Raw genomic sequence first — 230,686 nt, 5'->3', positions numbered from 1 at the left:
TTTAATACGCGATGGCTACATTACTCGCGATCAGTTAAATATCGCTTTAACTGAACAGAAGCGAAACGGTCAAAAGCTGGGCGAAACACTGGTCGGTATGGGCTTTATCAGTGTTGATACACTGCGTGAAGTCGTAGGGACCTATGGCGGTTTTACCGCCATGAGCTTAAAGGATGTTGTTCCGGATCCAAAAGCGATTTCGCTGGTTTCAGAAACCTTTGCCCACAACTACACATTAATGCCGATCAGTTTATCCGACAATGTACTTAAGGTCGGTATGTCGAACCCGGGCGATATTCTGGTTCTGGACAAATTGAGACGTCATCTGCAACGCAGTGATGTGCGTATTGAACCGGTACTGGTTGTAGAGGCGGAAATACAAAATGCGATTGATAACTATTATGGCTATGAGTTATCGATCGAGGGCATATTAAAGGAGCTTGAGACCGGTCAAGTCGATATGACGGCGACCAGCAACTCGAACGAGTATGCCCAACCAATGGTCCGACTTGTGGATAACCTGTTGACAGATGCGGTTAAGCGCAATGCCTCGGATATCCACTTTGAGCCTGAAGAAGACTATATTCGCATCCGTTACCGTATTGATGGCGTACTGCAGGAGATCCGCCTGCTGCATAAGATGTTCTGGTCCGGCTTAGTCGTACGTTTGAAAGTTATGTCCAATCTGGATTTGACCGAGCAGAGGCTACCTCAAGATGGTCGAATGACTCTGGTGGTTCAAGGGAGAAGAATCGATTTCCGTGTCTCCTCTCTGCCCTGTACTCACGGTGAGAACTTCGTGTTACGTATCCTCGACCGTGAAAAGGGGATTGTTCCTCTTGATAAACTAGGACTGGCCGAAGAAGCCTATCACGACTTGAAATTAATGATCGCTCGTCCGACGGGAATATTCCTGGTTACAGGGCCGACCGGTTCCGGTAAAACGACGACGCTTTATTCGATTTTGAATGAGTTGAATGATATGGGCGTCAATATCATGACTTTGGAAGATCCTGTCGAATACCCGATGTCGTTGATACGTCAGACGCCTGTTAATGAAGAGATCGGGATGGATTTTGCCGCAGGGATACGTTCGCTGTTGCGTCAGGATCCGGATATTATTCTGATCGGTGAGATTCGAGACGGGGAAACCGCGGAAATGGCCTTGCGTGCGGCGATGACGGGGCACCAGGTATTCGCGACTTTGCATACTAACTCGGCCATTGGTGCGATTCCCCGTCTTTTGGATATTGGTGTATCGCGTTCGATTCTATCCGGAAATATTATCGGTATTGTCGCTCAGCGATTGGTACGTAAACTCTGCAGTCAGTGCAAAGAACCATACCAGCCCGAGTCGTTCGAGAAAAAGCTATTGGGCCTTGAGCCGGATGAAGACATTACTCTGTATCACCCGAAAGGCTGCACCAAGTGTAATGGTGTCGGATATAAAGGCCGTTTGGCTCTGTTGGAAACCATGCGTTTTAACGGTGAAATGGATGATCTCTTATTGGAAGGTGCTTCACAGCACGCCATTTTAAATAAGGCAAAGGAAAAAGGGTTTATCGATATGGCACATGCCGGCATTAACTGGGTCAAGAAAGGAGACACGACTTTGGATGAAGTCAGCCGTGTTGTTGACTTGACTGAGCTGTTGTAAGGAGCAATCGATGCAAAACTATAATTACACAGGGATCAATCAGCTTGGTAAGCGTGTCTCGGGCGTCATGCCGGCGAACAATGAGCAGGATCTTGAGCAAAAGCTGAAAAAGTCGCAAATTGACCTCTTGAGTTACCGTCAACAGGGTAAAGGCTTATCGCTTTCTTTTGGGTCTAAAATCAAGAAACGCGACATTATCACGATTACTTTCCAGCTTGAGCAGATGCTTGAAGCGGGTGTTCCTCTGATGGAAATCATCGAGGATATGAAAGACTCCTTTGAAAATGACGCAGCTAAAGAGATGCTGGCCAATATTTACGAGTCGATGGAAGGGGGGAATACCTTTTCCGAGTCACTGGCTGATTTCGAAAAAGAATTTGGTCAGGTGTATATCTCTCTAGTCTCGGTGGGTGAAAAAACCGGTAAGCTGGAAGACATTCTGCGCGATCTCGGTAATATGATGAAGTGGGAAGACGAACTGGCTTCCAAGGCGAAGAAGGTCATGATCTACCCGGCCATTGTGGCTACCGTTGTTATCGCGGTTGTTATCCTGATGATGTTGTTTGTGGTACCGGAGCTATTGGGCTTTATTACCTCAATGGGTGGGGAAATCGGTTTTGCGACAGTCGCTTTGATTGCCACTTCAGACTTTATCCAAACATATATTCTTGAGCTGATGATGGCGCCGGTAATCTTCGTATTTGTCTATTCCTGGTGGCGCAAACAATCTCCGGAATTCAAGCTCAAATCGGACGAGTTTCATTTGAAGATTCCCATTATCGGCGTCGTCTTGCATAAATTGAAACTGGCACGCGTAGCCAACTCTCTGTCGGTTATGTACGGTGCCGGTGTCAGCTTTCCTGAAAGTCTGCGAATGGCCAGTATGACCGCGGGTAATAAGTTTCTGGAAACGAATTTCCTGAATGCCGTCAATATGATCGAGGACGGTAAAGAGATCTGGGTTTCATTCCGGGATTCCGATGCCTTCCCTATGATGGCAGTGCGTATGATCAAGTCCGGAGAGTTAACCGGTAAGATGGATGTCGCTTTAAAGAACGTCAGTTATTTCTATGACCGTGAAGCGAAAGAACTGATTGAAAAAATCGAGCCAACAATTGAACCGCTTTTGACCGTGATCATGGGATTTATTGTAGGTTGGATTATGATTGCAGTACTAGGTCCGATTTACGACACGATTTCTCAGGTTCAACTATGATCGTCGGACAATACCACGGGTCATATTTGGCATGATGATCGAACTATTTTTAACCATTATCATCGGCTTTATCGTTGGCTGGGTCTTAATTGCCGTTCTCGGTCCGATTTACGATACTATTTCGCAGGTACAATAATATGCAATATGTACTTTATGTTACTGAATCCGGCTTTAAGGCTTACAAAAATGTAAGGGAAGTCGGAGAGGAAGTCGAAACATTTGAATGGGACGATATCGCGCAGATTGATCTCTTCATTTCCGGGCTTTCTGCCAAAAGCGAGGTGATGCTTCTGCTTGATCTGGTGGATGAAGACCTTTTCTTCGAATGGGTTCCGAAAGTGATGCCTTGGGAGAAGAGCGCGCTTCTGAAACGTCGCCGCGAACGTTTGATGGGCGAGAATATCGCGCTCTCCGAAGTTCATTCAACGAATCAGAATCGTAAATCGGACGAAGGGCGTAAAGAGGAGTTGATTCTTTCTGCTACCATCAGCGATTCGTTCAAGCTAACACGTTTTTTGAACAGTCTTGAAGCCGCACAGGTTTTAATTAAAGGGATTTATTCCAAACCGTTCCTGCTGCAGGAGTATTTCCGCAGTGTCGTTAAGCCTGAACTTAAATTATCTAAAGAACAGGAACAGCTTCCTTTTCTGATTATTTCCCGTCACTCAGAAAGAAATTACCGACAGACTTTCTTCCACGGCGGCCAGATGCGTTTAAGTCGCCCGGTACAGATTGAAGAGGAGTTTAAGCAGGCGGACGAGATTCATAAAGCGCTTCTTGAAGAGACCAAGTTGGCGATTACCTATGTGTACAACCAGAAAATTATCCCGTTCAATCATCCTATTGGTCTGATCTTTCTTGATGAGAATGAGGCCGTTTTAAAGGATATCGAAGAAGATTGTCGTGAAAACGGGATCATTCGCGGTTCATGGGGTAATAACTTCTACTTTGCGAAAAAGACCTACAAAGAGTTGGGCGGAGGGCTGCAATATTGCAATGAAGAAGCCCGCTGCTATTCCGAACAGGCGGCGGTTGATTTCCTTTTCAACCATTCACTCAAAGGCTTTTATAGCACGCCTTATATTGAACGCTTGCAAAACTTCCAGCTGGCGCGTAAAAGTCTGTATGCGGTTAATATAGCGCTTCTTCTCGGTGGGCTGGCGTTTGTCTTAGTGAATTCGGTTGATAACTATCTGAACTGGCAAAAACTGGGATTGCTTGATCAAAATATCGTGGCGCACGAGAGAGAAAAGCAGCGTTTGACCGAGCTGGTCAAGCTCCAGGACGACGCCCAGCAGATCAAAGCTTCGGTTGAGTTTTCAGAAGCGGTTCTGAGTCTGCGTGTCGACAGACTGGTTGGTTTTAATATTCAGGATTTCAGCGAAACCTTAAAACGCCATCCGAATATTCAACTCAAAGACATGAATTGGAAAAACCTTCAGGCAATGGACAGCCAACGGCATGAAATCGCCATCGAAGGCTGGGTTTTCCCGTTTTATGAAACCTACAGAAAGCCGGTTTACTGGGTGGATGCTCTGGTCGATGACCTCAAAAAATTGAAAAACATTGAGTCGGTTTCCTTGGATGAAGAACCATTGAACCGTAATTTGAAGCAGGCAACCAAAATTAATACGGATGAAGGTGAAGTCGAAGCTCTGCCTTTCAGCATAACTTTGAGGGTTAAAGATGGCGAGTCTAAATAATATTGTCCAAGATCCCTTTTTTAAGCGTTTCTTTCGGAACCTGTTGATTGTCCTCGTTCTTTTGGTCGCAGCAATCGGTGGGGCCTGGTACGGTTTTGACGAGTTAAGCAAGGATCTTAAAGCGCAAGCGCAGCCGAAAATTGCCAAGCTTAATCAGTTGAAGAGCGAAGTGACCTTTTTGGAACAGCAGGTTCGCCTCTTCCAGCAGTATGGTGAGAAATATGCCGAGCTGATGAAAAAAGGTCTGGTGAAGAAACAGGATCGCGTTTTCTGGGCGGATAACCTGATTAAGCTCAAACAGGGATATCTGATGCCTAAGTTCAGTTTTGAATTTTTGCCGGAAAAACCTCTGAGCAGCTCGTTATTCAAAACCATTCAGGTCCCGCAGAAAATGTTCTATTTCAGCCGTATCAAGCTGACCATGGAACTTCAGCATGAAGAAGATTTATTGCGTTTGTTCGAATCAATCAATGAACGGGTATCTCCTCTGTATTTGATTGAATCTTGTAATAACGAATTACGTTCTGACGACCATAAGGTTAACGCGAACTTTAACTTGACCGAAGGAAACGTTAAAAGCGTCTGTACCATCGTTGTTTTCCATACGCATTTGAATCTGGGTAAGAAGAAAGACCCGAAAGAAACCAAAGTCGTGGCAAGTCGATAATTTGAACCTAAGGCTGCTTGTGAGCGAGACATAGAAGATGTCTGCCGGAAGCCTGAGAGTAGATAAATAAAAAGGGGTTCTGTATGAAATTTTTAACGAGTTGTGCAACATTGCTGGTCGCATCGCTTGTACCGATCATGGGGACGGCGGCCGATCCGGCTCCGGTACAAAATGTACCGCAGAATGTGCCTCAAAGTGCCGATGTGATTGTGCTGGAAAGAGGGCAGGACGGTAAGCTGAAGGTTCGAACCGAAACGCCAACGGATCAGGCGGAAACGCAGAAAGCGGCACCAGAGCAGAAAAAACCGCAAATATCCGGGGCCGGAAACGATGTTCTGAATAAACCTCTGAATCTTCAGACGATTCTTCTGGATAAACCGACCCGAGAAAAAATCGACCGACAAAGAGCGGCCTATATCAATCCTCCTGAGGCTCAGGATGTGGAAAAAATTCCTCCACCACCGCCTCCGGGTAAAGGAACAGGTACCGGAAAAGCAAAGAAAAAACGTATCTATCTGCCATACAAGCTTGCCGTTTCCGCTTTGGTCATTAAACCGAACGGAGACTCTTTAGCCCGCGTGAACGGTAAATATAACCGTACCTACTCCAAGCATATTTCAATCAATAAAGAACATACGACAGAGAAAGGCGTCGCATTCGATATCTTGGGGAAAGAGCAGGTCGTTCCGGTAGGAAGCACACTGTTGCCAAGAAAACCGAAAGTCATTCCGACCTATCAGCTGGTTCAGAAAGAAAAAGCGAAAGGTAAAGCGCTGCCGAAAACCAAAGAAAGGGTTGCGAAAGACACGCTGGAACAGGTTAAAATTCTTACTTCACAACCGACAGCAACGAAACCGAATTCTCAATAGATATGAATATCAGCGAACTCTTTTGGCCCGCACTGACTGTTGCGGGCTTTTTCATTTTAATTCTGGGGTATTTATTTGTTCAGCAGCGTCATCGTATTGAGGCGTTGGACAACTATCGCCAGGAAGTGCAGCCGTCATTATATGAGCTGGAAACTCTGCGCCAGAGTCAGCAAAAATGGCTACAGGATCAGCAAGAACTGGAACAGCAGCTGCGGCAGCTGAATGCGATACAGGGACAATTCGGCCAGATTGAACAGCAATTGCAGGCGGCACAGGAAACGCTGAAAGATAAAGAACGGAAGCTTGAGGCCTTGAATCAGGTACTGGCCCAGGAACAGGCCAGAGTAGCCACGCTTGAGACCTCTTTGGAGCTTCAGCAGAAAAATGCCGAGGAAAAACTGTTGTTTCAGCGGGAAGCTAAGCAACAGCTGGAAAACGAGTTTAAGAACCTGGCTAACCATATTTTCGAGACTAAACAACAAGAATTTTCCCGCTTGAATAAGGAATCCCTGGGGGCAATTCTCCAGCCGATGCAAACGACTCTAGAGAGCTTTAAACAAAGGGTTGAGACCACGCATAAAGAGAGCCTGGAAGGACGGGCCAGTCTTCAGCAGCAGCTTAAACAACTGCAGGAACTCAATTCGCAAATGACTGAGGAGACTAAAAACCTGACTCAAGCACTGAAAGGCGACAGTAAAACGCAGGGGAATTGGGGGGAACTGGTTCTCGAGCGGTTACTTGAGCGTTCGGGGCTTAGAGAAGGAGAAGAGTTTGAGCGGGAAAAAAGTTTTTCTCAGCAGGACGGTAGCCGCTTGAGACCGGATGTCATTCTAAACCTGCCCGGCAATAAGCACATTATTATCGACTCCAAAGTATCGTTGAAACACTATGAGCAGGCGCTCAACAGCGATAACGCCCAGCATCAGCAGATTGCCCTGAAATCCCATTTGCAGAGCCTGCGCAAGCATATCGATGCACTGGCGAGTAAACGCTACGACCACCTGGAACTGTTAAACGCTCCGGATTTTGTATTGATGTTTATACCGGTTGAAGGGGCATATCTGATGGCTATTGAAGCCGAGCCGAGGATTTTCGAGGAAGCCTTCGATAAACGGGTGGCCGTGGTGACTCCGACGACGCTCTTCACAACCTTAAAAACCATAGAACAGCTTTGGCGTTATGAACGACAGAGTGAGAACACCGTCAAACTGATCAAACGTGCCGCCGAAGTGCATGATAAGTTTGTCGGTTTCGTCGAATCTTTTGAAAAGGTCGGCAAGCAGCTGGATGCGGTCAATAACAGTTATCATCAGGCCAAAACGCGCATGATGGAAGGCAACGGTAATCTGGTGCGCCAGGCAGAAATGCTTAAGGAGTTAGCCGGTAAGACCAAGAAAGAGATCCCGGAACATTTGTTGCAAGAAGCGCATGGTGCGCCGCTTTTACAGGACCCGGATTAACGACAGACTTGGTGTAAAGCTTTGTGCAGTAGCAGCCAGCTTTTTCCGCTTTCCTGCGCTTGGCGAAAACGTGTATGCAGGTGCGGATCGATGTTCTGCAGTTGCGATTCGTCAAGTGGCTGATAGCCGAGTCGTCGGTAAAAGTGTTCTAAATGCGCCAGTGCAAAACAGATAACCTGTCCACTTTCGGTTGCCGCTAAAGCATTTTCGGCGTTGCGGATCAGTGCGCTAGCGACTCCCTGTTTACGCCATTGCGGATCGACATAGAGTCCGCGCAGCCAAAAAGCGCCGTTCTCCTGAGGGACTATGCGTGCATAGCCGATAACGCTGTTTTGATGCACAACGAGAAAAACCTGATCGCTCTGTTGCCAGTTTTTTTGCTGAGCCTGTTTCAGGAAGTGTTTGAGTTTATAGATCAGGGCACTGTCGAGAGGTTGTTTTGACATATCCACAAATGCGCAGTTTGCTAAAATGGTCACAATGTATTTTGCCGCTTGAGTGAGTCGAACGAAAAATGGCACGAACAATTTGCCAAGGCTGCGTAAGGCCTGTCAATGCCTGCTGGTGCCATTGTAGCAGAGCGGTCGCTAACCGGATCGAAATCGGTATTTTGCAACATCCCGATGAAGCCAAACAGGCCAAATCAACCGTTCCTTTACTGGTTAAATGTCTGAATCGGGTTCAACTCTGGAAGGGCGAGACGGTTTCAGACGCTCAGATTTGTGCACTGGTGTTGCAAGATAGCGCGATGGAACTGAATCGCTGGTTGGTAAATGGCAAGCACACTTACCTTTTATATCCGAAAACCGAAGACGATTCGCCAACCTTGCCGCTTGTCACAGTTGAGTCTTTGCGGCCAAATCTGCAAGACAGTCAGATACTGGTGCTTGACGGAACCTGGCGGAAAACCTATAAGATGCTTATGTTAAACCCGCAGCTGCAAAGTCTGCCGCGGATTAGCGTTGAACCGCGCAAGGCTTCTCAGTATTTCATCCGCAAACAGAAAAACAGCGACAGTCTGTCTACGCTTGAAGCGGTCGGTGAACTGCTCGCTCAGTTGCAGGAGGATGGTTGCATTTACACCGAGCTAAACGAAGCATTTGACTGTTTTCAGAAGTCGGTGTTTCATAAGCGACACTCAAGAGAATAATCCGGTTTGTTGAATTTGAAATACGCTTTGCCTTCCCTATCCGTGGCGCAACTGTCTGCGCTGATGCTATTCACCGCCTTAAAGCTGGTGCTTTTATGGCAGCTTCCTCTAACCGGCGATGAAGCCTATTTTATTGTCTGGGGGCAGCAGCTGGCTTCCGGATATTACGATCATCCTCCCGCCGTGGGGTGGATTCTCGGCTTAATGAGTCTACTGTCCGAAAATCTGGCCTGGTATCGCAGTTTTGCTTTTGCGACCTCGCTTGTGGTGGCCTACCTGCTCTATCAATGGTTATGTATGTTTGCCGAAGTCGCACGGGATAAGGCGTTTTGGGCGGCGATGATCTTCTGGGTTTCTCCGGTTTCATTGATGTTTGTCCTGACCGCCAACGACACCGTTCTGGTTTTTTTTGCTGCTCTCGGGTTTTACTGGTTTTCGCGTGCGCTGAAAGACGATTCGACGCTTTTTGCCGTATTGGCCGGTGTGATGCTCGGGATGGCTTTTCTTTCCAAGTATTTTGCGGTTTTTCTGCTGTTCGGGCTGCTTTTATATGTGCTGTCTTTCACGCGGCGCAAACCCTTAGGTCATGCTCCGGTCAATTGGCGTTTAATTACGTTGATGATCGTTATCGTTGTGCTTTTTATTGCTCAAAATCTGTGGTTTAACTACCAGCACTGCTGGAACAATATTTTGTTCAACTTTTTCTCCCGAACTCAGGACAGTACTCTGGGGTGGGTGTATCTGCTGTCTTACCTACTGATGCTGGTGTTGATGCTTTCCCCCCTGGGTCTCTATTATCTGTATCGTCAGAGACGTGAATTGGGACGGCTTCCGGTATTGCTGTGGTATTCCAGCCTGCCGTTGTTATTGGTTCTGCTGGTTGTCAGTCTCAGTAATCAGGTGGGTCTGCATTGGCCGCTGATCTCGGTGGTTTGGTTGTACGCCTCCTATGCTGTGCTGGATGAGCGCCAGCAGATCAGACTATTCTGGTTTAATGCGCTGCTATCGGTTTTGGCCGCTGTAACCTTGCTGTTGTTACTTGCCAATGCGATGGACTTTTTAAAGGGAACGGCCAAGTTGCGTGCGCCGTTGTATCTTGAGCCACAGGCGCTCTGCGAGCAACTTCCTGCCGATACACTGTTTACCCTCGGATACAGTTCTCAGGCGACGCTGAGTCAGCATTGCCGCCGTAGCGATCTGCATGTCTTTGCCAGTACTTCGAAGTTTGGTCGTGAAGACGATAAGCGGATCAATTTCGCCGATTTCGCTGGCAGCCAGATGCGAATCCTGCTGGTCAAAAGTTCGGATCTGCAATTGGTAACGCCTTATTTCAAAAACTACCGGCTTAAACCTTTGCGCAAAGTTGCCGGACAGACCTATATGCTCTTTATCGGAGAAGACTTCAACTATCGCCTCTACCGGGAAAAAATCCTCGAAACGGTGTACCGGAATTATTACCTGCCGCCGGAATGGTTACCGAAGGGGCATTGCGGCTTTAAAGAGAAGTATCAATTGGGCGAATAACGCCTTAGGTCAGGCGGTGAAGGAGGTTCAAGGCGTCAAAGGCGTTTTATAGGGCTCGCCGGCGATTTCCCTCACCAGTTTCGGAACCAGATAGCCAGGTAGCCTCTGTCGCAACTGCTCGTGAAGATTTAACGCCAGCCGATCTTCAACTTCGAAATGGCTGGCACCGTTCACCTTATCCAGTTGATGCAGATAGTAGGGTAGGATGCCTTGAGCAAAAAGCTTATGACTCAGCGCTTCCAGAACCTCGATTGAGTCGTTGACGCCTTTGAGCAGCACGCTCTGATTCAGTAATGTCATACCCGCCTCACGGTAAGAGCGGAACAGTTCGGCAGTCTCCTCGCTGAGTTCATTGGCGTGGTTGCTGTGCACAACCATTACGACATTCAGGCGGGTTTCCCGCGTCCATGCCAGCCACTGGTTTTGCGCCGCTTTATCCGGGGCGACTACCGGTGTTCTGCTATGGACTCGCAGGGTGCTAATCTGCTCGATCGCTTCGATTTGTCGGCACAGTTTTAACAGGGCGTTTTCGCTTAAACTCATCGGATCGCCACCGCTGAGAATCACTTCATGCAGTGTTGGATCAGCGCTTATGGTTTCCAATGCTTTTTGCCAATGGCGCTGATTGGCGTGATTCTCGTACGGGAAATGGCGGCGGAAACAGTAACGGCAATGAATATCGCATTTCGGGCTGGCAATCAGCAGCACACGACCGTGGTATTTATGAATCAGCGACGGTTGCGGGTTTTTAAGGTGATCGCCGACCGGATCGGTCTGGTATCCCTCCGGTGAGTGATTTTCGGCTTGAAGCGGCAGAACCTGTTTAAGTAGTGGGTCCTCGGCATCCGCAGTTTTGATCTGCGCTATGAAGTGGCGCGGCGCTTTGAAGGCAAACGCGCTTTCGGTCAGTTCCTGTTGCAAAGCGTCCTGAAGACCTAGATCGGTAATAAGAGATTGGGCTGTGGCGGACGGTTTGCGCATAAATGGGCTCGATAGCAAGTGAATAAAATCGGACTATTTTAAACCGAAGCGGTTTTGCGGTAAAATGCGACCAAAATTTTATTATAGGATCATGGTCATTCGGAAAACCCGTTTGTCCAGATCTGCAAATACTTCTGGAAAAAATTATGGCAACAGTAAGCACAAACGAATTTAAAAACGGTCTGAAATTCCTGATGGACGGCCAGCCTTGTACCATCGTTGATAATACCATCGTTCAGCCGGGTAAAGGTCAGGCGTTTAACCGCGTTAAGTACCGTAACCTGATGACCGGGCGCGTTTTGGAAAAAACCTTTAAGTCGGGTGAAAAGGTTGAAGCGGCTGACGTTATGGATACCGAACTGCAGTATCTGTATACCGACGGTGAATTCTGGCACTTTATGGATGCGGAATCTTTCGAACAGTATCAGGCGCCTGAGTCTGCCGTGGCTGATGTTGCCAAATGGTTGATTGAACAGGATATGTGTGTGGTTACTCTCTTCAACGGTCAGCCTATTTCGGTTATTCCGCCTAAGCAGGTAACGCTGGAAATTGTTGAAACCGATCCGGGTCTGAAAGGCGATACGGCGGGAACCGGCGGTAAACCGGCGACTCTATCGACCGGTGCAGTTGTCCAGGTTCCGCTATTTGTACAGATCGGTGAAAAGGTAATCGTCAACACTGAAAAAGGCGAATACGTTTCTCGTGCGAAATAAATGATGAACGATTTTTCGACAGTTTCAAAAACTTCGGATCGTCGGCTTCAATTGGAAAAACGCTCGCAGTTTCTGCAAAGACTGCGGGCGTTTTTTTATCAGCGTCAGGTACTCGAAGTCGATACACCGATGTTGTCTCAGGGGGCGACGCCGGATGTGCATCTGCGTTCGCTCAGCAGCTGGCTGCAGGTTCCGGGCGAACGCGAGCGGCAGGAATATTTCTGGCATACATCGCCGGAGTATCCTATGAAACGCTTGTTGTGCGAAGGGTCCGGAGATATTTTCTATCTCGGCAAGGTGTTTCGTGACGGGGATTTGAGCCCGCGACACCAGATCGAGTTTACGATGCTGGAGTGGTACCGTGTCGGTTTTTCTCTACAGGAACTGATCGACGAGGTGTTGGAACTGATTAATCAGCTTCTTCCGAAGCCGCGCAGTGTGCAGCAGTTAAGCTACCGACAGGCGTTTGCGGAATTTGCCGGGGTCGAGGATATTTTTCGAGCCAACGCCGAGCAGTGTCGGACCTGCCTGCAACTGAACAAGGTGCCGGAAATTGTCGGCGTCGATGAAGATGATAAACCGCTTTGGGAGCAGCTGATTCTGACCGAAGTCATTGAGCCGCAGCTCGGTCAGGGCGTCATTACAGTGCTCAAGGATTTTCCGGCCCGCGATGCTGCTCTGGCGTTGATTGATCCGCAGAATCCGGAGGTTGCCGAACGTTTTGAGGTTTTTGTCGATGCCATGGAGTTGGCTAACGGTTATCACGAACTGGCCGATGCCGGTCTTTATCGGCAGCGCTTCGAGGAGAGTTTAGCTCAGCGCTCGCAGCTGGGCTTGCCGCCAGTGCCGCTGGATGAAAAGCTGTTGCAGACGCTGACGGAAAAATCGCTCCCCGACTGTTGCGGGGTGGCGCTCGGCGTTGACCGGCTGTTAATGCTGCAGCAGGGTGAGCGGCAGATTGAGGCGGTTATTCCGTTTGGCGTTCAGCAGGCATGATCTCCGTTATTGACTGATTTCCCTGAGTTTTTCCAGCATATCGGGGCTGTCCCAGATTGCACCGGCGTTTATGGAGTAGCGAATGACTCCGTGACGGTCGACTAAGAAGCTGCTTGGAAAGGCGAATACTTTCCATTGCGCGGAAACACGACCTTCATAGTCCATGAGAATCGGAAAATCGACCTGTATTTCCCGGGTGAACTGACGCATGATCTCGGCGGTATCTTTATAGGAGATGGAGATCATGGCAAAGCGGTCCTGATCCAGTTGAGCCAGCGCACGATTCATCGACGGAATCTCTTCCACACAGTGCGGACACCAGGTTGCCCAGAAATTAATCAGTAGCGCTTTTCCCGCGTGTTCAGCCAGAACGTCAATCGCATTGCCTTGTAAATCATGCAGCTTGATATCGGGCATTTGGGCCGTGCCGTCCAGCTTAATCAGGCCGGAGACGATTTCGCTTTTTGGTGAGTCGCTCGCGTCGAATCGTGCCACCGGCAGAACCTGATAATTAATTGTCTGGCGGAGTTGGCGCATTTTCTTTTCACTGCGATCAATCATATCCGAGCAGATCTTCGCCATTGCACGGATATCCTGAAATTTATAGATACCGTCGGTCGCGTCAGCGATTTTTTCCAGCTGAACAAAACTGCCGCCGCGACGCAGTGCTATAACCGATTCATCAATGTAATTGGCCTGGGCGCCAAGTTGTGGCTGAAAAACGCTGATCGGTAAGGCGCTGCGTTCTACGATCGGAAACAGTTCTCTTTCTCGTCCTGCAGCCGGTGTATTGACGTACAGACTGGGGTAGAGCAGGATCAGTTGCGACAGTTTGCTCAAGTGGGCTTGATCGGTTTGTGACTGCCATTGATTCAAACCGCGCAGAACCGGGACGCTGACAATGTCCATCGTGATCAGGGTAATCGACGCGAAGGTTTGCGTGATCTGCTGCATAATCGGCAGCATGAAATCGCCTGCGTTATTGCGCATACCGGTGCGTTCCCGTTCGATAAACAACGCATCCGGCGTATCGATAAACCAGATTTCGCTATGCGGATTTTTTTCGGCCAGATGCTGCATGACCAGGGCATCGCCGTTATTCGGCACGGCGGTTTCACCGATAAACAGGAACAGGTGTGAACCGTCCGCTTCGGGCTGGTCGATTTTTCGCAGGGTGAGCGCTTCGCCGGCGAAATCGTAGTCCGTCTGTGGCAGGCTGGCCCACAGATCGCGGTCACTATACCGGTAGGCTTTAAGTTCCTTTTCTTTAACGCCGTCAGCAGCGGTTTTTTGAGCGCTCTGTTGAAAGTTTTCTTGCAAACTGTCTTGTTCGGGTTGCTGCGCATTCGAGCCGCACGCGAAGGCCGCCGTTAAAACGAATATCAGCACCGGCGTGTTGTTAGCCGGCCGTTGGCAAAAAAAATCAAACATGGGAAGCAAGAGCCTTGTTGGGAGTTGCTTGCAATCTTACCAAATAATCGGTTGCGATCATTTGCTTGTATTTGTTTGTAAATGGGTAAGGTGTTGTTTTTATTTGCGCTCTTGCGCTTTTAGGGCTTTTAGAGGGCTTGACAAGGTGGTGTATAATAATTAATTCACTGTACCAAACGATGACAGGCTCTGCATGGTGCCGATGCCGGTTCATTTTGGATTGGATTAAGGAGTTAATTAATGAGTGATGTACCTGTGACCAAGCGTTCACAAATGGTTTTATTTTCTGATTCAAAAAGTCCTAGCTGCCATCGCGTGCGCCTGGTTGCCAAAGAAAAAGATATCCCGATGGATATTATTGAAGTCGACCAGGACAGCCTGCCTGAAGACCTGTTGGAACTGAACCCTTACGGCACCTTGCCGACTCTGGTTGATCGCGAATTGGTTCTTTACGATCCGCAAGTGATTATCGAGTATCTGGACGAGCGTTTCCCGCATCCGCCGTTGATGTCGGTTGACCCGATTTCCAAAGCGCGTGCGCGTCAGATGCTGCGTCAGATTGAAACCGAGTGGTATCCGCTGGTCGAAACCATCACTCACTCCGGCGACGAAGAAGCGATTAAAACCGCTCGCCGCGACCTTCAGGAACGTTTGATTCAGCTGATTCCGGTTTTTGCGCATAAAGACTTCTTTATGAGCGACGACTATTCTCTGGTCGATATTTCCATGTCGGTTCTGTTGTGGCGTCTGCCGTATCTTGGAATTGATCTGCCAAAGAGCGCCAAGCCGATTATGGATTACGCAGAGAAAGTATTGAATCGCGAAATGTTCGGCGAGAGTCTTTCGGACGATGAACTGGACATGCGAGACTAAGCTATGACTTCAAGCCGTCCTTATCTGGTTCGCGCCATCTATGACTGGATTGTCGATAATGGCTGGACGCCGCATATGCAGGTGGATGCAAACTATCCTGGAACCTATGTTCCGCAGCAGTTTGTACAGGAAGGCATGATTGTTCTCAACACCAGTCCGACCGCGGTTGTCGGTTTGGAAATGGGCAACGAAGAGATCTCTTTCAGCGCCCGTTTTCAGGGGATGGAACAGAGCGTGTCGTTTCCGCCTGAGGCGGTTCTGGCGGTTTTCGCCCGTGAAAACGGGCAGGGGATGCCGTTCCCGGCCGAGCCATATCCTGAAGAGGCTACGACCGAGGAGGGCGGTGAGTCGCAAGCCAGCTCGCCTCTGAAAGCGGTTGAACCTGCTTCTAAAGGTGCTAAAGCGGAAAAAAGCGATAACGCCGAGAGTGGCAGCGATAAGAAAAAGCGTCCGACCTTGTCGATCGTAAAATAAAAGTTTGTTCGTCTGCGATTCAAACAAACCCCGAAGCGGAATGCCGCTTCGGGGTTTTTTATTGTGCTTTTTACAGTGGGCCGGTTTCGTACTTAACAGAAATTCGACTAACCTTAACCGGAAAACGGGTGCAGAAATTCGATACCGATACCGCGTTCCTGAAACGCCTTTTGTACCGCGGCGCGATCTTTTTCCTGTAGAAGCAGCTTCAAGTTCGGACCGGCGTCCATTGTGAAATAGACTTCGATATTCTGCTCGCGCAGAGACCATACCAGCTGCATGGCCGAGAGCGACTCCGGCTGCCAGTAGACAATCGGCGGCCAGGTGGCGATCATGGTGGCATGCATGCTCAGTGCATTATGCTCGGCGGTTTTTCCCATGGTGCTGAAGTCGTTGGATTTGATCGCGTTGATAATGGTTTGCAGGTCGCGTTCTGCCTGTTGCGGCCAGGATTGGTAGAGGTCGCAGGTTTCTACGGTCTGTTGCATTCCGGCGGTTGAACCGACCGGTTTTTCTCCGGTATTCACTTTGACCAGTCCGATCGTCAGATCCGGCCATTCGACCTGTAGCGGCTCGGCAAAACTATCGAGGCCGTCTTCGCGGCTCCCTCTGTGCCAGATGGCAAAGCCGTTGAAAAGCGAACGGCTCGCGCTTCCGCTGCCGAACCGCGCCAGCAGGGAAAGGGTTTCTTTCGGCAGTTGCCAGTCGAAAAGATCATCCAGTGCCAGAACCAGCGCCGCATAGCCCGATGCCGAGGAGGCCAGGCCCGCGGCGGTCGGTACCGTATTATGAGTTTCCACTTCGAAAGCGCTCTCGCGGTCATCGCGGAACCAGTCCAGAAAGCGGCTAAGACGTTCGGCAAAAACGGCGTTGTCGGCAAGTGGTTTTCCGTTAAGGGAAATTCGATCTTTTCCGGCGTTAATCGGTTTCAGTCTGGTTTCCGTGCCCAGTCCGGGAAGACTGATCGAAACACTGCCGTTAATCGGCAGATTAAGTGCCTTGTCACGTTTTCCCCAGTACTTGCTAAGAGCGATATTAACCGGTGCTGTACCGACGCCACAGGCTTTCTGTGGCGTGAGCGGACTGCTGTTTTTGCTGGATTGAAGAAGGTGGCGTATGAATGCCGCTTGTCTTTTTTGATCGTTGTTCATGCTTGCTGTACAGGTTCGTTTTTAATATGTGTGCCGATAGGGCTGATCGGCAGCTGGAGCTGTAAATAATTTTTGACGACTTCCGGTTCGGGACATTCGTGCAACAGCGGTTTTTTCTCGCGCTGAGGCCGGTGTTTCGAATAGACTTCGCCTATCGCGAGTACACAGTCGCCGAGGCCGGAACCGGATATTTTGCTGGCCCAGATTAGCGGGCAGGCACGCAGTTGGGCGATCAGGAAATCCAGCGTCATGTCGCTGACGCCGAGACGTTCCATCAATGTCTGGTATTGCTCGAAACTGTGGTAAAAAACCGGCCAGTTGTGTTCTGTCAGCGCCTGGTAGGCGCCTTGGGTGATCTGTCCCATCTCCCGATAGAGCGCATCGAGCATTTCAGGTTGCGTTTTCCAGTTCTGCGCAACGATCTCCAGAACTTCGGCGGTTGGAGTCTTATAGCCGCTGTATACAAGAAGAATATCCATATTGACCGGGAGAGATTCGATTTTCAGTGCGTGTTTTTCCGTCGGCGGTTGAATAAATACCACGCCGCCAAAAAGGCTGGCGGCCAGATCCGTTGCCGAACCGCGGCCCTGAATTTCGACAATGATCTCTTTGCCGATCTGCCAGAGTTCAAGCTTGGAGAGCTTATCTCCGGTAATCTGATTCAGACCGGCCAGGGTCGCAGCGAGAACTGCGGCGGAACTGCCGAGGCCGATGGTGGATGGAAATTCGCTGAGCACGCGTAACTCCCAGCCGTGTCCAATTTGCAAGAGCGCATTCTGAAAATGCTTCAGGGCCAGTCCGATGAATTGCAGTTTAGGATGTACTTCGAGTTGTTGCAGGTCGCAGGTGTGCTGAGCAATTTCCGAAAAAATCAGAATCTGCTTATCTTCCCGTGGCTGCCATTCAATTTCAATCCATTGATCCAGAGCGCATGCCAGAGCCGGTTGGCCGTAAACCACGCTGTGTTCGCCCAGTAGCATCGTATTAGCCGGAGCTTTTGAGATGAATCTTTGCATGGTCATTTCTACCTTCTGATACTCTTTTTAGTCATGGATGGACGAGTTCAAGTGGTCGGCTCTTAAAGCCCATCGAATGGCATAATTTATCCGGGGCTTGCTCGCCGAAATAGACGACCACTCCGGCGGCATCTCCCGTCACGGCACCTGCGCCGCAGACTTTGGCGCAGGCGTGTTCGCTCAAGCTGTCCAGTTTGCGGATAAATGTGCGAATCCTTGCCGGAACAACGCCAATCTGCTCCAAAAGACGTTGATTATGCCGTATGCCTTCGACAAACTCAGTTTGTTGATTGCGCTGCCAGGCGAATTTAATTTGTTGTACCACCTGCGCAAACTCATGCCACAGGGCATCATTATCGGCAAACTGTTCTCTCACCTGCAGGACGCACTGTCCTGTATTGCTGATGGGCTGTCCGGTATCGATCAGCCAAGCCTGCAATGGAAATTCGGATAAATTCAGCGGCTCAAGCAGTCCGGGAATCTTATATTCAATCACAGTCTTTGCCAGCAGGGTGGCCGGATCCAATCCGCTGGAGCGCCCGTGCTGATAGCATTCGACTTCGGTCGCCATTTGCAGAAGCCGTTCCCGGCTTAACTCAAGTTGCACGATTTGGGCGATACCCTGAAGAGTTGCCAGTATAACTGCTGCTGAACTGCCCATACCACGTCCGAGCCAGTTTTCTGAATGAATCTTGATCTGCCACAGTCCCGATGGTAAGGGATGAATCTGATCGATTTGGTACAGGCACAGCAAAATCAACTGTTGCGGATGTGTCAGAGGGGCGGGAACCTGCTCCGGTGCCGATTGGAATGCACGGTAGCGTTTATCGATCTCCTGAAGTTCCTGACGCCACTGTTTTTCGTCGGTTTCGCCGTGGACGTTCAGATCAGGGAGGGCGATTGTAAAGCGCTGAAGGGGAGGCGAATCGTTTTGCTCAGCGGCGCTGAATTCAATCCGGCAAGTGGTTGGCATATCGATTGCCAGACTTAGGGCTGTAGAGCCGTAGAGAACGGAGTGCTCGCCGCAGAGAATCAATTTACTGGGCACTTGGCAGAAAGCAGTAAGAGGTTGACTCATCTCAGTATCGCATCGACTATTACCGGTATTGAGCGATTATAGCCGAGGGGCGCTTAATCTTGCTGACTGTTTTGCTTGGTAGCGCAATAGATGCGTTTATCGTCCTCAATGCCGCAGAAGCGATAAGGGCCTTTATTGTGTTGCGGCAGAGTCAGATTGGACTGGGAAAAGTCGGTCTGATAGTAAAATTCCAGATAGGTCTGGTAATCGAGTTCTTCGCGCTCTTCGATCTGTTTGCGGTGACTTTCGCTCATCAGAACTTTGTCGTAGCCCGGTTGAACGATGCCGGTAAAGAATTCGGCGACGCAGCCGGAACCGTAGCTGAAAAAGCTGACGCGCTTATTGTCCAGACGGTCTTTGACATTATCCAATAGCGAGATAAAGCCGACAAACAGGGACGCACTGTAGCTGTTACCGACAATGCGGTTGTAGATCTGCCCCGGAAGCGTTTTGGCATCGGCCTGCGCCTTTTCCAGTTTGGCTCCGACTTTGCGGATCAGTGTATGGTGTGCCTTTTCCGCCATTTTGGTGAACGGAATGTGGTAACAGAAGTAATCGATGTCATCAAACACGCGGCCGGTCTGCTCGGTAAAGTGCTCCCACGCCTGTTTGAGGCTGTTCAGATACACTTTGGTCGAATATTTTCCGTCCACAAGCGCGGTCGTACGATGGTTCGGGCGCCAGAAATCCATGACGTCATCGGTAAAATAACCGGAGCCCGGTTCGATTTCGATAATCCGCGGATTGGCGGTGATCAGCATGCCGACGGCACCGCAGCCCTGAGTCGCTTCGCCGGACGAATTCTGATCGTATTTGGCAATGTCCGCGGCGATGACCAGAATCTTTTCCTGCGGGTTCGCCTTAACCATTGCGGTTGCCATTTGCAGTCCGGCTGCTCCGGCGTAGCAGGCGTGTTTCAGTTCAACCATACGGCATCGGCTGGACAGGTTGAGCAGCTTATGCAGATAGACGCCCGCTGACTTGGACTGGTCAATTCCGGTTTCCGTTGCGAACAGAACCGCGGTCACTTCCTGGCGGTCGATCTGTTGCAGAATCGGTTCAACGGCCTTGGCAGCCAGAGTAACGATATCTTCGTCCGGCGGAGCAATGGACATTTTTTCTTGGCCGATACCGATATAGAACTTATTCACATCGATGCCTTTTTCCCGAGCAAAGGTATCCATGCCTAGGAAGTAGTCAGATGTTGCAAAATGGATTAAATCAATACCAACTTTCATAATGTCCAGTTAAATTTGAAATCTCTATCAAAAGTGAGTAGAGAATTATATCGGTTTATTACGGCTTTATCTTGTGCTTTTATTTTATGTCCCTGCTGCACCGAAAAGGGGCCAGGGTGATTATCCGCTACGCTTTTTCGACAGGCTATGCCATGGCGACTGTAAAATAAGGTCGCTATTAAAGTGCAAATCCGCAAATTTTTCAATACCCAGAAGGAATTGTCCGGCCGTAAACTCTTGATGAAACTGTGCTATTTTGGCTGCGACTTCGTCACTTGAGGTCATTGCCGGCTGTAGCAGGGGGGCGGCCACACCCGCCAGGCGTGCGCCCATTACAACCGATTTGAGCATATCAATTCCGCTGCGGATTCCGCCGCTGGCGATAAGTTTGGCCTGCGGGATAAAAGGCTGAGCCAGATAGAGGCTTTCGCAAGTGCTTAAGCCCCAGTCCTGAAGCAGGATACCAAGATCGTTGTCCGAGCGGTGCGCTTCGATTCGGCTCCACGAGGTACCGCCGTGGCCGGCCAGGTCAAACCACTCTATACCGGCATCCAAACCGAGCTGTATGTCCTGAGGACTTAAACCGGAACCGACTTCCTTAAGAATAATCGGCTGTTCGATCTGTGCGGCCAGCTTGGCGATTTTATCCGCCAGCGCGGAGAAGTTGCTGTCGCCCTCCGGCTGAATGATCTCCTGCAGCGGATTCAAATGCAGATAGATCGCATCGGCCTGCAGGATATCGACAGCCCGACGGATTTCGTCCGCTCCGAAACCATAGTTCAACTGCACCGCACCGATATTGGCAATCAGCGGAATGCTCGGCGCATATTGGCGAATCTTAAAGCTTTCTTCGGCGGAAGCATTGCGAATCATGGTGCGCTGCGAGCCGACCGCCATCGCGACCTGACTGCTTTCAGCGGCTTCAGCCAGATGGCGGTTGATCTGCTGAAGGTTCTGCGCGGCGCCTCCGGTCATCGACGAGATCAAAAACGGGAAGCGCAGTTTTTTACCGAGAAATTCGCAGGAGGTGTCGACCTGAGCATAGTCGATCTCCGGAAGCGCACGGTGCATCAGGCGGATCTGTTCGAAGTCGCTGTGACGTTCGATCTGCGGATCCTCAAGAATCGCCCGGATATGATCCTGCTTGCGCTGGGTAATTTGCTGTTGCTGGTTTGGCTCTTTGCTCATGCACTGCTTCGCTTACGGTTATGAATGTTGTGCGCGTTCGAGTTTGATGTGCGCCTGCATCAGTTCGCCCGGATTGGTTTGCGCCGCCAGAAGGGAGAGTTCTCCGCAGAAAGCGGTCGCCCCGGCAATGCAGGCCAGACGGCGGGCATTGGCTCCCGGTTCCGCGTCGCGATCATTGCAGCCGAGCAGTTCCAGATTTTCCAGTACAAAATCCAGCCCTTTACCGTTACCGACCGTGCCGACAATCAGATTCGGCAGGGTGGTCGAGAAGTAGAGATCGCCCTCAGGCGTGACTTCGGCGTGGTTGATCGCCTGCGAACCTTCAACGATATTCGCCGCATCCTGACCGGTCGCCAGATAGAAGCCGAGCAGCATATTGGCAACATGCGCGTTGGCACTGCGCAGACCGCCGGAGACGATGCTGCCGATCAGGTCTTTTTTGATATGCAGATCAACCAGAGCCTGAGGTGTGGTTTTCAGGAAGCGTTTACAGAATTTTTCCGGAATCGTACATTCGCAGACCACATATTTCCCGCGACCGAGAATGCCGTTGACCGCCGACACTTTTTTGTCGGTACAGTAGTTGGCAGAGATCGAAACATATTCCAGATCGGAATAGTTTTCAAGAATCCACGGGATCAGCTTGTCGGCGGCATTGGTCGCCATATTATGTCCGGAAGCATCGCCGGTATGGAACTCCAGACGCAGGTAGATCAGATTGCCGACCACCTGAAAATGCGTATCGATCAGTTTGGCAAAGCGGCTCGACTGGCTGACGACATCCTGCATCTCGCCTTGGCGGTTCTGCAAAGAGGCCAGGTGTCTGGCGGCAATACCGGCGTGCGGAGCCTGAAGCAGGATGGATCGGGTCATGCGTTCGTCGATGACCGTGACGCGAATTCCACCCGAGTGCGCAGCAACGCGCGCGCCGCGGGCGACCGATGGCCACAGCGGCGTTTCATAGGTCGCCATAGGAACCATTAAATTATCGGTTTCAACATCGCCGATCAGTTTGAACGGACCGACGGCCTGCATCGGAATTGAGGCGAAGGTCTGGGTAGAGGTTTCAGTGTTATTTTTCATAGGCGCTATTATAAAAGCTGACTCAAATTTTGGGTAAAAGAATTGTTTATGGAATCTGCGCGCCGGAAGATTTGCTTAGGAACAGGCTTGAAAAAAAGTGCTTTGTCCTTATATTGATCCTGAAAGCGTTCAACGATATAAAAATCGGCGATCACTGACCAATAACAAAAGAGACAAAGGAAAAACTATGGCCTTAGCAACCGCACGCCACATTCTGGTAGACAGCGAAGAAAAATGTAATGAATTAAAGCAGCAGATTCTTGACGGAGCAGACTTCGCGGAAGTGGCCAAAGCCAATTCTCAGTGTCCGTCCGGTCAAAACGGTGGCGACCTTGGACAGTTCGGTCCGGGCATGATGGTTCCGGAATTCGATAAGGTTGTGTTTAGCGCCGATATCGGTTCAGTGGAAGGGCCGGTTAAAACTCAGTTCGGCTATCATTTGGTTGAAGTGACCAGCCGCAGTTAATTGAGATTGCCTTCAGAAAAAGAAAAGCCGCTTAAATGCGGCTTTTTTGTTTTCGGCTGATTTTGCTTAGTGAGCCGGGTCGAAACTGAATTTCTGACCGCTGATTGCCGCTTCGTACATCAGACCGGCTTTGACCAGATTAAATACGGCCATGCCTTTGTAGTACTGACCGTCGGCGGCGACGTATTTGTCTCCGGCATTAGCGGTTGCGGAAGTCCCTTTGGTTGAGGCTTCTCCGGAAACACCGGCGGTAATGACCACCGCAGAGGCTTGAGCGCCGAATTCAAAGCTGCCGCTGACGAATTCGTCATAAGCGCGCTGATCCTGGAAAAAGATGATTTCGCTGTACGCCTGTCCGCCGAACTGAAAGCCGAGTGAAGCCTGAGTCAATTTCGTCATACCGGTAAAGTTGCCCTGTTTATAGACGCGTCCTTCGCCGTAAGCACCGCCGATGACAAAACCGACCTTACCGACAACTGGAAAAATAGCATAGCCGTAGGCGTGATCGAAAAATGCCGCGGATTTAGGGGCGTTCTTAAAGGCGCGGATGGTTTCATCATAATCCTTGTCCGTGGTGCGCTTGATGAACTGGCCGTCGGAGTCGGCTGAATCGACATCGTCTTCGGCCATGACCGGAGTCTGGGCGCCAAGGGAACAGACCGTTACCAGAAGAGCACTTTGAATCCATGATTTTAATTTCATTGCGTTGATCCTTTTTCAAGTTGAAAACTGCGTTTGTCACATTCTAATATGAAGCCTGTCCGGTTTGCGCACTTTTAAGCATGACTATTCGCTTAAGACTTTAGGTAGTCGGGGGTGTGTACAAGTTGCGCCAGACCAACTTTTCGAGCGGGGGTGCTTGTGAATTTCCATGCCGTTGAGTATTCTGATTTGAATTGAAAAATGTTAAGAATATGAGGCGCTTATGACAACCTTGCTGGTGATTCTTTTTATTATTATCGCGATCGCTCTGTACCTGATCGTGATCTACAATCAGCTGGTCAAACTGAAAAACCGTTATCAGAATGCGTTCGCGCAAATTGATGTGCAGATGAAACGTCGCTACGACCTGATTCCCAATCTGATCGAAGTGGCCAAGCAGGCGATGCAGCACGAGCGCCAGACGCTGACGGAAGTGATTGCGGCGCGTAATCTCGCGCACGCCGCGCTGCAGCAGGCCGCCAACAATCCCGGTGATGCAAAGGCGATGCAGAACTTCCAGCAGGCCGAAGCGAAACTGCAAAGTTCCCTGAGCGGCTTTAATGTTCTGGTTGAAGCCTATCCCGATTTGAAAACCAACCAGACCATGATGCAGCTCAATGAAGAACTCTCTTCCACCGAAAACCGCATCGCTTTTGCCCGACAGGCGTTCAATGACGCGGTGATGTTCTATAACGCCTATCGTCAGAGTTTTCCGCCGATTCTGTTTGCGGCGACTTTCGGTCATCCGCTCGATGCCACGCTTTTGGAATTTGTCGATAAGGAACAGATTCAGCAGGCACCGAAAGTTCAGTTCTAGCCTTCAGTTGCTGAAAGTGTAAAGCATGGATTTTTTCGGCGCACAGGATCAGGCCCGAAGCCGGACACGCTGGCTGGTGTTCTGGTATGTCATGATCCTGCTGTTTATTTCCGTTCTCAGTTCTCTGGTATTGATGCTGCTGATTCCGCTTTTTACCGGCGCGCATGCAATCCGGCTCGATTCGCAGTATCTGGCGGGTTCAGTTTATACCTTGGATAACTGGCCGATCTTGCTTGGCATGAGCGGATTCATTTTCTTCGGCGCGGCGCTGAGTTCCTATCTTAAAGGGCGTGAATTATCCAAAGGAGGGGAGGCGGTCGCCGTTCAGCTCGGAGCACGTCTGGTGCCGCAGAACAGCCAGCATCCGCTGCAGCGACGGGCGTTAAATATCGTTCAGGAAATGGCGATTGCCGCCAATATGCCAGTGCCGCAGCTCTATCTGCTGCCCGAGGAAACCTCCATCAACGCCTTTGCCGCAGGTCTGTACCCCTCGGATGCAGTCATTACCGTGACCCGCGGCGCTCTGGAACGGCTTAACCGCGATCAGTTGCAAGGCGTTATCGGGCACGAGTTCAGCCATATTCTCAATGGCGATATGCGTCTTAATCTTCGTCTGATTATGCTGTTGCACGGTATCGAGTTTATCGGCTCGGTCGGGCGCTTTCTGTCGCCGGGGCGACGACGTTACCACTCGTCGCGCAGAAGTAACCGCAGCGGCGGGGTGATTGTTCTGGTCGGTTTGCTGCTGCGTTTTCTGGGTTGGTTCGGCGAAATTTTCTCGCGTCTTCTGCAGGCGGGAATCAGCCGTCAGAGGGAGTTTCTGGCCGATGCCAGCTCTTTGCAGTTTACCCGCAACCCGGATGGCATCGGCGGGGCTTTAAAAGTCCTGGCTCATGCTCAGGGGCGCTCTTATCTGCGGGCGGATAATCTCGAAGAAGTGGCGCACCTGTTTTTTGCTCAGGCGTTATTCAAACGTTTTCACTGGTATGCGACCCATCCGCCGCTTGAAGAACGTTTACAGCGTATTTACCCGAACTGGAACGGCGAAACGCTGGAAGGGCTTCCGCTGCATGAAACCAATACGCACTTCGATGCAGAACAGAGTGATGACGATTCATCCTCAGCCGCCGCCAAAGCTTTAACAGGAAATCCGCTCACAGACCTGCAGCTGGAGTCTGTGCAGAATCTGGCGCTGCTTTTACCTTTGCTGACACAGAACGGAAAAGAACCCGGAACCTCGCAAAAAGCGCAGCTCGAAGCACTTTTGGCCTCGCTCAATGAACCCTTGGATGCGATGGCACTGGTTTTTGCGGTGTTGCTCGCCAGACAATATGGCGCACTGCATGATAAAGCTTATTCGGCGCCGTCTTTAGTCGCAGAGTTTGCAGCCCAGTTGAATGCTGAAAATAAGCAACATTGGCGTTCGATTGACGGGTTGGATTCGCTGGTCATTCAGCAACTACAGCGTTTGCAGTCGCTTGGACAAATCAACCGCCTGCTGTTAATCGAACTTGGGATGCCGGCGCTAAAAGTACTGTCCGAGGTTCAGTACCGGCAGTTTGCTGAACTGCTTGATGAAACGGTGGCGTTTGACCGCAAGGTGACCCTCTTTGAAACGGCGTTACTCGGATTGATTAATCACTATCTGCAGGCTAATCTGGGATTAAAGCAAGTTGCACGCAGTCGTATTCGCCGCTGGCGCATTGTGCAGCCTGAATTGCAGTTGCTGTTTTCCTATATGAGCCGACGGATTGCTCTAAGCGCCGTTCCGGAAAACGATTATCGGCACGCACTATCTCTGCTCGGTATTCATGATATCGAAGCGATACCGCTGATCCCCACCGAGCAACTTGACGAGCAACAGGTCCAACGGGCCGTGAATCGCCTTCAACAGCTGGATTGGACGCTGAAAGGCGAACTGCTTAAGGCGATGGTGGCGCTGGTGGAAAAAGACGGAGTCCTGACCGAAGCGGAAGAAGAACTGATTCTGGCCATTGCCCTTAATCTCGAAGCGCCATTGCCCCGATTCACTTTGCAAACCACACTTGAACAGAGACCTTCCTCTTCACACTAGATTCCCTTTGCAGGGCGCCTTATTGGCCGTTTTATCCCCGGCTTGAAAAACAGCCATTTTTCGATTCGATTTTTATTGCCAAAACAGTGGCTTAGGCGCATAATTCGCGCACTTTTTATAATCGGGTTAGGCGGAAAATGGAAGCTTTTGATTGGCAGTGGCAAGAGTCTCTGTTAAATGAGATGCTCGACTCTCTGGTGGAGCAGGGGTTTTATATCTGGGATGATGCTATTCCGCAAGCTCTGTGTCTGGCTCTGTTGAACGAAGTTCAACAGCTCGAACAGGAAGGTGAGATGTACAAAGCCGGCATCGGGCGCGGTGACGATCATCAACTGAAAAGCGACGTTCGCCGCGATAAGATTAAATGGCTGGACGGTAATACCACCTCGCAGATTCTCTATCTGAAAATGATGGCCGAACTGCAGTTTCAGATCAACCGGGCGCTTTTCCTCGGCCTGTTTGAATACGAGGCGCATTTTGCGCTGTACGATAAAGGCGATTTTTATAAGCGTCACAGAGACAGCTTTAAAGGCGCGGCCAACCGTATCCTGACGACGGTACTGTATCTTAATCCTGAATGGGATAAACAGTGGGGCGGAGAGCTGCTTCTTTATCCGGACGATGATCAGCAGCAAACCGTTCTGGCCAGTGTCACGCCGCAAATTGGGCGTCTGGCGATCTTTATGAGTGAAAACCTTCCGCACGAAGTCTTGCCGACACAACAGCCGCGTGTCAGTATTGCCGGCTGGTTCCGCTGCAATAACAGTCTCGGCGGACAGATCGATCCGGCAAAATAAGCCGCACAGTTTTCTTAATTGTTTAATCAAACTGTCATCTGCTCTCGCTAAGCTGAACCCAATTTATTAATTGAGTTCAGCGCCCTATGCTTAATTCAAGATTTTTCGCTCCTGACGAAACCTTTACGCTTTCTGCCGTAGCGGCGTCGGATAAAACAATCCGCAGACTGCTTCTGGTGACGGATGCCTGGTACCCTCAGGTCAACGGGGTCGTCACGACTTTATCGCATCTGATCGAAGAACTGCGTCTTCAGGGTATGGCCGTCGAGGTCATCAATCCGGAAAACTATAAGACCTTTCCTCTGCCGACCTATCCGGAAATCCGTCTGGTGACGCGCGCGCCGGATCTGGAAGCGCGCATTCGCGCTTTTCAGCCGGATGCGATTCATATCGCGACCGAAGGCACGCTGGGATGGAAAGTACGCGCGCTGGCGTTGAAAAATAACTGGCCTTTTACCACCGCCTACCACACCAAATATCCCCAGTATATCCGTCAGCGTTTACCGTTTATTTCCGAAAAATGGATTTACAAACTGCTATACCGTTTTCACCAACCGGCGCAGACCACCTTTGTTCCGGCGCTATCGATTCGCGAAGAGCTTGAAGAGCAGGGTTTTTCTCCGGTGGAGATTATGAGCAGAGGGGTTGATCGCCAGATTTTCCGGCTGTATGAGGTGGATGAACTTGAGGCGGACTTTCCGTTCGACGGCAATTGGTCGCGACCTTTTCTGCTGTATGTCGGCCGCGTTGCGCCGGAAAAAAACATTCAGGCTTTTCTTGATCTGGATATTCCCGGAACTAAAATTGTTGTCGGCGACGGCCCGCTGTTATCCGAGTTACAAACAACTTATCCACAGGTTAAGTTTCTGGGGAAAAAGAAAGGAGCCGAGTTGGCGAAATGCTATGCGGCAGCGGATGTTTTTGTTTTTCCGTCGCTGACCGATACTTTCGGCGTCGTCAATATCGAGGCCATGGCCTGCGGTACGCCGGTTGCGGCGTTTAATGTGACCGGCCCGAAAGACAGCGTCCGCAATGGGGTGAACGGTTTTCTCGATGACGATCTGCACTACGCCATTGAGCAGGCTCTGCGACTCAAAGATACTCACAGGATTGCGCAATCGGTGGATAACTTTAACTGGCGTTCGGCCAGCGAACAATTCACCGCACATCTGGCAAAGATTACCGATGTTTTTTGAGCATAAGGTTTGGCAATTGTCCGGCAAGCGTGAATAATGGGCAACGTCTGTTAACCGAATATTGTTGCTATGAAAATCTCCTCATTACCAAATCAAAAACCTCTGCCGACCGGATTCTTTGCTCTGCTGACTTCCGCTGTTGCATCCGCTGCTCTGGCGACCGCCTTGTCGCTGTCTTCCTTGAGCGTTCATGCTCAGGATCTGATGTCTGTGCCCTCCAAATTCCAGCAAACGTCAGAGACGCGGGTCAATCACTCCGCATCGACCGTGCAAAAAGGTGTTTTTAAAGGCGCCTATGCGATGCCGGACACTTACAGTGCGCAGGTGGTCGAGAAGGTTTTTGCCGACGGCGGGAATGCCGTTGATGCCGCGGTAGCAGCCGGCTTTATGCTGGCCGTGACCTATCCGGAAGCGGGCAACCTTGGCGGGGGCGGCTTTATGACTCTGGCGATGGGACAGGGCGAAAGTAAGCAGCCGTGGTTTCTGGATTACCGTGAAATGGCTCCTCAGGCGGCTTTTCGCGATCTTTATCTGGACGAAAAGGGCGAAGTGATACCTTATAAGTCTCTTGTGGGTTATGCGGCTTCCGGTGTTCCGGGCACGGTAATGGGATTGTGGCAGGCGCATAGCAAATTCGGTTCTCTGTCGTGGCAACGACTTTTGCAGCCGGCGATCGATGCGGCCGCCAACGGTTTTGTCGTCTCCGAACATCTGGCAAAAACCCGAGCATGGTATCAGCAATGGGTAGCAGATAAGAGTCAGGAACCGCTTAACTTCAATCGCTACTTTGCTCAGCTTGAAGCCGGGAAAACATTCAAGCAGCCGGAGCTGGCGCAGACATTACAGCGAATTGCCGATAAAGGCGCGCAGGGGTTTTATCAGGGAAAAACGGCCGAGCTGATGGCAAAACAGTATCAGGCCAACGGCGGTTTGATTACCTTAGAGGATTTGAATGCCTATCAGGCGAAATGGCGTGAGCCGGTGAAGGTCGAGTGGTTCGGTCGAGAAGTCGTCTCCGCGCCGCCGCCGAGTTCCGGCGGAATCGCCATCGGCCAGCTGTTGAAAATGTATGAATTTCTACAGCCCGAATATCAGGACGCTTTGGCCCACGCCGAGCATGCCGGGCTTCCGAAAACGGTCGTTAAAGCGCATTTTTACGCCGAGCTGGAAAAACGGGTGTACGCCGACCGTGCCGAATATCTCGGCGATAGCGACTTTTTCGAAGTGCCGATTGACACGCTGTTATCCGCCGACTATCTGAAAAACCGGGCACAGGAAGTTAATTTCGAAGCCATTTCCAAAACCGAAGCGATCCGTCCGGGAAAAATCGAATCGCCGGAAACGACGCACTTTTCGATTATTGACCCATACGGGAATGCGGTTTCCAATACCTATACTTTGAATATGCCGTTCGGCAACGGCGTAGTCATTGACGGGGCCGGGTTCTTAATGAATAACGAAATGGACGATTTCTCGACCAAACCGGGGGTGGCTAATCTGTTTGGCGTGGTTGGCGGCAAGGCCAACGAAGTTGCGCCGCAGAAACGCATGCTCTCTTCGATGTCTCCGACGCTGGTGCTCAAAAACGGTAAAGTCGAAACGGTCGTCGGTACGCCGGGCGGTTCGACGATTATTACCTCAGTCTTCCAGACGCTGATTAATCTGTATCACGAAAACATGAACGCTCAGCAGGCGGTCGATGCACCGCGGGTGCATCATCAATTGCTGCCGAAAGACCTGATTGTTTATCACCCGGATCTTGCCGATGAGGTTAAAGAGGACCTGGCGCTGATGGGCTATCAGCTTAAGCGCAATAACTATCTCGGCGATGTACAGCTGATCTGGCGTGGCGAAGATGGCTGGCAGGCGGCGGCCGACTGGCGCGGCCGCGGTCAGGCAAAAGTGCTTGAATAAAAAGGAAAGACTATGAAATCACCGCACAGCGGTTTCAAACGGGTTGTTCACGCCGCAGGTTATTCCTGGAAAGGGTTTAAATCGACCTGGAAACATGAGGCGGCTTTCCGTCAGGAGGTGATCCTGTTTGTACTGCTGCTGCCGCTGGCTTTCTGGATCGGCGAAAGCGCCTTTGAACGAGCCATTCTGATCGCGGTACTGATGATCGTTTTACTGGTAGAGCTGCTCAATACCGCCATTGAGTCGACCGTCGATCGGATCGGCGACGATTATCACAAGCTCTCGGGCAGGGCGAAAGATCAGGCTTCGGCGGCGGTCTTTCTGTCGTTCTTTATCGCCGCCGTTGTCTGGGCGGGCTTTTTGATTTCGAAAATCATGGGCGGTTTATAGCGACCCGATGCCTGTCTATGCCGATCTCTGTCGCCTTCTCAGATTATGACCATTTGGTCAGTCTGCTTTTGCGGGCCGGAATTTATTTCCACAGCATGCGACGCAGGACATCGTCGCGCAGAATGTAGTGGTGCCACAGCGCTGCCAGAGCGTGAATCCCGATAATAAAATAGCCCAGGTTTCCGACCAGCTCGTGCACCTCTTCAAAGAATTCCGCAGCATTATGACTCTCGCCGATTAAATTCGGCAGCTGGGAACCGAAAATCATAACCTGTTCGCCTTCGGCACTGATAATCAGCCAGCCAAAAAGCGGCATAAGCACCATAAACAGATACAGACCGATATGTACGCCGCCGGCAGCCTTGGTTTGCATGGAATTCGGATCGCCCGGGAGCACCGGCGATTGCTGCAGCCATTTAACCAGCAGGCGGAATAAGACCAGAGTCAGTACCGAGAGGCCGATGACAAAATGGCTGTACTCCATAAACTCTCTGCCCGCAGAGCCTTTATCGAAGATATCTTCGAGTTCGATCGACAGATACGCCAGTGCAATCAAAACAACCATGACCCAGTGCAGAAAAATCGACAGGAGTCCATAACGCTCCAGATTGTTTAACCACTGCATATAACTTCTCCCTGTCATTTAAGGTTCTGTTATTTGGCGCCACTTTACGGCGAAAAGCAATCGACAAATAGCCTAGTGAAAGGCATTCTTAAGCGTGCTCAAGAGATATGGGACTTATGTCCCGTGTGAGGATCGGTCGGGTTTTGCGAGAGGCGGTAAAGATATCGCCTCTCCGGGATTGGCGGCACGCTTGCCAGCAGGAAAGGGCTATTGCGCGCGAATCGAGAAGGTATCGGTCGCTTTAAGTTTGTTGATCGTCGGATTCGGGGTCGAGTTTTCCGCCAGCCAGACGGTTTCTGTCTCCAATTGATCGTCGTCAATCAGCTTTTTCCACACTCTTAAACTGGCATCCCAGCGGTAACCGCGACTGCGCAGCTGATCCTTGATATCGAAAGGCGCGCCGGTTGCCTGAATAATCGATTTGGCAACGCGGATTTTTTTCAGCAGATAGTGGAAGGCCGGCATTTTCGCTTCGCCGACCGCTTGCGAAAGCAGTTCGGAAAGCGCCTGAACGTCGTCCAGTGCACGGTGCGCTCCGTAGAAAAACTGGCCGATCTTCCAGCACAGAAATTCCTGCGAGCGCGAACCGACATCGGTCAGTGCTTCCCAGTCAATCTGTACTACCGAGCAGCCCCAGATTTTGTCGACAAAAACATCGTGGTAGCGTTCCAGCACCGGACGGTCGAAAGCGGCATTATGCGCCACGCACAGTTGCGCTTGGGCGATGTCGTCGGCGACCTGATCCCAGGGAATCTGATGTCCGGCAACGTCTTCCATGGTCAAGCCGGTGACCTTAGTGACTTCCGGGGTGATTTCACCTTCCGGTTCGTTAAGGAAGTTTTTGGCGGCCAGTACGCGGTAGAAGTGCCCCTGACTGTCAAACTCGATAATCTGATAACCGAGCTCGATAATTTCGCACTCGGCCGTATTCAGACCGGTGGTTTCGGTATCAATGACGCAGACGCGATGATAGTTTTCCTGTTGCGGAACATTGAACTGTTCGGTTGCTTTGAGTTTGCGCAGAACCTGATAATCATCGGACTGGTTTAACAGTTGGGCACATTGTGCGAGTGAGGCGTTATCGCTCATTTGGAATCTCTTGATTTACAAAAATTATGCGGTGAATTGTTGCAGATTCACGCAGGCTTCGTAAAGTCATTAGCGACTTTTCTTGCGACGAAAGCGCTGCCACTGGTGTTTTTTGCGCAGCCACAGCGACAGCAGAACCGATTCCAAGGCCTTATGCCACGGAAGGTCGAGCGTCATTTGCAGTTCGATTTCCTGCCATTTTCCCTGTTGCCACAGAAAGCTGATGCGGTTGTCGAGATTTTCGATCTCGTTGGCGCTGTAGATCTGCGCGAGGATTTTAGCCAGTTGTCGCGGAATATAGCCGATCAGCGCACTTGTTTCCGAGGTTCGCCACAGCAGTTGTACCGCATTGGCATCGTAAGGATTGTCCGGTTCGGTCTGTATTTTGAAGTGTTTCCCAGTGCTAAAATGCGGCCAGAGCGCGTCGGCGGCGTAGTAATACAGTCCTTTAATTGGAAAGCGCAGAGTCAATCGCATTGGCAATCACTGTGGTTATCGGAGTGATAACTACTTTAAAACCGCGGTTAAATAATTGCAAATATGCAATGGTTGAGGCGCTGGCTGAAAGGCAAAATCCGCTTTGCGTTAGTCGATCAACGTCAGGAGTTCGTCGGAAAGCTGGATGGTTTGTTCGTCATGATTAATCGGACAGATCCAACGCAGTTTATAGGCGCTCAGTTGCAGATCAAAATCGTATTGCTTATTCAATTGTGCATTGCCGTACAGGCGGTCGCCGATAATCGGCAGATTCGCCGAGGCCAGATGTTTGCGGATCTGGTGCTTGCGGCCGGTTTCGATAGCTATCTCGATACGACTGACCGCTTGTCCATCGATTTGCGAACGGCTGATCAGTTTGAAATGACTGATCGCTTTTTTGCCGTCGATCGGTTCGAGGCAACTCCATTCGGATTGCTCCGGTGCGCCCCAGACATTGGCCAGATAGGTTTTGTGAATCTGCTTTTCTTCAAACAGTCGAGTCAGAGCCGCCGCGGTTTTTTTATTGTGCGCAATCAGCATCAGCCCTTCGGTCGCGCGGTCCAGACGGTGAATCTGCCAGCATTGGCGAATCTGCCCAAACAGTAACTCCGAGCGCAGTTCGATCCAGCGCGGAAGACTCTGAAAATCGCCGTATTTACTGCCCTGCGACAGCATGCCGCGCGGTTTAAACCAGACCGAATAAGCGCCGAAATCCTTGATCAGTGTCGCCTGAAACTCCTCGCCGAGCAGAGGCTGTTGCAACAGTTTTGGGTTGTAGTATAGGTCAAGCTGCTGACCGAGTTTTAAGGTGCGCTTCAAGCGGCGAATCGCTTCGGCCTTTTTACCGCCGTGACTGAGCCAGATCGCGCCTTTCTGCGCAAAGTCTTTCAGTTTCGCCTTACTGAAAGGGCAGGCTTGTGCCAACAACTCCAGAGCGCTTGCTTCGTGATCGGCAGTTACCTGAAAATGCCGGTTATCGGAAACCGTATTTTCAGACAGGTGGACGTTTTTTGCATCGGTCATAAGGTAATATAGTCAGGCGTCAGTTTGAATGAAGTTAGCGTAACGGATTACACAGAGTTTTGAATGTCACATTTTGCCAGAAAATTAGTCGACAAACTTGCCAATAAGGCGGCTCCGCAAGAGGAATATCCGCAACACTGGCCGATGCAGGTTAATAACGAGCCGACGCAGGTCACCATTAAATATACCCGTCGCAACCGCTCGATCGGCCTGAAATATCTGCAAGAGGGCTGGAAGCTCTATTGTCCGCAAAACGTCTCGCCGAAAAAAGTGCGTTCCATGCTGCAAAGTCATCACGCCGATCTGCAGGCTTTTATTGATCGCCACGAACCGAAAATTCACAACCGGGTGCAACAGCAAGAAAACGTACCGCTGCAGCAAGGTTCGGAATTTTTCTGGCTCGGTCAGAAACGCCGGATTGAATGCGAACTCGCAGAACTGGAAAGCGGACTGATCAAAGAAGCGCAAGCTTATCTGCATCCGAAAGTGGCCTTCTATGCCGAGCAGATGCAGCTGGCGCCCAAACAGATCAAGGTAAAAAACTATAAATCCTGCTGGGGCAACTGCTACCACCGGCGCGGGCTGGTGCAATTCAACTGGAAACTGCTGCAAGCCCCCGAATGGGTGGTGGACTATGTCATCGTCCATGAACTCGCCCATCTCGTTCACCCCAACCACTCTCGCGACTTCTGGTCGCTGGTGCAATCCCATTATCCCAAAACCCCGCAAGCCAAAACCTATCTAAAACAAAATGGTGGGCAAATGATGTTGTTTTTGGCTGAGTAAACTAAGGAAGGAATATTTTCTTCATTCTTCCTTTCCGCTTATTACCTAGACGAATTAGTAAAATGATTTAGAATCTCTTTCTGCACTTCGTTAACTCGCTTTAGGAAATCGATGACTCTGTCAGAATCCAGCCAAAACACTCTCCATCTCTGCGCCAATAACCGTTTGGCGATGTCGCTCAAGCAGCAGGCCGTGCAGGCACAGGCCGAAACCGCTTCGGGAACCTATCGCAAGGTTGCACCGAGTCTGCAGGCGCTGACGATTGCCAACTGGTGGCAGCAGTGGCGCGACAGTGTCGCTTTCAGCGGTTTGGGAACGGTTGATTACCAGCGGCTGTTAAGCGATTTCGAAGCGGTGTGGTGGTTTGAACAGGCACTGATGGAAGTACTTAAACGCAGTGAAAAACAGGGCGAGGAGATCGCGCTGTTGAATCCGCAGCAGACGGCCAAACAGCTCTATCAGGCGTGGCAGCTGAGCAATGAATTTCTGCCCGAAGGCTGGCAGGATGAGTCGTTTCTTAATCCGGAAAATCAACTCTATAAAGAGGTCAGCGAACTCTATCAATCGCAGATGCAAAAGCGCGACTGGCTGGATTCAGTTTTGCTGCAGAAAGCGTCGCTCTCATTGCTGGAGGGCTTATTAAATAACCAGCCGGAAGCACTTAAATCGCTGTTGCCTGAATGCATTCAACTGCACGGTTTCGATGACTACACGCCGTTTCTCAAACAGTGGCTGGAGATCATGACGCAGGCGGGCGTGGAAGTAATCGAAGAAACGCCGGGCGACAAACAGCCGCAAAGCACACTGCTTTTCGCCGCGCAGGATATTCGTGACGAAGCGCAGCAGGCCGCCGCCTGGGCGTGGCAGTCACTTGAAGCGCTACAAGCCGTGCAAGGCAGAGACAATATCAAAATCGGTATTATTGCACCCGACATGCAGCTCTATAAACAGCCGTTGCAGAACGCGCTCGACGAGTATCTGGTTTTACAGGGTGTGCAGAAATTCGATCTGCTCAAAGAAGACAATAAACTCTATAACCTGTCTCTGGGTCAGCCTCTGAATACCGTACCGCTGGTGCAGAACGCTCTGTTGAGTCTGCAGCTGTTTCTGCAGCCGCATAAGCCGTACCGTTTTGCTGACTGGAGTCAGTGGCTGATTTCGCCCTATACGCAGGGTGATCTGACCAAACGCCAGCAGGCGGATTTGCAGCTGCGTCGTCTGCAATGGTCACAGATCAGCTTGCCGCGACTGCTGAACGAGTGTGTTGATTATCTCGAAGACGAAGAACGTCTGCTGCCGCTGATTTTGCCTAAAGGTCTGCTTGAAGCGCTGGAAGCGCAAGCCGGCGTTCAGTACTCCGGCAAACTGTCGCAGCAGGCGTTTATCGATGCCTGTCAACAGACGCTGAACCGTATGGGCTGGCCGGGAAGCCGCACGCTGAGCAGCAGCGAATACCAGCAACAGCAGGCGTTCTGGGACGCGCTGAACAGTTTCGCTTCCATGCAAGGGCTGGTGCGCGAGCAGACGGTGGCGCAGTGGTTGCCGCTGTTGCAGAGTTATATTGCTGAACAGCTGCACCAGCCGCAGACCAAGGGCGATCGTCCGATTCAGATTATGGGGATGCTGGAAGCTGGCGGTCAGCAGTTTGACGCCTTGTGGGTGCTCGGCCTGAGCGATCAGGCGTGGCCGCGCGCTTCCAATCCGAATCCGTTTATTCCGATGCACCTGCAACGTGAACATAAACTGCCGCGCGCCGACGGTCATCGCGAGCTGCTGTACGCTCGGCAGATCAATCAGCGTCTGCAGAATGCTGCCGAGCAGCTGGTATTAAGCTATCCGCGTTTTTCCGGTGAAGCGGAGCTGCTGCCGTCGCCGTTGCTGGCCGAGTTTGACGGCGAGCCGTGGCAGATGCTTGAATTTATCTCTCTGGCTCAGACAGTGTTCAGTGCGCAAAATGCTGACAGACAAAATGATGGCTTCTGGCCCGACAACTCTCTGATTGAATGGCAGCTGGATGATCGCGGGCCGGAAGTGCCTGAAGGCGAAAGCGCGCCGGGCGGCAGCGGCATTCTGCAGGCACAGAGTAAATGCCCGTTGATGGCGTTTCTGGATTATCGTCTCGGTGCCAAATACGGTTTACAGCAGGTCGAAGAGACGTTGCAGTCCACCAATCAGGGCTCGATGCTGCATCGTGTTCTGGAATTGGTTTGGGATGAGCTGAAAACCCAGACGGCGCTGATTGCATTAAGTGAGGATGAACTGAGCGAACTGCTCGACCGACATTTGCAGACGGTTTTCGACGAAGTGCATAACACCCTGAGCGAGAGTTTGCTACAGCTGGAAATGGCACGTATTAAACAGCTGTGCCGGGACTGGCTTGAGCTGGAAAAAACGCGCGCCAGTTTTGCCAACTTTTCCACCGAGCAGGAAGTCTATATTACGCTGGCGGGCATTCAGTTCAAGGTGATTGTCGATCGTATCGATCAGGTGGACGGCAGGGCGCTGATTATCGATTACAAGAGCGGTAAGGCGTCGATCAATGATCTGCTGAAAACGCCGCTGCAGGCACCACAGTTGGCAGTTTATCTGCACGCCTTGGAACAGATCGGAGAGGAATCGCAGGATAAGTTTGTGGCGCAATTGAGTGAGCAGATCTGCGGCATCGGCTATGGTCTGTTGCACTCCGACGACGGCGTCAGTTTCAGTGCCTTGACCGAGGAGGGCGATCTGCTTCCGGGGCGCGGCATCAAGGTGTTCAGCAAACTGGCGGAAAACGAAAAGAGCGAGTTCTATCAGGTGCAATGGGAGGATCTGTTGCAGTCGTTAAAAGAGGAAGTGGAAACCTTGGCCCGACAGATTCAGCAGGGTGATGCGCGTATGCAGTTTGCCAAAGAGACCGATGTTCAATATGCGCAGGCCTATCTGGCTTTGCGTCTGCCGGAGGTACGTCAGCAATTGAAGTTGCAGGCAGAGGAGACGAACGAATGAGTTTAGAAGCTTCTGTTTACCCAAGTCCGCAGCAGCTATTCGGCCTGGAACTGGACAGCCAGTTGGCGGATGCGCAGCCTCGCTTGCAGGCGATTGACCCGTTTCACTCTTTTATTGTGCAGGCTCCGGCCGGTTCGGGAAAAACCTCGCTGCTGACTCAGCGCTATCTGGGACTCTTGTCGCAGGTCAAAGCGCCGGAACAGATTATCGCCATGACCTTTACCAAAAAGGCAGCGGCGGAAATGCGCGAGCGGATTATGAAAGCGCTGGTTTTCGGTTCCCGTCCGCTTGCATCGGATGCTTCTCTGGTGGATCGCAATACCTGGAAGCTAGCGCAGAAAGCGCTGCAGCGCGATGCCGAAATGGACTGGCAGCTGCTGAATAACCCGAACCGCTTGCGGATCAAGACGATCGACGGCTTTAACAGTTTTCTGGTCGGACAGATGCCGCTGTTGTCGAAGATGGGGGCGCAACTGAATCTCAGCGACAAACCGCATCAGGCTTATCTGGAAGCGGTGCGCCAGGTATTGCAGGATGAGAATTTTGCGCCGCTGGTCGAACAGCTCTTGGACTTGGTCAATGGACGTTATTCGCGCGCGCAGAATCTGCTCAGCGATATGCTCGCCAAACGTGACCAGTGGATGGATTATCTGCCTTATGCCGACTCGGATCAGCGCCACGCGCTAGAGCAGTCTCTGCAGGAAATTGTTTTCAGCGAACTGCGTCAGCATCGTAAAAGTCTGAGCAAGGTCAGCGACTTGTTAAGAGAAGTCTGCGACATTGCCGACTATGCCCAGCATAACGATCAGCCTGACCTGTCCAGAATCGCTGGAGCCTGGCCGTTTGCCGAAGAAGATACCGAATCCTGGCGTATTCTTGCCTCCTGGGTCTTGACCAAAGACGGCAAGAAACTGCGCGGTCGCCTGACTAAAAACGAAGGTTTTCCGGCCGGAAAGGGCGAAGCCAAAGAGCGCAAGGACCAGATGGCGCAGGTCATTCAGGGAATTGCCGATGCCGACGACCGTCAGGGTTCCTTGGTGACGGCGCTGGCTTCGTTAAAAGATCTGCCCGATCCGCATTACAGCGATGACCAATGGTTGAAACTGCAAAGCCTGATGCAACTGCTCAAGGTGTGCGCGGCTTATCTTAAGGTGGTTTTCCAGAGTCGTTCCGAAGCGGATTTCATCGAGATCGCGCAGGCTGCTTCGCAGGCACTGGGAGAAAAAGAGGAGCCGACCGATCTGGCGCTGCAACTCGATTATCAGATTCAGCATCTGCTGATTGACGAATTTCAGGACACCAGCTCCAAGCAGTTTGAACTGGTCAATAAACTGGTTGCCGGCTGGCAGCCGGACGATGCTCGTACTCTGTTTATCGTCGGTGACCCGATGCAATCGATCTACCGTTTCCGCGAAGCGGAGGTGGCTAACTTTCTGAAGGCGTGGCAAGGAACTTTCGGGCCGGTAAGCCTGCAACCGTTGAATCTGACGGTCAACTTTCGCTCGCAGAAACAGGTGGTGGAGTGGGTCAACCAGACCTTTAAACAGGTGCTGCCGAAAGAAGACGATATGGCCAAGGGGGCAGTTAAGTTCAGCCATGCGCTGACCCCGCGCGAGGATACCGAGCCAGCGGTCTTTAACCATTGGGAATTTCACGGCGACGGCGATCAGAGCCGGAGTGTTGTCGATTTTATTGTTGAGCGTCTGGAGCAACAGCGTCAACAGGAGCGCAGTTACGAAGAAGCGATCTACAGTCGCAAAATTGCCGTGCTCGGGCGTTCGCGTTCGCATCTTCTGGCCATCGCTACGGAGCTGAAAAAGTCGGCCATCCCTTTCCGGGCGGTAGAGCTGGAAACCTTGCAGGAGCGTCAGGAGGTACAGGATTGTCTGGCCTTAAGCCGGGCACTGCTGCATTTGGGCGACCGTGCCGCGTGGATCGCGCTTTTGCGTTCGCCTCTGGTCGGTTTGAATCTGCATGATTTGCACGCGCTGATCGCCTCTAAACCCTATAAAACCGTTGCTTTCTGTGTCGAGCAGGCATTGCACAGCGACGGCCTGATTGATTTGGGCGAGTTGAGTCTTGAGGGGCAGCAGCGCATCCAAAAGGCATGGCCGGTGTTGCAGACGGCGATTGCTCAGCTGGGCATTTATCCGTTTTCAAAACTGCTCAAAGAGTGCTGGCTGATGCTGGATGGCGCTTTGAGTGTGGAAAGCCCGGTGGCCTTGCAAAATGTCGCCGCCTATTTTGATGTTCTCGGCGAATTTGATCACGAAGCGCTGGATCTGGAACGTCTCGAAGAGCTGGTGGAAACGCTTTTCGCCAGCGCCGATGCCTCTGAGCCGAGTCAGCAGATTGAGCTGATGACCATGCATAAATCCAAGGGGCTGGAGTTCGATACCGTCATTCTGCCGGGGCTGGCGAAAAAGGCTCGCAATGATGATCCGGAACTGGTGTCCTGGTTCCAGTTTATGGATTCGGCCGGGCAGGAACATCTGGTGCTCGCGCCGATCGACCAGAAAGGGCAGGATAAATCCTATCTGAGCCGGCTGTTAAACCAGTTCGAATCGCAGAAACAGGGCTTTGAGCTGGGGCGTCTGCTGTATGTCGCCTGTACGCGCGCCAAAGCGCAGTTGCATCTGTTTGCGGAACTGAAAATTGACGAAAAAACCGACGAAGAGAGTTATAGCACGCCGAAAGGTTCGATGCTGGAAGCGCTGTGGCCGGCTTTGGGCGGGTCGGTGCAGGAAGCGATCTGCGAGCGCCTGACTCAGGAGTTGCCGTCTGGCGAGGACGTCGGTGAGCATGAGGAAGCTATTTTGGTTTCCCGTCTGCCGCTGGAGCGCGCGGGACTGTTCGATTATTTGGCGCACTTGCCTAGGCCGGCTTTATCCCCCCCGGAAGCGAAAGAGAAAACGACCAAGTCGGTCGATACGACTCCGGCGGATGAGAATCTGGAGCCGGATTACTGGCAGGGCGCCAATCTGGTCAGCAAAGCGTCTGGGAATCTGGTGCACAATGTTCTTGAGCAATGGGCGCGGATCGGCATAGAAACGGTTGCCGATAATTTCCTGAAGACCCAGCAGGCGTTTTATTTGCGCTGGCTGCAACAGCAGGGATTAAACGCTTCTCAGGTGGACAAGGCATGGGATAAGGTGCAACGCTGTCTGCAAAACGCTTATCGAAACCCGAAGGTGCGCTGGGCGCTGTCGAACAGCCAGTCACAGGCGATGAGCGAGTATGAGTTGCAGTCAATCAATGCGCAAGGCGAGATTGAGCTGCATATTATCGACCGGACACTGGTCGATCAAGACGGTGTGCGCTGGATTATCGATTACAAGACCAGCGCCTGCGATGATTGCGATCAACCGCAGAAACGCAACACATTTATTCAGCAGCAGAGCGAATATTATCGTTCGCAGCTGAATCGTTACGCAGAACTTTTCTCGGCTCAAGAATCCAGAACGCAAAAGCTTGTACTCTATCTGGCAGAGATTGACGCCTGGGTGGAAGTCGATTAACGAACGATTTAAACTGCCACCTTTCAGTGCGCCTTCTCAGGCAAGGTAAAGGAGAGAGCAGATGGAAAAAACACAGCAGCAGATACTCCGTCACCACGGCGGAGACGGTGAACATGCCAGAGAGATGATCACCCAAAGTTACGAGCGGCGGCATGATTGCGAGTTCTGGGAGTTCTGGAATCAGCAGATGGCGGGCGCAATCCAGCCGGATGATGTCTTGCTCGATCTGGGCGCCGGTATCGGCCAGTTCGTCAATGATCTGGCGTTGCGTTATCCGCAGAACCGCGCCATCGGTATCGAAGCGGCCGAATATATGCTGGTCGCCGGTTTGAAACTGCCGGAAAACGGTCGTCTGTTGCGCGGGGATCTGTTAGCGCCGCAAAACTGGGTCGATCATGGAAGTGCCGCAGCGGTGATGGCCAATATGCTTCTGCATGAATTGCCGCAGCCGGTGACGCTGATCAAAGCGGTCTATCAATGGTTGAAGCCGGGCGGACGCTGGTGCATTATCGATCTGGTTCGCCAGCCGTTGCAGGTGTATCTGGATTATAAATTTCCCGATAAACGTCTGTGGGACGATGCGGTCGAGAAAGAAGAGATCGAAGAGGTCTTCGAGCATTTTCTCGAGCACAACCGCTATCACGCCGAGGACTTGATCTATATGCTCGAACAGGCCGGTTTCGAACTGGTGGAACAGACGCCGATGGGGCGAATGACCCGGTTGGTTGTCGAAAAACCGCTTCACTCTTAACTCCTGTCTTAAGCGCTTGCGGCGCGCCAAGGTTTTACTTTTTACCTTTGAATCAACGCTTTTTCGATCTCTCTTAAGCGAGATCAAAAAAGCGTTTTTCTTACCGAAAAAACACTTTCTTCTTTGCGCGAAGTGCGTAACCTGTAAGCTTCTTCAACAAATTTCAGCAGAGCGTGAGCCAGGAGTGTTTTATGGCCGGTGTGACCCCTAAATTTCAATATATACGTTTTTTCGATGAACTGCGTATCGAGGATATCCCTTTAGTCGGAGGGAAGAACGCTTCTCTTGGCGAGATGTATCAGGAGTTGGTTCCGAAAGGGGTGCCGGTGCCGAACGGCTTTGCCATTACCGCCGAAGCTTACCGTTATGTCATTGAACACAATGATCTATGGCCGAAACTGCATGAATATCTGGATGCTTTGAATCCGGAAGACCCGCGCGATCTGCAGATGCGCGGAGCCCTGGTGCGGGATGCGATCTACGGCGCACAGATTCCGGACGAGTTGTTTCATGAAATGGTCGAAGCCTATAACGCTTTGGTCGATGAGTACGGTTCAGAAGTTTCGTTTGCCGTTCGCAGTTCGGCGACGGCCGAAGATCTGCCGACCGCCAGTTTTGCCGGGCAGCAGGATACCTATCTGAATATCAGCGGACTTTCCTCTTTTATCGATGCCTGTAAACGCTGTTTCGCCAGCCTGTTTACCGACCGCGCGATTCACTACCGGATCGATCAGGGGTTCGATCACTTCGAAGTGGCGCTGTCGATCGGGGTGCAGCTGATGGTGCGCTCGGATCTGGCGTCGTCCGGGGTTATGTTTACAATCGACACCGAGACCGGTTTTAAGGATGTAATGCTGATCACCGGCGCTTACGGTCTGGGTGAAAACGTCGTTCAGGGGGTCGTCGATCCGGACGAGTTTTATGTGCATAAGCCGACTTTCGATCAGGGATACCGCAAGGTTCTGAAACGCCATATCGGCGCGAAAAAAATCAAAATGGTCTATTCTTCCGATTCCAATCAGCGCAATCCGGTGCGCAACGTTCCGACCAGTAATTTCGAACGTCAGAAATTCTGTATCAGCGATAAGGAAGTGCTGCAGCTGGCCGGTTATGCGGGCATTATCGAGAAACATTACAGTGCCAAGGCCGGTAAGCTGCGTCCGATGGATATCGAGTGGGCCAAAGATGGTCAGACCGGTGAACTGTTTATCGTTCAGGCGCGTCCGGAAACGGTCGCTTCGCAGAAGCGTCAGCAGGTGCTGGAACAATATAAAATCTGCGATGAAGCCGATTTGATGACGCCGATTGTCACCGGCCGTTCGGTCGGGGCCAAAATCGCATTCGGTCGCGCCCGCGTGATTGAATCGATTGAACATCTGAATGAATTTAAGCCCGGCGAAGTGCTGGTCTCCGATATCACTACGCCGGACTGGGAACCGGTGATGAAGATCGCCTCGGCGCTGGTGACCAATCGTGGCGGGCGTACCTGCCATGCGGCGATTATCGCCCGCGAGTTGGGAATTCCGGCGGTGGTTGGTACCGAATCGGGAACCGAGAAGATAAAAACCGGTGAGATGGTCACTATCTCCTGTGCGCAAGGCGATCTCGGACGGGTCTACAACGGACAGCTGCGCTATGAAGTCGAAGAGACGGATTTGAGCAGTTTGGAAGAGCCGGAAACAGAGGTGATGTTGAATGTCGGTAATCCGGAGATCGCATTTCAGGTGAATACGATTCCAAACGCCGGAGTCGGTTTGGCGCGTATGGAATTCATTATTAATAACGAGATCAAGGTGCATCCGCTGGCACTGCTGCAACCGGACAAGGTTACTTCTTCAAAGATTGCGGGTAAGATCGATAAGCTCACCGAAGGCTATGCCAACGGTTCTGAATATTTTGTACGCAAACTTTCCGAAGGGATCGGCACCCTAGCAGCCGGTTTTTATCCGAAGCCGGTTGTCTTGCGTCTGTCGGATTTCAAATCGAACGAATATGCCAATCTGATCGGCGGCAAGTTCTTTGAAGAGCGGGAGGAGAATCCGATGATCGGTTTCCGCGGCGCTTCACGCTATAACGATGAAGAGTTTGCGCCGGCCTTCGCGCTGGAATGTCAGGCGATCAAGCAGGTTCGCGAACAGATGGGAATGGATAATGTCATTGTTATGGTGCCGTTCTGCCGTCGTGTCGAGGAGGCCAAGGCGGTAATCGATAATTTGTCCGCTAACGGGCTGGTACGCGGTCAGAACGGTCTTAAAGTTTATATGATGTGCGAGATTCCGAACAATGTACTAATGATTGACGAATTTTCCGAATATTTCGATGGCTTCTCGATCGGGACTAACGATCTGACTCAGCTGGTGCTCGGTGTCGACCGGGATTCCGGAAAGGTCGCTTACGACTACGATGAGCGCGACCCGGGGGTCAAGAAAATGGTGCGTTGGGCGGTTGAAGGCGCCAAGCGCAACGGCAAACATATCAGTCTGTGCGGTCAGGCACCGTCGGATTTTCCGGATTTTGCCGAGTTTTTGGTTGAATTGGGGATTGATGCGATGAGTCTGAATCCGGATTCGGTTTTGAAAACCCTGCCGTTGATTCTTCAGGCGGAGAGCAAAGGGGGCGGGGCCAAGGCTCGCAAACTTTCACCAAGCGAAATGGTGATTCCATAGCACGCACGTTCCGGGCGGATTAAAAGGCGTTTTTAATCCACTCCGGATCGTCATCGGCAGTGAAGCTTATGACGTCGAAGCGGCAGTCGCTGGTTTGATATTGCGGATGTTTTTGCAGAAAGACTTCCGCACAACGACGGATTCGAGCCTGCTGGCCGGACGTGATAAATTCCAGCGGGTGGCCGAAGTCGCAGTTCTTGCGGTATTTCACTTCGAAAAAGATCAACGTCTGATGGTCTTTTTCCATTCCGATCAGATCGATTTCGCCTTTTTTGAAGCGGTCACAGCGGAAGTTACGTTCCAGTATCTTGATGTTCTGTGCTTGCAGCCAGCGTTCTGCCTGCTGCTCTTTCTGCTGCCCGATCAGTTTGCTGACAAGATCCGGCAGCTTCGGGAGTTTGCGACGCTGAGAATTACTCACCCTCCACTCCCATGCCGCCTTTAAGGCGATACGCTTTCCATGTCGCTGGATTTCAATTCATCCCGCAGACGCTGCTGGAGCGCTTCTTCAGCGTCTGATTGCGGAGCCATCTCTTCTTCAAGGATCTGTTGCGGTGCAATATGCGGCAAGCGATACGGGGTGAGTTGCCCCTTATCGTCGAACTTTGCCCATACCAGCGTCTGCTGGACCTGATTGTCTACGATCCGCAAATAACCGGTTTTGGTATTGCTCAGGCAGGCACCTTTTTTAAGTTTGGGCAGGTTGGCCGCAACTTGCAGACTGTCCCAGCCGAACGCTTCGAAAGTTCCTTGAAGGTCTTCCGGGTTCAGGGTCACCGGTTGCGTTAAAAGTTCCACTTCTTTCAGGTCGTGGTTGTTCTTAAGAGCCTTGAGGTTCTGCTGGTTCAGCTCTGTCGCTGTGTACACCGGGGTCTTCAGCAGATAGAGCCCTTTCTGCGGATTAATGACCGCCAGACGGTTGGCGCTGTCAAAAACGACGATAGCATTCAGATCTTCGCGCACGCGTGGATAGAATTCGACCTTCTCGCCGATCGTCCATCTCAGAGTGTTTTTGCGTTCGATACTGTTGCTGGCGTTGACCAGCTGATCAAATGCTTTGCGTAACTCCGGCTTTTCATCGGAATAAGAGACCTGAACCAGAGACTGTTGCGGCGGCTGGTTCCACACGCTGGCCAGAAGCGCAGCATTAAGCGCGTTTTCTTTCTCGTCGCTGTTGAGGATGCCGAGCATACGGTACTGCTGCTGGGCAAAACCTTCCGCCAGTTGTTGAATTTTGTCGCTGGATTTCAGACTGAACTGGGTGAAGGAGGTGATTCCGTCAATGGTGTTAAGCGCAACGATATTGCGATCGTCGAATCCCTGTAACTGTTCGACGGCGTTTTTACGCAAAGGACCGATAATCACGTCGGCACCTTCCTGCTTGGCCTGAAAGTACAGACTGCTGACCTGAGTAATGTCGGTACTGTCATAGAAGTTCAGGCGCAATTTTCGGTTCAGATTCTCGTTCCGGTAGTAGGCTTTGAGAATACCGTTCTGGATCTGCTCGGCAACCGGTTTGAATTTGCTCTGCATCGGTAAAAAGACGGCGACATTGCGAATCTCTTCTTCCGGTGGAAGCTGGCTCAGCAGTTTGGGAAGCAGGTGCGAACGATAGATGGCATCGCTTTCGAAAAGTTGCAGATCGGAAAGTGCGTGTTCGAAAGGGAGTCCCTGCAAACGGAAAACCTGAATCAGGTGCGACCAGGCATTGACCCGAGGATCGCTGTTGTCGTCAAGCTGCTGCAACGTCATGTCGTCCAGCGGCAGCAGGGCTTCCCAGGCCTGATCTTCGATTTCCGCCTGTCTGGCCGGCGGAGATTCCTGCCACAGGTCGTAGCTGAATTGCAGATATGCAGGCCAGTCGCGATTTTCAAACGCTTTTTGGCGCTCCAATTCCGGATCGATGGAAACCAGCAGTTCAGGCTGTTTGACAGCGCTGATTTCCACTATCGGTTGTTCCGGTTTAACCGCTTCGGGAGCGGTTTTCTCCGCTTGCGGTTGCGGACTCGAACAGCCATGCAGAAGACTGGCCGAGGCTAAGGCAACCGCCAGAGATTTTAATGCGGTTTTCGATTGAGCCCTGCCGGCGGGCAAAAAGGAAAAGGGGAAAACACGGGACAGAAAGTAAAACGACATATGCAAGCGAAAAATTTAGTTAGAATAGCCAAAATTATAAGCGATTTATCCGTTAGGCACAGGGCATTATCGCAACGATTGCGTATGCGTATGCGTATTCGTATTCGTATTCGTATTCGTATTCGTATTCGTTAATGTAACCGTCCGCTGCCCATCGACAATTAAAAAAGCAGGTTATTTATTTTGCTATTGAGTTCAAACCAGTTACAACCGGGAAGCGGCACACTTTATGTAGTCGCAACCCCGATCGGAAATTTGCAGGATATCACGCACAGGGCTTTGGAAGTCTTAGCCGCCGTTGATTGGGTGGCGGCCGAAGATACCCGGCATACCAGACCGTTGTTACAGAACTTCGCGATCAACCAGAACCTGATCAGTCTGCATGAACATAACGAGAGTGAACGCAGCGAACAGTTGTTGCAAAGACTTCTGGCTGGAGAAAACGGCGCCTTGGTTTCGGACGCAGGAACACCTTTGATCAACGATCCTGGGTATGTGCTGGTTAAACGGTTGCGCCAGGCCGGTGTAGCCGTAGTTCCGGTTCCGGGTGCCAGTGCGGTGATTACCGCTTTGTCTGCGGCCGGTTTGCCGACCGACCGCTTTACCTATGAAGGTTTCCTGCCGGCAAAATCTTCCAAGCGTATTCAACAGCTGACCTTATTGGCCGAAGAGTCTCGAACGCTGGTGTTTTATGAGTCTCCGCACAGGCTGCTGGATTCCTTGGCGGATATGACGCAGGTCTTTGGCGAATCGCGCCAGATCGTGGTCGCCCGGGAACTGAGTAAACAGTTCGAGCAATTTGTTTCCGGCGAGTTTCATGAGGTCGTCGAGTATTTTTCCGCCAATCGCGATAAGGTGCGCGGCGAATTTGTTTTGATGGTTCAGGGCTTCGAGCAGAGTTCGCAGCCGTCGCAACAGAGCGATTATGACCCTTTGATCGAGTCTTTGATGAAGCAAGGGCTTCCGGTCAAGCAGATTTCGGAAATTGTCGCCGATTATTTCTCGGTGAAAAAGAAAGCGGTCTATCAGCGGGTGCTGGAATTAAAGGATGCGTGACTTCTAAGCCTGACGCTCTTCAATCACCTTATGGATGATCTTCAGGATACCGTGTGGTGAAAAGGGTTTTTTCATCCAGGCATTGACGCCGAGCTGTTTGGCTTCGGCTTTATGTTCCGGCATGGCTTCGGCGCTGAGCATAATCACCGGCGTCGAGACGTTTACCGTCTGTTGCAGGTGGGAAACGAGCTGCAAGCCATTCTCTTCCCGGCCCAGCATATAGTCGGCAATAACCAGATCGAACAATTCCTTATCGGCAATTTCTTGCGCGTCATGCAGGTTTTTCATGACTTGCACCTGATGACCGTCACTCTGCAGAGTCAGTTTCAGGAGTGAGCAGATTACGTCCGAATCATCGACGACTAAAATACGATACATGCGTTTACCTTTGCCTTAAATCTCCTACATTATAAGGGGATTAAAGATATTGTTAGCGGCTTTGAACGCTAAATTTGAACAAGGTTGATTTTAAATAAAATTTCCGCTGTTTTATCGCTTCAGGGTTTTAATGACATAGATGTCATAACGGGTGTTTGGGCTTTGTACCGCAGTGGTCGGCTGGATTTCGTGAGCGATCGGTTCGGCGCCTTTCGGGCGCTTGACCACTACACGGTAAATGGCTTTATTCAGAGCGGCATCCAGCAGATCCGAACTGTCCATATCCGGGCCGAGCAACTGTTGCAGGGCGGCCATCTCTTTTTTGGTCGCCGCTTTCTTTCTCTTTTCCGGGTACATCGGGTCAAGGTAGATGGTTTCCAGTTCCTGTTCGCAGTGGCGGATAATCTCGGCACTGTCTCCGTTCGTCAGTTTCAGGCGTTCGATAATCCCGCGGGTTTCGGGTTCGAGGTCGTCGGCGTTCTGCGCCCGTTGCAGGGCGTCCTGCAAAAGCGCATGCACAATCGGGCTGCGTTCATTCATCCAGACATTGAAACCGAGGCTGGCGAGGACAAAACTATCGCCGCCCATACCGGCGGTGGCATCGAAAACTTCAGGCAATCGTTCTTCCAGCGATCCCATAGCTCGGATCAGGGGCTGACCTTTGCCGCCGCCAAACTGGCGGCGGTGCGCTTTTTTGCCGCCGAGGAAGTCAATGCTGATGGCTCCGGTATTCGGTGGGATAAGGGTAAGCTGCTGCGTTACGGACTTTTTCGGCGTCTGCCAACTGAGAAGAGCGTCCTTTTCCGGGTCGTAAGAATGTTCTGCGGAAGCTTCGCTCAAGAGAGGGAGGCCAAGTCGGGTGTGCAGGGTTTTGGCGCTATCGCTGTAATGACGGTCGTCTATCCAGGTCAGCATCGGTTCGGTGGTCGGTTTACTCAATCGTCGCTCTCTTCATGTAGGCAGTAAGTCAGCATCGGGCGCTTAAAACGATTATGATAAAAGAAATTTTCTTTCCCGCCAAAAACCTTCGTTACCAAGGAGCGGGAAATTTTGTTAAGCCGACGGGTTTTGAATGAGATCGATATTGCGCATTTTCAGACAGGCAGCCGTAAGCAGTGTTCTGCTTTTAAGTCTTGCCGCCTGTGCTTCTACAGACAAGCTGCATTTTTCCGGTAAAGAGTACGCCTTGTATAAAACGCTTGATCCGGCGGCGCTGCTGATAGCTACGCCAGACGGCGAGCCGCTTTTTGCCGACCATGTCGATCAACCGCTGATTCCCGCATCGACGACCAAATTGATTACCGCGTTGCTGGCTTTGCGTCACTGGGGGGAAGGGTTCCGTTTTTATACCGATTTCTCGGTGCGCCAGTCGTCGGCTGGAGCGACGCCGGTTTTGCAGATCAGCGCCTACGGCGACCCTTTTCTGGTGTCCGAAGAAATGGCGTTGCTGGCCGGAAATCTGGCTCAACGTCTGAAAGCGCAAGGTATCGAGCGTATTTCACGGATCGAACTGGTGAATCAGTGGTTCGAAAAGGATATCCGTCTGCCGGGTACCGGAGAAAGCCTGAATCCGTATGATGCGGTAAATGGCGCCTTTGCGGTCAATTTCAATAGCATCAAATTGCGTAAAGATGCCGATGGCTGGTCTTCCGCTGAAGAGCAGACGCCTATGACGGCAACTTCTATGCGTATTGCCCAACAGTCGGGGTTAAAGCTTAAGGTCGGACAGAGCGAAAGGATCAATATCGGCAAGGACGACATGCTTAACCGACAGTATGCCGTGGAAATCCTGATCGCTTTTTTGCAGCGGGAGGGAATTGAAGTCGAGCACGCCGAATTGCAAAGTACTCCGCTTTCCGACCAGGACTCTGCGCTGGAAATACTCAGCTACCGGCACTATAACAGTCGTACGCTGGCGGAGATTATCCGTCCGATGATGAAATATTCGACAAATTTCATCGCCAACCAGATCGCGTTAAACCTCTGCGCAGAAATTTACGGGGCACCGGCTTCTGCGCTCAAACTGCAAAAGCTGTACGCCGAGCAGTTACCAGCTATTTTCGGTTGGAAGCGTAATGACGTCCGTTTTCTGGATGGTGCCGGTCTTTCCCGGGATAACAGTATCAGTGCGTTTCAGTTGATGGCGGTTCTGCAGGCATTTGAACCGTGGCGCCATCTGCTGCCGGAAGTCGAAGAGGGGGTTTATGCCAAGTCCGGCTCTCTAATCGGTGTCAGTACTTTGGCAGGTTATCTGCATCATCAGCAGCAATGGCTTCCTTTTGTCTTCCTTAGTAATCAGCGGGTGCCGTATCATTTCCGCAACCGTCTGGCCAAATCGCTTAGGGCACAGTTGCCTCGTCAACGGATTCTGAGTCAACAACAGCAGTGAACCGAGTTGAAGGAATTCTTCGCTGATGAGCGGCCGGAATTTATTTAAGTCGTTTTTTGTCGGCGAATAAGGTAAGATGCGCGCCGAAGTGAGTCGGACAATCGCGCAGAGCAATCTTCGAGGAAAGTCCGGGCACCATAGAGCAGAATGCCAGCTAACGGCTGGGCGGTGGAAGCCGACGGACAGTGCAGCAGAGAGTAGACCGCCGATGGCGCTTAGGCGTACAGGTAAGGGTGAAAGGGTGCGGTAAGAGCGCACCGCGCAACTGGCAACAGTTTGTGGCATGGTAAACCCCATTCGGTGCAAGACCAAATAGGAAAACATGAGGATCGGGCTTGTCCCGGTTCCGCTCTGTTGCTCGCAGGGGTTTTCGGGTAGGTCGCTTGAGGCTGGTAGTGATGCCAGCCCTAGATGAATGGTTGTCGCTCGCAAGAGTACAGAACCCGGCTTATAGACTCACTTCTTTTTTCTTCTTTCTTGTTCCCGGTCTGAGTCTTTTTTCGACTCGTTTCTCCCGATCGGTTTACTTCATCAGAAGCCGTCAATTTTTAAGTTTCAATCGCCACTTTTCTCCAAAAGTAATCTTTTTAGGGAAAATTCCCCACCGTTCTTATCAGTGCTCCGATTTTGTTCATCGATTTAGCCTTAAAGCGGGTGTTTTCAGGTTTTTTTCCGGTTTTCTCCGCCATTCTCTATCGGCTTGTATTTTTGTCTTATTTAAACTTGAAAATTGTATCAAAAATTAAATTGTTAACTCCTGAAAAAAAATAAAAAAAAGTTGAAAAAAAACGTGGGTTTTTCTACTTACCACTATATGTTGTTTTTATTTTATTTTAAGTAACTATATAGGCTGTTTTTTCCCTTTAGAAAACAGGGTATTTAGAGCATGGTATAAGAGGCGTTATTTGTAAGGTTTGTTTAAGGTTGTTTTTTGAATTTATTCATAAGTCAATGAAAAGGCAGGGGAATTTTTTATTTAAGTTCTCTTAAGGGGGTGATTATTGCTCTCTAAGTTGTTGTCATATAAAAGAATTTTAGAGTAGGCACTATGTTGACACTGATGAGGCGGATGAATATAGTTAGTTACGAATGTGGGGTAAAGTGGTGAAAAGTGGTGAATTAGGTGTTTTTTCGCGGAAATTACAATTTGAGCGTTGATGCCAAAGGGCGGATCGCAATTCCGAAAAAATTCCGTGAATACTTGGTGGAAGAACACAAGTCGACCCTAATTATTGCCCTGGACCTGAATGCAAAGTGTCTGGCGCTCTATCCATATCAGGAATGGCGCGCGGTTGAAGACAAAATTATGGCGCTGCCGAACTCGTCCAAATCCGTACGCGCGTTACAGAGAATCTTCGTTGGTCGCGCGGTTGAGCAGGTCATGGATGGTCAGGGGCGCATTCTGGTCACCAAAGAACAGCTCGGTTATGCGGAAATCGCTAAGGAATCGACGCTGGTCGGTCAGGGCAAGAAATTCGAACTTTGGGATAGAGCGGCTTGGGATGCGACCTGTGATGACATTCTGGAAGAGATTGATCTGGAAGAGATGTCCGAACTGCTTGGCGACCTGAGTTTTTAATAAATGCTGATTTAAAAGAAGCGATCCATCCCATGAGTGAAAATTTTAACCAGCATTTTTCCGTTCTTTTACAAGAATCCATTGATGCTCTCAATATTAAACCGGACGGTATCTATTTCGATTGTACCTTCGGGAGAGGCGGGCACTCTCGGGCGATTTTGGATCGTCTGGGAGAAAACGGTAAGCTTTACGCGATCGATCAGGATCCGCAGGCCGTCGCCTATGCGCATGAGCATTTTCAGGACCCGCGGTTTGAAATTATTCATGGCAGTTTCGAACATTTGGACGCTTACTGCCGGCAGCGCGATCTGCTGGGTAAGGTAGATGGTGTTTTGATGGATCTGGGCGTGTCCTCGCCGCAACTTGACGATGCGCAGCGCGGTTTCAGTTTTATGCGTGAAGGGCCTCTGGATATGCGGATGAATCCGCAGGAAGGGGTCAGTGCAAAAGAGTGGTTGCAAGAGGTTGACGAGAAAACGCTGAAGCTGGTCTTGCAGAATTACGGCGAAGAGCGGTTTTCCGGACGGGTCGCCAGAGTCATAAAAGAAGCAGCCGATGCCGGAGAGCTGAATACCACGAAAGATCTGGCTGAAGTCGTTGAGCGGGTGCTACCGAAAAAAGAAAAAAACAAACATCCTGCAACGCGAACTTTTCAGGCAATCCGTATTGCCGTTAACCGCGAACTGGATGTATTGAAAAATGTATTACAAGGCTCTCTGGATGTTCTCGCTCCAGGTGGCCGACTGGCCGTGATCAGTTTCCATTCTTTGGAGGATCGGATCGCCAAGGTGTTTATCCGCGACCAGTCAAAAATTCGGGATCTTTTCCCGGACTCACCGGTGCAAATAGAGGTAATTGAACCGGTGTTAAAAAGAATCGGTAAGCCGATTTTTCCCAGCAAGGATGAGTGTGAGTTGAATGCCCGGTCGCGCAGCGCGGTCCTAAGAATCGCGGAAAGGCTTACACAGTAAAAGTAATTGGATTACAAAACGCAGTAAAAAAGTTTCAGAAAGACAGAGGATAGAGACATGAAATTCATTTCAGATGATGCAGCAAGCGATATTCGCGAAGCCGGCATGCCGGTAATCAAGGTCATCGGCCTTGGCGGCGGTGGCGGTAATGCCGTTAACTTTATGATGGAAAATACCATCGAAGGTGTCGACTTTATTGTCGCCAATACCGATGCGCAGGCTTTGGCGCATTCCCGTGTTCAGAACCGTATCCAGCTGGGTGAGAAAGGTTTAGGTGCCGGTGCTGATCCGGAAAAGGGTCGCATGGCAACCAGAGATTCGATGGAAGCGATTAAAGGCGAAATCGAAGGTGCGGATATGTTGTTCTTGGCTGCCGGTATGGGTGGTGGTACCGGTACCGGTTCCGCTCCGGTTGTGGCACAGCTTGCGCGTGAAATGGGTATTCTGGTCGTCGGTGTTGTCAGTAAGCCGTTTTCATACGAGCGTCGCGGTGCGGCAGCTCAGGCGGGTATTGATGAACTGACTCAGCATGTCGATTCTCTGATTACGATTCCTAACGATAAGTTGCAGGAAATCGTTGGCGATGACTTTACGCTAAGCAACGCTTTCAACTATGCCAACGAAATCCTGTTGAGTGCCGTGCAGGGGATTACCGAGCTGGTTACTCGTCCTGGTCTGATTAACGTTGACTTTGAAGATTTGCGTACCGTTATGTCCGAGCGCGGAATGGCGTTGATGGGTGTCGGTTATGCGACCGGTGACGATCGTGCGATCAAGGCAACCAAAAAAGCGATTGCTCACCCTCTGCTTGACGATATCGAAGTCTCTGGCGCCAAAGGAATTCTGATTAATGTAACGAGTGGTCCGAATCTGACAATCAGCGAATTCAATGCGGTCGGTGACGTAATCGATCAGGTTGCGGCTCCGGATGCCAAAGTCATTATCGGTAACTCTCTGGACGAGAGCATGAATGACGAAATTCGTGTTACTGTCGTTGCGACAGGTCTGTCGCGTCGCGAAGATACTGCTCCGCAACCACAGCAGGTTCGCAATATGGGGCTTAATAGTGCGGTAAATCAGATGCAGCAGTCTGTGCAGTATTCTACTCAAGCGACTCAGGAACAGACAGCACCTGCTCAACCGTCTCATCAGCAGCCGAATTACACTATGCACCAGAGTTCATCTGAAATGAACTATTCCGCGCAACAGGCTCCGCAGGCGGTTCAGCAACCAGTTCAGGAAGCTGCGCCAGCTGCCCAGCCGGTCCAGATGTCAGCCGAGAATTTTAATGCTCAGGCAGGTGTTGCTCAACCTCAGAGCGGTGCCATGACGATGCAGGATGTCGAAACTCAGGCGGCCGCACAAACAACGATGGCCAGTCTGGTAAACGATAAATACGGTAAACGTGATCTGTTGGATATTCCGGCTTTCCTACGCCGCCAGAAAGATTAAAAAACTGCTGTAAATCCCGCCCGGCCAAGTTCCTCTGTCTGCTTGGTCGGGTCTTTAGGAGGATTGATGTCTCAATCGTCGAAGCCCGCAAACTTGAGTTATTCAAAGTCTGGTGGGCTTTTTTTATTGATTTTTTTAGTCCTGTTTTTGTTTGCTTTGCTGTTCGGCAATATCTATTTGTCGCATCAGATCAGAGGCATTCAAAAAGAGTATTACAAAAATGTCGACCAACTTGTGGCGGCGCGGCACGAGTGGGGGGAGTTGATGCTGGAAAAAATGCATCTGACTTCACCGGCCAATGTCGAACGCATCGCTAAAGAAGAACTCAAGATGGTCAGTAGCCAGAAGCAGAAGCAGACGGTCTATATTGTCGATAAGGAAATGGATAGTGAATAGATTTCTAAACCGGGAAATTGTGATCTTTTTTCTTATCGTGATGATGATGTCGGCTCTGGTCGCCAAAGCTTTCATTACCCAAATCGTCAAAGCGGACGAATATCAGGAGAAGGCTGACGACCGGCATATCCGCAGCTATAACGTTCCCGGTGTCCGCGGTCAGATTTACGACCGAAACGGCAACCTGCTGGCAATGAGCACGCCGATGGTCGCGGTGGAACTGGATCCGAAGCAGATCGTTAAAAATGAAGCCAATTATCACGAGTTTTTACAGCTTATCGGGCTGAAGAACAATCAGCTTCTGCAACGGGCGCGCGAGAACCGTGATCGTAATCTAAGCTTTATCCGCTATATCAAAACCCCTGAGCTTAAAGAGAAAATCGAACAGCTTTCCTTGCCCGGCGTTCATATCAAAAAGACCGAGCACAGCTACGTATCCGAGTATCAAGGTCTGCAGCGACAAGTTTCGGTAAAAAAAGAGTATCACTCTCTGTGGATCAACGAGAAAGAACTGGATCGCATTATCTATACCTTTGACCGTCTGGCAAAGGTTTTGGGAATTTCGGCCACTGAGCTGCGCAAGCGCGCCTATGCCAATCAGAAACGCCGCCACATGTATGTTAAACGCAGTCTGACGCCGGATTTCAGAGACAAGATTGAAGCGCTTCGCCTGCCGCATGTGTATGTCAGTACCGAATATAAACGCTATTACCCGAACGGCGAAAGCATGGCCAATCTGCTCGGTTACACGAATGTCGACGGTAAGGGGATCGAAGGCATTGAGTTGGCTTACAACAAACACCTGAGCGGCCGCAGCGGCAAAAAAATTGTCGTTAAGGACGTTAAAGGTAATGTCATTAATCTGCTGAAAACAAAAAAGCAGGAGCAGGACGGCAATCCTCTAGTGTTGAGTATTGATCAGAATATTCAGTATTTGACCTATAAAGCGCTGAAACAGGTGATGTATAAGCATCAGCCGAAGAGCGCCAGTGCGGTGGTCTTAGATGCCAAAACCGGTGAGGTTCTGGCAATGGCCAGTCTGCCGAGTTTTAACGTAAATGACACGGCGCAGCGCAGAGGCCCGGGTATTCGAAATCGTGTTGTCGCCGACGTGCTGGAACCGGGATCAACCATGAAACCGTTCGTGATTGCCAAAGCGCTCGACGAAGGGGTGGTTGATCTGCAATCCGAGATCGATACCGGTCGAGGTTTTATGCGCGTTCAGGGCAAGTTGATTAAAGATACCTCACGCCACGGTGTACTGACGCCGGAAGAAATTATTCAGAAATCCAGTAACGTCGGAACGGCCAAGATCGCTTTTCGTATGCCGGCGGAAGTACAGTACGATCTGTTCAAACAGCTCGGATTCAAAGAGGGAACGCATACCTATCTGCCGGGCGAGACAGCGGGGCGCCTGAAAGATGTTTCTCTATGGAGCGAGATCGATCAGGCGACAACATCGTACGGTTACGGTTTGAGTGTGAACCTGCTGACCCTGGCGCGAGCCTATACGGTTTTCGCCAATCAGGGACGAATGTTGGAAGCGCAGCTGTTTAAAATGGGCGAAAACGAGGTTCCTGCTTCAACGCCTATATTCAGTCCGCAGGCGAGCCAGAAAGTTCTGGATATGATGAATAAGGTGGTTGCGCCCGGCGGCACAGCGCCTCTGGCCATGATTCCGGGGTATCAGGTTGCCGGTAAAACCGGAACGTCGCACAAGGTTTCCCGTGAAGGGGGCTATGAAGACAATACCTATCTTTCACTTTTTGCCGGTATGGTTCCGGCTTCCGATCCGGATATGGTAATGGTTGTCGCGGTCAACGAACCTTCGCGCGGCAAGTATTACGGCGGTTTGGTAGCAGCCCCGGTTTTCAAGGAAGTCATGCAGAATGCTTTGCGTTTGCGTAAGGTGAAACCGGACTGGCAGGAATTGCCGAATCTGCCATTGCCGGCTTCCGATCCGCGTTTTGCCGGACAGATTGCCCGGGGGGGGATGTAGTGAAGTCCCTCGGCGAATTGAGCGTTTATCTCCAGCGCAAGATGTCGCTGGAGCAGTTTATTCATTCTCACGAGGATGTTTCGAAAGCGGGACAGACACTTGAGTTGCGTTCCCTTACCAACGATTCCCGTCAGGTTGAAAGGGGGACGGTTTTTGTCGCCGTACAGGGACAGCGCAGTCACGGGCTTGATTATCTGCCTCAGGTGGTCGAAAAAGGGGCTGCCGTTGTTCTGGCAGACCGTCTGCCGTCGGAATCCGAGCGCCAGCTGTGCGCGCAGTTGCAGGTAGACTTTATCTACTGCGCCGCTTTAAAAGACGAACTGGCCGGATTGGCGGACTGGTTTTATGACTCTCCGAGTTCCAAGCTTAGGGTGATCGGCGTTACCGGTACCAATGGTAAAACCTCGACAGCATTTTATTGCGCACAGATGCTACAAAGCCTGGATGTCAAAGTCGGTGTGATCGGCACTTTGGGATACGGGGTTTTCGGTCAGCTGCATAAAGGGCGGAATACCACTCCCGATGTGCTTCAAGTGCATCGACTTCTGGCGCAGTTTGTTGCCCAGGGTGTGCATTATGTGGTGATGGAAGTCAGCTCGCATGCGATTGAACTCGGGCGGATTGATAAGGTGCGGTTCGCGACCTTGGCACTGACTCAGGTCAGCAGCGATCATCTCGATTTTCACGGTTCTCAGGAAGCCTACGAGGCGGCTAAAGTAAAGCTGTTTCATGATTTTCCGGCCGAGCACAAAATATTGAACCTGAACGATGCGGTCGGCCAATCTCTGGTGAACCGCAGTCATCCGTACTGCATTAGACAGCACGATTGCGTTTTCTGGGGCTACCAGCTGAAACACGCTGAGCTGGAGGACGAGGTGCAGCCGAAAGAGTGGCTCAACCTGTGTGTCAATCTTGGCATTGATTTGCAGCTCACACCGCAAGGAATGACATTTATCTTGTTGCATGCACAACGCAAGCTGCCGATTCATGTGCCTTTGCTCGGCGCTTTCAATGCCGAAAACCTGCTTTGTGCACTCAGTTGCGTAATGGCCAACGGTTTTGAGCCGGATGAAGTGGTTGAAGCGGCCAGAACCGTCGAATCGGTGGAGGGACGGATGCAGATTGTTCACCAGCGTCCTACCGTTGTGGTCGATTTTGCTCATACTCATGATGCCTTGGAAAAACTGCTTGAGTCGGTTCGACAGCATCAACAGGAGGCAAGTGATGCACAGAAAGATCCGTTTTATATTGATAAAAGCGTTCATGAAGGACGGGTTTGGGTGGTATTCGGTTGCGGCGGAGACCGCGACCAAAAAAAACGTCCGTTAATGGGCGCGGTTGCCGAACGCTTTGCGGATAAGGTAATCGTGACTTCGGATAACCCTCGTAACGAGGAACCGGAAAAGATTATCGAGCAGGTGCTGAAGGGTATGCAGTCGCCACAGGACGTCGAAGTGATCGTCGATCGACAACAGGCTATAGAGGTGGCTTTACAGCAGGCTAGTGGTGAACAGCGGGAAAACAATCTGGTCGTCATCGCCGGAAAAGGGCATGAGGACTATCAGGAAATAGCCGGCAAACGCTATCCGTTTCATGATGCAAGCGTGGTCAGAAAGTGGTTTGCCGACGAATCATTGACCAATAAGGTGTAAGGGTAAATTTTGCAACAGGATTTTTTTTGGACTGACGCACAGTTACAGAGTGCGGTTGAAGGAAAAAGGCTGAACCCGCAAGCCGGAACTAGACGTTTTTGCGAAGTGGTTACCGATTCGCGTGAGGTGACGCAGAAGAGTCTGTTTATCGCTATCTGCGGCCAGCGCTTTGACGCGCATCATTTTTTGCAGCAGGTGGTGGACGCTCAGGCAGCGGTGATTCTGATCTCGCAGGAAGAGGCTTGGCAGACGCTGGCCGATGAGCTTCAAGAGGACCAGCAGCCGGCAGTCATTTTGGTTGCGGACACGCGTCTGGCTCTGGCCGCTTTTGCTCGCTGGCACCGCCAGCAGATGCCTTTGAAAAAACTGATTGCGATTACCGGGAGCAACGGTAAAACCAGCAATAAAACCCTGTTGGCGGAAATCTTCTCTAAAGCAGGCAAAACGCTGGCGACGCAGGGGAATCTCAATAATGACTTCGGGGTGCCGCGGACACTGCTGCAGCTCCGCCCGGAGGATGAATATGCGATTATCGAAATGGGTGCTAACCATCCGGGCGAGATTCGTTATCTGACCGAAATTGCCAAACCGGATATGACGTTGATTACCAATGCTGCCGGTGCGCATCTTGAAGGATTCGGCAGTTTACAAGGGGTTATCGACACCAAAGGCGAGATTGTCGAAGGATTGGATCCGCGTGAAGGTGTTGCGATTTTCAACCATGACTCGGCCGGGCTTGAGGACTGGCTGAAAAAATGTTCCGCACTCGGAATCGGCAAGGTCGGCCTGTTTGCCAGAGCTTCTCAGGAAACGGTCACACTGCCGAATGTCACTTTCGGCGAAGTCGCCACACATAATCATGGAATCGAATTTGTGCTAACCGCCGAGCTTGCCGATGGCAGTCGTTTTTCGGATAGCGTTCGTATGCCGGTTCTTGGCGAACACCACGCAGCTAATGCTGCTGCCTGCACTCTGCTGGCTCTGTGGGCGGGCGTGGCATGGGATGCGGTTAAAGCCGCGATTGAGGCGTACGGCGGCGTGCCGGGGCGTTTGCAAAAAACACAAATTCGTTGCGGTTATTTACTGGATGACAGTTATAATGCCAACCCGGAATCAATCAAGGCCGGATTAAGCGCTTTGATGACGCTTCCAGGCTGTCATATCGCCTGTATCGGGGCGATGGGGGAACTGGGCGACTATAGTGTTCAAGCGCATCAGGAAGTGGCCGAATATGCGGCCCATATCGGTCTTGACGCTCTGTTGGTTTATGGTGAAGCGGCACAGGATATGCCTCGGATTTTTGCGGCTAATATACATGCCTCGCCGCGCATTCCGCAGATCTTCAGCGCCGCTTTTCTTGAACATGACAGCCTGAGCAGAAGCCTCAACGAACTCGTGAATAAATGGTTTGTCGAGGACGAAGTGTGTCCGCAAATCAACATTCTTGTTAAGGGATCGCGCAGTTCCCGGATGGAAACGATCGCCTGCGCCGTACAGCAAAGCTGGGGTTAAGAGTACAGGCCTTCCCGAGGGATAAGCGGGAAGGCGAAAGATATCAATATATTAAAAGAGTTTTCGAATGCTAGTTTATCTAACCGAATATCTGCAACAGTATATTTCCGGTTTTGCCGTATTCAGCTACATCACGATGCGCACCATTATGAGTGTGCTCACCGCGTTGCTGTTGTCATTCATTATCGGCCCGGGAATGATTCGCTGGTTGACACGCCTCAAGGTCGGTCAGGCGATTCGCAGTGACGGCCCTCAGACCCATCTGGTCAAAAAAGGGACGCCGACCATGGGCGGAACCATGATTCTGTTTTCGGTTGCGGTTTCCGTGATTCTGTGGGGTGACCTGACTAACCATTACCTGCTGATTGTGACTTTGACCATGCTGGCATTCGGTGTGATCGGCTTTATCGATGACTATAAGAAAGTCGTGTACCGCGATCCGAAAGGAATGAGTGCCAAGCAAAAATATCTGCTGCAATCGTTGATCGGCTTTATCGCCGCTTATGCGTTGTTTGCGATGGCAACGGTGCCGGCCGAAACTGATCTGCTGATCCCGTATATGAAAGATACGGTAATCCATTTGGGCGCCTGGAGCATTCTGCTCAGTTATTTCGTGATTGTTGGAACCTCGAATGCGGTTAACCTGACTGATGGTCTTGATGGTTTGGCGATTATGCCGACGGTGATGATTTCGGGCGCTTTAGGTGTTTTCGCGTATCTTTCCGGCAACTCGGTATTTTCCAATTATCTGAATATCCCTTACATTCCCGGCGTCAGTGAAATTACCATTTTTGCCGCCGCTCTGGTTGGTGCTGGACTAGGTTTTCTCTGGTATAACGCACACCCGGCTCAGGTTTTTATGGGGGACGTCGGCTCACTGTCAATCGGTGCGGCGCTGGGCGTCATGGCGATCGCAGTCAAGCAGGAACTGGTGCTGGTTATTATGGGCGGTGTGTTTGTCGCTGAAACCCTGTCGGTGATTTTACAGGTCGGTTCCTATAAGTTGCGTGGAAAAAGAATTTTCCTGATGGCGCCGCTGCACCATCATTTTGAGCAGAAAGGGTGGCACGAGTCGACTGTCATTGTCCGTTTCTGGATTGTCACGATTATTCTGGTACTGGTCGGTTTGGCCTCGCTGAAAATTCGATAAAGGAATAGCATTAGATGATTTTAGTCGCCGGTTTAGGGGTTACAGGTCAGTCGGTATTACGCTTTTTGCAGGTGCAGAAAGAAGCTTGCTGTGCCTTCGATACGCGCGTTGATTTCGATTGTTCGGCGCTTCAGGAACAGTTTCCCGAGGTGCCGTTCGCGACCGGAGAGCTGCCTGTAAAATGGCGTGCACAGATCAAAACGCTGGTATTGAGTCCGGGGATTGCCGTGCGTGAGCCCTGGGTGCAGGAGCTGGTTGCCAATGGTGTGGAAGTAATTGGTGATATCGAACTTTTTGCACGGGCTGTCGGCGTGCCGGTGATTGCCATTACCGGATCGAACGGTAAAAGTACGGTGACCACCCTGATCGGCGAAGTGTTGCGGACAGCCGGTTTCGAGGTCTCCGTGGCGGGTAATATCGGGCTGCCGGCGCTGGATGCGCTGCTTGACGATGTCGAATATGAAATTTATGTTCTGGAGCTGTCGAGTTTTCAGCTGGAAACAACCTATTCCCTGCACTGTATTTCCGCGACGGTTCTGAATATCAGCGAAGATCATATGGATCGCTATGATGATCTTGCTGCCTATGTTCATGCCAAATACAAAATCTTTTCCGATACTGAGCTGGCGGTTTTACCAACGGATCTCAAAGATCTGACTTCGATGAAAGACCGAATCGTGCGTTTTGGACCGGGTGTCCCGCAGAGCAGTCGCGATTACGGAATTATTGAGATGGATAACCAAAGATTCCTTGCCAAGGGGGAGGAGCCTTTAATCAATACCGCTGAAATGCTGCTGAAAGGTAAGCATCATCAGCTTAACGCTCTGGCGATGATGGCGTTGTGCGAACCTTTTCAGATTTCTAAACAGGTTTTTTCGCAGGTGCTGACGAATTTTGCCGGTCTGCCGCACCGCACACAGCTGGTTGCTGAAGTTAACGGCGTTCAATGGATCAACGATTCCAAAGGAACCAATGTCGGCGCAACCCTGACCGCGCTTGAGACGTTTGGCGCCGAAATCGACGGGCGGATTATTCTGCTGGCCGGAGGCGTCAGTAAGGATGCCGATTTTTCGCCTCTGACCGAAGCGGTTCAAGCCTACTGTTCGGCGGTGATTCTCTTCGGACGCGATCGCGGCATTATCGAACAGGCGCTTTTACAGAACGGTTTTGATCAGATCAAGCAGGTTGAAACGCTTGCGGATGCGGTCTCGCTTGCCGCCGGACTGGTCGAAAGCGGCGACTGCGTACTGTTTTCACCGGCCTGCGCCAGCTTTGACCAGTTTTCGAATTATGTCGAAAGGGGGGAAGTCTTCAAGCGTATTGTCAAAGAACAGTTTGCCATGAGCAGTGTTCCTCATTCGACAGCTGTCGAGAACGCTCAGAACCTATAATCCGATTAGTTTGATATGGAGGCGTATGGCCATGCAGAGAGCACAAAGCAATCAGCCTAAGATCGACCTGACATTGGTCGGACTGCTGGGAACGGTGGTCTTTATCGGCTTGGTTATGCTGTTTTCCGCATCGATCGCCTACGCTGAAGAACGTTATGCGAATGAATTTTTCTTTGTCATTCGCCAAACCATCGCCTTGGGACTGGGGTTGGTGGCGGCCTATGTCGTCTATCAGATTCCGCTCTCGACCTGGATTCACCGGCGGGGCGGACTGCTTCTGCTCAGTCTGTTGTTGCTGGTGGCGGTACTGATTGTAGGAATGGAGATCAACGGTTCCAAACGCTGGCTGCCGCTGGGAGTGTTTAATTTCCAACCTTCGGAGTTGATGAAGTTTTCGGTCATTGTCTTTATGGCCGCGTATCTGACTTTGCACAAGAGCGAAGTTTCCGAAAGTTTTACCGCGGTGCTGCGACTGGCGCTGCCTTTCGGGTTTATGGCGCTGTTACTGATTCTGGAACCGGATTTCGGGAGCGTCATGGTTATCACCATGATTATTGTCGGCATGCTGCTGATATCGGGCGCACCTTATCGTTTCTTCGTCTACACCATTATTCCGATGATCGGTATTCTGGCGGCATTGCTGCTGCTTGAACCTTATCGAATCGCGCGATTGACCTCTTTTTTCGATCCCTGGCAGGATCCGTACGGCACCGGTTATCAGCTGATCCAGGCGATACTGGCGCAAGGCTCCGGAGGCTGGACCGGCGTCGGACTGGGCAACAGCGTGCAGAAAATGCTTTATCTGCCGGATGCGCATACCGACTTTATCTTCTCGATCTTTGCCGAGGAATTTGGTTTTCTCGGTGTTCTCGGGCTGGTGGTGCTTTATCTGGCAGTGATCTATCGTCTGTTCCGCATCGCCTATCAGGCCAAACAGGCGAATTACAATTTTGGCGCACTGTATGTCTATGGGGTCAGTTTCTGGTTTGTTCTGCAGGTCGGGATCAATATGGGCGCCAACCTCGGAGTGATTCCGACCAAAGGCTTGACGCTGCCGCTGTTCAGTTACGGCGGCAGTAGTATGATTCTGTTTTTGATCGCGTTTGCGCTGGTGTTGAAAGTTGAGCATGTCTCGCGTTTCTATCCGGATCCGAAAAACAGTGATGACTACGACCTGAAAACCGATCAGGAATTTGCGGCAGAGGCTGAAGAAAAGAAAGCCGAAAAAGCAGCCAAGAAAACGCGCAAAGTACGCAGAGAGCCGAAAACGAGAACTGCTTAATGCCGTTTGCTCACCCTATAAGCCAAGCGTTCAGGCGCTTGGCTTTTTTGTGTACGATCTGTTTAAATTGAGCCATTTCAAAGAGTATTCAAGAAGCGAACAATGAGTTCAGAAAAGAGAAAAAAAATCATGGTAATGGCCGGCGGAACCGGCGGGCATGTCTTTCCCGGTATTGCCATTGCACATGAATTGCAGAAGCATGAGGTGCAGGTTCACTGGTTGGGAACGGCCGGCGGCATGGAGAAAAACTGGGTCGACAATGCCGGAATTCCGTTTTCCCAGATTCAGATCCGCGGGCTGCGCGGTAACGGGCTTCTCGGATGGATTAAAGCGCCGTTGAATGTCTGGAAAGCGTACCGTCAGGCGAAAAAAATCATGCAACAGCAAAAGCCGGATCTGGTTCTGGGGATGGGTGGTTTCGTCTGCGGCCCTGGAGGACTGGCGGCAAAAAGTTTGAAGATTCCCTTGGTTCTGCATGAGCAGAATGCGATTCCCGGGTTGACCAATCGTTTGCTGGCCAAGATTGCAGACCTGGTCATGCTGGCGTTTCCGGTGGCAGCAGACAGTCCGAAGCAGTTTTCCGCCAAGGCGAATTGTAAACTCTTCGGAAATCCGGTGCGCGAAGGTCTGGAGCAGATTGAAACGCTGAAGGAGGGTGAACCATGCCGGTTACTGGTATTAGGCGGCAGTCGCGGCGCTCAGGCATTGAATCTGACGGTGCCTCTGGCTCTGGCCAAACTGCCGGAATCACAGCGCCCTGAAGTCTTGCATCAGACCGGTGAGAAAACACTCGCCGAAGCGCAAAAGGCGTATCAGGACGCCGGGGTCAATGTGCAGATAGTGCCTTTTATCGACGATATGCAACAGGCCTACCGCAATGCGACCATGCTGGTCTGTCGTTCCGGTGCACTGACCGTCAGCGAATTGATGGCCGTCGCACGTCCGGCGATTATGGTGCCTTATCCGCATGCCGTGGATGATCATCAAACGGCGAATGCTCAGGCGTTAGTAAATCTTGGCGGTGGTCAGATCATTCCTCAGAGCGCGTTGACCGCCGACACTCTGCTGGCCGCTTTGCAGCCATGGTGTGCGCAAGGCGATAAACGTGCCGCCGCTTCGGCAAGAATTCGCAACGAGGCCGCACGGCAGGCGCGCGAGAAGATTACCGCCGAGTTGTTGCAACGATTGAAATAGAGTATACGGAGGCGTTATGAAAGGGTTAGCGGGTAAACGCGTTTTGATTACCGGTGCTTCGAGCGGAATCGGTGCCGGAATGGCCAGAGTGTTGGCCGGGTATGGCTGCAAGCTGGTTTTGCACTACTGTCATAATCAATCCGGAATCGAGAAAACGCTGGCGGATGTTGAAGCGCTCGGCGCCGAGGCCGGCGTGTTGCGCTGCGATTTCACCCGTCTCGATACGCTGGAAGCTTTTTTCGAACAGGCTTGGGCTCAGTTCGACGGGTTGGATGCGCTGGTGAATAATGCCGGGATTGTTTCCAAGGTGACAGCACTTAAAGACCCCAAAGGCGAGCAGTTCAATCAGACCTTGGCGGTTAATCTGCAGGCTCCTTATCAGTTGAGTTGCTGTTTTGCACAGAAGTGCATCGCGGCGAAACAGCCGGGTCGAATCGTTAATAACTCCAGTATCCACGGCCAGCAGACCTGTGAATGGTTTTCCGCCTATGCGGCTTCCAAGGCTGCATTGGACGCTGTGTCTAAAGTTCAGGCGGTCGAGTGGGGGCAGTACGGTATCAACGTCAATGTTTTGGCACCGGGGGTAGTGCCGGTGGAGAGAACCGATCGAATCCTCTCTCAGGAAGAGATGAAGCAAAAATGGACGGGTGCAATGCCGGTTGGCCGCTATGGAACCACGCAAGAAATGGGAGAGGCGACGGCGTATCTTTTATCCGATTTGACTTCCTGGATGAGCGGCTCGGTTCTGACTTTGGACGGCGGTCTGATTGCCAGAGGCAATTATCCCCAGCGCTAAATAAAGTAATTGGTTTTAATATTATTTTCAGACGCCGCTATACAGCGGCGTTTTTTTATTTTGCGCGAACCCCTTATGAATAGAGGGTTTAAGGCATAAGTAGCTTTTTATGTAAGTCCGGGTTTAGTAAGTTTTTTAAAATTGGTCTATATTTTGCATTCAGTCATGTTAATGATGATTTTAAAAGTTAAGAGCGGCAAAAATGGATAAGTTACTTAAGAAATTAAGTCTTAAACAGAAAATGAAATTCGGTTTTGGTGTGATTTGGGCGGCACTGGCAATTATTACCATCCAGGCCGTCATAAATCTGTCAATGGTTCGTTCCAATGTCAATGAGCTGGTGACCAAAATCCAGCCACTTGAGAGCGCCTCGCAGGAGCTTGCAATTCAGCTTGAGCATAATATGACGCTGTTGAATGCTTATATCCTCAGCGGGAATTTGCAGGAGCTCCAGCAGTATCTTGATCAGAGCGACCATGCCGAGAAAAAACTGTCCAAGTTGACCGAGCAGCTTGAAGGCAACGCCTATTCACCGGAATTCATGGAGCAGGCGGAAATCATTAAGCAGGAACTGGACAAATTGCCACCTCTGGTTCTGCGTATTCAGCAGTTGCAGAGTTCACCGAATCAGAAATATCCGGCTTTTACCTATGCTCAGGAAAACGTCCTGCCATTGAGTCGTCAGATTCTGCAATCCCTGTTATTGATGCGCTATTCGGAAATGGAAGCGATCAGTGCGCAGCGACAGCAGAGCTTGCAGATTGTTCTGGAGATGGAAGCCGCCTGGCTTAATGTGGTCAGCAATCTGCGCGGTTATTTGGCATTTCGAAGTGATGAAATGGCGCAGCAGACCGAACAGTATCTGAACCGATTTCAATCCCAGTTGGAAACTCTTAAGGCTTATTCGCAAAAGCAGGATCTTATTCCGGGCGCGCAATTGACGCTTGAAGAAGAGATTGCTCTGGAGCAAATCGAACAGGCGTATGAAGATTACCGCAATAACTATATGACCCTCAAAATGATTCATCAGGGTGATCAATGGCGTCAGGATCTGGTTCTGATGGAACAGCAGATTCAGCCTATTTACAGTAACTTGTATGCCAGTTTCGAACGGATTCAGTTTTTGGCGCAGCAGCAGACCCGGGATTCCGGACAGGATGTCGCAATTGGAAGCCTGTGGAATATCTTTTTCCTGTTGCTGTTTTCGATTACTGGGCAGCTTATCGGGATGCTGATCTCCAGACGCGTGACTAAGGCGGTTGTTGAACCGGTCGAGCAGATCTCGAATGCGATGGGTGAAATTGCTCGCGGTTCGGGGGATCTGACCCAGAGACTACCGATTCAGAGCAGTGACGAGATCGGGGCTCTGGCGAAACATTTCAATCAGTTTATCAGTCGAATTCAAGTGTTGCTTGGTGAAATCAGCACCACTGTCAGTCAGCTGGAAAACTCGTCCGAGCACCTGCAGCAGATTACCGTTTCCATGAAAGAGGGGGTCGAGCAGCAGGCTAAGGCGACTTCCGGTTTGAATCAATCCATGTTGGAGATGACTCAGCAGGCGCAAAGCGTTGAGGATCATTCGAGCAACACTACCCGAGCCACCCAGCAGGCGACTCAACGAGTATTGGAAGGCGGCGAGACCGTTGTCGAGAGCGTACAGGAAATGGAGAGTCTGAGTTCGACCATGCAACAGATGATCGATTCGGTGACTCAGTTGCGCAAAGACGGTCAGTCAATCGGTTCGGTGGTGAATGTTATCCAGGAAATCGCCGAGCAGACCAATCTTCTGGCATTGAACGCAGCAATTGAGGCCGCGCGTGCCGGGGAACACGGGCGCGGCTTTGCCGTGGTTGCGGATCAGGTACGCTCGCTGGCCAAACGAACTCAGGATTCGACCAGCCAGATCGAAGAGATTGTCGACAAGATTCTTAAGGCGACTGAATCCACGGTGATTGTCGTCGGGCAGGGGCAGGATGCCGTGAAAAACAGTATGCAGACGGTTACCGAGTCGAAAAACACGCTGCAACCGGTAACGCTTCTGATGCAGGATATCAGTCAAATGTCCGATCAGATGCTGAATGCAGCGCATTCCCAGACGCAACTGGCGCAGCAGATCAATAACAATATTCATGAAATTCATCAAGTAACCGAGCGAGCTCTGCAAGGTGCCAATATGACACGACAATCGGGACAGGATCTGCAACAGCTCTCGCAGCGTCTTGAAGTGATCGTGGGACAGTTCAAGTTTTAACCGTGGAGCCGAGGTCAAATAAAGTTCACGATTCGTCAAACGTGTTTTGGTATGATTCCACTGAATTTTTAAAACTGAGATGATCTATGTGGGCATATCCTGAAATTGACCCGGTCGCACTGTCGCTCGGCCCTCTGCAAATTCACTGGTACGGTCTGATGTACCTGCTGGCTTTTGCCGGCGGCTGGGCGCTTGGTGTTTATCGCGCCAAGAGCCGTCCGCCGTGGAACGGTGAAATGGTCGGCGACCTGTTGTTTTACGTCGCTTTAGGGGTGATCCTCGGCGGGCGTCTCGGTTATGTTCTGTTTTATGATCTTTCCCATTATCTGGCGAATCCGCTCGACATTGTGCAAACCTGGAATGGCGGCATGTCATTCCACGGCGGTCTTATTGGGGTGTCGATTGCCCTGATCCTGTTTGCCCGCAAAACCCAGCAGTCGATTTTTGCAGTCGGTGATTTTGTCGCACCGCTGGTGCCGATCGGGCTGTTGACCGGAAGAATCGGCAACTTCATTAATGGTGAGCTGTGGGGCAAAACCACCGAGTCTTCGCTCGGTATGGCCGTTTACGACCCGCAGTTGCAGATGACCGTAGTGAAATATCCGACTCAGCTTCTGGAAGCATTGCTGGAAGGGGGGGTGTTGCTTATTATTCTGCTTTGGTATGCACGTAAACCGCGTCCTACCGGAAGCGTCACCGGCTTGTTCCTTCTCGGATACGGGGTGTTCCGTTTCATCGTTGAATTCTGGCGTATGCCGGATGTCCAGTTGGGGTATCTGTTGTGGGGCTGGGTCACGATGGGGCAGATTCTCTCCACGCCAATGATCCTTATCGGTCTTGGATTGATGTGGTATAGCCATAATCGCGCTAAGACATAAAATCTTATGTCAATTCCCTTATAATGCTTGCCATGATTTTCGGATTTAGGGAAGTGTTATGAGAGCCTATCTTGATTTACTGCAGCATATATTGGACAACGGAACCGACAAAGGGGACCGTACCGGTACCGGAACCCGTTCGGTTTTCGGCTATCAGATGCGTTTTGATCTGCAAGAGGGTTTTCCGCTCCTAACCACCAAGAAACTGCATCTGCGCTCGATTATTCACGAGTTGCTGTGGTTCCTGTCCGGCGATACCAATATCAAATACCTGAAAGATAACGGGGTGCGGATCTGGGACGAATGGGCGACCGAAGAGGGGGATCTCGGCCCGCTTTACGGTAAGCAGTGGGTCGCCTGGGAGAAGCCGAACGGCGAAACTATCAACCAGATTGCTGAAGTGATCGAAACGCTGAAAAACAACCCGAACAGCCGGCGCATGATCGTCAGCGCCTGGAATCCTGCCGATTTGCCGGATGAGTCGATCAGCCCTCAGGAAAACGTTAAGCAGGGCCGTATGGCGCTGGCCACCTGTCACGCTTTCTTCCAGTTCTATGTGGCAAACAACCGTCTTTCCTGCCAGCTGTATCAGCGCAGTGCCGACACCTTTTTGGGCGTGCCGTTCAACATCGCTTCCTATTCGTTGCTGGTGCATATGATTGCTCAGCAGACGGGCTATGAAGTCGGCGATTTTATCTGGACCGGCGGTGATGTGCATCTGTATAACAACACTATCGAACAGGCAAAAATTCAGTTGCAGAGAGAGCCTTTGCCGTTGCCGAAATTAAAGATCGGTCGTAAGCCGGAGTCGATTTTCGATTACCGCTTTGAAGATTTCGAAATTGTCGACTATCAGTCGCATCCGCATATCAAAGCCGAGGTTTCGGTATGAACGAAGAGCAAATGAAACTCTCGATGATTGTCGCCATGAGTAAAAACCGCGTGATCGGACGGGATAATGATATGCCATGGCATCTGCCAGACGACTTACAGTGGTTTAAGAAAAATACTCTGGGCAAGCCGGTGATTATGGGGCGCAAGACGTTCGAGTCTTTGGGATGCCGCCCTTTACCCAAACGTGCCAATCTGGTGATCAGCCGTCAGACCGACTTGGATTATGCGGCTCCGGTTTATGCTTCCGTTGAGGCGGCTCTGGAAGACATTAAACTTGATCATCCCGATGAGGTGGTGATTATGGGCGGCGGGCAACTGTATGCCCAGATGCTGCCAAAGGTAGACCGTCTCTATCTGACGTTGATTGACGCCGAACTTGATGGTGACACCCACTTTCCGGATTGGACGCAAGCGGGGCAGTGGTTTGAGGTTTATCGCGAACACCATCCGGCCGACGAACGGCATGAGTACGCGTTCGATTACGTCATTCTTGAAAAGGCGGACACTTAACCTTTTATAAAATTCGAAGATGGATTGAGTCATTTTTAATCGAGGCGGCAAACGGCGAAAGTCGATGAAATGCCGCCTTTTTTATTTCCCCCGCCGCTTTTCATAACGCTTTCTTTAGCCCCGGTTTTTTCCCAGATTTATCTCCTGATTTTTCCCCGATTTTTACTTATGCGGCGATATAGATGATTAGTGCTGATGGGTGTTAATTATCCAGAAAACCACTGTTAGAATGGGGAAACTATAAAAAATAATAATATCCAAGCTGAGGAGTGTTTAGTGTCCATTAAATTGAAAATGGCGGGGGCGATTATTGCCGCTTTGTCATTGTTATTTATCAGTAATCTCGCTACGCAGTTTCTTATAGCGCAAACCAATCAGGCGATTGATCGCATCGTCAACGAAAACGACAAAAAAGTCGCTCTAATCAATAGTTTGAAGCACAGCGCCGATGAGCGTGAACTGATTCTTTTGGATATGGTGCTGATCGAAGAAGATGACGAGGGTTACGAGCAAAAAATGGACGGCTTTAAAAAAGGCTTGGAACGCACCGCCAAAGAAATTTTTGATATTTTCGAGGCTTTGAATGCCTCTAATCTGCAGCCCAAGGAAGAAGACATCTATCAGCGTTTGCGGACGAATGTCTCCGGAGCCAATCTGGTCTACGCCAGTTTCAATACCGCGATCAGTGAAGGCTTCCGTGAAGAGGCTATCGATATTCTGCATAACGAATTCCGCCCCAAGTATAAAGATTTTGCTTCGATCGTCAGCGAGTTTCTCGAGTACGAAAACCAGCAGAATGCGATGGCCGTTGCCGAGTTGAAACAGCAACAGAGTGACAGCAGTCTCTACCTGTGGACAGGGTTGATTATCAGTATGCTGATGTTTGCCGTAGTCGGGGGGATTGTGGCGCGAAGCCTTCTGATTCCGATTAACGGTATGCGCAATACGCTGTTGTCCGTTGCCGAAAACGGTGATCTTAAACAGCGTGTAGAGATCAAGGGCAAAGACGAACTGGCCGAGACCGGGCATGCTTTGAACAAGCTGCTGGAAACGGTTCAGCAATCAACGGACAGCGTCAATAAGGTACTGGTCGATATGGCGGCCGGAGATTGTTCCGGTCGAGTGGAAGGTGATCTGCGCGGCGACTTTGCTTCAATGAAAGAGCAGGTCAACCGCGGTGTCGAACAGATGTCGGCGGTGGTTCGGCTGCTGCAGACTACCGCGCACAATTTTCGCGAAGGCGTTTTGGAAACTGCCGACCATCGCTCGGTCAATCTTTCGGGCGCTTTTTTGGATGTGGTTACCGATCTGGATGCTTCGGCGCAGTTGATCCGCCAGACGGTCGATTCGATTTCGGACACGCTAGGGGATCTGGCGCGCGGGAACTTCTCGGTGCGCAATACCAAAGAAGTGGTGGGAGACTTTGTTCCCTTGCAGAGCAGCCTTAACCGCACTCTGAACGATCTGGAAAACTTTGTTAATGAAGTCTCGCAGGTTCAGGCAAAAATCAGCGAAGGCGATCTGACGCAGTTGGTGGAAGGTGTATATCAGGGCAAGATGGCGTTGCTCAAGGATTCACTGAACAGCTCTGTGCGTAATACCGCCAGTATGGTAGCCAAGGTCGGTGCCGTGACCGAATCGGTTGTTCAGGGCGTCAGCAATATGGCGGCTGGGAATGCGGATATTTCCGACCGGGTGCGCGATCAAGCGCAAGCACTGGTCAGCGCTTCGAGTTCCATGGAACAGATGACGCAGAGCGTGCGTCAGAATGCCGACAGTGCCCAGCAGGCCAATCAGGTCACGATTCAGGCGCGCGATAAGCTGACTAACGGTCTGCAATCGATGCAGCAAGCGCTCAAGTCAACCGAAACGATGGCGGAAGCGAATCAGAAAATCAGTGACATTATCACGATGATCGACAGCATCGCCTTCCAGACTAACCTGTTAGCCTTGAACGCGGCTGTCGAAGCGGCGCGCGCCGGTGAGCACGGACGCGGTTTTGCGGTGGTTGCCGGAGAAGTTCGCAATCTGGCTGCAAAATCGGCAGAAGCAGCCGGAGAGATTAAAAAGCTGATTGAGAATTCGGTGGCGATTTCCGAGCAGAGTAGTAATTATGTCGCGCAAACCAGTGATGCGCTGCAGGTGATTAATCATTCCATCGGCGAAATGGCCGAGATGATCGAGGATATTTCAACGGCCAGTTCCGAGCAGACGCAAGGTATCGAACAGGTTAACCAGTCGGTATCAAGCATGGATCAGAGTACGCAGCGTAACGCTTCGTTGATCGAACAGGCTGCCGAGGAAAGTCAGAAAGTGCTTGATAATGCGCATTCTCTGCAGCAGCAGGTATTGATGTTTAAGGTCGACTCTCAGGTACAGGCGCGAATGCTGAAAATCGCCGATTCCCGCAATGGTGAACAATTCGAAAAAATGGTCGAAGCGCATCTGGCCTGGAAAGCGAAAATCCGCGCCTTTGTCGACGGGGAGAATATCGGCGTGAGTTACGACGCGGCGACCGACCATACGGCCTGTGTTCTCGGAAAGTGGTATTACGGTGAAGGGCAGGCGCTAATGCATCTGCCTTTGATGAAAGACCTCGGAGAAGAGCATATGCAGATGCATCAGGCGATCAAGCGTGTAATGGATGCCAAATCGATCGAAGATTATGAAACCGTCGATCAAGGGCTCGCCGACGTGGACCGCCAGAGCGAGAAAGTGGTTAACCTGCTTTATCAGTTAATGGATCAAGCAGATTAAAGATTAAGATTACTGTTTCTTAAACAGCAGCAGCCCGAAAATCAGGGTTGCCATCATTACGATTGCCGGGCCGGTTGGCAGATCATACCAATAGGATCCGGCAATTCCTGTCAATACCGATAGCACGCCCAATATCAGACTCCAACCGAGCATCTGCTCAGGGGTGTGGGATAAGCGCCGTGCCGCTGCCGCCGGGATGATCAGCAGAGAGGTGACCAGCAGGACGCCGACCATTTTCATTGACAGCGCAATCATAAATGCCAGTAGCAGAATAAACTGTAACTGCACCTTTTTTACCTCAGTCCCCTCGACCTGCGCCAGTTCGCTATTAAGCGTGATGTTGAGCATATCCCGCCAGTGCTTCCAGTAAAACAGCGCGATCAGCACGCCGGTTACCGCGATCAGTATCAGGTCGTTTTGGTTCAGGCTCAGGATATCCCCGAACAGATAGCCCATAAGGTCAATCTGCACCGAGTCCTGCAGGCTGATCAAAATCAGGCCCAGCGCCAGAGAACTGTGCGCGAGGATGCCCAGTAAAGTGTCGGACGAAAGCTGCTGCGTATGGTTCAGGGTGAAAATTCCCCAGGCGATCAGCAGCGAGACGACAATGATCGTGCCGCTCAGATTGGTTTGCATGAGTAGCGCCAGGCTGACGCCGAGAAGGGCCGAGTGTGCCAGAGTTGCGCCGAAATACGACTGTCTCTGCCAGACGACAAAAACGCCGAGCGGAGCGGAAATCAGTGCCAGTCCAATGCCGCCGATCAATGCCGTTGCCAGAAAAGGTGAAAACTCGAACATAGGGTATCTGCTTCCTTTAGTTTATTTGCTATCGCTTTCTTGATCCGGATGGTGCAGGTGTATATGACCGTCTCCGTGAGAATGCCCGCAAACATGCGGGTTATGGTGGTGTTCATACACCGCGATAGCTGGGTCGTGCTCGCCGAACAGCGTGATGAAGTCTTCGGATTGACTGACTTCCTGTGGATGTCCGGAACAGCAGATGTGCCGGTTCAGGCACAAGACCTGATCGGTATGCTTCATTACGATGTGCAGATCGTGGCTGACCATTAAAATGCCGTACTGGTATTCATTGCGGATTTGATTGATGTATTGGTATATTTCCGATTGCCCCTGAATATCAACCCCTTGCACGGGTTCGTCGAGAACCAATAGCTGCGGTCGGGTACAGAGTGCTCTGGCCAGCAGAACCCGCTGCATTTCGCCGCCGGATATTTTCTGGATCGGTTTGTTTAATAAAGCCTGCAGGTTCAGGTCTTCGAGAATCTGTTGGCTGGAGATTGTGGTATCATCCGCATCCGGTTTTAAATTTGCCTGTTTTCCGAGTGCCAAAAATCTTTCCACCGTCATGGGCAGGGTTGGATCGATCTGGATCTTCTGGGGCATAAAGCCGATGCGGAGATTCGGGCGGCGCCAGACTTCTCCGGAAGACGGTTTCAGCAAGCCAAGCAGGATTTTCAGAAGTGTCGACTTACCGGCGCCGTTCGGACCGATCAGGGTGATGATTTCACCGCGATGCAGCGTCAGTGAGATGTCTTGCAGGACGTCCTGATCACCGAAGCTGTGACACAGATTAATGGCTTCGATGAGTTGCGTATTCTGTGAGGGAGACTTTTCGGGTTCAGCCGGCTCGCGTAAAGAATTTGCCTTATGCATTTGGGGTTTTGCTACCTTTTGCTAAACTGGAAGATTAATGAGTCGAACCGGTATTATCATAAACCGCTCTGTACTCTGGTTTGTGAAAGAGTAAGACATTATGTGGCATGAGAGAAGTCTTTAAGGTGCTTTTTGCCTAATTTTGCTCGATCACCGTTAAAAAAATCAAAGTGTGTCCGTATAGGACGTGATGCCGTGCTTGATTATGCACGCTGCTTTTAAGGAATTTACAAAAATGAGATTTGCCCGATTTTTTCAACTGCTTCTGCTTCTCACGGTTTCACTTGTCGTTGTTCCCGCTCAGGCTTTACAGGTGACCGTAACCATCCCGCCTTTGGCCGGAATGATTGCCCCTCTGTTGGATGAGGACGACAAGATTGAGGTTTTGCTTAAGCCTGGCGTCAGTCCGCACGGTTTTCAGCTTAAACCGTCGCACCTGCGTATTCTGTCGCAGAGCGATTTGCTGATCACCGTCGGCAGTCCGGTTGATGCCTGGGTAAACAAGTATGCACAGAGAGTTGAAGCCAACAAAATCCGTCTGGCGGATTTGGCCGCTATCGAAAAACTACCTGTCCGTAAGGGCGGACTCTGGGAAAGAAAACCGGGCAAAGCGGTGATGGATGACGACCACGATGATCATGATGATCACGATCCGCATGAACATCACGGCCATGATGAGCTGAGTTACGACGGACACATCTGGATGTCGATGAACAATGCCCGTTTGAGCGTCCGAGCCGTATCCGACTGGCTGCAAAAGCAGCAACCGCAGAAAGCGGCCGTTTATCGCCAGCGCGAAGCGGATTGGCTGGCCAAACTGGATCAGCAGGATCGCATCAATCGTCAGCGTCTGCAAACCGTACAGAATAATGCGTTTTTTGTGTTGCATGACGCTTTCCAGTATTTCGAAAATCATTATCAGCTCAAGGGTGTCGGTTCGGTACGCCTGAATCCGGAGATTCCGCCAAGTTTGAAGCGGCTTTCGGAGTTACGGGAAAAGATTCAGAAGAATCAGGTCAAATGTGTTTTCCAGGAACCGCAGTTTCCTTCGAAGCAGATGCAGCGTCTGACAGAAGGGACCGACACTAAAATCGGTTCTCTGGATCCGATGGGAACCAGTTATCTTCTGGCCGAAAAAGGTTCGCAGAAAAACTATCTGCTGTATGACCGTTTCAGTGCCTATCTGACCGACTCGTTCATGCAGTGTCTGGCGGATTGAGCATACAAGGGAGATAGCATGCAATCTCGGGTGTTGCTCTATGGTTTGCCGGGAAGCGGCAAGCATCGTCTTGCCGAACAGTGGCGTAAATCATCTGATGATGCAATAGATATTGTTGATCTAGAGGCGTTGGATGAAATCTATAGCAGGGAGTCCGGACATAAATGCCTGGTGATCGATAGCCGTTCGTTTTGGCTGATGCCGAGGGATCTGTGGCTGGAAGAGATTTTGCAGCAGCTGATTACGGCTGCGGATTCAATCGTGCTGAATTTTTTGGAAGCATCGGAATTATCGGTTCAGATGGCGTGGAAAAACTGGTTACGTGACAACGCCGCGGATACGCCGGTGTTAATGAGTCTGCAACAGACCGTGCCGCAGGGATTGAGCGCCCTGTTAGAACGGACTCCGCAAAAGCGTTCGCTGCCGCAGAATCGGTTTGCCGATCTGCAGAGCTTCGAGTTCAGATTGAATCGGGTCAGTTTGGAGCATCTGCTGATGGTATTGGATAATGCAAAAACTGCACTTGGAATGAAATTGATCCGGGTTCAGGGCGTATTGGAGACTTTAGAATATGACAACCGGGTCGCGCTCGAAGGGGCGGCGTACCGCTGGGATACCTTTGCTGCGGACGAACGGGAAATTGCCTTGCGGGACAAACAGTTACGCCTGCAGGGCTTTGAGCTCGATGAGGCTTGGCTGCAACAAATGCTTGAAGCATGCAATCAATGATACAATTAACTGTATGAATTTTAATAAAAAATAACCCTTTTATTCGCAGGGTTGAGATCGTTTTTTCATACCGGAAAAAGGCGCTCAAAATGGACTTTGCGGTAATAACCCACTAAAATGCTCCGAAATTAAAATATTAGGCGTTAGTAATATGGCTGAAGCAAATCAAATGCTCGATTTGACCCGACAAGGGCAGGTCGAGTCCGAATACGAAGAAATCAATGAGATTCTGAAAAAGAAATTCAATTATCGCGAGGGGTTTGAAACCAGAACCCAGGTCGAGACTTTTGAAAAAGGAATCAATGAAGAAGTGGTTCGTGCGATTTCGGCCAAGAAAAACGAGCCGGAATGGATGCTTGAGTTCCGCCTTAAGGCTTTCAGACATTGGGAAAAAATGCGGGAACCGCACTGGGCCAAAGCGAAGTACGAACCGTTGGACTATCAGGACTACTCCTATTACTCGGCTCCGGAATGCGGAAGCTGCGGTGGCGCCTGTTCGACCGAAGAGGGTGGCGAGCCGGAAATCGATCCGGAAGTAGCTAAGGCTTTTGCCGAGCTGGGTGTGCCGATTGCCGGTGACGACGCTAATGTTGCGGTCGATGCGATTTTTGACTCGATTTCCGTTTCGACGACCAAGCGTGAAGAACTGGCAAAATACGGGATTATTTTCTGCTCCTTCTCGGAAGCGGTTCAAGACCATCCGGAATTGGTGCAGAAGTATCTCGGTACGGTTGTGCCGTACCACGATAACTATTTCGCTGCGCTTAACTCGGCAGTCGCCTCCGATGGAACCTTTGTGTATATCCCGGAAAATGTCCGCTGCCCGATTGATCTGTCGACCTATTTCCGTATCAATGAAGCGAAAACCGGTCAGTTCGAACGTACCATTCTGATTGCCGAAAAAGGCAGTTATGTCAGTTATCTGGAAGGCTGTTCGGCGCCGGTTCGCGATACTTACCAGTTGCACGCCGCGGTGGTTGAGGTAATCGTACACGAAGATGCCGAAGTCAAATACTCGACGGTGCAGAACTGGTATCCGGGCGACGAAGACTGCGAAGGCGGGATTCTGAATTTTGTAACCAAACGCGGTATCTGTGAAGGTAAGAACTCGAAACTTTCCTGGACGCAGGCGGAAACCGGTTCGGCGATTACCTGGAAATATCCGAGTTGTATCCTGAAAGGTGATAACTCAATCGGTGAGTTCTATTCGGTCGCCTTGACCAACCGACGTCAGCAGGCGGATACCGGAACCAAGATGATCCATATCGGTAAAAATACTCGCAGCACGATTATCTCCAAAGGGCTGTCCGCCGGAAAGAGCGATAACACTTACCGCGGTGAAGTGAAAATCATGCCGTCGGCGGAAGGCGCGCGTAACTTTACCCAGTGTGATTCGATGTTGATCGGCGACCAGTGTGGGGCGCATACGTTCCCTTATATCGAAGTGGAAAACTCGACGGCTCAGATCGAACATGAGGCGACGACTTCGCGAATCGGAGAAGATCAGCTGTTCTACTGTCAGCAGCGCGGGATTTCCGAGCAGGATGCGATCTCTATGATCGTCAACGGCTTCTGTAAAGAGGTCTTTTCCGAGCTGCCGCTGGAATTTGCCCAGGAAGCGGAAGAGCTTCTGGCGATCTCTCTGGAAGGCTCGGTCGGTTAAAGACAGATACAGTTCCGAAGGATCTATAAACCTTATTCAGCCGCAATGGCCTGTAACGGCGCCTTGCGGACAAGCTAATTTAAAAATTTTGAAGTGAAAATATCATGCTACTAAAAGTTGAAAATCTACAGGCGGAAATCGAAGAAAAGCAGATTTTGAAAGGCTTGAACCTTGAAGTGAAGCCAGGTGAAGTGCATGCCATTATGGGGCCGAACGGTGCCGGTAAAAGTACTCTGGCGAGTGTTCTGGCCGGACGTGAAGATTATGAAGTGACCGGCGGTGAAGTCGAGTTCAACGGTGAAGATCTGCTTGACCTTGACCCGGAAGAGCGTGCGCGCAAAGGTCTGTTTCTGGCCTTCCAGTATCCGGTAGAAATTCCGGGAGTCAGTAACAAACTGTTTATGCAGACGGCGGTCAATGCGATGCGCGAAGAACGCGGTTTGGCGCCTCTGGATATGTTCGACTTTGACGAATATGCCAAAGAGAAGATCGAATTGCTGGATATGCGTGCCGACCTGTTGGAGCGTTCCGTAAACGTCGGTTTCTCCGGTGGTGAGAAAAAACGTAACGATATTTTCCAGATGGCGTTGTTGGAACCGAAACTGTGCATTATGGATGAAACCGATTCCGGTCTGGATATCGATGCTTTGCGTCAGGTTGCCAACGGGGTCAATGCTTTGCGTTCCGACGAGCGCAGTTTCATTGTCGTAACCCACTATCAGCGTCTTCTGGACTACATCAAACCGGACCATGTTCATGTTTTGTATGATGGCCGAATCATCAAGTCCGGTGGTTTCGAACTGGCGCTGGAGCTGGAAGAAAACGGCTACGATGAGATTGTTCAGCAGTATAAAAACGCGTAATCGAGAGGGGATTAAGCAATGGCGAAAAAACTCTCTCCGGTCGCGCAGCAAGCGCGCGATTTTTATTTGCAGCAGGCGCAGGCCAAAAGTACTGCAGAAAACGGTTTTTTAAAGCAGGTTCGCGAAAACGCTCAGGCAAAGTTTGCAGCGGAAGCATTCCCGACTGCGAAAGACGAAGATTGGAAATACACTAAGCTGACCGGTTTTATTCAGCACCACTTTACGACCGTAGGAACTTCCGAAGCGGTTGCAGACAAGATCCAAGGGTATATGCCGGGCTTTCCGGTCATTAAGCTGGTTTTCGTTGACGGCTGGTTCAGCGAATCCTTGTCGGACGACCTGTCCGAGTTGCCGAAAGGCATCAGCCTGGAATCCTTTTCCGATACGCTGAGCATGAACAGCGAACTGGATCAGCTGTTTGCCGATGAAGAACGAATTCTGTCGGAACCTTTCGGTTGCATGAACTCCATGTTGATGAGCGATGGTTTCAGTCTGCAGTTAGCGGCCAATACGACTTTGGAACTGCCGTTGTTTATTCTGCATCTGCAAACCAAGGCCGAGCATCTGAGTGCGGTTCGCAACCGTATCGATGTCGGCCAGAATGCGGAGGTGACTCTGGTCGAGCGCTATGTCTCTCTGCATTCGGAAGGTGCCGGGTGCAACAACATCGTTACCGAAATCAATGTTGCCAAGCATGCACGCGTCAAGCAGGTCATTCTGCAGCAACAGAACGGCGAAAGTTATTACTTTAACAACCAGTTCATTACTCAGGCACAGGAAAGTCATTTCAATACGTTCTTCGCTTCTAGCGGCTGCGTTGTCACTCGTCACCAGAACCATCTTTATATGGACGGCGAGCGTATTGAAAACAGTCAGAACAGCGCTTGTATCGCAAGTGGAAAACAGACGGTCGATTCACGTACCTATACCGAGCACAACCAGGAGTGGGGCTTTAGCCGTCAGTTGCATAAGTATGTTCTGGACGACGATGCGATCGGTGTTTTCGACGGTATGATCCGTGTCGATCAGCAGGCGCAGAAGACCGACGGTCAGATGGATAACAAAAACCTGCTCCTTTCCGATAAGGCGAAAATGGACGCCAAGCCAAAGTTGGAGATTTATGCGGACGACGTTCAATGCTCGCACGGTTCGGCAACCGGTCAGATCGACAAGAACCAGATTTTCTATCTTCAGGCCCGTGGTATCGATAAGGCGAATGCGATGCGCATGATCACCAAAGCGTTTCTGCTGGAACCGGCCGAAGAGATTGCCGATCAGCAGATCCGTCACTGGGTGATGAGCGAGCTGGAAACGGCGCTGGAAAAAACGCATCTGGCCTAAGCACGCCATAGAGTCGAATTTAAGAGGTTTTTAATGAAAGCAAAGTTTGCTGAAATTCGCGAACAGTTTCCGATTCTGCGGCAGGAAGAGAACGGGCAGTCGCTTGTTTATCTGGACAATGGTGCCACTTCGCAAAAGCCGGAACGGGTTATCAAAGCGGTGGAAGATTACTATCGCTGGCAGAATGCCAACGTACACCGCGGTGTGTATGGATTGAGCGAACGTGCCACGGAGCTTTATGAAGGCGCCCGTGAAACGGCGCGTCAATTCCTGAATGCGAAATCGACGCGCGAAATCGTTTTCGTGCGCGGTGTCACCGAAGCGATCAACCTGGTTGCTCAATCCTGGGCGCGCTCCAATCTGAAAGCCGGTGATGAGGTCATTATCACGGAAATGGAACACCACTCGAATATTGTTCCGTGGCAGCTGTTACGCGATCAGATCGGTATCCGTCTGTCGGTGCTGCGCATCAATCAGAAAGGTGAAGTTTGCCTGAATGCATTGAAAGGTATGGTTTCGGAAAAAACCAAACTGCTGGCCGTGACTCAGATGTCGAACGCTTTGGGAACCATTAACCCGGTGAAGGAAATGGCGGAAATCGCCCGTTCGGTCGGCGCGAAAGTTTTGGTTGACGGCGCTCAGGCGACACCGCATATGCAGGTTGACGTACAGGATATCGATTGCGATTTTTATGCGCTGTCCGGGCATAAGATGTATGGCCCGACCGGTATCGGCGTATTGTATGCCAAGGAAGAACTTCTGGAAGCCATGCCGCCTTATCAGGGCGGCGGGGATATGATCTATTCGGTCACCTTCGATAAGACCGAATACAATGTGTTGCCTTACAAGTTCGAGGCCGGCACACCGCATATTGAAGGGGCGATCGGTCTGGGCGAGGCGATGAAATTCCTGCAGGATATTGGTCTGGATGAGATTGCCGCCTATGAAGCCGAGTTATTGGGTTATGCGACCGAGCGTCTTAAAGAGATCGACGGCTTGAAGGTGATCGGCGAAGCGGACAATAAAGGCGGCGTGGTCTCTTTTGTGATTGACGGTGTTCATCCGCATGATATGGCGACGCTGATGGATCAGGACGGAATTGCCGTACGTGCCAGTCACCACTGTGCCATGCCGGTGATGCAGCACTTTAACGTGCCTGCGACGATCCGCGCTTCTTTCGGTGTCTACAATAACTTTGCAGACATTGACCGTTTGATCGATTCTTTGAATGAAGCCAAGGACATGCTGTTGTAAAGGCGCGATTTGCTGTAAATTTAGCTAACAGTCATAAAACCTCTGTCGAAGTTTTTCGCAGAGGTTTTTTGCTTTTAGGCATTACCGGAAAGGGATTTTGCTAGAATGGTTTGAAATACATTCAACCAAACAATGCAGGTGCTTGATGACAACCGAATCTAAACAGGGGAATCCGCCGCTGGAGTGGATTTTTCTGGAACTGGAACCGCTGCCGCATATTTCGGATCGCGAAAAACTCCGGCTCTGGTGGAATCCGGAGCGTAAAGAGCTGCTCGGCGACGGCGTGGAAACGATTCTTTCGATTATTGATCAGGCGCTGCAGAAGGGAACGGTCGGCGGAGGAAATTCGCAATACGAAATCACCGATCCACTTGCCAAGCCTTCCGAGTTGGCGGTCATACTGGCGCAATTCTATTGGGTAATCCCGCAACCGGTTTCACAGCCGGGTGAAATCGCCGAAAACGAAAGTCCGGAGAGTACGGAAGCCGATAACTCCGCTGCGACGCTGCAATAAACATCGTTCTTCCTTTCGGGGCAATTGCATTGCGCGAGTCTGTCTTTGTGTCTGTCCGTGTCGGCTCATTAACGCCTTTTCCCGCCGATACGCTTTTCCTTATTTTTTCCTTATTTCTCGAAGCACTGTTGAGCGTTGCTGTTTTATAGTATCTCTTAGTGGCCCTTTCTGGCGCCTCGGTTTGGCTGAACACGCCTCTTAACCTCTAACTACTCCCATAGAAAACGAGTGTTTCGGGCTGGAATTTGCAATCGAACCGGTTCATGAAAAGGAGATAAAGCATGAAACTCCCTTTAATAAGCGGCGCACTTGCCGTTTGTTTATTGTCCGCCTGCTCCGCACCGCAGGTTCGGGAAGTGCCGCGGGAGAAGGCGCCCGAACAGTGGCAGGCAAATAAAGAGGGTGCTGAGGTTTCGCATGGCTTTATCCAGAATGAAAGCCCCGAAGTGAACTCGCGTCTGCCGTGGTGGCAAACATTGCAGGAGCCGCTGCTGAATAGACTGATTGAAGAAGCGATCCGAGCCAATCCGGATGTGCTTTCGGCACAGTCGGCCATTCGCCAGGCCCGAGCTTATCGCAAGCAGGCCAATGCGGCGCTGTTGCCGACGGTAAGCGCCAGCGGCGCCTTCAGTACCAGCCGTAATCATGATACCAATGTTACGACGGATGCCTATTCGGCCGTTGTTGATGCTTCATGGGAACCGGATGTTTTTGGCGCGAACCGCAGTTCTCTTTCGGCGGCGGATGCCGAGTTGTCGGCGGCACAAGCCGATTTCGCCGATACGCTGGTTTCGTTGAGTGCCGAAGTGGCCAAATATTATATTTCCTTACGCAGTACTCAGGCGCAGTTGGCGATTACCGAAGAATCTTTGTCAAGTTGGCGGGAAGCGCTGCAAATGACGACCTGGCAGGCGGACGCGGGACAGGTTTCGCAGCTGGACGTTGAGCAGGCTCGGCGCAGTTATCAGCAGACGATAGCGACGCTTCCTCCGTTGCGTCAGAGCATCCTGGAATCGCAGCATCAGCTGGCCGTTTTATTGGGGCGACAGCCGGGTGACCTGCCGACAGGTTTAAGCGATATTTCCGCGTTGCCGGCAACGCCCGATTCAATCTTTCTACCGCTGCCTTCCGAAGTGTTACGCCAAAGACCGGATGTCAGAGCGGCCGAGCAGAGAGTGCTTGCCGCTATGGCGCAAACCGACGTGGCCAAAGCCAATCTTTTGCCGAGTTTTGCACTCGGCGGCCGTTTAGGTTGGGGGGCGAGCAATTTGAGCGATCTGTTTAACATCGGTTCACTGGTGTCGTCGCTGTCGGCCAGTGTGGCGCAAACCCTGTTTGACGGCGAGTTGCGACAAGGACAGCTTGACGCCCAGCAGGAAACTGAAGCACAGGCGGTTCTGCAATATCGCAAAACGGTATTGAGCGCTTTGCAGGAGACCGAAAATGCACTAGCCAATTTGCAGCACAGCCGGGAAACCTATCTGGCGTTGGAGTCTGCACTACAAACTTCTCGGGAAGAGGAGAAACTGGCATTGATCCAGTATCAGGCCGGGGAACTCGATTTTTCCGATGTCATGGATGCGCAAAGAACCCGATTGTCACTGCGCAAGCAAAGTGTCGAGGCGCATGCATCCGAGCTGGCCCAGGTGATTACTTTGTCCAAAGCGATCGCCGGACACTGGGCAATGCAGCAAGCCGATGAGACGGAAGATAGCAAGAACACGACAGAAAATTATGCCGCTTCAGTACACAAAACGGCAGAAGTGGAAGAGGTAAGCCATGCAAAACGATAATCAAGCCAGTAATGATACGGAACGTCTGAAGCAGGAGCTGCAGTTGGATCGTACAACCAAGTCGAAAAAATGGCGTTGGGCGCTTACGGTTTTGTTCGCGGCAGCGGTTGTGTATGGCTTTTGGCTCTATGTGCAAAGTACGCCGACGAGCGGTCAGCCGATATACGAACTCGGGAAGGCCTCTAAGGGCGATATTCGGGTGACGGTTTCGGCGACCGGAACTTTACAACCTACCAATGAGGTCGAAGTGGGCAGTGAATTATCCGGGAAGATTGATGAAGTTCTGGTCGACTATAACGACCGGGTCGAAGTGGGTCAGCTGTTGGCGAAATTGAATACCGATAAACTGCAAGCCCAGGTGCTGCAGTCGAAAGCGTCTCTTAAAGTTGCCGAAGCCGGTGTTCTTGAGGCTCAGGCGACGCTTCAAGAGGCGGAAGCTCAATATCAGCGCCTGCAAAATATCCGTAAAATGAGTGCCGGTAAACTACCGTCGCAGGCAGATTTGCTGGCTGCGCAGGCCAGTATGCAGCGCGCCCGGGCGGCAACGCAAACCGCCGCCGCTCAGGTGGAGCAGGCTAAGGCCAGTCTTGAACAGTATCTGACCGATATCAAAAAATCCGCAATTGTGTCGCCGATCAACGGAATCGTGCTGATCCGTTCGATAGAGGTCGGTCAGACGGTAGCGGCTTCCATGACCGCGCCGGTGCTTTTCACCCTGGCCGAAGATTTAACCAAGATGGAATTGCAGGTGGATGTGGACGAAGCGGATGTTGGTCTGGTGGATGCCGGGCAAAGAGCGAGTTTTACCGTCGATGCCTACCCGAATCAGAAATTTCCGGCGACCATTAAACAGGTTCGCTTCGGTTCCGAAAGCACCGACGGCGTGGTGACTTATACGACTTTGCTTGAAGTCGATAATCCGGATTTGAAACTACGCCCGGGCATGACGGCGACCTCGGATATTCTGGTCAAGGAACGTCTGAACACCTTGATGATTCCGATCGCCGCGACTCGGTTTACGCCGGAGTTGCTTGGCAACGGTCAGGAAGTTCAGGATAAAAGCGTGCTGGATTCCTTAATGCCGCGTCCACGCAGTCGCAGCAATATGACAGTGAAAAAAGAGTCGGTTCCGCAGGGTTATCAGCGGGTATGGCGCCTGAATCAAGGGCTGCCTGAAGCACTGTTGGTCAAGACCGGCGAAAGCAGCGGGCGAATGGTTGAAGTGCTGGAAGGGGAACTTGCGGAAGGAGATGAGCTGATTGTCGGTGTCGAGGTGCCTTTGCAATGAAATCTCGGGAAGCGCCTCTGATTGAATTCAAAGGGGTTGTCAAAGCCTACGGTAAGGGCGGGTCGGAGTTTCTGGCTCTGAAAGGGGTCGATTTTCAGATTCATCAGGGTGAGTTTGTCGCTATTATGGGGCCGAGCGGTTCGGGCAAATCGACGGTAATGAATGTTCTTGGCTGTCTGGATACGCCGACCTCCGGAGAGTATCTGTTTCACGGCGTTCATGTGGAAACGTTGAACCGCGACCAACGTGCGCTTTTAAGACGCAACTACCTCGGTTTTGTGTTTCAGGGGTTTAACCTGCTGGCCCGAACCTCGGCGCTGGAAAATGTCGAGCTGCCTTTGGTGTATCGTGGTTTAAAGCGCAGTGAAAGACATGCGGCGGCGCGCAAGGCGCTGGAACTGGTCGGCCTGCAAGGTTGGGAAGATCACGCGCCGGGAGAGCTTTCGGGCGGTCAGCAACAGAGGGTGGCGATTGCCCGGGCACTGGTGACCAATCCTAAAGTTCTGCTGGCCGACGAACCGACCGGGAATCTGGATACGGCGCGCAGTGAAGAGATTATGGCGCTGCTCAGTCGGCTTAATTCCGATCTGGGGATTACCGTTCTGATGGTGACGCATGAGCCGGAGATGGCTGCCTACGCCAATCGCTTGATTCACTTCGTTGACGGCAAGGTCGAACGCGATCAATATCAGGAGGCGAAGCAATGATCTGGAATGCATTTCTACTGGCCGTGCGAGAGATTCGACGCAATCTTATGCGCTCTATTTTGACCATGCTGGGGATTATTATCGGGGTCGCGGCGGTCATTACCATGGTGACTCTGGGGAACGGTGCGACCGCTCAGGTGGCGGCGGAAATTTCCGGCCTCGGCAGCAATCTGCTGATGGTGCGTCCCGGGCAGCGTATGGGGCCTGGTCAGCGTTCCGGCGGGAAAAGCTTCAATCTGGAGGATGCCGAAGCCATTCGTCAGCAGGTGGCGTCGATTGTTGCCGTGGCGCCGACGGCCAATGCATCCGTAACCGCTGTTTACGGCAATGAAAACTGGTCCAGTTCGGTTGTCGGCAGCAATAACGACTACTTTATTACCGGGAACTGGGAGCTGGCTGCGGGGCGCAAATTTTCCGACAGCGAACTCAAGTCCGGCAAAAACCGTTGCGTAATCGGTAATACCATCGCCAAAGAGCTGCTCAGCGGAGAAGATGTTTTGGGTAAAAAGCTGCGTTTGGGCAGTTTTTCCTGTGAGGTGATCGGGCTGTTGAAAAGCAAAGGGCAGTCGATGATGGGCAGTGATCAGGACGATACGATTATTATGCCGATCAAAACGGTTCAACGTCGATTGAGCGGTAATCAGGATGTCAGCATGATCCGCATTTCGGTGAAACCCAATATCGATACCGATGTGGTGAACCGCGCAATTACTATGCTGTTGCGTGATCGACGTCACTTGAGCGACAACGAAAAGAACGATTTCTCGGTTATGGACACCCGGGAGATAACCAATACTCTGACCGGAACCACCAAAGTAATGACCATGCTGTTGGGAGCTGTGGCGGCGGTCAGTCTGATTGTCGGCGGCATCGGGATTATGAATATCATGCTGGTCTCGGTGACTGAACGAACGCGTGAAATCGGCATACGCATGGCGATCGGGGCTTTGGAGAAGGAAGTTCTGCTGCAGTTTCTGGTCGAGGCGGTGGTGCTGTCGTCTCTGGGCGGAATAATCGGAATTCTGCTCGCCTTGCTGGCGTCCTCCGTCGGCAGCGCTCTGATGGGCATTCCCTTTATGCTTGATTACAGCATTATCGCTTTGGCGTTTGTCTTTTCGGCGATGGTGGGCGTGCTGTTCGGATATTTTCCGGCGCGAAATGCGGCGCGCCTTAACCCGATCGACGCTTTACGGCACGAGTAGGCGTTTACAGGATTTTGCAACAAGGAGAGAGAAAACTCTAAAAGCACAAATAAACGCATATAAAGTAGAGGGAAAATCTCAAATTCCTCTGCGGGGCATTGTATGATATGCGCAGATAGAGTTTTGGAAATAGATCTTTTCGGGAATGAAAGAACAAGTTAAACAGATTCATTTTGTCGGAATCGGCGGCGTCGGCATGGCCGGCATTGCTGAAGTTTGTCTGAATTTAGGCTATACCGTCAGCGGTTCCGATATTCGTAAGAATGCCACAGTTGAGCATCTTATCTCCTTAGGCGCCCTGATACAGATCGGGCACAATGCCGAGCATGTCAAACATTCCGATGTGGTTGTCGTCTCGACAGCGATAGGCAAGGATAATCCCGAGGTCGAATGGGCTCGTGAAGCGCGTATTCCGGTGATCCCTCGTGCCGAAATGCTGGCGGAGCTGATGCGAGTGCGTTTTGGTATCGCGATTGCCGGAACCCACGGGAAAACCACGACCACCAGCCTGACTGCCGCGGTATTGACGCAGGGCGGTATCGACCCGACGTATGTGATCGGCGGAAAGCTTAATCAGATCGGCTCCAATGCCCGTCTCGGCGCCAGCCAGTATCTGGTTGCCGAAGCAGACGAATCCGACGCTTCTTTCCTGCATCTGACGCCGATGCTTTCGGTGATTACCAATATCGATCAGGATCACATGGAAACCTATCAAGGTGATTACCGCAATCTGGAAAACACCTTTATCGAATTCATTCAGCGTCTGCCGTTTTATGGCAAGGTCATCGTCTGTCTGGACGACGACAATATCCGCGAAATCCTGCCGAAAATCAGTCGTAAATTCGTCAGTTACGGTTTTAGCGAAGATGCCGATATCCGTGCGGTAAATGTCCGTGCGGACGGCATGACCATGCGCTTTGACGTCAAACTTCCCGATCAGGAAACGCTGCTGCCGGTGTGTCTGAATATTCCGGGCGAACATAATGTTCTGAACGCCTTGGCCGCAATATGCGTCGCGCTCGAACTGGATGTTGATTTTTCGTCTATTCAGCAGGCATTGCAGGAGTTTGCCGGAGTGGGGCGCCGCTTTGAAGTCTATCCGCAGCGCGCGATCGGCGGTCACAAGGTCACACTGGTCGATGACTACGGACACCATCCGACGGAATTAAAGGCGACGTTGCAGACCGCGCGTAACGCTTTTGAAGATAAACGTCTGGTTCTGCTTTTCCAGCCGCACCGCTACAGCCGCACACGCGATCTGTTCGATGATTTTGTACAGGCATTGCTGATGGCCGATCTGGTGATCTTGAGCGAGGTTTATCCGGCTGGTGAAAAGCCGCTGGCAAACTTCGATTCCAAAGCGCTTTTGCAGGCATTGCGTACCCGTGGCGGGCATGGAATCTATGCCGAAAGTCTCGACGAACTCGATACGCTTTGCTCGGAAGTGCTAACCGACGACGATCTGTTGCTGGTGATGGGCGCCGGTGATATCGGGCAGTTGGCGAAAAAATGGGCGGATAACGTCCAGAGTTAGAAAGTTTCCAGCGGAACCGTCGCGATAAGAATAAAACAAGGGATTGAGAGTGTTATTCGAGTTAAATGAACAAAGTAAAGTTGCCGTCTTAATGGGCGGCGTCGCTGCGGAAAGAGAAATTTCGCTGCGCAGCGGTCAGGCGGTAACCGAAGCCTTGCAAGCGCAGGGAATCGACGCCACGGGGATTGACGTTTCCAGTCTGTCGCAGCTGCAGCAAGTCGCCAGCGAATATGACGTTGCCTTTATCGCTCTGCACGGGCGCTGGGGCGAAGACGGTACGGTTCAGGCCATTCTTGAAGATTTGAAAATGCCTTTTACCGGCAGCCGAATGGCGGCTTCCGCAATTGCCATGGATAAATTGCGCACTAAATGGCTGTGGCGCGGTGCAGATCTGCCGACACCGAACTTTGTCTGGGTAAACGAGCATAGACCACTGAATACTGAGAACTTTCCGCTGCAGTTCCCGGTGATCGTCAAGCCGGTTCATGAGGGATCGAGCATTGGAATGCAGAAAGTCGATTCAATGCAGCAGTTGCAGGCGGCGGTCGATGAAGCGCAGAAATTCGATAAAGAAGTACTGATCGAACAATGGATTACCGGCCGTGAATTTACCTGTGCGGTTCTTGACGGTGAAGCTTTGCCGTTAATCGAGTTAAAGACCAACAATGTCTTTTACGATTTCGAAGCAAAATATCAGTCCAACGATACACAATATCTTTGTCCGGCGGAGCTGGATTCCGCTTTGACGGAATCGATCCAAAAAATCGTTCTCCAGGCGTTTTCTGTTGTCGGCTCCGACACTTGGGGGCGCGTCGACCTGATGCTGGATGAAAATAACCAGCCGTGGCTGATCGAATTGAACTCCGTGCCGGGAATGACCGATCATAGTCTGGTGCCGATGGCGGCGAAGGCGCAGAGTATCGATTTCCAGCAGTTGGTAAAACGTATTCTGCAGTGCGCGAAATAGCTTAGCTTTTAAAAGGGTATCCGCTTTTATGATTCCAGAACAAGCCGAAGTCGAGCAGGGAAGAACAGGTCAGGGCGCGGAGCCGTCCAAGTTACCCAAGGTTGCTTTCTGGCTTCTGGTTACGGCGCTGGCTCTGGTCTTCAGTGCCTGGTTAATGCTGCCGAATAAAGGCGGAGATCACTGGTTTTCCAAAGGCATCAGTTCGTATCAGGTGCAATCGCAGTTGAATGAAGTTCGGCCGGAAGACATTGACCGGGTTTTAAAAAGTTATCTGGGTGTCTCTTTCTGGGACGTGCCGATCGACGAGATTCAGGGGCGTCTGACACAGCTTGACTGGGTGGTTAAAGCCGAAGTCAGCCGGATCTGGCCGGATAAGTTGGATGTTCAGGTGTTCGAGCAGAAACCGGTTGCCCGTTGGGGCGAAAACGGTTTGATTAATCATCAGGGGCAGGTGTTTTTCCCTTACAGTATCGAAGGCTATCGGGATCTTGTAGTTCTTGACGGCAGTCTTGATTCCAGCCAGTTGGTATTGCAGCGCTGGGTCGAAATTAACGAACTGTTTCAGAAACATAATCTGGCACTGGTCGGCCTGGCGTACAAACCGGGCAAAATCTGGCAGATCTACCTGGCTGGCGGTCAGAGCGTGATACTGGAAGACGAGCAGTGGCAGCGTAAACTGCGTCTCTTTTTTCAGGCCTATAAGCAATTATCGCAAGACCTGATAAAATCCGCAGAGACCTTTGATTTACGCTATAGTAATGGTTTTGTGGTCGGTAAGAAAACACCGTAACCATGGCGAAATAACAAAAGAAATATAAACATTAGAAAGATTAGACCTTAAGCTTAAAGCAGGGTGGAGTGGCACGGATGGCGAACATGCAAAGTAGTCCAAATATTATTGTCGGTTTAGATATCGGAACCTCAAAAATCAAGGCGGTGATCGGGGAACTTTCTCCAGGCCAGATTGAAGTTCGCGGATACAGTATTGTTCCGACTAAAGGACTGCGAAACGGTGTGGTGATTAATATCGAGGAAACCAAACGCTCGATTAAAACCGCGATTGAAGAAGCCGAAGATTTTGCTGGTTGTGAAGTGGATTCCGCTTATATTGGGATTACCGGCGGCCACATCAAGAGCATCAACTCGCACGGTGTCGTGACCATTAATAACGAAGTTTCGCCGGAAGATGTTCAGCGCGTGACCGATCAGGCGCATGCCGGTAAATATTCGCCGTCCGAAGAGCGTATGCTGCATGTTCTGCCGCAGGAATTCACCCTGGATATGCAGGAAGGCATTCTTGAACCGGTCGGTATGGCCGGCAAGCGCCTTGAGGTCAAAACGCACATTATTACCGCCAGCCAGAGCGCGGTACGTAATATCGAAAAATGCGTCCATTCCGCCGGACTGCACGACAGTACGCCGGTACTGGCGCAGTTAGCGGCCAGTGAAGCGGTTCTCAGCGAAGACGAAAAAGAGCTGGGCGTCTGTGTCGTCGATATTGGTGGCGGAACCACGGATATTACGGTTTATCGCAATGGCTCTATGCAATATACGGCGGTTCTGCCGATTGCCGGTAACTATGTCACCAACGATGTGGCCATCGCTTTCAACACCCCGACCGACTCGGCGGAAAAAATCAAAGTTCAGTACGGCTGCGCCATGCCGAGCCTGATTAAGGAAGATTTCAAATTCGACGTTCAGCGCGTCGGCGAACGCGAGCCTTTTGCCTTAAGTCAGCGCCTGTTGTCCGAAGTGATTCGTCCGCGTATGGAAGAGATTTATGAAAGCGTCGAAGCGCGTCTTAAGCAAGACGGCTTTTCCAAGGAGATGTTCGGCGCCGGAATCGTGATTACCGGCGGTTCCTCAATGATTTTCGGCAGCGTGCCTTTGGCGGAAGAAATTTTTGATATGCCGGTGCGCATCGGTTTGCCGAAAAGCGATTACCTGAGCGGTGGTCTGGTCAACGAGATCAACCACTCCGAACTTTCGACGGCAATCGGTCTGTTACTGTATGCGCAGCAGAATTTCGATCTGGATCATCCCGGCTACGAATTCACCGTTGAAGACCACGAAAGTTTTCTGGAAAGAACAACCGACCGATTCCGTCGTTTCAAAAACTGGTTATCTTCCAGCTTCTAATCCGGTTTCAGTTTCTCAAATCGTCAAATTGAAAAGCGGCTGTAACCCTCCTGTCATTCTTTGACGAATTATGCGGCTTTTCCAGATAGTTTTATTAACGATTTCTCAATCGCCTCTGCTTTATGCTTTAGCAGAGGTCAACTTATGATAATATTCCTCTTTGCTTAAATATAAGCCTGCCTGACAACAAGCAGATTTTGATAATTACCAATATACCAAGCAGGATTAAACTTCGGATGAGCGCAGAAGCGTTCTTATGTATTCTGTCCCAGAAGTAAAGCGTTGTTGAATAAAAACGCTTGGGCGGAAGGTTTAATCAAGCGCAGTTTGACTGCGCCTACAAATGAATAAACGAGTTTGACATTGAATCAAAGAACCTTAGTAAATTCGATTAAGGCGAAGGGCATCGGGCTACATACTGGACACGAGTCGGTCATGACTTTGCGCCCTGCGCCGGTGGATACCGGAATCGTTTTCCGCCGAATCGATGTGGATCCGGTCGTGGAATTCAAAGTGTCGCCGCAGATTGTCGGTGAAACCACTTTGTGTACCACGATCGTCAATGAACAATTGAAAATCGCTACGATTGAACACCTGATGTCCGCACTGGCCGGCGTCGGAATCGATAACGTCTATATTGATATCAGTTCGGATGAAGTTCCGATTATGGACGGCAGTTCGTCGCATTTCGTGTTCCTGTTGCAGGCCGCCGGTATTCAGCTACAGGACGCTCCGAAACGTTTTGTGCGTATTCTTAAGCCGGTTCGCGTCGAAAACGATCAGGGCGGTTGGGCGGAATTCGTTCCTTATGACGGTTATCGCCTGAACTTCTCAATCGCTTTCTCGCATCCGGCCTTTGAAAATACCGCGGAAAAAATGACGCTGGAATTTTCTGCGACAGCCTATTTCAAAGAAGTGTCGCGTGCGCGTACTTTCGGGTTTATGAAAGATATGGATATGCTGCGTGCCAAGAACCTTGGATTGGGTGCGAGCCTGAAAAATGCAATCGGTCTTGGCGATGAAGGCGTTGTCAACGCCGAAGGTCTGCGCGACAAGGATGAGTTTGTCCGCCACAAGATTCTGGATGCGGTCGGTGATCTTTATATGCTTGGTCATCCGGTGATCGGCGAGTTCAACGCCCACAAGTCGGGACACGCACTGAATAACCAGTTGATTCGTGCCTTGCTTGAACAGCCGGATGCGTTTGAACTGGTCGAGTATGAAGGCTCGAATCCTCCGGTCAGCTACTCTTCCAGTCTGGTCGTTTAAGCTTTAAGACAAAACCCCGGTAGTCATTGATTATCGGGGTTTTTTGCTCTTTGGCTGAGCTTCAACAGCGCCTGACTCAGTTCCGGGGATTCCACTTCCTGACTCAATTGACGCATTCTCTGAGCATCCAACTCGCTCGGGTGACTGCTCACATTCCGTTTTTTGGCAGGGGGCTCTTGTTGCGGCAAGATGCTGACTTTGACCCGATTTAACTCCAGATGCGGAAAATCCTGCTGGAAACTCCCGAGAATCGACGGTTCGTAGAAACGCAGCTGTGTCGCCCAGATGGACGCATCAAGCTGCAAAACCAGCGTCCGTTCTTCAAAACTGACGCCGACTAAATGTGCCTGCAATTCGCCCGGTAAATGGTCACGACCGGTTTCCAGAAGCAGCTGAAAAAACTGGGCGCTTTCCAATAAGTTTTTTAAATTACCTTGCGCTTGAGTTAGTAAAGGTTTCACTCGGTGCTTATCTTTGATTGTGCTAGAATATCCGCTTCATTTTACCGCATAATTTCGGCAAAATAGATGAGCAAAAAGGTTTATCTGCAGTTTAACGGAATGACAGCTATTGAAAAGTCATCCGTCAGGCATTAGATAAAACGGGAAGTCACTCAGAATTCAACTAATTGAAAAGCAAGAAACAATCGGAATTGATTAACCAATGGCGTTTAATATCTTCAAGAAAATCTTTGGTAGCCGCAACGAACGACTGCTGAAACAGTATCGAAAAATTGTGCAGCAAATTAATGCTTTAGAACCGGGGCTGGAAGCACTCAGTGACGAAAAACTGAAAGCAAAAACCGAAGCGTTCAAAGCGGCTCTGGAAAACGGAAAAACTCTTGACGATATTCTACCGGAAGCGTTTGCGGTGGTTCGTGAAGCCGGTAAGCGTGTCTTCGGTATGCGCCATTACGATGTGCAGATGGTCGGTGGGATTACCCTGCATCAGGGCAAAATCGCCGAGATGCGCACCGGTGAAGGGAAAACGCTGGTCGCGACTCTGCCGGCCTATTTGAACGCCCTGAGCGGAAAAGGCGTTCACATCATCACCGTAAACGATTACCTGGCCAAGCGTGACGCCGAATGGATGGGGCAGCTTTTCGGATTTCTGGGACTGAGCACCGGTGTTGTCGTATCGGGTCAGAGCCAGCAGGAAAAGCAGATGGCCTATGCAATGGACATCACCTACGGAACCAATAACGAATTCGGTTTCGATTATCTGCGCGACAATATGGCGATCTTTGCCGAAGAGCGTGTTATGCGCGATCAGCACTTTGCCGTTATCGATGAAGTGGATTCGATTCTGATCGATGAAGCGCGTACGCCGTTGATTATTTCCGGCCCGGCCGAGGACAAAGCGGAACTGTATCAGAAGATCAATCCGCTGGTTGCGCATCTGGAACAAGGTGAAGAAGATCCTGAGACCAAAGAGACAACCGGCGATTTTATTATTGACGCCAAATCGCGTCAGGTATTCCTGACCGACGACGGTCACGCCAAGGTCGAACAGATGCTGGTTGACGTCGAGCTTCTCGGGGAAGAAGACTCTCTGTACGATGCCACCAATATCGGTCTGATGATTCACATCAATGCCGCTTTGCGCGCGCACCTGTTATTCGAGAAAGATCGCGACTATATCGTCGAAGACGGTCAGGTGGTGATCATCGATGAATTTACCGGTCGTAAAATGCAGGGACGTCGCTGGAGCGAAGGTCTGCATCAGGCTATGGAAGCCAAAGAGGGTGTGAAAATCCAGCAGGAGAGTCAGACTTTCGCTTCGATCACTTTCCAGAACCTGTTCCGACAGTATGCAAAACTTTCCGGTATGACCGGTACCGCCGATACCGAAGCGGGCGAATTCCTGTCGACCTATAATCTTGAAGTTGTGGTCATTCCGCCGAACAAGACGCCGCAGCGTCAAGATCTGTCGGATCTGGTCTTCCTGGATATGGATGGCAAGTTCGCTGCGATCGTCGAAGATATTCGCGAGACCACCAAAACCGGTCAGCCGATTCTGGTCGGGACGGCGTCGATTGAGATGTCGGAACTGCTGTCGCGTTTGTTGACGCAGGAAAAAATCAAACACAGCGTTCTGAATGCTAAACACCACGAACAGGAAGCAAGCATTATCGCCGATGCAGGTCGTCCGGGCGCCGTTACCATCGCAACCAATATGGCCGGTCGTGGTACCGATATCGTATTGGGTGGTAACCTTGAGATGGAACTTGAAGAGCTAGGGGAAAATGCCAGCGAAGAGAAGATTGCTCAAGTTAAAGCCGAATGGCAGGAACGCCACAATAAAGTATTGGAACTTGGCGGTCTGAAAGTGATCGGTTCCGAACGTCATGAATCGCGTCGTATCGATAACCAGCTGCGTGGTCGTTCAGGTCGTCAGGGGGATGTCGGTGTTACCCGTTTCTATCTGTCTCTGGATGATGATCTGATGCGTCGTTTTGCTTCCGATCGTGTTAAAGGAATGATGAAACGCCTTGGTATGACGTCAAATGAAGCGATCGAGCATAAAATGGTTACCAAGTCGATCGAACGTGCTCAGAAGCAGGTTGAACGTATGCATCAGGACGAGCGTGCCAACCTGTTGAAGTTCGACGATATCGCCAACGAACAGCGTAAAGTGGTGTACACCCAGCGTAACGAGTTGATGTCGTCCGACGCCGAAGAGGTTACCGATGTACTGGATGGCCTTCGCGAACAGGTGGTTGAACAGATCGTTGCAACCTACGTGCCTCCTGGTTCTCTGCACGAACAGTGGGATATTCCGAATCTGGAAAAAGCGTTGCACGAAGAGCTGGGTACGGAGCTGCCTATCGAACAGTGGCTTGAAGAAGACAAGAACCTGTATGAAGAGACGCTGATCGAAAAAATCGTTACCGAGCTTAAAGAGCGTTATCAGGAGAAGATGGCTGTGGTTGATGAAGACACTCGCCATCATTTCGAGAAAGAAGTTTTGCTGCGTACCATCGATAAGCAATGGCGCGCGCATCTGGCGGAGATGGATTATCTGCGTCGCGGTATTCACCTGCGCGGCTATGCACAGAAAGATCCTTTCCAGGAATACCGTCGCGAGTCGGGCGAACTTTTCAAAGGCTTCCTGTATGAAGTGACTCTGGAAACCGTTAAGATCCTGTCTCTGGTTCAGATCGGCGGTCAGCAGGATGTTGCCGAATATGAAGAGCAGGCGCATCAGCCTGAGCATCTGGAAGCGACGCATCCAGCCGCTGCGGGCATTGCCGATGCAATGAACAACGCGATGGAGCAGGAAACGGCCGAAGCGTCCGAAGACGAGAACGGCGAAAGCACTTTCCGTCGCGATACGCCGAAGGTCGGCCGTAATGATCCTTGTCCTTGTGGCTCGGGCAAAAAATATAAACAGTGCTGCGGAAAATTAAGCTAAGATAGCGCTTAAACCGCGACAAACAGCCCACTGACGAGTCTTCGCAGATTTCTCTCAGTGGGTTTTTTAATTGGTCATTCACAATGGGCGCGTTCCAAGTCGCGCCTTAAAACGATTTCAAGTTGAAGGAATTATCATGAGTTCTCAACAGGTATTGAACATTCATCCGGTCGCCGGTGTTTATCTGGGTACGACCGCCGCTAAAATCAAGAAAAACGGTAAGTCGGATCTGGTGGTTATCGAACTGGCCGCAGGCACGCTGACGGCGGCGACTTTTACCCAAAATGCATTTTGTGCGGCTCCGGTCACGGTCGCCAAAGAAAATCTTGCCAAGAGTGCTCCGCGCGCTCTGGTGATTAACGCCGGAAACGCCAATGCCGGAACCGGCGAGCAGGGGATGCGTGATGCATTGGAAACCTGTGCGCTGGTGGCCAAGGAGTTGGGCTGTTCGTCTGAAGAGGTTCTTCCGTTTTCGACCGGTGTCATCGGTGAAAATCTGCCGATGGCAAAGTTCGAGGCGGGGATTCCGGATGCCATGGCGAACCTGAAGATTGACGGCTGGAAAGAGGCCGGGCACGCGATTATGACTACCGATCTGGTGCCTAAAATGGTCAGCCGCGTGATCGATATTAACGGTGCCAGTGTGACCTTGACCGGGATGGCCAAAGGTTCGGGTATGATTCACCCGAATATGGCGACCATGCTCGGCTTTGTCGCGACAGATGCGAAAATTTCGCAGGAATGTCTGCACAAAGCGCTGAGCGATGCGGTCAATGTCAGCTTTAACCGCATTACCGTCGACGGCGATACTTCGACTAATGACGCCTGTACGCTGAGCGCGACGCAGCAAGCCGATATGGAAGAGATCACCGATCCGAATACGCTGAATTATCATGTGTTTGCCGAAGCGGTGAGTGAAATCATGACCGAACTGGCGCAGATGATTGTCCGTGACGGTGAAGGGGCGACCAAGTTTGTTTCGGTGATTGTCGAAGAAGCCAAAACGCAAGAAGAAGCTCTGAAAGTTGCGCATGCAGTAGCGCTATCTCCGCTGGTCAAAACTGCGCTGTTTGCTTCGGACCCGAACTGGGGACGTATCCTGGCGGCAGTCGGGCGTGCCGGCGTTGAAGATCTGGATATTAACGCTCTGGAGATTTATCTGGGCGACGTTTGTATCGTCAGAAACGGCGGTCGTGCGGAAGAGTATACCGAGGCGCAAGGACAGGCGGTGATGGATAAAACCGATATCGACATCACCATCTGGTTGAATCGCGGTCCGGTGTATGAAACGGTGTGGACCACGGACTTCTCATACGACTATGTGAAGATCAATGCCGAGTATCGTTCTTAATATTTTCGTTTTTAACCTTTGTACCGCAATTCAGCGGATTTGATATTTTCTTTCGATCTTTTCTTCCTTTCTTGCTTGTCCAAGAAAGGAAGCGAAAGAAAGACACCCCTGATCCATTCATTAAGAGTGACGAGCACTTAATTTTGCGCGGCTTTAACTTGCTCGCTATGCGAGCTTCGAACAGTCACCGCCGCTCATGCAAAATTTTCGTTAAGTCACTGTAAAATTCATTTCAAAGGGGCCCATTGGCGTTTGCGGTAGGTCTTTGTGAATAAAGTAAAAAAGGGAGCCGGTTTTAAACCTGGCTCCCTTTTTTTATTGCTTGAATACTGGTTGAGAAAGATTAACCGATAATCTCTTTCAAGGCTGCAATCAAGGCATCGTTTTCGGCATCGGTGCCGATGGTAATACGCAGGTATTGGTCGATACGCGGTTTATTGAAGTAGCGTACGATAATCTTGCGTTCGCGCAGAGCCAGTGCGATCTCTTCGGCATCCTTGTTCGGATGGCTGGCAAAGATAAAATTCGCCGCCGACGGGATCACTTTAAAGCCCATTCCGCTCATGGCCGACACCAGCGTTTCACGCGTATTGATAATCTTCTGGCAAGCATCCTGGAAATATTCTTCATCGGCAAAAGAAGCGCTTGCGCCGTACAGCGCCAGACGGTCGATCGGATAGGAGTTAAAGCTGTTTTTAACGCGCTCCAGCGCTTCGATCAGATGCGCCTGTCCAATGGCAAAGCCGACACGAATTCCGGCCAGAGAACGCGATTTGGATAGCGTCTGGATAACCAGCAGGTTAGGGTGCTCATTAACCAGCGCGATTGCGCTTTCGCCGCCGAAATCGATATAGGCTTCATCCACCACGACAACTCGGTTCGGGTGCATCTCCAGCAGCTGCTTAATGACATCCAGAGCCAAAAGGCGGCCGGTCGGTGCGTTCGGATTCGGGAAAATAATCCCGCCGCAATCGCGCTGATAATCTTCGGCAACGATCTCGAAATCGTCATTCAGCGGAATGGTTTCGTAATCGATATCGTACAGCCCGCAATACACCGGATAAAAACTGTAAGTGATATCCGGATAAAGCAGCGGCGCGTCCTGTTTTAGCAAGCCTTGAAAGCAGTGCGCCAGCACTTCATCGGAGCCGTTACCGACAAACACCTGATCGGTCTGCATGCCGTGGTAGTCGGCAATCGCCTGTTTCAGCAGATCGGAATTCGGATCCGGGTACAGACGCAGCTTTTCGTTGGTCTGCTCGTTAATTGCCGCCAAAACCATCGGAGAAGGAGGGTAAGGATTCTCGTTGGTATTCAGTTTAATCAGGTTATCGACCTTAGGCTGTTCACCGGGAACATAAGGGGTGAGGCTGTGGACCAGCTGACTCCAGTATTGACTCATAAAATTCGGCTTTCGTTATGTTGGAAATGCTGCTTATTTTAGCCGAAAAAAATGCCTTACAATAGCGCTAGACAAAATGAATGGGATCTTAGTTCAATGCAAAAAACGTTTCTGGATATTGCCGTCGGTGTTCTGCGCTGTGAAAACGAAATCTGTCTAAGCTTACGGCAGAAGCATCAAAGCCATGCCGACCACTGGGAATTCCCTGGCGGCAAGGTCGAAGCCGGCGAGTCGATTGAACAAGCCATACAGCGTGAATTCATTGAAGAGCTCGGCGTTGAGACCGATAACTGGGAACCGCTGATCGAGATTCCGTGGCACTATGAAAAGGTTTCCGTTCGTTTGCATGTCTATCAGAGCTACGACTTTGACGGCACGCCGCACGGAAAAGAGGGGCAGAAGGTGCGCTGGTTTAATCAAACGGAGCTGAAAGCACTGACATTCCCTGAGGCTAATCACGGCATACTGACCGCTCTGGAACTGGGCGACCGTTATGCGATCAGCGGCAAGTTTTCCGATGCCGAGGATTTCTCTAGCAAACTGGCTAAAGTCTTGAAAGACGGCATTAAATTGATTCAACTGCGCGCCAAAGGGCTGGACGAAGCGCAAGTGCTAAAACTGGCGCAGGAAAATATCGACGCGGTTCATCAGGCGGGCGCGAAACTGATGCTTAACGGCACGCCGGAAATGCTGGCACAGACTCAGGCGGACGGCATTCAACTGGCTTCCAACCAACTGTTTGCTTACGATGAGCGCCCGATTGCAAAAGACAAGCTACTCGGTGCATCGACGCATAATACTGATGAGATCAAACAGGCTCTGAAAATCGGTGCCGATTTTATTCTGCTCTCGCCGGTGCTGCCGACCGCGACCCATCCGGATATGGAAGCGCTCGGCTGGGATGCCTTCCGGGAAATGGTTAAAGCCATTCCGGTGCCGGTGTTTGCTTTGGGCGGGATGAAAACCGAACTGTTAAATTCGGCAAAGCAAAACGGCGCTCAAGGCATCGCCGCGATTTCCGAGTTTTGGAAATAAGCTGTTGGCGTTATTGGCGACGCATTTGATTGCAAACGGAATTAGAAAAAAATAAAGTTAATAAAGAACGGAATATTAAAAGATGACAAACGAAAATCTACATGAAATTGCGACCGAAGCTGTTGCCACTTTCTTGAAATTAAATACACAAGCCGTGGTAAGCGCGGGGGCTTTTAAAGACAAACCGGATATGTGTACCATCGACTGTGCGCTTTCAAAGAAACGTATCGTTCTGGGTTTTAATTCACTCGCAACACCACAGGCGATACATCTTGTGGTCGGAAGTTCCGAGACGGGTAATGTTGATGATGAGTACAAGTTCAATCCGCAAGAATTCACTGCGGACGACATTTTAAAACTGATGGAAGCGCATTTTACTGCTTAATGAGGTTTGTTTATTTGGATGGGGCGGGTTGATCGGCTGGCTTGTTGCGATAAGCGATAATCATGGCAACGATAATGAAATCCAGCACCGCAGTGACCAGCAAGCCCAGTATCGATTGCACTTCGAAATACTTCTCGGTATAAACATACAGGCCCAGATTGGCAAAGCCGAATAACAGCCAGGTCGAAAGGCTGACGCCGACCGCCGAGCGAACGACCGCAAGCCGCACAAGCTGAATAAAGGTCGCGGTCGGCAGTATCACCGCCGGAATCCATCCGGCTATGTCAGTCACTAATTCATTCAAATCCGTAATCCTTTTCTATTGAGCTCCGTTGCAACGGCTTGCCTCAATGAGTGTTTTCTTGCTAATCGCTATTGAAGCCTGTTTCATGATTCATGGCGATTTACTCTTCATTGGGCAAACGCTGATATTTTGGTACCGTTTCCAACGCTTCGTCCCAGTTAGCCTTACTTGAAATAAATAAATGCCCATCAGGTCGTTTGTCCAATGTGCAATCCAAACTTCCCGCGGGAACGACCAGAAGCCTTCCTTCCATTTGTACATTGGGAACTGCAGAGCCACATGTCATACAGAATGCTTTGATATGATTGGATTTCTTTACTTGAAATACTCGTACATTATTTTCGCCCTTTATCCATTCAAGTTTAGCTGTTGATGAAAACAAATTGGCAGCATGTGCAGAGCCCGTATCTTTCTGGCAGTACCGACAATGGCATAAATAGAAACTCTCAAATTCTCCTTCAACTTTGAATTGAACCGCTCCACACAAGCAGGATCCCGAATATTCCACTCTAATAAATCTCCAAAAAAAACAGTTTAGCCTGAAGTCTCCGAATCCGGCTAGCGCTACTTTGAAAAAGCTAAGCTGTATTTAGTGTTTGGCACTACAAAGCGTTTGTCGCCGATCTGTAAAACACTACTGCTACCCAAGCCACTGTATAAAATTCTAGCCTCATATGTTTTTTGAGATTTTTCTTTTAGTATTTCATTAACAAATAATTGGTAATCTTTATCAAACTGAACAATAGCAGTATCACTACGCACACCAATTAATCTCATAGTTTGGTCTAAAACATTACCTTGAAATTTACCAATAGCAATAGGAATTAAGTAGATAACAAATACGAAAATGAGCTGAACTTTCTTTTTAGATTTTTTTTGAGACTCAGTATCATCTTCTGATGTATTTAATGAGTTATAGAAAAGGTAGCAAATAGCAATTAAAAATACAGAGCTAGCTAAACCCAAGAATACTTCTGGATCATTGTTGTAGCTAAGAAAGATAAAATATAGACCAATAAAGCCAATGAATGCTATGCCTAGGCTATCACTAGTTAAAGGAGGAAATTTAAACTCTTCTGGTTGACGTGTACTTCGTTTTATTTTTAGCCATAGTTTATATATTTCGAGTACAGCGAATTGTCCGACCCGCCAGAAGGGAGTTAATAACACAGCCGTACAAAATAAAACCAAAACAACAATAGAGTAAGATAAGCCAAAGCTCAGTGCTACAGCAATAAAAAGTAACCCATCACCAATTGTTAGTCCACTTGGGTAATAACCAACTTTTCCTGAATATATGATAATGATTAAAGCCCCAACGCCTATTCCAAGTTGCAAGGCAACTTTAAGTATCTTAGGGATAATTTCTAACTGCTTTTCTAAGTTTTGATAATTGCTGCTCAACTCATACTCCTTGTAGCACTAACGCAGCGCAGCGGAAAACCAGTCCGACAACATGCGCTTGTTAGATTCTTTACCAATCATCCGTGATTCCCCTCTCCCTTTTCTCTATTGCTTTTTGGAATGCATCCAAGGCTTCTCTTGCATCGGGATCAAGTTTGCCTTCATCAACTTCTCTTAACTTTTCTTGGATTGGTGCAATTTCCAAAAAGTTTTCAATATTCTCTAGTTTAATGTATGTAGTAATCTTAACCACGTAATCACCCATACCCTGAGATGATGACTTTCCTACAAAGCTTTTCAATAAAGAGATGCAGCCTTCAGCTGTTTGGATCTGAAGTTTTAACCAGTCAATAACCTTATTTTCATCACCCCAGCGCTTCCATCTATACAAAAAGGAAATCAAATGCTCGTGAGAAAGCAATTCATCAGAATTACTTTCCGACATTTCGTCAAGCTTTCTAACAAATTCTTGTTTAAGTAATTCAAACTCTTCATCTCGCAGTATTTGGTCTGCATCCGACTTTTCTCTTCGATTTTCCTCACCTTGTAATATATGCTCTACAATAGAAATACCACTTGATGCCTTGAAGCTTTCAAGCAATAGTTTTCCTCTCTCTTCCGCATCATCAATGCGACGAAGAAACCAAACAACAAGTCTTACAGCATGTGTGTTAGAGCTAAACATGGTGAAGCCAATTGATTCATGATCGACTTGATCCCCAATATCTAAAATCCCTTTTATGTAAGAGCGTCCGTTTTCTAGCGGAATTTCGTCTGTAAATGATTCAAATTGCGCAAGCGCATTTTTCAAAATTTCACGTTCTTTTAGAGAGAGAATAAATGAAGAAAACCCCGCAGAATCCGCCGTTAGACTAAGCATTTCCTGTAGGTCTGAATTTGAGAGTTCACCGCTCGGAATTGAGAATTGGAAATATTTGTCAAAATTAGAAGGATGGCAAACACGCATTTCTCTCAGCCATGTACTGGCAAATTCACCATTATAGTGCATGCCACCTAGAGCCCACTCAATAGTTGGGAATAGTTGCTCAACCATCTCCTTAACGGACTCTCGCTTATTTGAGGTGGCTTTATCCAAAATTCTATTGATTAAGGCAGCTGTAGCATCCTCTCTTCCTACATATCTACCTGATCCGTTTTTGGTAAAGATTTCTTTTGAGCGGGCAATTTCCTTATAAATATCAGGCTCAAAAACTCTTAGGCACTCAATAGCTATCAGATCTACGGGGTTGACCTCAAAAGCGCTTTTCCCTTTAAGCAAAGTGAAATGGAAAGATAATGTGGACGTGAATCTGTAGACGCTTCGCAAATTATCAAAATAAGCGCTCAATGAACCATGAAATAGATTACCCCAACGGCCAGAGTCAAACATCTTGGTAGCTGATGCATCTTGTTCGATAATTTTGTCTAGCTTATTAAACAATAGGCTGTGAAGACGTGTAGTTTCAATCTGAGGAATATCAAAAGGAACCTGAATAATTTTTTCTAAGTAATCTCGACCTTGTTGCGCTCCATCATTCAATTTATCCTCTACCAAATCCCTCTGAAATAAAAGAAGGAACACCACATTTGGAAATTCTAGGTTTGCTTTTATAAGTTGAAAAACCATCCTTAATTGAGATGAAGTTAATCTATCTAAGTCATCCATTACAACAATAAAAGGGGCTTTTCTTTTTCGAAGCAATCCTGATAGCTCTCGCCTTATATCGCTCAAACTCTGTTCTTTTTCTTTTGCTGTTGCTTCAACATTTCCAGTCAATTTATCAAGAAATGTTTTCCCCCATTTTAATGCTGCTGCCCAACTAGCTAAAACAAGCAATATGGAAGTGCTAGCACCCTTAACCCACGCATCATCGGAAAAATTCCCACCAACGCCTATGAGTGTGGCAAGCACAAAGAGTGTAGGTAGAGCCGTCGAGAGACCCGTGACGACCGTTTCACCTGTATTTAAATACCGTCCATACTTTTTTAGAGTTGCCGCTAGTTTCTTTCCTGACTTGCTTCTGTCTGTACGACCAACAGATTTTGATATCTCCTGGAAAAATGAAGCAGTTATTTTTTCTTGGGCAGCCCATTCCCATGGAGAAAACTCTATGACATCTGGTTTGTCTTCGGAAATTTCTTCCAATCGTGATAGAGCCATATTTTTAATTGAAGACTTCCCTGACCCCCAATCGCCGTGTAATGCGACGACCAGACTATCCTTTCCATGCCAACTAGCCATAGCATTTGCTAAGTCAGTGGAAAATCCTGACCGACACAACAAATCTTCTTCTACTCTTGTTATGGGTCTATCGGAAGAAAATCCGTGTAAATCTTTTGGTTCCATATGAAATCTCTGACGCGAATCTAACTATTATTAGATATCCTAAATAATACTTATTGCGTGTGTCAATTGACTTCAATTCAGTTCTTGATGCAAATGATAGGGGCTTCTTTGCGCGGTCGGCATCATATCGACTTTCTGGATATTCACATGGGCTGGTGCATTTAAAATGTAGACGATCATATCGGCGACGTCTTCGGCCAGTAGCGGCTGAAAGCCCTGATAAACCGAATCGGCCTTGTCTCGGTCGCCGTGAAAGCGCACTTCGGAGAATTCGGTATTGGCCGCGCCGGGGGCGAGGGTGCAGACGCGGATGCCGGTGCCGGTCAGATCGATATTCATAGCCTGCCCCAGCGTATGCACCGCCGATTTGGTGGCGCAATAGACATTGCCGTTGAGATAGGTGGTGTTGCCGGCCATAGAGCCGATATTGATAATATGTCCCTGATTGCGTTCCTGCATTTTCGGCAGCACGGTGCGGCTGACATACAGCAAGCCTTTGAGGTTGGTGTCGATCATCTTTTCCCAGTCTTCCAGATCGCCGTCGACAATCGACCCCAGCCCAGAAGCCAGCCCGGCATTGTTAATCAGAATATCCACCGGCGTTTGCTGCATGATTTTTTCCAGCTCGCTTTTTACCCCATCATACTTTCTGACATCCAAAGCGAGGGTCTGAATGGTCAGTTCCGGGTACTGTTGGCTTAACTCTTCTGACAAGGCTTGAAGGCGTTCTTCTCTGCGTCCAAGAAGGATCAGATTGACTTGCATTTCGGCCAGTGCGTGTGCGGTCGCCAGTCCGAAGCCGGAGGTTGCGCCGGTAATCAGAGCGGTTTTGTTTTGAATGCGGTTTTTCATGCGTCGGTTTCTTTAGTCGATTTGTGTAATGGGTTTTCTGTGCGTATTACTGAATTATCGATAGCTGTCGCCATCTTGCAAGTCCGTTGCGGGTGGTGGTTGGGTTAGGGTGAGAAATAAAAAAGCCTCCGGCAGATATCCTGCGGAGGCGAACTTAGCGAAAACTCGGGAACGACTCCCGAAAGAGATGAATAATGAAACTGTAAATAGGGCGCTTAAGCGACGGCATTCCCCATCCGGGTACGGTATTTTTTCACCAATTCCGGCTCGCTCTGCGAAAGGCTGGATAGCAGATAGCTGATCATTTCACGTGCCGCACCGTCTTTGTAATTTGGTTCCTGATCGAAAATAGCGAACAGCGATTCCAAAGCGCCCTGGTAGTCGTATTCGGTCACCAGGCAGATCGACAGATCAAAATAGGCATCGAAATCCAGTGGATCTTTATCCAATCGCGCCAGCAGTGCATCGCGACCGTCAGTCTTGGCGGCCAGCTCTTTAAAGGTAATTTGACCGACGATGATTCGACCGGTATCGCTGGCGCGATCCTTTTCCGGCAGACGATTAAACAGCGCTTTGGCTTCTTCGACTTCGTCAATATCCAGCATCACCTGCACCATATCCAGAGCAACTTGCGTATTGCCCGGGTCGGCTTGAATGGCTTGGGTCAGCAATTGAATCGCGCCGGCAAAATCGCCGGTCGAGTGTTTTTCGCGCGCCTGCTCACGCAGTTCGTCGGAAGCACGGGAAATGCCCAGACTTTTGAGCATTTCCAGCTGCTCTTCTTTGGTCATCTTACCTTCTTCGGTACGAATCAACTGACCGTCTTTAAAGACCTTGATCGTCGGCAGGTTGGTGATCTCGTACTCTTTGACCAGCTCCGGTTGTTCGTCGATATCCACCTTGGCAAAAATAAACTGTCCGGCATAGTAATGAGCAAGTTCCGTTAATTCCTGTTCCAGGCTGATACACGGACCGGAATAGACGCCTAAGAATTCCACTATGACCGGAATCTTGTGCGAGTTAAGCAATACCAACTCGTTGAATTTCTGTTGGTTTACCTCAAAAACGTAACCTTGACTCATCTTCTTACCTCGTTAAACCAAATGAATGTTTGAAGAGAATTATAGAGATTGGAAGGCAAATTTGGATAAGGAGTTATTAAGCTGAATATAACGATTTATTATGATTTAGGCGTTATTCATTTACTTGAATAGATATTTGTAATGATTTTGCAGAGGGCATAAAAAATGCCGCATCCGAAAAACCGGACACGGCATCTTTAACCGTCGCAGAAACTGCTGGAGCAGCTGGGCGATTAGTTTCGATTACTTGCGATTATTTGCCTAGTACTGCTTTCAGTGCCGCAATACAGAACAGCACTTTTTCTTTCTTACAGGTTTCACCCATCAGACCGATACGCCAGACTTTACCGGCAAAATCGCCCAGACCGGCACCGATTTCAAGGTTGTATTCGTTAAGCAGCTTGCCGCGGATTTCCGCATCGTCAAAACCTTCCGGAATCCATACCGAGTTCAACTGCGGCAGACGCTGATCTTCCGGAACAACAAAGTTGATGCCCATTGGTTCAAGACCGGCTTTAAGTTCCTGATGCAGGTCGGCGTGACGTTTCCACGCATTCTCCAGACCTTCGTCTTTCAGCATAACCAGAGACTCATGCAGCGCATACAGGGTGTTAACCGGCGCAGTGTGGTGGTAAGCACGCTTCTGACCGCCGCCCCAGTAACCCATAACCAGGTTCAGATCCATGAACCAGCTAGGAACTTTGCTTGCACGGTTGCGGACTTTATCCAAGGCTTTCTCGGAGAAAGAGATCGGCGAGATACCCGGTACGCAAGACAGGCATTTCTGAGTTCCGGAGTAGATGGCATCGATTCCCCACTCGTCAACGCGCAGTTCAACACCACCCAGTGACGTCACAGCATCAACGATGGTCAGGCAGTCGTGCTTGCGAGCGATTTCGCAGATGGTTTTAGCATCGGAGCAGGCACCGGTTGAGGTTTCGGCGTGGACGAAAGCGACGATTTTCGCATCCGGGTTGGCCGCACAGGCTTCTTCGACTTTAGCCGGAGTGACAGCCGTTCCCCAGTCGTCGGCGACGACAATCGCTTCACCGCCGAAACGCTCGATGTTCTCTTTCATACGCATACCGAAAACACCGTTGATACAAACGATGACTTTGTCGCCCGGCTCAACCAGGTTAACAAAACAGGTTTCCATCCCGGCAGAACCCGGAGCCGAAACCGGCATAGTCAGTTCGTTTTCAGTCTGGAACGCGTATTTCAGCAACTCTTTAACCTCATCCATCATGCCGACAAAGGCCGGATCAAGGTGACCAATCGTTGGGCGAGCCATGGCTTGCAGTACACGAGGGTGGATATCCGATGGGCCGGGGCCCATGAGTGTACGAATAGGTGGGTTAAATGATTGCATAGATAATCCTCTATAGGAAATTAAAAAATGTTATGAGAAAGTTGATTGGTCTCAATTATAATGGCATTCCTTGAAGAGATACAAGAGATAAAAATGCGCGTTGTTGAAGCCCTAAAAAATGCCCTGCCAAAGGGGTGTGTGCTGGCCTCGGACGAGGAGTGCCGCCCCTATGAGTGCGACGCTCTCTCTGCTTACCGAGAGAAGCCTCTTGCGGTTGCTTTGCCGGAAACGGTCGAGCAGGTGAAAGAGGTTTTGCGTATCTGTAAAGCGCACGGCACGCCGGTGATTACCCGCGGTTCCGGAACCGGACTGGCTGGTGGCACCTTGCCGTTGCAGGACGGAATTATTCTCGGCCTTTCTAAATTGAATAAGATCCTCAAAGTTGACCCCTTGCAGCGTATCGCCGTCGTTCAGCCGGGCGTGCGCAATATTCAGGTCTCCGAAGCGGTCGAACCGCACGGACTGTATTATGCGCCGGACCCGTCGTCGCAGATCGCCTGTTCGATCGGCGGCAACGTCGCGGAAAACTCCGGCGGTGTGCACTGTCTTAAATATGGTCTTACTGTGCATAACGTAACTTCGATCCGGGTTTTGAATATGGACGGCGAAGAGTATGTCTTCGACGAAAAAGACGACGGCGTCGATCTGTTGGCGTTGCTGAACGGTTCGGAAGGGCTGTTGGGGGTGATCGTTGAAATCAAGCTGAAACTGCTGCCGAAACCGGATGCGGCGCAGCTGGTTATGGCTGCTTTCCAATCGGTGACCGAATGTGCCGACGCGGTAACCGCCGTGCTGGAGCAGGGGATTATTCCGGCCGGTCTGGAGATGATGGACAAGTTCTCGATCCAAGCGGCGGAAGATTTTGCCAAGGTTGGTTATCCGACCGACGCCGAAGCGCTGTTGTTGTGCGAAGTGGACGGCAGCTTCGATCAGGTTCAGGTTGATGCCAAGCGTGTCGCCGATATTCTGACTTCCAAAGGGGCTTACGAAATCAAGGTGTCGCAGAGTGAGCGCGAGCGTATCGCTTTGTGGCAGGGGCGCAAGAACGCTTTCCCGGCAGTCGGGCGCTATTCGCCGGACTACTATTGTATGGATGGCACCATTCCACGCAGCAAACTGGCGTATGTTCTGGAAGAGATTAAGAAGATGTCGGAAAGATACGGGTTGCGTGTGGCGAATGTTTTTCACGCCGGTGACGGTAATCTGCACCCGCTGATTCTGTATGATGCGAATAAGCCGGGCGAGTTGGAGCAGACTGAGAAATTCGGTGGCGAGATTTTGAATCTGTGTGTCGATGTCGGCGGAACCATTACCGGCGAGCACGGTGTCGGCGTGGAGAAACTGAACTCCATGTGTCACCAGTATCACGGTCACGAACTGGAAATCTTCCACGGGATTAAAGAGGTGTTTGACGACACCGGTCTGCTTAATCCGGGCAAAGCGGTGCCGACGCTGCACCGCTGTGCGGAACTGGGGCATATGCATGTGCATAACGGACAACTGCCGTTTGGTCATCTGGAGCGTTTTTAATGGAACAGAGATTTAAGCAAATGGCCGAGCAGATCAAGGATGCGGCGGCCGAGAATAAAACTTTGCAGATTGTCGGCGGCGGCTCGAAAGTGCCTTTGTACGATGACGCCGAAGTGTTGTCGATGGAAGGCTACTCCGGAGTCCTTTCGTATGAACCGTCCGAGCTGGTGATTACGGTTCGCGCCGGAACGACGCTGGAAGAATTGCATCAGGTGCTGGCGGAAAAGAACCAGATGGTTGCTTTCGAACCGCCGGAATACGGTAATTCGACGATCGGCGGGACCTATGCCTGCGCGTTGACCGGCCCGGCCAAACCGTTCCGCGGCAAGCTGCGCGACTACGTACTGGGTACCAAACTGCTCGACGGTCAGGGGCGCGAACTGAACTTCGGCGGCAAAATGATTAAGAATGTTGCCGGTTACGATGTCTCGCGTATGCTGGCAGGGTCGAAAGGATCTATGGCGCTGGTGACGGAAATGAGTCTGAAGGTGATGCCGCTGGTCGAAGAGGTGACTTATCGCATCGAGATGCCGGAGTGTGACGCGATTGTCTTAATGAATAAGATGGCCGGAACCTCTCTGCCGATGTCGGGCGGCGCTTATTATCAAGGGCATTTCTACTATCGCGTTATGGGCGAGCATCCGAAGCAGACCAACCGTGTCGGCGTGGAAGCGGTCGATAATTCGATCTGGAAAATCCTCAACCCGTTTAAGCCTAAACTGGAGCCGGGGCAGAAACTGTGGCGCCTTGATGTCGAAAGCACCAACCCTTGTATCGATGGCACCATCGCCGTCGGTATGGGGGGGACACGACGCTGGGTGGCCAGTGAACACAAGCCGGATCACCCTTATGTTACCCTTTGGGATGACCGTTTCTTGCCGCGCCATAACGACGGCAAGGGTGTGAAGAAGATCAAGCAGGGCTTAAAGAAAGTCTTTGACCCGCATCATGTGTTTAAGGACTTGTAGAGAACTATGCAAACGAATTTGCCTAAAGATTTACTGGCGACCGAGACCGGGAAGACCGCCGATAAGATTCTGCGTAACTGCGTGCATTGCGGATTCTGTCTTTCGGCCTGTCCGACTTACGGGCTGATCGGTGATGAACTGGATTCGCCGCGCGGACGTATCTATCTGATTAAGAGTGCGCTGGAAGGTAACGGGATTTCGGCCAACTCGCTCGATCATCTGGATCGCTGTCTGACGTGTCGCTCCTGCGAGACGACCTGTCCGTCCGGCGTGGAGTACGGGCATCTGCTGGATATCGGCCGCGAGGTGATTGAGGAGGCGAGTCCGCGTAAACCCTGGGAGCGTCTGATCCGTTACGCCGTGCGCAAAAGTCTGACGACTCCGTGGTTCTTCAATCTGAGCATTAAGATGATGCCGTTTCTACGTCACTCCAAAGCGGTCAAGTTTACCGTCGAAGAGCTGGCGTTGAAACAGGAACTGCAGGATCGGGCGGATGCGATTGAGCATTCGGTTCTGCTGGTTTCGGGGTGCGTTCAGCCGGCGTTGGCGCCGAATATCAATCAGGCCAGTATCAAGGTGCTGAACAAGCTCGGATTCAATGTCATCGAAACCCCGCAGTCGCAGTGTTGCGGCGCAGTCGAGCACCATCTTTCCGGACATAAGGATGCCTTGGAGCAGGTGAAAACCAATGTCGACGCCTGGTGCGCCTATCTGGATAAAGGAGCCAAGGCGATCATCTCCAATGCCAGCGGTTGTGGTGTGATGATCAAAGACTATGCGCACCTGCTACGAGAAGATCAGGATTATGCGGCAAAAGCCCGCCGAGTGGTCGAGGCGACGCATGACATATCGGAATTTTTATTGAAACAGGATCTGTCGATTTTCACCCATTTCGACAACCAGAAAATTACCTTTCACTCTCCGTGCACTTTGCAACACGGCCAAAAGCTCCAGGGAGTGGTGGAAGAGACTCTGCGTAAACTGGGCTATCGCGTTAACCACGTTCAGGATGCCCATTTATGCTGCGGTTCGGCGGGAACCTATTCTATTTTCCAGCCGGAACTGTCTAAAAAACTAAGAAACAACAAGCTAGAGAATCTGTTGGCACATAAACCGGAACTGGTTGTTACCGCCAATATCGGCTGTCTGATGCATCTGCAGAAGGGCACGAAAACACCGGTTAAACACTGGATAGAACTCTTTAGCGAGTAAATTTACGAGGAGCTTTTAATTATGTCGGATATTGAAATTGCCCAAGCGGCGAAAATGCAACCGATTATCCAACTGGCAGAGGAAAAATTCGGGATTCCGGCTGAGCATCTGGACCCTTACGGGCACTATAAGGCGAAACTCTCATTGGAGTATTTTGACGACCTGTCGCATCAGCACGGCGAAGAAGGCAAGCTGATTCTGGTCACTGCGATCAGTCCGACCCCGGCTGGGGAAGGAAAAACCACCACCACGGTCGGTCTGGGCGATGCATTGAACCGTCTCGGTAAAAAAACCATGATCTGTTTGCGCGAACCGTCATTGGGGCCATGTTTCGGTATGAAAGGCGGGGCGGCCGGCGGTGGTTATTCGCAGGTAGTTCCGATGGAAGACATTAACCTGCACTTTACCGGCGATTTCCATGCCATCGGCGTAGCGCATAACCTGCTGGCGGCGATGATTGACAATCATATCAATCACGGCAATGCGCTGGATATCGACCCGCGTCGCATCAAGTGGAAGCGCGTCGTGGATATGAACGACCGTGCCTTGCGTGAAATCACCGTCGGTCAGGGCGGCCCGGCTAACGGCTATCTGCGCGAGGACGGGTTTGATATTGTGGTCGCTTCCGAAGTCATGGCGATTTTGTGTCTGGCGACCAACCGCGCCGATCTGAAAGAGCGTCTGGGACGAATCATTATCGGTTACAAAACCGACCGCGTAACGCCGGTTTATGCCAGCGACCTGAAAGCGCACGGCGCGATGGCGGCACTTTTGAAAGACGCCATTAAGCCGAACATCGTACAGACGCTGGAAAACAATCTGGCGATCGTGCATGGCGGCCCTTTCGCCAATATCGCGCACGGCTGTAACTCGGTTACGGCGACCAAAACCGCTCTGAAACTGGCGGATTATGCGGTTACCGAAGCCGGTTTCGGAGCCGATCTGGGAGCGGAAAAATTCCTCAGCATCAAATGTCGCTCGGCGAAATTGAAGCCTTCGGCGGTAGTGCTGGTGGCAACCGTTCGCGCTTTGAAATACCACGGCGGCATTGAGAAAGATCACCTGAATCAGGAAAATCTGGCGGCCTTGGAGAAAGGTTTTGTCAATCTTGAGCGCCATATTCATAATGTGACGGTGAATTACGGTCTGCCGGCGGTAGTGTGTATCAACCACTTTACTTACGACTCGGACGATGAAACCGATCTGTTGATCAAGAAGTGCGAAGCTTTGGGCGTTAAGTGTGTGGTGTCCAAGCATTGGGCTGAAGGCGGTGCCGGGGCGGAAGAGCTGGCCGAAGCGGTGTTGAATATCGTCGATAACCGCGAGCCGGGCTTCGAGTATGTATACGATATCAATACGCCGATCTGGGATAAGATTGAGACCATTGCAACTAAGCTGTACGGCGCAGCGGGGATTTCTGCCAATACCAAGGTGAAAGCGGAAATCGATCGTCTTCAGGAACACTACGGTGATCTGCCGATCTGTATGGCCAAGACGCAAATGTCTTTCTCGACCGAACCGTCCGCTAAAGGCGCGCCTTCCGGACATACCGTTGAAATTACCGATATCAAACTGGAAAACGGTGCTGGTTTTATTGTCGCTATTGCCGGCAATATGATGACCATGCCGGGCTTGCCGAAAGTTCCGACGGCGGAGAAGATTGATATTGATGATCTGGGCGTGATTACCGGACTTTTCTGACGCACTCTGTGCAAATGCTGTGCTGAAAAGAGCGTTTCCGATAATTAAATTTGAAGTTACTTAAGACGCACTTTAAAAAAAGCCTCATAACTTTTGGGTTATGGGGTTTTTTTATTTGCTGATGTTGCTGTCAGGACTGTTTATTAGACGGTTATTGTAACGGCGCGATTCGTCTATCTTCACCCGACAGGATTGAATGCATCTCTATTGCATCACAGGGTTTGTGATAGTAGTAGCCTTGCGCTTCATAGCAGCTGTTATCGGTTAAGAAGGCGATCTGTTCTTCGGTTTCGACTCCCTCGGCAATGACTTTTAGGTTCAGATTATTGGCCATCGCGATGATGGTCTTGGTTAAATTCATATCCTCTTCGTCATGAGGGATATCCCGAATAAATGACTGATCGATTTTGATTTTATCCACCGGTAATTTTTTCAGATAAGAGAGTGACGATAACCCCGTCCCGAAATCATCCAGCCCCAAGCCAAAACCGAGCTGTTTAAGTTTGTTTAGAATTTCCATAGCTTGTTCCGGAGAGCGCATAATGGCGGTCTCGGTGACTTCGAACATGAGTTTATTCGGTGCTATGTCATGACGCTTAACGGCTTGTTCCACAAAGGGGATAAAATCTTTTTGAGTTAGTTGAATGGCGGACAGGTTGACAGAGATGACCCCGACATTTAAACCTTCCTTTATCCAGCGCTGGTATTGAGCGAGCGCCTCTTCCAAAACCCAGCGATCTATTGCAATAATCAGACCGGTCTCTTCTGCCAAGCCGATAAATTTATCGGGCGGGATAATGCCTTCATTTTCACGGTGCCAGCGAACCAGACATTCGGCGCCGATTAAACGGTTGCTGCGCATATCCGTCTGCGCTTGATAGAAAAGCTTAAATTCGTTATTGCGAATTGCGATTCGCAGGTTATTCTCCAGCATTAGACGTTCGTAGGCCAGATGTGTCATATCTTTTGTATAAAACTGATAATTGTTGCGCCCCTCGTCTTTTGCCTTGTACATGGCGGCATCGGCATTGCGCAGCAGTTCTTCGGCATTGTTACCATTATCCGGGAAAATTGCAACGCCGATACTGCAGGTGGTGTAGATCTGTCGATGATGCAAATTAAAAGGTTCACCGAATATCTGCAGAATTTTTTCCAAAACGAAAGCAATATCGGCTTCATGCTCGATATGATCCAGCAGTACGGCAAATTCGTCGCCGCCCAATCTGGCGATAGAATCACTCGCGCGCAGCGTTTTAACGATGTTATCGCTGACTACCTGCAATAAGGCGTCACCGGTATCATGGCCGAAGGAATCATTGACCTCTTTGAATCGATCCAAATCGATAAACAACACAGCCAGCTTTTTCTTGGAACGCTGACTGAGTTTTATTGCCTGCTGCAATCGATCAAGGAAAAGTACTCTGTTGGGGAGTTCCGTCAGAGAATCATGTTCAGCTTGGTGCTGCAGCTCCAGTGTGCGTTCGTCAAAGGCTTTGGCAAGGTCTTCAAGTTCATCATCTGTACCAATCGGACTACAGAAGATATTTCTGTTCTTTTTCGATGCTTCAACTCGGCTGTTTAATTCCAAAATGGGGTTTACGATGCGAGAGCCGGCTCTCAAGGCAAAGTAGGCACCGGCAATAATAAATAAAATCCCTAATACCATTAAAGGAAGAATCGCTTGACGGACTTGTGAATTGAATACGGATACAGGAAGCCCAATCTCGAGCTTGATGTTCAACTGATTAAACAGTGTATCTTGGCTTATATTGTGGTGCGTGTAGGTAACGTAATTCAGCGCAGAGTTGAAATTATGCTGGTAGATTTCTCCTCCTTTGCTCAGCAGACGAATATAGCTCGCTTCATCTTTGCCCAGATGGCGATTTACGATGGCCGCCAGATCGAACACGACCACCACAGCGCCTTGGGTTGTGGCGTAATATTCGATCGGGCTGATTACCTCTATGTTGTGATCGCCTTTGCGGAGATGATAGGCCATTTTGCGATAGGCAAGAGCCTGACGCAGTTCGGAAGAATCGTTATATTGTGGGAGTGAACTCAGGGTTTGGTAAATGGCGTTACCAGCATAATCCAGGACATTGATTGACAACACATCCTTGCCCTTTTGAAAATTGCTGACCAGTGAAGGGAGGTATCTTTCTCGTCCCTCGCTATCGGTAAGTGCATTGATCATCAGCTGATTGCTGGACAACAGGTTGGAGTTTTCGAGCAGATACTGAAGATGCTGTTCAATTTTTTCCTGCAGCACCTGGGCCCGGTTTTCCAGCATGGTCTGAGTTGAGTTGAGCGCCTGTTCTCTGACCAGATACAGCATTGCCAATAAATTGGCCGTCAGTGCCAGAGTCAACAAGAAAATGATTTGGAAACTGACTCTGCGACGAATACTTCCGTGTTTAAAAAACTTATTCATTCAGGCTTGCCTATTCACTCACCGGTACAATGAAGCCCTTGTCATCAAAGCGAGCCATGAAATATTGATTGTCGCTCAAGGCATCGTGATTATCAGGGCGGAACGCCTGTTGATAATATTTAATGGCGCCATTAAAGGGTTTCAGATGCTCCAGAGCCAGTTTTACATTGCTTCGATCCGTTCTTCCAGCCTGTGTGATTGCCAAGGCCAGCAAGTGAGTGAGATCATACGCTCGAGCAGTCGCTAGTGGAGAATTAATCGGTTTATTTTTGGGTACGGCATACACCTGGCGGTAAAGGCTCAGAAGTGCCTCTAGTTCCGGGCGGTTATTGGTTGTCGAATAAGCCTGAAAGAACTTTAAATCGATGCGTGGCAACACATTATGTACTCGCTGATAAAAATCGCCACCCGCAATACTCCAATGAGAAACCACGGGAAGCGGGGATGGATGATTGGCCAGTTGAGTCACAAAATTGGCTGCCTCATTACTGTCGGCAACGAGAATGATCGAGTCGCATTTTGCATCGGTGATTTTCTTTAGTTCATTGCTTAAATCACCTTGCCCGCGATTCAGTGTAATGATGACGCCAGGCGCGACGCCTTTATCATTCATGTACTTGGAGATACGTTGCATATTGCCTCGACCCCAAATGGTATTTTCTACCACTATAGCAGGATGCTTATGATGTTTAAGCAGGTATTTTGCAATAAATGGCGAGACGAGGCGGTCATTGACCGCTATGCGAAATACATAGTTATCTGCGTAATTGTTCTCTGTAAGCTCCGATAATGCTGCCCAAGGGATCAGATAGGGAATCCGGGCCTGGTTGATAAGGGCAAGTTCTTCCATAATGACTGCGCTGTGTTTACCGCCGATAACCGCTACAACGTCATCACGATCAATGAAATATTGCAGATTGCGAACCCCCATGCTGGCGGTCATACGGTGATCTCTTGCGATCAGTCTTAAGGGCTTTCCGAGCACTCCTCCGGCTGTATTGATCTCATCCAGCGCCAATTCGATCCCCCGTTTAATGGATAAACCAACCACGCCGCCATCAAGAGACAGGTCTGCATCAAGACCGATGACAATTTGTTCTTTAAGTTCCGGAGCGGGACCATATTTATTCAGTAAATATTCTTCCGTCTTGGAGATGATTTCGGGGCCGATTACCGGTTCAGAGGCTTTTGCTATCCATGAGACTTTGCTGGCAAAAGCCTGACGCTGCTCTGCCGTCAGTTTGTGGATTTGTACGCCAGCCTTGCGGATCTGTTCGAGAAGCATCTGTTCACGTCGTTGTGTCTCATTTCGTTCCCAGGGAGTTATCTCTTTTGCGGTTTCGATCAGAACCGTCCGCACATCCTGGGGTAAATTGTCGAAGACTTTCTTGCTGATAGAGAAGACATAACCCAAATAGGCATGTTCGCTGAGAACTAAGTCTGACTGCACTTCATGAAATCCCATACTGACGATTGCGACCAGAGGATTCTCTTCGCCGTCGACAACATTATCGGCAAGTGCCTGCCGGGTGGAATGAAAGTCGATCGGTACCGGCTCGGCTCCCAAGGCGCGGAATTGATCCATAATGATACGGCTCTTCATGACGCGAATTTTCTTTCCGGTAAAGTCGGAAGGCTGCAGAAAAGGTTGGTTGCCGGTGAAATGTTTAAAGCCGTTTTCCCAGAAAGTCACCCCGACCAGATCAATCTGATTCAACTTGTCGAGCAGCAACCGACCCGGTTCTCCATCCAGTAAGGCATAAGCATCTTCGCGAGACGGAAAGAAAAAGGGGAGATCCGCATATTGCATAGCCGGAAGTGGGACGCTCATTTTTGCAGTGGGCGTTAAAAGAATATCGAGGGTTCCTTCGCGCGCCATCTCAACCATTTCATGGTCATTGCCCAGTTGCTGCGAGGGGAATACCTCGATGATAACCCGGTTGCGGGTCTTTTGCTTAACCTGCTCGGCAAAGCGTAATGCCGCCAGATGCAGAGCGCTGTTTTCTGGCGTATTGTGGCCAAAGCGCAGATGAATTTGTTCATTTTCAATTGTCATCGCGCTAGGTGGCGTCTTCTCTGGAGTCGGTATCAAAAAGTTTTTTTCAAACCCGATAAGTAGTGCTATGACGATAAAAATGAATACGAATATTGAAAATTTGCGCATTCGGAATCCAGCTCCAATTTTATAAAATAAATAGTTTTAGACGCCCCATCGGACAGGATTTCTTTGCACACACAAGAGAACGCTTTAGGTCAATGTTTTGTGCCGTTGGCAGAGAACTATAAGATATCGCCTGATCTCACCTAATGGCTCATACGACTCATGATGTTGGCATTTTAGCAGTCTTCCTATAGCCCGGATATAATCGTCCTCAAGTTTTGAATGGCAAAAGAAAAAAGGCGCAAAATTCTTTTTCGTCAAAGGGTTAGGAGAATACTCATTCAGAATAATGAGTTAATACTCAGACTTTATTTATATCTTCACATGATTGTCTGGGGTCAACAGAAAAGCAGTGAATGAAGAATTTCAGTTAAAAGAGTTGAAATGGCTGGTTTATATGGATTTTACGCGCTTGTATAGAATTTAATTATCTGATTTATAAGAAGTTTTATCTGGTTTTGGCAGACGGTTGTTGAATAGACGATTACTATTGTTTAGTGTGGTTATTGAGTTTTTATTTAATATCCATAAGTGTTTATTCGGCAAGATGGCAGTCATCGCGGCTGAGCGAGCATGGAAGTTTTGCCATAGTGAATAACGGTATTGAGTGGGCAGTGACCTATTTTCTAATGTTGCTGGCGCTCTTTATGGTCGGTGGCGGACGCTATTTCAGTCTGGATTACTGGATAAGACGGCGTTTTATGCGGGATTGATTGAATTTAACAACGGTTTAATGGCCTTAAAGGCAAATCATAGGAGAAATGACATGAATACTCGTAGAGGTTTTATTCGGCAACTTGCGGCTGTAGCGGCGACTGTAATGGGTGGCTCGGCGATGGCGGCAGAAAACCCGTTTATCCTGTTGGATGAAGAACAGGATAAATCAAAACTGTTGGCGGATGCTAAATGCGGTCAGGGCAAATGCGGAGGCAACCCTAACCAGCCTCAAGGAAAATGTGGCGGAAATCCATACCCGCAACAGGGACGATGCGGCGGAAACCAGAATGCTCCGCAGGGCAAATGCGGCGGTAATCAGTACCAGCAACGCGGACAGTGCGGCGGAAGCCCGAATATGCCGCAAGGTAAATGCGGTCAGGGAAAATGCGGTGGCAACCAGTATCAGCAACGTGGACAGTGTGGCGGCAGTCCGAATATGCCGCAAGGTGCTCAAGGTAAGTGCGGAGGGAATCCGAACGCGTCTCAGTGACCATGCGGCGTGAAGTCGAATAATTCTTGATATCACCGGTTCGGCAGGGTTTCCGGCGCGTTATAGGCTTCTCTGAAGATTTTGCGCGAGGTTATTGACTAAGGCCTTAGTAGGAGTTCGATCTGACGTTCGAGTTCCTCGAGGCCTTTTTCATTGTCAATAACTCTATCGGCGTGCTGCAGACGCTGCTGGCGAGAAGCTTGATTGGCGAGGATGTTCTTGATTTGGTTTAGACTGCTTTGGTCTCTGCTGCAAGCGCGTTGTATCTGCGTTTGTTGCGAACAATCCAATACCCAGATCTGATCAATGTAATCCGGTTTGCGGCCTGTTTTGAGTATCCCTTCGACCAATAACGGAATCGCGACCAGAAGATAGGGGTGTTTGTAGTCGGCATTTTGTCGGTAAGAGTCTATCTGCCGCAGGGTTTCTTCGCGAATCAGCGGGTGCAGAATCGCTTCAAGCTTTTCTCTGGGTTGACGATCCTTCGGGTCTGCAAAAATAATATCCCGCAATCGTGGACGATTAAGCGAGCCGTCGGCATTCAGTATTTCTTTACCAAATGTTGCAACCACCGATTTTAAGCCCGGTGAACCCGGTACGACGACCTGCCGGGCAATCTGATCGCTGTCGATGAAAGCAATACCATGTTGCTGCATTAAGTTGCAGAAGGTCGATTTTCCGGAACCGATACCGCCGGTCAGTCCAATGACTTGCATCTTCAATTTCTCTTGATTTAAGGGCTAATTTCCGTTCATTTTAAAGAGTCAGCCTGAAAAATGCGTCAAAATGATTAAAATAGCCGGATTGGTTATAAAATTCGGACTGAACCGAAAACTGGGAGCGAAATTCTATGTGCGGCATTTGCGGTGAAATCTACTTTGACGGCCAACAGGCAAGCGAACAGCGCCTTAAGCCGATGTTGGCTGCGATGCAGAATCGCGGGCCGGACGACGAGGGGATCTGGATAGACGAACATGTCGGTCTCGGTCATAAGCGTCTGTCGATCATCGATCTTTCCGCGTGCGGGCACCAGCCGATGCTGGATAAAGAGTTAAGTCTGGTTTTCAACGGTTGTATTTATAACTACGTCGAGCTGCGCGAACAGTTGACGGAGTTAGGACATGAATTTGTGTCGCACTCCGATACCGAGGTGATTTTGAAAGCCTACCGTCAATGGGGGATGGAGTGTGTTCAGTATTTCGAGGGCATGTTTGCGTTTGCGATCTGGGACGACGATCATCATCAGCTTCTGCTGGCGCGAGACCGTATGGGAATTAAACCGCTGTATTACGCTCCGGTTGAAGGCGGCGTACGTTTTGCCTCTAATACTCAGGCCTTGCTTGCGGAAGGCGATATCGATAGTGAGATTGATCCGGTGGGGCTGCATTTTCAATTAACCCTGCACGCAGTCATTCCCGCGCCGTATACGATCCTTAAAGGGATTCGTAAACTGGAACCGGGTCACTGGATGATCGTCAACCCGGATGGGCAGATTTTTAAAAAACGTTACTGGCATCTGGAAGCCAAGCGTCCGACAGGCGAAGCCTTTAAGGGCGAAGCGGTACCGCAGAGCGAACAGGAGTGGGTGGATGCGATTCACAAGCAGCTTAAGCAGGCGGTGCACAAGCGCCTGACGGCGGCCGATGTTCCGGTCGGCGTTCTGCTCTCAGGTGGTCTGGATTCAAGTTTGCTGGTGGCGATGCTGGCGGAAGCCGGAGTCGAGAACATCAAAACTTACTCGATCGGATTTGAAGACGCGCCGGAAGAGAAAGGCAACGAGTTCGAGTTTTCCGATATGGTGGCCGAACGTTATAAAACCGATCACAAGAAATTTCATATCCCGAATGAAACCGTACTGCCGCGATTGCATGAAGCGGTGGAGTCGATGGCCGAACCAATGGTGGGGCAGGATGCGGTTGCGTTTTACCTGCTCTCCGAACAGGTTTCCAAGGAAGTTAAAGTGGTGCTTTCCGGTCAGGGTGCGGACGAAGTTTTCGGCGGGTATTTCTGGTATCCGTTAATGGCCGACGCCGGTAAAAAGATTGATCTTCAGGATCGTGATCAGGCGTTACAGGCCTTTGCTCCCTACTATTTCGACCGTTCTCACGAGGAGTGGCTCGAAGTGATTAACCCGCAATATCATGTGCATAATGCGACCGGTGAGTATGTCGCCGACCATTTGACCGAAGAAGGTGCGGATGAATTCCTGGATCAGGTGTTGCGTCTGGATGTGACTACACTGATTGTCGATGATCCGGTGAAGCGAGTCGATAATATGACCATGGCCTGGAGCCTGGAGGCGCGGGTGCCGTTCCTGGATCATGATCTGGTCGAATGGGCCATGGCCGCGCCGCCCGAAATGAAAACCGGCGGCAAACATATCCTGAAAGCGATCGGTCGCGGAATCGTACCGGATGAAATTATCGACCGTCCGAAAGTGGCGTTTCCGATGCCGGCGCTGAAATACGTACGCGGTGACTTCTATGAGTTTATGAAAAGTCTGCTGACTTCGGAAGCGGCGAAAAAACGCGGTATCTTCAATCAGCAGAAATTGGCAGAGTTGCTGGAAAATCCGGAGGCGGATAACGCCTTTACCGCGATTCAGGGTTCCAAGCTGTGGCATGCGGCATTATTGGAATTCTGGTTGCAGAAGCATGTAGATAAGACGCTTTAAAAGGAAAATTCCCTATAACGGACATATAACCGAGTCGTTTACTGGGAATTTTTCTGAATATAAGTACAATGGTCATTCAATTAAAAAATCGTTTATAAAAGTTACAAGCATTAAGGGGGCCCTTATGGAAAACCAGGATCAAGTTGTTAAAGAAACTTTAGATCGAATTCACGACCAGGTCAGCAATAACCCGGTGGTTCTGTATATGAAAGGTACGCCGCAGATGCCTTCTTGCGGTTTCTCAAGCCGTGCGGCTCAGGCGTTGGTGGAAACCGGCGAGAAGTTCGCTTTTGTGAATGTTTTGGCGGACGCGCAGATTTTTGAACATCTTCCGAAATATCAGGATTGGCCGACTTTCCCGCAGCTGTACATCGGCGGAGAGTTGCAGGGTGGTTGCGATATCACGCTTGAACTTGCCGAGTCTGGCGAGCTGAAGAAAATGATGGCGGAAGCCAACGCGAAAGCAAGCGCTTAAGCTCGAAAACAGCCGTAAATAAAAAAGCACCAGAGAGCCTGAACGGTTCCTGGTGCTTTTTTATTGCCTGAAGAAAGCGAAGAAAGTTCGCGGCTATTCGCCAAGCATCGGCATCTGGTTGATAATCTGACAGAAAAGATCGGCGGTTTTTTCCGTGTCATACACCGCGGAGTGCGCCATGGCGTTATCCCATTCGATTCCGGCTTTGACCATTGCTTTGGCCAGTACGGTTTGGCCGAAAGCCAATCCGGCCAGACTGACGGTGTCGAAGGTGCTGAATTTATGGAAAGGGCATTTCACATGGTTGCGTTCCGCCGCGGCCAGTATGAAGTTCAGGTCGAAAAACGCGTTATGTCCGACCAGAATGGCTCTTGTACAGCCGGTCTGCTGGATTTCGCGGTTGATCGGTTCAAACAGTTCCAGCAGCGCCTGTTTTTCGTTAACGGCTCCGCGAAAAGGGTGAAACGGGTCGTCCATGCCGATAAATTTCAGTGCGCTTTCTTCGAGATTAGCGCCTTCGAAAGGCAGAATATTGCGGTCGAAGGTCTCTTTACGCTGGAGCTGGCCGTATTCATCCATCTCCAAGGTGACGACAGCGACTTCGAGAAGGGCGTCGGTCTGAGGGTTGAAGCCCCCGGTTTCAACATCGACCACAACCGGTAAAAAGCCGCGAAAGCGGTCTTTCATTTGTTGGACTTCGTATTCGGTCGAGTTTTCGGCGGCTTGTGTGTTTTGCGTCATGAAGTTGTCTTTAGCTATGCGTTAGCGTTTTAATCAGTACTTTGGAATTTCGCTGGTAATTATATAGCTGCTGCTTCTGCATTGGCAGTTCATTTGGACTTGCCAGATAAAACCCGTGCTCAATAAACCAGTGGTGGGTGTGCGTCGTCAGCAGAAAAAGCTGTTGCAAACGTTTCTGTTTTGCCAGTTGTTCGATCTCTTCAAGCAGCTGTTCGCCCAGTTCCTGACCTTGGTAATCCGGATGCACCGCCAGACAGGCGAGTTCCCCGCTGTCATGATAATCGGCGTAGAGTGCGGCACAACCGATAATGCGCTGGTCACGTTCGATAACGATAAAGTTGTCGATTTCGAGTTCCAGTCGTTCCCGTGAACGCTTGACCAGAATGCCGTTTTGTTCGAGAGGAGCGATAACTTCCAGTATGCCGCCGACATCTTCGATGGTTGCCTGACGGATCTGGTGATAACGGTCGCTGAAAATCATCGTCCCCGAACCGTCTCGAGTGAACAGTTCCAGCAACAGGCTTGAAGGGTCTTCCTGATTTAGCAGGTGAATGCGCTTGACTGCATTGCTCAGTGTTTGCAAACGTTCGAACAGAGGTTGCTGCGACTCTGGCAGTTCGGAGGTTAATTGCGCCAGTTGAACCTGATTTAGAGCGGCAGGAAGATTCTGTAAAAGGTTTTCCGGCTGGAATACCATTAATTTGTCGGCACGCAGTAATTTGGCGACTTCGCAGGCCTGTTCCAGCGTATTGAGGTTGAACACTTCGCCGGTCAGGGAGTAGGCCAGAGGCGTCAGGAGAACGATCTGTTTGCTTTCTAGACACGCCTGTATCGCCTCGTGATTCATTTTGCGCAGCTGACCGGTGTGCTGGTAGTCAATACCGTCGACAACGCCTTTAGGACGGGCGATTACCCAGTTTCCTGAGACTAGACTGATCGGTTTCTGCTGCTGGTTGGAGGCTTGGCAGAAAGCGGCTTCAAGTTGCGAGCGTACCTGGCCGATGGTCTGTTGGAATGTCGGCAGTATTTCCGTCGGCGTGATTCGACACTGGTGATGGTGTTGCCATGCAATTCCCTGCGCTTGTAACGCCTCGTTAATCTGTGGCGTAGCTCCCATCGCCAGAACCAATTTGAGTCCCAGAGAATGGAGCAGGGTAATGTCTCTGCTCAAGGTCTGAATCCGTTCGTCATTCCGCAGAAGCTCTCCCGGAATATAGAGGACACAGGTTTTGCCGCGATGCTGCTCAATATAGTGAGAGGATTGACGCAGGCTTTGGATAAAATCTAATTCAGATTGCTGCATGAATGTGCGAAAATACCAAGATTAATTTTTAAGGGAATTTGCGAAAAAGTTTTTGGTCTTTTGGTTGCCTTACGGTTATCCGGTCGGGGCGACGATTTGCTTATTGGCCTGTAAGGCATCGACTTTACGATGCGTCGTACATGCAGCAGCAACATTTACCACCATGACTGATTCGCTGAAACCTAAGTATAACAGTCAAAAGAGCAAAGTCGAATAGCAAAGGAATCGATTCCGCCGAGCATAATAATCACTGTGCCGGTGACGTATTGAAACCCGTTTGTCGTATCGCGAACCTTTGTTTTGTCAATAAGGAGCCTATCCATGCCTCAATATCGTTCCAAAACCAGTACCCACGGCCGCAATATGGCCGGTGCCCGTGCTTTATGGCGTGCAACGGGGATGCAATCTGAAGATTTCGGTAAGCCGATTATCGCAATTGCCAACTCATTCACCCAGTTCGTTCCAGGGCACGTCCATCTGAAAGATATGGGTCAGCTGGTGGCGCGCGTCATTGAGGAAGCCGGTGGTGTCGCAAAAGAGTTCAACACCATTGCCGTCGATGACGGTATTGCCATGGGGCATGATGGGATGCTGTATTCCCTGCCTTCGCGCGATCTGATCGCCGATTCGGTCGAATATATGTGTAACGCACACTGCGCCGATGCACTGGTCTGTATCTCGAACTGTGACAAAATCACTCCGGGTATGATGATGGCGGCAATGCGTTTGAATATTCCGACGATCTTTGTCACCGGTGGCCCGATGGAATCCGGTAAAACAGTATTGGGCGGTGAAGGCATTAAGCTGGATCTTGTCGATGCGATGGTTATGGCGGCGGATGATCACTGTTCCGACAGCGATGTCGAAGAAGTTGAAATTTCTGCGTGTCCGACCTGCGGTTCCTGTTCAGGGATGTTCACCGCCAACTCGATGAACTGCCTGGCTGAAGCTTTGGGTATTGCTTTACCGGGGAACGGTACGACTCTGGCAACGCACGCTGACCGTAAGCATCTGTTTGAAGAAGCCGGTCGTCGCATTGTAGAGCTGGCAAAACAGTATTATGAAAAAGACGACGCATCAGTATTGCCTCGTTCGATTGCCACTTATGAAGCTTTTGAAAACGCGATGGCGTTGGATGTTGCCATGGGTGGTTCGACGAATACGGTCCTGCATCTGCTTGCAATTGCGCGTGAAGCGGAAGTGCCGTTTACCATGGCGGATATGGATCGCATCTCACGCCAGATTCCTTGTCTGGTTAAGGTCGCGCCGAACTCGAAAATTTTCCATATGGAAGATGTTCACCGTGCCGGTGGTATTATGCGTATCCTTGGTGAGCTGGATCGCGGTGGTCTGATTAATCGCGATGTACATACGGTCCATGCCTCAAGCATGGGCGCGGCAATCGATCTGTGGGATATTCGCCGCACCGATGATGAAGCGATCAATACCTTCTTTAGAGCTGCGCCGGGTAATGTGCGTACAACCGAAGCTTTCAGCCAGAATAAACGCTGGAAGAGCGTAGACAGTGATCCGGTTGAAGGTTGTGTACGCGATCTGGAACATGCTTATACCAAAGAAGGTGGTCTGGCGGTGCTTTACGGCAATATCGCGCAGGACGGCTGTATTGTTAAAACGGCCGGTGTAGATGAGTCGATTTTCAAATTCTCCGGTTCTGCCCGTATTTATGAATCTCAGGATGCGGCGGTAGCCGGTATTCTTGGTGATGAAGTCAAAGCCGGCGAAGTGGTTATTATTCGTTATGAAGGGCCGAAGGGTGGTCCGGGTATGCAGGAAATGCTGTATCCGACCAGCTATCTGAAATCGAAAGGGCTGGGTAAAGAGTGTGCGCTTCTTACCGACGGTCGTTTCTCCGGAGGGACTTCCGGTCTTTCGATCGGTCACGCGTCGCCTGAAGCGGCCGAGGGCGGAAATATCGGTCTGGTCGAAGACGGTGATATGATTGAAATTGATATTCCAAACCGTACAATCAATGTACAGCTGACTGACGAACAGTTGGCGGAGCGCCGTCAGGCAATGGTAGCGAAAGGGAAGGATGCCTGGAAGCCGGTTAAACCGCGCGAGCGTAAAGTCAGTGCCGCTCTTCGCGCTTATGCCGCTATGACGACCAGTGCCGCTTTCGGTGCTGTGCGTAATGTCGATCAGATCGAACACAATAAATTTTAATTTAAGGAGTTGCGCATATGTTTGCCGATCAATTAACCGAAGAACAGCGTCAGGTGGTATTTGACCTTGCGGCTAACTTAGCTGCAGCTGACAATGACGTTTCCGACGAAGAAATTCAGTATCTTAAGGACTTTAGTGTTGCTTATGGTATTGAGTTCGATTTGGATAAGTCTGAACTGGATATCAATGATGCCCTAAGTAAGCTGGATACCAAGAAGGCGCGTGTGATTACGCTACAGGAGCTTATTAAGCTTTCCTATAAAGACGGTCACTTCGGTAAAGAAGAACAGGACAAGGTCTTTCTACTGGCGCAGAAGATGGGGTTGAATAATACCGATCTGCTGATGCGCATCGAGGCTTGGGTTCGTCAAGGTTTCGACTGGGTGTATGAAGGTGAGCAGATGCTTAACGAAGAGTAACTCTCGGCCTTAAAGCAAGACATAAAAAAACCGGCGTATGCCGGTTTTTTTATGTCCTCTTTTTACCTAAAGAGATTAGTAAATAATGATTTTCTGATTTTCTTTAGGCAATAAAAAAGCTCAGTAAAAAACTGAGCTTAAGTTGGAGGATAAATTCAGATTACTGACGGTAACCTGGACCGTTGATCTCCAAACCGTTTGAAATATAGGCTTGGAAGAATTCTAGGTTACGGTACTCTTCACTTTGCGGCTTGAATGGATTAGCACGCATGTTTTGGTGACATCCACCATAACGACGGTGTAGGGTACCTAGTTCCTGCCATTTCGCACGGAAAACCGGGAAGTGGGTAGTGTGACCTAGAGTCGGAGAAAGTAAATCTGCACGTGCATAGCGACCTGCGTTGTATGCGTGACACTTGGCACATGATAGGCCTAGCTGACCAACTGGCTTGATGAACATGTCACGGCCTTTATTGTAGGCTTCGCGAGCGCCATCGCTGTCAATTTTAACGTCAACTTTCTGACCACGTGATTGATACGCGAAATAAGCGCTTAGCTTGGCGATGTCGCCTTTTTTATATTTAAACGGCTTAAGTCCGGCGTCTTCACGACAGATATTGATTGCCCACTCAAGTGTTACCACCTGCTGGGTCTTCTCATCAAAGTAAGGGTAGTGCGGACGAACGTTTGCCGGATCATCACCGAAACATTTTTCGTAAACCGCTTGATCTTGCTGATACAGTTCTTCACCGGCATCAACAGAATCTAAATATGGAGGGAATTCTTCAACTGCTTCCCATTGAGCACGCTTGTCAGCGCTGTAGATATAACCACCGTCTTTGTAATCTTCAAAGGCGATTTTTGGGCTTTTTGACTTGAAAAAATCAACCAGGTTCTGACGATCTTGTTCTGGATCTACTGCAAATGCTGCAGGGCTGGTTGCGATCATTGTCACGCCTAAGGCAAGTGAGCCTAGTAAGGTCTTCTTCATTCCAATCCTCCTATGGAGAGCGTATTATATTTTTTATTATTTTTATAGTGTATGGCATTCACCCGAAAGTGAATGCCACGAATCAAGCTAAATTATTTTAGTTTGATTGAGTCTTCACCAGTTGCACCAGTGTTGTCTTTTAGGCTAACTTTAACTTCATCGCCAGCGTTAGCTTTAACTTTAACAGCCATGTATGGGTTAGCTGAAACTGCACCAGACCATTGAGCGTCAATCGCTTTAGTACCGTTAACAGAAACTTCAACCATGTCGATGTACTTAGCTGGGTATGGTTTACCGGTAGCTTTGTTCATACGAGCACCAGATTCCATAGGGTGCTTGATTAGAGCTTTAATTTCAGCTACGCCACCTTTTGACTTACCACGCATACGGATTTTGATAGACATAATATTTCCTTTTAAAAAGTATGAATCTAAAGTATTAAACGGTTAGGAGTGTGGATTAACCACCACAACCACCGATAGTTACTTTAACTTCTTGTTCTGCTTTAAGAAGCTTACCGCCAGCGTTAACAACAGCAATAACGTTCATTGTTTCACCCATTTTGATACGAGTAGATACATAACCTACTGCACCAGCGCCGAATGTGTATTCACAAACCATTGGCATTGGGTTTTTGCTAGCTAGGATAGCGATAGATTCAACACCATCGATACCAGAAGCATCAACAGTAACTGGAGTAACAGCACCGTTTTCCGCGATAGCTGGCGCTTTTAGTTGTACGTCGCCTGAAGCTGTAGCGTTAGCAGAACCGAAAACTGCGTTTAGAGCGTCATCAGTTGTTTTAGCGCCGAATGCTTTTGCATTCCAGTCAGCAGCTAGAACAGTGCTAGGCGTTAGAAGACCAGCGTTAACAGCTACAGCTGCAGCACCAGTGGCTAGAGTACCTTTAAGGAAAGATCTACGTTTCATAAGGTTTAAAACTCCCGGTTAAGGTTTAATAAAAATTTTTTTTACAGCGTATAGATGTAGTCAACGACTTTACGGATTTCGTCATCGGTAAGAATTCCGTGCAATCCGAATTCAGGCATCATGCTGTTAGGTACTTTCATTGAATCTGAAGTACCCCAAACTTTGTTGTACAACTTTTGCTTGTCAGGGTAACGTAACTTCATCGCAACAAGTGCTGGCCCGATATTACCCGGTTGGGCTCCGTCACCAGCCATATGGCAGGCTAGGCAGTTCCCTTTGGAACGGCTGAAGGCAAGTTTTTTACCTTCTTCAATATCAGAGGCAGCTGGCTTGTCCGCAGCTTGAACGCTAACTGGCGCTGTCATTACGGCACACGAGACGGCGAAAGCAGTCAACAGTTGCTTCATTTTTAAATTCATTATTCTTCTCCTCCAAAAGTGTCTTTCGACGTCCCCATTATATGTTGGGTTTTATATTATTCGAGCGGTTTCGCTCTTAGGGTTGTTAGCTTACTCAGTTACTTTGCAAACGCAAGGATTTTAAATGGGGTTTGCTATAGTATTATTTAATCAACTTGTAATATTTTTTTATGTAATCTACTGAACACTCTCCTTTTGATCGTTTTCCTGTAAATTTTGCGTATATTTTGCATTGAAAAAATCGATTTGCTTATCAATGCCCTCATTTCTTTGATTGTTTATTCTTTTGGCTTCATCAATAAAGTGTCTGGCTCTGGCGTAGTTGCCGACAGAGATCTGTGCGCGTGCCTGGTAGTAATTGGCGAGCGCTTCCTTGTTTTGCTCACGGGCAAACTGCGCCAGATAATTATTTATCTGATACTGGTTATGTCCGTTTTCACTTCCGTTGGCCAGCACCTGCATTGCTTTCTGGTACTCGCCGGTTAATTCCAATAACTGTGCATGCCGAAGCTGAACGGCAAGGTTGTTTGGCCATAACTCTTGCTGATAGCTGATCAGCTTTAAAGCTTCGCTGATCGGCTGCGTCAGGTCGCTGTGGCTTTTACGCTCTTTGAATTGTTTGATGCGTTCAATCAGAAGCGTGCTGTAAAGCGGCTGCATAGTGTTCTCATTGGCTTGTTTGAGAAGACAGTCCAATTGTGTGCGGCTTCTTAGCAGTTGTTTTTCCGTTTGCTTCCGATTGAGCTCCTGCAAATTGCGCAGATAACATTGTTCAGCGGGCGTCAAACCTTTGGTTTCAAGTTTAGAAAAATCCTCTTTTTCGGCGGCGATACGCATTTTTATTAATATCAGATCGTTGCTTTCTGCAGCCGCTTTTAACGGAGGCATTATTTGCGCCCGGTTTTCTGCAGCCGCCAACCGGCTCAAGGTAACAGGGTGCGTTCGCAGAATTTCCGGAACCTGATGGGTGTTAAACTGACCGGATTTAGCCAGTCTGCCGAAAAAATCGCCCATCGCGTGCGGGTCATAACCTGATTCGTGCAGAATCTGGATGCCGACGTTATCTGCTTCCTGTTCATGCTGCCGCGAATTTTTTAGCTGGTCCTGCATATTCATTCCCATGCCGCCCATGAGTGCAGCCATTCCCGCGTTCGGATTGTAAATCCCGACAAGCACCGCAGCCAATAAAGTGGCAAAGCTGGTGATGCTGCCCTGAGTACTGTTGTACTCATAAGTTCGCGAAAGGTGCTGCTGGGTGACGTGAGCAATTTCATGCGCAATCACCGATGCGAGTTCCGATTCGCTGTGAACCGTTTCGATTAACCCTGTATGGACACCGATTACGCCGTTCGGTCCCGCAAAAGCGTTAATCGTGTTATTCCGGATTACATAAAAATCGAAGTTCCGGTTCTGCCCGCTGTTGCCGGCAATCTTATAACCGATCTGGCGGATGTAATTCAGTGTTTCCGGATCCTCTTGCAGATCGAACTGCGTCATAAGGGATTCGGTAAAAGCTCTTCCCAAACGTTCTTCGGTTTTTCGGTCATACTCGACCAGGTCCGGAGCACCCAGGTCAGGTAGGTTGTCCAGCGCAATGGCGCTTGAAGAACTGCTTGCAGTGAATGATCCGATCAAGATAGCCAGTACTGTCTGGCGAAGCCGTTTCATTCTTGTTGCGCTTGTGTAGCCATTTTGTGTGCGTTTTTTTGTCATTTTGTTTTTTTGCATCGCTGCATATGTACCTTGATGTCACCTTGCCACACTATAATAAATGTTCGTGATTTAGCCAATTATCTAATTGGCGGAGTCGGCAATGGAGTTTATCGTGCGAGTTCTCAGCGACGGTCTTTCTCAGACTCGGTTTTAGTCTAGTGGAATTACCAGTCAAGAAAAAAGCCCTAAAATTGGAAAGACTGTGGATAAAAATTGAATGGTGCTTACCATTTTCAGTGAATATTGGATAATAGTCACCTTTAACAGGATTTCTTAAATATATGTATAAACTCGACTGCAGTGCACTGGCTTGTCCAATGCCGATTATTAAGTTAAAGAAAGTCTTGCATGAAAATGCGCAAGAGAATGTGTTTCGAATTCAGCTTAAAGATAAAGGAGGGCTGAAAGATATTCCTGCATTCTGCCGGCAACAGGGGCTGCATTGCTCTTTGTTATCAGAGGAGCCGGTCATTGAATTTGAAATCAGAAGATAAAGGTCTCTAGTGATGGAACGACAGCAACTCAGCATTATTCATACGAAAGGCTCGCTTGACTGGGCGTATCCGACTTTTATTCTCGCCAGTACAGCGGCGGCGATGGATAAACAGGTTGAAGTCTTTTTTACTTTTTACGGTCTGCAGTGTGCGCTTAAGGAAACGCGGCATCTTCGCGTTTCTCCTGTAGGGAATCCCGGGATGAAAATGCATCTGCCGGTCGGGCCGGACTGGCTTAGACAGATTGATATGAATCGTTCGCTTCCGGGATTTTTATGGCAGCTTCCGGGAATGGAGGCGCTGGCAACCTGGGGGTTTAAAAAGCAGTTGCTGGCACACGGCCAAGTTCCCATTGAAGAACTGCGGGCGCTTTGTGTTGAACTGGGTGTGCAAATGACGGCGTGTCAGATGAGTGTTGATCTGATGGGGTTTCGCGAGGAAGAATTTATCGAATCCATGCAATTTGCCGGGGCGGCAACTTACTTTGCCGTTTCGCCGGAGCAGCAGTCGCTCTTTATATAAATAAGAGAGCCGATAAAATGGCCAATTGGCTAAGGAAATTTTCTGTCGGCAAAATTTATCTTGTTAGAATAGCCTGAATTATTATGTTGAGGCGCGAAGCGAGGGTGTCGCTGGGCGCCGGTTTTTCCGCCAGAGGTTTAAAACAGTTTATGAAAAAGCCATTTGAACGCGGCATCTATCTGCTGCCTAATCTTATGACGACCGCAGCACTGTTTGCCGGTTTTTATGCGGTAATCGCCGGTATGCAGGGGAATTTCGAGCAGGGGGCTATTGCGATCTTTATTGCGATGGTTTTTGACGGGCTTGATGGCCGTATTGCCCGGATGACCAATTCCTCAAGTGCTTTTGGCGCAGAGTACGACAGTTTGTCGGATATGGTGTCGTTTGGTTTGGCACCGGCTCTTCTGATGTATCAGTGGGCATTGACGGATTTTGGTAAGCTCGGTTGGCTGGCCGCCTTTATCTATACCGCCGGGGCGGCATTGCGATTGGCACGTTTCAATACTCAAGTCGGAGTGGCGGATAAACGCTATTTTCAAGGTCTGCCAAGCCCGGCCGCAGCGGCTGTGCTTGCCGGACTAGTGTGGATGGTGGAAAACGACCATATGCATGACACCTATATTCCGGTCTTGGCGCTGTTTTTAACAGTTTTTACCGGTTTGATGATGGTCAGTAATTTCCGTTTCCACTCTTTTAAAGAGGTGAATCTGAAAGGCAAGGTTTCTTTCCTGACGCTTCTGGTCGGGGTTTTGGTACTGGTGGTTGTCAGTCTTAAACCCGCGATGATCCTGTTTTCGACGCTCTTCCTGTATGCTTTTTCGGGGCCGATTCTGACTTTGGCTACCTTGCGGGTAAGGCGTGAAGAAAGGCGTCAGCAGCGCGAGGCCGAAGAGTTGTCTAAGGTGTTTTCCGAGTCCGAAGAGGTTGCGGACGAAACAAAATCATCCTCTACTAAAGAATCCAATTAATTGCTTGAATTGAGAAAATTATGAAAGACCATCTAGTTATTTTTGATACGACTCTGCGTGACGGTGAACAGAGTCCCGGCGCTTCCATGACCAAGGAAGAGAAAATTCGTATTGCCAAGCAGTTAGAGAAGTTGCGTGTCGACGTAATCGAGGCCGGTTTTCCCGCTGCCAGTATCGGAGATTTTGAGTCGGTTCAAGCGGTTGCGGCAACGGTTAAAGATTCAACGATTTGCGGTCTGGCGCGTGCGGTGGAAAATGATATTCGTCGTGCCGGAGAGGCGATTAAGCCGGCTAATTCCGGTCGTATTCATACGTTTATCGCGACTTCGCCGATTCATATGGAGAAAAAACTCCGCATGAGTCCGGACGAGGTGGTGGAGCGCGCGGTCTGGGCGGTTAAGCTGGCCCGTCAGTTTACCGATAATGTCGAGTTCTCTCCGGAAGATGCCGGCCGTTCCGATCCGGATTTTCTGTGCCGCGTGATTGAAGCGGTTATCGATGCCGGGGCGGGAACCATTAATATTCCGGACACGGTCGGTTACAACGTACCGGAGCAGTTCGGTTCCTTATTTAACGATCTGCTGACGCGTATTCCGAATTCCGATAAAGCGATTTTCTCGGCGCATTGCCATAATGACTTGGGATTGGCGGTTGCGAATTCGTTGGCAGCGGTGCAGAACGGTGCCCGCCAGGTTGAGTGTACGATCAACGGTCTTGGTGAGCGCGCCGGGAATACTGCGCTGGAAGAAGTGGTAATGGCGATTAAGACCCGTCAGGATGTATTTGACGTTGATACCCGAATTAATACCCAGGAAATTGTTCCGGCGTCGCGTTTGGTCGCGAATATTACCGGTTTTGCCGTGCAGCCGAATAAAGCGATTGTCGGTGCCAATGCCTTTGCTCACGAGTCGGGCATCCATCAGGACGGTGTTCTGAAACATCGCGAAACCTATGAAATTATGCGCGCTCAGGATGTAGGCTGGAGCGACAATAAGATGGTTTTGGGGAAACACTCGGGGCGTAATGCATTCAAGACCCGTTTGCAGGAGTTGGGAATTGAATTTGAAACCGAGCAGGAACTGAACGACGCTTTTGTTCGCTTTAAAGAGCTGGCTGACCGCAAGCATGAAATTTACGACGAAGATCTGCAGTCTCTGGTTACCGATAACAATATTATGCGTGTCGAGAATGAAACTTACCGTCTGGTTTCGTTGAAAGTTTCGACCGAGACGGGAGAGTCTCCGGAAGCGGAAGTAACTTTGTGGATCGAAGGACAGGAGCAGACGGCCAAGGCTCAAGGTGGTGGAGTCGTTGATGCGACCTTTAAAGCGATCGAATCCATGGTGCATTCCGGCGCATCCTTATTGCTGTACTCGGTGAGTAATGTCACCAACGGTACTGACGCTCTGGGCGAGACGGCTGTGCGCATGGAAAAGGCCGGCCGTATCGTCAACGGTCAAGGGGCGGATACTGATATTGTGACCGCTTCGGCTAAGGCCTATGTCAACGCTTTGAATAAGCTTAAGGATGCGCCTGTCAAAGCGCATCCTCAGGCAGATGTGTAATAGATTGTTTTATAGGAAGTCCTGCATTGTCAGTTAAATTTTCGGCAGCGCTTTTCCAACAGCTGGGTGTTGCTCACTGGACGGCAAGAGATTCGGTGTTTCACGCCTCGCCAGAAGTGATGCATGCGATGGGATCGCCGGTGTCCGAAGATCACGAGGGATCCGGTGAATCGGATGTTTCGAACAGTGAAAGTCACCCCGAGCCGAAAATGAATAAAGCCAGTGAGCTCAAAGCTTCTCAAGCTTCGAAGCTCAAAGAGGTTGCCCCTTTGCGTCAGGTGGCTTTGGTCGGTCAAGGATTGCAGTCCCTGTGGCAGGACGAGAGTAAGGCGGAATGGCAGTTGTGGAGTCAGATCATGCTTGCTATGGGGTGGTCCGAAGAGGAAATCCTGTTTGTGGATACTTCGCTTCTGATCAGCGAAGAGCAGGTATATAGTTCGGTCGAGGAAATTATCGATTCTGGTGTGGACTGTCTGCTGAGTATGGATCCTGAACATGTCATTAATGAAGTTTTGAGCGAAGGCAGTGAGGTGCTTCCGGTGCCGGATTTTGACCTGATGCTCAGTGATCCACATGCCAAAAAATCTTTTTATCAGCAGGCTCTGCGGCTAGATGCGCAGCTTCGTTAGCGGAGTGTACTGTGCTCTCTTTCGGATAATTTTCTACTCATGTCCTTGGAAAAAATAAGCTACCTTCGTTCCATGAACGAGACCGATCTTGATGAGGTGTTGCTGATCGAGCAGCAGGCGTACGATTTCCCCTGGAGCAGAAGGGGGTTTGAGAATAGTCTGGATCAGGGGGTGAATTATGTTTTTTGCGATATTGATGGTCGGATTCAGGGATATAGCTGTTTTTTGACGGTACTGGATGAAGCGCATCTGTTAAATTTTTGCATTCGTCCCGAAAGTCAGGGGCGAGGGATGGCTACTCTGGCGTTTTCCAAGCTCCTTGAGCAGTTGCTTGCGGCGGATTTTAATATAGTGTTGTTGGAGGTTCGCGAGTCGAATCAGCGTGCACGGGCTTTGTATCGTAAACTGGGTTTTCGTGAAGACGGTGTTCGCAAGGATTATTATCAGTCTAAAGACTGGGATGATGTTCTTAATGACTATGTTGAAAGCAGAGAAGATGCGGTTCTGATGTCGTTGCCTTTGCAAGAGGGCGACTAAAAGCGTTTTGTTTCCTTTAGTCGCCATTTCTGGTCGCTAAGAATTATCGACGTCGCTCTTTGGAAACGGTTTTGCCGATAACCTGTGCCATCTCTTTGTAGAGTTTCGGGTTGGCTGCCATGATGTTTCCGCTTTCAAGGTAGTCTTCACCACCGTTGAAGTCTGTTACCAGGCCGCCGGCTTCTTTAATCAGCAGGGCTCCGGCAGCGATATCCCAAGGTTTGAGGTTGAATTCCCAGAAACCGTCAACACGACCGCAGGCGACATAAGCCAGATCCAATGCAGCGGAACCTGCGCGGCGAATTCCGGCTGTACTGGTCATGAAAGCTTTGAAGCTTGCCAGATAGTCGTCGATATAGGTGAAATCATGGTACGGAAATCCGGTGGCCAGTAGAGAGTCTGTGAGCGATTTCTGATCGGTGACGCGAATGCGGAATTTATTCAGATAGGCTCCGGCACCGCGTGAGGCGGTAAACAGTTCGTCGGCAACCGGGTCGTAGATGGCGGCATGCGTCAGTTTGCCGTTTTCGCGTACGGCGATTGAAACCGCATACTGTGGGAACTGGTGGAGGAAATTGGTCGTACCGTCCAAAGGGTCAATAATCCACTCGACTTTTGAGGTGTTGTCCCCTTTTTGTCTCCCAGTCTCCTCGGCGAGAACGGCGTGGTTCGGATGGTATTTGCGAATGGTTTTGATGATTGCCTGCTCCGCTTCCAGATCGCATTGGCTGACATAGTCGTTGCGGCCTTTGTGTTCTACGCTGATCTGATCGAAGCGCTCCTGATAATAGCGAATAACTTTACCAGCTGCTTGAGCGGCTTCGGTGGCGATGTTTAGATAAGGGTGCATAAAGATCCTTTTAGGGCTGTGTTTGCTTTAATTGCCGGCCTTTCTGCACTCGGGCTGATATGCTTGCCTGGAAAAGGGTACAATATTTGCCCCAAAATGCCGGCGGCGTTATAGGTGTTGTCAGATGCTGCCGATTATAACCAAATAGCACAGAGAATTGAGATGATTGAAGACTACTGCCTTGATCCGCGTCTAGCGAAAATCCGTATCGTACTGGTTGAAACCTCTCATCCAGGGAATATTGGCGGTGTGGCGCGTGCTATGAAAAATATGGGATTAAGTCAGTTGGTTCTGGTCAATCCCCGCAGCTATCCGTCTCAGGAGGCTTCCTCCAGGGCTTCCAGTGCTACGGATGTATTGACGGCGGCCAAGGTAGTACCGACGCTTGAAGAAGCGTTGCATGGTGTGCAACTGGTTTTTGGTGCCAGTGCCCGTTTACGTAAGGTTTCCTGGCCACAACTGGATGTACGGCAAACCGCGGAGTTGGCCTTAAAAACCGTTCAGGCAGACGGTGCGGCGCCGGTCGCCATTGTTTTCGGTCGCGAGGATTCTGGGTTGAGTAATTCCGAGATGGATTTGTGTAACTATCTGTCTCATATCCCGAGTAACCCGACTTACAGCTCGCTCAATATCAGTGCGGCAGTGCAGGTTTTCTCTTACGAGTGCCTGATGGCGACCGAAATTGAGTCGGTTAAACGTAACGGTTACCGTCACCAATTGGCGACCAATGATCAGTTGGAAGGGTTTTACGATCATTTGTTTGTTGCTTTGCAGGATATCGGTTTTCTCGATCCGGCTAAAAATGCACGTTTTATGCGCCGTATGCGTCGCCTCTTCAACCGCGCCGAGCTGGATGTGAAAGAAGTGGATATTTTACGTGGAATTCTCAGTGCAACCCAACGAAAACTGGGTGATGAGCCCAAGAAGTAAGGGGGAAGGATAAGAAGTCATGTTTAAACGTTTAAAATCGGATATTAACTGCGTTTTCGACCGTGATCCGGCGGCACGTAATACTTTTGAAGTTTTGACTACCTATCCCGGGTTGCATGCGATTCTTTTTTACCGCTTGGCGCATACCTTTTGGGGGTGGCGTTTAAAGTGGTTGGCTCGCTGGCTTTCGGGTTTTGCCCGGTGGTTGACCGGGATCGAAATTCATCCGGCTGCGAAGATCGGTGACCGTTTTTTTATCGATCACGGTATGGGAGTCGTCATCGGGGAAACGGCTGAAATCGGCGATGACTGCACACTTTATCACGGCGTGACTCTCGGCGGAACGTCGTGGCAGCCGGGCAAGCGCCACCCGACTTTGGGGAATGGCGTGGTTGTCGGGGCGGGCGCCAAAGTGCTTGGTCCGATTGTTGTTGGCGATGATGTTCGAATCGGTTCTAATGCGGTAGTGCTCAAGCCGGTCGAAGCCGGACAGACCGTGGTCGGAATTCCGGGGCGCATAGTTAATGCCAAGAGCGAAGATGTGAAAGAACGACGCCAGAAAATGGCGCAGAAGATCGGTTTTGATGCTTACGGCGTCAGTCAGGAGATGTCGGATCCGGTCGAGAAAGCAATCTATAGCCTGTTGGATCATATTCAGGTTCAGGACGAGAAGCTGGAGAAAATGGCGCAAGAGTTAGCTCGTCTCGGCGGTACCGAAATTGATATGGAGTTGCCGAAGCTGGATGATGCGGTGCTGGAGCCGAGCGATCCGGAACAGGCTGCGCACCTGAAGCATAAAGACTAGTCACTTAAATATCTGTTTAATTAAAGCCCCGGCTCTATTTCTGAATGTTTTCAGTGATATAGCCGGGGTTTTTTATTTGTACCTCATAAGATGTAAAGGGTTGGGTGGTACTTGTCTTTTTGGTTTAAGTAAAAATATTGAGGTTGCATTCAGCTAATGGTCGAGGAGATTTTTAGTGGCTGCAAAATAGTTGTATAATTTTCATGGTTATTGTAGGATTTCATTCTCATATTAAAAATATTTTACTCCCGACCAATTGGATCGGCGAGATAGATAAAGGTGCTACAACGATGAAAATTACTTCCAAAGGCCGTTATGCGGTAACGGCAATGATCGACATTGCATTGAATCAGGAAAAGGGCGCAGTAACCCTTTCATTGATCTCAGAACGTCAAGGGATTTCTCTATCCTATCTGGAGCAGCTTTTTGCAAAATTGAAGCGTGCCCAGCTTGTCTCTTCAGCTCGTGGTCCGGGAGGCGGTTACCGCCTGAGCCGTCACGCTCGTGAAATTTCAGTCAGCCAGATTATCCATGCGGTGGATGAGCATGTTGATGCGCGTAAGTGTAAAGGCAAACAGAATTGTCACGATGGCGATATGTGTCTGTCGCACGAATTGTGGACAGAGCTGAGCGAGACCATTGACTCTTTCCTTAAAGGTATTTCCATTCAATCCATCATTGATCAGAAGCAAACCAATATTGCCGAAGTGAAATTTGGTTAACAGCTGTGTTTGCCGTTGACTGCAATTTGCTATAATTACTCGCTCGACTTACCGAAAACTGTCTGAAGGAGTAATTATGGCGGTCACCTTAACCGAAGCGGCGGCGGAACGTGTCAACACTATGCTTGCCAAGCGTGGAAGCGGATTGGGTCTTCGAGTCGCGACAAAGGTAAGCGGTTGTGCTGGTTTTGCCTATGTTGTTGATTATGCGGATGAAATTAACGGCGATGATCAGGTGTTTGAAAGTCACGGCGTAAAAGTGGTGGTCGACTCCAAAAGTCTTGGTAACATTGATGGCATGGAGATTGACTACGTTCGCGAAAGTTTGCTCAATGAGGGGTTTGAGTTTAATAACCCGAATGTGAAGGACAGCTGCGGTTGCGGAGAGTCTTTTACGGTTTAAATCGCATATCTGTGATTGTCAAAGCCTCAGCATGGACTGGGGCTTTTGTTTTTCTGCATCCGATGGCAATCCCTGTTAAAATACGGCAATTCAAATTTCTAAGGTGAAGATGATGGAAAGGACTTTTTCGATTATTAAACCCGATGCGGTAAAACGTAATTTAATCGGTGAGATTTTGCAGCGTTTCGAACGTAACGGACTGAGAGTGGTTGCTTCCAAAATGATTCGTTTAAGCCGTGAGCAGGCGGAAGGTTTCTACGCGGAACATAAAGGCCGGGATTTCTACGAGCCTTTGATTGAGTATATGATTTCCGCTCCTGTTATTGTTCAGGTTCTCGAAGGGGAAGATGCGATCGCCAAAAACCGTGAGATCATGGGCGCGACCGATCCGGCTAAAGCAGTAGAAGGGACGATTCGTGCAGATTACGCGCTGTCGGTCCGTGAAAATTCTGCACATGGCTCGGATTCTCCAGAAAGTGCAGCCCGTGAAATTGCCTACTTCTTTAGCACGATCGAGATTTGTGGCTAACGTAAATGACCCAGCAAAATTCTGAACAAGTCACCGAGTTACAGCATTCCGATTCAAAGCTTGATCTGCTTGGTATGGATCGTGAAGCGATGGAGACCTTCTTCAAGGAAGCGGGCGAGAAGCCTTTTCGTGCCGGACAGGTAATGAAATGGATTCATCAGTTCGGGGTCAGTGATTTCGATGAAATGACCAACTTGAGCAAGTCTCTGCGTGAAAAGCTCAAAAAGATAGCGCTTATCCGCACGCCTAAAATTGTTGCCGAGCAGCACTCCAATGACGGTACGATTAAGTGGCTTCTGGAAGTGGATCATCACAACTCGATCGAGACAGTGTTTATTCCTGAAAAAAACCGCGGAACTCTGTGTATCTCTTCACAGGTCGGTTGTGCGCTGGATTGCAGTTTTTGCTCGACCGGAAAGCAAGGCTTTAACCGCAATCTAGAGAACTGGGAAATCGTTGCTCAGATGTGGGTTGCCAACAAAGCATTAGGCTGTCTTCCGAAAGAAGAGCGCCGCATTACCAATGTAGTCTTCATGGGAATGGGTGAGCCGCTGCTGAATGTCACTCATGTTTTTCCAGCGGCACGCATCTTGATGGATGATTTTGCCTACGGCTTGTCAAAACGCCGTGTAACGATCAGTACCGCCGGTGTGGTACCGGCAATCGACCGCATCAAGCATGAGCTTGATGTCTCTTTGGCGATTTCGCTGCATGCTCCGAATAACGAGCTGCGCGATATTCTGGTGCCGATCAATAAAAAATATCCGCTCGAAGTTCTGATGCCGAGTCTGTATCGTTTTGTTGAAGGCGGGCACAGTAAAAAACACGTTACGGTTGAGTATGTCATGATCGATAAATTGAACGATCGTGTCGAACATGCGCAACAGTTGGTTGATCTTCTGGGGGATCTGCCGTGTAAGGTGAACTTGATTCCTTTTAACCCTTTCCCGAACACCGATTACCAGCGCTCATCGAATAATGCCATTCACCGTTTCCGAGAAGTTCTGGAAGAGGGTGGGCTGAACGTGACGGTTCGTAAAACCCGTGGTGACGACATTGATGCGGCATGCGGGCAACTCGCGGGTAAGGTAAGCGATCGCACCAAGCGAACGGTGCATCGGGTGGAATTGAATTTAAATAAAACTGCCAACTAAAGATAGAAAAGAGGTTCTTGCGGTATGACACAGGTTGACAATGCTGCGGCTGAAAAAACCATTGAAACGATTCAATTGCACGAGTTGCTCAAAGAGACACGAGAGTCGCAGCACTTGACGCTGGAAATGGCGTCCAGTCAATTGAATATGTCGCTGGATCAGTTGAACTTCCTGGAAAGCGCTGAATTAGATCCGCTGAACCTGACACCGTTCGAACGTGGTTATGTGCGCAACTATGCGGCCATGCTTGAAATTCCTTCAGAGAAAGTTGAAAGTTATTTTCCGTCGAATACTACCGTAGTCAGCGATTTGCATTCGGTGCAGCGTTATTACAGCTACGATGACCAGAAACCGTTTTTTGCGCGGGCGATTGGACGACTGCTGATCTATACGCTGGGTCTGGCAGTCATTGCAGCGATTCTCTGGCTGGTATGGCCGGAATCGACGCCGACGCTTAATGCTGAAGAGCCGGCGCAACAACTTTTGACTCCGCAGTTACCGAACGCTTCCGAGTCGAGTACCCCTTAAACAACAACCTTAAATTAAAATTACATCGTTTTAGTAGAGATTGACCCCATATGGCCAACAAAATTACCGCGATTCGCGGCATGAATGATATTTTTGCAGACAATGCGGAAGCTTTTGATTATTTAGTAAAAACGTCGGAAAACGTTTTACATCAATACGGTTATCATTCGATTCGTTTGCCTTTGGTGGAAAAGACCGAATTGTTTGCCCGCTCCATCGGCGAAGTGACGGATATTGTCGAAAAAGAGATGTACACTTTTGCCGACCGTAACGGTGATAGCCTGACGCTGCGCCCGGAAGGGACGGCCGGTTGCGTGCGAGCGGTAATCCAAAACGGCCTGACGCATAATCAGGTCCAGAAACTGTATTACACCGGTCCTATGTTCCGTTACGAGCGTCCGCAAAAAGGACGTTACCGTCAGTTCCATCAGTTTGGTGTGGAAGTGTTCGGATTGCCAGAAGGTCAAATCGACGCAGAATTGATTATTTTGAGCGCCCGTTTATGGGAGCAACTTGGGCTGGAAAATCTCGAGTTGCAGATCAATACGCTCGGATCCAATGAAGCGCGTATGGCGTACCGTCAGATTTTAGTCGATTATTTCAGCGAACATAAAGAGCAGTTGGATGAAGATTCTCTGCGCCGACTCGATTCTAATCCGTTGCGTATTCTCGACAGCAAAAATCCTGAGATGAAAGACCTGATCGAACAGGCTCCAAAACTGATCGATCATCTGGATGAGGATTGTCTGCAGCACTTTGAAGAAGTTAAGGCACATCTTGACGACTGCGGAATCGAGTATGTCGTTAATCCGAATCTGGTGCGCGGTCTGGATTACTACAATCGCACGGTTTTTGAGTGGGTTACCACCGAACTGGGTGCTCAAGGTACGGTCTGTGCCGGCGGCCGTTACGATGGGTTGGTCGAACAGATCGGCGGCAAGGCGACTCCGGCTGTCGGCTTTGCAATGGGCATCGAACGTCTGGTCGCTTTGCTGATGGATAAAAACCTGGTTCCGCCGCAGCGTCAGGCGGATATTTTCCTGGTGTTGCTGGGCGAAAAAGTTACCCGTCCGGGAATGGTTCTGGCAGAATCACTGCGTGAAGCGTTTCCGCAGGCCAATGTGCAGATGAATATCGGTGGCGGCAGCTTCAAAAGTCAGTTTAAGAAAGCGGATAAATCCGGCGCGGCCTATGCAATCGTATTGGGCGATCAGGAAGTCGAACAGCAGGTGGCGGCAGTGAAGCCTCTGCGTGAGGAAGGCGAGCAAAAGACTGTCGCCTGGGATGAGCTGGTCGATTACATGCAGCCGCTTCTGGATATGTAAATTGATCCGCTGAGCGCTATTACTGTTAATTATTACTTACTAGAATGAATCTAATTGAGAAAGAGGACTTTTCATGAGCCGTTATGAGACTGAAGAAGAGCAGATTGATGCGATAAAGGCCTGGTGGAAAAAGAATGGCACTACTTTGTTGATCGCGGTTCTACTGGCGGTGCTGGCTGCATCCGGATGGCGTTACTGGAGTAACACTCAGTATGTTTCTGCGGCGAATGCTTCTGTTACTTTTGAAGCTTTGCAGATCAATGCCGAAAGAGGTTCGTTTGGCGAGGTTTCGCGTGAGGCTCTGAAATTGATGCAGGAAGAGCCACAAAGCCCATACGCGGCGGCAGCGGCATTAATGTACGCCAAGTTTGAACTGGAGCAGGGGAAGCAGGAAAGTGCGATCGAAAAGTTTAACTGGGTTGAGCAAAATGCAACCGATGCCGAGGTGAAAGCGATTGCTAAACTGCGTCTGGCGCGTGTTTATCTGGACCAGAAAAATTACAGTGCAGCGCAAAAGGCGTTGGATGAGTTGAAATCGGCCAAAGTTTCCCTGTCGGAACAAGCGAATGTGGATTATTATGCCGGTATTCTGGCCTTGGCCGAAGGAAACAGCGATAAGGCAACCGAGGCCTTTAATGCGGTGATCGGTAACGAAAGTGCTGATGACAATTTACGCGGCTTAGCGCAGATTCAATTGGATGACTTGGCCCAGTAAGAGGAACTGGCCGAGTTATTGCAGACAGCAGAGTGACTGCTTAAAAGGAATAGGATGAAATTTAAAAAGACTCAACTCCTTTCTGTCGTTTTATTGAGTGGCGCGGTCGCTCTGATGAGCGGTTGTTCTTCAACTATTAAGAAGGAAGAGCCGCCTAAAGAACAGATCGATTCTGCTCTGACAATGGATCTGCAGTGGAGCGTGAAACAGTCGGCGATGCCTAACGGAGATACTCGCGGGCTGGCAATCGCTCACGATCAGCAGCAACTGGTGGTTGCCAATTCGCAAGGTTATGTGAGCAAGTTGAGCAAAAATCCGCAAAGCCGATGGACTGATCAAGTGGTGTGGGAAGTGCGTTTTGACGAAGCGATTACTTCCGGACCGACGCTGGATAGCGATAATGGTCGTATTCTTATCGGTACTGCAAAAGGCCGCTTGAAAGCGATTGATGCTGATAACGGTGGGGTTTTGTGGCAGAAACAACTTTCCAGTGAGGTGCTTGGCAAACCGACACTCAATGGAAACTTCATTTTTACCCGTACAGTCGATGGTAAAGTTTATGCCCTGAATCGTGACAGTGGAGAGACTGTCTGGGTGTCCGAGCATCAGATGCCGAGTTTGAGTCTGCGCGGTTCGCCGCAGGTTTTGCCGACCGATGAATTGGTTTTCGTTGCTTGGGAAACAGGAATGATTCAGGCGCTTTCCGCCAGCTCTGGGGAGTTGATCTGGGAAACCCGAATCGCGATTCCTTCCGGACGTACCGATCTTGAACGAATGGTCGATATTCAGGCGAATCTTCAATATAAAGACGGCGTTCTTTATGCGCTCGGCTTTCATGGTAAATTAGCTGCGATCAATCCGGAAAACGGTAACTTTATTTTTGTCACCGAACTTTCCGGTTATCGCGATTTTGTCGTCGATGAGAATGCGCTTTACGTCGTTGATGACGAAGACGTTCTGTACGCTTTTGACGCGAAAAGCGGTGCGCCTTTATGGAAACAGGAATCCATGAAAGGACGGACAATCGGCGATTTGGCGTTTTATAAAGAAGATTTGCTGCTTACCGACGAGTGGGGCTATGTGCACTGGGTGAGCAAGTTGCAGGGAACCGAGTCGTCGCGCTTTAAACACAGTAATGATTACGGCGACGGCAATAAGATCGTTCGCGTTGAAGTCGAAGGCGATTCAATCTATCTTTTCGACGGACAAGGCAGTATCAGTCGTTATCAGGTTCGCCCCTCGGATAGAGCCGAATTTGTCAAAGAATACGGCGATTCCTGGTTTTAATCGCTTTAAATTAAATCAATTCAGAATTCAGATAACACCACTCGGTTGAGTGGTGTTTTAACTTTAGGTTATGCTAAATGAGTAAGCCGATTATCGCTCTTGTCGGGCGTCCAAATGTTGGAAAATCGACACTTTTCAATCGTCTGACCCGCAGTCGTGATGCAATTGTCGCCGACTATCCCGGCCTGACGCGAGATCGTCAGTACGGAACCGGTCGACTGGGTAAAAGACCCTACATTGTAGTAGATACCGGCGGTCTGAGCGGAGAAACAGAGGGTGTTGATCCTCTAATGGCCGGTCAGGTTCGAGCGGCGTTGGACGAAGCCGATGCCGTTCTGTTTCTGGTCGACGGCCGCCAAGGCATTTTGCCGGCGGACGAAGTGATTGCGAACTATGTCCGTCTTTTCGATAAACCGGTTCAGGTATTGGTCAATAAGGCCGAAGGTTATGACCATGATCTGGCGAAAGCAGAGTTCTTTCAGCTTGGTTTGGGCGATCCGATAGCGATCTCCTCGGCACACGGCGATAACGTCGAAAAAGCGATTGACCATGTCATCGAACAGCTGCCTGAAAAAGAAGAGGAAGACGAACTGGAGCTGGATGCCCAGCCAGGTATCCGGGTTGCAGTTATTGGCCGTCCGAATGTCGGCAAGTCAACCTTGATCAACCGCATGATCGGCGAAGAGCGTGTAGTTGCTTTCGATATGCCGGGAACAACACGTGACAGTATTTTCGTTCCTTTCGAGCGTGACGGCAAAGAGTACACGCTGATCGATACGGCCGGAGTTCGTCGTCGTAAAAACATCAAAGAGAAAATCGAAAAATTCAGTATCGTCAAAGCGATCGAGGCGATGGAACAGTCGCATGTGGTGATTCTGGTAATCGACGGTTCGGAAGGCTTGACCGATCAGGATCTGACCTTGCTGGGTCTGGCGATCGAGTCGGGGCGCGGTCTGGTATTGGCGGTTAATAAGTGGGATAACCTTACTACCTATCAGCGTGAGCAGGTGAAACACGAGTTGGATAGCCGTCTGCAGTTTGTCGAGTACGCCAAAAAACATTTGATTTCGGCTCTGCACGGCAGCGGTGTCGGCGAACTGTTCAAAACCGTCCAGCAAGTTCATGAGGCCGCCTTTAAAAAGGTTTCGACTTCGGATCTTAACCGCGTTCTCGAGCAGGCGGTTCTGGAGCATCAGCCGCCTCTGATCGCCGGACGTCGTGTCAAACTGCGTTACGCGCACCTGGGCGGTTTGAATCCGCCGCGAGTGATTGTTCACGGAAATCAGGTGGACAAGTTGCCGGAAGCCTATACCCGTTATTTAACGAATGTATTCCGTAAAGCATTCAAGTGGATTGGAACACCGGTAACCATCGAGTATAAAGCGACGCAAAACCCGTTTGAAGGTCGTAAATCCAAACCGAAAGTCAAAGATGACCGGCAAAAGATCGATGCCATGATGCGGCAAAGAAAGAAAAAGAAAAAAATGCAGAAAAAAAGAGTGCAGTAACCGAGGGCTTACTGCCTAAAGTAGTGTAAGTTTACATAGGGCGTTTAGTTTGGGCTAAGCGCCCTGTACCGTTTAAATAGCGGTTTATAAGTTGATCCTTAACATAGGCTATAACAGATGATTCCGAAGAAGCGTATTCGTGAAATTCCCTACAATTACACCTCATTCTCAGACAAGGAGATCGTGCTAAGGTTCCTCGGCGAATCTTGTTGGCAGACGATCGAGACCCTGCGTGAGTGTCGTAATACCGGGCGTTCGGCGCGTATGCTGTTTGAGGTTCTGGGCGATATGTGGGTGGTCAGTCGCAACCCGTACATTCAGAACGACCTGATCGACAATGCAAAACGTCGTCAGGCGTTGATCGATGCGCTGAATCATCGTCTGCAAGAGGTGGAAAAACGTCTTGACGGGAATCAGACGGCAGCCGAGCTGACCGAAGAAGTTAAGAAAGCGGTGCAGAAATTTGCTGCCTGGTTTCCTGAACAGATCGAAATCCGCGGCAAGGTTCAGAAGCGCCTGAAAAAAATTACCCGCGACGATAATGTCGACTTCAGTGGTCTGGCGCGTGTTTCTCATGCTACGGATGCGACCGACTGGCGTGTGGAATTGCCGCTGGTAGTGATTTCTCCGGATACCGAAGCGGAAATTGTCGATATTGTCGAAGCGTGTATCGAACTGGGCTTGACCATTATTCCGCGTGGAGGCGGTACCGGTTATACCGGTGGGGCGATTCCGCTGCATGAGCATACCGCGGTGATCAATACCGAGAAGCTGGAGTTCATGAGCCTGGTCGAGCAGGAAGAGCTGCCGATGATCGGTAAGGTTCCGACAATCCGTACCGGTGCTGGTGTGGTAACGCGTCGTGTCTCCGAGCAGGCGGAACGTTTCGGTTATACCTTTGCGGTCGACCCGACCTCTCAGGACGCCTCGACCATCGGCGGTAACATTTCCATGAACGCCGGTGGTAAAAAGGCGGTTCTGTGGGGAACGACACTGGATAACCTGGCGTCCTGGAAAATGGTCACGCCGGATGCCAAATGGTTGGAAGTGCATCGAATTAACCACAACCTGGGTAAACTTCAGGATCAGCATACGGTTATTTTTGATATCAAGCGTTTCGAAAAAGACGGTCAGACGCAGATCGGCGAAACCGAGCGTCTGGAAATTCCCGGCTCGGCTTTCCGTCAGGCCGGACTCGGTAAGGATGTTACCGATAAATTCCTTAGTGGATTGCCGGGGGTTCAGAAAGAAGGGTGCGACGGTCTGATTACGTCGGCGCGTTTTATTGTGCATCGCATGCCGAGCCATACGCGTACCATCTGTCTTGAATTCTTCGGTACTGATCTGAGCAATGCCGTACCGGCGATTGTCGAGGTCATCGACTATGTCGAGCAGAAGAAACCCGAAGGAATCCTGCTGGCCGGTCTGGAACATTTGGACGAGCGTTATATTCGCGCCGTTAAATACAACACCAAAGCGGATCGCAAAGAACTGCCGAAAATGCTGCTTCTGGCAGATATTTGCGGTGAAAACGGTTTCGAGGTGGCCAATACCTGTAAAGAAATTGTCGAGCTGGCGAAAAAACGTAACGCCGAAGGCTTTATCGCAGTAACCGACGAAGCCCGTAAACGTTTCTGGCTGGACCGTTCACGTACCGCGGCGATTTCGGCGCATACCAACGCCTTCAAGATCAACGAAGACGTGGTTATTCCGCTTGAGCGCCTGAATGAGTACAACAGCGAAATCGAGATGATCAATATCGAGATGTCGATTCGCAACAAGCTGGAAATTCTCGAAGCTTTCCAAGAGTACTTCAATGGAGATATTCCTGAATTTACCCAGGAAGACGACTTCGAAAACGCCGAAGGCACCAATGCCGATTACTTTAAAAATCGTCTGACCACGATCCAGACTCATCTGCACAATGTCAGAACGCGCTGGAAGTCTCTGCTGATTAATCTGTACAAACCGGCGACACAGGCTCTGGATCTGTTCGCCGAACTGGATCAGGACAAAGTACGAGACAACGATCGGATTGTTGACCTGTTCCTGCGTCGTGATGTGCGTATGAGCTATCGCAATGAAGTGAAGGATTTCATCGAGCAGACATTGATGGGCTACGACTTTGAAGCGCTGATTAAACGCCTGGATGACATTCATGCTGAAATCCGTACCGCGCGACTGTTTGTCGCACTGCATATGCACGCCGGTGACGGAAATATTCATACCAATATTCCGGTGCATTCCGGTAACTATGTGATGGTGCATCAGGCGGATCGTCTGGTGGATCGCATTATGGAAATTGCTCATAAGCTTGGCGGTGTGATTTCCGGTGAACACGGTATTGGTCTGACCAAAATTCAGTATCTGGAACAGGCGAAGATCGAAGACTTTGTGAACTACAAAAAAGAAGTCGATCCGAACGGTCACTTCAATAAAGGCAAGCTGATGCCGGGTTCTGGTCTGAGCAATGCCTATACGCCGTCTTTGAGTCTGGTGCAGCAGGAAGCGATTATTCTCGAGGCCAGTGAACTGGATGAGTTGAATAACGATATCAAAGACTGTCTGCGCTGCGGTAAGTGTAAGCCTGTCTGTCAGACGCACATTCCACGCGCTAACCTGTTGTATTCGCCGCGTAACAAAATTCTGGCGACCGGCCAGGTGATCGAGGCGTTCCTGTACGAAGAACAGACACGTCGCGGTATTTCGCTGCAGCATTTCGAAGCGATGAACGATGTGGCCGACCATTGTACGACCTGTCACAAGTGTGAAACGCCGTGTCCGGTCGATATCGATTTTGGGGATGTTTCCATCCGTATGCGTAATATCTTGACCAATATGGGCAAGAAGCGTTTTTCATTGACGACAAAAGCGGCGCTGTTCTTCCTGAATACCAAAAACCCGACCAATATCAATCTGATGCGTAAGGCGATGATCGGTTGGAGCGCCAATATGATTACGCTGGGTCACAAGGTGGCGAAATCTTTCGGGCTGGTGAAGGAATCCCTGGATGAGATTCCGCACAAGTCTTCGAAAATCGCGCCGGTACAGCAGCAGGTCATTAACTTTGTCCGCAAGCCGTTGAATACCGGGCCGAATCAGCCGACGATGCGAAAATTACTGGCTTTGGAAGACAGCACTATGGTGCCGATTATCTCCAATCCGGATAAGGTTAACGACGATTCGGATGCGGTGTTCTACTTCCCGGGTTGTGGTTCGGAACGTCTGTTCAGCGATATCAGTATGGCTACCTTGGCGATGTTGTCGGAAACAGGGGCTCAGACCATTCTTCCTCCGGGGTATCTGTGCTGCGGTTATCCGCAGACGGCTGCCGGTCAGGCGGATAAAGGGGCGCAGATTACGGCGGAAAACCGCGCGCTCTTCCACCGGGTTGCGAACACCTTGAATTATCTGGATATCAAAACGGTAATTGTTTCCTGTGGTACCTGTCTGGATCAGTTGCTGAAATATGAATTCAGCCGGATTTTCCCAGGTTGTCGTCTGATGGATATTCACGAATATCTGCAGGAGAAAGGGGTCTCGCTGGATAATGCGACCGGAACCAAGTATCTGTATCATGCACCTTGTCACGATCCGATGAAACTCAAGGATGGAACATCGGTTGCCAAGGATCTTCTCAAAACCGAAGAAGTTCTGTTAAACGACCGTTGCTGTTCGGAAGCGGGTACTCTGGCGACGGCTCGTCCGGATATTTCGACTCAGCTGCGTTTCCGTAAAGCGATCGAGTTGAAGAAAGGCATTCAGGATCTGACCGGTGAGGATAAGGCTCGCGATGGTAACGTCAAGGTCTTGACCAGCTGTCCTGCCTGCCAGCAGGGGTTGAATCGCTATGAAGGTGAAACCGGCTTGAAAACCGACTATATCGTGGTTGAGTTGGCTAAGAATCGTATGGGCGATGACTGGAAAGCGCTGTTTGTCGAGCAGTTGAAAAACGGTGGTATCGAAAAAGTGCTTCTGTAATATGACTTAAGACTTCTTTCTCTGCCGTGTGCGGAGAAAGAGGGTCTAGCAACATAAAAAAACGCCGGTATTCGTATGAATTCCGGCGTTTTTTTATGGCTGACGAAAAACTCTAAGATTAATTAGAGCCTTCGGTACAAGGCTTTGTTGTGAAATTATTTAGGCGCTTGTGCCGCGTAGAAGTCTGCCAGCTCCTTAATTTCAGCATCGGTCAACCCTTTAGCGAAAGGCTGCATGGTCGCATCTTTACGAAAACCGTCGCGGAAGTCTTTTAGCTGCTTTTCAAGGTAGGAAGCATGCTGTCCAGCCAGTTTTGGAAAATTCGGGACAACACTGTTACCATCCGCGCCGTGACAACCGACACAAGTTGCCGCTTTCGCCGGTGCTGCTTGAGCTCCGAAAGATGCCGAGACAAGTAGTCCTGTTGAAAGAGCTGCAATCATCATTTTTTTCATAGGAAAATCCTTATATTGGAACTTGCTGATTAAAACGCTTTAAAATTTATAGCGAATGGCTTGGCAAATCAAGTTGTAAAGCCGATTAGTTGCCGTCAGCTGCGATAAATTTTTCTATAGGTATAAAAAAACCGCCCTAAGAAAATCTTAAGGGCGGTTCTTTACAGAAACTGACTATAAATTATAGACCAGAAACGTAAGCAGCGATGTTTTCCATGTCTGCGTCAGAAAGACCAGCAGCCATTGGAGCCATCATAGAAGTCATAGGACCTACTTGCTCACCAGCTTTATACTTCTGTAGCTTAGCAACGATATCAGCAGCGTTCTGACCAGCTAGTTTAGGACCAACACCACCTTCACCAGCACCACCGTGACAACCAGCACAAGTTGCGTATGAAGCTTGACCAGCAGTTGCATCACCAGCTTGAGCAGCTGCACCAAAAGAAACAAGACCAGCCGCAGCTAGAGCAATTACAGTTTTTTTCATAGTACTCTCCTAAAAGCACGATTTAAAAAAGGTCGGGAAATTTCCCTAGGTGCAAATTACATACGAAAAGGATATTTGAGTCAAGGTAAGAGACTTGAGCAAACCTTAATAATCGATAAAAAACTTAAGCGAATTCTTATAAGTGCGTAGAAGCCTTGAGTAAAGCCGGATGATTTTCTGTAAAAGTCTGTCTTTTGTCGTTGAGAGGCGTGCGATTTTTTTCGCGAAAAAGGTCTTAAAATGGAAAATCCATGATTCGAAAAGCGCGGGATTTGCTCTGTAAATTTGCCAAAAAGCCAGCATTCAGGACAATAATACGTATATCATTCAGTCGCTAATACGATAAAGAGGTGTAATGTGATCGCGATTTTACGTTTATGGGTCGTTGTGCTGATACTGACAGTTTTGAGCTGGCTGCTTCTGAAATATATCGGTAAGCGGCAATCTTTCTGGCTGGTACTGCTTTTCTGGGTGGTCGCAGTTTTCGGAAGCATTGGGCTGATGTACGGCCTGTCTGTATGGGTAGCCGGTCAATAATAATGAGCGGATATTATTATCCGCTCAGTTGTTCTCTGAGCTGAATTCCTCGAGCAGGCGGCGGAAGCTCTGATAACGGGTAAAAGCGATCTCTCCGTCTTCGACAGCCTGTTTGACAGCGCAATCCGGTTCATGTCCGTGGGTACAGTTATTGAATTTGCACTGACCCAGAAAGGGGGCGAAATCGGGATAATAAGTTTCCAGCTCGCTCAGAGAGCAGGGAGCAGGATTAAACTGACGTACGCCCGGCGAGTCGATCAGATTCCCTTCATAAATACTGTCGTCTTCTTTCAGATTCAAATGATACAGAATGCTGTTGGTCGTGGTGTGCTTACCGAGGCCGGTGGCATCGGAAAGGGCGCCGACGCGGATGTCCAGATCAGGAATCAGCGCGTTAATCAGCGACGATTTACCTGCTCCGGACGGGCCGACAAAGACCGAGTTCTTATCGTGCATAAAGTCCAACAGTTCGTCCAGGCCTTGCTGAGAAACGGTCGAGGCCGGGATTAGCGGAATTTCCATTTCATCGTAAGGTGCCAGCAACTCGGCAACCGCCTCCCAGTCTTCATCGCTTTCCAGAAGATCGGTTTTATTGAGAATAATGATCGCGGGAATTCCCAATTGGGCCGCCCCGACCAGATAACGGTCGATCATGTCCGGATGGATGCCGGGAACCACCGGCGCCACAATACCGATAAAATCGATATTAGCCGCGACCATTCGGGTCTGGCCGCGAAATCCGGGGCGACTCAACTCATGCGTGCGCGGTAAAACGCTGACGACGACGCCGGTTCCCGCTTCGATGTCGGAGCGCCAGATAACCTTGTCGCCGGCGACCAGTTTGCCCAGATGCTGGCGGATGGCACAGTTATAACTCTGCCGATCCTCGCCCTCGACCAGAACACGTTTTCCGAAACTGGTGATGACCAGGCCGTTGCGCTCTTCTCCGAGATGGCCGCTCTCCTGTTTGAGATCTTGTTCGCCGGTCTCTTTCTTCCGCTGACGGCTGACACGGCGGCTCTGTTGTTTGGTTAAGCGGCGTTTTGACATAAGTTACCTTTAAATAGAGAGAAACGCTTCAGTTAGACTCAGTCTTCCAGCAGCGCATTGATTTTAGCGGCCATAATCATGTCATTCATGCTCAGGCCTTTAATGTCATGCGTACTCAGACTGATATCGCAGTGGTTATAACCGAAGCAGACGGTCGGGTGGTGTCCTTCTTTCTGCGCCAGCCAGGTGACGGCATTCACAAAGGCAACGGTTTGATAGTAGTTTTTGAACTGGAAGCGCTTTTTCAATTCCGCGTAGTTCAGCGGAACTTCCCAGCCGCTCAGGTGGCTGATGTTACTCTCGATGCTCGGAATGATCAGCGGCTTGTCTTTTGGGCTGATTTCGCTGCAGCGTGAGTTCAGAAGGGTTTGTAGAATTTCGCTTTTTTCACTCATTTTTTATCCTTAAGCGTTTTATTTTGCTAATTGTTTTAAATGATCAATACGGATTTTGGCCGGCGGGTGGCTGTCGTGATAGGCGGAGTACGCCGGATCCGGAGTCAGAGTGCTGGCATTGTCGCGATACAGCTTGAGCAGCGCCGAAATCAGGTGTTCGGAGCCGACATGTTCGGCGGCAAAAGCATCGGCTTCGAATTCGTGTTTACGGCTTTTAATCGCCATGATCGGTCCGATAAAGAAAAACAGCAGCGGGACCACGGTCATAAACAGCAGCAGTGCGATGGCAGGGGATTGTTCGCTCATTCCCAAACCGCTGTAGAAAACCGGTTGCTGTATCAGCCAGCCAAGCAGAGCCAGAGCGGCCAGCGTCATTAATGACATCTCCAGCATGCGTTTTTTGATATGGCCGTGTTTGAAATGCCCGAGTTCATGCGCCAGAACCGCTTCAACTTCGTCCGGAGAGAGTTTTTCCAGAAGCGTGTCGAAAAAGACGATGCGTTTGTTTTTACCGAAGCCGGTGAAATAGGCGTTACCATGCCCGCTGCGCGAGGAACCGTCCATCACGAATACGCCGTTGGATTCAAAACCGGTACGCGCCAGCAGTGCTTCAATGCGCTGTTTCATTTCGCCGTCTTCAAGCGGGGTGAACTTGTTGAAAATTGGCGCGATCCATTTCGGGTAGGCCCACATCAGTACCAGCTGAAAGCCCATCCAGATCAACCAGGTGTATAGCCACCACAAGTCATTAATAAAGGTGCTCATAACGGAAACGAATACCCAGGCCAAAGGTAATCCCAGGGCGAGTCCCAGAGCCCATTGTTTGAACAAGTCGCTAATGAATTTGCCCGGGGTCGTGCGGTTGAAACCGAACTGAGCCTCGATTTTGAAAGTGCTCATGATCGTGAACGGCAGATGCAGAACGGAGAGGAACCACAGGGTGGAGACCAGAAAAGCGACATCGCGCCAGATCGGATCCAGCGAGCTGTTCGCCCATAAGGTGTAGATATCCTGAAATCCTCCGCCCAGAGTCATAAACAAAAGAATGGCGGCATCGTAAAAAAGGCCGAGTCGAGCCAGTTGCAGTTTGGCGCGACTGTAATCGGCGGCTTTCTGGTGGTCTTCGAGCTTGACGACCGAAGAAAAGTCTGCCGGAACTTTTTCCCGATTGATGCCGATATGAAACTGGTTTTTAATGTTCAACCACAATTCGATCAGCAGGTTTAAAATCAGGGCAAATAGAAATATCGATGTTATCCAGTTGGTCATGCGCTAAGGATTCTCAATTTATTAGGTTAAGATAGGGGCCTATTTTAGGGAAAAGAGCCAGAAGTATGAAGTCAGATAACAACTTAATTTGGATTGATTTGGAAATGACGGGGTTGGATCCGAAAGAACATACCATTATTGAGATCGCCACGGTGGTCACCGACAGTCAGTTAAATGTGCTTGCCGAAGGCCCGGTGATCGCGATCCAGACTGCTCAGGAAGAGCTCGATAAAATGGATAACTGGTGTGTCACGCATCATGGGAATTCCGGGCTGACGGCTCGTGTGCAAGCCAGTGCGATCGATCTGGCGCAGGCCGAACAGCAGACGATCGAATTTTTAAGTCAGTATGTTCCTTCCGGTAAATCGCCGATGTGCGGTAATTCGATCTGTCAGGACCGCCGCTTTATGGTGGAGCATATGCCGAAATTGGAACAGTTTTTTCATTATCGCAACCTCGATGTCAGTACCCTTAAAGAGCTGGCGCGTCGCTGGGCGCCGAATGTTTACGCCTCTCACGAGAAGAAGGGCGCGCATCTGGCATTGGACGACATCCACGAATCCATTGATGAGCTAAAGCATTATCGACGAGAGCTATTTGCCGAAAACTATCGGCAGAATGACTGAATTTCTCCTTTCATAACCTCTGTCAATGCAGGGGTTTTTGTATTTGCTGCTCGGCTTATCCCTGTCGATTAGCACCTTCTATTGAAAATGGGCGAAAAAAGAACTGCTTACGGTTCTCATGCCCGTTGCTTTCCGTTATAATTTCCTGTTTACCGCTCGGACTTCCGAGTGTTTAATTTTTTGTTTTTGTCGGGGCGATTTTCAGCTATCCAAAATGAAAATCGTTCCGGCCTAAAATTAAGAGGACCATTGTTGTGGAAATGACTGGTGCCCAGATTCTTGTAAATTACTTGCAAGATGAGGGCGTAGAGCACATTTGGGGGTATCCGGGTGGAGCGGTTCTGCCGATCTACGATGCCCTGGATACTGACGCTAAAACGTTAAATCATATTTTAGTCCGTCACGAACAAGCGGCTGTCCACGCGGCAGACGGTTATGCGCGCTCTACAGGCAAACCAGGAGTGGTCTTGGTAACTTCCGGCCCTGGCGCGACCAATGCGGTCACCGGTATTGCAACCGCCTATATGGATTCGATTCCTATGGTGTGCATTACCGGCCAGGTGCCAACCGGTTTGATCGGTCTGGATGCGTTCCAGGAGATCGATACCGTCGGGATTACCAGACCAATCGTAAAACACAACTTCTTGGTCAAGGATGTTAATGATCTGGCCGATACGCTCAAAAAAGCATTTTATCTGGCCACAACAGGTCGACCTGGCCCAGTTGTCGTTGATATTCCGAAAGATGTTCAAAACGCCAAAAGCAACTATGTCTATCCACAAGAAGTTGATATTCGCTCCTACTTGCCTGTAACAAAGGGCCATAGCGGACAGATCAAGAAAGCGGTGGAAATGATGCTTTCTGCGAAGCGTCCTATCCTGTACACCGGTGGTGGTGTCGTTCTGGGTGACGCTTCGGCTGAATTGACGGAATTGACTCGTAAGTTAGGTTTCCCGATTACCCAGACCCTGATGGGCTTGGGCGCTTTCCCTGCGTCTGACTCGCAATCGGTCGGTATGCTGGGGATGCACGGAACCTATGAAGCCAACTTGTCGATGCATCACTCTGATGTGATTATCGCGATTGGTGCGCGTTTTGATGACCGCGTAACCGGTAATCTGGAAAAATTCTGCCCGGATGCCAAGATCATTCATATCGATATCGACCCTGCGTCGATTTCGAAAAACGTGATCGTGGATATACCGATTGTCGGACCGGTTAAACAGGTTCTGACGGAAATGAACCAGGTTCTGGATGATACCAAACAGAAGAAAGACGAAAAAGCGCTGGCTGATTGGTGGAAGCAGATTGAAGAGTGGCGTGCGACCAAGTGTCTGCGTTACGACACAACCGGCTCCAAAATTAAGCCTCAGGCGGCAATGGAAGCGGTGTGGCGTGTCACCAATGGTGACGCTTATGTCGCTTCCGATGTTGGTCAGCATCAGATGTATGCGGCGCAATACTATCCGTTTGACAAGCCGCGTCGCTGGATCAACTCCGGTGGTCTGGGGACCATGGGCTTCGGTCTGCCGGCGGCAATGGGAGCGCAGATGGCGCATCCGGATGCAACGGTTGTCTGTGTGACTGGTGAAGGTTCGATTCAGATGAATATCCAGGAACTTTCAACCTGTCTGCAGTACGGTCTTCCGGTTAAGATCATTTGCCTGAACAACGGTTTCCTGGGAATGGTTCGCCAGTGGCAGGAGTTCTTCTATGAGCGTCGTTATTCGATGTCTTATATGGAATCCTTGCCGGATTTCGTTAAGTTGGCGGAATCTTACGGTCATGTCGGTGTTCGTATCGAAGACCCAGCGACCATGGAAGCCGAATTGGAAAAAGTGTTCTCCGAAGAGCTTAAAGATCGTTTGGTGTTCGTTGACATTATTACCGATCAGCAGGAAAACGTTTATCCAATGATTCCGGCCGGTGCAGGTCTGAACGAAATGATTTTGGTATAAGGATAGGCAAAAGATGAAACATATTATTTCAATGCTAATTGAAAATGAGTCTGGCGCTTTATCCCGTGTTGCCGGTCTTTTCTCGGCGCGCGGCTATAATATTCAGGCTTTGACGGTTGCACCGACGGAAGACGAATCGCTTTCGCGTCTGACTCTGGTGACAAGTGGTACCGATCAGCAGATCGAGCAGATCGTCAAACACCTTAACCGTCTGATCGATGTGGTTAAGGTATTGGATCTGACCGAAGGCGTGCATATTGAACGCGAACTGATGCTGATCAAAGTATCTGCGACCGGCGATATGCGCGAAGAGTACAAGCGTCTGGCGGATATTTTCCGCGCCGATATTATTGATGTGACCTCGACTACCTATACCATCCAGATGGTCGGTGACAGCAATAAACTGGACGCTTTTATCAATACTTTGGATTCAGGATTGATTCTGGAGACGGTTCGTTCGGGTACGATGGGTATTCTGCGCGGCGAAAAATGCCTGCAGCTGAACTAAAAGCGGCTGCTATAGAATTTTAATTTCATTTTTATGTAACTTACGGCGGAAGAGATTCCGCCTTTGATTTAAGGATAAAACATGCAAGCTTATTACGATAAAGACTGCGATCTATCAATCATCCAAGGCAAAAAAGTTGCCGTTATCGGTTTCGGTTCTCAAGGTCACGCGCACGCGGCGAACCTTAAAGATTCTGGTGTTGACGTTGTTGTAGGTCTTCGTCCAGGTTCTTCTTCTGTTAAGAAAGCGGAAGGTTACGGTCTTAAAACTGCTGATGTTCCTACTGCGGTTAAAGGCGCTGACGTAGTAATGATCTTGACTCCGGATGAGTTCCAGGCAGATCTTTACAAAAACGAAATCGAGCCGAACATCAAAGAAGGTGCGGCACTTGCATTCGCTCACGGTTTCGCAATCATCTACAACCAGGTTACTCCTCGTAAAGACCTGGACGTTATCATGATCGCGCCGAAAGCGCCTGGTCACACTGTACGTTCTGAGTTCGAAAACGGTCGTGGTATTCCTGACCTGATCGCGATCGAGCAAGACGCTTCAGGTAACGCGAAAGCGATCGCGCTATCTTACGCTTCTGCAATCGGTGGTGGTCGTACTGGTATCCTGGAAACGACTTTCCGTGAAGAGTGTGAAACTGACCTATTCGGTGAGCAAGCAGTACTTTGTGGTGGTGCGGTTGACCTGGTTAAAATGGGCTTCGAAACTCTGGTTGAAGCTGGATACGAGCCAGAGATGGCATACTTCGAGTGTCTACACGAGCTTAAGCTGATCGTTGACCTAATGTTCGAAGGCGGTATCGCGAACATGAACTACTCAATCTCAAACAACGCTGAGTACGGTGAGTACGTTACTGGTCCTCGCGTAATCAACGATGAGTCTCGTGCAGCGATGCGTCAAGCGCTTAAGAACATCCAGACTGGTGAGTACGCTAAACAATTCATCCTTGAAGGTCAGGCGGGTTACCCATCAATGACTGCACGTCGTCGTCAAGACGCTGAGCACCCAATCGAGCAGGTTGGTGCGAAACTACGTGCGATGATGCCTTGGATTCAAGCGAATAAGATCATCGACCAAGACAAAAACTAAAATTTGTAAGGGCTTGTTTTCCTGATTTCTTTGTTGGAAGTTAGCTCGTTTACGAAGTGTAAACGTCGCCAACTTCCGCCGCGAACTCAGAAAAAACGCTCCTTAAAATTGATGTTTTAAAGAACCGGCTATATGCCGGTTTTTTTATTTCACTAATTTTGAGCTAGATGTATTCTTGTAGGATTTTACAAACAATGGTTTTAAGCAAGTTTTATTCGTATTCTTTTATAGTTGAGAGTAATTCGTCACTGTAGTTGAAAATGTCATCCATTCTTTCGATGGGAACTCTGGTCTCAGTTTTATTTTTCATTAGGCCTAGATATTTCTGTTTGGTATTAAAATGGAATCTACATATTGGCTTTCGGTTGTTATCGTCAAGCAATACACCAAAGTAAGATTTAGTATCTCGCATTGCTATGCGAATAGAATCTACATCCCTTCTTAGAATTGCCTTTACAATGTTATAAGCTTCAATTTCCTCTTCAGTTGTGACGACACCTCCATCATCTTCTTTTTGAGATTCTTCAGTTGTTTCTATCGAAATGCTGGATTGGTCATTATGTGATAGCGCACTTTCTAAGCGATCATTGATTTTCTCACTGATTAGTTTTTTAGCAGCTTTTTTTACTATTTCTGAGAACTGTTCCATAACCGGTTGCGTGAGTCTGCCTGAGTAAATTTGTGAGGCAAAAAATCGAACGAAATCGTTTGATGGTGTTGTCATTTCATTGTTGAGTAATTTTTTGACCTCGTTTGTGTATTTTAGGTCGCTGGCTGTATTTAAGATGTTTTCTAAATCAAATGAAGATTTAGTGAATTTTTTTAACTCTTCAATATCATGCTTTTCAAAATTTTGCATATCAAAACTAAAAAATGGCTTAGAGTCCATTTGGTTGGGTTTTTCTAAGTCACTAAAAAACATGTATTCTTTACCATTGGTTAAAACGCCAAAACGAGCATCAGAAACGGAGAAGTAACGAAACAGCTGGCTAGCATGATCAGGAGATAGTTTAGAATCAAATTTTTTACACTCAAAAAGCATGATAAATTCGTTATCCTTTTTGACTGCATAGTCTACTTTCTCTCCTTTTTTTACTCCGTGATCAGTCGTAAACTCAGGCACTACTTCAAGAGGGTTAAATACATCGTAACCTAGGGCTTGAATGAATGGCATTATTAGTGCATTTTTAGTTGCTTCTTCGGTTTCAAGAGATTCTCCGACTATATCAATTCGTTTTGAAAGCTCCAATATTCTATCTATCAAGTCCATTATTTTATCCTCATGATTGTTTTTTATATGTTTATATAGGGAATTCTCCTGATAAAGGAGAATTTTAATACTATCGAATTTATTTTGTTTTATGAACTATTTTTCTCTAGTTGATAATACAATTACTTTCATACCCTGCGTGTAAATGCATATACAAGCCAGCTAAATGCTGGCTTTTTTAGTTTTTATGTGTTGCGTGTTGCGCTACAATAGTCAAATGATTAAGTCTTTTAAGCATAAAGGGCTAGAGAAGTTCTTTTTATCGGGTAACCGAAAAGGCATTCATCCGGAGCACGCTAGGAAATTGCAGATGCGCTTAGCGGTGATTCACTCGGCTACCGAGATAGAGGATATTGATTTACCCGGTTATCGTTTACATTCTCTGAGAGGCGGCAGGGAAGGAATTTGGTCAATTTCGGTGAATGGTAATTGGCGCATCACTTTTGAGTTTGTAGATGGCAATGCTTATATTTTGAATTACGAGGATTATCACTAATGTTAATGTTTGAACCGCCGCATCCCGGTGAATTTATTGCAGAAACTTATTTAGAGCCTCTGAATCTAACCACTCGTGCTTTAGCGCGACACTTAAATGTATCGGCTTCGACACTGAATCGAATCATTAAAGGACAAAGCGGCATTTCACCTGAAATGGCATTGCGTTTGTCTAAGGTCTTGGGACGTACCCCTGAGAGCTGGCTAAATTTACAAGATCAGTACGACCTTTGGAATGCACGTCAAAAAGTGGATTTAGAGAGTTTGCAGGCAGTGGCAATGTAACAAATAGAATCGGAGTAATCGCTTATCTCATTTTTACTACTGTCTTAAAGAGCCGGCTTTATGCCGGTTTTTTGTTTATAGGTATTGGAGAATACTTTGCTAATGACGGGTGAGTTCAATTTGATTGAGCGCCATTAGCGGTTCGAGATCTTTGGTTTTAATCACTTTTATGTCATCGCTTTCTAAGCGGCTTTGTAGTTCTTTTTCGATGCTTTGCGTAATAAACGCATTGATTCCTGTGAGTGGGTGATCGGAAGAATCTGAAATTGGGCTGCTGAGTCGTTTCAGAGTTTGTGCTCTTGAAAGCTCAATGTACGTTTGATGAACAGTCTGGTTTTTACTGATTTCATAGATTAAAAACCCCTGACAGCTTCCGGCATCGCCACAGATGGTTTTGCCGTCGGTGCTGCTTATCGCTATTTTCATATTTTTCCCTAAAAAGAATACTTTGCTGGAGTAAATTGTAGAATTATTTGTATTGCTTGGGTATAAATAAATATATTTAATGGATATAAGCGAATTTAAGGTGAAAACGACTTTTCTCTTCTTACAGAATCCTATTGCGAGGTCATTTACAGAAGTTGAGCGAATGGCTGATTTTTGAAGGAGGGTGCTGTTGTCGGCAGGAGTATAGCGGAAAGAGGTTGTTGTACATTATGTTGACGTGTTCTATCGCTAAAGGGGGTCGCAAAAATATAACGCTCCGCTGAAACAGAAGCCGTTATTGTATAGAGGAAGTATTCAGAAGATTCGGAGAATGAGAGATTGGGATCTCTCGTTCTCCGACAAGTGTGATTAGGCAAGTCCGACCGGAACGGCCAGTGTAATCAGCACTTTTATTGAAGCTGGGATGCTTGATGCAATCGCTGCAGAAATTCCTAAAAAACGGTGACCAGATTTACTTTTGGATTTTAGAGCGGCTCGGTTCATTTTGTTTCTCCATGTGTTTATTAACTGAGTTGATCTTATTATAAGATATATTTATTTGCGAATATGAGAAACTTATGAAGAGTGTATTAAGCAAATCTGAACCTGAGTGAGTTACCGGTCATTCCCTAACCGCAGATTGGTGAAATCAGAGCCGGTAACTTCACCGGCTTTTTATTGTTATCCTGCTTGCCTGAATTTCGGTAAACTGATCCGGTTTCTTGTCTGAATTTCTAGGATCTTGCCGCATAAGATGATTTCAATTCGAGTGTTACTGCTGGCGGCTTTGGCCATGATCGCTTTTGCCGCGAATTCGCTTTTCTGTCGCATCGCCTTGACGGAAACGATGATTGATGCCGCGTCTTTTACGACGATTCGCCTGGTGTCCGGCGCGGTGACGTTATTTATTTTGTGGCAGTTGCTGAATTATCGCCGGAAAATCTCTCCCTCTGTCGAGAAGACCAAATTAGGCGGAAATTCCTGGTCGGCTCTGGCATTGTTTGTCTATGCCGCCGGTTTCTCGTTTGCTTATATCGAATTATCTGCCGCGACGGGAGCGCTGTTATTGTTCGGAGCTGTGCAGCTTACAATGATCGGTTATGGTTTATATAAGGGTGAGAGATTGAACGTTGTGCAGTTGGTTGCACTTGCACTGGCGGTAATCGGTATGCTGGTTCTGCTTTTGCCGGGCGCGTCGTCACCGTCACTTTCGGGAGCCGTGCTGATGACGGTTGCCGGGATTGCCTGGGGCATTTATTCGCTGCGTGGAAGAAATGCGCAAAATGCTCATCACGATACCAGCGGTAATTTCATTCGTTCAGTGCCGTTGGCCGTGCTGTTGAGTTTACTCTGGATTGAAAGCAGCCGTCTTGACCAAACCGGTGTTGTTTTAGCGATCGCTTCTGGGGCTTTGGCGTCGGGAATCGGTTATGCCGTCTGGTATGCGGTGGTGCCTTTTTTAAGTGCCGCCAGCGCGGCGATTCTGCAGTTGAGTGTGCCGCCTTTGACTGCCTTGGGGGCGGTACTGTTTCTGGACGAGTCGATTACCTTGCGCTTGGCAGTGGCTTCGGTCACGATTCTTGGCGGGGTCGCGTTGTTTATTGTCAGCAAAAATCGGATTTCAGCCCGATAGCCAGGCGTTTCCTGTATATGAAGAGTGGATAGAACAAAGCCAGCATTTAGCTGGCTTTTGTCATTTTGACAAGGAGAGGATCAGGCGGCTTTTTTAACGGCTTTCTTGACCGCGGTTTTCATTTTCTTTTTACTCGTCAGGCCTTTTTTGGCGACTTTCTTGGTTGCTTTCTTAATGACTCCGGCGGCTTTTTTCTTTTTAAGGTCGTTTTTCTTAACAAGTTTCATAGCGGCCTTGGTTGAGGCTTTCTTGATCGCTTTTTTCTTGATTTCTTTCGCCATTTTTAGCTTCCTTAAATTGCTTTTAAAAAGGATTTATCGCCTGTGATGGCAATAAATCACTACCAATAGTAATGACTTGAAGTCGATTCTGCAAACCGCGTTCGGGGATAAGCGGCGGCAAAAATTGTTCTGCAACCATTTTCACAGGTTTCCTTGTGAGTACTGAAAACGGGCGCTTGTGAAGCGCCGACAGGTGATGTTTCAGGCTTTTTTCGGCGATTCTTCCGGTGTTTCTGTTGGCGGTTTGCTTTGCGGTGGAATCGGGAAGAAATAACCGACGGTGATCAGGATTCCGCCGACACCGATAAAGCTGATGATTCTGGCAACGGTGCCGGAGTTGGCGAGATCGAAGATAAACAGTTTAATGACCACCAGTGCTAACAGAGCCGAACCGGCCAGCCACAACGTGCGGTTGGCGGATTTTTGCGCCAGTTTCATAATTGCGACGCCGAGCAGACTCCAGAAGATGGCAAGTGTTGTTTGCGTGGTCGAGGAATTCAGCCAGGTATGCAGCGAGTAATAGATGTCGTACCAATGGTACAACAGGCGCAAAATGACCGCATTGGCAAAGGCAAACAGCGCAATACCGAAGAGATACCATGCGCCTTTATCAATCATCAAGCGTGCGTTTTGCGTATCGCTCTTGAGCCACTGATACAGTACGCTGAAACCGGCCAGTGCAATCAGATCGACATAGTTGAGCAGAGGTAAATACAGCGGCCCCAAAGCTTCTCCGGCGGAGGCGAGATTAAAACTGATCAGCCACGCAAATATTATCAATAACAGCGGCAGTGCAAGGGTGTTGAGATACAGTTCGGCATGCGCCTTGAACGGCCAGAATCTTCGCTGATTGATCAGACTTTGTCCGAGAATAACCGGCAACATAAACAGCAACAGACTGGTCGAAATCCAATCCAGATAATGGTGGATGGCATAGTGCTGTCCTTCCAGAGCGAGAATTCCCACAAACAGATACAGGCTCAGAGCGTGGAGCTGCTTGCCAAAGACGATGTTCTCCGGCGCATGGTTTTCCAGCCATTTGAGAATAGCGTAGAAAGCGGCACCGTTGAACAGCCACATGATCCAGGCGTGATGGGCAAACGGATGGCTGTTATGGTCGAAAGTATAAAGCGCATACAGAAGCAAAAAGATAAGCCACAGTGGGCGGTAATAACGAAGATCTTGCCAGTTAAAACGCACTTCGATGGCGGTTACGAGCACAGAGGTGATCAGCAAATGCGCAAGGATAGCGAAGGTTTGCCAGTCGTAGGAGACAAAGCGTTCGATCTCGAGCCAGTGGACGCTGAACCACCAGAGGGTGCCGATGACCAGCAGGAGAATAGAAGCCGCGCGAATCTCCAGCGATTGCAGGCTTCGACTTTTATAGAGCATGAAACTGCTCAACAGATTGGCAAGGCCGACCAGCAGGCCGCCCAAGTAAAACGCGTTGAAGATGGCCGTTTCGGCCGAACCGATAAGGGCGAATTGCGCAATATAAAAGAACTGCGAGGCGAGCAGTTGCAACAGGATACCGAAGAAGAGCCCGAAACTTTGTCGCTGGCGCAAGGCAAGCCAGATGATTCCGCTGGCTTCAATCGACCAGATTGCCGAGACGACATGGTCGTCGAAGAACAGCGGCACGGTAATGGTTAGAAAGATAACGCCGAGCGCAAAAAATGCCTGATACAGCAGTTTGAGATTACTGCCGGCCTTTTTCATTAGGCCGAATCCCAGTGTCAGATAAAACAGGCCGAGGACAAGACTGCTGGTTGCCAGACCGTCTTCAAACGGGCGCATCAAATCCGTCTGGATAACAAAGCTGATGATCGGGGTTCCGAATACGATCGTACCGTCCACCATACCTTTCAGATTGGGCGGTTGTTTGAGTGCAAAAAGCACGGCAATTGCCGTATACAGCAGGAAAAAGGCGATCAGGAACAGCTGAACGCTGAGATAATCCTCCGGCGTATAGCGGAACCAGCCCCAGAAGATAGCAATCCAGAAGGTCATGACAAAACCGAGCAGATTGAGATGGCGCCAGGCTTTGAACCAGGCGATGGCAAAAATACTCAGGTTTAAAACGATGTAATAGCTGAACAGGATGATGTGGCTGCCTTGTCCGGTCGAGGCTAAGATCGGGGCGAGGAATCCGCCGAGAGCGCCCATAAAGGCCAACGGCTGTGCATCCTGTTTTACCGCCAGATAGATAGAACTCGCCATCACCAGCAGGAGAATAAAAAAGCCGGCGCTCAGCGGAATAACATTGTAAAACTTAAAGGCGAAATAGGTGGTCAGATAAAGGATGCCTATCCCGCCACCCTGGAGCAGAAGAGCGAAGTTTTGTTGCTTCTGTTTAGTGAATAATTTGAGGCCGATAAGCAACAGTATGAGGCCAAGTAGCGCGATTGTCATCAGGCGCAGCTCGATCGGCAGCAGCCCCTCGTCGGCGGCGTATTTGAGCAGAAACCCCAGTCCGAAAAAGAGCACAAACAGTCCGATTTTGGTGGTGACGTTACTCTCGATAAACCAGTTAAGCCAAGGCGGCAAGCTGCCGGAACTCAAGTATTGTTGAAGCGAGGTGATAAGCGGTTTTGCATTGGCCGACCGCTGGCCGTCGGAGTTCTTGTTCCATGGAGAGACGCTTCTCCATGCGCCCAGTGGCGCAGAGGTTTGGTTTTGTGCCGCTTGCGGTTCACGGTTTGCATCCGCTTCTACCGAACTCGTCGGTTGGATAGCGGCGTGGCTTGCAGCCTCTTTGGAGGATTTTCTGTGCGGCGAATCCTTTTTGTCGAACTGATCGGGATGATTTGCTGATTGCTTAAAAGTTTCGAATTCGGCCAGTAATTTATCCAACTGATTCTGTAACTGGTTATTCTTCTGCAACAGTATCCATATGATGATTCCGGCCAGCAGGGTTGCGAAAAACTCCTCTGAATAGAGTCCGAAAATGATGAGGGTGAGAAACAGAACCAGCTCCGCCATAAGTATTCCTCGAATCTTAGCCGTATTGCGTATTCAAGATCATACCGCCATCTTCGTATGCTGTTTAGTGTTTTATTCTGGTGTCTCTACGTCGCAGACTGAATGGTTCAATGAAACACCATGCCGGCTTCAGGTACGGAGAAAGCCCTTGGTTACTCCTTATGAGGGTGTAAGAATTACTGGTTCGAAATGTTACGCCGCTCTATGGACAGAGGGGGTGTTTTCTACGATATTGTGTCTCGGTAACTTCTATACAATTTCAGACAATTTCACAGGACGAAGGACTCTATATGGGAAAAAATAGATGGCTGATGGCCTTGGCGGCTGTAGGCGTTCATATCTGTATCGGTTCAGTTTATGCTTGGAGCGTGTACGTTAATCCGATTAAAGAAACGATGAACTGGACTTTGACGGATGTCACTATTGCGTTCAGTATTGCGATTTTCTTCTTGGGGCTTTCGGCGGCTCTGATGGGAAAATTTGTCGAGCGTAACGGCCCGAAAGCTTCTGCGATTATCGCGGCGGTTCTGTTCGGATTGGGTACGGCCGGTTCCGGTTTGGCGATTATGATGGAATCGAAACTGTTGCTGTATTTCTTCTACGGCGTTTTAGGCGGTTGCGGTCTGGGGATCGGTTATATTTCGCCGGTATCGACACTGGTGCAATGGTTCCCGGACAAACGCGGTATGGCGACCGGTCTGGCGATTATGGGATTCGGTTTTGCTTCGGCCATCTGGGGGCCGACAATCAAGGTTCTGATCTCCGAGGTCGGTGTAGCGTCAACCTTTATGATTCTGGGTGCGGCCTACTTTGTCATTATGTTCTCGTCGGCTCTGTATCTGCAAAAACCCGAAGAAGGTTATCTGCCGGAAGGCTTTAAGAAAAAGGTCGAAGCCGGGCACAAGAAAATTAAACCGGATTTGGCCATGCTGGGCGTGCATGAAGCAGTCAAAACTCCGCGTTTCTATGGTCTGTGGCTGATGCTGTTCATTAACGTAACCTGCGGGATTGCGATAATCGGTGTGGCTTCTCCGTTATTGCAAGAGGTCTTGGGCTTATCTGCGATTGCAGCGGCTGCGGCAGTAGGCCTTATGGGGATTTTCAATGGCGCAGGGCGTATTTTCTGGGCTTCGCTGTCAGATTACATGACCCGTCCGATCGTGTATATCACCTTCTTCGCGACGCAGGCGGTCGCTTTTTATATGTTGCCGTCGATCACTGAAATTATCATTTTCCAGATTATTTTGTATTTCATTATGTCGTGCTACGGCGGTGGTTTTTCTTCAATTCCGGCCTATATCGGCGATATTTTCGGAACCAAAGAGCTGGGGGCGATTCACGGTTATATTCTGACCGCATGGGCCGCGGCCGGTCTGGTTGGACCGCTGATTATCTCGATGGTTAAAGACGCAACCGGTTCTTATGCCGAAACCCTGTATGTTTTTTCCGGTTTCTTTGTGGTGGCGCTGGTGATTTCCATTGCGATGCTGGCAAATATTAAAACCATTCAGAAAAAACAGCTCGCAACTGAGTCATGAAGTGGATCATGATAACCCCGAAACTGCGCTAAATTGACGTAGTCAGTGAGCTTGAAGACGAAGCTCGCGAGAAGGGAAAGAGGCGGTGAAGGATTTCACCGCCTCTTTTTTGGGCTTGTTTTAATGTTTTTGGACGCGATTAACCATAGGCAAGCAGGTAAGGAGAGTCGTCCACTCTTCCCGCAGAGTTTTGTTCAAACAGCGCCAGATCCAGTGATCTTAAGGATTCATCAAGCTGGTCGGAAATGACCACAAGTTGATCCATTAAGTAGTCCTTATCTTTCAAGTGTTCCAGATCTTCGGAAGAACCGTGCATCAGTTCGAGTACATTTTTAACCAGCTGGTGTTGCTGCTGGTGTAAGTGTTGAGTGCGAGTGAACTCTTTTAAATATTGAATTTGCGGATTGTGCTGCTGCATTTGCGCTAGAGCACGTCCCAGGTCGGATCTTGCAGAGTCCGTCAGTTTATCCTGCTCAATCGGGACATTGACGCCGTTAAGGAATGATTGCGCATTGGCACGCCAGATACGCATCGATTGGCGCAGGTCGTTCATGCGAATGCCGCCGATTTCACTGAAATTTTGCACCAGCTGTTCGGTTTTGCGTTCATCGATGCTGAACTTATTGGTTTCCCGGGCCAGAAGTTCGGCCTGTTCTTTCAAGGATTGTGCAGCGGCAGAGGTCTGTTCAACCAGAGTGGCATTGCTCTGGATGTTTTGGTCGAGGTGACCAATCGCCGAAGCGGTATTGGAGATCGCTTCCTGTTGATCCTGAATCGAGTGTTCAATGTGCTTCAAGGCTTCGCCGATCTTAACAACGCTGTGGTTAACCGTTTCAAAAGCCTGATCAGTTTGTTGTACCTGTTCGACACCTTCGTGTACCTTTTGTACGGATTCATCGATCAGATCCTTAATCTCTTTAGCAGCTTCCGCAGATTTCTGCGCCAGGCTGCGTACTTCTCCGGCGACGACGGCAAAGCCGCGCCCGTGTTCTCCGGCGCGGGCGGCCTCGACGGCTGCATTGAGCGCCAGCAAGTTGGTCTGGAATGAGATGCCATCAATAAGTGAAATAATGCTGGCGATTTTCTCCGAGGTGCTGCGAATCTCGTCAATCGCGGTGACGGTTTTATCCAGCGACGATTTCGCACGACGGTTTTCGGTAATGGTCTGCTCGGAGAGTTGACTGATTTCGATCAGTTCGTGAGTGTTTTGGGTTTGCTGCGAGTGAACTTCCTGCATGGTTGCATTGATTTCTTGCAGAGTCGCTGCTGCCTGCTGGGTACGTTCCGAGAGATCGTGAGAGGCTTTGGCCGATTCATTGACCGAGGTGTTGACCGAATCCACGGCCTGTTTGATATAGAACACAATCGTACACAGGTTATCCAGAGAAACGTTGGTCGAGCCTTTCATAGCCGCTAAAGCCCCTTGAAGATCCTGATCGATACGGCCTTTCAAGTCGCCGGTAGCCAGTCTTGTCATCACCAGAACCATGCTTTCGATAATCTGGTTAATTTCGGTTAACAGAGCATTGATGTTTTGTGAGGTGTCCAGATAGAAGCCGCTTAATTCTCGGGTTTCAATTTTCAATGCGGTATGACCTTGCGCCGCCATGGCCAAAGTCGCTTTGAGATTGCTCTCGATTTTATGTTCCTGCGTGATGTCGTTCCATTCAATGACCGTACCGATGCGTTGCTGATGATTGTTCAGAACCGGTTTGATTTTGAATACGATATGCAGATTGGCAATATTCTCTTGTGTTGTCGTCGCTTCGTTAAGATTCTCGAAACTGGCAAGCGGGAAGATTGCGTGCAGCGGCTGCTGAATCAGGTTGTGCATATCGAACAGCGGACAACTCTGAACCAGGGCGGCATGATTGGATTCAAAAAACGCTTTGAGTTCGTCGTTGCAATACAGAATCGATCCTTTTGGGTCGATCATCATTACTTTGGCCGAAGCGCTGTCCAACGCGGATTTCAAGCGTGTGCTGCGGTTAAGGTCGGCAATCGACTTTTCGACTTCGGCGCCAAGTTGTACCTGCATCATTTTTACCGCGGCAACCAGACGGCTGAGCGAGTGATTACCGTAAAAGGGCAGGTTGCCGGTAAAGTCGGATTGGCGCATTTTATCGATCAGCACTTTGGCTTTCCCTAAACGGTTGAAGGCATATTTTCGGCCGGCAAGTGCATACAGGAACAGCGCGGCTGCCAGCAATCCCGCAACGGGAACGGGCAGAGTGAGAATCTGCGCTTGAATAAGCGTCATAAGAACGCCCAGTAAGGCAATTGTGCTGACCATGAGATTGATCGGGTGGATGCGATGGAAGACGCAGAAGCGTTCCCGGAAATTCATTACGACCCCGTTTTTCAACGAACGCTTCCTGTTGCGTATTTGCTGGTAGAGTAAGGCCGCTTGTTGTTTCTGCTCGTTGGAAATCGGGCGGCGAACGGAAAGAAAGCCGACAATCTGATTTTTTTGCAGGATCGGCGTGACGTGCGACTCGACCCAGTAGAACTGTCCGTTTTTGCGACGGTTTTTTACGGTCTGCACCCAAGGGTTTCCCTGTTGCAGGGTGTGCCACATATCGGCAAATACTTCTTTGGGAACATCCGGGTGGCGAATGATGTTATGCGGTTGTCCAATCAGCTCTTCCCGAGAATAGCCGCTTGCCGCGACAAAGGCGTCATTGGCTTCCAGAATCGTACCCTGTAAGTCTGTTTTTGAAACCAGAGTGGTCAGGTGTGAAATATCAAATTCATTCGATTCTTGTATTGATGAAGAGTCATTCATTCTTAGTGCCCCCGAAAATAAGTGATGAACCATAATTTTTGAAATACGGGCTATTTAACAATTTTGATTCCGTATCAAATAAATTTATTCATATGAATAAGTTATGTATTTATTGCCTTTTGAGCGAGGGTAATAGGTTCGCGTTTTTCGCCAAAATGGTGCATGGAGTGGTGCAAAGGCTGATGCCTGAAGTAAGGTGCACTCGTGTGGCCGAAGTAAAAGAAGACCGGATCGGAGTCGTTGAGCTCTATTCTGTCTGCTACAGGGCGTCTTTTTCGTTTGCTATCTGGATTGGGCTGTGGCTACAATAAAAACACGCTGTTTTCAACTAACAATGAGGTGTTAATAATGAGACTATCGCAAAGGTTTACCAAACTGGTTTCTTTTCTGTCCCTGTTTGCTTTTTTAAACGGTTACGTTGGTTATGCTTATGCCGGGATGGTAACTAATGATCAATTGGTCGCCGAAGTCAGTCACGATCTGACGGTGCAGGAAATCCTTGCCGGACTGGATCGAAGTGATGTACAGGATCAGCTGGTTGCAATGGGCGTTGACCCGGAAGATGCCAAGTCGCGCGTCAGCCAAATGACCGATCAGGAGCTGGTTGCGCTGAATCATAAACTGGATGAGTTACCGGCCGGAAGCGGTATTGTTAGCGCGCTGTTATTTGTTTTTGTGGTGCTGGTGATTACCGATATGCTGGGCGCTACCGATGTATTCCCGTTTGTGAATAACATTAATAAATAATCCTCTCTAAGCAATGTTTGATCGAATCTGCGCCAGGCTTTTGTCTGGCGTTGTTTTTTTCCTGACTCTCAGCGGCTGTTCAAGTACGCCGCAAACTAACGCCTTGTCGAAACTTGTGGATGTCTCGATTGCCCGGCATATGGAATTATCGGAGGTGCCGTTTTTCCCTCAGCGGGAATACCAGTGCGGCCCGGCAGCTTTGGCCACCATCTTGTCTTATCGGGATATTGACGTTGCGGATGAGGCATTGGCAAACCAAGTCTATTTACCGCATCGTCAAGGAAGTCTGCAGATTGAAATGCTTGCCGCGGCACGCAGTTACGGTATGTTGAGCTATCCGCTCGAAGCAGATCTTAAAAATATTCTTCTGGAACTCAATCGGGGCAATCCGGTGCTGGTCTTTCAGAATCTTTCGCTTGCCGCCTGGCCGCAATGGCATTATGCGGTCGTGGTCGGTTACGACCTTGATCAAAAGCATTTGATTTTGCGCTCTGGCGAGATTGAACGCCATCTGATCAGTATGGCGACTTTCGAAAGAACCTGGCAGCGCGCGAAATATTGGGCTTATGTCATTGTGAAGCCGGGCGAGATTCCGGCAACGGCTGATGCGGCGTCCTATGTATTGGCAAATCATGCGCTTGAAGAGGTCGGTTTCTCAAACGAGGCTCTTCAAGGTTATCGTTCCGCAGTCAAGCGCTGGCCTAAAAACTCGATTGTTCTGATGGCACTGGCAAACAGCGAATATGCCGCCAAGCATTTTCAGGCGGCGGAAAGGTTTTATAAGCGCGAAATCGAGCTCAGACCGGAGAATGCCGATGCATGGAATAATCTGGCCTATAATTTTGTGGCCAGAAAATGTTCTGCGCAGGCTAGGCAGGCAATCCGGTGCGCTTTAAAGTTAAATCCTGACAGCGAAAATATCCGCCAGAGTTTCCAGGAAATTCAAGCACTTGGACAGGACAGCGGAACGGATTGTCGGGTTCCGTCCTGTCCGTAACCGGGTGAATCTTACTCAGGAGAGGGCTAGTAAGAGTGATAAAGTGCTTTCTGCAGAGCATCTGATCGCCGAGAACAGAAGGACTTTGGAAATGCGGTGCGGGTTTCCGTCCGCTAAATACAGAAAAACCCCAGGTCGGTTTCCCGATCTGGGGTTTTTGAATATGGTGCGAGCGGAGAGACTCGAACTCTCACACCAAAGGCACCAGAACCTAAATCTGGCGTGTCTACCAATTCCACCACGCTCGCTTGGTGCGGTGAATTTTAGACATTTCTGCGCCGTCGTCAATAGCTGATAATGAATTTTTTTCACTCTATGCGAAAAAAATCTTCAGGGGCTCATCTTTACGGGTTTTCGGGGGCTGTTTTAAGCAGACTGTTGAAGCATAAAAAACTTTCATACGGCGTTACGCATATTGCGGATTGAGGCAGTTTATAATTTTTATCGACGTCATTGAATTCAAAGCGAGGTGAATCATGCTGTTTTTAAGATTATTTTCGGTGCTTTTTCTGAGTTTTATCCTGGCTTCTTGCGCCTCTATGGGCAGCGGCTCTAAAGCCGATAAGCAGCAGGCGATCCTCAAAATGAAAAGCGAAACGCTGACGCAACTCTATTCGATCAAGCCGCATGCCCGGACGCAAATCAATGCGTCGCCTGGCTATGCTGTCTTCTCTAACGCAAATGTAAATCTGTTTTTGCTGGCGGCCGGAACCGGTTACGGAGTGGTGACAAATCGTCACAGCGGTCAAAGAACCTATATGAATATGGCTGAAGGCGGCGTCGGTTTAGGGTTGGGGGTGAAAGATTATCGGATTGTGATGGTTTTTCATACCCCGGAAGCGATGAAGCGCTTTATCGACAGCGGCTGGACGTTCGGCGGCAATGCTGATGCGGCGGCTAAAGTGACCGATAAAGGCGCTTCGGTGGAAGGCGAGGCCTACTTCGGCGATGTAACCGTGTATACCTTTACCAAAAGCGGCTTAGCTTTACAGGCGACGGTTAAGGGTACCAAGTTCTGGAAAGATGACGAACTCAATTGAGTTCACAGGAGGCGTTTCTCGTGAACTCCTTTGACGGCTCCTGCCCGATCGGAAAAGTATTGTTCCATCCGGTTTTTTTACACTGAAAGAGGTGCGGTCGAAGGCGTAAGCGGATTATGGTTTCTCGTCTTGTCGGATCTGCTCTTTCAGTTGTCTGGCAGCCAGGGCGTAACCGCCTTTTGAGCTGTCGATAAAGTGAGTATGTTTGCTGTGGTTTTGCGAAACCAGACAGGTCACGATTGCGGCGTCGCTTTGGTGCAGACCGTAATAGAGTTTTCCCTGTCGGTGGGCATTCTCAAGCCATCCGATTAACTGTTTCAGTTCCTTTTTGTCTGCGCTCATTACGCAGCGATAAATATCGTCCAGTTTTTCGTAGTCGGCATTTTCGATTAACTCTTTGCGGTAATTTCCCCAATTGTATCCGTTGATACTGACATGCTTTCGCATCCAGTACTCGCCGATCATATTTTCCAAACGGATTTTTATTCCGATCCAGAAGCGCTTCAGAGGCGAAGCATGCAGTCCTTTGGCAGCGACTTCGGCGCGAAGTTTGTCTGTCCGGTAAGACATGGTCAGTTCCCCGCTTGCGAGCGGGTGGTGTTCGGACTCGGCGCCGATCAGTTCATCCAGCTTGCCGGTTAATGTTCTAAACAGCGCCAGAGAGTCGGGTTGTTCCGGCAGGCGCGATTGAACCAGTAGACTGAATGTGATCTCCTTGGCGGACGGAACCAGATTCCAGCGGCATTCAAATCCGGTAAAATCGGCATTGGCTTGAATGTTTTCCGGCAAAAGATAGCGTTGATCCTGTTTGGTTTTGTGTTCGGCTTCCTGCAAACCGTTACCGATAAAGAAAAACTGCGTTAGATGATCGGCTCGCTGCAGACGACAGACACGGACCGGTAAGCTCAGGTCGGAACAGGGTACCAGCCCTGCGCGCAGCTGCAGTTGAAGGTTTTCCTCAGCCAGTTCCTGACATCCTTTTAATGCCTGTTTTACTTGATCCAGCATTTGCGGAGGAACGCAGAAGCTGGCGCCGTCTCCGCCGAATACAAAAGGAATCTGTCTCGGTTTGGCGGCGTTTAAAACGGCGGCGATAATACTGCCGCCAAGGGCGTTGATGTCACGGTAGCGTCCTTCCTGGATGGCACGCGTTGAATCGATTACGTCGGCAATAACGATTGTCCAGTCTGCCGGGATGTCGACATAGGATTGCGCTGACAGCGTCTCTTCAAGGCGTTTGAAAACAGGGATTTGTTCTTCGAAAAAAGTCGCCATCGGAAGGAGCCTTTAGTTCAGTTTTAATTCGAAATCGGTCAGCTGTTCCGGATTCAGTTCCGCGTTGTAGTCCTGATAGGTTCCGCTTTCGAAGAAGAAGCGCAGTAGCGTTTTGTCGATTTCTCCGTGGTTGGCCATGGCGCCGAGAATATCGGCGATTTGTCGCAGGCTTAAAGGCTGTTTGTATGGGCGCTGCGGTGACGAAAGCGCCTCGTACAGATCCGCCAGAATCATAATATGATCTTCCAGAGTCAGTTCACTGGCGGTCAGTCCGCGCGGATAACCGCTACCGTCGAGTTTTTCATGATGGTTGGCGGCAATGTCGACAATTCGTTCGTACTGTTCGGGAAACGGTAAAGTCTGCAGAATATCAAGCGAGATGCGCGCGTGATCCATAATCGTCTCGCGTTCGGCGTCATTCAAGGTTCCTCGTTGGATGCTCAGGTTGATCACCTCGTCTTCACTCAGTAGCGGGTGCTGCTTGCCATCCAACTCGAAAGAGATCTGAGCCAGTTGCTGGATTCTTTGCAGATGATCCGGTTCCAGAAACTCTCGACCGGTATTCATGCTCTTGAGAAAGTCGAACTGGTCTTGCAGTTCCTGAATTCCGGCGTGTAGTTCCTGCTCATCTCTGTCAGGAGTCTGTTCGGGGTTTTCAATTCGTTTGTGCAAGGCTTGCAGGTGCAGATCGCGTTCCAGAATGGCAAAACGCAGACGCACGCTTTCGATACGGTCGTAAATCGCTTCCAGTTTTGTCGCTTTCTGCAGAATCGATTCCGGTGTCGCGATTTTACCGACATCATGAACCAGAGCGGCGATCTTGATGGTGTGGTGCATTTCCGGCGTATAGTTGATGTCTTTGTAGATCGTATCATCTTCGTCAATCGCTTTGGCGATCAGAGTGGCGAGTTTTGCGACCTGACGGATATGGATACCGGTGAAACTGCTTTTCTCGTCAAACGCTTTTGTGATGGCGTGGGCGAAAGCTTCAAACAGCTCTTCCATTCGTTTGATCAATAAGCTGTTGTTCAGAGAGATCGCGGCTTGCGATGCCAGCGCCATACTGTTTTGCTGATCCTGCTGATTAAAGGGCTGTACCTGTCCTGATTTGTCGTGTTTATTAATTAATTGCAGTACACCGAGCAGCCGCTGATCCCGGTCCAGAAGAGGAATTACCAGCATAGACTGCGAGTGGTAGCCGGTTTTGTCGTCAAACGCTCGGGTTCCGCTGAAATCAAAATCGGTATTGGAATAGGCGTCGGGGATATTGATCGGTTCCTTGCTCAGGGCGCACAGAACGGCCGCCATTTTGCAGTTCGGCGTGCCGTCGTGATGATATAACGGCAGCGGCTCCCAACTTATGGGGTTTTGCGTGCCGCCCATTTTGATCTTCAGGGAGCGGTTTTGCACGACGGTAAACTGCAGCTTTTGTTTGTCTTCCGACAGAGTGTACAGGGTTCCGGCATCGGCACCCGAGAAGTCCATCGCCTCCTTAAGGATCGACTCGATCAGACGGTCGGTGTTGGTCTGGGCCGAAAGGGATTGTGCGATACGAAGCAGGGAGCGCAACTGTTTCTTTTCACTGCTCTCCGAGAAGATCCGTTCGCGAAAAGTGCTCTGTTGTGCAAATGGGCTGAAGCTGTCACCGGTCGCGAGAATTTTGCCGATTGGCAGCCCTTGGTTTTGCAGTTCCTGACGGATCTGGGTTTCATGGGCCGGTTTAAGGTGGTACAGATATATGGCTAAAGGGCGGTTCAGGTCGTTGAGTTGCTGTTTTAACAAGTCGGGCGTCAGGTGCAGACTTCTTTCGGCAATCGTATTCAGGCTGGAAGGGAAAGAGGTTTCGATAAGCAGACTGTTTATTTCCGGGTCACGGTTGATACGTTGTGTCAGAGCCGGATTTAAATAGGTATCACCGCTGATCACGCAGCCTCGTTTGCCTTTTTTTATGATGAATCCGAACGTGGGCACTGTGTGTTTGGCGGCAACTGGCGTAAATTGGTAGGCGCCGATCCGAAAGGAGACATCTTCCTCGATTTCCACGAATTCGAGCATAGGTGTTTTATGCTTGGGATGCTCGATGGTTTGAAACGCCGGCCAGATTATGCCATTGAAAAGATGTTCTTTAACCGCTTGCAGGGTATCGCGGGAAGCGTACAGTTTTACCGGTCGGCGACGTTCTGCAAAATGGGTTTCGATCAGGAAAGGAAGGTCCGCAATATGATCGAAATGAGAGTGGGTCAGCAGAACATGTTCGATACGCAGGCTCTTTTTGCCCAAGGGCTGCATTACGCTGCCGGCATCGATCAGAATATGTTCTCCCACAAGGAAAGAGGTACAGCTTCGGCCCTGATCCAGACTGCCGGAAGCCCCTAGTACGGTTAGCATAATGGTCTCCTTGCACATCGATAATGACCGCTTTCACGAAAAAGTGAGAAGGGGGTATTTGGAACATCGATAGGATTACTATACAGAAATTTGCGCGATAAATTATTTTGATTCGAACCGTGTTTGCGGCTTGCGTCCGGCCAATCAAAGCCGGGGGAACTGATTGATCGTCGAGCTCCCGGTAAAACGGCGTGTGCTTTGTGAAGGGATGATGGAAAACGTAATAATTTTGATATTATTCAGTTGTTTTATATACATAACATTATGTTTTTGATTGAATTATCCTTTAAGGCTGATAATATTGGGTGCATATTCAGTAACACTGACAACTCCGAGGGTAATTCGATCGATGATTTTTCCTGTAAAAAAAGCCCTGCTGGCGGTATTTGCTTTTTCAATTGTCGCAGCGCCTGCCTTTGCCGCCGATATTAATGCCCCTAAACATTCATGCGTCAAACCGATGAAGCCGGCGAAGTTCGACTCCGTGACGGAATGGGGGGAGTTCAATTACGCCAAGCAAAAATATCACAAGTGCATCAGTGATTATGTCAAAGCGCAGAATGCCGCTATCGATGTCCATCAGCAGGCAGCAGCCAGTGCCATCAGAGAATGGAACAGTTTCGTACAGAATGAGCTGAATTGATTTAAATGGTGTAGTGCCATACATCTTTGAATCATGAGCGATGTGATCGAGTTGAAAGCCGGCCTTGAGCCGGCTTTTTGCTTTGCGACGAAATTCGGTTGGTCTCAATAATCCGGTTATAAAGGCGAATTTGAAAGGTGTAACAGAAAACTTCGTGGTAGACTTATCCGGCACTAAGCGGGCTATAGTTTTTTAACAACACTAAGTTGGATTTCAATTAGAGGTAAAAACATGAAGAAGAAGTTAATTCTGGCAGCTTTTTTGTCAGCGGCCACCCTGGCGGGTTCGGCGCAGGCTGACGCTACTTTTATGGTCGGAGTTTCTTATACGTTTAGTGGAGAGTTAGGCTTTACCGGAAAAATTCTTTCCAATGATAAAGAAGAAGAGGTGGTGGCGACTATAGGTGCGACCTATTACCCTTATTCTTATGGGCAACAGGTCGGGATTGATTTGGGTGGCGCTTTTACCTTTGATAATGCGGCAATCGGTGCCAGCTATGATTTGATTAAAGCGACGCCTCAGCTGAGCGCAGGTTTCGCGGATATTGATTAAGATCCTTTTGGCGTAAATTAAGCCGGCGCTTTGCCGGCTTTTTTATTTCCCAGCCGCTCTTGCAGAAAGTCGAGAAAAGCACGGGTTTTGGCGGGCACGTATTCGCGGTTAGGGTAAGTGCACCAGATCTGATTGTCGGCTTGCAGATAGAGAACATCGTGTTCCGGAAAAACTTCCAGTAAACGTTCGCTTTGCAGCTCTTCCTGCACCAGCCAATCCGGAAGCAGGGCGACGCCTTCCCCGGCCAGACAGAGACTCTTGGCGGCCTGTTCGTGGGTTGCCAGAAGCACTTGATTGATCCAGATGGTTTCGGTTTTTCCGCTGTGACGGTGATGAAAACGCCATTGTTTAGCTTCGGCCTTAGCTATGAAATTCAGGCATGGCAGCCGTTCAAGCGCATCGGGTTCAGAGATCGGGTGATTTTGTAAGAACTGAGGGCTGGCGCAGGCCACGAAACGTAGCGTTTTTAATGGTCTGGCGACCCAGTTTTCTTCGGAGACTTTTCCGATGCGCACGCCCATATCGATTTTTTCCTGAACCAGATCGAGACATTCGTCGGTAATCAGAAGTTCGAGTTTCAATTCCGGATGGTCTCGGCGAAACTCCGGGATAAGCGGAACGACCTGAGCTTCGGCGAAGCCCAGCGGCAAGGTGACCCGTAAAGTTCCTTTGAGTTCCTGTTTAATATCCAGAGCTTTATGTCTGGCTTGGTCGAGATGATCCAGAATGGGAAGTATCTGCTGGTAATAGGTGTCGCCCGCCTCGGTAAGATCCAGTTTACGGGTACTGCGCTGTAACAGTTTGACGCCAAGTTCTGTTTCCAATGCTTGAATGCTGCGGGAAATTGATGTGGCGTTGAGTTGGCGTTTTTCGGCTACAGCGGCAAAACTGCCAAGACGGACAACTTCGGTGAAAATTTCCAGTTGCTCAATTTGCATTTCAGTCTTCTTTGGTTGCAATCAGCTGTACTACCGCCGCCATTCCGTTGTGCAGTACGCCTTCATTCACTTCGCGTTCCAGTTCACACAGATGGCGATGTTCCAAATCGGCCAGTTCATTTTTAAGGCCTTCAAGCGTCATCATCAGTTCGACCTGAGGTGGCCCGCCAGTGGCGAAGAGCAATTGTTCGGGTCGGTAGGCTTCGAGAATAAATACGCCTTGCGGTTTAAGTGCCAGAGCGACTTTCTGATGCAGATTCAGACGCAGGGCTTCGGGCAGATGGCAGAAAATCGAGATAATGCCGTCCCAGCGGTTTGTTCCCAAGTCATAATTCGCCAAGTCGGCAACCTGGGTAGAAATCCTGACGCCTCGGGATTCTGCCAGCGCCAGAGCTTTCTGCAAACCGATTTCGGAAGCATCAACTGCAGTGACGTCAAACCCCTGTTCGGCAAGAAAGACCGCATTACGGCCTTCTCCTTCGCCTAAGCAGAGGATTTTGCCTGTACCGGTTTGCGGCAGGTGGTGTACGCTCTGTTTAAGGAAGTCGTTGGCTTCGGTTCCATATTGATACTCTTCGCTTGAATACCGTTTGTCCCATATTGTGGCCACTGCGCAAACTCCGCTAAAGGTTATTGTGTTTGGGATAATTTTACGCGAATATAAATTGCTTATTGCTGCAAATTACGCAGTATTTAGATGCGTCTAACCTGCTTTTTATTCATCTACGCTCTGTTTAGACTGAAACTGTCACCGAATTAAACAGGAGAGTGAAAATGAACAATATTATGCGCATCGATGCCAGTCTACAGCCGGTTGAACAGTCCAGTTCAAAACAGTTGGGAGATTTTTTGACGGCTTATCTTGCTCCGAAGGAACTTAATCATCTGGATTTGGCGCAATCCTCTATTCGGCCGATTGATTCCGAATATCTTGCGGCGGCGTTCAACCCAGAACCGACACCGGAACAACTGGATCTTTTGAGTCTTTCGGACCGCTTGATTGAACAGCTCAAGGCGGCGGATGCCGTCATCATTACGGCGCCTATGTATAATTTCGGGGTGCCAGCCAATTTAAAAAGCTTTTTTGATCAGGTGCTTAGAGCCGGAAAGACCTTCCGCTATACTGAACAGGGACCGCAAGGACTAGTCGAGGATAAACCGGTCTTTATTATTCTGAGTTCCGGCGGAGATTATCGACAGGGCGAAGCGCAGACGATGAATTATCTTGACGGGCATTTGAAAACCATGCTGAATTTTATCGGTTTGAAAGAGCTGTATTTTATTCATGCCGCCGGTCTGGCTCAAGGCGATGCAGAGCAGATCGTTCAGCAGGCGAAAGACGATATCCTGACGGTTTTGCCGCAATTAAGGAGGGAACAGCATGCTTAGAAAAATTCGACAAGTGACTCTGGCTCGACCAGCGATGGACGGCGAGGGTGTCGCTTTGCAGCGTAATGCATTATTCGACGGGCGTCTGGATCCGTTTTTAATGTTAGATGAGCTAAAGGCTTCTCCACAGGATGACGTCGGCGCTTTTCCGGTGCATCCGCATAGAGGAATTCAGACTTTGAGTTATCTTATCGACGGCGGTATGGCGCATAAAGATTCGATGGGTAATGCTTCTGAAGTCCTGTCCGGAGGTTTGCAGTGGATGCATACCGGACAGGGGATCGAACATGCGGAAATCCCGAAAGTCGATGCGAACGGGCTTTGGGGTTTTCAGTTCTGGTTGAATGTACCGCGTGAAGAGAAATATCAGGCGCCGCAGTATCAGGATATGGACGCGTCGCGTCTGCCATGGCTACAGCTTGACGATCTGGCGGTCAAAGTCGTTGCCGGAAACTGGCAGTTCAACGGTCAGGAATATCGTTCTGAATTTCAAAAGCTCAGTGGCAACGCCGCTTTGGCGGATTTGAAATGGCAGGGGGCGGCAACGCTTTCGGTCACGGCAAATGAAGCCAGTCTGGCATTGTATGTGATTGGTGGTAAAGTGCTGGTTAACGGTGACAGTGAAATCCCTGCGGGGCAGTTGGTGCAGTTTTCCGATGTTGTTGCCGGTGACGGCGAAATAAGCCTTTCGGGAGAAGCTTCCAGCCGGGCCTTGCTTTTCAAAGGGAAGCCGGTCGGTGAGCCGATTGTCCATCGCGGGCCTTTCGTCATGACCAGTAATCAGGAGATCGAGGAGACGTTGCAGGCTTACCGGGACGGTACTCTGGTTAAATCCTGAAACACCGTATATCCAGAAATAAAAAAAAGCACCTGAGGAAATATTCCAAAGGTGCTTTTTTGTAAGTTGCCGAGGGTAACTTAGTTAACCACGGTAATAGTGCTTAATAACCACATGAGTGCTACGGAGCCAAAAGTCAGGATTAGCCCCCAAATAATTGCTGTTTTACCATTCATTATTCCACTCCTCTTGGTTTAAGCTGTGCGTAGTAATCAGCCAGTCCCTGAATTTCTTCATCCGTCAGGTCTTTGGCAAACTGCGCCATGCCCGAAACCACGTCGTTATGACGTGAACCGTCACGGTAAGCTTCCATGTAGCGTACAAACATGCGTGGGCTCAGATTGGTCAGGGCAGGCGTTTCGTTCAAGCCGCCTTCACCGTGAGCACCGTGACATGAAGCACATGGAACGATCATACGTGAGTTGTCGCCTTTGTTTGCCAAGCGAACAATGCCCGGCTCTACTTCGGTGTCTTTAGTCACATAGTTTGCATAAGGCAGAGGTTGCGCCGCATAGTAAGCCGCCATGTCCGCCATCTGCTGATCGCTATAGATCTGCATCAGGTGAACCATGACATCCGATTTATGATCGACATTGAAACGGCCTGATTTATAGTCTTTCAACATTTTGTAGGTATAAACCGGGTTCTGTCCCGCAAGACTTGGCGTCGCCTGAGTCATGTTTTTACCTTCAACGCCGTGACAGGTATAGCAGTAACCCTGTTCGACCAGTTTTTGACCGGCTTCAACACTGCCTTCAGGCATCTGGTTTTTCGTATCCAACCACTCTTTCATTGTCCAAGGTTCCGACTGTGGACCATGTCCACTCGCAAATGCCGTACTGACACTTAGAACACTTAATCCAGTGGCGATTAATAAAGCTTTAATTTTCATGAATCGTCTCCTGTACCATTATTCAAAGATGTCGCGACGGAAAGCGCGCTGCCAGTTCATGGCCAGTGATGCACGGATGTGGTGAAGTGCATCGTTGTCTAGTTCAGTCGACTGGTGTCCATACTGTTTGATAATCTTGCCGTCCTTAACACGGAAAGTATCGGTAATGGTCATACCGTAGTCTTCACCCGTCAAAGCGACACAGTTATTGGTATACAGAGGCTGAACAGGCGGCTTGCCTGCAAGCTCGTTAACAATCGATTGTGCAACCGCTTTGGCGTGGTTAGATGCCAGATAACCGGTTTTAACCATTGGCGAGGACTCGGTCGCGTCACCGACAACAAATACATCTTTATCAAGGGTGGAGCGATAATCCATAGGATCGATCGGTACCCATTCATTGCCTTGAGTCAGGCCGGTGGCATGTGCGAATTTACCCGCCGTATGCGCCGGAATGATATTGATTACATCGGCTTTGATGCGTTCACCGTCAGCGGTCACAAGCGTATTGTTCGCGGCGTCCAGTTGAGTTACCTTGCCGCCTTTTTCCATTGGAATCCACTCAATCATGGCATCTTTGGTTCCGTAACCGCGGGCTTTGGTCCAGTAGTCCAGATAGTGTTTACGGAAGGTAAAGCTGTTTTTGGAATCCAAGATCAGGATTTTTGCCGTCGGGTTATGACGTGTCAGCCACTCAGAGATGAAGCTGGCGCGCTCATAAGGTGCCGGCGGACAACGATACGGCATCGGAGGCGAGGAGATTGCAACAACACCACCTTGCGGCATAGAGTGAATCTGCTCACGCAGTTTCAGAGTCTGCGGACCGGCTTTCCATGCATGCGGGAAATCACCTTCCGCCAAGTCTTTGCTGTAACCTTCGATATCGCTGAACTTATAGTCAGGCCCCGGTGCAACAATCAGCTTGTCATAAGCGATTGTGCCGGAGTTTTTGGTCTTGACCTTTTTCGCGCTGTAATCGATGTCTGTTGCCAGATCTTCGATAACATTGACGGCGTAACGGGACTTAATGTTTTCGTAGTTCACCGTTAGTTCTTCGATCGACGTGAAGTCGTTCAAAACTTCATTTGAACCCGGGCAGAAGATATATTCTTTATTCGGTTCGATAATGGTGATCTTGACGTTCTTGTCCAAGATACGCAGATATTTAGCGGCCGAAACCCCACCGATACCGCCACCAACGATGACGATATGCGGAGCCGATTTTGACCAGGCTTCTTTTGATGCCCCGAACAGTCCTAAGCTCAGACCTGCAGCACCAAAACGCTTCATTAATTCACGGCGTGTTAGGTTATTCATTACTGGCCTCCTTTAAGGACATCTTCTTCTTTCCATGGGCGGTCTGTTTGCGCTGCGAAATAATCCGCCATGCGCTCGATTTCAGCATCCGTAAAGACTTTAGCAACGTGGTTCATAACAATGGATGGACGAACTTCGTTTTTGAAGTCCTGCATCAACTTGATAAAAACATCACGAGGAATCCCTGCTAGAGGTGGCATGGATTCATCATAGAAACGTCCAAGCGTACCGTGACAGGCTGAACAGTTGTCGCCCAGCATTTTTCCAGGAATCTGTGGATCACTTGCAAATTCTTCCGGGGGAATCAGTGCTCCAGAAGCCTGGGCTGATGTCACACCGAAGAATGCTGAAGCAGTGATGAGTCCGATCATTAGCGATTTTTTCATGTATTTGCTCCTTTATTGTGCCCAGACGTAGAAACCGACTACGAAGAACTGAACGATCCATAGTGCTACGATCCAGATAGAAAGGGTACCCAGTTTGTTAACCGTTGCACCTGGTGTATAGACGCCGACGGTCTGTCCGGATTTCCATGCGATGGTCAGGAAGTAGCTAAGTACAACACCGCCAACGATCGCGAAAGTCAGGAAGAACAGGCCGGTGGAATACCAGTCCATAACAATCTTGTAGTCCATGAAGTTGTAGTTAAAGAAGCCGTTAAGAATGTCGTAACGAAGCATCTCGCGGGAGATTGCGACAATAAGGCCGATAACCAGCGCCATAGGTAGAGCCATGTAGCTGCAGAATCGCGCTTCGCCTTTCAGACGCAGTTGAGCCCATAGTGCGTAACCGATTACGGCAACGCCACCCAGGATGCCCCATACAGAAGTTGCGAAGTTACCTGCTGTTTCAGGCAGTGTCGCCATCCATGCAACATACAGAACCGTTGAGATAACAGAACCGACTTTGATCCATTTTTTACCGACTTCAGCGGCCCAGTTCAGGTAGTCGTGATCGGCATCTTCACGAACCGACTTAAAGCGACGGTAAGTAACCAGCATTGCTCCTGTTACCGGAATTGCCATGCTGATGAAGAACGCATAACGCCAGATATTGTAGGCATGCAGTTGGGTACCGGAATAGTCCAGTTTACCGTTTTGCATGTACCACTCTTTCCACAGTTCAGGGTGCAGGATCTGCGAAGTCAGGCTGTGCATAATGAAACCGACGACCAACATCAGAATCAGGCTGGTAATCATCGACCAGCGAGATTTAGGTTGAAGCGTTTTATCCTGGTTTTTACCGTTCTGGAAATAGTAGTAGTACATTGCCCAGTAGGCCAGAATCAGAATAACGATAAAGGCGATAACCCAGTCTGCAGACAGTACGTTTGAGGTGTACCAGTGCGGATCGTAGACAACCTGAACAAACAGCAGGGGTGCAACACCGACGACGATGGCAACGGAAACCGATACTTTCGAGATTTCCAGCATAGCTGCACCCAGGCGACGCCAGTATGCATTGTTATTGAAAGCGCCATATAGCGTAATGGCAGAGGTTCCCAGCATTAACTGCACAAACAGAATATGCAGGGCAAAGGTTAGAACACCTAGACCGATAAAGATAATCGGAAAGGTCGGGATCCCTGCAGGGTTGCGCAGGGCATACATCATCTCAGTAACTTGAGCGACTTGTTGAGCATCCATTATTTGCCCTCCTGTAGATCAACGGCAGCAACTTTGTCTTGAGCTTTTTGCTCGGCCAGAGCGCGTTCGCGTTGTTCAATTTCAGTATCGATAGCTGCGGTTACTGCCGCTTGACCACCGTCATTGTTCAGTACCAGATAGGCGGCTAAAGCTTCCGCTTCGGAATCCAGCATCGGCATTTTCGGCATATAAGCGATATTACCGGTTGTCAGAACACCTTTAACGTACTGTGCAACACGTTCCTGAGATACGCCTTCAGGGAAGTAGCGGTGTAACGGACGAATACCGGTTTCGCTTGGAGAGTGACAGTTCGAGCAGTAGGTCATCGCGATGAATTCACCTGCCTGAATCATATTGCCGTTGTTCACTTCTTTCAGGTGGTCAGGGGTAAATGGATGTGCTTTCAGAATACCGACTTTCTCGATTGTCGGAAGCTGAGATTTGATATCCATACCTGGAACGTCTTTACCGATTACCTGGTTTGAGTACACATATTGACCAGCGACCCAAGGCTTACGCATAGATTCACGTGCGGTCTCTTCAGGCCATAGACCTGCGACCAGGATAATGATAGTCATCGCGCCGGCAAAACCTTGAACGATCATTTGCGGACGAAGCATGGTGATAATGAAATAAGCAAGCGTACCGGCAAGCACAATCATGATGCTTGGTACGAAGTAATCCGGCAGACGGTTTTCCATAACCAGTAGTGCCTGATCCGGAACGGAAGTCAGATACCACTGGAACATCGCGGCACCGATCAGGGTTGAGATAATCCCCAGCCAACCCAGTTTACGCGCCATCTCTTTCTTGAAAGCAGGGTCTTTGATGCCGGCAATGACGATACCACCGACAACTGCTGTCATGGTGAACATGAATGCCATACGCATACCCAGTTGTGCGAAGGTGTTAGTGCCGTAGAAACCGTTCAGATAACCGCCGTCTGCGAACCATTGTTCTTTACCAGGTACCATCATGAACGACAGGATACCGACGATAATCAACATGGTTGCCAGTGACGCCATACCGAAAATCACGGAGATTTTCATGTGCGTGCGTTTGTCGACGCGGCCAACCAGGTAAACAATCATGTAGACCCCGACAACCTCGATCACGAAGAAGACCCACTCAGTCGCCCATTTCCATACAAATGAGTGAATTAGAGCGCCGATTCCGTTCGGGCTGGCGACGGTTGTAGAGTACCAGATCCCCGGACCGGTAATGGAACCGGCAACATAGGTGAAGACCAGTAAGAAAAGACCGTATTTCTTAACGAAGTCCAGAAGGTCTTCACGGTCTTCGCGGTAGGCTTTATGAGAAAGATAAGCGAAGAGCATGGCTGCGCCAACAGAAGTGTGGGAGGCCAGTACGTGGAAAGTTGCAATCAATGCAACAACCCAACCGGATCCCACTGTTGGTTCATACCAAGTCGGATAGAGGCTAATCAAGTCCATGATATTTATCCTTGAGTCAAAGTTTACAATTTAGTGCAAAGTGCACTATTGAGGAGGCTATTGTAAAAGTGCTGTACCTAGTTTTTAAAACTAAAAAGTTTTATTGATGCGCATATAAGTAAACTTATATGGTAGGCATTACTTACGTAAATGCGTAAAATTACGACACTTTAAGGCCTGAGTTTAGACAAAAGTATCTGATTTATGCAATACAGGAAGAGAGAGTAATTGAGTTGTTGCGAATAAATCGGAGAGAAACCTGTGTCAGGTCAAAAAAAAAGGTATTTTTTAAGGGTTTTTGCTAAGTAAATTTAGTTTACTTGGCAAAAGACCCCGGTTTATCAGGGTCTTTTTGCGAGGAAGGCGTTTAGAAATTAAAAGATTTTTTCGGCTGGCTGTTGCTTAAATATTGCATATCCGTTTCGAAAAGCGATTCCGTGTTGAACTGGTTGTCGCTGACACGGGTAATGACAACGGCTTCCATCGCTGGAGATTTACCGCTGATAACAGCCAGACGACCGCCGATATTCAGTTTCTGTTTGAAGGTTTCCGGAACCTCTGCAACCGCACCGGTTAAAACAATGACATCGTATTGTTTGTTGTCGGCCCAGTCCTGACTGGCGTCGCCGATATGGAAATTGATGTTGTCGAATTCTTTAAGACGGGTCTTTGCGGTTTCCTGCAGTGATTTATGCAGTTCAACGGTGGTGACTTCTCGGCCCAGAGAGGCCAGAAGAGCGGTCAGGTAACCGCTGCCGGTACCAATTTCCAGAATTCTGTCGTCTTCATTGATTTCAAGGGCTTGAAGAATTTTTCCTTCCACTTTAGGCGCCATCATGAATTCGCCTTCGCCGATCGGAAGTTCGATGTCGCTGTAAGCCAGGGCTTGCTGCGACTCGCTGACGAAATGGTGGCGAGGAGTGTCCATCAACAGATCAAGAACTTTAGGGTCTAAGACGTCCCATGGACGGATTTGCTGTTCAACCATAAAAAAACGGGCTTGATCTAAATTCATAAGAAAGTCCTTTAAGTTACGTCGCTAGCGCTGGCTTTCAAGCGTATCCAGATTCGCTACGACCGAAAAATTTAACTGCAAGATTATAGCGAATTATTTGGATTTAATAAAAAGATTTTGCCTAAGCCGATGCCTGGCTTATTGGCAAAACGGAGAAGTTTGCGCCTGTAGGGCGTGTCTAATCGAATCGAAGTCGCAAAAAACGCTACACTATATCTCTTATTGAAATTACACCTACTTAAAGTGTCATGCCGCCTAATCTAAGTAATCCATGTTTCTCTGCCGACAAAAACGCTTTGTCTTCTCTTCGTTTACAACTGATCAATGCCGACGACAGCTGTTTGCAGGGTGCGGTTTCGGCCAGGCTGATGCCGGCACTTTTTGAAGACAGTACGCATCAGATTTGGTCGATTGCCTACCGCGATCTTAGTCAGAAAGTGCTTAAGCTGTGTCAGTGTGGCGAAGTGGAAAATGCCGGCTTCTGGAGTGCGATGCAGGCGCTGTTTGATGCCTCCTTGACCAGGGACTATCAGGCTTTGGCGGGGGCGTATCGTTATTTCAGCCGTTTTTCCGTTTTTGAGGTACCGGATCTTGAGGCGATCAGCGAGTCTCAGGAAAGTCCGGTGCGCTGGATACTGACGCAGACCGTTAATGGCAAAGATCTGTGCGCTGAAACGGTTACCCGTGACATCTGCGCTCAGTTGGCCGCGCACTTGGATTCGATGCACGCCGAGACGGGAAAGGGGGTGTCTTATTTGGCCGGAGCGCTTGACCAAAGCGAACTGCTACCAGGCCGGGTATTGGATGTTTCCCAGTTCAGGCAGAAGATCGAGGCATTTTTAAATCGGCATCCGCGTATTCGACAACTTCGCGAGTGTCATCCGCAGGATTTTCAGCAGATTCGACAGCAATTGCAATGTCTCGAGTGGCACAAAATTGTACCGATGCTGATCGACTTCCGCTGGGACCAGTTGAGAATTGACGAAGATGGAAGGCTGTATTTGCTGGATCTGGATGCGGCTCTGTTTGCGCCGATTGAAATGGATTGGCTGATGTTGGAGCTGGTGCTTACGCCGCAACAACTGGAATGGGTGATGGATTCCTACCGGGGGACGATTCCGCGGGTTTCACAGAGCCGCGAATTATATCGGGCACTGTTTTATGCCATGGAATTGCTGGGCGATCAGCCGTGGGCCTGGTGGGCGTCTCGGCCGATCCGCTTGCCTTAGTCGCTAAAGCTTACCTGTTGGCTAGAAGCTTCCACTCGCGATAGCCGTACAGTGCCAGTACCAGATAGAGGCCGAACATCACAATCGTGACGTAGAAGCCGCTCTCCCAGTACAGATAGATGGCTAGGGAGTCGATAACAATCCAGTACAGCCAGTTTTCAATGACTTTGCGCGCCATTAACACGGTATTCATGACCGAAAATACCGTGACAAACGCATCCAGATAAGGCAGTTGACTGTAGTTATTGGTTTGCAGGTAGATGCCGGCCAGAGCGCTCAAGGTTATGCCGATCGCAATAAACGAGAGGTGGAAAAACAGCGATTTACGATGAATGCTGACACTGTCTGCGGTTTGTTTGCTTGATGGATGCTTTTCCGAATGGTTCCAGAGCCAGAATCCATACACCGCCATAAGCAGGTAGTAGGCATTGAGCAGTGCCTGCATCGGCAGTTGACCATCCCAGAACAGAAACGTATAAATCAAGGTGCTGAAGAAGGCGCTCGGCCAAGCCCATTTACTGTTGTTAGCCGCCAGTATTACGTAGCCGATGCCTAGAGCGACGGCAAGCCACTCCCATCCGGACTGAGCCAGAAGCGCGTAGAATGCCTGTTCAAGCCAATGGGTTTCAAGTGGTTCAGCAGGCATGGATATTCGCTTTCTCGCGATCGGTTCCGATCAATTTGATCACAAAAACCGTTTCCGGAAGTTTTTGCAAAACCTGCTCGACTTCCGAGTTCATTGCACTCATGACATCGGCGTATTGACCGTAAATTTGCGTGCTCATGCTGTTACGTTGGATGGAAACCGAGTCGATTTTATCCAGCGCTTCAATAAAATCGATAATCGGTTGGCAATAATCCTCGTTAAGGGGATACATGCTGATATCAACGGAAATTTTCATAGCTTCTCCTGAGGTTACAGTGCCTTCTCTGCCTTGACGACAATGAATGTGCCTTTGTCATGTCCGGGAAGAATGTCATTGGTGTCGTGCCCGGAGGTTTCCGGAAGAACTGTTTGTACGCTTTGAATATTAGCGAAACCGGCCTGGGTCAGCATGGATTCGATTTCTTCGAAAGTGTAAAAGGTCGCGTCGCAATAGAACGGGCTTTCATGCTTGTGTTTTTCGTACACTTGTCCCAGTTCGGAATTGCGTTCCAGATAGGCGACGACAATGGAGCCGTTCTCTTTTGTCACCCGAGCCGCTTCTTTATAGGCTTTGGCCGGATCGTCCAGAAAGCAGGTCGAGGTAATAAAGGCGGCAAAATCAAACAGGCCTTCTGCAAACGGCAGGGCTTCGGCAACGCCTTCAATCATTTCCAGATCGCGTTCCTGTCTGGCGCGTTCGCGCATGGCTTTGGCCGGTTCGACGCCGGTATCGATGGCCAACGGTTTGGTGAAACGCCCGCTGCCTGCACCGATTTCGATCCCTTTACCTTGCGGCAGAAGTTGTTTGATCGCGGCGATTTCCGCCTGGTAGGCGTGCGGATTTTCGTCAAACCATTGATCGTAAGTATCCGCGTGGGATTCGTATCCTTGTGTTTTAGGCATGTTGCGTATCCTTTACTGTTCGCGACAACCGCCGGACAATTTGATAATAAAGACGCTTTTCGGCAATGCGTGAAGCGTCGTCGCGATCTCTTTCTCCAGCATGGACATAATCTCGGCATAGTCGCCGTAAACGACGGTGCTCATGCTGCCGTAAGAGATTTCCAAGTCGGTATAGGAACTCAGACGGTCGATAAACTCTTTAATCGGTTCCCGGTAAGAACTCTTAAGAGGGTAGAGACTGATATCGACGGAAACGTTCATCCGTAAACTCCTTGTAAAAAGGGCTCGAAGATTTTCTCCGAGCCCGATTTTATTATGGCTTAAAAGTAGACTCGAGCGGTCACGCCGATCTGACGCGGGCTGCCTAATCCATAGAATTTATCGTTTAAGTTATCGCCATCCATATCGAAATAGAAGCCACGCACCGCGTAGTTTTTATCGGTCAGATTTTTGCCCCACAAGTAGATTTCATAATCATCCGTTTCGTAACCGAGACGGGCATTAACCAGTTCGTAAGCGTCCGATTCAAAGTTATGAACATTGTCGAAATAGAAGCTGTCGACGGCAGTCACGTCGGCTTGCGCATAGAAACCGGTCGGGTTGCGATACTTGAAGCCAAGGTTCAGCTGATAACTCGGAGCATGAGCCTGTTCACGACCGGAAACGACATAATAGTTCGTACTGGTGCCGTCGACCTCGGTTTTAATCAGACCCAGGGAGCCGTACAGTTTCCAGTTTGCCGCGGCCTGCCAGTCAAAACTTCCTTCCAAACCATAGTTTTGCGCACGGTCAAAGTTCTCGGTATAGAAAAGCCAAGGGTCAAGATCCGTCTCCGGTGCGGTGTATCCGTCAAACTGCGCGTCGTAGCGATCCATATAGAAGGCGACCAGTGACGTTTTCAGACCGAACTGACGGTAATCGGATTTAAGTCCGATCTCATAGTTGTACAGGGTTTCGGAGTCGAACTGTTCATTTGACTCTCCGGCAAAGTCCGCATTGAAACCGCCGGCTTTAAACCCTCGGGTGACGCCGGTATAGGCGGTATGGGTATTATTGTAGCGATAGCTGTAGGTAAGATGTGCGCCCCAAAGCGTTTCGTTTGGAGTGAAGTTGTTGACCTGATTGTCGTAATCCAGCTTGTTGTGCTCGACACGCAAACCGGTGGAAATTGTGGTTTTCGGCGTGCTGTGGAAATCCAGCTGCGCAAAACCGGCCAGTTTATTATGCGTGAAATCGCTACGCGTACCGTAAGAGGTATTCTCATTCGATTCGTTTAGCGATGAGGCATAAACCCCCGACAGCCAGTCGGTAGAATCATTGAAAAGACGACTGTTTTCGGTTGATGTCCAGCGGATTTCCTGATCCAGAGTCTGGCGCTCTTTGAAGTTCTGATAGAACCAGTCCCATGCTCCGGAATCATTCCAGTCACCGTCGTAGCTTTTTTCCATTTTGCTGATGGCCAAACTGGTTTTGGACATAAAGGTGAAATTAGGGTTGGCTTGAGAAGCGACTTTCAATGACAGACCGTCTGTTTTCAGGGTGTCTTTACCCGGCTGATTGCTATAAACATCATAATCGTTGTCAGTGGCCCACATGTCGTAGCCGTTGTTGTAATTCGCGTGCAGCAGTTTCAGGTCGACGGTGGTTTTATCATCCGGGAAAAGGCGCAGGGCGGCCTTCGCGGTGAATTCGTCCTTGCCATTGGTATCGTTACGATCAAGGGTCCAGTTTTTGCGGAAGCCATCGCTCGAATGTTTGAAAAGGGAGAAGCGATATTGCGGTGCCAAGGGTTCCGAACCGAGAGGTCCGCTCTGAACCAGACCGACTTCGGTCAGATTGTCTGAGGCGCGGGACGCTTCTACCATGCCTTCTCTGTGCGCAGTCGGATCATTGCTCTCTACCAGAATCAAACCGCCGATGGCGCTCTGTCCGTAACGGACGTTCTGCGGACCTTTTAAGACTTCGACCTGTTTAACGTCAAACAGGCTGGCCGCCATTCCGATTCCGCTGTAATCGATGCCGTCGATTGCAAATCCGACACTGGCATTCGGTGCGCCGGTATATTCTTCGCGTTCACCCAGGCCGCGAATTTGAATATGGCGTGGGCGGGAGGTTTCCCCTGAAAAATTGACGTTTGGCGTTTTTAGTAGGATGTCGTCAAAATGCGTCGCACCCTGATCCTGAAGTTCGCTTTGTGTCTGAATCGCAACGCTGGCGGCAACGTCCTGCACTTCGGCATTACGAAGGTCGGCATTAACGGTAACGGTTTCCAATTCTTCGGCGGCCATCGCGCTGGCGGCCAGTGAAGAGAGCAGGGCGCTGATAAGGAGTTTCTTTTGCATCTTGTCTTTCCCAAATTATCAAGGTTGATCGGGAGACGTGTGAATGCAACTTAAAAAGACGGGAAGATTAAAGCCCCATGAACAATTTCGATTGCCATCCCTACGCCAGTATTACCCGGATCAGGTGCAAAGGGTTTATCTTGATATCTCAAGAAATCTCAGGCCGAAATAAATGGCCACCCCTAGGCATGATTTGAATTAATTAAATGTTAAACTGTTAAAAATCTGCGGTGATTTTACTCTGATTTGTGACAAAATTGAAATTTGTCTGACAAGTGTGCATTAAAGTCATGTAATGCATTATGAATTGTATCTTATGCCCCTCGCTAGTTAAAAAGTGGGGCTCATTGAGAAAGTAAAGGTCTGGTTTTGTCTGAGGCGAGTGTAACGAAAGAAATTGTTGAGCGTTTAGCTGAGCTTGGTGATCTTCCCCATGTTCCGGATGCGTTGATTAAGTTGGAAAAGCTTCTGGCGGATGATTCGCAGGCCGAGATTACCGATATCGTTAATTTGATCGCGATGGATTCTCGCCTGACGGCGGGGATTATCTTTATGGCCAATTCGGCTAAATACTCCTTGGGTTCAAAAGTAACCGATCTGTTTGAAGCGGTCATTCGTATCGGCCTGCACGATGTCAGAATGCTCGCTTACGCGATCAGTTACCAGCAGACCTTTAACCGTAAACCTCCGTTTAGTGAAGAGCGTTTTATGCAGCAGGCGATGCTCAGTGCGCTTATCGGTCACAATATCGCGTCGGCCTGTGGTCTTCGAGTCGGTGAAGGTTTTTTGTGCGGTTTGTTGAGAGACATCGGGATTTACCTGCTGGCGCTTGAAAGCCGCGAAAAGTATCAGGAAGTTTTAACCAAAGTCGATTTTAATATTCTGAAACTGGCCGTGATGGAAAACAAATATTTCGGTACCTATCACGCCTTGATGAGCGCGCGTCTTCTGCAACTTTGGAACTTCTCGCAAGAGGTGATTATGGGCGTGGCCTATCACCATATTCCGGACAAGATGAAAGGCGACTTCAAAGGTTATGCCTATCTGACCTATTTAAGCGAAGTAGGGGCATTTAAACTTGGTCTGGATAATGGAATCGGCGAAGTTCCGCCGGATAAATGGCCGTTGGTCGATCAGAAAATCAATGAGTCTCTGGCTGAATTGAAGATCGCTCAGGGCGAGTTTGAAGAGATTTTGGAAAAATCCATGACCGAATACACTCATCTAACAAGCTCGCCTTCCGCTTAAAAGCCGTCAGGCTGATTTCTGTTTCAGTCAGAATATCGCCCCTTGAAACGCTTGCAAGGGGCTGAAAGACCTGTCGATTCAGTTTTTCGTGATAGACAAATCCTATCGATTCAATATGAAATATCTTTTTCCTCAAGGTAAGAAAATGCTAATATTATGTGTTTCCAATTTTAAACGCATAATTTTATAAAGAGATTACCTTTTATGCCAATCATTACTTTACCTGACGGGTCTAAGAAAGAGTTTGATCAAGCGGTTTCGGTGATGCAGGTTGCCGAAAGCATCGGTGCCGGTCTTGCCAAAGCAACGGTAGCGGGTCGTGTTAACGGCACGCTGAAAGACGCCAGTGATTTAATCACGGAAGATGCGACGCTTGAGATCGTGACCATGAAGGATGAAGACGGCATTCACATTATGCGCCACTCCTGCGCGCACCTGTTGGGGCATGCGTTAAAACAGCTGTATCCGGATGTTAAAATGGCGATCGGTCCGGTTATCGATAACGGTTTCTACTACGACATCGATATGGAGTACAAAATTACGCCGGAAGATCTGAAAAAGATCGAAAAGCGCATGCAGGAGTTGGCTAAAACCAAATATCCGGTCATCAAAAAAATGCTTCCGCGCGACGAAGCAGTCAAGACGTTTGAAGAGCGTGGCGAAGATTATAAGCTGGAATTGATTCGTGACCTTCCGGATGAAACGCAGTTCGGTTTCTATTTCCATGAAGAGTATGTCGATATGTGTGTCGGACCGCATGTACCGAATATGTCTTTCACTAAAGCCTTCAAGCTGACCCATGTTGCCGGTGCATACTGGCGCGGGAATTCAGATAATAAAATGCTGCAGCGTATCTACGGGGTCGCTTTTGCCAATAAAGATGACTTGAAAGCCTATCTGAAAATGATGGAAGAGGCCGAAAAGCGTGATCACCGTAAACTCGGTAAAATGCTGGATCTGTTCCATGTCGACGAAGTCGCTCCGGGGATGGCTTTCTGGCATCCGAAAGGGACTACTCTATACCGCGTGGTAGAAGAGTATATGCGCAGTCAGTTGGTTGCCAACGACTACGATGAGATTCGTACGCCGTTTATTATGGATCGTTCTTTGTGGGAGAAGTCGGGGCACTGGGATAAGTTCAAAGAGAACATGTTTACTACCGCAACCGATAACCGCGACTACGCCGTTAAGCCAATGAACTGTCCGGGGCATATTCAGGTTTATAACCAGCACTTGCGTTCGTACCGCGATCTTCCGGCGCGTATCGCCGAATTCGGTACCGTACACCGTAACGAGCCGTCTGGAACTCTGCACGGTTTGATGCGTGTGCGCTCCTTTACTCAGGATGATGCGCATATCTTCTGTACACCTGAGCAGATTAAAGCCGAAGTACAAGGCTGTATCGACTTGGTTTATGAAACCTACAACGATTTCGGTTTCGATAATATCGCGGTTAAATTCTCGACCCGCCCTGAAATGCGCGTCGGTTCCGACGAAGTTTGGGATCTGGCCGAAGCGGCCCTGGAAGAGACGTTGAAAGATGCCGGTCTTGAGTATGCGTTACAGCCGGGTGAAGGGGCATTCTACGGTCCTAAGATTGAATTCCAGTTGAAAGACTGTATCGGTCGTGTCTGGCAGTGCGGAACTATTCAGCTGGACTTCTCGATGACTCAGGAAGAGCGTTTGAATGCGGTTTACGTGGATTCGGATAACGAGAAGAAGCACCCTGTGATGATTCACCGTGCGATTCTTGGTTCTCTGGAACGTTTTGTCGGTATTCTGGTCGAACATTACGAAGGCAAATTCCCGACTTGGCTGGCGCCGACCCAGGTGGTAATCGCATCGATTTCTGAAGTTCACAACGAATATGTGGCTGATTTTGCGAAAAAATTGAAAAAACATGGGTTTAGAGTCGAAACAGACTTGAGAAATGAAAAGGTTGGGTTTAAAATTCGCGAGCATACTATGCAGCGCGTTCCATACATTCTGGTTGTTGGTGATCAAGAGATGGAACAGGGCACAATCAACGTGCGCGCTCGTGGCGGTAATAACTTAGGGTCATTTGACATGGATCAAATGGTGAAATTGCTACAGGATGACGTAGCAAACCTTGGTCGAGTTGTTGAATCACCTGATGTACAAAATAATTAACTGGAGGAATTTGCTATCGCAATTCGTAGAGGTCGAGGCAGACCACAACAACCTGAAGCACCTAAAGATCGTATTAACAAAGCAATCACAGGAACACCTGAAGTAAGATTAATTGATGCCGAAGGTGAGCAAGCTGGTGTTGTATCTATTCAAGATGCTTTAGCACAGGCAGCCGATGCGGGGTTAGATTTGGTTGAAATCACTGCCAAAGCAAATCCTCCGGTTTGTAAAATCATGGACTACGGCAAGTATCTGTACCAACAACAGAAAAAGCAGCATGAAGCGAAGAAAAAGCAGAAGCAAGTCCAGGTAAAAGAAGTTAAGTTTCGCCCAGGAACTGAGGAAGGAGATTATCAGGTCAAACTACGCAACCTGGTGAAATTCTTGGAAAAAGGGGATCGCGTCAAGGTAACCATCTGGTTCCGTGGTCGTGAGATTACCCATAAGGAACTGGGATTGAAAGTATTGGAGCGCGTTCGCGAGGATATCCAGGAATTTGGTACTGTTGAACAGATGCCGAAAATGGAAGGTCGTCAAATGCAAATGATGGTCGCTCCAATCAAAAAGAAATAAGCCCTAAAAGACTTATTTCAAACACAACAGCTGGGGCGTTCGTGTAAGCGTCGCTTCCGGTGCAGCTCCCTCAGTGCTGTTCGTTGTTTCCCGGTGGCCTCCCGATTTTCGGGGGGCTGATAGAGAAATCAAGTGATGCATTAAAGCAATCACTTAAATGCGGAGTTTTATTTCATGCCAAAGATGAAATCTAACAGCAGCGCTCTTAAGCGCTTCAAGAAAACCGGTTCAGGCCGTTTTAAGTGCAAACAGTCTCACCTTCGTCACATTCTGACCAAGAAAACGACTAAGCGTAAACGTCAGCTACGTTCTGGTAGCATGATTCACGATAACGATGTGGCAATGGTTCGCCGCATGTTGCCTTACGCTTAATTAGGGGAGATTGAAAGATGGCAAGAGTTAAAAGAGGCGTAATCGCACGTCGTCGTCATAACAAAGTACTTAAACAAGCGAAAGGTTACTACGGTGCTCGTCGCAAGATCTTCCGCGTTGCTCGTCAAGCGGTGATCAAAGCTGGTCAATATGCATACCGTGACCGTCGTCAACGTAAACGTCAATTCCGTCGTCTATGGATCGCTCGTATCAACGCAGCGGCTCGTATGAACGGTATGACTTACAGCCGTTTCATCAACGGTGTGAGCAAAGCAGGTATCGAAGTAGACCGTAAGGTTCTTGCGGATATCGCGGTTCACGACGCAGCAGCATTTGCGGCGATTGCTGAAAAAGCAAAAGCGGCTCTAGCGTAAGCGTATTCTTAACTGCGCAAGCAGTTATCTAAATAGGGGGCTTAGGTCCCCTATTTTTTTCGTCTTATTTCTTTCCGAACCAATCCGTTATAAAAGAACAGATTAATCTGTTTTTGTAAGATTATCGCCGGGGATGTGCGATATAATCTGTTGTTTTATAACGAATTTTAAGCTGTTTTAGGACTCAATACATCATGCAAGAACAATTGCAATCGATTATCGCTCAAGCTAAAGAAGCGGTACAAGACGTTCAAGATTTAGGCAAACTCGACGAACTCCGTGTCCAGTTCCTGGGCAAAAAAGGTGCTTTGACCGAGATGATGAAAACACTTGGCAAGCTCTCTCCGGAAGAGCGTCCTAAGGCAGGTCAGGTGATCAACGAAGCCAAACAGACTGTTCAGGCGTTGTTGAATGAGAAAAAAAGACAGCTGGACGAAGCGAAGCTGGCTCAGCAGTTAGCGGAAGAGACCGTAGATGTTACCTTGCCGGGTCGTGGTGTCGATCTGGGCAGCCTGCATCCGGTTACCCGTACCCTGAACCGTATCGAAACGTTGTTCTCCAAAGCGGGCTTTACGGTTGAAACCGGGCCGGAAATCGAAGACAACTGGCATAACTTCGAAGCGCTGAATATTCCGGAAACGCATCCTGCACGTGCGATGCACGATACTTTCTATATCAATGAAAACACCGTGTTGCGTACACACACTTCCGGCGTTCAGATCCGTACCATGGAAAACAAGCAGCCACCATTGCGTATTATTGCGCCGGGGCGCGTTTACCGCTGTGACTCCGATCAAACGCACACGCCGATGTTCCATCAGGTCGAAGGCCTGATTGTCGAAAAAAATGCCAGCTTTGCACAGCTGCGCAGTCTTCTGATTCAGTTCCTGCGTGAATTTTTCGAAGATGAAAACCTGCAGACGCGCTTTAGACCGTCTTATTTCCCGTTCACCGAACCATCGGCCGAAGTGGATATTTCCACGGATCTGTTTGGCGAAGGTCGCTGGCTGGAAGTACTTGGTTGCGGAATGGTGCACCCGAAAGTACTGGAAAACGTCGGTATCGATCCGAATGAATACACCGGTCTGGCTTTTGGCCTGGGTGTCGAGCGTCTGGCGATGCTGCGTTATAACGTCAAAGACTTGCGTCAGTTCTTCGAGAACGACCTGCGTTTCCTGAAACAATTTAAATAATTTCTGCTCCGAGCGACTAAGAAAAAAGGCACTGAAAAGATGAAATTTAGTGAAAATTGGTTACGCCAATGGACCAACCCTGAATGGAACACCAACGAATTGGCCGAGGCATTGAGCCTAGCCGGTCTGGAAGTTGACGATGTCGAGCCGGTAGCAGGGGACTTTAATAATGTTGTTGTCGGTAAAGTAATCTCGGTGGAAAAACACCCGGATGCCGACAAACTGAATGTCACTCAGGTGGATGTCGGTGAAATCGAACCGCTGCAGATCGTTTGCGGCGCGAAAAACGTCGTTGAAGGCATGAAAGCTTGCTGCGCCAAAGTTGGTGCAGTCCTGCCGGGCGATTTCAAAATCAAAAAAGCCAAACTACGCGGCGTTCCATCCAACGGTATGTTGTGTGGGGCAACTGAAATCGGTTTGCCGGATGACGGTGTAGACGGTCTGCATGTTTTGCCGGAAGATGCGCCGATCGGTATGGATGTCCGTGAATATCTGCAACTGAACGATATGTCGATCGATGTCGACTTGACGCCTAACCGTGCGGACTGCTTCAGCGTGATGGGAATTGCGCGTGACGTACACGCCATCAGCGGTGCGGACCTTAAGGTTCCGTTTACAGAGGAGAGCATGGCTGGAAATACGCCTTGCTCGGTGCAGATCGAGATCACCGAACCACAGGCGTGCCCTAAATACCTAGGCTGCGTTGTGACCGGTTTCAATGCCAAGGCGGAAACGCCGCTGTGGATGAAACAGCGTCTTGAACGTTCCGGGTTGCGTCCGTTGAGTTTGACGGTCGATATAACCAACTATGTTTTGTTGGAAATGGGCCAGCCGATGCATGCGTTTGATCTGGATAAGCTTCAGGGCGGAATTCAGGTGCGCATGGCTAAGGACGGCGAGAAACTGGTCACTCTGGACGAGAAAGAAGTCTCCCTTAAAGACGGTACTCTGGTCATCGCCGATGATTCCGGAGCGATCGCTCTGGCCGGCGTCATGGGCGGACTTTCGACTTCCGTTACCGATGAAACAACTTCCATCTTCTTTGAGTGTGCGCATTTTGCGCCGCTGGCAATTACCGGTAAAGCGCGCCTATACGGGCTGCACACGGATTCTTCGATGCGTTTTGAACGTGGTGTCGATCCGCAGCTTCCGGAACGTGCATTAAATCGCGCCTTGAGCCTGCTGGTCGAAATCGCCGGCGGTGAGGTCAGTGCGATCGAAGAGAAAGTCAGTGAGCAGCATATGCCTGAGTCTGCGCAAATCGAATTACGAGCAAAAACCGTTGGTGACAAGCTCGGTGTTGCGGTTGAAAATGCGCAGATTGAAGACATCTTTACACGTCTTGGTTTTGGCGTTGAACAAAACGCTTCCGGCTGGGTGATGAGTGCGCCTTCGTACCGTTTCGATATGGAAATCGAAATGGATCTGGTTGAAGAAGTCGGTCGTATCTACGGTTATAACAATCTGCCGGAAGATCCGGTTATGGCGCCGATAACTTTGCGCGAATTGCCTGAATCCGAACAGGAGTTGATGGCGCTTAAAAATGCTTTGGTGCAACGTGGTTATAACGAGGTAGTGACCTATTCGTTTGTCGAAGAGAAGAAGCAGAATGCTTTGGCTCCGGATCTGCCGTATGTTTTATTGCAGAACCCTATCTCGGAAGATATGAAAGCGATGCGTACCACTTTGTTCCCGGGCTTATTGCAAGCGATCGCTTACAACCAGAACCGTCAGCAGTCGCGTGTTCGATTGTTTGAATCCGGTCTGGTGTTCTACAAGAACGAACAGGATCCGACCGGGGCGACTCAGGTTCCAATGCTGGCCGGTGCGATTGTCGGTTCGGTGGCGGCATCCGGTTGGGACGAAGAGAGTCGTAATGTCGATTTCTTCGACCTTAAAGGCGATGTCGAAACCTTGCTGCGTATGAGCCATCAGTTGGGCAAAATTCGCTTTGAAGCCAGTAGCAATCCAGCGTTGCATCCGGGCCAGGCGGCGTCTTTAATTAAAGACGGCAAAGAGGTCGGGATTATGGGACAACTGCATCCGCAACTGGTTAAAACGCTCGGTGTTTCCGGCAGCATCTTCATGTTCCAGATTCGTCAGGATGCGATTTTAACAATGGATATTCCGGCCGCGCAGGCAATTTCGAAATTCCCTGAAGTACAGCGAGACTTGGCCTTTGTTGTCGATCAGGCGTTGCCTGTACAGAAGCTGTTGGATGCGATTGATGTCGAGGCAGACATTTTACAGTCGATTGAGATTTTTGATATTTATCGCGGGCAAGGAATCGAACCTGACCAGAAGAGTATCGCTCTGACGCTGAAAATTCAGCATCAGGCGCGTACTTTGGAAGACGCTGAAGTCGACGCTCTGGTCGAACAGATTCTGGAATCCGCGAAAACTGCAGTGAATGCTGTTTTACGTTAAAACAATAAAATTAAAATAGGGTAGGAAGTAACTATGACTGTGGATGCAGCTGAAGGCTATACCTTAACAAAGGCGCATATTGCGCAGCAACTTTCAGATACATTCGGGTTTAATAAGCGCGAGTCTAAAGAGCTGGTCGAACAGTTCTATGACGAGATTAGCGATGTATTGGTGTCAGGTGAGCAGATCAAGCTTTCCGGTTTCGGGAATTTTGAACTGCGCGACAAGGCTTCACGCCCTGGGCGTAATCCGCGAACCGGAGAAGATGTTCCCATTTCCGCGCGAAGAGTGGTAACATTTAAGCCAGGTCAAAAATTACGCGCACAGATAGACAGCTTCGATGGTGACAACTAAAAATAAAGTTATCGATATCGATTCGATTCCGGCAAAAAAATACCTCACCATCGGTGAGGTGTCTCGCTGTACCGGAATCAAAGACCATGTACTGCGTTACTGGGAACAGCATTTTGATCAGCTGACGCCGAGTAAACGCAGCGGTCGCCGTTACTATCAGCGGGAAGACGTTCTATTGATTATCGAAATCAACCGTCTGCTCAACGAAGAAGGGCTGACGATTCCCGGTGCGCAGAACCGTCTGGCCAAGAAATCCAAAAGCAAGCCAGAATCTTCTTCCGATTCGCTTCAGCAAACTCTGCAACTCGATAAGGTTGAAGAGCCTTCCGATATCTCTGTTCAAGAACTTCAGCAAGCCCTGCAGATCGCCGATGTTATCTGCCATCAGCTTGACGCTTTCCAGAAGCATCTTAAAGACAACTACTAAGTAGCCGCCATTATCCCATCAGCAAATTGTTTTTCTTCCTGTGAAGCGGTAAATCGCTGTTTTCAAGCGACGATTTTTTCTTATAATAGTCACTCTTCCGAATTCGGGGTGTAGCGCAGTCTGGTAGCGCACCACACTGGGGGTGTGGTGGTCGCAGGTTCAAATCCTGTCACTCCGACCAATTTCTTTTTGTATCCCCTTTAAATCCCCTTCTACAGAGAAGTGCCTTTTCAGACCTGTAACTCGATTGTAATCAGGTATGTAGGTTGTTTCGCCAGCTCTTAAAAGAGCCTGATGAGATCCTTGTGAAAATTATTTCCAGTATTTACGGATAAGTTCGCCGGCATGATAGGCGAAAAACTGTTTGCTCGACGGGCAGAGCTGTTCACGCGATGGATTCGGCATTTCCGGAAAAAGGGTGTAAAGCACCTGGGCAGGGATCATGTAGTAAAGATCGGCGATATCGTCATATCGTCTGAAACGGGCCTGCATCAGAGATTGTTCAAGCTCGCTCGGAATATCTGTCAATGCATAGTTGCCTTCTTCACCATGCATTTCGAAGAGTCGGCATCCTGAGTAGAAGAGGTCGATCTGTTGCGGAATTTCGGGTAGAGCTTCGAGCACAAAAAAATGCAGGTACTGCTTTTCTTCTTCCAAATACAGGCCGAGAAACTTTTCTTCGGTTTCCTGTTTAAGATTTTCTGTGGCTTCTCGAAAATTCATATGGGCTATCCGCTGTGTGCTTTGACAAGATGTCTTGTCCTATAAAGCGATTTTACATGAGCGGATAAGAGAAAGGGGGCTTTAGGAGGACAGAAAAAGCGGTACTTTTTCTGTCCGGACTTTACTAAGCATTGATCGAGTAGGTGTTACCCGAATGTTTGCATTTTAAGACCAGTTGTTTTTGCATGTCTGCCTTGATGAGGTTGATTGGTTTCAAAGCCAGTTCACCGCCTGCTTTTTCGACCGCCTGGACCAGTTTTGCAGAGTTTGGGCGTTCAATAAAACCGGCATGAATTTCATCAATGACTGAAAAGTTTTCAATATTTTGTTTTGTTACTTTCATTTGTTTATTCCCAATTTGTAGCCGAGAAATTTAAAAACCTAGCAAAGGCGTATGTTTTTAGGGTTTTGACGATTATAGCGAGAGCGAAATTAAAATTCACTTAGTAATTTTACTCAGGTTGGGAGAGTGATCTTTCAGTGACGGGTCTATTCCAGGAACTTCTGGTGGAGAGAAGATTGATCAGAAAATTCTCTAAGAAGAGGCCGAAGTTCCCGATATTCAGAGGAACTTCGGAAACTGCATCCTAGTCACTCAAAAACTGGTAACGATAGGTTTCAGCCGCTAAACGACAGCCTCCGGCAAGCAGAGATACCGACCAGGCGCTGATGGCGCTTAAGGCGATCAGAGCGATTCCTTGCATCAGGTCGTGCGTAATCAAGGTGTGAACACCGAACAAAAACAGACCTAGTACACTTAAGCCGCCGAAATATTTTATAAAACGTCCAAGTTTAAAAAAGAATGTTGCTGTCATGAGGTTACTCCTCAATTATTTTGTAAATTAAATTTACTATACCAGACTCATTCAAAAGAGTAATAACGATCTGCAATTTTGTCTATTTGTCATGCTTATGCTTCTTAGGAGGTTAAGTGGCGCTTTAGCTGATTGGCGGACATTTTCAGGTACGGCTTTTGCGAAAACCAGCCGACCGAAAACAGAATGCCGATACTGAGAATAAAGGTTCCCAGCCAGAGTGGCCACGAGAATTGCGGCGTGGTTTCCAAAAGCTGGTAGCCAACCAGAAAACTGACCAGCTGGGCAAAGCTGGCGGCGAGTATTCCCGAAAGAAGGCCGAGCAGAATAAATTCCGTCAATCCGATCAGTCGTATCTGACGATTAGTCGCGCCGATTGTCCGCAGCAGTAACCAGGTTTGGATTCGAGCTTCCTGACTGGCGAGCGTTGCGCTGAAGAGTACGGCAATACTGGCGATCAGGGTGAAGAGGAACAGAGCGCTGACGCCGCTGGCGGCCTGCTGCATAATTTGCCGGATCTGCTGGATGATTTGTTCGACATCAATCAACAGCGCGCCGGAAGCCTGTTGTGCCATCTGTTGGGTAAGCGTGCCGGTTACCTGCTTGTTGTCGATATACAGACTGCTGATATAGCTGATATTCAGGGGCGAGGATGGATCGGGCTCGACAATAAAGAAGAAGTTCAAACGGAAGCTCTGCCAGTTCACTTTTCTAAGGGAACGAACCTGATAAGTTTTTGTTGCTCCGGCAAAGTTGAAGGTCAGTTTGTCGCCGATCTGGATCCCGAAAAGCTGGGCGATCTCCTCTTCAACCGACACTCCAAGTCCCTGATATTTTTCCTTTTCCAGCTGCCGGGTGATCTGGGTGTAAGGCGGCAGTTCCCCGGTAACGGCAATATTAGCTTCCCTTTGCAGTAGGCGTTTGGCTCTTTGCGTTGCCATCGTCGCCGGATCCAGGTCTTTGGCATTTTTCTGAAGCAGACGACCGCGAGCCATAGGGACAAAATCCGGCTGTAATGTCTGTTCGGCGAAAAGGGATGTGACGGTGTTCAGTTGATATGGCTGAACATTAACAATAAAGGTATTCGGGGTTTTGGCGGGCAAGCTTTGCTGCCAGGCATTCAGCAGATCCTGACGGACAAACGTCATCAACATCAGGACAAACAGAACCAGACCGATCGAAATCAGCTGAATCTTGATCAGTTCGGGTTGTTTCAGAATGCCGGCAATACTGATGCGCAGCCAGCCACGGGTTTGCGCATGGCTTTTTTTCAATACCGACAGCAGCAGGGTGGCGCACAGGTAGAAAGTCACGCTTAAAGCAATGCCGACCAGGCAAACCCATAGCAGAAATTCCAATTGCACGATCATGCCGATCAGCACAAGAATCAGGATAAAAGAGACAAACCAGTGTGCGACGGAGGTTTTTTGGCTGACGCTCTTGAACACCTGTAACGGAGATGTGCCCATCGCTTCTTGAAAAGCTTGCCAGGCAAAACTCCAAAGTACCAGGATTCCGCTGATAAAACCAAGCGCCAGCGGCGAAAATAGCGGGGCCGATACATAAGGTGTAAAAAGGGATTCGAGCCACGGAATAATCAGTTGAACCAGCAATACGCCCAAGATCAGGCCGAGCAAACTGCTGCTGATACCGATCCATAAAAATTGCCAGGCAAACAGACGTCTGAGTTGTCGGTCTTCGCCGCCGAAAGCGCGCAGCAGAGCCAGACTGCTGCGCCAGTGACTCAAGTAAAAACGACTGGCGATAAGAATGCTCAGACCAGCAACGAATACGGCCGAGAGTGCCGCCAGATCGAGAAACAGCCAGGCTCGATCGAGGGTTTTTTCAAGATCTTCGGAAGGTGCTTTGGCAGAAATTAATTCGATAAAGGATGGATCCCGGTCGTGGAAATAAGCGGCGAAAGCCTCGATATTCTTCTGGCTACCGGCCAGAGCCAATTCATAGGTAACTCGGCTTCCGGGACCGATCAGCCGGGTCTCATGCAGATCCTCAAGAAGCATGGTCACCTGAGGCGCAAATTGCGTCATCGGATTAATCAGACTGCTCGACTGGACGCTGCCGGTAAGGCTGAAATGACGCTCTCCAAGCAGTAATTCACTGTGCTCGTTAAGGGACATCAAATCAATCAATTTAGGCTCGATCCAGACGGCGCCTTTGTGTAGAGTCGCAAAAGGCAGTTCGTCGCCTTGAGTTATCTGTCCGCGCAGCGGCTGTGCTTTTTCAACCGCTTTGAGATTGATCAGTTGAAAGACTTCCTTGGGATTTTCGCTCAAGGCCATGGTAACCAGGTTTAAACTGCGGTTGCTCTGTAAGTCGAATACTTTGGCTTGGTTTTCCCATTCCTGCTCAATCGGTCGGCTCGAGCGCAGAACCAGATCGGCGCCAAGGTTATTGGCCGCTTTCTGCAGCATGCTATGTTTAATGCTGTCGCCGAGGTAGGTGATGGTCGTGACGCTGGCGCTGGCAATGGTAATCGCGATAAACAGCCATAACCAGTCGCCGTTGCGGAAACTGCGGATAAACCAGCGCCAGGCGGTCAAGCTTTCAAGCAAACGTTCTTTCATACAGCTACTCCGTCGTTTACTCTGCCTGCCACGGGAGTAGAGTACCGTGCTGCAGATGCCAGAGCTGATCGCAGGACTTGGCGTAGTTCATATCATGCGTGACCAGGATCAGACTGGTGTTGTGCGTCTCTTTCAGATCGAACAGCAGATTCTGTATCTGCATGGCGGTTGTCTCATCCAGATTGCCGGTCGGTTCGTCGGCAAACAGAATCTTCGGCGTGGTTACAAAGGCGCGCGCGATGGCCACGCGTTGCTGCTCACCGCCGGAGAGCTGGGATGGCAAGTGATCGGCTCGGTTGCTTAAACCGACTTTGTCGAGGGCGTCGAGCGCTTTTTCTCGGGCGAACTCTATTTGGAAAAGTTCCAGCGGCATAAGAATGTTCTCCAACGCATTCATACTCGGCAGCAGCTGAAAATTCTGGAAGACAAAACCGACTTGCCGCGCCCGAATCCGGGCGCATTCGTCTTCGGAGAGGCGGGATATCTCTTCGCCAAGCAGGCGGATAGAGCCTGATGTCGGTTTTTCCAGTCCGGCCATAATCGAGAGCAGCGTGGATTTTCCGGAACCGGAACGTCCGACGATGGCGATGCTTTGCTGTTGCTGGACACTGAGAGTACAGCCATTCAGGATAGACAGCTTCTGTCCATCATTCGGGACTTGATAATGGATATCCTGTAAATCGATAATGGGGGATGAAGAATTTTCTTGCGGCATGGAAGACCTTGATTAAATGACGAATAATTCCAATAAGTTACCTGTAAAAGCAAACAGCTTTTATTATCTGCTTTTCAGCCTATGGCTAGGCTTTCATCCTAATTTACTCTGGGCGCAACAGCAAGCGCCGATCACCGTAGAGGTCAAGCCGATTTCTGCACCGGCGACAATTCTCGTTCTGGGCGATAGCCTGAGCGCCGCCTACGGCATTGATGCCGAGTCCGGTTGGGTGAATCTGCTGCGCCGTCAACTGCAAGCGAGCTTTCCGGACAAGGCGTTGTCGGTGGTGAATGCCAGTATCAGCGGGGAGACCACTTCCGGCGGATTGCAGCGTCTGCCGAAACTGCTGCAGGAGCATCGTCCGAGCCTGCTGATTTTGGAGTTGGGGGCGAACGACGCCTTGCGCGGACAGAATCTGCTGCAGAGTAAGGCCAATCTTGAACGGATGATTCATCTTTGCCGCGACTCGTCGTTCGGGTGTCAGACGATGCTCTTGGGCATCCGTCTGCCGACCAATTACGGTCCGGCCTACGAGCGTCTGCTGATGAAGGTTTACCGTGATTTGGCGCAAGAGTATAAGCTTAATTTTGACCCTTTCTTTCTGCAGGATGTCGCTTTGGATCCGGACTTGATGCAGGACGATGCGCTGCATCCTAACGAGCAGGGACAGCCCCCGATTCTAGAACGTCTCTGGCCGCTAGTGGAGCGCTATTTTTCAACCGCTTCGTAAATTTATAACGATGCCGGTCAATTTTATGGCCTTTTTACGCACTCTTTACAGGGGTTCTGCTATATTCTCTGCATTGTTGAGTTGAGGGTCCCTTCATGCAAGAGCAGTTACGTGCCGCTTTGAATGCTATCCGCGGTATAAAAATTCCGGAATTTCCCCAGGAAGTGATTGAACTGGAACGAGAGATCAACAGTGCGCTGTCGAATACGCAAAGAATTGTTGAGATTCTCGAACAGAACGTGACGCTTTCAGGTGAGGTCATGCGGCTGGTGAATTCTCCGGTAATCAAACTCAGAGAACCGGTGAACGGCATTCGCGAAGCGGTGTTCGCGATGGGGTTGGATAACCTCTATAACCTGGTCGTAGCGGCCGCTTTCCAGCGCCTGTTCAGCAGTAAGGGGCTGCATCGGGATATTCTCGATCACAGTGTCGATGTGGCTTTCTGCATGGCGTATCTGACCGAGTTCGTTCATGGTGTGACCCGCGATCAGGCGTATATGCTGGGACTGTTTCATAATGCCGGTTCCCTGATGCTGACGGCAAAAGACGAAGAAGCTTATGATGCGCTGTTTCGTGCCAGCCTGGCCAACCCTTTTTCGGTTATGCTCAAGGAGCGCGAAATTTTGGGTGCGGATCACTGTATGGTCGGTGTACTGGTCGCCAAAAAGTGGCAGTTACCGACGGTAATGATCAACGCCATTATGTTGCACCATACTCAGCGGCCGGGAAATATCAGTAATGAAGAAGTGCGTCTGATGGTCGCCATGCTGCAGCTGTCGAATGCGGTTGTGGCGGAAATTTCGTTGGGAGCTTATCGCGGCGAAGAGATGCGTATGATGGAAAAAACGGCGATGGAAGAACTGATGCTGGACGAAGACGTTGTTGCCGAATTAAGGGCCAATCTGATTACCTATAACCAGAAACTTTAAACGACAGTTTTTTAGTTAGAGCCTGTAAAAAGAAAAGCCGCATTATGCGGCTTTTTTGTTGTCACGGAATCAGTGGTGGGTACTGAGCTCGATTTCCGACTCTTTTTGCGCCAGATAGGTTTTAAGCGCATTGGATTTCGAGCGGATATTGAATGTCAGACGAGCCACTTCGTCGAACTGTTTGGCAAAATGGACGTTCATCCCTTCGCGCAGGTAGTCCGGCAGTTCCAGATAGTCCTTGCGGTTGTCTTCCGGCAGAATCAGTTCTTTGATGCCGAGACGTCGCGCCGCGATGACTTTTTCGCGAATACCGCCGACCGGCAGAACCTGACCGGTCAGACTCAGTTCGCCGGTCATGGCCAGCGGCGTTTTGACCGATTCGTTGCGCGCCAGAGAAAGCAGGGCGGTTGCCATGGTAATCCCGGCGCTCGGCCCGTCTTTCGGCGTCGCCCCGTCCGGAACATGCAGATGGACAAAGGCTTTGTCGAAGAACTCCGGATCGGCTTTGTATTTCTCCAGGTTGGAGCTGATAAAGCTGTAAGCGATTCCGGCAGACTCCTGCATGACATCACCCAGCTGACCGGAAAGCTTGAAACCGCGGTTATGGGTGTGAACCCGGCTGGCTTCGATGGTCAGAGTCGCTCCGCCCATGGATGTCCAGGCCAGGCCGGTGACCGTCCCGATCTGTTGGTTGATTTTTTCCGGGTGGAAGCGCGGCTGACCGAGCATCTGCTCCAGTTCATTGACATGGATTTTGGTTTCCTGCAATTCGCCGGTGACGAACTTGATTGCCAGTTTACGCACCAGTTTTGCGAGCTGTTTTTTCAGGTTGCGTACCCCGGATTCGCGGGCATAGCCTTCGATCACATGACGAATCGCCGGTGCGGTGATTTGCACCTGATCTTTATTCAGGCCGGATTCTTCCAGCAGTTGCGGCCACAAATGATGTTTGGCGATCTGCATTTTTTCTTCGGTGATGTAACCCGAAAGGCGGATCACTTCCATTCGGTCAAGCAGCGGTCCGGGAATCGAGTCCAGAGTATTGGCGGTACAGACAAACAGCGCTTTGGACAGATCGAAACGCAGATCCATAAAATGATCCATGAACTCCTGATTCTGCTCCGGATCCAGTACCTCGAGCAGGGCGGAAGCCGGATCGCCGTGATAGGATGCGCCGATCTTATCGACCTCATCGAGCATAATCACCGGATTGGCTGTTTCGCAGTCTTTCAACGCCTGAATGAATTTCCCCGGCATGGCACCGATGTAGGTGCGTCTGTGCCCTTTGATTTCGGCTTCGTCGCGCATTCCGCCGACCGAGAAGCGATAAAACTTGCGATCCAGTGCCTCGGCGATGGATTTACCGATCGAGGTCTTACCGACGCCCGGTGGCCCGACCAGGCAGATGATCGAACCGGAAACTTCGCCTTTCAGCGCACCGACGGCAAGAAACTCGAGAATGCGGTCTTTTACGTCTTCCAAACCGTCATGCTTTTTATCGAGAATTTTGCGCGCCCGTTTCAGATCGAGATTGTCATCGCTGTACTGACCCCAAGGCAATTGGGTCAGCCAGTCCAGCCAGTTGCGGGCGACATTGTATTCCGGCGACTGCGGATCCAGACTGCTCAGTTTATTGAGTTCCTCTTCGGCTTTTTTCATCGCCTCTTCGGACAGCGCCAGCTTCTCGATACGGTCTTCGAAGCGGTCGCGATCCATCGTCTGGTCGTCTTTGACAATGCCCAGTTCTTTTTGAATTTCCTTGAGCTGTTGGCGCAGGAAGAAGTCGCGCTGATGTTCGGAAAGGGTTTCCTCGACGCGCTCACGGATGTTGAACTGGAGTTTGGTTACTTCCTGTTCGTGCTTGAGCAAGGCCAGCACTTGTTCCAGACGACGCTCGAGATCGAAAGTCTCCAAAACTTCCTGCAGTTTATCGTTTTCGGCGGTCGTCAAACTGGCCGCAAAGTCGGCCAGACGGGACGGTTCGGTGGCGCTGTAGCGGTTCAGGAAATACTTTAATTCTTCACTGTATAACGGATTCAGAGGCAGCAGCTCGCGGAAGGCGTTCATAATGGCCATGCCGTGCGCTTTCAGAACATCGTCGGAACAGGTGATAATATCTTTTGGATAGCTGACAACAGCGCGATAAGGCGCTTTTCCGGATACCCAGAAATCTACCTGAAAACGGCAGATACCTTCGGCTACCAGCTGAATATAGTCTTCCCGGATTTTCGGGTTGCGGATGCGCACCAGGGTTCCGACAGAGCTGAAATCGTCGGTCGGCGTTTTGTCATGCTCTTCGTGATCGACATAGATCAGGCCGATGTACTGACATTTACGTTCCTGAATGGCTTCGAAGGTCTCTTCCCACATTTCGCGCGACAGCAGAACCGGAAGTTGCTGACCCGGAAAAAACGGACGCTCTTTAACCGGCAAGAGGTAAATTTCGTTCGGAAAAGTCAGATCCGGTTTGGCGAGCTGTCCGAAAATAGGCTTGTCGGAACCGCCTTCGGCATTTTCCTTGGCCTGAGTCAGAATATCGATCAGGTTTTCGGCAAGCTCCGGATCTGCGGAAGCTGAATTGTCGTTTTCCACTTCGATAATGACCGGCTCGCGATTCTGCGCATTTTCCTGCGAGCCGCTGTGTTCATGGGTCTGTAACGACTCATCGGAGATCGCCTCCGATACCGGCTCGTTCTGTTGAACGCTTTCGTTGTCAGTGGTTTCCAGTAAATCTTGCTTATCGCTCATAGCTTTTGACTTTGCCTTGTATATTTGCCTGCTCCAGAAGCAAGCTGTTTTCAGGTAATTCATAGAATACGGTATGATATGGGGCTGAAATTTTGGAATTCAAGAGAAGTTCAAAGGAAATTGATGGAAAATTCAGCAATTAAAATCGGATTTGTTACCGTATCGGATCGCGCCTCTCGCGGCGAGTACGAGGATCTCGGCGGCCCAGCCATGCAGGAATGGATTGCGAAGGCGTTGACCAGCGAATGGCAACCGGTGGCACGGGTTATTGAAGACGAACAGACGTTAATCGAAAGTACGCTCAAAGAGCTGGCTGATCAAGAGGGCTGCTGCCTGATTTTGACCACCGGCGGAACCGGTCCGGCAAAACGTGATGTCACCCCGGAAGCGACCGAAGCGGTGTGCGATAAAATTTTGGATGGCTTTGCCGAACAGATGCGTGCGGTTTCTCTCCAGTATGTCCCGACGGCAATTCTGTCTCGTCAGATTGCCGGTATCCGCGGCGAGAGTCTGATTATCAATCTGCCGGGCAAGCCGTCAGCGATAGGTGAGTGTCTGGAAGCGGTTTTCCCGGCGGTGCCGTATTGCGTCGACCTGATTGACGGTCCTTATTTGGAAACCGACGAAAGTTTCGTCAAAGCTTTCCGTCCGAAACACGCCAAGAAAAAAGCATAAATAGGGGATGACCGTGACCAATTTTAACTATCAGTATGACGGCCTGGAAAATGTGATCGATTTCGTGCGCTGGGGCGGCAGCCTGTTCCGCAAGAATGATCTGTTTTTTGGTCACGGTACCGATAACGCCTTCGATGAAGCCAAAGTTCTGGTGTTTCATGTCCTGCAACTTCCGCAGCATATTCCGGATAATTACTGGACTGCCCGTCTGACGCATGCCGAAAAAGAAGAAGTCGTCGAGCTTTTCCGTCGCCGGATCGAGACCCGTCAGCCGGCCGCCTATCTGACCGGCGAAGCGTGGTTTGCCGGTTTACGTTTTATTGTATCCGAGGCGACTCTGGTGCCGCGCTCTCCGATCGCCGAGCTGATCGAGAACCGTTATGCGCCTTGGGTGGATGCGGATTCGGTGACGAATGTTCTGGATATGTGTACCGGAAGCGGCTGTATCGGGATTGCATCGCTAAAAGCTTTCTCGAATGCCGAAGTTGATCTGGTGGATATCTCCACCGAGGCTTTGCAGATCGCGCAACAGAATGTTGAACTGTACCACCTTGAAGGGGTGGCGCATCCGATTCAGTCGGACCTTTTCAGTGGTTTGCAAGGAAAGCAGTATGATCTGATCGTTTCCAATCCGCCGTATGTTGATGAGATTGAAATGGATCACCTGCCGGAAGAATTCCAAAGAGAGCCGGCATTAGGTCTGGCTGCTGGTAAAGATGGCCTGGATCTGGTCCGGAAAATCCTGCTGGAGGCACCTAAGTATCTGAAAGAGGACGGAGTACTGATCGTCGAAGTCGGAGTCTCACAATATTATCTTGAACAGGAGTATCCGGAATTGCCGTTCTACTGGTTCGAGTTCGAGAACGGTGGCGAAGGGGTGTTTGCGATTCAGAAGTCGGAGTTGGAGTTGTTTGCCAACGAGATTGCCGAACGAGTCAATCCCGCCTAATCGGGTATTTCAGGTGTTTGAAAATCGGCGATTGAGCGCGATTTATTGGCACGCTTATCGCTTGTATCTTTAGACCAGCGGGTCGGTGAATGGCTAAATTGCCGCAATTGCCGGTCTTTTGACATTTTTATCCATGATGGTTTACGAGCGTTCTATGCAGTCATTCAAAATTAAGCAGTCTTTCGGTGTTTCTTTGCAGGCTCTCTCCCTGGCAGTGTTATGCAGTGTTCCTTTCCAGTCGCAGGCGCAGGATGCTCCGCTGATTGATCTGGGCGCGGAGCTGGAACAGTTGCAGGAGACGGAACAAACCACAACTCCGGCCACACCGGCACAATCCAGCCCGCGTCCGGCTGTTCAGGCTCCTGTAGTCAAACATGAGCGCCCGCAAAGCGTGCAGAAAGCCGCGGCAGAACCTCAAAAAGAACCTGCGCAACAGGCTCCGCATTGGGGATATGCCGGAACTGAAGGACCTGCGCACTGGGGTGATTTGTCGCAGGCTTACGCGACCTGTAAAGGCGGCAAAAATCAGTCACCGATCGATCTGCGCGATGCTACTGCAATCGGAACCCAGGGACTGGGCAGTCTGGATATTTTCTATCGCGATGTTCCGCTGAAAGTTATCAATAACGGCCATAGTGTTCAGGTGAATTACCCGCTGGGCAGTTATATCAAAGTCGGCGGCAAACGTTATGAGCTGATGCAATTCCACTTCCATACTCCGAGCGAGCATAAAAAAGAGGGCTTCAACTACCCGATGGAAGTGCATCTGGTGCATAAAGACGGCGACGGAAATCTGGCGGTAATCGCGGTGATTTTTCAGGAAGGGGAAGAGAACGATTATCTGAATACGCTGCTGCAGGTTTTACCGAAGCAGTCCGGTGCAGAGAAACTGTACAAGGGATTAAGTCTGAATCCGGCCTATTTCATTCCGGGCAATACCGAGTTTTACAAATACAGCGGTTCATTGACCACGCCGCCATGCAGCGAAGGCGTTTACTGGATGGTCTTCAAACACCCGGTCGAAGCGTCGGCAGAGCAGATTCAGATGATGCATCAGGTGATGGGGGATAATGCCCGTCCGGTACAGGACTTGAACGCGCGTAACGTTTTGAAATCCTGGTCGGAACAGCTTGGCGAACAGCCGATGTATGAGTTTTATTGACGGTCAGCGTTCGGCCCGGTTCTGAAAATAAGGCTCGATAAATTCCCGTGGAATCTTTTTCGGTCGATGGCTGTCTAAGGTAATACAGACATAAATGCTGTTGGCTTCAAAGACGGTTTTGTTATCGTTCAAACGCACAAATTCGAAAAAGCGCTCACGCTGGCAGCAGCCGATGCGCTTGCCCACCCAGGTTTTCAACTCAATTCTGTCTCCTTCATAGCTGCTGGCCAGGTAACGCATCTGGTGTTCGTAGATCGCCAGAATCCGGTTCAGTTTTTTCTGCAGTGGTTTATCGATGCCGACCGAGACGGCGTGCGCCCAGGCGAGCTTCTCCATCCAGTCCAGATAACTTTTGTTGTTCACATGTCCTAGAAAATCCAGATCGGACTTTTGCACCGTGTAAATTTCGGAATAGATATTCATAGTGAGTTTGGCTCTGGGGTTTGAAGAGGTGAAGAGGGATTTGCCGAGTTCGCTATAAATTCGGGCAAACCGCAGCGACATTAGCGGCTATCGTCTAAAACCTTCGCGCTCTTCGTGTCTTCGGGGTTTAAATACAGTAAAATAGCGCGCAATCAGAGCATTTTAAAAAAGAAGTTAGCGTATGTCAGGAAATACTTTAGGTCAAAATTTTCGAGTCACAACGTTCGGGGAAAGTCATGGTTTAGCCCTTGGGTGTATTGTTGACGGCTGTCCTCCGGGGCTGGAGCTGTCGGAAGCGGATATCCAGAAAGAGCTGGATCGTCGCAAGCCGGGGACTTCCAAGCATGCGACGGCACGTCGTGAAGACGACGAAGTGCAGATTCTGTCCGGAGTTTTCGAAGGGAAAACGACCGGAACGCCGATCGGCATGATCATTCACAATAAAGATCAGCGTTCAAAAGATTACTCCAAGGTGGCGGAAACCTTCCGTCCGGCACACGCCGACTATACCTATACTCAGAAATACGGTTTGCGTGATTATCGCGGTGGCGGACGTTCGTCGGCCCGTGAAACGGCGATGCGTGTTGCCGCCGGTGCAATTGCCAAAAAATATCTCAAAGAGCGTTTAGGTGTCGAGGTCAAAGGCTATCTGTCGCAATTGGGTCCGATCAAGGTCGAAAACGTTTCCTGGCCGTTCGATAACGACAATATCTATTTCTGTCCGGATGAGGGCAAGCGTGAAGAAATCCGTCAGTACATGGATGAACTTTTGAAGAAGAAAGATTCGGTCGGCGCAAAAATTACGGTAATTGCCAAGAACGTCCCGGTCGGTCTCGGCGAACCGATTTTTGACCGTCTGGATGCGGATCTGGCGCATGCGCTGATGAGTATCAATGCGGTTAAAGGCGTGGAGATCGGCGACGGTTTTGCCGTTGCCGGCCAGTTGGGGACCGAGCATCGTGACGAGATGACCTCCGACGGTTTTCAGTCCAACCATGCCGGCGGTATTCTTGGAGGAATCTCCACCGGGCAGGAGATTATCGCGCATCTTGCTCTGAAACCGACGTCAAGCATTATGACCCCGGGACGTTCGATCAATACCGCTGGCGAAAATATTGAAATGGTCACCAAAGGGCGCCACGACCCTTGTGTCGGTATCCGCGCGACGCCGATTGCCGAAGCGCAGATGGCGATTGTTCTATTGGATCATTTTATGCGTAACCGTGCGCAGAATGGTGATGTCGTGCCGCCAATCATGGATCTTGCCAGTAAAAACGTCTAAAACCTCCCATTTCTTTGTTGCTGAGTGACTCATTTACCTCTAGTAAACTTCGTCCCTCAGCGCCGTGAACTAGAAGGTTTTATTTCGTTTTGAGGTTCGCATATTAAAAGAGTTCAACGAGCCACGGAGTTTAACCGCTTCGTGGTTTTCTAGTTTAAGAGAGGGGAAATGGATAAAGGGCGTGTCGATACCTGCAAGTGCTGGCCTTTGTCGTTGCACTATTTTTTCTACTTTTCCCTGCTGGGGACGATTCTGCCTTATCTGGGGCTGTATTTTAATTCTCTGGCGTTTACACCGGTCGAAATCGGCGAACTGCTGGCGGTGCTGATGCTGACCAAAGTGGTTGCCCCGAATATCTGGGGAATTTTTTCCGACCGTAGCGGGAAACCGGTCTTCTGGGTCAGAGTGGCCACTTTTGGGGCTTTAGTGCTTTCCGCCGGGTTGATTCTGTTTGATTCCTATTGGCCGCTGCTGTTTACCTTGCTGCTGTTCAGCTTTTTCTGGCACTCTTCGCTGCCGCAGTTTGAATCCTATACCTTCAAGCGTCTTGGCGAAGATAAGCACCGTTACGGGCAGATCCGACTGTGGGGTTCACTTGGCTTTATCGTCGCCGCAGTTTCTCTCGGCTGGTTGTTCGACCGTTTCGGTATCGCCATTCTGCCCTGGGCGATGAGCCTGTTGCTGTTGGTTGTCTGGCTCTCTACCTATTTAGTCAAGGAACAGCGGTTTACGGAGCATGCCGAACACCATTCGCAACACTTTTTGGCGATCGTACGACGTCCGGAAGTACTCAGCCTGTTGATCGTGAGTTTTCTGGTGCAGGCGTCACATGGCGTTTATTACAGTTTTTTCAGCATTCAGATGAGTGAGTTGGGTATCAGTAAAACGCTGATTTCCTGGCTGTGGGCTTTGGGGGTGTTTGCCGAGATTGCGGTCTTCTGGTGGATGGCAGCGTTGTTTCGTCAATATGCGTTGCGAAGCCTGATTCTGATTGCGATCGTGTTGACGGTTATCCGCTGGCTGATGACCGGTCAGCTGGATCATTATCTGTACTGGATTCTGCTCGCTCAGTTGCTGCACGCTGCCAGTTTCGGACTTTTCCACGCCTCGGCGATTCATTTGATCGATCGTTATTTTACCGGTGCGCACCATGGAAAAGGACAGGCTTTGTTTGCCGCGTCCAGTCACGGCCTGGGTGGCGCGGTCGGAATGCTGACTGCCGGTTATGCCTGGCAGGCCGGTGGCGCGCCTTTAAGTTATGCGCTGATGGCGTTATCCGCCACTTTCGCGCTGGTCATTGCCTGGCGCTGGGTGCGCTAGGAAATATTCAACTGCTGATATAAGGCTGATACAATGACGCCACTGCTATTTTTTGGATATCGAACTGGAGATTGAAGATGCGTCTATTACACACCATGTTGCGAGTAGGGAACCTGGAACGCTCGATTGAGTTTTACACCAAAGTATTGGGTATGGAGCTGCTACGTCAGAAGGATTATCCGCAAGGGGAGTTCACTCTAGCGTTTCTGGGTTACGGCAACGAAGACGAAAATACCGTGTTGGAACTGACCTATAACTGGGGCGTGGATTCTTATGATCTGGGCGAAGGGTATGGACACATCGCGATTGAAGTGCCGGATGTCTATAAAGCGGCCGAAGATGTCAAAAACGCCGGCGGCAAAATTATCCGTGAAGCGGGGCCGATGAATGCCGGTTCGACCATTATCGCTTTTGCCGAAGATCCGGATGGCTATCAGATTGAATTTATCGGTGCGGATCACGTCCGTACTTAAGCAAACGAAGACAACAAGGAAAAACAGATGTCTGAATTTAATAATGTAACCGTCGTGCGTGAAGCGAATATCTATTTCGACGGTAAGGTGACCAGCCGCAAAGTGGTTTTCGAAGACGGTTCTTACAAGACACTGGGCATTATGATGCCGGGTGATTATGAGTTCGGTACCGAAGCGGCGGAAATCATGGAATTTATGGCCGGCGAAGTGGACGTTCTTCTTCCGGGGGAAACCGAGTGGAAAACCATTAAAGCCGGTGATAGTTTCGAGGTGCCTGCCAACTCCAAGTTCGGCATCAAAGTTAAAGAAGTTTCCGACTACTGCTGTACCTACATTACGGAATAATTCCGCTTTGTAGCGACACCGTCCGAACCGCATCCGGAACAAATCCGGATGCGGTTTTTTTATTGCTCCCGTTTACGGTTTTTTTGCTTCTTCTTTTGCGCTTTGAAGAACAGGTGCAGGGCAAAGTGTGCCACGACCAGAACGACGACCGCCACCAGTCCGATTGTGCCGATATGCTCGATCCACATAAAAACTCCCTTTAGAATTTACGATAAGTTTTTGAATAACCGGTAATTCTAGCGGCTTTTTGTTAGAATTTGCGCCAGTTTAGAATAATTAAAAATTTGAGGAGTCATTATGAGTTCAGCCCAGCCATTTGATTGGCGAACCTATAAAAACGATACCCTTTCGGGGATTACCGTTGCTTTGGCACTGGTGCCTGAAGCGGTTGCTTTCGCCTTTGTCGCCGGAGTACACCCGCTGGTCGGTTTGTACGCGGCGATTATCGTCGGCATGATTACCGCGATTTTCGGCGGGCGTCCGGGGATGATTACTGCTGCGGCCGGTTCTCTGGCTGTCGTGATGATGCACCTGGTAATGGAACATGGCGCCTCTTATCTTTTCCTGGCGGTCATTATGATGGGCGCCATGCAGATCTTTATCGGGATTATGAAGTGGGGGCGCTTTATCCGTATGGTGCCCAGTTCGGTCATGCTCGGATTCGTCAATGGTCTGGCATTGATTATTCTGATTGCGCAGTTTACCCAGTTTAAGGATTCCAGCGGCCAGTGGCTGACCGGGGAGAGTCTGAATATTATGGTGGCGATTATTGCCGCGACCATGGCGATCATCTATCTGCTGCCGCGTCTGACCAAAGCGATTCCATCCGCGCTGGCGGCGATTATTCTGGTCTCCGTTGTGGTCGTGATGTTTGATATCAACGCCGTGACCGTTGGCGATCGAGCGGCGGTCTCCGGTACATTGGAGTCACTGGTTTACGGTGACGGTACCGAAGGCGGATTTCAGGGGATGAGCTGGTTTACCACGCTTCCGGAAGGTTTCTGGTCGCTGGAGACTCTGTGGATTGTCCTGCCGTATGCAATTATCCTGACCATTATAGGTTCGGTTGAATCGCTGCTGACGATGACGCTGATTGACGACATTACCGAAACCCGTGGTAAAGCGAATAAAGAGTGTATCGCTTTGGGTGCGGCAAACTGTACTGCCGGTACTTTCGGTACCATGGGAGGCTGTGCTCTGATCGGACAGTCGATGATTAATGTCAAATCCGGCGGTACCGGACGCCTGTCAGGAATTACCGCTGCTACCGGTCTGCTGGTTATCGTACTGGTCGCTTCATCGCTGATTGAAATGGTGCCGATCGGGGCTCTGGTCGGGCTGATGTTCTTCGTGGTTATTGCCACCTTTAACTGGTCAAGCTGGAATATTATGCGCGGCATGAGCAAAGCGGACGCTTTTGTGATGATTCTGGTTACGGCGCTGACGGTGATTTTCGATCTGGCGGTGGCGGTTATTGCCGGGATCATCGTTGCCGCGCTGGTATTTGCCTGGCAGCATGCGCAACGTATCCTGCTGGATGCTTCGGAAGAGATTATTGACGGCAAACTGGTAAAAACCTACAGGGTTCAGGGACCGCTGTTTTTTGCATCGGCGAAAAACTTTATTGACCGCTTCGATCCGAAGAACGATCCGGATTGCGTGCAGATCGATTTCATGTATTCACGTGTTTATGATCATACCGGGATTGAAGCGATTGATAACCTGACGCAGAAGTACAAAGCGGCCGGCAAGAAGCTGGTGTTGAAACACCTGAGTCCGGAATGTCAGAAGTTGCTGCATGACGCCAGAGACCTGATTGAAATCAATGTCTCCGAGGATCCGCATTATCATGTTTCGATGAGCGGTAAGAAAGAAGCTTAATTTCCAATAAGCTGTTCTGCTGAAAACCCTGCCGAAAGTCTCCGACGGCGGGGTTTTTTTGTATTAGGATTTGCCTATTTTTCGCGAACTCCTTATGCTGTTTATGCCTTTCAATATTTTTGTGGAATTTTTTGCATGAAACACTCCTTTACCGTTTCGGCGGGCCTTTTATTGCTGATGATTGTCTGGATGGCGCTCGGCTATCAGAATCATGACCAAACCGCTGCCGACGAGGCGAAAAAGATCCCGCTTGCTAGCGTTGAAACCCGAACGTCGAATGCCGAAGTGGTGACCAGTTTTATCAAGGCGCACGGTGATCTGCTGCCGTTTCGCGAAACTCAGGTTTTGGCCGAAACCTACGGCAAGGTGGAAAAAATTTTCAAACTTGAAGGGGATAAGGTCGCAAGCGGTGAATTATTGCTCAAACTGAGCATAGAAGATCGGGCGGTTAAGCTTAAACGCGCTAAGGCGAAAACACTGGAAACCAGAAATAAATACCAGGCGACTAAAGATCTCAAGAATCGCGGTTTCAGTGCCCAGTCACAGATAGATGAGCTTCTGGCTTCGTATGAGGCGGCGAAGGCGGAAGAGAATATTCTGCGTCAGGAGATTGATCAACTTGAAGTCCGAGCCCCTTTCGACGGAATTATTGCCGAACAGAAGGTCGAGTTGGGCGATTATATCTTCAAAGGGAATCCTTTGTTTGAAGTGATCGATACCCACTCCATGGTCGCATCGGTTTCGGTTGCGCAAACCGAATATCCGTATCTGAAACTGCAATCGCCGGCACAGGTCAGACTGGCGACCGGAGAGGTGCTGCATGGCACGGTGCGTTTTATTTCGCCTAAAGCCGATGAAAATACCAAAACTTTCCGAGTCGAGATTCTATTGCCGGATACCGCGGATATTCCGAGCGGGATTAGCGTCACTGCGGAAATTCCGAAAATGCAGGTGCAGGCGCATTTTATTTCCTCTGCATTGCTGACCTTGAACGACAAGGGCGTAATGGGGGTGAAAACCGTCAATTCAACCCGCGAAGTCGAGTTCTATCCGGTTCAGGTGATTCAGGCGGTAAAAGACGGTATTTACATTACCGGCTTGCCGCCGAAAGCGCAGCTGATTGTCACCGGGCAAGGATTTGTACAGGCCGGACAAACGGTTAATATCCAGGCGGCGGAGCAGTAATTTTATGGGTTTTATTGATGCCGCATTCAATCGTAGCCGGGTGGTTCTGCTGACCTTTATTATGCTGATCGTCGCCGGTGCTTACGCCTACCTGTCGATACCGAAAGAGTCTTCTCCGGATGTCCCGATCCCGATATTCATTGTTTCGATGGTACATGACGGAATTTCCCCGGAAGATGCGGAAAGGCTGTTGATTAAACCGATGGAGAAAGAACTCCAGTCTCTGGATGGTTTAAAAGAGATGACGGCGACGGCGGCAGAAAATTACGGTTCGATTCTGCTGGAGTTTTCCGCCGGTGCCGATATTGATCAGGCGCTTCTGGATGTGCGCGAAAAAGTCGATCTGGCCAAAGCCAACTTGCCGCCCGATACGCTTGAACCGACAGTAAACGAAATTAATGTGGCGCTGTTTCCGGTCATTTCACTCTCCCTGTCCGGACCAATTCCGGAAAGAGAGATGGTCCGTCTGGCGCAGGATTTAAAAGACGAACTGGAATCTCTGAGCGGCGTGCTTGAAGTGGAGATCGGCGGTGACCGGGAAGAGATGATGGAAGTCATTATCGAACCGGAAACGCTGGAAACCTATCACCTCTCTTTTGATGAAGTGGTGAGTTTTCTGAGCCGTAATAACCAGCTGGTGCCGGCCGGTGCAATGGATACCGGTTCCGGGCGCATGGTCTTTAAGGTTCCCGGTGTTATCGAAAATATTCAGGATGTGTTGGAGCTGCCGATCAAAACGCATCAGGGAACGGTCGTGACTTTCAGCGATCTGGCGCAGGTACGACGCACCTATAAAGATCCGGACGGTTTCGCACGAGTCGGCGGTGAACCGGCGCTGGTGCTGGAAGTGACCAAACGCGTCGGCGCGAATATCATTGAAACCATCGATCAAGTCAAAAATGTTGTAGCGGAAAAGCAGAAGGATTGGCCGAAAGCTTTGAGCGTGCACTTTATGCAGGACCAGTCCGAGCAGATTAAAGCCCTGCTCGGAGATCTGGAGAATAATGTGCTGACGGCCATTTTTCTGGTCATGCTGGTCGTGATCGCGGCTTTGGGAATCAAACCGGCGGTATTGGTGGGGCTGGCGATACCGGGCGCTTTCCTGTCCGGCATACTGGCGTTACAAAGCATGGATTACACGCTGAATATTATCGTTCTGTTCAGTCTGATTCTCTCGGTCGGTATGCTGGTTGACGGCGCGATTGTTACGGTGGAGCTGGCGCAACGCAAAATGGCCGAAGGGATGGCACCGAAAGAAGCTTATGCCGTAGGAGCGAAGCGGATGGCCTGGCCGATTATCGCTTCGACGGCAACAACCTTGAGCGTATTCTTTCCACTTCTGTTCTGGCCGGGTGTAGTCGGTGAGTTCATGAAGTTTTTGCCGATTACCGTGATTCTGACACTGCTCGCATCCTTGTTAATGGCGTTGATTTTTATTCCGGTGCTCGGATCCGTGGTATCAGGCAATGCGGATAAAGTGCCGTTAGAAGGTCACTCTGAAGAGCATTTATCAGTGGCAAGCGAGACAGTACAGGGACATTCTGTCGGTCGCTGGACCAAACTGTACATTAAGGCGATTACGCCGTTGTTGAGTCATCCGAAAAAAGTGCTGCTGATTGCGACGCTGTTTATGGCTGCTTCCTATGTCGCCTATGCTCAATTCGGCAAGGGCGTCGAGTTTTTCCCGGAAGTTGAACCGGACTTCATTCAGGTTCAGGTACAGGCCAGAGGCGATCTGTCGGTATATGAAAAGGACGAGCTGCTCAAGAGAGTGGAAGCGGCGATTCTGGATATTCCGGTTTATAAAACGTTGTATGCCAAAACCTATAATGACGCCAGTCAGTTGCATAATGTGCCGGTGGATCTGATCGGTATTATCCAGCTGGAATTGCGCGATTGGCAAGAGCGCCCGGCAGCCGATCAGGTGATTCAGGATATACGCCAACGGCTTGCTCTGCTACCGGGGATTCAGGCGCAGGTGCGCAAGCAGGATAACGGGCCATCCAGCGGTAAGCCGATTCAGGTCGAGCTCTCGGCGACGGAATTTGCGTCGCTGAAGTCCGGAGTTGAGGAAGTCCGTCAGCGTATGGCGGAGATTGGCGGGTTTATCGACATTGAAGATTCGCGACCGATTCCGGGTATCGAATGGCATTTAAGAGTCGATCGTGAACAGGCGGCCCGTTATCAGGTCGATATCGCCACGTTGGGTAATACCATTCAAATGCTGACCTCCGGAATAAAGATCGCTTCCTATCAGCCGGACGATGCCGAAGAAGAACTGGATATACGTCTGCGTTTTCCGGAGCAGGAGCGTAATCTCGAACAGATGATGAATCTGAAAATTCCGACCGCTTACGGACCGGTGCCGCTTTCCAACTTTGCGGCGTTCCATCCGCGGCAGAAAACTTCTTTGATCGAGCGGGTCAACGGACAGAGAGTAATGAGTGTGCAGTCGGATGTCCCTCCCGGATTTCAGGTTGATCAGCAGCTGAATCTGCTGAAACAGTCTTTGGAGAACAAGCCTTTGCAATCCGATGTCGCCATTCGCTTCAAGGGGCAGGATGAAGATCAGAAGGAAGCGGCGGATTTCCTGATGAAAGCGTTTGCCAGTGCGCTGTTTTTGATGGTTGTGATTCTGGTGACGCAGTTCAACAGTTTCTATCAGGCCGGGGTTATCCTAACGGCGATCATTTTCTCCACGGCCGGGGTTTTGCTCGGACTTTTGATTACTCAGAATCCTTTCGGGGTGGTGATGGTCGGAATCGGGGTCATCGCTCTGGCGGGAATAGTGGTCAATAATAATATCGTGCTGATTGATACTTATAATCAGTACCGGTTAGAAGGGATGGAGAAAATTGCCGCGATTCAGCTGACGCTGTCACAGCGTATGCGTCCGGTGCTGCTGACGACCACGACGACCATTCTCGGGCTCATGCCGATGGTTCTGGCGATGACTATTGATATTCCCGGGCAGAGTATCGCTTTCGGCGCACCGTCGTCACAGTGGTGGGTACAGCTCTCCAGCGCGATTGTCGGCGGCCTGACCTTTTCAACGCTGCTGACCCTGATCGTTACGCCGTGCCTATTAGCCTTGAAGAAATAACGAACGGCGCAGGGCTGAGACAAACTCTTAACCGGCAAATTGTATGAATTTACATCTCTGTCAAAAAAGCTATGTGCAGATGCTGGTCGGCGAAAACCCGCTGATCTGCACCTGTCATCATGTCACTCTGGATCAGTTGTTACAGCAACTTCCTGAAAATCCACAGCTGGAGCCGGTCGAGGAAATGGTGCACTGTCTACAGAAAACAACCGGCGCATCAACCGGGTGCGGTAACTGTTTGAGCCGTGTGCAGGGAATTATTGAGTGTTACCGCCTTAAACCGGAGATATTTAAAGAATCTTAGGCTAAAGCTATTTAGGCTTTGACTTGCAGAGCCATAGCCAGACGGTAGTCGATGGCGTGCAACGCCTTGCCGTCTACCTCGATCAGTAGAGGACCGTTGAGCGGGGCACGGTTTTTAATCTCGATTTGGGCTCCGATATGCAGTTCGATTGAGGTCAGATAGCGTAGCTCTTCCGGGCTTCGGTTTTTAATGCGTTCCAGCGTCACCGGTTGATGCAGTTCGATCTCGGACAGGGGCGTCAGGTTTTTGCGTTCGATTTTGCCGTCCACACTCGGAATCGGTGATCCATGCGGATCCTGCGTCGGCTGGCCGAGGTCCTGCCACATACGATCCACCAGCTTGTCGGAGAGGTAATGTTCCAGCGTTTCCGCTTCTTCATCCACTTCATCCCACAGATAACCCAGACGCTCGACCAGATAAAGTTCGAGAATCCGGTGATTGCGGATCATCTTCATCGCCACTTTTCGGCCATGTCCGGTCAGGGTCACCCCGTAGTAAGGTTCATATTCCAGATACCCCTGTTCGGCCAGTTTTTTAAGCATATTGGTTACCGAAGCCTGCGATACGGCCAGACGTTCGGCGATGTCCTTGGTCTGAACGCCTTTGTCTTCGCGTGTATTGTCTTCCAGCTTATAGACGATTTTGAGATAGTCTTCCCATGCCTGCGACGGCGTGTTTTTCTGTGCCTGAGACATTAAGCACTTTCTCCCGATTGGAGTTGTTTGGCGTAGTGTTGCTGCTGAATCCATTTACGTATTTGAATTACCATCAGCGTCAATGCCAGAAGGGCTCCGGCGCTGACCGCAATCGAGGCGGCGATCGAGCTATCCAGCCAGTAGGAAAGGGCGTAGCCGATCCAGACAGAACCTTGCGAGTAGGCGATAGCCAGCCAGAGCATTCTTTTGAGCGAGGTGGCAAGCAGGTAGGCGCTACTGGCTGGGATAATCAACAGGGCGACCACTAGAATGGCGCCGACGGCATCAAAAGAAGCGACCGTGGTCATCGACACCAGCGTCATCAGGAAGTAATGCCAGAAGGTGATGTTGATGCCCAGAGAAACCGCCAGACTCGGATGGAAAGTCACCGTTTTCAGACGTTCGAATCCAATCGCGATGCTTAGAGCGACTAAGGTAAAAACGATCAGAATCAACCAGAAAGCGCGTGGTCCCAAGTCTGTTCCGGTCTCCATATCCCCCCAGATCACCGTGTCGAAAGGGACGAAGGCAATTTCGCCATATAAAACGCACTCCTGATCGAGATCGATATGTCCGGTATAGAGCGATACCAGAATGACACCGATCGAGAAGAAAAGGGTGAAGACAATTCCGATACTGGCATCGCTCTGCAGACGACTGAGCTTATGCAGGCTTTCGCTGAGCCAGGCGGTAAGCAAGCCGATAATCACCGCGCCGGTCAACATAACCCATAATGTATTGGTGCCGGCCAGCAGATAAGCCAGAACAATTCCCAGCAGAACGGAATGCGAAATGGCGTCACCCATCAATGCCTGACGGCGCAGGATCAGAAAGACACCGACCATGGCGCAGGAGGCGGCGACCAGTGATGCCGTGGCGATAATCCACAGATCGAGAATCCAGTTTTCAATACTCGGCATGGCTTACTGCTCCTCAAGCGTATTTTTCGGTGGAATCGGCTGGCCGTGCGGGTCGGACAGGCGTTGCATCAGTTCGGCGACGATCTGTTCTTCATGTTCCTGATTCAGAATATGCTCCATATGCTCGGCCTGCTGGTGCACCTGCTCCGAAGTCAAATCGGCATGCTGGCTCAGATAACTCTCCCACAGGCGATGGCGACGGGTCAGTTCGATCGCCCGTCTTAAGCCGGCTTCGCTTAAGGCAAAACCGCCGCCCAGTTCACGAACCAGCCCCTGTTTCTGCAACTGCTTCAAGGTCTGTTTCAGTGTCTGAATCTGAATGTTTCGCAAAGCGGTAATTTGCGCGACGGTAAAGTCATTGCGCTTAAAGTGGTTACGCTCCAAAAGCTTATGGAGCGTGCGCAGAATATTTTCCTGAGCGACTCTGTGGCGTAATCTTCGGTAGTCCAGGTAACGTTTGATCAGTCCGTTTTGCGGCGCGACCAGAAAGGAGATGAAAAACACCAACGACAGGCTGACGACAATCCACGGGCCGGTCGGCATTGCCGGAGCGATATAGGAAATCTGCGCGCCGATGGAGGCGCTGAGCGCTCCGAATATCCCTGCCAGAAGCAGCAGATAACTGAGTTGATGGCTCCAGAAGCGCGCGGCTGCAATCGGTGTTAACAATATTGCCGCCATCAGTACCACGCCGACCAGTTGCAGGCCGACCACCACCGAAAGCACAATCATCAGGGCCAGCAGGAATTCATAGAATCTGACGGAGACCCCCAGCGTTTGCGCATACAGGCGGTTAAAAGCGATCAGACGGAATTTATCGAAAAACAGGATGACGGTAATCAATACCGCCGAAGTGACATACACCAGCAATTGGATGTCTTCGGAGGTGATTGCCGCAGCCTGACCGAAAAGCAGTTTATCCAGACCGCTCTTGTTCGGCATATCGGTACTTTGAATCAGCGACAACAGCATCAAACCTAAGGCGAACATAAAGGAGAGCGTAATCGCCAGAGCGGCATCCGGTTTGATTTTGGTGTTTTTTGGCAGCCAGTCGATAATCCAGAAACCGAGTAAACTGCTGAGAAGGGCGCCGCCAAAGATCACTTCGGCATCCCGGCTGCCGCTGAGCAGAAACGCCATCATAACGCCGGGCAGCGCGGCATGCGCCAAGGCGTCGCCGAGCAGAGATCGTTTGCGCAGGAATGCGAAAGCGCCGATTACCGAGGCGCTCATGCCTAACAGCAGACTGCCGACGAGAACCCAGGTGGCGTTGACGTCTTCAAATGACCAGAACAGCGCCAGTTGCTCAAGGGTCTGCTGCCAGAGGGAGGCGTCCGAATATACTTCAAAACCTTGCATGATTAATCCTGATCGTGTGCCTGATTAAGCTGGCTGCGGTATAGCTGCTCGGTCATTTCGTTGAGCAGAGACAGGCGGCCGCCGTAAGTCTTATTGAGATTGTCTTTCGTCAAAACCTCGTCTACCGGCCCGGCGGCGATCAGTCTGGCATTGATCAAAACGGCATAGTCGTAATATTCGTGAACGGTATTCAGATCGTGGTGGACACAGACCACGGTATTGCCTTGGGCTTTAAGCTGTTTGAACAATTCAATAATTGCCTTTTCCGTGGCGACATCAACACCGGCAAAAGGTTCATCCATCAAATACAGGCTGGCCTGCTGCGCCAGAGCTCTGGCCAGGAAAACGCGTTGTTGCTGACCGCCGGAAAGTTGCGAAATCTGACGGTCGCTGAAATCCGACATCTGCAGATCCCACAGCGCCTTTTCGGCTATATCCCGGTCGTTCTGGTTTGGCCTCTGCCAGAATTTGAGCTGACCGTGACGACCCATCAGCACCACATCCATTACGTCGATTGGAAAATCCCAGTCAATTTCTTCGCGCTGCGGAACATAAGCGGTCGTAAGGCGTTTCTTATCCAGCGGTTCGCCGAAGAACAGAGCCTGTCCCTGAATGACCGGCGTCAGCCCCATGATTCCTTTAAGCAACGACGATTTTCCGGCTCCGTTCGGACCGATAATCGCGACGGTTTTCCCGGCCGGAACCTCGAAACTGACATCGGTTAAAACCGGTTTATGGTGATAGCGGATGCTGAGTTGTTCCACTTTCAGCGGAATGGCGCTTCGATCTGTCATTTAGTGGGTTTCCTGTTCTGTTGTCTTGCCCAGAAGTCCGTTGCGGATGGTATGAACGTTATGTTTGACCATTTTGATATAGGTGTCTGCATCCGAGCCTTTGGCGCCCATCGCATCGGAATAGAGTTCGCCGCCGATTCTTAGCTGCTTGCCTTCGGCCTGAACGCCTTTAACCAGAGATTCGATAAACTTCGGCGAGACACTGGATTCGACAAACACCGCGGAGATATCGCGGGCGACAATCACATCCTTGAGCTGCTTGATATCCTGCAGGCCGAATTCTCCGGCGGTGCTGATGCCTTGCAGTCCCATAACCTCAAGGTCATAGGCTTTACCGAAGTAGCCGAAAGCGTCGTGCGCGGTGATCAGTACGCGTTTGGCCAGAGGAATCTTCTGCATTTCCTGTTTAACCCATTGATGCAATTCATTCAGTCTGGCACGGTATTGTTCGGCATTGCGCTGATAGAAAGCGGCGTTTTCCGGGTCTTTTTCGGTCAAGGTCTTCTGCACTTCTTTGGCGGCCAGTTCCCACAGACTGACATCAAACCAGACGTGGGGATCGTGGAGTTTGTCAAAGGTGATTAAGCGTGTTTCCGGGAAATTTTCAGTGACGGCGATAACGGTCTTGCGGCGTTGCATTTTTTGCAGAATCGGCTGCAGTTTGCCTTCCAGGTGCAGACCGTTGTAAAAAATAATGTCCGCCCGGCTCAGTTTACGGACGTCTCCCTGAGTCGCCTTATATAGATGAGGATCGACTCCCACACCCATCAGCGCCTGTACTTTGGCTTTATCCTTGGCGATATGGCTAACCAGATCGGCGATCATTCCGGTCGTTACCGTGATCTTTAATTGTGCATGGGCCAGCGGGCTTAGGCCGATTAGGGTAATAAACAGGGTGCTCAGGAGCAACTTTGCCATGATTTTAATCCTGGTTCGTTATTGCAAACTTAAAAAGTTAGTTGCAGCTAAAAAATAATTTTTCTTAAACTATAGCACGGAGTTTTTTAAAAACTCAAGCGATATTAAGACGTTATCCGGCACGACCTGCAAATGCACCAAGACCGGCTGTTTATGATTGAAAGAGATTGAATGATTTCGCGCCCGTTTAAAAGCGGAGGAAGCGCTTTATATTCTGTCGGTTTGATTTGCCGAGTGGCGTTGCGGAGCGAGAACAGAACTTGCCGCTTACAACGGATCGTTAAAAAGGTGCGAAATTATCTGTTCGGTTTCATGCGGCAAACACTTTTGCATAAATTCGGATTATAATTTGCGGCCATATGTAAAGGCTTCACAAGGGATACCGCGGTAATTGCGTGATGGACAAAATGGCAGATAAAAGAGCGATTGGAATTTTTGACTCGGGGATTGGCGGTCTGCCGATTGCTCAGAAAGTCAGGGAACTGCTTCCGAACGAAAATCTTCTGTATGTGGCCGATACGCAATTTGCGCCTTATGGAGAGAAGTCGGAAGACGAAGTTTTGGCTCGCGCTCAGGCCGTTGTCGAGTTTATGTTGTCGCAGAATGTCAAAGCGATCGTGGTTGCCTGTAATACTGCGACCATGATTGCCATTAAGACACTGCGAGCCAAATACGATCTGCCGTTTATCGGAGTTGAGCCCGGTGTTAAACCGGCGGCCATTCATACGCAAAGCGGTGTAATAGGGGTGTTGGCGACGGAAAAGACGCTGAGCAGTCAGGCTTTTGATGCGCTGGCCAAAAGGGTAGCCGGTCACGTCGAAGTCGTGATTCAACCCAGTCCGAAGCTGGTTCGACTGGTCGAGGAATTAAAGCTGAATCCGGATGAGGCGTGTGCGGCGGTTGAGTCCTATGTGCAGCCTCTAATCGAAAAAGGTGCGGATACCATTATTCTCGGTTGTACCCATTTTGCGCACCTGGCACCGGTCATCGAACTGGTTGCGGGGCCGAATATATCGGTTATCAGTACCGAAACGGCCGTGGCTAAAGAGGTTTTACGGCGTCTTGAAAACGAAAATCTGTTGTCGACGCAGAGCATGGACGGAGAAAGTGCATTTTGCAGCAGTGGAGATTTGGCACTGTTTCAGAGACAGCTTACGCGTTTATGGGGAAAGGACGCTTTGGCGCAAAAGTTTTAATTTCCGGTAATCCATTCGGGATTGCCG

At 49.8% G+C, this 230,686-nt stretch carries 209 protein-coding genes, 2 tRNA genes, 1 other RNA gene and 1 riboswitch (1 of these 213 running past the window's edge); of the genes, 133 read left to right on the top strand and 79 right to left on the bottom strand.

The genetic code is table 11. The annotated features are described in order from the left end of the window. The 6 genes from J3999_RS04295 to rmuC form a co-directional block, all read left to right on the top strand. On the top strand, nt 1-1,657 hold the 3' portion of the coding sequence (locus J3999_RS04295; RefSeq protein ID WP_208126724.1) for a GspE/PulE family protein. 29 nt of this gene lie to the left of the window's left edge; the window shows 1,657 of its 1,686 coding nt (coding positions 30-1,686); the start codon falls outside the window, past its left edge; it ends in the stop codon at nt 1,655-1,657. A gap of 10 nt (nt 1,658-1,667) precedes the next feature. After that, nucleotides 1,668-2,873, top strand: a complete 1,206-nt coding sequence (locus tag J3999_RS04290) for a type II secretion system F family protein (protein WP_208126723.1) — start codon at nt 1,668-1,670, stop codon at nt 2,871-2,873. A 137-nt stretch (nt 2,874-3,010) separates the two neighbouring features. Then, nucleotides 3,011-4,576, top strand: coding sequence for a hypothetical protein (locus J3999_RS04285; protein WP_208126722.1), 1,566 nt, complete (start codon nt 3,011-3,013; stop codon nt 4,574-4,576). Further along, on the top strand, nt 4,560-5,243 hold the full coding sequence (locus J3999_RS04280) for a hypothetical protein (RefSeq protein ID WP_208126721.1): 684 nt from the start codon (nt 4,560-4,562) through the stop codon (nt 5,241-5,243). The genes J3999_RS04285 and J3999_RS04280 overlap by 17 nt, the downstream gene beginning before the upstream one ends. Nucleotides 5,244-5,326: 83 nt before the next feature. After that, nucleotides 5,327-6,112, top strand: a complete 786-nt coding sequence (locus J3999_RS04275; protein WP_208126720.1) for a hypothetical protein — start codon at nt 5,327-5,329, stop codon at nt 6,110-6,112. 2 nt (nt 6,113-6,114) lie between these two features. Next, entirely contained in the window at nt 6,115-7,572 is a 1,458-nt protein-coding gene (gene rmuC / locus J3999_RS04270) for a DNA recombination protein RmuC (protein ID WP_208126719.1), read from the top strand. Here the strand turns inward: rmuC and J3999_RS04265 are convergent. After that, nucleotides 7,569-8,018: a GNAT family N-acetyltransferase gene (locus J3999_RS04265; RefSeq protein ID WP_208126718.1), complete on the bottom strand. Its 450-nt coding sequence runs from the start codon at nt 8,016-8,018 to the stop codon at nt 7,569-7,571. The two genes, rmuC and J3999_RS04265, sit on opposite strands and share 4 nt — an antisense overlap. A 68-nt stretch (nt 8,019-8,086) precedes the next feature. Between J3999_RS04265 and J3999_RS04260 the strand changes: the two genes are divergently transcribed. Both J3999_RS04260 and J3999_RS04255 read left to right on the top strand, forming a co-directional pair. Continuing rightward, a complete protein-coding gene (locus tag J3999_RS04260) occupies nt 8,087-8,722 on the top strand; it encodes a tRNA-uridine aminocarboxypropyltransferase (protein ID WP_208126717.1) in 636 nt (211 codons plus the stop codon). A 6-nt stretch (nt 8,723-8,728) separates the two neighbouring features. Beyond that, nucleotides 8,729-10,246, top strand: a complete 1,518-nt coding sequence (locus tag J3999_RS04255) for a glycosyltransferase family 39 protein (RefSeq protein ID WP_208126716.1) — start codon at nt 8,729-8,731, stop codon at nt 10,244-10,246. Between the two features lie 27 nt (nt 10,247-10,273). Here J3999_RS04255 and epmB read toward each other — a convergent pair whose 3' ends face one another. Next, nucleotides 10,274-11,227: an EF-P beta-lysylation protein EpmB gene (gene epmB / locus J3999_RS04250; protein WP_208126715.1), complete on the bottom strand. Its 954-nt coding sequence runs from the start codon at nt 11,225-11,227 to the stop codon at nt 10,274-10,276. Between the two features lie 146 nt (nt 11,228-11,373). On the opposite strand from epmB, the gene efp reads away from it, so the two are divergent. Together efp and epmA are read left to right on the top strand one after the other, a co-directional pair. After that, entirely contained in the window at nt 11,374-11,940 is a 567-nt protein-coding gene (efp, locus tag J3999_RS04245) for an elongation factor P (RefSeq protein ID WP_208126714.1), read from the top strand. After that, the gene (gene epmA, locus J3999_RS04240) at nt 11,941-12,936 is read left to right on the top strand and encodes an EF-P lysine aminoacylase EpmA (RefSeq protein ID WP_243755298.1); all 996 of its coding nucleotides are present in this window, start codon (nt 11,941-11,943) and stop codon (nt 12,934-12,936) included. It begins immediately after the preceding gene. A 6-nt stretch (nt 12,937-12,942) separates the two neighbouring features. On the opposite strand, the gene J3999_RS04235 is transcribed toward epmA, so the two are convergent. Then, the gene (locus J3999_RS04235; protein ID WP_208126713.1) at nt 12,943-14,367 is read right to left on the bottom strand and encodes a TlpA disulfide reductase family protein; all 1,425 of its coding nucleotides are present in this window, start codon (nt 14,365-14,367) and stop codon (nt 12,943-12,945) included. A gap of 240 nt (nt 14,368-14,607) precedes the next feature. Here J3999_RS04235 and J3999_RS04230 point away from each other — a divergent pair, with 240 nt between their 5' ends. Beyond that, the gene (locus tag J3999_RS04230; RefSeq protein WP_208126712.1) at nt 14,608-15,240 is read left to right on the top strand and encodes a glutathione S-transferase N-terminal domain-containing protein; all 633 of its coding nucleotides are present in this window, start codon (nt 14,608-14,610) and stop codon (nt 15,238-15,240) included. Nucleotides 15,241-15,243: 3 nt separating this feature from the next. After that, on the top strand, nt 15,244-15,714 hold the full coding sequence (locus tag J3999_RS04225) for a ClpXP protease specificity-enhancing factor (protein WP_208126711.1): 471 nt from the start codon (nt 15,244-15,246) through the stop codon (nt 15,712-15,714). Nucleotides 15,715-15,827: 113 nt separating this feature from the next. On the opposite strand, the gene mvaD is transcribed toward J3999_RS04225, so the two are convergent. The 6 genes from mvaD to J3999_RS04195 form a co-directional block, all read right to left on the bottom strand. Beyond that, nucleotides 15,828-16,865: a diphosphomevalonate decarboxylase gene (gene mvaD / locus J3999_RS04220; protein ID WP_208126710.1), complete on the bottom strand. Its 1,038-nt coding sequence runs from the start codon at nt 16,863-16,865 to the stop codon at nt 15,828-15,830. Further along, nucleotides 16,862-17,881, bottom strand: coding sequence for a mevalonate kinase (locus tag J3999_RS04215; protein ID WP_208126709.1), 1,020 nt, complete (start codon nt 17,879-17,881; stop codon nt 16,862-16,864). Before J3999_RS04215 ends, mvaD begins: the two co-directional genes overlap by 4 nt. Before the next feature lie 31 nt (nt 17,882-17,912). Then, nucleotides 17,913-18,959, bottom strand: coding sequence for a mevalonate kinase (locus tag J3999_RS04210; RefSeq protein WP_208126708.1), 1,047 nt, complete (start codon nt 18,957-18,959; stop codon nt 17,913-17,915). A 53-nt stretch (nt 18,960-19,012) separates the two neighbouring features. Then, nucleotides 19,013-20,197 carry a hydroxymethylglutaryl-CoA synthase gene (locus J3999_RS04205; protein WP_208126707.1) on the bottom strand — a complete coding sequence of 395 codons (1,185 nt, stop codon included), beginning with the start codon at nt 20,195-20,197 and terminating at the stop codon, nt 19,013-19,015. A gap of 120 nt (nt 20,198-20,317) precedes the next feature. Continuing rightward, complete coding sequence (fni, locus tag J3999_RS04200; protein ID WP_208126706.1) at nt 20,318-21,385, bottom strand: type 2 isopentenyl-diphosphate Delta-isomerase; 1,068 nt, start codon at nt 21,383-21,385, stop codon at nt 20,318-20,320. An 18-nt stretch (nt 21,386-21,403) separates the two neighbouring features. Next, complete coding sequence (locus J3999_RS04195) at nt 21,404-22,468, bottom strand: hydroxymethylglutaryl-CoA reductase (RefSeq protein ID WP_208126705.1); 1,065 nt, start codon at nt 22,466-22,468, stop codon at nt 21,404-21,406. Between the two features lie 187 nt (nt 22,469-22,655). Here J3999_RS04195 and J3999_RS04190 point away from each other — a divergent pair, with 187 nt between their 5' ends. Continuing rightward, entirely contained in the window at nt 22,656-22,934 is a 279-nt protein-coding gene (locus J3999_RS04190; RefSeq protein WP_208126704.1) for a peptidylprolyl isomerase, read from the top strand. Nucleotides 22,935-23,000: 66 nt separating this feature from the next. Here J3999_RS04190 and J3999_RS04185 read toward each other — a convergent pair whose 3' ends face one another. After that, on the bottom strand, nt 23,001-23,636 hold the full coding sequence (locus tag J3999_RS04185; RefSeq protein ID WP_208126703.1) for a YSC84-related protein: 636 nt from the start codon (nt 23,634-23,636) through the stop codon (nt 23,001-23,003). Between the two features lie 223 nt (nt 23,637-23,859). On the opposite strand from J3999_RS04185, the gene J3999_RS04180 reads away from it, so the two are divergent. From J3999_RS04180 to J3999_RS04155, 6 genes are all read left to right on the top strand, one after another. Then, the gene (locus tag J3999_RS04180) at nt 23,860-24,453 is read left to right on the top strand and encodes a LemA family protein (protein ID WP_208126702.1); all 594 of its coding nucleotides are present in this window, start codon (nt 23,860-23,862) and stop codon (nt 24,451-24,453) included. Between the two features lie 25 nt (nt 24,454-24,478). Then, nucleotides 24,479-26,527: a M48 family metallopeptidase gene (locus J3999_RS04175; protein ID WP_208126701.1), complete on the top strand. Its 2,049-nt coding sequence runs from the start codon at nt 24,479-24,481 to the stop codon at nt 26,525-26,527. 137 nt (nt 26,528-26,664) lie between these two features. Beyond that, nucleotides 26,665-27,324 (top strand): 2OG-Fe(II) oxygenase, encoded by a 660-nt coding sequence (locus tag J3999_RS04170; RefSeq protein WP_208126700.1) that lies wholly within the window; start codon nt 26,665-26,667, stop codon nt 27,322-27,324. Nucleotides 27,325-27,410: 86 nt separating this feature from the next. Further along, nucleotides 27,411-28,520 carry a glycosyltransferase family 1 protein gene (locus J3999_RS04165; RefSeq protein WP_208126699.1) on the top strand — a complete coding sequence of 370 codons (1,110 nt, stop codon included), beginning with the start codon at nt 27,411-27,413 and terminating at the stop codon, nt 28,518-28,520. A 69-nt stretch (nt 28,521-28,589) separates the two neighbouring features. Next, nucleotides 28,590-30,434 carry a gamma-glutamyltransferase gene (gene ggt, locus J3999_RS04160; protein WP_243755297.1) on the top strand — a complete coding sequence of 615 codons (1,845 nt, stop codon included), beginning with the start codon at nt 28,590-28,592 and terminating at the stop codon, nt 30,432-30,434. Between the two features lie 12 nt (nt 30,435-30,446). Beyond that, nucleotides 30,447-30,824 carry a diacylglycerol kinase gene (locus tag J3999_RS04155; protein ID WP_208126698.1) on the top strand — a complete coding sequence of 126 codons (378 nt, stop codon included), beginning with the start codon at nt 30,447-30,449 and terminating at the stop codon, nt 30,822-30,824. 82 nt (nt 30,825-30,906) lie between these two features. Here the strand turns inward: J3999_RS04155 and J3999_RS04150 are convergent, their stop codons facing one another. From J3999_RS04150 to J3999_RS04135, 4 genes are all read right to left on the bottom strand, one after another. After that, on the bottom strand, nt 30,907-31,449 hold the full coding sequence (locus J3999_RS04150) for a cytochrome b (RefSeq protein ID WP_208126697.1): 543 nt from the start codon (nt 31,447-31,449) through the stop codon (nt 30,907-30,909). Between the two features lie 207 nt (nt 31,450-31,656). Then, nucleotides 31,657-32,538 (bottom strand): 3'-5' exonuclease, encoded by an 882-nt coding sequence (locus J3999_RS04145; RefSeq protein WP_208126696.1) that lies wholly within the window; start codon nt 32,536-32,538, stop codon nt 31,657-31,659. A gap of 69 nt (nt 32,539-32,607) precedes the next feature. Beyond that, on the bottom strand, nt 32,608-33,015 hold the full coding sequence (locus J3999_RS04140) for an HIRAN domain-containing protein (RefSeq protein ID WP_208126695.1): 408 nt from the start codon (nt 33,013-33,015) through the stop codon (nt 32,608-32,610). A gap of 108 nt (nt 33,016-33,123) precedes the next feature. After that, entirely contained in the window at nt 33,124-34,038 is a 915-nt protein-coding gene (locus J3999_RS04135) for an RluA family pseudouridine synthase (RefSeq protein ID WP_208126694.1), read from the bottom strand. Between the two features lie 63 nt (nt 34,039-34,101). On the opposite strand from J3999_RS04135, the gene J3999_RS04130 reads away from it, so the two are divergent. From J3999_RS04130 to ppsA, 5 genes are all read left to right on the top strand, one after another. After that, nucleotides 34,102-34,824, top strand: coding sequence for a M48 family metallopeptidase (locus J3999_RS04130; protein WP_208126693.1), 723 nt, complete (start codon nt 34,102-34,104; stop codon nt 34,822-34,824). A gap of 111 nt (nt 34,825-34,935) precedes the next feature. Beyond that, nucleotides 34,936-37,812, top strand: coding sequence for a PD-(D/E)XK nuclease family protein (locus J3999_RS04125; RefSeq protein ID WP_208126692.1), 2,877 nt, complete (start codon nt 34,936-34,938; stop codon nt 37,810-37,812). Next, entirely contained in the window at nt 37,809-41,330 is a 3,522-nt protein-coding gene (locus tag J3999_RS04120) for an exodeoxyribonuclease V subunit beta (protein WP_208126691.1), read from the top strand. Before J3999_RS04125 ends, J3999_RS04120 begins: the two co-directional genes overlap by 4 nt. 61 nt (nt 41,331-41,391) lie before the next feature. Further along, nucleotides 41,392-42,081, top strand: a complete 690-nt coding sequence (locus J3999_RS04115) for a trans-aconitate 2-methyltransferase (RefSeq protein ID WP_208126690.1) — start codon at nt 41,392-41,394, stop codon at nt 42,079-42,081. Between the two features lie 191 nt (nt 42,082-42,272). Then, complete coding sequence (gene ppsA / locus J3999_RS04110) at nt 42,273-44,747, top strand: phosphoenolpyruvate synthase (RefSeq protein WP_208126689.1); 2,475 nt, start codon at nt 42,273-42,275, stop codon at nt 44,745-44,747. A 19-nt stretch (nt 44,748-44,766) separates the two neighbouring features. On the opposite strand, the gene J3999_RS04105 is transcribed toward ppsA, so the two are convergent. Together J3999_RS04105 and J3999_RS04100 are read right to left on the bottom strand one after the other, a co-directional pair. Further along, nucleotides 44,767-45,168, bottom strand: coding sequence for a YraN family protein (locus J3999_RS04105; protein WP_371811855.1), 402 nt, complete (start codon nt 45,166-45,168; stop codon nt 44,767-44,769). Between the two features lie 20 nt (nt 45,169-45,188). Beyond that, nucleotides 45,189-46,883 carry a penicillin-binding protein activator gene (locus J3999_RS04100; protein ID WP_208126688.1) on the bottom strand — a complete coding sequence of 565 codons (1,695 nt, stop codon included), beginning with the start codon at nt 46,881-46,883 and terminating at the stop codon, nt 45,189-45,191. Nucleotides 46,884-47,066: 183 nt separating this feature from the next. Between J3999_RS04100 and rsmI the strand changes: the two genes are divergently transcribed. Continuing rightward, entirely contained in the window at nt 47,067-47,939 is an 873-nt protein-coding gene (gene rsmI / locus J3999_RS04095) for a 16S rRNA (cytidine(1402)-2'-O)-methyltransferase (protein ID WP_243755296.1), read from the top strand. A gap of 3 nt (nt 47,940-47,942) precedes the next feature. Here rsmI and J3999_RS04090 read toward each other — a convergent pair whose 3' ends face one another. Together J3999_RS04090 and J3999_RS04085 are read right to left on the bottom strand one after the other, a co-directional pair. After that, complete coding sequence (locus tag J3999_RS04090; RefSeq protein ID WP_208126687.1) at nt 47,943-48,317, bottom strand: response regulator; 375 nt, start codon at nt 48,315-48,317, stop codon at nt 47,943-47,945. 111 nt (nt 48,318-48,428) lie between these two features. Continuing rightward, nucleotides 48,429-49,256, bottom strand: a complete 828-nt coding sequence (locus J3999_RS04085) for a class I SAM-dependent methyltransferase (protein WP_243755295.1) — start codon at nt 49,254-49,256, stop codon at nt 48,429-48,431. A 133-nt stretch (nt 49,257-49,389) separates the two neighbouring features. Here J3999_RS04085 and J3999_RS04080 point away from each other — a divergent pair, with 133 nt between their 5' ends. The 19 genes from J3999_RS04080 (at nt 49,390) to J3999_RS03990 (ending at nt 73,370) form a co-directional block, all read left to right on the top strand. Then, the gene (locus J3999_RS04080) at nt 49,390-50,706 is read left to right on the top strand and encodes a D-alanyl-D-alanine carboxypeptidase (protein WP_208126686.1); all 1,317 of its coding nucleotides are present in this window, start codon (nt 49,390-49,392) and stop codon (nt 50,704-50,706) included. 85 nt (nt 50,707-50,791) lie between these two features. After that, nucleotides 50,792-51,173: RNase P RNA component class A (gene rnpB, locus J3999_RS04075), an RNA gene on the top strand. A 656-nt stretch (nt 51,174-51,829) separates the two neighbouring features. Beyond that, nucleotides 51,830-52,285: a division/cell wall cluster transcriptional repressor MraZ gene (mraZ, locus tag J3999_RS04070; protein WP_371811854.1), complete on the top strand. Its 456-nt coding sequence runs from the start codon at nt 51,830-51,832 to the stop codon at nt 52,283-52,285. A gap of 32 nt (nt 52,286-52,317) precedes the next feature. Next, the gene (gene rsmH, locus J3999_RS04065) at nt 52,318-53,256 is read left to right on the top strand and encodes a 16S rRNA (cytosine(1402)-N(4))-methyltransferase RsmH (RefSeq protein WP_208126684.1); all 939 of its coding nucleotides are present in this window, start codon (nt 52,318-52,320) and stop codon (nt 53,254-53,256) included. A gap of 57 nt (nt 53,257-53,313) precedes the next feature. Next, on the top strand, nt 53,314-54,708 hold the full coding sequence (ftsZ, locus tag J3999_RS04060; protein WP_208126683.1) for a cell division protein FtsZ: 1,395 nt from the start codon (nt 53,314-53,316) through the stop codon (nt 54,706-54,708). A 126-nt stretch (nt 54,709-54,834) separates the two neighbouring features. Beyond that, entirely contained in the window at nt 54,835-55,104 is a 270-nt protein-coding gene (gene ftsL, locus J3999_RS04055) for a cell division protein FtsL (protein WP_243755294.1), read from the top strand. Next, nucleotides 55,097-57,103, top strand: a complete 2,007-nt coding sequence (locus tag J3999_RS04050; protein ID WP_371811853.1) for a peptidoglycan D,D-transpeptidase FtsI family protein — start codon at nt 55,097-55,099, stop codon at nt 57,101-57,103. Before ftsL ends, J3999_RS04050 begins: the two co-directional genes overlap by 8 nt. After that, a complete protein-coding gene (locus J3999_RS04045; protein WP_208126680.1) occupies nt 57,103-58,755 on the top strand; it encodes a UDP-N-acetylmuramoyl-L-alanyl-D-glutamate--2,6-diaminopimelate ligase in 1,653 nt (550 codons plus the stop codon). Before J3999_RS04050 ends, J3999_RS04045 begins: the two co-directional genes overlap by 1 nt. 9 nt (nt 58,756-58,764) lie before the next feature. Next, nucleotides 58,765-60,267, top strand: a complete 1,503-nt coding sequence (gene murF, locus J3999_RS04040) for a UDP-N-acetylmuramoyl-tripeptide--D-alanyl-D-alanine ligase (protein WP_208126679.1) — start codon at nt 58,765-58,767, stop codon at nt 60,265-60,267. Between the two features lie 67 nt (nt 60,268-60,334). Further along, nucleotides 60,335-61,417: a phospho-N-acetylmuramoyl-pentapeptide-transferase gene (gene mraY, locus J3999_RS04035; RefSeq protein ID WP_208126678.1), complete on the top strand. Its 1,083-nt coding sequence runs from the start codon at nt 60,335-60,337 to the stop codon at nt 61,415-61,417. A gap of 14 nt (nt 61,418-61,431) precedes the next feature. Then, complete coding sequence (gene murD / locus J3999_RS04030) at nt 61,432-62,808, top strand: UDP-N-acetylmuramoyl-L-alanine--D-glutamate ligase (RefSeq protein ID WP_208126677.1); 1,377 nt, start codon at nt 61,432-61,434, stop codon at nt 62,806-62,808. 31 nt (nt 62,809-62,839) lie between these two features. Next, on the top strand, nt 62,840-64,090 hold the full coding sequence (ftsW, locus tag J3999_RS04025; protein WP_208126676.1) for a putative lipid II flippase FtsW: 1,251 nt from the start codon (nt 62,840-62,842) through the stop codon (nt 64,088-64,090). Nucleotides 64,091-64,192: 102 nt separating this feature from the next. After that, on the top strand, nt 64,193-65,284 hold the full coding sequence (murG, locus tag J3999_RS04020) for an undecaprenyldiphospho-muramoylpentapeptide beta-N-acetylglucosaminyltransferase (protein WP_208126675.1): 1,092 nt from the start codon (nt 64,193-64,195) through the stop codon (nt 65,282-65,284). Nucleotides 65,285-65,300: 16 nt separating this feature from the next. Next, on the top strand, nt 65,301-66,080 hold the full coding sequence (locus J3999_RS04015; RefSeq protein ID WP_208126674.1) for an SDR family NAD(P)-dependent oxidoreductase: 780 nt from the start codon (nt 65,301-65,303) through the stop codon (nt 66,078-66,080). A 202-nt stretch (nt 66,081-66,282) separates the two neighbouring features. After that, a complete protein-coding gene (locus tag J3999_RS04010; protein ID WP_208126673.1) occupies nt 66,283-68,331 on the top strand; it encodes a methyl-accepting chemotaxis protein in 2,049 nt (682 codons plus the stop codon). A gap of 86 nt (nt 68,332-68,417) precedes the next feature. Continuing rightward, complete coding sequence (gene lgt, locus J3999_RS04005) at nt 68,418-69,209, top strand: prolipoprotein diacylglyceryl transferase (RefSeq protein WP_208126672.1); 792 nt, start codon at nt 68,418-68,420, stop codon at nt 69,207-69,209. Between the two features lie 58 nt (nt 69,210-69,267). Then, entirely contained in the window at nt 69,268-70,101 is an 834-nt protein-coding gene (locus tag J3999_RS04000; RefSeq protein ID WP_173284318.1) for a thymidylate synthase, read from the top strand. After that, a complete protein-coding gene (gene folA / locus J3999_RS03995; protein ID WP_208126671.1) occupies nt 70,098-70,613 on the top strand; it encodes a type 3 dihydrofolate reductase in 516 nt (171 codons plus the stop codon). Before J3999_RS04000 ends, folA begins: the two co-directional genes overlap by 4 nt. Nucleotides 70,614-70,889: 276 nt before the next feature. Further along, entirely contained in the window at nt 70,890-73,370 is a 2,481-nt protein-coding gene (locus tag J3999_RS03990; protein ID WP_371811852.1) for a methyl-accepting chemotaxis protein, read from the top strand. Between the two features lie 9 nt (nt 73,371-73,379). On the opposite strand, the gene J3999_RS03985 is transcribed toward J3999_RS03990, so the two are convergent. Together J3999_RS03985 and znuC are read right to left on the bottom strand one after the other, a co-directional pair. After that, nucleotides 73,380-74,168 carry an iron chelate uptake ABC transporter family permease subunit gene (locus J3999_RS03985; RefSeq protein ID WP_208126670.1) on the bottom strand — a complete coding sequence of 263 codons (789 nt, stop codon included), beginning with the start codon at nt 74,166-74,168 and terminating at the stop codon, nt 73,380-73,382. Between the two features lie 21 nt (nt 74,169-74,189). Further along, the gene (gene znuC / locus J3999_RS03980) at nt 74,190-75,044 is read right to left on the bottom strand and encodes a zinc ABC transporter ATP-binding protein ZnuC (RefSeq protein WP_208126669.1); all 855 of its coding nucleotides are present in this window, start codon (nt 75,042-75,044) and stop codon (nt 74,190-74,192) included. Between the two features lie 235 nt (nt 75,045-75,279). Here znuC and J3999_RS03975 point away from each other — a divergent pair, with 235 nt between their 5' ends. The 16 genes from J3999_RS03975 (at nt 75,280) to lpxC (ending at nt 93,526) form a co-directional block, all read left to right on the top strand. Beyond that, entirely contained in the window at nt 75,280-76,263 is a 984-nt protein-coding gene (locus tag J3999_RS03975) for a zinc ABC transporter substrate-binding protein (RefSeq protein WP_208126668.1), read from the top strand. An 18-nt stretch (nt 76,264-76,281) separates the two neighbouring features. Then, nucleotides 76,282-76,992, top strand: coding sequence for a GTP-binding protein (locus J3999_RS03970; RefSeq protein WP_208126667.1), 711 nt, complete (start codon nt 76,282-76,284; stop codon nt 76,990-76,992). Nucleotides 76,993-77,143: 151 nt separating this feature from the next. After that, nucleotides 77,144-78,655, top strand: coding sequence for a Fe-S cluster assembly protein SufB (sufB, locus tag J3999_RS03965; RefSeq protein ID WP_305791379.1), 1,512 nt, complete (start codon nt 77,144-77,146; stop codon nt 78,653-78,655). Nucleotides 78,656-78,759: 104 nt separating this feature from the next. Then, nucleotides 78,760-79,518, top strand: coding sequence for a Fe-S cluster assembly ATPase SufC (sufC, locus tag J3999_RS03960; protein WP_208126666.1), 759 nt, complete (start codon nt 78,760-78,762; stop codon nt 79,516-79,518). Nucleotides 79,519-79,536: 18 nt separating this feature from the next. Next, complete coding sequence (gene sufD / locus J3999_RS03955; protein WP_208126665.1) at nt 79,537-80,859, top strand: Fe-S cluster assembly protein SufD; 1,323 nt, start codon at nt 79,537-79,539, stop codon at nt 80,857-80,859. 33 nt (nt 80,860-80,892) lie between these two features. Continuing rightward, entirely contained in the window at nt 80,893-82,113 is a 1,221-nt protein-coding gene (locus J3999_RS03950; protein WP_208126664.1) for an aminotransferase class V-fold PLP-dependent enzyme, read from the top strand. Nucleotides 82,114-82,258: 145 nt separating this feature from the next. Beyond that, nucleotides 82,259-82,627, top strand: coding sequence for a hypothetical protein (locus tag J3999_RS03945; protein ID WP_208126663.1), 369 nt, complete (start codon nt 82,259-82,261; stop codon nt 82,625-82,627). A 281-nt stretch (nt 82,628-82,908) separates the two neighbouring features. After that, nucleotides 82,909-84,420, top strand: a complete 1,512-nt coding sequence (locus tag J3999_RS03940) for an efflux transporter outer membrane subunit (protein ID WP_208126662.1) — start codon at nt 82,909-82,911, stop codon at nt 84,418-84,420. Continuing rightward, entirely contained in the window at nt 84,407-85,708 is a 1,302-nt protein-coding gene (locus J3999_RS03935) for an efflux RND transporter periplasmic adaptor subunit (RefSeq protein ID WP_208126661.1), read from the top strand. The genes J3999_RS03940 and J3999_RS03935 overlap by 14 nt, the downstream gene beginning before the upstream one ends. Beyond that, the gene (locus tag J3999_RS03930; protein WP_208126660.1) at nt 85,705-86,415 is read left to right on the top strand and encodes an ABC transporter ATP-binding protein; all 711 of its coding nucleotides are present in this window, start codon (nt 85,705-85,707) and stop codon (nt 86,413-86,415) included. The genes J3999_RS03935 and J3999_RS03930 overlap by 4 nt, the downstream gene beginning before the upstream one ends. Beyond that, nucleotides 86,412-87,617 carry an ABC transporter permease gene (locus tag J3999_RS03925; protein ID WP_208126659.1) on the top strand — a complete coding sequence of 402 codons (1,206 nt, stop codon included), beginning with the start codon at nt 86,412-86,414 and terminating at the stop codon, nt 87,615-87,617. The genes J3999_RS03930 and J3999_RS03925 overlap by 4 nt, the downstream gene beginning before the upstream one ends. Before the next feature lie 145 nt (nt 87,618-87,762). After that, the gene (gene murC / locus J3999_RS03920) at nt 87,763-89,151 is read left to right on the top strand and encodes a UDP-N-acetylmuramate--L-alanine ligase (RefSeq protein ID WP_208126658.1); all 1,389 of its coding nucleotides are present in this window, start codon (nt 87,763-87,765) and stop codon (nt 89,149-89,151) included. A gap of 49 nt (nt 89,152-89,200) precedes the next feature. Beyond that, the gene (locus J3999_RS03915; RefSeq protein WP_371811851.1) at nt 89,201-90,118 is read left to right on the top strand and encodes a D-alanine--D-alanine ligase; all 918 of its coding nucleotides are present in this window, start codon (nt 89,201-89,203) and stop codon (nt 90,116-90,118) included. A gap of 28 nt (nt 90,119-90,146) precedes the next feature. Beyond that, on the top strand, nt 90,147-90,908 hold the full coding sequence (locus J3999_RS03910) for a cell division protein FtsQ/DivIB (protein WP_208126657.1): 762 nt from the start codon (nt 90,147-90,149) through the stop codon (nt 90,906-90,908). Between the two features lie 86 nt (nt 90,909-90,994). Continuing rightward, nucleotides 90,995-92,257, top strand: coding sequence for a cell division protein FtsA (ftsA, locus tag J3999_RS03905; protein ID WP_243755293.1), 1,263 nt, complete (start codon nt 90,995-90,997; stop codon nt 92,255-92,257). Between the two features lie 363 nt (nt 92,258-92,620). Further along, nucleotides 92,621-93,526 (top strand): UDP-3-O-acyl-N-acetylglucosamine deacetylase, encoded by a 906-nt coding sequence (gene lpxC / locus J3999_RS03900; RefSeq protein WP_173284334.1) that lies wholly within the window; start codon nt 92,621-92,623, stop codon nt 93,524-93,526. A gap of 23 nt (nt 93,527-93,549) precedes the next feature. Here the strand turns inward: lpxC and J3999_RS03895 are convergent, their stop codons facing one another. After that, nucleotides 93,550-93,987: a DciA family protein gene (locus J3999_RS03895; RefSeq protein ID WP_208126655.1), complete on the bottom strand. Its 438-nt coding sequence runs from the start codon at nt 93,985-93,987 to the stop codon at nt 93,550-93,552. A gap of 202 nt (nt 93,988-94,189) precedes the next feature. On the opposite strand from J3999_RS03895, the gene secA reads away from it, so the two are divergent. Together secA and argJ are read left to right on the top strand one after the other, a co-directional pair. After that, nucleotides 94,190-96,940: a preprotein translocase subunit SecA gene (secA, locus tag J3999_RS03890; RefSeq protein WP_208126654.1), complete on the top strand. Its 2,751-nt coding sequence runs from the start codon at nt 94,190-94,192 to the stop codon at nt 96,938-96,940. A gap of 136 nt (nt 96,941-97,076) precedes the next feature. Then, a complete protein-coding gene (gene argJ / locus J3999_RS03885; protein WP_208126653.1) occupies nt 97,077-98,291 on the top strand; it encodes a bifunctional glutamate N-acetyltransferase/amino-acid acetyltransferase ArgJ in 1,215 nt (404 codons plus the stop codon). A 343-nt stretch (nt 98,292-98,634) separates the two neighbouring features. Here the strand turns inward: argJ and hisC are convergent, their stop codons facing one another. After that, on the bottom strand, nt 98,635-99,693 hold the full coding sequence (hisC, locus tag J3999_RS03880) for a histidinol-phosphate transaminase (protein WP_208126652.1): 1,059 nt from the start codon (nt 99,691-99,693) through the stop codon (nt 98,635-98,637). A 96-nt stretch (nt 99,694-99,789) separates the two neighbouring features. Here hisC and J3999_RS03875 point away from each other — a divergent pair, with 96 nt between their 5' ends. After that, nucleotides 99,790-100,728: a Nudix family hydrolase gene (locus J3999_RS03875; RefSeq protein ID WP_208126651.1), complete on the top strand. Its 939-nt coding sequence runs from the start codon at nt 99,790-99,792 to the stop codon at nt 100,726-100,728. A gap of 82 nt (nt 100,729-100,810) precedes the next feature. Further along, nucleotides 100,811-101,113, top strand: a complete 303-nt coding sequence (locus J3999_RS03870; RefSeq protein ID WP_208126650.1) for a hypothetical protein — start codon at nt 100,811-100,813, stop codon at nt 101,111-101,113. Nucleotides 101,114-101,123: 10 nt separating this feature from the next. On the opposite strand, the gene J3999_RS03865 is transcribed toward J3999_RS03870, so the two are convergent. The 7 genes from J3999_RS03865 to J3999_RS03835 form a co-directional block, all read right to left on the bottom strand. Further along, a complete protein-coding gene (locus J3999_RS03865) occupies nt 101,124-101,417 on the bottom strand; it encodes a hypothetical protein (RefSeq protein ID WP_208126649.1) in 294 nt (97 codons plus the stop codon). Nucleotides 101,418-101,517: 100 nt separating this feature from the next. Beyond that, nucleotides 101,518-101,925, bottom strand: a complete 408-nt coding sequence (locus J3999_RS03860; protein ID WP_208126648.1) for a GFA family protein — start codon at nt 101,923-101,925, stop codon at nt 101,518-101,520. A 56-nt stretch (nt 101,926-101,981) separates the two neighbouring features. Then, complete coding sequence (locus J3999_RS03855; protein WP_208126647.1) at nt 101,982-102,821, bottom strand: hypothetical protein; 840 nt, start codon at nt 102,819-102,821, stop codon at nt 101,982-101,984. A 70-nt stretch (nt 102,822-102,891) separates the two neighbouring features. Continuing rightward, nucleotides 102,892-105,168 (bottom strand): P-loop NTPase fold protein, encoded by a 2,277-nt coding sequence (locus J3999_RS03850; protein WP_208126646.1) that lies wholly within the window; start codon nt 105,166-105,168, stop codon nt 102,892-102,894. A gap of 72 nt (nt 105,169-105,240) precedes the next feature. Beyond that, on the bottom strand, nt 105,241-106,020 hold the full coding sequence (locus J3999_RS03845; protein ID WP_243755292.1) for an SDR family NAD(P)-dependent oxidoreductase: 780 nt from the start codon (nt 106,018-106,020) through the stop codon (nt 105,241-105,243). Nucleotides 106,021-106,235: 215 nt separating this feature from the next. Beyond that, nucleotides 106,236-107,102, bottom strand: a complete 867-nt coding sequence (locus J3999_RS03840) for a tetratricopeptide repeat protein (RefSeq protein WP_208126645.1) — start codon at nt 107,100-107,102, stop codon at nt 106,236-106,238. 253 nt (nt 107,103-107,355) lie between these two features. Beyond that, the gene (locus J3999_RS03835) at nt 107,356-108,471 is read right to left on the bottom strand and encodes an alanine--glyoxylate aminotransferase family protein (protein WP_208126644.1); all 1,116 of its coding nucleotides are present in this window, start codon (nt 108,469-108,471) and stop codon (nt 107,356-107,358) included. Between the two features lie 93 nt (nt 108,472-108,564). Between J3999_RS03835 and J3999_RS03830 the strand changes: the two genes are divergently transcribed. From J3999_RS03830 to J3999_RS03815, 4 genes are read left to right on the top strand one after another with little or no spacing between them, the layout of a single operon-like run. After that, nucleotides 108,565-110,001, top strand: coding sequence for an FAD-linked oxidase C-terminal domain-containing protein (locus tag J3999_RS03830; protein ID WP_173284349.1), 1,437 nt, complete (start codon nt 108,565-108,567; stop codon nt 109,999-110,001). Next, nucleotides 110,001-110,969, top strand: coding sequence for an FAD-binding protein (locus tag J3999_RS03825; protein WP_173284350.1), 969 nt, complete (start codon nt 110,001-110,003; stop codon nt 110,967-110,969). The genes J3999_RS03830 and J3999_RS03825 overlap by 1 nt, the downstream gene beginning before the upstream one ends. A gap of 6 nt (nt 110,970-110,975) precedes the next feature. After that, entirely contained in the window at nt 110,976-112,181 is a 1,206-nt protein-coding gene (gene glcF / locus J3999_RS03820; RefSeq protein WP_208126643.1) for a glycolate oxidase subunit GlcF, read from the top strand. Nucleotides 112,182-112,202: 21 nt separating this feature from the next. Further along, a complete protein-coding gene (locus J3999_RS03815; RefSeq protein ID WP_208126642.1) occupies nt 112,203-113,882 on the top strand; it encodes a formate--tetrahydrofolate ligase in 1,680 nt (559 codons plus the stop codon). A 151-nt stretch (nt 113,883-114,033) separates the two neighbouring features. Here the strand turns inward: J3999_RS03815 and J3999_RS03810 are convergent, their stop codons facing one another. Both J3999_RS03810 and J3999_RS03805 read right to left on the bottom strand, forming a co-directional pair. Next, a complete protein-coding gene (locus tag J3999_RS03810) occupies nt 114,034-116,313 on the bottom strand; it encodes a bifunctional diguanylate cyclase/phosphodiesterase (protein WP_208126641.1) in 2,280 nt (759 codons plus the stop codon). A gap of 10 nt (nt 116,314-116,323) precedes the next feature. Continuing rightward, nucleotides 116,324-118,477 carry a DctP family TRAP transporter solute-binding subunit gene (locus J3999_RS03805; protein ID WP_208126640.1) on the bottom strand — a complete coding sequence of 718 codons (2,154 nt, stop codon included), beginning with the start codon at nt 118,475-118,477 and terminating at the stop codon, nt 116,324-116,326. Nucleotides 118,478-119,064: 587 nt separating this feature from the next. Between J3999_RS03805 and J3999_RS11970 the strand changes: the two genes are divergently transcribed. After that, the gene (locus tag J3999_RS11970; protein WP_256438076.1) at nt 119,065-119,187 is read left to right on the top strand and encodes a hypothetical protein; all 123 of its coding nucleotides are present in this window, start codon (nt 119,065-119,067) and stop codon (nt 119,185-119,187) included. 53 nt (nt 119,188-119,240) lie between these two features. Beyond that, complete coding sequence (locus J3999_RS03800) at nt 119,241-119,681, top strand: hypothetical protein (protein WP_208126639.1); 441 nt, start codon at nt 119,241-119,243, stop codon at nt 119,679-119,681. A gap of 98 nt (nt 119,682-119,779) precedes the next feature. On the opposite strand, the gene coaE is transcribed toward J3999_RS03800, so the two are convergent. Beyond that, complete coding sequence (coaE, locus tag J3999_RS03795; RefSeq protein ID WP_208126638.1) at nt 119,780-120,397, bottom strand: dephospho-CoA kinase; 618 nt, start codon at nt 120,395-120,397, stop codon at nt 119,780-119,782. 134 nt (nt 120,398-120,531) lie between these two features. Between coaE and J3999_RS03790 the strand changes: the two genes are divergently transcribed. Together J3999_RS03790 and grxD are read left to right on the top strand one after the other, a co-directional pair. After that, entirely contained in the window at nt 120,532-122,355 is a 1,824-nt protein-coding gene (locus tag J3999_RS03790) for an N-acetylglutaminylglutamine amidotransferase (RefSeq protein ID WP_208126637.1), read from the top strand. 124 nt (nt 122,356-122,479) lie between these two features. Further along, complete coding sequence (gene grxD / locus J3999_RS03785) at nt 122,480-122,830, top strand: Grx4 family monothiol glutaredoxin (protein ID WP_208126636.1); 351 nt, start codon at nt 122,480-122,482, stop codon at nt 122,828-122,830. Nucleotides 122,831-122,923: 93 nt separating this feature from the next. Here grxD and rnt read toward each other — a convergent pair whose 3' ends face one another. Continuing rightward, a complete protein-coding gene (gene rnt, locus J3999_RS03780; protein ID WP_208126635.1) occupies nt 122,924-123,571 on the bottom strand; it encodes a ribonuclease T in 648 nt (215 codons plus the stop codon). Nucleotides 123,572-123,581: 10 nt separating this feature from the next. Further along, nucleotides 123,582-124,874 carry an amino-acid N-acetyltransferase gene (argA, locus tag J3999_RS03775; RefSeq protein ID WP_208126634.1) on the bottom strand — a complete coding sequence of 431 codons (1,293 nt, stop codon included), beginning with the start codon at nt 124,872-124,874 and terminating at the stop codon, nt 123,582-123,584. Between the two features lie 321 nt (nt 124,875-125,195). Between argA and ilvD the strand changes: the two genes are divergently transcribed. Beyond that, on the top strand, nt 125,196-127,058 hold the full coding sequence (gene ilvD / locus J3999_RS03770) for a dihydroxy-acid dehydratase (protein WP_208126633.1): 1,863 nt from the start codon (nt 125,196-125,198) through the stop codon (nt 127,056-127,058). A 17-nt stretch (nt 127,059-127,075) separates the two neighbouring features. After that, nucleotides 127,076-127,477 (top strand): TerB family tellurite resistance protein, encoded by a 402-nt coding sequence (locus J3999_RS03765; protein WP_173284363.1) that lies wholly within the window; start codon nt 127,076-127,078, stop codon nt 127,475-127,477. A gap of 160 nt (nt 127,478-127,637) precedes the next feature. Here the strand turns inward: J3999_RS03765 and soxA are convergent, their stop codons facing one another. The 5 genes from soxA to J3999_RS03740 all read right to left on the bottom strand — a co-directional run bounded on the left by soxA (nt 127,638) and on the right by J3999_RS03740 (nt 131,485). Beyond that, a complete protein-coding gene (gene soxA / locus J3999_RS03760; protein ID WP_173284364.1) occupies nt 127,638-128,468 on the bottom strand; it encodes a sulfur oxidation c-type cytochrome SoxA in 831 nt (276 codons plus the stop codon). A 92-nt stretch (nt 128,469-128,560) separates the two neighbouring features. Beyond that, nucleotides 128,561-128,872, bottom strand: coding sequence for a thiosulfate oxidation carrier complex protein SoxZ (soxZ, locus tag J3999_RS03755; protein ID WP_208126632.1), 312 nt, complete (start codon nt 128,870-128,872; stop codon nt 128,561-128,563). A gap of 55 nt (nt 128,873-128,927) precedes the next feature. Further along, on the bottom strand, nt 128,928-129,398 hold the full coding sequence (soxY, locus tag J3999_RS03750; RefSeq protein WP_208126631.1) for a thiosulfate oxidation carrier protein SoxY: 471 nt from the start codon (nt 129,396-129,398) through the stop codon (nt 128,928-128,930). Between the two features lie 41 nt (nt 129,399-129,439). Next, entirely contained in the window at nt 129,440-129,817 is a 378-nt protein-coding gene (gene soxX / locus J3999_RS03745) for a sulfur oxidation c-type cytochrome SoxX (protein WP_243755291.1), read from the bottom strand. Between the two features lie 177 nt (nt 129,818-129,994). Further along, nucleotides 129,995-131,485, bottom strand: coding sequence for a M48 family metalloprotease (locus tag J3999_RS03740; protein ID WP_208126630.1), 1,491 nt, complete (start codon nt 131,483-131,485; stop codon nt 129,995-129,997). A gap of 326 nt (nt 131,486-131,811) precedes the next feature. Here J3999_RS03740 and J3999_RS03735 point away from each other — a divergent pair, with 326 nt between their 5' ends. From J3999_RS03735 to rimI, 6 genes are all read left to right on the top strand, one after another. Further along, the gene (locus J3999_RS03735) at nt 131,812-132,024 is read left to right on the top strand and encodes a sulfurtransferase TusA family protein (RefSeq protein ID WP_208126629.1); all 213 of its coding nucleotides are present in this window, start codon (nt 131,812-131,814) and stop codon (nt 132,022-132,024) included. Between the two features lie 12 nt (nt 132,025-132,036). Next, entirely contained in the window at nt 132,037-132,546 is a 510-nt protein-coding gene (locus tag J3999_RS03730; RefSeq protein ID WP_208126628.1) for a DsrE/DsrF/DrsH-like family protein, read from the top strand. A 149-nt stretch (nt 132,547-132,695) separates the two neighbouring features. Next, complete coding sequence (gene pssA / locus J3999_RS03725; protein ID WP_208126627.1) at nt 132,696-133,514, top strand: CDP-diacylglycerol--serine O-phosphatidyltransferase; 819 nt, start codon at nt 132,696-132,698, stop codon at nt 133,512-133,514. A gap of 20 nt (nt 133,515-133,534) precedes the next feature. Beyond that, entirely contained in the window at nt 133,535-135,079 is a 1,545-nt protein-coding gene (locus tag J3999_RS03720; protein ID WP_208126626.1) for a 2-isopropylmalate synthase, read from the top strand. 26 nt (nt 135,080-135,105) lie between these two features. Next, nucleotides 135,106-135,708, top strand: coding sequence for a hypothetical protein (locus J3999_RS03715; protein ID WP_208126625.1), 603 nt, complete (start codon nt 135,106-135,108; stop codon nt 135,706-135,708). 39 nt (nt 135,709-135,747) lie between these two features. Continuing rightward, nucleotides 135,748-136,245 carry a ribosomal protein S18-alanine N-acetyltransferase gene (rimI, locus tag J3999_RS03710; protein WP_208126624.1) on the top strand — a complete coding sequence of 166 codons (498 nt, stop codon included), beginning with the start codon at nt 135,748-135,750 and terminating at the stop codon, nt 136,243-136,245. Nucleotides 136,246-136,288: 43 nt separating this feature from the next. On the opposite strand, the gene J3999_RS03705 is transcribed toward rimI, so the two are convergent. Beyond that, entirely contained in the window at nt 136,289-137,095 is an 807-nt protein-coding gene (locus J3999_RS03705; RefSeq protein WP_208126623.1) for an inositol monophosphatase family protein, read from the bottom strand. A 162-nt stretch (nt 137,096-137,257) separates the two neighbouring features. Here J3999_RS03705 and J3999_RS03700 point away from each other — a divergent pair, with 162 nt between their 5' ends. The 12 genes from J3999_RS03700 (at nt 137,258) to J3999_RS03645 (ending at nt 150,982) form a co-directional block, all read left to right on the top strand. Continuing rightward, the gene (locus J3999_RS03700) at nt 137,258-138,025 is read left to right on the top strand and encodes an RNA methyltransferase (protein WP_208126734.1); all 768 of its coding nucleotides are present in this window, start codon (nt 137,258-137,260) and stop codon (nt 138,023-138,025) included. A gap of 19 nt (nt 138,026-138,044) precedes the next feature. Next, nucleotides 138,045-138,830 carry a serine O-acetyltransferase gene (cysE, locus tag J3999_RS03695; protein ID WP_208126622.1) on the top strand — a complete coding sequence of 262 codons (786 nt, stop codon included), beginning with the start codon at nt 138,045-138,047 and terminating at the stop codon, nt 138,828-138,830. 290 nt (nt 138,831-139,120) lie between these two features. Then, nucleotides 139,121-139,552, top strand: a complete 432-nt coding sequence (locus J3999_RS03690) for an Rrf2 family transcriptional regulator (RefSeq protein WP_173284377.1) — start codon at nt 139,121-139,123, stop codon at nt 139,550-139,552. Nucleotides 139,553-139,628: 76 nt separating this feature from the next. Then, a complete protein-coding gene (gene iscA / locus J3999_RS03685; protein ID WP_208126621.1) occupies nt 139,629-139,955 on the top strand; it encodes an iron-sulfur cluster assembly protein IscA in 327 nt (108 codons plus the stop codon). A 109-nt stretch (nt 139,956-140,064) separates the two neighbouring features. Then, the gene (ndk, locus tag J3999_RS03680) at nt 140,065-140,484 is read left to right on the top strand and encodes a nucleoside-diphosphate kinase (protein ID WP_208126620.1); all 420 of its coding nucleotides are present in this window, start codon (nt 140,065-140,067) and stop codon (nt 140,482-140,484) included. A 5-nt stretch (nt 140,485-140,489) separates the two neighbouring features. Beyond that, nucleotides 140,490-141,638 (top strand): 23S rRNA (adenine(2503)-C(2))-methyltransferase RlmN, encoded by a 1,149-nt coding sequence (gene rlmN / locus J3999_RS03675; protein ID WP_208126619.1) that lies wholly within the window; start codon nt 140,490-140,492, stop codon nt 141,636-141,638. 24 nt (nt 141,639-141,662) lie between these two features. Then, entirely contained in the window at nt 141,663-142,166 is a 504-nt protein-coding gene (locus J3999_RS03670) for a RodZ family helix-turn-helix domain-containing protein (protein WP_208126618.1), read from the top strand. Nucleotides 142,167-142,216: 50 nt separating this feature from the next. After that, nucleotides 142,217-143,491 carry a histidine--tRNA ligase gene (gene hisS, locus J3999_RS03665; RefSeq protein WP_208126617.1) on the top strand — a complete coding sequence of 425 codons (1,275 nt, stop codon included), beginning with the start codon at nt 142,217-142,219 and terminating at the stop codon, nt 143,489-143,491. Nucleotides 143,492-143,564: 73 nt separating this feature from the next. Then, nucleotides 143,565-144,206: a tetratricopeptide repeat protein gene (locus tag J3999_RS03660; protein ID WP_208126616.1), complete on the top strand. Its 642-nt coding sequence runs from the start codon at nt 143,565-143,567 to the stop codon at nt 144,204-144,206. 54 nt (nt 144,207-144,260) lie between these two features. Beyond that, complete coding sequence (bamB, locus tag J3999_RS03655) at nt 144,261-145,493, top strand: outer membrane protein assembly factor BamB (protein ID WP_208126615.1); 1,233 nt, start codon at nt 144,261-144,263, stop codon at nt 145,491-145,493. Nucleotides 145,494-145,570: 77 nt separating this feature from the next. Further along, on the top strand, nt 145,571-147,001 hold the full coding sequence (gene der, locus J3999_RS03650; RefSeq protein ID WP_208126614.1) for a ribosome biogenesis GTPase Der: 1,431 nt from the start codon (nt 145,571-145,573) through the stop codon (nt 146,999-147,001). Nucleotides 147,002-147,118: 117 nt separating this feature from the next. Beyond that, nucleotides 147,119-150,982: a DUF3683 domain-containing protein gene (locus tag J3999_RS03645; protein WP_208126613.1), complete on the top strand. Its 3,864-nt coding sequence runs from the start codon at nt 147,119-147,121 to the stop codon at nt 150,980-150,982. A gap of 155 nt (nt 150,983-151,137) precedes the next feature. Here J3999_RS03645 and J3999_RS03640 read toward each other — a convergent pair whose 3' ends face one another. Both J3999_RS03640 and J3999_RS03635 read right to left on the bottom strand, forming a co-directional pair. Then, entirely contained in the window at nt 151,138-151,437 is a 300-nt protein-coding gene (locus J3999_RS03640; protein WP_173284387.1) for a cytochrome c, read from the bottom strand. 181 nt (nt 151,438-151,618) lie between these two features. Next, a complete protein-coding gene (locus tag J3999_RS03635; protein ID WP_208126612.1) occupies nt 151,619-151,924 on the bottom strand; it encodes a c-type cytochrome in 306 nt (101 codons plus the stop codon). 357 nt (nt 151,925-152,281) lie between these two features. Here J3999_RS03635 and J3999_RS03630 point away from each other — a divergent pair, with 357 nt between their 5' ends. Then, on the top strand, nt 152,282-152,461 hold the full coding sequence (locus tag J3999_RS03630) for a hypothetical protein (RefSeq protein ID WP_208126611.1): 180 nt from the start codon (nt 152,282-152,284) through the stop codon (nt 152,459-152,461). A 24-nt stretch (nt 152,462-152,485) separates the two neighbouring features. Here J3999_RS03630 and rsgA read toward each other — a convergent pair whose 3' ends face one another. The 3 genes from rsgA to J3999_RS03615 are packed head-to-tail and all read right to left on the bottom strand — an operon-like array spanning nt 152,486 to nt 155,175. Beyond that, the gene (rsgA, locus tag J3999_RS03625) at nt 152,486-153,511 is read right to left on the bottom strand and encodes a ribosome small subunit-dependent GTPase A (RefSeq protein WP_208126610.1); all 1,026 of its coding nucleotides are present in this window, start codon (nt 153,509-153,511) and stop codon (nt 152,486-152,488) included. A 38-nt stretch (nt 153,512-153,549) separates the two neighbouring features. After that, nucleotides 153,550-153,906 (bottom strand): 4a-hydroxytetrahydrobiopterin dehydratase, encoded by a 357-nt coding sequence (locus J3999_RS03620; protein WP_208126609.1) that lies wholly within the window; start codon nt 153,904-153,906, stop codon nt 153,550-153,552. 18 nt (nt 153,907-153,924) lie between these two features. Continuing rightward, nucleotides 153,925-155,175: a M48 family metallopeptidase gene (locus tag J3999_RS03615; RefSeq protein ID WP_208126608.1), complete on the bottom strand. Its 1,251-nt coding sequence runs from the start codon at nt 155,173-155,175 to the stop codon at nt 153,925-153,927. A gap of 65 nt (nt 155,176-155,240) precedes the next feature. Here J3999_RS03615 and orn point away from each other — a divergent pair, with 65 nt between their 5' ends. From orn to ilvC, 4 genes are all read left to right on the top strand, one after another. Next, on the top strand, nt 155,241-155,801 hold the full coding sequence (orn, locus tag J3999_RS03610; RefSeq protein ID WP_208126607.1) for an oligoribonuclease: 561 nt from the start codon (nt 155,241-155,243) through the stop codon (nt 155,799-155,801). A 254-nt stretch (nt 155,802-156,055) separates the two neighbouring features. Next, nucleotides 156,056-157,759, top strand: coding sequence for an acetolactate synthase 3 large subunit (locus J3999_RS03605; protein WP_208126606.1), 1,704 nt, complete (start codon nt 156,056-156,058; stop codon nt 157,757-157,759). Nucleotides 157,760-157,772: 13 nt separating this feature from the next. Further along, nucleotides 157,773-158,267, top strand: a complete 495-nt coding sequence (gene ilvN, locus J3999_RS03600; protein WP_208126605.1) for an acetolactate synthase small subunit — start codon at nt 157,773-157,775, stop codon at nt 158,265-158,267. 81 nt (nt 158,268-158,348) lie between these two features. Further along, a complete protein-coding gene (gene ilvC / locus J3999_RS03595; RefSeq protein WP_173284394.1) occupies nt 158,349-159,365 on the top strand; it encodes a ketol-acid reductoisomerase in 1,017 nt (338 codons plus the stop codon). A gap of 211 nt (nt 159,366-159,576) precedes the next feature. Here the strand turns inward: ilvC and J3999_RS03590 are convergent, their stop codons facing one another. Then, nucleotides 159,577-160,635 (bottom strand): type I restriction endonuclease, encoded by a 1,059-nt coding sequence (locus J3999_RS03590; protein ID WP_208126604.1) that lies wholly within the window; start codon nt 160,633-160,635, stop codon nt 159,577-159,579. A 166-nt stretch (nt 160,636-160,801) separates the two neighbouring features. Here J3999_RS03590 and J3999_RS03585 point away from each other — a divergent pair, with 166 nt between their 5' ends. After that, a complete protein-coding gene (locus tag J3999_RS03585) occupies nt 160,802-161,131 on the top strand; it encodes a type II toxin-antitoxin system RelE/ParE family toxin (RefSeq protein WP_243755290.1) in 330 nt (109 codons plus the stop codon). Further along, nucleotides 161,131-161,415: a HigA family addiction module antitoxin gene (locus J3999_RS03580; RefSeq protein ID WP_208126603.1), complete on the top strand. Its 285-nt coding sequence runs from the start codon at nt 161,131-161,133 to the stop codon at nt 161,413-161,415. Before J3999_RS03585 ends, J3999_RS03580 begins: the two co-directional genes overlap by 1 nt. A 99-nt stretch (nt 161,416-161,514) precedes the next feature. Here the strand turns inward: J3999_RS03580 and J3999_RS03575 are convergent, their stop codons facing one another. Beyond that, nucleotides 161,515-161,841, bottom strand: coding sequence for a hypothetical protein (locus tag J3999_RS03575; RefSeq protein ID WP_208126602.1), 327 nt, complete (start codon nt 161,839-161,841; stop codon nt 161,515-161,517). Nucleotides 161,842-162,595: 754 nt separating this feature from the next. Between J3999_RS03575 and J3999_RS03570 the strand changes: the two genes are divergently transcribed. Next, nucleotides 162,596-163,474 carry a DMT family transporter gene (locus J3999_RS03570; RefSeq protein WP_208126601.1) on the top strand — a complete coding sequence of 293 codons (879 nt, stop codon included), beginning with the start codon at nt 162,596-162,598 and terminating at the stop codon, nt 163,472-163,474. Nucleotides 163,475-163,554: 80 nt separating this feature from the next. On the opposite strand, the gene J3999_RS03565 is transcribed toward J3999_RS03570, so the two are convergent. Together J3999_RS03565 and J3999_RS03560 are read right to left on the bottom strand one after the other, a co-directional pair. Continuing rightward, nucleotides 163,555-163,755, bottom strand: a complete 201-nt coding sequence (locus J3999_RS03565) for a hypothetical protein (protein WP_173284398.1) — start codon at nt 163,753-163,755, stop codon at nt 163,555-163,557. A gap of 201 nt (nt 163,756-163,956) precedes the next feature. Further along, nucleotides 163,957-166,737, bottom strand: coding sequence for a DUF2339 domain-containing protein (locus J3999_RS03560; protein ID WP_208126600.1), 2,781 nt, complete (start codon nt 166,735-166,737; stop codon nt 163,957-163,959). A 290-nt stretch (nt 166,738-167,027) separates the two neighbouring features. On the opposite strand from J3999_RS03560, the gene J3999_RS03555 reads away from it, so the two are divergent. Continuing rightward, nucleotides 167,028-168,275, top strand: a complete 1,248-nt coding sequence (locus J3999_RS03555; protein WP_208126599.1) for an OFA family MFS transporter — start codon at nt 167,028-167,030, stop codon at nt 168,273-168,275. Nucleotides 168,276-168,414: 139 nt separating this feature from the next. Here J3999_RS03555 and J3999_RS03550 read toward each other — a convergent pair whose 3' ends face one another. Further along, nucleotides 168,415-171,060, bottom strand: coding sequence for a methyl-accepting chemotaxis protein (locus J3999_RS03550; RefSeq protein ID WP_208126598.1), 2,646 nt, complete (start codon nt 171,058-171,060; stop codon nt 168,415-168,417). 348 nt (nt 171,061-171,408) lie between these two features. Between J3999_RS03550 and J3999_RS03545 the strand changes: the two genes are divergently transcribed. Both J3999_RS03545 and J3999_RS03540 read left to right on the top strand, forming a co-directional pair. After that, a complete protein-coding gene (locus J3999_RS03545) occupies nt 171,409-171,807 on the top strand; it encodes a DUF6627 family protein (protein ID WP_208126597.1) in 399 nt (132 codons plus the stop codon). Between the two features lie 13 nt (nt 171,808-171,820). Beyond that, nucleotides 171,821-172,804, top strand: coding sequence for a PA2778 family cysteine peptidase (locus J3999_RS03540; RefSeq protein ID WP_208126596.1), 984 nt, complete (start codon nt 171,821-171,823; stop codon nt 172,802-172,804). A 164-nt stretch (nt 172,805-172,968) separates the two neighbouring features. Here the strand turns inward: J3999_RS03540 and J3999_RS03535 are convergent. Continuing rightward, nucleotides 172,969-173,052: transfer RNA gene (locus tag J3999_RS03535), tRNA-Leu, on the bottom strand. 228 nt (nt 173,053-173,280) lie between these two features. On the opposite strand from J3999_RS03535, the gene J3999_RS03530 reads away from it, so the two are divergent. Continuing rightward, nucleotides 173,281-173,844 (top strand): YSC84-related protein, encoded by a 564-nt coding sequence (locus J3999_RS03530; RefSeq protein WP_208126595.1) that lies wholly within the window; start codon nt 173,281-173,283, stop codon nt 173,842-173,844. 114 nt (nt 173,845-173,958) lie between these two features. On the opposite strand, the gene J3999_RS03525 is transcribed toward J3999_RS03530, so the two are convergent. Then, nucleotides 173,959-175,119, bottom strand: coding sequence for a DUF3095 family protein (locus tag J3999_RS03525; RefSeq protein WP_208126594.1), 1,161 nt, complete (start codon nt 175,117-175,119; stop codon nt 173,959-173,961). Nucleotides 175,120-175,131: 12 nt separating this feature from the next. After that, on the bottom strand, nt 175,132-177,507 hold the full coding sequence (locus J3999_RS03520; protein ID WP_208126593.1) for an HD domain-containing phosphohydrolase: 2,376 nt from the start codon (nt 177,505-177,507) through the stop codon (nt 175,132-175,134). Nucleotides 177,508-177,856: 349 nt separating this feature from the next. Between J3999_RS03520 and J3999_RS03515 the strand changes: the two genes are divergently transcribed. Together J3999_RS03515 and J3999_RS03510 are read left to right on the top strand one after the other, a co-directional pair. Then, on the top strand, nt 177,857-178,150 hold the full coding sequence (locus tag J3999_RS03515; RefSeq protein ID WP_208126592.1) for a hypothetical protein: 294 nt from the start codon (nt 177,857-177,859) through the stop codon (nt 178,148-178,150). Between the two features lie 231 nt (nt 178,151-178,381). Beyond that, nucleotides 178,382-178,702, top strand: coding sequence for a hypothetical protein (locus J3999_RS03510; protein ID WP_173284408.1), 321 nt, complete (start codon nt 178,382-178,384; stop codon nt 178,700-178,702). A gap of 17 nt (nt 178,703-178,719) precedes the next feature. Here the strand turns inward: J3999_RS03510 and J3999_RS03505 are convergent, their stop codons facing one another. Beyond that, on the bottom strand, nt 178,720-179,640 hold the full coding sequence (locus tag J3999_RS03505) for a LysR family transcriptional regulator (RefSeq protein WP_208126591.1): 921 nt from the start codon (nt 179,638-179,640) through the stop codon (nt 178,720-178,722). A gap of 1 nt (nt 179,641) precedes the next feature. After that, the gene (locus tag J3999_RS03500) at nt 179,642-180,250 is read right to left on the bottom strand and encodes a class I SAM-dependent methyltransferase (RefSeq protein WP_371811850.1); all 609 of its coding nucleotides are present in this window, start codon (nt 180,248-180,250) and stop codon (nt 179,642-179,644) included. Between the two features lie 164 nt (nt 180,251-180,414). On the opposite strand from J3999_RS03500, the gene J3999_RS03495 reads away from it, so the two are divergent. Together J3999_RS03495 and J3999_RS03490 are read left to right on the top strand one after the other, a co-directional pair. Further along, nucleotides 180,415-181,029 (top strand): FMN-dependent NADH-azoreductase, encoded by a 615-nt coding sequence (locus tag J3999_RS03495; protein WP_208126590.1) that lies wholly within the window; start codon nt 180,415-180,417, stop codon nt 181,027-181,029. Further along, on the top strand, nt 181,022-181,867 hold the full coding sequence (locus J3999_RS03490) for a pirin family protein (RefSeq protein WP_208126589.1): 846 nt from the start codon (nt 181,022-181,024) through the stop codon (nt 181,865-181,867). Before J3999_RS03495 ends, J3999_RS03490 begins: the two co-directional genes overlap by 8 nt. Nucleotides 181,868-182,042: 175 nt before the next feature. Here J3999_RS03490 and J3999_RS03485 read toward each other — a convergent pair whose 3' ends face one another. The 6 genes from J3999_RS03485 to J3999_RS03460 all read right to left on the bottom strand — a co-directional run bounded on the left by J3999_RS03485 (nt 182,043) and on the right by J3999_RS03460 (nt 188,191). Next, nucleotides 182,043-182,759, bottom strand: coding sequence for a c-type cytochrome (locus tag J3999_RS03485; RefSeq protein ID WP_208126588.1), 717 nt, complete (start codon nt 182,757-182,759; stop codon nt 182,043-182,045). Between the two features lie 18 nt (nt 182,760-182,777). Then, nucleotides 182,778-184,076: an FAD-dependent oxidoreductase gene (locus tag J3999_RS03480; protein ID WP_208126587.1), complete on the bottom strand. Its 1,299-nt coding sequence runs from the start codon at nt 184,074-184,076 to the stop codon at nt 182,778-182,780. Next, the gene (locus J3999_RS03475; RefSeq protein WP_173284414.1) at nt 184,076-184,462 is read right to left on the bottom strand and encodes a hypothetical protein; all 387 of its coding nucleotides are present in this window, start codon (nt 184,460-184,462) and stop codon (nt 184,076-184,078) included. The genes J3999_RS03480 and J3999_RS03475 overlap by 1 nt, the downstream gene beginning before the upstream one ends. A 12-nt stretch (nt 184,463-184,474) precedes the next feature. Next, nucleotides 184,475-185,722, bottom strand: coding sequence for a hypothetical protein (locus J3999_RS03470; RefSeq protein ID WP_208126586.1), 1,248 nt, complete (start codon nt 185,720-185,722; stop codon nt 184,475-184,477). Beyond that, nucleotides 185,722-187,176, bottom strand: a complete 1,455-nt coding sequence (locus J3999_RS03465) for a cytochrome c (protein ID WP_208126585.1) — start codon at nt 187,174-187,176, stop codon at nt 185,722-185,724. Before J3999_RS03465 ends, J3999_RS03470 begins: the two co-directional genes overlap by 1 nt. 367 nt (nt 187,177-187,543) lie before the next feature. Continuing rightward, complete coding sequence (locus J3999_RS03460) at nt 187,544-188,191, bottom strand: protein-L-isoaspartate O-methyltransferase (RefSeq protein WP_208126584.1); 648 nt, start codon at nt 188,189-188,191, stop codon at nt 187,544-187,546. 248 nt (nt 188,192-188,439) lie between these two features. On the opposite strand from J3999_RS03460, the gene J3999_RS03455 reads away from it, so the two are divergent. Then, nucleotides 188,440-189,420 carry a hypothetical protein gene (locus J3999_RS03455; RefSeq protein ID WP_208126583.1) on the top strand — a complete coding sequence of 327 codons (981 nt, stop codon included), beginning with the start codon at nt 188,440-188,442 and terminating at the stop codon, nt 189,418-189,420. A gap of 10 nt (nt 189,421-189,430) precedes the next feature. Here J3999_RS03455 and pnuC read toward each other — a convergent pair whose 3' ends face one another. Genes pnuC through J3999_RS03430 form a run of 5 tightly spaced genes read right to left on the bottom strand, consistent with a single transcriptional unit; the run spans nt 189,431 to nt 193,311 of the window. Then, nucleotides 189,431-190,066, bottom strand: coding sequence for a nicotinamide riboside transporter PnuC (gene pnuC, locus J3999_RS03450; protein ID WP_208126582.1), 636 nt, complete (start codon nt 190,064-190,066; stop codon nt 189,431-189,433). After that, nucleotides 190,056-190,322, bottom strand: coding sequence for a YkoF family thiamine/hydroxymethylpyrimidine-binding protein (locus J3999_RS03445; RefSeq protein WP_208126581.1), 267 nt, complete (start codon nt 190,320-190,322; stop codon nt 190,056-190,058). Before J3999_RS03445 ends, pnuC begins: the two co-directional genes overlap by 11 nt. A gap of 14 nt (nt 190,323-190,336) precedes the next feature. Beyond that, nucleotides 190,337-190,969 carry a class I SAM-dependent methyltransferase gene (locus J3999_RS03440; RefSeq protein WP_208126580.1) on the bottom strand — a complete coding sequence of 211 codons (633 nt, stop codon included), beginning with the start codon at nt 190,967-190,969 and terminating at the stop codon, nt 190,337-190,339. Between the two features lie 12 nt (nt 190,970-190,981). Next, nucleotides 190,982-191,230, bottom strand: a complete 249-nt coding sequence (locus J3999_RS03435) for a hypothetical protein (RefSeq protein WP_208126579.1) — start codon at nt 191,228-191,230, stop codon at nt 190,982-190,984. A 59-nt stretch (nt 191,231-191,289) separates the two neighbouring features. Then, nucleotides 191,290-193,311, bottom strand: coding sequence for a TonB-dependent receptor (locus tag J3999_RS03430; protein WP_208126578.1), 2,022 nt, complete (start codon nt 193,309-193,311; stop codon nt 191,290-191,292). 80 nt (nt 193,312-193,391) lie between these two features. Further along, nucleotides 193,392-193,505, bottom strand: a riboswitch (TPP riboswitch). Between the two features lie 175 nt (nt 193,506-193,680). On the opposite strand from J3999_RS03430, the gene J3999_RS03425 reads away from it, so the two are divergent. The 10 genes from J3999_RS03425 to J3999_RS03380 all read left to right on the top strand — a co-directional run bounded on the left by J3999_RS03425 (nt 193,681) and on the right by J3999_RS03380 (nt 202,611). Beyond that, complete coding sequence (locus tag J3999_RS03425) at nt 193,681-194,559, top strand: HDOD domain-containing protein (protein WP_208126577.1); 879 nt, start codon at nt 193,681-193,683, stop codon at nt 194,557-194,559. A gap of 204 nt (nt 194,560-194,763) precedes the next feature. Further along, nucleotides 194,764-196,710, top strand: a complete 1,947-nt coding sequence (thrS, locus tag J3999_RS03420) for a threonine--tRNA ligase (RefSeq protein ID WP_208126576.1) — start codon at nt 194,764-194,766, stop codon at nt 196,708-196,710. A 21-nt stretch (nt 196,711-196,731) separates the two neighbouring features. Further along, nucleotides 196,732-197,283: a translation initiation factor IF-3 gene (infC, locus tag J3999_RS03415; protein WP_208126731.1), complete on the top strand. Its 552-nt coding sequence runs from the start codon at nt 196,732-196,734 to the stop codon at nt 197,281-197,283. Nucleotides 197,284-197,457: 174 nt separating this feature from the next. Then, nucleotides 197,458-197,655 carry a 50S ribosomal protein L35 gene (rpmI, locus tag J3999_RS03410; RefSeq protein WP_173284426.1) on the top strand — a complete coding sequence of 66 codons (198 nt, stop codon included), beginning with the start codon at nt 197,458-197,460 and terminating at the stop codon, nt 197,653-197,655. A gap of 17 nt (nt 197,656-197,672) precedes the next feature. Beyond that, a complete protein-coding gene (rplT, locus tag J3999_RS03405) occupies nt 197,673-198,029 on the top strand; it encodes a 50S ribosomal protein L20 (protein WP_173284427.1) in 357 nt (118 codons plus the stop codon). 194 nt (nt 198,030-198,223) lie between these two features. Beyond that, a complete protein-coding gene (pheS, locus tag J3999_RS03400) occupies nt 198,224-199,222 on the top strand; it encodes a phenylalanine--tRNA ligase subunit alpha (RefSeq protein WP_208126575.1) in 999 nt (332 codons plus the stop codon). Between the two features lie 39 nt (nt 199,223-199,261). Beyond that, nucleotides 199,262-201,649: a phenylalanine--tRNA ligase subunit beta gene (gene pheT / locus J3999_RS03395; RefSeq protein WP_208126574.1), complete on the top strand. Its 2,388-nt coding sequence runs from the start codon at nt 199,262-199,264 to the stop codon at nt 201,647-201,649. 33 nt (nt 201,650-201,682) lie between these two features. Next, a complete protein-coding gene (locus J3999_RS03390; RefSeq protein ID WP_208126573.1) occupies nt 201,683-202,003 on the top strand; it encodes an integration host factor subunit alpha in 321 nt (106 codons plus the stop codon). Further along, complete coding sequence (locus tag J3999_RS03385; RefSeq protein WP_208126572.1) at nt 201,990-202,430, top strand: MerR family transcriptional regulator; 441 nt, start codon at nt 201,990-201,992, stop codon at nt 202,428-202,430. The genes J3999_RS03390 and J3999_RS03385 overlap by 14 nt, the downstream gene beginning before the upstream one ends. A 104-nt stretch (nt 202,431-202,534) precedes the next feature. Next, nucleotides 202,535-202,611: transfer RNA gene (locus J3999_RS03380), tRNA-Pro, on the top strand. A 131-nt stretch (nt 202,612-202,742) separates the two neighbouring features. Here the strand turns inward: J3999_RS03380 and J3999_RS03375 are convergent. The 5 genes from J3999_RS03375 to J3999_RS03355 form a co-directional block, all read right to left on the bottom strand. Further along, the gene (locus J3999_RS03375) at nt 202,743-203,153 is read right to left on the bottom strand and encodes a hypothetical protein (RefSeq protein ID WP_208126571.1); all 411 of its coding nucleotides are present in this window, start codon (nt 203,151-203,153) and stop codon (nt 202,743-202,745) included. A gap of 124 nt (nt 203,154-203,277) precedes the next feature. Next, complete coding sequence (locus J3999_RS03370) at nt 203,278-203,496, bottom strand: hypothetical protein (protein WP_208126570.1); 219 nt, start codon at nt 203,494-203,496, stop codon at nt 203,278-203,280. 244 nt (nt 203,497-203,740) lie between these two features. Continuing rightward, a complete protein-coding gene (locus tag J3999_RS03365) occupies nt 203,741-203,968 on the bottom strand; it encodes a hypothetical protein (RefSeq protein ID WP_208126569.1) in 228 nt (75 codons plus the stop codon). Between the two features lie 104 nt (nt 203,969-204,072). Further along, nucleotides 204,073-206,553, bottom strand: coding sequence for an ABC transporter permease (locus tag J3999_RS03360; protein WP_208126568.1), 2,481 nt, complete (start codon nt 206,551-206,553; stop codon nt 204,073-204,075). A 16-nt stretch (nt 206,554-206,569) separates the two neighbouring features. Next, nucleotides 206,570-207,268, bottom strand: a complete 699-nt coding sequence (locus tag J3999_RS03355) for an ABC transporter ATP-binding protein (protein ID WP_208126567.1) — start codon at nt 207,266-207,268, stop codon at nt 206,570-206,572. Between the two features lie 16 nt (nt 207,269-207,284). Between J3999_RS03355 and J3999_RS03350 the strand changes: the two genes are divergently transcribed. Together J3999_RS03350 and J3999_RS03345 are read left to right on the top strand one after the other, a co-directional pair. After that, the gene (locus J3999_RS03350; RefSeq protein WP_208126566.1) at nt 207,285-207,998 is read left to right on the top strand and encodes an arylesterase; all 714 of its coding nucleotides are present in this window, start codon (nt 207,285-207,287) and stop codon (nt 207,996-207,998) included. A gap of 95 nt (nt 207,999-208,093) precedes the next feature. Beyond that, a complete protein-coding gene (locus J3999_RS03345) occupies nt 208,094-208,927 on the top strand; it encodes an HDOD domain-containing protein (RefSeq protein WP_208126565.1) in 834 nt (277 codons plus the stop codon). Nucleotides 208,928-208,996: 69 nt separating this feature from the next. Here J3999_RS03345 and lon read toward each other — a convergent pair whose 3' ends face one another. Continuing rightward, on the bottom strand, nt 208,997-211,675 hold the full coding sequence (gene lon / locus J3999_RS03340; protein WP_208126564.1) for an endopeptidase La: 2,679 nt from the start codon (nt 211,673-211,675) through the stop codon (nt 208,997-208,999). Nucleotides 211,676-211,798: 123 nt separating this feature from the next. Between lon and mog the strand changes: the two genes are divergently transcribed. The 3 genes from mog (at nt 211,799) to J3999_RS03325 (ending at nt 214,461) form a co-directional block, all read left to right on the top strand. Beyond that, nucleotides 211,799-212,350, top strand: coding sequence for a molybdopterin adenylyltransferase (gene mog, locus J3999_RS03335; protein WP_208126563.1), 552 nt, complete (start codon nt 211,799-211,801; stop codon nt 212,348-212,350). Between the two features lie 13 nt (nt 212,351-212,363). Continuing rightward, complete coding sequence (prmB, locus tag J3999_RS03330; RefSeq protein WP_208126562.1) at nt 212,364-213,299, top strand: 50S ribosomal protein L3 N(5)-glutamine methyltransferase; 936 nt, start codon at nt 212,364-212,366, stop codon at nt 213,297-213,299. A 154-nt stretch (nt 213,300-213,453) separates the two neighbouring features. Further along, on the top strand, nt 213,454-214,461 hold the full coding sequence (locus J3999_RS03325) for a carbonic anhydrase family protein (protein ID WP_208126561.1): 1,008 nt from the start codon (nt 213,454-213,456) through the stop codon (nt 214,459-214,461). Nucleotides 214,462-214,464: 3 nt separating this feature from the next. On the opposite strand, the gene J3999_RS03320 is transcribed toward J3999_RS03325, so the two are convergent. Next, entirely contained in the window at nt 214,465-214,965 is a 501-nt protein-coding gene (locus J3999_RS03320; protein WP_243755289.1) for a thioesterase family protein, read from the bottom strand. A gap of 100 nt (nt 214,966-215,065) precedes the next feature. Here J3999_RS03320 and aroC point away from each other — a divergent pair, with 100 nt between their 5' ends. The 4 genes from aroC (at nt 215,066) to J3999_RS03300 (ending at nt 218,304) form a co-directional block, all read left to right on the top strand. Further along, the gene (gene aroC, locus J3999_RS03315; RefSeq protein ID WP_208126560.1) at nt 215,066-216,166 is read left to right on the top strand and encodes a chorismate synthase; all 1,101 of its coding nucleotides are present in this window, start codon (nt 215,066-215,068) and stop codon (nt 216,164-216,166) included. A gap of 168 nt (nt 216,167-216,334) precedes the next feature. Further along, nucleotides 216,335-217,486 (top strand): MFS transporter, encoded by a 1,152-nt coding sequence (locus J3999_RS03310; RefSeq protein ID WP_208126559.1) that lies wholly within the window; start codon nt 216,335-216,337, stop codon nt 217,484-217,486. Nucleotides 217,487-217,563: 77 nt separating this feature from the next. Beyond that, nucleotides 217,564-217,959, top strand: coding sequence for a lactoylglutathione lyase (gene gloA, locus J3999_RS03305; RefSeq protein WP_173284446.1), 396 nt, complete (start codon nt 217,564-217,566; stop codon nt 217,957-217,959). Nucleotides 217,960-217,986: 27 nt separating this feature from the next. After that, nucleotides 217,987-218,304, top strand: a complete 318-nt coding sequence (locus J3999_RS03300) for a pyrimidine/purine nucleoside phosphorylase (RefSeq protein WP_208126558.1) — start codon at nt 217,987-217,989, stop codon at nt 218,302-218,304. Nucleotides 218,305-218,363: 59 nt separating this feature from the next. Here J3999_RS03300 and J3999_RS11965 read toward each other — a convergent pair whose 3' ends face one another. Next, on the bottom strand, nt 218,364-218,492 hold the full coding sequence (locus J3999_RS11965) for a hypothetical protein (protein WP_256438074.1): 129 nt from the start codon (nt 218,490-218,492) through the stop codon (nt 218,364-218,366). Nucleotides 218,493-218,601: 109 nt separating this feature from the next. On the opposite strand from J3999_RS11965, the gene J3999_RS03295 reads away from it, so the two are divergent. The 4 genes from J3999_RS03295 (at nt 218,602) to J3999_RS03280 (ending at nt 224,777) form a co-directional block, all read left to right on the top strand. Further along, nucleotides 218,602-220,185, top strand: a complete 1,584-nt coding sequence (locus J3999_RS03295; protein ID WP_208126557.1) for a SulP family inorganic anion transporter — start codon at nt 218,602-218,604, stop codon at nt 220,183-220,185. A 135-nt stretch (nt 220,186-220,320) separates the two neighbouring features. Beyond that, a complete protein-coding gene (locus J3999_RS03290) occupies nt 220,321-221,370 on the top strand; it encodes an efflux RND transporter periplasmic adaptor subunit (protein ID WP_208126556.1) in 1,050 nt (349 codons plus the stop codon). 4 nt (nt 221,371-221,374) lie between these two features. Then, nucleotides 221,375-224,473 carry an efflux RND transporter permease subunit gene (locus J3999_RS03285; protein WP_208126555.1) on the top strand — a complete coding sequence of 1,033 codons (3,099 nt, stop codon included), beginning with the start codon at nt 221,375-221,377 and terminating at the stop codon, nt 224,471-224,473. A 43-nt stretch (nt 224,474-224,516) separates the two neighbouring features. After that, nucleotides 224,517-224,777: a (2Fe-2S)-binding protein gene (locus J3999_RS03280; protein ID WP_208126554.1), complete on the top strand. Its 261-nt coding sequence runs from the start codon at nt 224,517-224,519 to the stop codon at nt 224,775-224,777. An 11-nt stretch (nt 224,778-224,788) separates the two neighbouring features. Here J3999_RS03280 and J3999_RS03275 read toward each other — a convergent pair whose 3' ends face one another. Genes J3999_RS03275 through J3999_RS03255 form a run of 5 tightly spaced genes read right to left on the bottom strand, consistent with a single transcriptional unit; the run spans nt 224,789 to nt 229,463 of the window. Then, on the bottom strand, nt 224,789-225,472 hold the full coding sequence (locus tag J3999_RS03275) for a metal-dependent transcriptional regulator (protein ID WP_208126553.1): 684 nt from the start codon (nt 225,470-225,472) through the stop codon (nt 224,789-224,791). Further along, complete coding sequence (locus J3999_RS03270) at nt 225,472-226,392, bottom strand: metal ABC transporter permease (protein WP_208126552.1); 921 nt, start codon at nt 226,390-226,392, stop codon at nt 225,472-225,474. Before J3999_RS03270 ends, J3999_RS03275 begins: the two co-directional genes overlap by 1 nt. Nucleotides 226,393-226,395: 3 nt before the next feature. Beyond that, on the bottom strand, nt 226,396-227,751 hold the full coding sequence (locus J3999_RS03265; protein ID WP_208126551.1) for an iron chelate uptake ABC transporter family permease subunit: 1,356 nt from the start codon (nt 227,749-227,751) through the stop codon (nt 226,396-226,398). Between the two features lie 2 nt (nt 227,752-227,753). Beyond that, complete coding sequence (locus tag J3999_RS03260; RefSeq protein WP_208126550.1) at nt 227,754-228,545, bottom strand: metal ABC transporter ATP-binding protein; 792 nt, start codon at nt 228,543-228,545, stop codon at nt 227,754-227,756. Beyond that, nucleotides 228,546-229,463, bottom strand: a complete 918-nt coding sequence (locus J3999_RS03255) for a metal ABC transporter solute-binding protein, Zn/Mn family (protein ID WP_208126549.1) — start codon at nt 229,461-229,463, stop codon at nt 228,546-228,548. A 407-nt stretch (nt 229,464-229,870) separates the two neighbouring features. Here J3999_RS03255 and murI point away from each other — a divergent pair, with 407 nt between their 5' ends. Beyond that, on the top strand, nt 229,871-230,659 hold the full coding sequence (gene murI, locus J3999_RS03250) for a glutamate racemase (RefSeq protein ID WP_208126548.1): 789 nt from the start codon (nt 229,871-229,873) through the stop codon (nt 230,657-230,659). The last annotated feature ends 27 nt before the right edge of the window (nt 230,660-230,686 follow it).

The sequence above is a fragment of the Thiomicrorhabdus sp. 6S3-12 genome (assembly GCF_017571475.1).
In the GTDB taxonomy this organism is placed as follows: domain Bacteria; phylum Pseudomonadota; class Gammaproteobacteria; order Thiomicrospirales; family Thiomicrospiraceae; genus Thiomicrorhabdus.
Note: the sequence above shows the minus strand (reverse complement) of the source record. Positions and strands in the feature narration are given on the sequence as shown.

Coding starts and splice junctions, on each gene's coding strand:
- epmA (WP_243755298.1), top strand. CDS start 11,941: ATGATGAACGATTTTTCGACAGTTTCAAAAACTTCGGATCGTCGGCTT.
- J3999_RS04280 (WP_208126721.1), top strand. CDS start 4,560: ATGGCGAGTCTAAATAATATTGTCCAAGATCCCTTTTTTAAGCGTTTC.
- sufC (WP_208126666.1), top strand. CDS start 78,760: ATGCTACTAAAAGTTGAAAATCTACAGGCGGAAATCGAAGAAAAGCAG.
- J3999_RS04285 (WP_208126722.1), top strand. CDS start 3,011: ATGCAATATGTACTTTATGTTACTGAATCCGGCTTTAAGGCTTACAAA.
- gloA (WP_173284446.1), top strand. CDS start 217,564: ATGCGTCTATTACACACCATGTTGCGAGTAGGGAACCTGGAACGCTCG.
- aroC (WP_208126560.1), top strand. CDS start 215,066: ATGTCAGGAAATACTTTAGGTCAAAATTTTCGAGTCACAACGTTCGGG.
- folA (WP_208126671.1), top strand. CDS start 70,098: ATGAACGAAGAGCAAATGAAACTCTCGATGATTGTCGCCATGAGTAAA.
- J3999_RS03285 (WP_208126555.1), top strand. CDS start 221,375: ATGGGTTTTATTGATGCCGCATTCAATCGTAGCCGGGTGGTTCTGCTG.
- grxD (WP_208126636.1), top strand. CDS start 122,480: ATGGAAAACCAGGATCAAGTTGTTAAAGAAACTTTAGATCGAATTCAC.
- J3999_RS04190 (WP_208126704.1), top strand. CDS start 22,656: ATGGCCTTAGCAACCGCACGCCACATTCTGGTAGACAGCGAAGAAAAA.
- J3999_RS04145 (WP_208126696.1), bottom strand. CDS start 32,538: ATGAGCGATAACGCCTCACTCGCACAATGTGCCCAACTGTTAAACCAG.
- J3999_RS03520 (WP_208126593.1), bottom strand. CDS start 177,507: ATGCTAACCGTACTAGGGGCTTCCGGCAGTCTGGATCAGGGCCGAAGC.
- J3999_RS04120 (WP_208126691.1), top strand. CDS start 37,809: ATGAGTTTAGAAGCTTCTGTTTACCCAAGTCCGCAGCAGCTATTCGGC.
- J3999_RS04130 (WP_208126693.1), top strand. CDS start 34,102: ATGTCACATTTTGCCAGAAAATTAGTCGACAAACTTGCCAATAAGGCG.
- J3999_RS03635 (WP_208126612.1), bottom strand. CDS start 151,924: ATGAAAAAAACTGTAATTGCTCTAGCTGCGGCTGGTCTTGTTTCTTTT.
- orn (WP_208126607.1), top strand. CDS start 155,241: ATGAAGTCAGATAACAACTTAATTTGGATTGATTTGGAAATGACGGGG.
- J3999_RS03290 (WP_208126556.1), top strand. CDS start 220,321: ATGAAACACTCCTTTACCGTTTCGGCGGGCCTTTTATTGCTGATGATT.
- J3999_RS03835 (WP_208126644.1), bottom strand. CDS start 108,471: ATGCAATCATTTAACCCACCTATTCGTACACTCATGGGCCCCGGCCCA.
- soxX (WP_243755291.1), bottom strand. CDS start 129,817: ATGAATTTAAAAATGAAGCAACTGTTGACTGCTTTCGCCGTCTCGTGT.
- J3999_RS03720 (WP_208126626.1), top strand. CDS start 133,535: ATGAAAGACCATCTAGTTATTTTTGATACGACTCTGCGTGACGGTGAA.
- J3999_RS04230 (WP_208126712.1), top strand. CDS start 14,608: ATGAGTGATGTACCTGTGACCAAGCGTTCACAAATGGTTTTATTTTCT.
- rlmN (WP_208126619.1), top strand. CDS start 140,490: ATGACCCAGCAAAATTCTGAACAAGTCACCGAGTTACAGCATTCCGAT.
- J3999_RS03460 (WP_208126584.1), bottom strand. CDS start 188,191: ATGAATTTAGATCAAGCCCGTTTTTTTATGGTTGAACAGCAAATCCGT.
- ggt (WP_243755297.1), top strand. CDS start 28,590: ATGAAAATCTCCTCATTACCAAATCAAAAACCTCTGCCGACCGGATTC.
- mog (WP_208126563.1), top strand. CDS start 211,799: ATGGAAAATTCAGCAATTAAAATCGGATTTGTTACCGTATCGGATCGC.
- J3999_RS04275 (WP_208126720.1), top strand. CDS start 5,327: ATGAAATTTTTAACGAGTTGTGCAACATTGCTGGTCGCATCGCTTGTA.
- J3999_RS03565 (WP_173284398.1), bottom strand. CDS start 163,755: ATGGCGAAAGAAATCAAGAAAAAAGCGATCAAGAAAGCCTCAACCAAG.
- J3999_RS03640 (WP_173284387.1), bottom strand. CDS start 151,437: ATGAAAAAAATGATGATTGCAGCTCTTTCAACAGGACTACTTGTCTCG.
- J3999_RS03295 (WP_208126557.1), top strand. CDS start 218,602: ATGAGTTCAGCCCAGCCATTTGATTGGCGAACCTATAAAAACGATACC.
- lgt (WP_208126672.1), top strand. CDS start 68,418: ATGTGGGCATATCCTGAAATTGACCCGGTCGCACTGTCGCTCGGCCCT.
- J3999_RS03660 (WP_208126616.1), top strand. CDS start 143,565: ATGAGCCGTTATGAGACTGAAGAAGAGCAGATTGATGCGATAAAGGCC.
- J3999_RS03740 (WP_208126630.1), bottom strand. CDS start 131,485: ATGAAACGGCTTCGCCAGACAGTACTGGCTATCTTGATCGGATCATTC.
- murI (WP_208126548.1), top strand. CDS start 229,871: ATGGCAGATAAAAGAGCGATTGGAATTTTTGACTCGGGGATTGGCGGT.
- J3999_RS04185 (WP_208126703.1), bottom strand. CDS start 23,636: ATGAAATTAAAATCATGGATTCAAAGTGCTCTTCTGGTAACGGTCTGT.
- J3999_RS03875 (WP_208126651.1), top strand. CDS start 99,790: ATGCAAAAAACGTTTCTGGATATTGCCGTCGGTGTTCTGCGCTGTGAA.
- J3999_RS03830 (WP_173284349.1), top strand. CDS start 108,565: ATGCGCGTTGTTGAAGCCCTAAAAAATGCCCTGCCAAAGGGGTGTGTG.
- bamB (WP_208126615.1), top strand. CDS start 144,261: ATGAAATTTAAAAAGACTCAACTCCTTTCTGTCGTTTTATTGAGTGGC.
- J3999_RS03645 (WP_208126613.1), top strand. CDS start 147,119: ATGATTCCGAAGAAGCGTATTCGTGAAATTCCCTACAATTACACCTCA.
- iscA (WP_208126621.1), top strand. CDS start 139,629: ATGGCGGTCACCTTAACCGAAGCGGCGGCGGAACGTGTCAACACTATG.
- J3999_RS03735 (WP_208126629.1), top strand. CDS start 131,812: ATGTATAAACTCGACTGCAGTGCACTGGCTTGTCCAATGCCGATTATT.
- sufB (WP_305791379.1), top strand. CDS start 77,144: ATGGCTGAAGCAAATCAAATGCTCGATTTGACCCGACAAGGGCAGGTC.
- J3999_RS03545 (WP_208126597.1), top strand. CDS start 171,409: ATGAGACTATCGCAAAGGTTTACCAAACTGGTTTCTTTTCTGTCCCTG.
- J3999_RS03585 (WP_243755290.1), top strand. CDS start 160,802: ATGCTGGCTTTTTTAGTTTTTATGTGTTGCGTGTTGCGCTACAATAGT.
- J3999_RS03790 (WP_208126637.1), top strand. CDS start 120,532: ATGTGCGGCATTTGCGGTGAAATCTACTTTGACGGCCAACAGGCAAGC.
- J3999_RS03375 (WP_208126571.1), bottom strand. CDS start 203,153: ATGAATTTTCGAGAAGCCACAGAAAATCTTAAACAGGAAACCGAAGAA.
- J3999_RS04175 (WP_208126701.1), top strand. CDS start 24,479: ATGGATTTTTTCGGCGCACAGGATCAGGCCCGAAGCCGGACACGCTGG.
- J3999_RS03495 (WP_208126590.1), top strand. CDS start 180,415: ATGAACAATATTATGCGCATCGATGCCAGTCTACAGCCGGTTGAACAG.
- cysE (WP_208126622.1), top strand. CDS start 138,045: ATGTTTAAACGTTTAAAATCGGATATTAACTGCGTTTTCGACCGTGAT.
- J3999_RS03365 (WP_208126569.1), bottom strand. CDS start 203,968: ATGACAGCAACATTCTTTTTTAAACTTGGACGTTTTATAAAATATTTC.
- J3999_RS04235 (WP_208126713.1), bottom strand. CDS start 14,367: ATGTTTGATTTTTTTTGCCAACGGCCGGCTAACAACACGCCGGTGCTG.
- pnuC (WP_208126582.1), bottom strand. CDS start 190,066: ATGCCTGCTGAACCACTTGAAACCCATTGGCTTGAACAGGCATTCTAC.
- J3999_RS04115 (WP_208126690.1), top strand. CDS start 41,392: ATGGAAAAAACACAGCAGCAGATACTCCGTCACCACGGCGGAGACGGT.
- J3999_RS03370 (WP_208126570.1), bottom strand. CDS start 203,496: ATGAAAGTAACAAAACAAAATATTGAAAACTTTTCAGTCATTGATGAA.
- J3999_RS04195 (WP_208126705.1), bottom strand. CDS start 22,468: ATGAAAAATAACACTGAAACCTCTACCCAGACCTTCGCCTCAATTCCG.
- J3999_RS03825 (WP_173284350.1), top strand. CDS start 110,001: ATGGAACAGAGATTTAAGCAAATGGCCGAGCAGATCAAGGATGCGGCG.
- J3999_RS03615 (WP_208126608.1), bottom strand. CDS start 155,175: ATGACCAACTGGATAACATCGATATTTCTATTTGCCCTGATTTTAAAC.
- J3999_RS03935 (WP_208126661.1), top strand. CDS start 84,407: ATGCAAAACGATAATCAAGCCAGTAATGATACGGAACGTCTGAAGCAG.
- rnt (WP_208126635.1), bottom strand. CDS start 123,571: ATGACGCAAAACACACAAGCCGCCGAAAACTCGACCGAATACGAAGTC.
- J3999_RS03455 (WP_208126583.1), top strand. CDS start 188,440: ATGCCGCCTAATCTAAGTAATCCATGTTTCTCTGCCGACAAAAACGCT.
- J3999_RS03440 (WP_208126580.1), bottom strand. CDS start 190,969: ATGCCTAAAACACAAGGATACGAATCCCACGCGGATACTTACGATCAA.
- pheS (WP_208126575.1), top strand. CDS start 198,224: ATGCAAGAACAATTGCAATCGATTATCGCTCAAGCTAAAGAAGCGGTA.
- J3999_RS03815 (WP_208126642.1), top strand. CDS start 112,203: ATGTCGGATATTGAAATTGCCCAAGCGGCGAAAATGCAACCGATTATC.
- J3999_RS03700 (WP_208126734.1), top strand. CDS start 137,258: ATGATTGAAGACTACTGCCTTGATCCGCGTCTAGCGAAAATCCGTATC.
- J3999_RS04265 (WP_208126718.1), bottom strand. CDS start 8,018: ATGTCAAAACAACCTCTCGACAGTGCCCTGATCTATAAACTCAAACAC.
- pssA (WP_208126627.1), top strand. CDS start 132,696: ATGAAAAAGCCATTTGAACGCGGCATCTATCTGCTGCCTAATCTTATG.
- hisS (WP_208126617.1), top strand. CDS start 142,217: ATGGCCAACAAAATTACCGCGATTCGCGGCATGAATGATATTTTTGCA.
- argJ (WP_208126653.1), top strand. CDS start 97,077: ATGAGTTCTCAACAGGTATTGAACATTCATCCGGTCGCCGGTGTTTAT.
- J3999_RS03480 (WP_208126587.1), bottom strand. CDS start 184,076: ATGAATAACCTAACACGCCGTGAATTAATGAAGCGTTTTGGTGCTGCA.
- J3999_RS03300 (WP_208126558.1), top strand. CDS start 217,987: ATGTCTGAATTTAATAATGTAACCGTCGTGCGTGAAGCGAATATCTAT.
- J3999_RS03430 (WP_208126578.1), bottom strand. CDS start 193,311: ATGCAAAAGAAACTCCTTATCAGCGCCCTGCTCTCTTCACTGGCCGCC.
- J3999_RS04010 (WP_208126673.1), top strand. CDS start 66,283: ATGGATAAGTTACTTAAGAAATTAAGTCTTAAACAGAAAATGAAATTC.
- J3999_RS03345 (WP_208126565.1), top strand. CDS start 208,094: ATGCAAGAGCAGTTACGTGCCGCTTTGAATGCTATCCGCGGTATAAAA.
- J3999_RS11965 (WP_256438074.1), bottom strand. CDS start 218,492: ATGTGGATCGAGCATATCGGCACAATCGGACTGGTGGCGGTCGTCGTT.
- J3999_RS03570 (WP_208126601.1), top strand. CDS start 162,596: ATGATTTCAATTCGAGTGTTACTGCTGGCGGCTTTGGCCATGATCGCT.
- lon (WP_208126564.1), bottom strand. CDS start 211,675: ATGAGCGATAAGCAAGATTTACTGGAAACCACTGACAACGAAAGCGTT.
- J3999_RS03765 (WP_173284363.1), top strand. CDS start 127,076: ATGTTTGCCGATCAATTAACCGAAGAACAGCGTCAGGTGGTATTTGAC.
- murC (WP_208126658.1), top strand. CDS start 87,763: ATGAAAGAACAAGTTAAACAGATTCATTTTGTCGGAATCGGCGGCGTC.
- J3999_RS03270 (WP_208126552.1), bottom strand. CDS start 226,392: ATGCCGAGTATTGAAAACTGGATTCTCGATCTGTGGATTATCGCCACG.
- J3999_RS03310 (WP_208126559.1), top strand. CDS start 216,335: ATGGATAAAGGGCGTGTCGATACCTGCAAGTGCTGGCCTTTGTCGTTG.
- soxZ (WP_208126632.1), bottom strand. CDS start 128,872: ATGTCTATCAAAATCCGTATGCGTGGTAAGTCAAAAGGTGGCGTAGCT.
- J3999_RS04150 (WP_208126697.1), bottom strand. CDS start 31,449: ATGCAGTGGTTAAACAATCTGGAGCGTTATGGACTCCTGTCGATTTTT.
- pheT (WP_208126574.1), top strand. CDS start 199,262: ATGAAATTTAGTGAAAATTGGTTACGCCAATGGACCAACCCTGAATGG.
- ftsA (WP_243755293.1), top strand. CDS start 90,995: ATGCAAAGTAGTCCAAATATTATTGTCGGTTTAGATATCGGAACCTCA.
- rsmH (WP_208126684.1), top strand. CDS start 52,318: ATGAGTGAAAATTTTAACCAGCATTTTTCCGTTCTTTTACAAGAATCC.
- J3999_RS03265 (WP_208126551.1), bottom strand. CDS start 227,751: ATGCAAGGTTTTGAAGTATATTCGGACGCCTCCCTCTGGCAGCAGACC.
- J3999_RS03530 (WP_208126595.1), top strand. CDS start 173,281: ATGCTGTTTTTAAGATTATTTTCGGTGCTTTTTCTGAGTTTTATCCTG.
- ftsZ (WP_208126683.1), top strand. CDS start 53,314: ATGAAATTCATTTCAGATGATGCAGCAAGCGATATTCGCGAAGCCGGC.
- J3999_RS03940 (WP_208126662.1), top strand. CDS start 82,909: ATGAAACTCCCTTTAATAAGCGGCGCACTTGCCGTTTGTTTATTGTCC.
- J3999_RS03350 (WP_208126566.1), top strand. CDS start 207,285: ATGACGAATAATTCCAATAAGTTACCTGTAAAAGCAAACAGCTTTTAT.
- J3999_RS03850 (WP_208126646.1), bottom strand. CDS start 105,168: ATGGAACCAAAAGATTTACACGGATTTTCTTCCGATAGACCCATAACA.
- J3999_RS03945 (WP_208126663.1), top strand. CDS start 82,259: ATGACAACCGAATCTAAACAGGGGAATCCGCCGCTGGAGTGGATTTTT.
- J3999_RS04210 (WP_208126708.1), bottom strand. CDS start 18,959: ATGAGTCAACCTCTTACTGCTTTCTGCCAAGTGCCCAGTAAATTGATT.
- J3999_RS03435 (WP_208126579.1), bottom strand. CDS start 191,230: ATGAACGTTTCCGTCGATATCAGTCTCTACCCTCTTAAGAGTTCTTAC.
- J3999_RS04180 (WP_208126702.1), top strand. CDS start 23,860: ATGACAACCTTGCTGGTGATTCTTTTTATTATTATCGCGATCGCTCTG.
- J3999_RS03970 (WP_208126667.1), top strand. CDS start 76,282: ATGCAATCTCGGGTGTTGCTCTATGGTTTGCCGGGAAGCGGCAAGCAT.
- J3999_RS04260 (WP_208126717.1), top strand. CDS start 8,087: ATGGCACGAACAATTTGCCAAGGCTGCGTAAGGCCTGTCAATGCCTGC.
- J3999_RS03800 (WP_208126639.1), top strand. CDS start 119,241: ATGAATACTCGTAGAGGTTTTATTCGGCAACTTGCGGCTGTAGCGGCG.
- ndk (WP_208126620.1), top strand. CDS start 140,065: ATGATGGAAAGGACTTTTTCGATTATTAAACCCGATGCGGTAAAACGT.
- hisC (WP_208126652.1), bottom strand. CDS start 99,693: ATGAGTCAATACTGGAGTCAGCTGGTCCACAGCCTCACCCCTTATGTT.
- J3999_RS03505 (WP_208126591.1), bottom strand. CDS start 179,640: ATGCAAATTGAGCAACTGGAAATTTTCACCGAAGTTGTCCGTCTTGGC.
- J3999_RS04290 (WP_208126723.1), top strand. CDS start 1,668: ATGCAAAACTATAATTACACAGGGATCAATCAGCTTGGTAAGCGTGTC.
- J3999_RS03580 (WP_208126603.1), top strand. CDS start 161,131: ATGTTAATGTTTGAACCGCCGCATCCCGGTGAATTTATTGCAGAAACT.
- mvaD (WP_208126710.1), bottom strand. CDS start 16,865: ATGAACAACGATCAAAAAAGACAAGCGGCATTCATACGCCACCTTCTT.
- J3999_RS04165 (WP_208126699.1), top strand. CDS start 27,411: ATGCTTAATTCAAGATTTTTCGCTCCTGACGAAACCTTTACGCTTTCT.
- J3999_RS03590 (WP_208126604.1), bottom strand. CDS start 160,635: ATGGACTTGATAGATAGAATATTGGAGCTTTCAAAACGAATTGATATA.
- J3999_RS03540 (WP_208126596.1), top strand. CDS start 171,821: ATGTTTGATCGAATCTGCGCCAGGCTTTTGTCTGGCGTTGTTTTTTTC.
- J3999_RS04015 (WP_208126674.1), top strand. CDS start 65,301: ATGAAAGGGTTAGCGGGTAAACGCGTTTTGATTACCGGTGCTTCGAGC.
- J3999_RS04170 (WP_208126700.1), top strand. CDS start 26,665: ATGGAAGCTTTTGATTGGCAGTGGCAAGAGTCTCTGTTAAATGAGATG.
- J3999_RS04205 (WP_208126707.1), bottom strand. CDS start 20,197: ATGAAAGTTGGTATTGATTTAATCCATTTTGCAACATCTGACTACTTC.
- der (WP_208126614.1), top strand. CDS start 145,571: ATGAGTAAGCCGATTATCGCTCTTGTCGGGCGTCCAAATGTTGGAAAA.
- J3999_RS03670 (WP_208126618.1), top strand. CDS start 141,663: ATGACACAGGTTGACAATGCTGCGGCTGAAAAAACCATTGAAACGATT.
- J3999_RS03360 (WP_208126568.1), bottom strand. CDS start 206,553: ATGAAAGAACGTTTGCTTGAAAGCTTGACCGCCTGGCGCTGGTTTATC.
- J3999_RS03690 (WP_173284377.1), top strand. CDS start 139,121: ATGAAAATTACTTCCAAAGGCCGTTATGCGGTAACGGCAATGATCGAC.
- murG (WP_208126675.1), top strand. CDS start 64,193: ATGAGTTCAGAAAAGAGAAAAAAAATCATGGTAATGGCCGGCGGAACC.
- ilvC (WP_173284394.1), top strand. CDS start 158,349: ATGCAAGCTTATTACGATAAAGACTGCGATCTATCAATCATCCAAGGC.
- J3999_RS03560 (WP_208126600.1), bottom strand. CDS start 166,737: ATGGCGGAGCTGGTTCTGTTTCTCACCCTCATCATTTTCGGACTCTAT.
- J3999_RS04090 (WP_208126687.1), bottom strand. CDS start 48,317: ATGTATCGTATTTTAGTCGTCGATGATTCGGACGTAATCTGCTCACTC.
- J3999_RS03910 (WP_208126657.1), top strand. CDS start 90,147: ATGATTCCAGAACAAGCCGAAGTCGAGCAGGGAAGAACAGGTCAGGGC.
- J3999_RS03475 (WP_173284414.1), bottom strand. CDS start 184,462: ATGAAAAAATCGCTAATGATCGGACTCATCACTGCTTCAGCATTCTTC.
- J3999_RS03445 (WP_208126581.1), bottom strand. CDS start 190,322: ATGAAAATTTCCGTTGATATCAGCATGTATCCCCTTAACGAGGATTAT.
- J3999_RS03870 (WP_208126650.1), top strand. CDS start 100,811: ATGACAAACGAAAATCTACATGAAATTGCGACCGAAGCTGTTGCCACT.
- J3999_RS03385 (WP_208126572.1), top strand. CDS start 201,990: ATGGTGACAACTAAAAATAAAGTTATCGATATCGATTCGATTCCGGCA.
- coaE (WP_208126638.1), bottom strand. CDS start 120,397: ATGCAAGTCATTGGACTGACCGGCGGTATCGGTTCCGGAAAATCGACC.
- J3999_RS03985 (WP_208126670.1), bottom strand. CDS start 74,168: ATGTTCGAGTTTTCACCTTTTCTGGCAACGGCATTGATCGGCGGCATT.
- J3999_RS03525 (WP_208126594.1), bottom strand. CDS start 175,119: ATGGCGACTTTTTTCGAAGAACAAATCCCTGTTTTCAAACGCCTTGAA.
- rmuC (WP_208126719.1), top strand. CDS start 6,115: ATGAATATCAGCGAACTCTTTTGGCCCGCACTGACTGTTGCGGGCTTT.
- J3999_RS03470 (WP_208126586.1), bottom strand. CDS start 185,722: ATGGATGCTCAACAAGTCGCTCAAGTTACTGAGATGATGTATGCCCTG.
- J3999_RS03550 (WP_208126598.1), bottom strand. CDS start 171,060: ATGAATGACTCTTCATCAATACAAGAATCGAATGAATTTGATATTTCA.
- J3999_RS03325 (WP_208126561.1), top strand. CDS start 213,454: ATGCAGTCATTCAAAATTAAGCAGTCTTTCGGTGTTTCTTTGCAGGCT.
- soxA (WP_173284364.1), bottom strand. CDS start 128,468: ATGAAGAAGACCTTACTAGGCTCACTTGCCTTAGGCGTGACAATGATC.
- J3999_RS03705 (WP_208126623.1), bottom strand. CDS start 137,095: ATGCACCCTTATCTAAACATCGCCACCGAAGCCGCTCAAGCAGCTGGT.
- ilvD (WP_208126633.1), top strand. CDS start 125,196: ATGCCTCAATATCGTTCCAAAACCAGTACCCACGGCCGCAATATGGCC.
- J3999_RS03320 (WP_243755289.1), bottom strand. CDS start 214,965: ATGTCGCTGCGGTTTGCCCGAATTTATAGCGAACTCGGCAAATCCCTC.
- rpmI (WP_173284426.1), top strand. CDS start 197,458: ATGCCAAAGATGAAATCTAACAGCAGCGCTCTTAAGCGCTTCAAGAAA.
- J3999_RS03275 (WP_208126553.1), bottom strand. CDS start 225,472: ATGTCTCAGGCACAGAAAAACACGCCGTCGCAGGCATGGGAAGACTAT.
- ilvN (WP_208126605.1), top strand. CDS start 157,773: ATGAAACATATTATTTCAATGCTAATTGAAAATGAGTCTGGCGCTTTA.
- J3999_RS03840 (WP_208126645.1), bottom strand. CDS start 107,102: ATGAGTCAAGGTTACGTTTTTGAGGTAAACCAACAGAAATTCAACGAG.
- J3999_RS03255 (WP_208126549.1), bottom strand. CDS start 229,463: ATGGCAAAGTTGCTCCTGAGCACCCTGTTTATTACCCTAATCGGCCTA.
- J3999_RS03355 (WP_208126567.1), bottom strand. CDS start 207,268: ATGCCGCAAGAAAATTCTTCATCCCCCATTATCGATTTACAGGATATC.
- J3999_RS03490 (WP_208126589.1), top strand. CDS start 181,022: ATGCTTAGAAAAATTCGACAAGTGACTCTGGCTCGACCAGCGATGGAC.
- efp (WP_208126714.1), top strand. CDS start 11,374: ATGGCAACAGTAAGCACAAACGAATTTAAAAACGGTCTGAAATTCCTG.
- J3999_RS03950 (WP_208126664.1), top strand. CDS start 80,893: ATGAAAGCAAAGTTTGCTGAAATTCGCGAACAGTTTCCGATTCTGCGG.
- J3999_RS03515 (WP_208126592.1), top strand. CDS start 177,857: ATGATTTTTCCTGTAAAAAAAGCCCTGCTGGCGGTATTTGCTTTTTCA.
- J3999_RS04155 (WP_208126698.1), top strand. CDS start 30,447: ATGAAATCACCGCACAGCGGTTTCAAACGGGTTGTTCACGCCGCAGGT.
- znuC (WP_208126669.1), bottom strand. CDS start 75,044: ATGCATAAGGCAAATTCTTTACGCGAGCCGGCTGAACCCGAAAAGTCT.
- J3999_RS03730 (WP_208126628.1), top strand. CDS start 132,037: ATGGAACGACAGCAACTCAGCATTATTCATACGAAAGGCTCGCTTGAC.
- J3999_RS04225 (WP_208126711.1), top strand. CDS start 15,244: ATGACTTCAAGCCGTCCTTATCTGGTTCGCGCCATCTATGACTGGATT.
- J3999_RS03575 (WP_208126602.1), bottom strand. CDS start 161,841: ATGAAAATAGCGATAAGCAGCACCGACGGCAAAACCATCTGTGGCGAT.
- J3999_RS03930 (WP_208126660.1), top strand. CDS start 85,705: ATGAAATCTCGGGAAGCGCCTCTGATTGAATTCAAAGGGGTTGTCAAA.
- secA (WP_208126654.1), top strand. CDS start 94,190: ATGGCGTTTAATATCTTCAAGAAAATCTTTGGTAGCCGCAACGAACGA.
- fni (WP_208126706.1), bottom strand. CDS start 21,385: ATGAGCAAAGAGCCAAACCAGCAACAGCAAATTACCCAGCGCAAGCAG.
- J3999_RS04000 (WP_173284318.1), top strand. CDS start 69,268: ATGAGAGCCTATCTTGATTTACTGCAGCATATATTGGACAACGGAACC.
- J3999_RS03805 (WP_208126640.1), bottom strand. CDS start 118,477: ATGCGCAAATTTTCAATATTCGTATTCATTTTTATCGTCATAGCACTA.
- glcF (WP_208126643.1), top strand. CDS start 110,976: ATGCAAACGAATTTGCCTAAAGATTTACTGGCGACCGAGACCGGGAAG.
- J3999_RS04215 (WP_208126709.1), bottom strand. CDS start 17,881: ATGCAAAGATTCATCTCAAAAGCTCCGGCTAATACGATGCTACTGGGC.
- J3999_RS03485 (WP_208126588.1), bottom strand. CDS start 182,759: ATGAAAATTAAAGCTTTATTAATCGCCACTGGATTAAGTGTTCTAAGT.
- J3999_RS03810 (WP_208126641.1), bottom strand. CDS start 116,313: ATGAATAAGTTTTTTAAACACGGAAGTATTCGTCGCAGAGTCAGTTTC.
- J3999_RS03260 (WP_208126550.1), bottom strand. CDS start 228,545: ATGACAGATCGAAGCGCCATTCCGCTGAAAGTGGAACAACTCAGCATC.
- J3999_RS03390 (WP_208126573.1), top strand. CDS start 201,683: ATGACTGTGGATGCAGCTGAAGGCTATACCTTAACAAAGGCGCATATT.
- J3999_RS04135 (WP_208126694.1), bottom strand. CDS start 34,038: ATGACCGATGCAAAAAACGTCCACCTGTCTGAAAATACGGTTTCCGAT.
- J3999_RS03555 (WP_208126599.1), top strand. CDS start 167,028: ATGGGAAAAAATAGATGGCTGATGGCCTTGGCGGCTGTAGGCGTTCAT.
- J3999_RS03975 (WP_208126668.1), top strand. CDS start 75,280: ATGAGATTTGCCCGATTTTTTCAACTGCTTCTGCTTCTCACGGTTTCA.
- J3999_RS03845 (WP_243755292.1), bottom strand. CDS start 106,020: ATGAAAAACCGCATTCAAAACAAAACCGCTCTGATTACCGGCGCAACC.
- rplT (WP_173284427.1), top strand. CDS start 197,673: ATGGCAAGAGTTAAAAGAGGCGTAATCGCACGTCGTCGTCATAACAAA.
- J3999_RS03925 (WP_208126659.1), top strand. CDS start 86,412: ATGATCTGGAATGCATTTCTACTGGCCGTGCGAGAGATTCGACGCAAT.
- murD (WP_208126677.1), top strand. CDS start 61,432: ATGATTTTAGTCGCCGGTTTAGGGGTTACAGGTCAGTCGGTATTACGC.
- sufD (WP_208126665.1), top strand. CDS start 79,537: ATGGCGAAAAAACTCTCTCCGGTCGCGCAGCAAGCGCGCGATTTTTAT.
- J3999_RS03620 (WP_208126609.1), bottom strand. CDS start 153,906: ATGAGTGAAAAAAGCGAAATTCTACAAACCCTTCTGAACTCACGCTGC.
- rimI (WP_208126624.1), top strand. CDS start 135,748: ATGTCCTTGGAAAAAATAAGCTACCTTCGTTCCATGAACGAGACCGAT.
- argA (WP_208126634.1), bottom strand. CDS start 124,874: ATGCAGCAATCTGAATTAGATTTTATCCAAAGCCTGCGTCAATCCTCT.
- thrS (WP_208126576.1), top strand. CDS start 194,764: ATGCCAATCATTACTTTACCTGACGGGTCTAAGAAAGAGTTTGATCAA.
- ppsA (WP_208126689.1), top strand. CDS start 42,273: ATGGCCGGTGTGACCCCTAAATTTCAATATATACGTTTTTTCGATGAA.
- J3999_RS04100 (WP_208126688.1), bottom strand. CDS start 46,883: ATGTCGTTTTACTTTCTGTCCCGTGTTTTCCCCTTTTCCTTTTTGCCC.
- soxY (WP_208126631.1), bottom strand. CDS start 129,398: ATGAAACGTAGATCTTTCCTTAAAGGTACTCTAGCCACTGGTGCTGCA.
- J3999_RS03465 (WP_208126585.1), bottom strand. CDS start 187,176: ATGGACTTGATTAGCCTCTATCCGACTTGGTATGAACCAACAGTGGGA.
- rsgA (WP_208126610.1), bottom strand. CDS start 153,511: ATGTCAAAACGCCGCTTAACCAAACAACAGAGCCGCCGTGTCAGCCGT.
- epmB (WP_208126715.1), bottom strand. CDS start 11,227: ATGCGCAAACCGTCCGCCACAGCCCAATCTCTTATTACCGATCTAGGT.
- J3999_RS04080 (WP_208126686.1), top strand. CDS start 49,390: ATGAGATCGATATTGCGCATTTTCAGACAGGCAGCCGTAAGCAGTGTT.
- J3999_RS04125 (WP_208126692.1), top strand. CDS start 34,936: ATGACTCTGTCAGAATCCAGCCAAAACACTCTCCATCTCTGCGCCAAT.
- J3999_RS03510 (WP_173284408.1), top strand. CDS start 178,382: ATGAAGAAGAAGTTAATTCTGGCAGCTTTTTTGTCAGCGGCCACCCTG.
- J3999_RS03280 (WP_208126554.1), top strand. CDS start 224,517: ATGAATTTACATCTCTGTCAAAAAAGCTATGTGCAGATGCTGGTCGGC.
- mraY (WP_208126678.1), top strand. CDS start 60,335: ATGCTAGTTTATCTAACCGAATATCTGCAACAGTATATTTCCGGTTTT.
- J3999_RS04140 (WP_208126695.1), bottom strand. CDS start 33,015: ATGCGATTGACTCTGCGCTTTCCAATTAAAGGACTGTATTACTACGCC.
- ftsW (WP_208126676.1), top strand. CDS start 62,840: ATGCAGAGAGCACAAAGCAATCAGCCTAAGATCGACCTGACATTGGTC.